Annotated in this window: 225 protein-coding genes, 3 tRNA genes, 1 other RNA gene and 1 pseudogene (1 of these 230 running past the window's edge); 74 read left to right on the top strand and 156 right to left on the bottom strand. The window is 69.6% G+C overall.

What is annotated here, in order from left to right; all coding sequences use genetic code 11:
• The 8 genes from FSY98_RS03795 to ffs form a co-directional block, all read right to left on the bottom strand.
• Window positions 1–1257: DNA polymerase III subunit gamma and tau (locus tag FSY98_RS03795; RefSeq protein WP_186307533.1), on the bottom strand; the 1257-nt coding region annotated here is incomplete at its 3' end.
• Between the two features lie 181 nt (window positions 1258–1438).
• Window positions 1439–3943: a glycoside hydrolase family 65 protein gene (locus FSY98_RS03800; protein WP_144874116.1), complete on the bottom strand. Its 2505-nt coding sequence runs from the start codon at window positions 3941–3943 to the stop codon at window positions 1439–1441.
• Window positions 3940–4770 (bottom strand): HAD family hydrolase, encoded by an 831-nt coding sequence (locus FSY98_RS03805; protein ID WP_396652319.1) that lies wholly within the window; start codon window positions 4768–4770, stop codon window positions 3940–3942. Before FSY98_RS03805 ends, FSY98_RS03800 begins: the two co-directional genes overlap by 4 nt.
• 55 nt (window positions 4771–4825) lie before the next feature.
• Window positions 4826–6046 (bottom strand): acetate/propionate family kinase, encoded by a 1221-nt coding sequence (locus tag FSY98_RS03810; protein WP_144874118.1) that lies wholly within the window; start codon window positions 6044–6046, stop codon window positions 4826–4828.
• Window positions 6043–8160 (bottom strand): phosphate acetyltransferase, encoded by a 2118-nt coding sequence (gene pta / locus FSY98_RS03815; protein WP_144874120.1) that lies wholly within the window; start codon window positions 8158–8160, stop codon window positions 6043–6045. The genes FSY98_RS03810 and pta overlap by 4 nt, the downstream gene beginning before the upstream one ends.
• Before the next feature lie 49 nt (window positions 8161–8209).
• Window positions 8210–8785 carry a hypothetical protein gene (locus tag FSY98_RS03820; RefSeq protein ID WP_144874121.1) on the bottom strand — a complete coding sequence of 192 codons (576 nt, stop codon included), beginning with the start codon at window positions 8783–8785 and terminating at the stop codon, window positions 8210–8212.
• 104 nt (window positions 8786–8889) lie between these two features.
• Complete coding sequence (locus tag FSY98_RS03825; protein ID WP_260857256.1) at window positions 8890–9531, bottom strand: rhomboid family intramembrane serine protease; 642 nt, start codon at window positions 9529–9531, stop codon at window positions 8890–8892.
• A gap of 43 nt (window positions 9532–9574) precedes the next feature.
• Window positions 9575–9671, bottom strand: an RNA gene (gene ffs, locus FSY98_RS03830) — signal recognition particle sRNA small type.
• A 94-nt stretch (window positions 9672–9765) separates the two neighbouring features.
• Between ffs and FSY98_RS03835 the strand changes: the two genes are divergently transcribed.
• From FSY98_RS03835 to FSY98_RS03845, 3 genes are read left to right on the top strand one after another with little or no spacing between them, the layout of a single operon-like run.
• Window positions 9766–10755 (top strand): MoxR family ATPase, encoded by a 990-nt coding sequence (locus FSY98_RS03835; protein ID WP_144874123.1) that lies wholly within the window; start codon window positions 9766–9768, stop codon window positions 10753–10755.
• Window positions 10756–10767: 12 nt separating this feature from the next.
• A complete protein-coding gene (locus FSY98_RS03840) occupies window positions 10768–11979 on the top strand; it encodes a DUF58 domain-containing protein (protein ID WP_144874125.1) in 1212 nt (403 codons plus the stop codon).
• A complete protein-coding gene (locus FSY98_RS03845; RefSeq protein WP_144874127.1) occupies window positions 11966–14209 on the top strand; it encodes a DUF3488 and transglutaminase-like domain-containing protein in 2244 nt (747 codons plus the stop codon). The genes FSY98_RS03840 and FSY98_RS03845 overlap by 14 nt, the downstream gene beginning before the upstream one ends.
• Before the next feature lie 79 nt (window positions 14210–14288).
• Here the strand turns inward: FSY98_RS03845 and FSY98_RS03850 are convergent, their stop codons facing one another.
• The 12 genes from FSY98_RS03850 to mpaB form a co-directional block, all read right to left on the bottom strand.
• Window positions 14289–15176 carry a rhodanese-related sulfurtransferase gene (locus FSY98_RS03850; protein ID WP_144874129.1) on the bottom strand — a complete coding sequence of 296 codons (888 nt, stop codon included), beginning with the start codon at window positions 15174–15176 and terminating at the stop codon, window positions 14289–14291.
• Window positions 15177–15254: 78 nt separating this feature from the next.
• Complete coding sequence (locus tag FSY98_RS03855) at window positions 15255–15989, bottom strand: hypothetical protein (protein ID WP_144874131.1); 735 nt, start codon at window positions 15987–15989, stop codon at window positions 15255–15257.
• Window positions 15986–16714, bottom strand: coding sequence for an ABC transporter permease (locus FSY98_RS03860; RefSeq protein WP_144874133.1), 729 nt, complete (start codon window positions 16712–16714; stop codon window positions 15986–15988). The genes FSY98_RS03855 and FSY98_RS03860 overlap by 4 nt, the downstream gene beginning before the upstream one ends.
• Window positions 16711–17427 (bottom strand): ATP-binding cassette domain-containing protein, encoded by a 717-nt coding sequence (locus FSY98_RS03865; protein ID WP_144874135.1) that lies wholly within the window; start codon window positions 17425–17427, stop codon window positions 16711–16713. Before FSY98_RS03865 ends, FSY98_RS03860 begins: the two co-directional genes overlap by 4 nt.
• A 12-nt stretch (window positions 17428–17439) precedes the next feature.
• The gene (gene mpaP, locus FSY98_RS03870) at window positions 17440–19119 is read right to left on the bottom strand and encodes a daptide biosynthesis intramembrane metalloprotease (RefSeq protein ID WP_313955849.1); all 1680 of its coding nucleotides are present in this window, start codon (window positions 19117–19119) and stop codon (window positions 17440–17442) included.
• Window positions 19106–19933 carry a daptide-type RiPP biosynthesis methyltransferase gene (gene mpaM / locus FSY98_RS03875; protein ID WP_144874139.1) on the bottom strand — a complete coding sequence of 276 codons (828 nt, stop codon included), beginning with the start codon at window positions 19931–19933 and terminating at the stop codon, window positions 19106–19108. The genes mpaP and mpaM overlap by 14 nt, the downstream gene beginning before the upstream one ends.
• A gap of 136 nt (window positions 19934–20069) precedes the next feature.
• Entirely contained in the window at window positions 20070–20189 is a 120-nt protein-coding gene (mpaA3, locus tag FSY98_RS16990; protein ID WP_313955850.1) for an MpaA3 family daptide-type RiPP, read from the bottom strand.
• Between the two features lie 36 nt (window positions 20190–20225).
• The gene (gene mpaA2 / locus FSY98_RS16895) at window positions 20226–20351 is read right to left on the bottom strand and encodes an MpaA2 family daptide-type RiPP (RefSeq protein ID WP_260857258.1); all 126 of its coding nucleotides are present in this window, start codon (window positions 20349–20351) and stop codon (window positions 20226–20228) included.
• A gap of 39 nt (window positions 20352–20390) precedes the next feature.
• Window positions 20391–20525: an MpaA1 family daptide-type RiPP gene (gene mpaA1, locus FSY98_RS16900; RefSeq protein WP_260857259.1), complete on the bottom strand. Its 135-nt coding sequence runs from the start codon at window positions 20523–20525 to the stop codon at window positions 20391–20393.
• A complete protein-coding gene (gene mpaC, locus FSY98_RS03880; RefSeq protein ID WP_144874141.1) occupies window positions 20509–21711 on the bottom strand; it encodes a daptide-type RiPP biosynthesis dehydogenase in 1203 nt (400 codons plus the stop codon). The genes mpaA1 and mpaC overlap by 17 nt, the downstream gene beginning before the upstream one ends.
• Window positions 21708–22967, bottom strand: coding sequence for a daptide-type RiPP biosynthesis aminotransferase (gene mpaD, locus FSY98_RS03885; protein ID WP_144874143.1), 1260 nt, complete (start codon window positions 22965–22967; stop codon window positions 21708–21710). The genes mpaC and mpaD overlap by 4 nt, the downstream gene beginning before the upstream one ends.
• Window positions 22964–23992 (bottom strand): daptide biosynthesis RiPP recognition protein, encoded by a 1029-nt coding sequence (gene mpaB / locus FSY98_RS03890; RefSeq protein WP_144874145.1) that lies wholly within the window; start codon window positions 23990–23992, stop codon window positions 22964–22966. Before mpaB ends, mpaD begins: the two co-directional genes overlap by 4 nt.
• A gap of 183 nt (window positions 23993–24175) precedes the next feature.
• Between mpaB and FSY98_RS03895 the strand changes: the two genes are divergently transcribed.
• Window positions 24176–24263: transfer RNA gene (locus FSY98_RS03895), tRNA-Ser, on the top strand.
• Window positions 24264–24360: 97 nt separating this feature from the next.
• Here the strand turns inward: FSY98_RS03895 and FSY98_RS03900 are convergent.
• From FSY98_RS03900 to FSY98_RS03935, 8 genes are all read right to left on the bottom strand, one after another.
• Entirely contained in the window at window positions 24361–24963 is a 603-nt protein-coding gene (locus tag FSY98_RS03900; protein WP_144874147.1) for a GNAT family N-acetyltransferase, read from the bottom strand.
• Window positions 24964–24999: 36 nt separating this feature from the next.
• Entirely contained in the window at window positions 25000–25626 is a 627-nt protein-coding gene (locus FSY98_RS03905; RefSeq protein WP_260857260.1) for a phosphatase PAP2 family protein, read from the bottom strand.
• A 31-nt stretch (window positions 25627–25657) separates the two neighbouring features.
• On the bottom strand, window positions 25658–27022 hold the full coding sequence (locus FSY98_RS03910) for a multidrug effflux MFS transporter (protein WP_144874149.1): 1365 nt from the start codon (window positions 27020–27022) through the stop codon (window positions 25658–25660).
• 78 nt (window positions 27023–27100) lie between these two features.
• Window positions 27101–28255, bottom strand: coding sequence for a cystathionine gamma-synthase (locus FSY98_RS03915; RefSeq protein WP_144874151.1), 1155 nt, complete (start codon window positions 28253–28255; stop codon window positions 27101–27103).
• A 53-nt stretch (window positions 28256–28308) separates the two neighbouring features.
• A complete protein-coding gene (locus FSY98_RS03920; RefSeq protein WP_144874153.1) occupies window positions 28309–29685 on the bottom strand; it encodes a cystathionine beta-synthase in 1377 nt (458 codons plus the stop codon).
• 88 nt (window positions 29686–29773) lie between these two features.
• On the bottom strand, window positions 29774–30745 hold the full coding sequence (locus FSY98_RS03925; protein WP_144874155.1) for a carbohydrate ABC transporter permease: 972 nt from the start codon (window positions 30743–30745) through the stop codon (window positions 29774–29776).
• Window positions 30745–32085 carry a carbohydrate ABC transporter permease gene (locus FSY98_RS03930; protein ID WP_144874157.1) on the bottom strand — a complete coding sequence of 447 codons (1341 nt, stop codon included), beginning with the start codon at window positions 32083–32085 and terminating at the stop codon, window positions 30745–30747. The genes FSY98_RS03925 and FSY98_RS03930 overlap by 1 nt, the downstream gene beginning before the upstream one ends.
• A 108-nt stretch (window positions 32086–32193) precedes the next feature.
• Window positions 32194–33522: an ABC transporter substrate-binding protein gene (locus tag FSY98_RS03935; protein WP_144874159.1), complete on the bottom strand. Its 1329-nt coding sequence runs from the start codon at window positions 33520–33522 to the stop codon at window positions 32194–32196.
• 300 nt (window positions 33523–33822) lie between these two features.
• On the opposite strand from FSY98_RS03935, the gene FSY98_RS03940 reads away from it, so the two are divergent.
• Window positions 33823–34827, top strand: a complete 1005-nt coding sequence (locus tag FSY98_RS03940; protein ID WP_144874161.1) for a LacI family DNA-binding transcriptional regulator — start codon at window positions 33823–33825, stop codon at window positions 34825–34827.
• 89 nt (window positions 34828–34916) lie between these two features.
• Here FSY98_RS03940 and rplL read toward each other — a convergent pair whose 3' ends face one another.
• The 3 genes from rplL to FSY98_RS03955 form a co-directional block, all read right to left on the bottom strand.
• Window positions 34917–35297 carry a 50S ribosomal protein L7/L12 gene (gene rplL, locus FSY98_RS03945; RefSeq protein ID WP_144874163.1) on the bottom strand — a complete coding sequence of 127 codons (381 nt, stop codon included), beginning with the start codon at window positions 35295–35297 and terminating at the stop codon, window positions 34917–34919.
• A 48-nt stretch (window positions 35298–35345) separates the two neighbouring features.
• Complete coding sequence (rplJ, locus tag FSY98_RS03950) at window positions 35346–35834, bottom strand: 50S ribosomal protein L10 (protein WP_144874164.1); 489 nt, start codon at window positions 35832–35834, stop codon at window positions 35346–35348.
• 331 nt (window positions 35835–36165) lie between these two features.
• Entirely contained in the window at window positions 36166–37149 is a 984-nt protein-coding gene (locus FSY98_RS03955) for a type IV toxin-antitoxin system AbiEi family antitoxin domain-containing protein (protein WP_144874165.1), read from the bottom strand.
• A 316-nt stretch (window positions 37150–37465) separates the two neighbouring features.
• On the opposite strand from FSY98_RS03955, the gene FSY98_RS03960 reads away from it, so the two are divergent.
• Window positions 37466–38146 (top strand): YqaJ viral recombinase family protein, encoded by a 681-nt coding sequence (locus FSY98_RS03960; protein ID WP_144874166.1) that lies wholly within the window; start codon window positions 37466–37468, stop codon window positions 38144–38146.
• A gap of 20 nt (window positions 38147–38166) precedes the next feature.
• Here the strand turns inward: FSY98_RS03960 and FSY98_RS03965 are convergent, their stop codons facing one another.
• The 6 genes from FSY98_RS03965 to FSY98_RS03990 all read right to left on the bottom strand — a co-directional run bounded on the left by FSY98_RS03965 (window position 38167) and on the right by FSY98_RS03990 (window position 42427).
• The gene (locus tag FSY98_RS03965) at window positions 38167–38685 is read right to left on the bottom strand and encodes a hypothetical protein (protein ID WP_144874167.1); all 519 of its coding nucleotides are present in this window, start codon (window positions 38683–38685) and stop codon (window positions 38167–38169) included.
• Window positions 38682–39353, bottom strand: coding sequence for a hypothetical protein (locus tag FSY98_RS03970; protein WP_144874169.1), 672 nt, complete (start codon window positions 39351–39353; stop codon window positions 38682–38684). The genes FSY98_RS03965 and FSY98_RS03970 overlap by 4 nt, the downstream gene beginning before the upstream one ends.
• Window positions 39350–39934 carry a signal peptidase I gene (locus tag FSY98_RS03975; RefSeq protein ID WP_144874171.1) on the bottom strand — a complete coding sequence of 195 codons (585 nt, stop codon included), beginning with the start codon at window positions 39932–39934 and terminating at the stop codon, window positions 39350–39352. The genes FSY98_RS03970 and FSY98_RS03975 overlap by 4 nt, the downstream gene beginning before the upstream one ends.
• Window positions 39935–40015: 81 nt before the next feature.
• A complete protein-coding gene (locus tag FSY98_RS03980) occupies window positions 40016–40573 on the bottom strand; it encodes a SipW-dependent-type signal peptide-containing protein (RefSeq protein WP_396652320.1) in 558 nt (185 codons plus the stop codon).
• A gap of 104 nt (window positions 40574–40677) precedes the next feature.
• Entirely contained in the window at window positions 40678–41301 is a 624-nt protein-coding gene (locus FSY98_RS03985; protein ID WP_144874175.1) for a SipW-dependent-type signal peptide-containing protein, read from the bottom strand.
• Window positions 41302–41554: 253 nt separating this feature from the next.
• Window positions 41555–42427, bottom strand: a complete 873-nt coding sequence (locus tag FSY98_RS03990) for a LysR family transcriptional regulator ArgP (protein ID WP_144874177.1) — start codon at window positions 42425–42427, stop codon at window positions 41555–41557.
• Window positions 42428–42497: 70 nt separating this feature from the next.
• On the opposite strand from FSY98_RS03990, the gene FSY98_RS03995 reads away from it, so the two are divergent.
• A complete protein-coding gene (locus tag FSY98_RS03995; protein ID WP_144874179.1) occupies window positions 42498–43148 on the top strand; it encodes a LysE/ArgO family amino acid transporter in 651 nt (216 codons plus the stop codon).
• Between the two features lie 10 nt (window positions 43149–43158).
• On the opposite strand, the gene FSY98_RS04000 is transcribed toward FSY98_RS03995, so the two are convergent.
• The 6 genes from FSY98_RS04000 to FSY98_RS04025 all read right to left on the bottom strand — a co-directional run bounded on the left by FSY98_RS04000 (window position 43159) and on the right by FSY98_RS04025 (window position 47977).
• Window positions 43159–43962: an amino acid ABC transporter ATP-binding protein gene (locus FSY98_RS04000; RefSeq protein ID WP_144874181.1), complete on the bottom strand. Its 804-nt coding sequence runs from the start codon at window positions 43960–43962 to the stop codon at window positions 43159–43161.
• Window positions 43949–44614 carry an amino acid ABC transporter permease gene (locus tag FSY98_RS04005; protein WP_144874183.1) on the bottom strand — a complete coding sequence of 222 codons (666 nt, stop codon included), beginning with the start codon at window positions 44612–44614 and terminating at the stop codon, window positions 43949–43951. The genes FSY98_RS04000 and FSY98_RS04005 overlap by 14 nt, the downstream gene beginning before the upstream one ends.
• Window positions 44615–44617: 3 nt before the next feature.
• Complete coding sequence (locus FSY98_RS04010) at window positions 44618–45436, bottom strand: transporter substrate-binding domain-containing protein (RefSeq protein WP_144874185.1); 819 nt, start codon at window positions 45434–45436, stop codon at window positions 44618–44620.
• 171 nt (window positions 45437–45607) lie between these two features.
• Window positions 45608–46297: a 50S ribosomal protein L1 gene (rplA, locus tag FSY98_RS04015; protein WP_144874187.1), complete on the bottom strand. Its 690-nt coding sequence runs from the start codon at window positions 46295–46297 to the stop codon at window positions 45608–45610.
• An 11-nt stretch (window positions 46298–46308) separates the two neighbouring features.
• Window positions 46309–46740 carry a 50S ribosomal protein L11 gene (gene rplK / locus FSY98_RS04020; RefSeq protein WP_025102337.1) on the bottom strand — a complete coding sequence of 144 codons (432 nt, stop codon included), beginning with the start codon at window positions 46738–46740 and terminating at the stop codon, window positions 46309–46311.
• 232 nt (window positions 46741–46972) lie between these two features.
• Window positions 46973–47977, bottom strand: a complete 1005-nt coding sequence (locus tag FSY98_RS04025; protein ID WP_144874189.1) for a YafY family protein — start codon at window positions 47975–47977, stop codon at window positions 46973–46975.
• 83 nt (window positions 47978–48060) lie between these two features.
• Here FSY98_RS04025 and FSY98_RS04030 point away from each other — a divergent pair, with 83 nt between their 5' ends.
• Complete coding sequence (locus FSY98_RS04030; protein ID WP_144874191.1) at window positions 48061–48459, top strand: VOC family protein; 399 nt, start codon at window positions 48061–48063, stop codon at window positions 48457–48459.
• An 84-nt stretch (window positions 48460–48543) separates the two neighbouring features.
• Here FSY98_RS04030 and nusG read toward each other — a convergent pair whose 3' ends face one another.
• The 4 genes from nusG to poxB all read right to left on the bottom strand — a co-directional run bounded on the left by nusG (window position 48544) and on the right by poxB (window position 51946).
• Window positions 48544–49629 (bottom strand): transcription termination/antitermination protein NusG, encoded by a 1086-nt coding sequence (gene nusG / locus FSY98_RS04035; RefSeq protein WP_144874193.1) that lies wholly within the window; start codon window positions 49627–49629, stop codon window positions 48544–48546.
• 40 nt (window positions 49630–49669) lie between these two features.
• Window positions 49670–49945, bottom strand: a complete 276-nt coding sequence (gene secE, locus FSY98_RS04040; protein WP_144874195.1) for a preprotein translocase subunit SecE — start codon at window positions 49943–49945, stop codon at window positions 49670–49672.
• A gap of 40 nt (window positions 49946–49985) precedes the next feature.
• Window positions 49986–50058 (bottom strand) — tRNA-Trp (locus FSY98_RS04045).
• A 163-nt stretch (window positions 50059–50221) separates the two neighbouring features.
• Complete coding sequence (poxB, locus tag FSY98_RS04050; RefSeq protein ID WP_144874197.1) at window positions 50222–51946, bottom strand: ubiquinone-dependent pyruvate dehydrogenase; 1725 nt, start codon at window positions 51944–51946, stop codon at window positions 50222–50224.
• 94 nt (window positions 51947–52040) lie between these two features.
• Between poxB and FSY98_RS04055 the strand changes: the two genes are divergently transcribed.
• The 3 genes from FSY98_RS04055 to FSY98_RS04065 all read left to right on the top strand — a co-directional run bounded on the left by FSY98_RS04055 (window position 52041) and on the right by FSY98_RS04065 (window position 54520).
• Complete coding sequence (locus FSY98_RS04055) at window positions 52041–52697, top strand: DedA family protein (RefSeq protein WP_144874199.1); 657 nt, start codon at window positions 52041–52043, stop codon at window positions 52695–52697.
• A 69-nt stretch (window positions 52698–52766) separates the two neighbouring features.
• Complete coding sequence (locus FSY98_RS04060) at window positions 52767–53876, top strand: sensor histidine kinase (RefSeq protein WP_144874201.1); 1110 nt, start codon at window positions 52767–52769, stop codon at window positions 53874–53876.
• Window positions 53867–54520 (top strand): response regulator transcription factor, encoded by a 654-nt coding sequence (locus tag FSY98_RS04065; protein ID WP_144874203.1) that lies wholly within the window; start codon window positions 53867–53869, stop codon window positions 54518–54520. Before FSY98_RS04060 ends, FSY98_RS04065 begins: the two co-directional genes overlap by 10 nt.
• Before the next feature lie 289 nt (window positions 54521–54809).
• Here FSY98_RS04065 and FSY98_RS04070 read toward each other — a convergent pair whose 3' ends face one another.
• The 6 genes from FSY98_RS04070 to gabT all read right to left on the bottom strand — a co-directional run bounded on the left by FSY98_RS04070 (window position 54810) and on the right by gabT (window position 63082).
• Window positions 54810–56174, bottom strand: coding sequence for an NAD-dependent succinate-semialdehyde dehydrogenase (locus tag FSY98_RS04070; RefSeq protein WP_144874205.1), 1365 nt, complete (start codon window positions 56172–56174; stop codon window positions 54810–54812).
• Window positions 56175–56286: 112 nt separating this feature from the next.
• Window positions 56287–57753: an NAD-dependent succinate-semialdehyde dehydrogenase gene (locus tag FSY98_RS04075; RefSeq protein WP_144874207.1), complete on the bottom strand. Its 1467-nt coding sequence runs from the start codon at window positions 57751–57753 to the stop codon at window positions 56287–56289.
• 57 nt (window positions 57754–57810) lie between these two features.
• On the bottom strand, window positions 57811–59355 hold the full coding sequence (locus tag FSY98_RS04080; protein WP_144874209.1) for an APC family permease: 1545 nt from the start codon (window positions 59353–59355) through the stop codon (window positions 57811–57813).
• Window positions 59355–60239: a universal stress protein gene (locus FSY98_RS04085; RefSeq protein WP_144874211.1), complete on the bottom strand. Its 885-nt coding sequence runs from the start codon at window positions 60237–60239 to the stop codon at window positions 59355–59357. Before FSY98_RS04085 ends, FSY98_RS04080 begins: the two co-directional genes overlap by 1 nt.
• Window positions 60239–61621, bottom strand: a complete 1383-nt coding sequence (locus FSY98_RS04090) for an NAD(P)/FAD-dependent oxidoreductase (protein ID WP_144874213.1) — start codon at window positions 61619–61621, stop codon at window positions 60239–60241. The genes FSY98_RS04085 and FSY98_RS04090 overlap by 1 nt, the downstream gene beginning before the upstream one ends.
• Window positions 61622–61720: 99 nt before the next feature.
• Entirely contained in the window at window positions 61721–63082 is a 1362-nt protein-coding gene (gene gabT, locus FSY98_RS04095) for a 4-aminobutyrate--2-oxoglutarate transaminase (RefSeq protein WP_186307535.1), read from the bottom strand.
• Between the two features lie 107 nt (window positions 63083–63189).
• Between gabT and FSY98_RS04100 the strand changes: the two genes are divergently transcribed.
• Window positions 63190–64698 carry a PucR family transcriptional regulator gene (locus FSY98_RS04100; RefSeq protein WP_144874217.1) on the top strand — a complete coding sequence of 503 codons (1509 nt, stop codon included), beginning with the start codon at window positions 63190–63192 and terminating at the stop codon, window positions 64696–64698.
• Between the two features lie 212 nt (window positions 64699–64910).
• Here the strand turns inward: FSY98_RS04100 and FSY98_RS04105 are convergent, their stop codons facing one another.
• The 3 genes from FSY98_RS04105 to FSY98_RS04120 form a co-directional block, all read right to left on the bottom strand.
• The gene (locus FSY98_RS04105) at window positions 64911–65537 is read right to left on the bottom strand and encodes a TetR/AcrR family transcriptional regulator (protein ID WP_144874219.1); all 627 of its coding nucleotides are present in this window, start codon (window positions 65535–65537) and stop codon (window positions 64911–64913) included.
• Window positions 65538–65567: 30 nt separating this feature from the next.
• Window positions 65568–67253, bottom strand: a complete 1686-nt coding sequence (locus FSY98_RS04110; RefSeq protein ID WP_396652321.1) for a glucoamylase family protein — start codon at window positions 67251–67253, stop codon at window positions 65568–65570.
• Between the two features lie 273 nt (window positions 67254–67526).
• On the bottom strand, window positions 67527–68978 hold the full coding sequence (locus FSY98_RS04120) for a helix-turn-helix domain-containing protein (protein ID WP_144874221.1): 1452 nt from the start codon (window positions 68976–68978) through the stop codon (window positions 67527–67529).
• Between the two features lie 135 nt (window positions 68979–69113).
• On the opposite strand from FSY98_RS04120, the gene aceA reads away from it, so the two are divergent.
• The 3 genes from aceA (at window position 69114) to FSY98_RS04135 (ending at window position 72742) form a co-directional block, all read left to right on the top strand.
• Complete coding sequence (aceA, locus tag FSY98_RS04125) at window positions 69114–70439, top strand: isocitrate lyase (RefSeq protein WP_144874223.1); 1326 nt, start codon at window positions 69114–69116, stop codon at window positions 70437–70439.
• A gap of 126 nt (window positions 70440–70565) precedes the next feature.
• Window positions 70566–72218 (top strand): malate synthase A, encoded by a 1653-nt coding sequence (gene aceB, locus FSY98_RS04130; protein ID WP_144874225.1) that lies wholly within the window; start codon window positions 70566–70568, stop codon window positions 72216–72218.
• A gap of 89 nt (window positions 72219–72307) precedes the next feature.
• A complete protein-coding gene (locus FSY98_RS04135) occupies window positions 72308–72742 on the top strand; it encodes a hypothetical protein (protein WP_144874227.1) in 435 nt (144 codons plus the stop codon).
• Window positions 72743–72773: 31 nt separating this feature from the next.
• Here the strand turns inward: FSY98_RS04135 and FSY98_RS04140 are convergent, their stop codons facing one another.
• A complete protein-coding gene (locus FSY98_RS04140; protein WP_144874229.1) occupies window positions 72774–73283 on the bottom strand; it encodes an Lrp/AsnC family transcriptional regulator in 510 nt (169 codons plus the stop codon).
• Between the two features lie 108 nt (window positions 73284–73391).
• On the opposite strand from FSY98_RS04140, the gene ald reads away from it, so the two are divergent.
• Together ald and FSY98_RS04150 are read left to right on the top strand one after the other, a co-directional pair.
• Entirely contained in the window at window positions 73392–74486 is a 1095-nt protein-coding gene (gene ald, locus FSY98_RS04145) for an alanine dehydrogenase (protein WP_144874231.1), read from the top strand.
• Window positions 74487–74567: 81 nt separating this feature from the next.
• Complete coding sequence (locus FSY98_RS04150; RefSeq protein ID WP_144874233.1) at window positions 74568–75770, top strand: pyridoxal phosphate-dependent aminotransferase; 1203 nt, start codon at window positions 74568–74570, stop codon at window positions 75768–75770.
• A gap of 135 nt (window positions 75771–75905) precedes the next feature.
• Here the strand turns inward: FSY98_RS04150 and FSY98_RS04155 are convergent, their stop codons facing one another.
• The 5 genes from FSY98_RS04155 to FSY98_RS04175 all read right to left on the bottom strand — a co-directional run bounded on the left by FSY98_RS04155 (window position 75906) and on the right by FSY98_RS04175 (window position 79197).
• Window positions 75906–76304, bottom strand: a complete 399-nt coding sequence (locus tag FSY98_RS04155; protein ID WP_144874235.1) for a VOC family protein — start codon at window positions 76302–76304, stop codon at window positions 75906–75908.
• Window positions 76305–76336: 32 nt separating this feature from the next.
• Window positions 76337–77482, bottom strand: a complete 1146-nt coding sequence (locus tag FSY98_RS04160) for a UDP-N-acetylmuramate dehydrogenase (RefSeq protein ID WP_396652322.1) — start codon at window positions 77480–77482, stop codon at window positions 76337–76339.
• A complete protein-coding gene (locus tag FSY98_RS04165) occupies window positions 77482–77880 on the bottom strand; it encodes a MaoC/PaaZ C-terminal domain-containing protein (protein WP_144874237.1) in 399 nt (132 codons plus the stop codon). The genes FSY98_RS04160 and FSY98_RS04165 overlap by 1 nt, the downstream gene beginning before the upstream one ends.
• Window positions 77880–78335, bottom strand: a complete 456-nt coding sequence (locus tag FSY98_RS04170) for a MaoC family dehydratase N-terminal domain-containing protein (protein WP_144874239.1) — start codon at window positions 78333–78335, stop codon at window positions 77880–77882. Before FSY98_RS04170 ends, FSY98_RS04165 begins: the two co-directional genes overlap by 1 nt.
• Before the next feature lie 61 nt (window positions 78336–78396).
• Entirely contained in the window at window positions 78397–79197 is an 801-nt protein-coding gene (locus FSY98_RS04175) for a sulfite exporter TauE/SafE family protein (protein ID WP_144874241.1), read from the bottom strand.
• A gap of 115 nt (window positions 79198–79312) precedes the next feature.
• On the opposite strand from FSY98_RS04175, the gene FSY98_RS04180 reads away from it, so the two are divergent.
• Entirely contained in the window at window positions 79313–80884 is a 1572-nt protein-coding gene (locus FSY98_RS04180; protein WP_144874243.1) for an AMP-binding protein, read from the top strand.
• Window positions 80885–81043: 159 nt separating this feature from the next.
• Here the strand turns inward: FSY98_RS04180 and rplQ are convergent, their stop codons facing one another.
• The 36 genes from rplQ to FSY98_RS04360 all read right to left on the bottom strand — a co-directional run bounded on the left by rplQ (window position 81044) and on the right by FSY98_RS04360 (window position 105849).
• Window positions 81044–81607 (bottom strand): 50S ribosomal protein L17, encoded by a 564-nt coding sequence (gene rplQ / locus FSY98_RS04185; RefSeq protein ID WP_144874245.1) that lies wholly within the window; start codon window positions 81605–81607, stop codon window positions 81044–81046.
• 34 nt (window positions 81608–81641) lie between these two features.
• Window positions 81642–82631 (bottom strand): DNA-directed RNA polymerase subunit alpha, encoded by a 990-nt coding sequence (locus tag FSY98_RS04190; protein ID WP_144874247.1) that lies wholly within the window; start codon window positions 82629–82631, stop codon window positions 81642–81644.
• Between the two features lie 130 nt (window positions 82632–82761).
• Window positions 82762–83160, bottom strand: coding sequence for a 30S ribosomal protein S11 (gene rpsK, locus FSY98_RS04195; protein ID WP_050722515.1), 399 nt, complete (start codon window positions 83158–83160; stop codon window positions 82762–82764).
• Between the two features lie 31 nt (window positions 83161–83191).
• Window positions 83192–83566, bottom strand: a complete 375-nt coding sequence (gene rpsM, locus FSY98_RS04200) for a 30S ribosomal protein S13 (protein ID WP_017829190.1) — start codon at window positions 83564–83566, stop codon at window positions 83192–83194.
• 179 nt (window positions 83567–83745) lie between these two features.
• A complete protein-coding gene (rpmJ, locus tag FSY98_RS04205; protein WP_005050492.1) occupies window positions 83746–83862 on the bottom strand; it encodes a 50S ribosomal protein L36 in 117 nt (38 codons plus the stop codon).
• Window positions 83863–83926: 64 nt separating this feature from the next.
• Window positions 83927–84148 (bottom strand): translation initiation factor IF-1, encoded by a 222-nt coding sequence (gene infA, locus FSY98_RS04210; RefSeq protein ID WP_017201569.1) that lies wholly within the window; start codon window positions 84146–84148, stop codon window positions 83927–83929.
• A gap of 178 nt (window positions 84149–84326) precedes the next feature.
• Entirely contained in the window at window positions 84327–84998 is a 672-nt protein-coding gene (locus FSY98_RS04215; RefSeq protein WP_144874249.1) for a thioredoxin domain-containing protein, read from the bottom strand.
• Between the two features lie 136 nt (window positions 84999–85134).
• Window positions 85135–85983 (bottom strand): type I methionyl aminopeptidase, encoded by an 849-nt coding sequence (gene map, locus FSY98_RS04220; protein ID WP_144874251.1) that lies wholly within the window; start codon window positions 85981–85983, stop codon window positions 85135–85137.
• A gap of 10 nt (window positions 85984–85993) precedes the next feature.
• Complete coding sequence (locus FSY98_RS04225) at window positions 85994–86590, bottom strand: adenylate kinase (protein WP_144874253.1); 597 nt, start codon at window positions 86588–86590, stop codon at window positions 85994–85996.
• A complete protein-coding gene (gene secY, locus FSY98_RS04230) occupies window positions 86587–87909 on the bottom strand; it encodes a preprotein translocase subunit SecY (protein WP_096715102.1) in 1323 nt (440 codons plus the stop codon). The genes FSY98_RS04225 and secY overlap by 4 nt, the downstream gene beginning before the upstream one ends.
• A 104-nt stretch (window positions 87910–88013) precedes the next feature.
• Window positions 88014–88643: a 50S ribosomal protein L15 gene (gene rplO, locus FSY98_RS04235; protein WP_144874255.1), complete on the bottom strand. Its 630-nt coding sequence runs from the start codon at window positions 88641–88643 to the stop codon at window positions 88014–88016.
• A complete protein-coding gene (rpmD, locus tag FSY98_RS04240; protein ID WP_067121122.1) occupies window positions 88643–88828 on the bottom strand; it encodes a 50S ribosomal protein L30 in 186 nt (61 codons plus the stop codon). The genes rplO and rpmD overlap by 1 nt, the downstream gene beginning before the upstream one ends.
• Window positions 88828–89529 (bottom strand): 30S ribosomal protein S5, encoded by a 702-nt coding sequence (gene rpsE / locus FSY98_RS04245; RefSeq protein WP_096715100.1) that lies wholly within the window; start codon window positions 89527–89529, stop codon window positions 88828–88830. The genes rpmD and rpsE overlap by 1 nt, the downstream gene beginning before the upstream one ends.
• Window positions 89526–89885 (bottom strand): 50S ribosomal protein L18, encoded by a 360-nt coding sequence (gene rplR / locus FSY98_RS04250; RefSeq protein WP_096715099.1) that lies wholly within the window; start codon window positions 89883–89885, stop codon window positions 89526–89528. Before rplR ends, rpsE begins: the two co-directional genes overlap by 4 nt.
• 2 nt (window positions 89886–89887) lie before the next feature.
• Window positions 89888–90424 carry a 50S ribosomal protein L6 gene (gene rplF / locus FSY98_RS04255; protein WP_144874257.1) on the bottom strand — a complete coding sequence of 179 codons (537 nt, stop codon included), beginning with the start codon at window positions 90422–90424 and terminating at the stop codon, window positions 89888–89890.
• 6 nt (window positions 90425–90430) lie between these two features.
• Window positions 90431–90829 (bottom strand): 30S ribosomal protein S8, encoded by a 399-nt coding sequence (gene rpsH / locus FSY98_RS04260; protein ID WP_144874259.1) that lies wholly within the window; start codon window positions 90827–90829, stop codon window positions 90431–90433.
• A gap of 133 nt (window positions 90830–90962) precedes the next feature.
• Window positions 90963–91553 (bottom strand): 50S ribosomal protein L5, encoded by a 591-nt coding sequence (gene rplE, locus FSY98_RS04265; RefSeq protein ID WP_144874261.1) that lies wholly within the window; start codon window positions 91551–91553, stop codon window positions 90963–90965.
• The gene (rplX, locus tag FSY98_RS04270) at window positions 91553–91912 is read right to left on the bottom strand and encodes a 50S ribosomal protein L24 (protein WP_144874263.1); all 360 of its coding nucleotides are present in this window, start codon (window positions 91910–91912) and stop codon (window positions 91553–91555) included. The genes rplE and rplX overlap by 1 nt, the downstream gene beginning before the upstream one ends.
• A 3-nt stretch (window positions 91913–91915) precedes the next feature.
• Complete coding sequence (gene rplN / locus FSY98_RS04275; protein ID WP_053097479.1) at window positions 91916–92284, bottom strand: 50S ribosomal protein L14; 369 nt, start codon at window positions 92282–92284, stop codon at window positions 91916–91918.
• Window positions 92281–92598: a 30S ribosomal protein S17 gene (rpsQ, locus tag FSY98_RS04280; protein WP_144874265.1), complete on the bottom strand. Its 318-nt coding sequence runs from the start codon at window positions 92596–92598 to the stop codon at window positions 92281–92283. Before rpsQ ends, rplN begins: the two co-directional genes overlap by 4 nt.
• Window positions 92598–92915 carry a 50S ribosomal protein L29 gene (gene rpmC, locus FSY98_RS04285; protein WP_050722500.1) on the bottom strand — a complete coding sequence of 106 codons (318 nt, stop codon included), beginning with the start codon at window positions 92913–92915 and terminating at the stop codon, window positions 92598–92600. The genes rpsQ and rpmC overlap by 1 nt, the downstream gene beginning before the upstream one ends.
• Window positions 92915–93334, bottom strand: coding sequence for a 50S ribosomal protein L16 (rplP, locus tag FSY98_RS04290; protein WP_144874267.1), 420 nt, complete (start codon window positions 93332–93334; stop codon window positions 92915–92917). Before rplP ends, rpmC begins: the two co-directional genes overlap by 1 nt.
• A complete protein-coding gene (gene rpsC, locus FSY98_RS04295) occupies window positions 93334–94089 on the bottom strand; it encodes a 30S ribosomal protein S3 (RefSeq protein ID WP_144874269.1) in 756 nt (251 codons plus the stop codon). Before rpsC ends, rplP begins: the two co-directional genes overlap by 1 nt.
• Complete coding sequence (rplV, locus tag FSY98_RS04300) at window positions 94089–94487, bottom strand: 50S ribosomal protein L22 (protein WP_144874271.1); 399 nt, start codon at window positions 94485–94487, stop codon at window positions 94089–94091. Before rplV ends, rpsC begins: the two co-directional genes overlap by 1 nt.
• Complete coding sequence (rpsS, locus tag FSY98_RS04305) at window positions 94487–94768, bottom strand: 30S ribosomal protein S19 (protein ID WP_045278750.1); 282 nt, start codon at window positions 94766–94768, stop codon at window positions 94487–94489. Before rpsS ends, rplV begins: the two co-directional genes overlap by 1 nt.
• 12 nt (window positions 94769–94780) lie before the next feature.
• Window positions 94781–95620: a 50S ribosomal protein L2 gene (gene rplB / locus FSY98_RS04310; protein WP_144874273.1), complete on the bottom strand. Its 840-nt coding sequence runs from the start codon at window positions 95618–95620 to the stop codon at window positions 94781–94783.
• A 21-nt stretch (window positions 95621–95641) separates the two neighbouring features.
• Window positions 95642–95965: a 50S ribosomal protein L23 gene (gene rplW / locus FSY98_RS04315; protein ID WP_017829206.1), complete on the bottom strand. Its 324-nt coding sequence runs from the start codon at window positions 95963–95965 to the stop codon at window positions 95642–95644.
• A complete protein-coding gene (rplD, locus tag FSY98_RS04320; RefSeq protein WP_144874275.1) occupies window positions 95962–96624 on the bottom strand; it encodes a 50S ribosomal protein L4 in 663 nt (220 codons plus the stop codon). The genes rplW and rplD overlap by 4 nt, the downstream gene beginning before the upstream one ends.
• A gap of 2 nt (window positions 96625–96626) precedes the next feature.
• On the bottom strand, window positions 96627–97286 hold the full coding sequence (gene rplC / locus FSY98_RS04325) for a 50S ribosomal protein L3 (protein ID WP_144874277.1): 660 nt from the start codon (window positions 97284–97286) through the stop codon (window positions 96627–96629).
• Window positions 97287–97294: 8 nt separating this feature from the next.
• Complete coding sequence (gene rpsJ, locus FSY98_RS04330; protein ID WP_017201594.1) at window positions 97295–97603, bottom strand: 30S ribosomal protein S10; 309 nt, start codon at window positions 97601–97603, stop codon at window positions 97295–97297.
• Window positions 97604–98455: 852 nt separating this feature from the next.
• Complete coding sequence (locus tag FSY98_RS04335) at window positions 98456–98668, bottom strand: hypothetical protein (RefSeq protein ID WP_144874279.1); 213 nt, start codon at window positions 98666–98668, stop codon at window positions 98456–98458.
• Between the two features lie 101 nt (window positions 98669–98769).
• Window positions 98770–99789 (bottom strand): M23 family metallopeptidase, encoded by a 1020-nt coding sequence (locus FSY98_RS04340; protein WP_186307536.1) that lies wholly within the window; start codon window positions 99787–99789, stop codon window positions 98770–98772.
• Window positions 99789–100289, bottom strand: coding sequence for a hypothetical protein (locus tag FSY98_RS16610; protein ID WP_186307537.1), 501 nt, complete (start codon window positions 100287–100289; stop codon window positions 99789–99791). The genes FSY98_RS04340 and FSY98_RS16610 overlap by 1 nt, the downstream gene beginning before the upstream one ends.
• Before the next feature lie 77 nt (window positions 100290–100366).
• Window positions 100367–101878 (bottom strand): sugar transferase, encoded by a 1512-nt coding sequence (locus tag FSY98_RS04350; protein ID WP_260857272.1) that lies wholly within the window; start codon window positions 101876–101878, stop codon window positions 100367–100369.
• A gap of 92 nt (window positions 101879–101970) precedes the next feature.
• On the bottom strand, window positions 101971–103707 hold the full coding sequence (locus tag FSY98_RS04355; RefSeq protein ID WP_144874285.1) for a DUF4012 domain-containing protein: 1737 nt from the start codon (window positions 103705–103707) through the stop codon (window positions 101971–101973).
• Window positions 103708–103779: 72 nt separating this feature from the next.
• Window positions 103780–105849, bottom strand: coding sequence for a hypothetical protein (locus FSY98_RS04360; RefSeq protein WP_144874287.1), 2070 nt, complete (start codon window positions 105847–105849; stop codon window positions 103780–103782).
• Between the two features lie 164 nt (window positions 105850–106013).
• Here FSY98_RS04360 and FSY98_RS04365 point away from each other — a divergent pair, with 164 nt between their 5' ends.
• Together FSY98_RS04365 and FSY98_RS04370 are read left to right on the top strand one after the other, a co-directional pair.
• Complete coding sequence (locus FSY98_RS04365) at window positions 106014–107141, top strand: glycosyltransferase (protein ID WP_144874289.1); 1128 nt, start codon at window positions 106014–106016, stop codon at window positions 107139–107141.
• Complete coding sequence (locus FSY98_RS04370) at window positions 107138–108097, top strand: glycosyltransferase family 1 protein (RefSeq protein WP_144874291.1); 960 nt, start codon at window positions 107138–107140, stop codon at window positions 108095–108097. The genes FSY98_RS04365 and FSY98_RS04370 overlap by 4 nt, the downstream gene beginning before the upstream one ends.
• Here the strand turns inward: FSY98_RS04370 and FSY98_RS04375 are convergent, their stop codons facing one another.
• From FSY98_RS04375 to FSY98_RS04395, 5 genes are all read right to left on the bottom strand, one after another.
• Window positions 108098–109204, bottom strand: coding sequence for a glycosyltransferase (locus tag FSY98_RS04375; RefSeq protein WP_144874293.1), 1107 nt, complete (start codon window positions 109202–109204; stop codon window positions 108098–108100).
• Complete coding sequence (locus FSY98_RS04380; protein ID WP_144874295.1) at window positions 109201–110301, bottom strand: polysaccharide pyruvyl transferase family protein; 1101 nt, start codon at window positions 110299–110301, stop codon at window positions 109201–109203. Before FSY98_RS04380 ends, FSY98_RS04375 begins: the two co-directional genes overlap by 4 nt.
• Before the next feature lie 67 nt (window positions 110302–110368).
• Window positions 110369–112084: an ABC transporter ATP-binding protein gene (locus tag FSY98_RS16825; protein ID WP_260857273.1), complete on the bottom strand. Its 1716-nt coding sequence runs from the start codon at window positions 112082–112084 to the stop codon at window positions 110369–110371.
• Window positions 112077–112928: an ABC transporter permease gene (locus FSY98_RS04390; protein ID WP_144874297.1), complete on the bottom strand. Its 852-nt coding sequence runs from the start codon at window positions 112926–112928 to the stop codon at window positions 112077–112079. Before FSY98_RS04390 ends, FSY98_RS16825 begins: the two co-directional genes overlap by 8 nt.
• A gap of 104 nt (window positions 112929–113032) precedes the next feature.
• A complete protein-coding gene (locus FSY98_RS04395; RefSeq protein WP_144874299.1) occupies window positions 113033–114199 on the bottom strand; it encodes a nucleotide sugar dehydrogenase in 1167 nt (388 codons plus the stop codon).
• Window positions 114200–114239: 40 nt separating this feature from the next.
• On the opposite strand from FSY98_RS04395, the gene FSY98_RS04400 reads away from it, so the two are divergent.
• Window positions 114240–116573 (top strand): glycosyltransferase, encoded by a 2334-nt coding sequence (locus FSY98_RS04400; RefSeq protein ID WP_186307538.1) that lies wholly within the window; start codon window positions 114240–114242, stop codon window positions 116571–116573.
• 22 nt (window positions 116574–116595) lie between these two features.
• On the opposite strand, the gene FSY98_RS04405 is transcribed toward FSY98_RS04400, so the two are convergent.
• Window positions 116596–117645, bottom strand: coding sequence for a polysaccharide pyruvyl transferase family protein (locus FSY98_RS04405; protein ID WP_144874303.1), 1050 nt, complete (start codon window positions 117643–117645; stop codon window positions 116596–116598).
• Window positions 117646–117669: 24 nt separating this feature from the next.
• On the opposite strand from FSY98_RS04405, the gene FSY98_RS04410 reads away from it, so the two are divergent.
• The 3 genes from FSY98_RS04410 to FSY98_RS04420 are packed head-to-tail and all read left to right on the top strand — an operon-like array spanning window position 117670 to window position 123474.
• Window positions 117670–118716 carry a hypothetical protein gene (locus FSY98_RS04410; protein ID WP_144874305.1) on the top strand — a complete coding sequence of 349 codons (1047 nt, stop codon included), beginning with the start codon at window positions 117670–117672 and terminating at the stop codon, window positions 118714–118716.
• A 15-nt stretch (window positions 118717–118731) separates the two neighbouring features.
• Complete coding sequence (locus FSY98_RS04415) at window positions 118732–121074, top strand: glycosyltransferase (RefSeq protein WP_144874307.1); 2343 nt, start codon at window positions 118732–118734, stop codon at window positions 121072–121074.
• A gap of 12 nt (window positions 121075–121086) precedes the next feature.
• Complete coding sequence (locus FSY98_RS04420; RefSeq protein WP_222119109.1) at window positions 121087–123474, top strand: glycosyltransferase; 2388 nt, start codon at window positions 121087–121089, stop codon at window positions 123472–123474.
• Between the two features lie 2 nt (window positions 123475–123476).
• Here the strand turns inward: FSY98_RS04420 and FSY98_RS04425 are convergent, their stop codons facing one another.
• From FSY98_RS04425 to FSY98_RS16620, 12 genes are all read right to left on the bottom strand, one after another.
• Entirely contained in the window at window positions 123477–124655 is a 1179-nt protein-coding gene (locus tag FSY98_RS04425; RefSeq protein WP_186307540.1) for a class I SAM-dependent methyltransferase, read from the bottom strand.
• Between the two features lie 41 nt (window positions 124656–124696).
• Window positions 124697–125728, bottom strand: a complete 1032-nt coding sequence (galE, locus tag FSY98_RS04430; RefSeq protein ID WP_144874313.1) for a UDP-glucose 4-epimerase GalE — start codon at window positions 125726–125728, stop codon at window positions 124697–124699.
• 1 nt (window position 125729) lies between these two features.
• Window positions 125730–127805: a glycosyltransferase gene (locus FSY98_RS04435; RefSeq protein ID WP_313955851.1), complete on the bottom strand. Its 2076-nt coding sequence runs from the start codon at window positions 127803–127805 to the stop codon at window positions 125730–125732.
• A 166-nt stretch (window positions 127806–127971) separates the two neighbouring features.
• Entirely contained in the window at window positions 127972–129132 is a 1161-nt protein-coding gene (locus FSY98_RS04440; RefSeq protein WP_144874317.1) for a polysaccharide pyruvyl transferase family protein, read from the bottom strand.
• Between the two features lie 183 nt (window positions 129133–129315).
• On the bottom strand, window positions 129316–130506 hold the full coding sequence (gene tuf / locus FSY98_RS04445) for an elongation factor Tu (protein WP_053097508.1): 1191 nt from the start codon (window positions 130504–130506) through the stop codon (window positions 129316–129318).
• A 147-nt stretch (window positions 130507–130653) separates the two neighbouring features.
• Window positions 130654–132768, bottom strand: a complete 2115-nt coding sequence (gene fusA, locus FSY98_RS04450; protein ID WP_144874319.1) for an elongation factor G — start codon at window positions 132766–132768, stop codon at window positions 130654–130656.
• Window positions 132769–132852: 84 nt separating this feature from the next.
• A complete protein-coding gene (gene rpsG / locus FSY98_RS04455; protein ID WP_050722490.1) occupies window positions 132853–133323 on the bottom strand; it encodes a 30S ribosomal protein S7 in 471 nt (156 codons plus the stop codon).
• 5 nt (window positions 133324–133328) lie between these two features.
• Window positions 133329–133697 (bottom strand): 30S ribosomal protein S12, encoded by a 369-nt coding sequence (rpsL, locus tag FSY98_RS04460; protein ID WP_013584051.1) that lies wholly within the window; start codon window positions 133695–133697, stop codon window positions 133329–133331.
• A gap of 210 nt (window positions 133698–133907) precedes the next feature.
• A complete protein-coding gene (locus tag FSY98_RS04465) occupies window positions 133908–134555 on the bottom strand; it encodes a spermidine/putrescine ABC transporter substrate-binding protein (protein WP_186307541.1) in 648 nt (215 codons plus the stop codon).
• A gap of 61 nt (window positions 134556–134616) precedes the next feature.
• Entirely contained in the window at window positions 134617–135045 is a 429-nt protein-coding gene (locus tag FSY98_RS04470) for a hypothetical protein (protein ID WP_144874321.1), read from the bottom strand.
• Between the two features lie 71 nt (window positions 135046–135116).
• Window positions 135117–136205: an ABC transporter gene (locus tag FSY98_RS04475; protein ID WP_144874323.1), complete on the bottom strand. Its 1089-nt coding sequence runs from the start codon at window positions 136203–136205 to the stop codon at window positions 135117–135119.
• 119 nt (window positions 136206–136324) lie between these two features.
• A complete protein-coding gene (locus tag FSY98_RS16620; protein ID WP_186307542.1) occupies window positions 136325–136477 on the bottom strand; it encodes a hypothetical protein in 153 nt (50 codons plus the stop codon).
• Between the two features lie 84 nt (window positions 136478–136561).
• Between FSY98_RS16620 and FSY98_RS04480 the strand changes: the two genes are divergently transcribed.
• Window positions 136562–137050, top strand: coding sequence for a YajQ family cyclic di-GMP-binding protein (locus tag FSY98_RS04480; protein ID WP_144874325.1), 489 nt, complete (start codon window positions 136562–136564; stop codon window positions 137048–137050).
• Window positions 137051–137545: 495 nt separating this feature from the next.
• A complete protein-coding gene (locus FSY98_RS04485) occupies window positions 137546–138184 on the top strand; it encodes a GntR family transcriptional regulator (protein ID WP_260857275.1) in 639 nt (212 codons plus the stop codon).
• 21 nt (window positions 138185–138205) lie between these two features.
• On the opposite strand, the gene FSY98_RS04490 is transcribed toward FSY98_RS04485, so the two are convergent.
• From FSY98_RS04490 to FSY98_RS04515, 6 genes are all read right to left on the bottom strand, one after another.
• Window positions 138206–139213 (bottom strand): alpha/beta hydrolase, encoded by a 1008-nt coding sequence (locus FSY98_RS04490; RefSeq protein WP_144874326.1) that lies wholly within the window; start codon window positions 139211–139213, stop codon window positions 138206–138208.
• A 28-nt stretch (window positions 139214–139241) separates the two neighbouring features.
• On the bottom strand, window positions 139242–140285 hold the full coding sequence (locus FSY98_RS04495; protein WP_144874328.1) for a hypothetical protein: 1044 nt from the start codon (window positions 140283–140285) through the stop codon (window positions 139242–139244).
• Window positions 140286–140347: 62 nt separating this feature from the next.
• Window positions 140348–141721: an FAD-dependent oxidoreductase gene (locus FSY98_RS04500; protein WP_144874331.1), complete on the bottom strand. Its 1374-nt coding sequence runs from the start codon at window positions 141719–141721 to the stop codon at window positions 140348–140350.
• Between the two features lie 57 nt (window positions 141722–141778).
• The gene (locus tag FSY98_RS04505) at window positions 141779–142840 is read right to left on the bottom strand and encodes a polyprenyl synthetase family protein (RefSeq protein WP_144874333.1); all 1062 of its coding nucleotides are present in this window, start codon (window positions 142838–142840) and stop codon (window positions 141779–141781) included.
• A gap of 45 nt (window positions 142841–142885) precedes the next feature.
• Window positions 142886–143620: a class I SAM-dependent methyltransferase gene (locus tag FSY98_RS04510; protein WP_144874335.1), complete on the bottom strand. Its 735-nt coding sequence runs from the start codon at window positions 143618–143620 to the stop codon at window positions 142886–142888.
• 9 nt (window positions 143621–143629) lie between these two features.
• Complete coding sequence (locus tag FSY98_RS04515) at window positions 143630–144193, bottom strand: hypothetical protein (protein WP_144874337.1); 564 nt, start codon at window positions 144191–144193, stop codon at window positions 143630–143632.
• 109 nt (window positions 144194–144302) lie between these two features.
• On the opposite strand from FSY98_RS04515, the gene FSY98_RS04520 reads away from it, so the two are divergent.
• On the top strand, window positions 144303–145565 hold the full coding sequence (locus FSY98_RS04520; RefSeq protein ID WP_144874339.1) for an isochorismate synthase MenF: 1263 nt from the start codon (window positions 144303–144305) through the stop codon (window positions 145563–145565).
• 62 nt (window positions 145566–145627) lie between these two features.
• On the opposite strand, the gene FSY98_RS04525 is transcribed toward FSY98_RS04520, so the two are convergent.
• The 5 genes from FSY98_RS04525 to FSY98_RS04545 form a co-directional block, all read right to left on the bottom strand.
• Window positions 145628–146470, bottom strand: a complete 843-nt coding sequence (locus FSY98_RS04525; RefSeq protein ID WP_144874341.1) for a polyphosphate kinase 2 family protein — start codon at window positions 146468–146470, stop codon at window positions 145628–145630.
• 45 nt (window positions 146471–146515) lie between these two features.
• Window positions 146516–148180: a 2-succinyl-5-enolpyruvyl-6-hydroxy-3-cyclohexene-1-carboxylic-acid synthase gene (gene menD, locus FSY98_RS04530; protein ID WP_144874343.1), complete on the bottom strand. Its 1665-nt coding sequence runs from the start codon at window positions 148178–148180 to the stop codon at window positions 146516–146518.
• Window positions 148177–148527, bottom strand: a complete 351-nt coding sequence (locus FSY98_RS04535) for a PLD nuclease N-terminal domain-containing protein (protein WP_144874345.1) — start codon at window positions 148525–148527, stop codon at window positions 148177–148179. Before FSY98_RS04535 ends, menD begins: the two co-directional genes overlap by 4 nt.
• 92 nt (window positions 148528–148619) lie before the next feature.
• A complete protein-coding gene (locus tag FSY98_RS04540; protein ID WP_144874347.1) occupies window positions 148620–149786 on the bottom strand; it encodes a MalY/PatB family protein in 1167 nt (388 codons plus the stop codon).
• 95 nt (window positions 149787–149881) lie between these two features.
• Window positions 149882–150937, bottom strand: a complete 1056-nt coding sequence (locus FSY98_RS04545; protein WP_144874349.1) for a sorbosone dehydrogenase family protein — start codon at window positions 150935–150937, stop codon at window positions 149882–149884.
• A gap of 102 nt (window positions 150938–151039) precedes the next feature.
• Here FSY98_RS04545 and FSY98_RS04550 point away from each other — a divergent pair, with 102 nt between their 5' ends.
• Window positions 151040–153118 carry a bifunctional lysylphosphatidylglycerol flippase/synthetase MprF gene (locus tag FSY98_RS04550; protein ID WP_144874351.1) on the top strand — a complete coding sequence of 693 codons (2079 nt, stop codon included), beginning with the start codon at window positions 151040–151042 and terminating at the stop codon, window positions 153116–153118.
• 90 nt (window positions 153119–153208) lie between these two features.
• On the opposite strand, the gene arfB is transcribed toward FSY98_RS04550, so the two are convergent.
• Window positions 153209–153649, bottom strand: coding sequence for an alternative ribosome rescue aminoacyl-tRNA hydrolase ArfB (gene arfB / locus FSY98_RS04555; RefSeq protein WP_144874353.1), 441 nt, complete (start codon window positions 153647–153649; stop codon window positions 153209–153211).
• A 120-nt stretch (window positions 153650–153769) separates the two neighbouring features.
• On the opposite strand from arfB, the gene FSY98_RS04560 reads away from it, so the two are divergent.
• The gene (locus FSY98_RS04560) at window positions 153770–154579 is read left to right on the top strand and encodes an SDR family oxidoreductase (RefSeq protein WP_144874355.1); all 810 of its coding nucleotides are present in this window, start codon (window positions 153770–153772) and stop codon (window positions 154577–154579) included.
• Window positions 154580–154600: 21 nt separating this feature from the next.
• On the opposite strand, the gene FSY98_RS04565 is transcribed toward FSY98_RS04560, so the two are convergent.
• Entirely contained in the window at window positions 154601–155902 is a 1302-nt protein-coding gene (locus FSY98_RS04565; RefSeq protein WP_260857276.1) for an MFS transporter, read from the bottom strand.
• Window positions 155903–155972: 70 nt separating this feature from the next.
• On the opposite strand from FSY98_RS04565, the gene FSY98_RS04570 reads away from it, so the two are divergent.
• Window positions 155973–156581, top strand: a complete 609-nt coding sequence (locus FSY98_RS04570; protein WP_144874357.1) for a TetR/AcrR family transcriptional regulator — start codon at window positions 155973–155975, stop codon at window positions 156579–156581.
• A 112-nt stretch (window positions 156582–156693) separates the two neighbouring features.
• Here FSY98_RS04570 and FSY98_RS04575 read toward each other — a convergent pair whose 3' ends face one another.
• Together FSY98_RS04575 and FSY98_RS16625 are read right to left on the bottom strand one after the other, a co-directional pair.
• The gene (locus FSY98_RS04575; RefSeq protein ID WP_222119110.1) at window positions 156694–157044 is read right to left on the bottom strand and encodes a DUF3800 domain-containing protein; all 351 of its coding nucleotides are present in this window, start codon (window positions 157042–157044) and stop codon (window positions 156694–156696) included.
• A gap of 190 nt (window positions 157045–157234) precedes the next feature.
• Window positions 157235–157310 (bottom strand) — tRNA-Met (locus FSY98_RS16625).
• Between the two features lie 146 nt (window positions 157311–157456).
• Between FSY98_RS16625 and FSY98_RS04580 the strand changes: the two genes are divergently transcribed.
• The 3 genes from FSY98_RS04580 (at window position 157457) to FSY98_RS04590 (ending at window position 159688) form a co-directional block, all read left to right on the top strand.
• Window positions 157457–158383, top strand: a complete 927-nt coding sequence (locus FSY98_RS04580) for a hypothetical protein (protein WP_144874359.1) — start codon at window positions 157457–157459, stop codon at window positions 158381–158383.
• A 70-nt stretch (window positions 158384–158453) separates the two neighbouring features.
• Window positions 158454–159341 (top strand): hypothetical protein, encoded by an 888-nt coding sequence (locus FSY98_RS04585; protein WP_144874361.1) that lies wholly within the window; start codon window positions 158454–158456, stop codon window positions 159339–159341.
• 50 nt (window positions 159342–159391) lie between these two features.
• Window positions 159392–159688, top strand: coding sequence for a DUF4229 domain-containing protein (locus FSY98_RS04590; RefSeq protein ID WP_144874363.1), 297 nt, complete (start codon window positions 159392–159394; stop codon window positions 159686–159688).
• Between the two features lie 91 nt (window positions 159689–159779).
• Here the strand turns inward: FSY98_RS04590 and FSY98_RS04595 are convergent, their stop codons facing one another.
• The 3 genes from FSY98_RS04595 to FSY98_RS04605 all read right to left on the bottom strand — a co-directional run bounded on the left by FSY98_RS04595 (window position 159780) and on the right by FSY98_RS04605 (window position 161648).
• Window positions 159780–160754 carry a 1,4-dihydroxy-2-naphthoate polyprenyltransferase gene (locus FSY98_RS04595; RefSeq protein WP_144874365.1) on the bottom strand — a complete coding sequence of 325 codons (975 nt, stop codon included), beginning with the start codon at window positions 160752–160754 and terminating at the stop codon, window positions 159780–159782.
• Between the two features lie 93 nt (window positions 160755–160847).
• Window positions 160848–161138, bottom strand: a complete 291-nt coding sequence (locus FSY98_RS04600; protein WP_144874367.1) for a DUF4287 domain-containing protein — start codon at window positions 161136–161138, stop codon at window positions 160848–160850.
• A 54-nt stretch (window positions 161139–161192) separates the two neighbouring features.
• Window positions 161193–161648, bottom strand: coding sequence for an Lrp/AsnC family transcriptional regulator (locus tag FSY98_RS04605; protein WP_144874369.1), 456 nt, complete (start codon window positions 161646–161648; stop codon window positions 161193–161195).
• Between the two features lie 71 nt (window positions 161649–161719).
• Here FSY98_RS04605 and FSY98_RS04610 point away from each other — a divergent pair, with 71 nt between their 5' ends.
• The gene (locus FSY98_RS04610) at window positions 161720–163150 is read left to right on the top strand and encodes a DUF6421 family protein (protein ID WP_144874371.1); all 1431 of its coding nucleotides are present in this window, start codon (window positions 161720–161722) and stop codon (window positions 163148–163150) included.
• A gap of 127 nt (window positions 163151–163277) precedes the next feature.
• A complete protein-coding gene (locus FSY98_RS04615) occupies window positions 163278–163916 on the top strand; it encodes an SDR family NAD(P)-dependent oxidoreductase (RefSeq protein ID WP_144874372.1) in 639 nt (212 codons plus the stop codon).
• A gap of 29 nt (window positions 163917–163945) precedes the next feature.
• Here the strand turns inward: FSY98_RS04615 and FSY98_RS04620 are convergent, their stop codons facing one another.
• Together FSY98_RS04620 and FSY98_RS04625 are read right to left on the bottom strand one after the other, a co-directional pair.
• Complete coding sequence (locus FSY98_RS04620) at window positions 163946–164578, bottom strand: GNAT family N-acetyltransferase (protein WP_260857277.1); 633 nt, start codon at window positions 164576–164578, stop codon at window positions 163946–163948.
• A complete protein-coding gene (locus tag FSY98_RS04625) occupies window positions 164565–166133 on the bottom strand; it encodes an MFS transporter (RefSeq protein WP_260857278.1) in 1569 nt (522 codons plus the stop codon). The genes FSY98_RS04620 and FSY98_RS04625 overlap by 14 nt, the downstream gene beginning before the upstream one ends.
• Window positions 166134–166201: 68 nt before the next feature.
• Here FSY98_RS04625 and FSY98_RS04630 point away from each other — a divergent pair, with 68 nt between their 5' ends.
• Entirely contained in the window at window positions 166202–167269 is a 1068-nt protein-coding gene (locus FSY98_RS04630) for a low specificity L-threonine aldolase (protein WP_144874376.1), read from the top strand.
• A 115-nt stretch (window positions 167270–167384) separates the two neighbouring features.
• Here FSY98_RS04630 and FSY98_RS04635 read toward each other — a convergent pair whose 3' ends face one another.
• Window positions 167385–167987, bottom strand: a complete 603-nt coding sequence (locus FSY98_RS04635; RefSeq protein ID WP_144874378.1) for a DUF4916 domain-containing protein — start codon at window positions 167985–167987, stop codon at window positions 167385–167387.
• Between the two features lie 92 nt (window positions 167988–168079).
• Between FSY98_RS04635 and FSY98_RS04640 the strand changes: the two genes are divergently transcribed.
• Complete coding sequence (locus FSY98_RS04640; protein ID WP_144874380.1) at window positions 168080–168742, top strand: alpha/beta hydrolase; 663 nt, start codon at window positions 168080–168082, stop codon at window positions 168740–168742.
• Here the strand turns inward: FSY98_RS04640 and FSY98_RS04645 are convergent.
• Window positions 168739–169035 carry a hypothetical protein gene (locus tag FSY98_RS04645; RefSeq protein WP_144874382.1) on the bottom strand — a complete coding sequence of 99 codons (297 nt, stop codon included), beginning with the start codon at window positions 169033–169035 and terminating at the stop codon, window positions 168739–168741. The genes FSY98_RS04640 and FSY98_RS04645 overlap by 4 nt on opposite strands.
• 328 nt (window positions 169036–169363) lie before the next feature.
• Here FSY98_RS04645 and FSY98_RS04650 point away from each other — a divergent pair, with 328 nt between their 5' ends.
• Window positions 169364–170962, top strand: coding sequence for an ABC-F family ATP-binding cassette domain-containing protein (locus FSY98_RS04650; RefSeq protein WP_144874385.1), 1599 nt, complete (start codon window positions 169364–169366; stop codon window positions 170960–170962).
• 96 nt (window positions 170963–171058) lie between these two features.
• Here FSY98_RS04650 and FSY98_RS04655 read toward each other — a convergent pair whose 3' ends face one another.
• Window positions 171059–171469, bottom strand: coding sequence for a DUF6157 family protein (locus FSY98_RS04655; protein ID WP_144874387.1), 411 nt, complete (start codon window positions 171467–171469; stop codon window positions 171059–171061).
• 69 nt (window positions 171470–171538) lie between these two features.
• Between FSY98_RS04655 and FSY98_RS04660 the strand changes: the two genes are divergently transcribed.
• The 6 genes from FSY98_RS04660 (at window position 171539) to FSY98_RS04685 (ending at window position 180139) form a co-directional block, all read left to right on the top strand.
• On the top strand, window positions 171539–176335 hold the full coding sequence (locus tag FSY98_RS04660; RefSeq protein WP_144874389.1) for a DEAD/DEAH box helicase: 4797 nt from the start codon (window positions 171539–171541) through the stop codon (window positions 176333–176335).
• Window positions 176336–176504: 169 nt separating this feature from the next.
• On the top strand, window positions 176505–177320 hold the full coding sequence (locus FSY98_RS04665; RefSeq protein ID WP_144874391.1) for an EI24 domain-containing protein: 816 nt from the start codon (window positions 176505–176507) through the stop codon (window positions 177318–177320).
• On the top strand, window positions 177320–178093 hold the full coding sequence (locus FSY98_RS04670; RefSeq protein ID WP_144874393.1) for a DNA-formamidopyrimidine glycosylase family protein: 774 nt from the start codon (window positions 177320–177322) through the stop codon (window positions 178091–178093). Before FSY98_RS04665 ends, FSY98_RS04670 begins: the two co-directional genes overlap by 1 nt.
• Window positions 178094–178181: 88 nt before the next feature.
• Entirely contained in the window at window positions 178182–178589 is a 408-nt protein-coding gene (locus FSY98_RS04675; protein WP_144874395.1) for a DapH/DapD/GlmU-related protein, read from the top strand.
• Window positions 178590–178635: 46 nt separating this feature from the next.
• Complete coding sequence (locus FSY98_RS04680) at window positions 178636–179376, top strand: LysR substrate-binding domain-containing protein (RefSeq protein ID WP_144874397.1); 741 nt, start codon at window positions 178636–178638, stop codon at window positions 179374–179376.
• A gap of 43 nt (window positions 179377–179419) precedes the next feature.
• Window positions 179420–180139 (top strand): glutamine amidotransferase-related protein, encoded by a 720-nt coding sequence (locus tag FSY98_RS04685; RefSeq protein ID WP_144874399.1) that lies wholly within the window; start codon window positions 179420–179422, stop codon window positions 180137–180139.
• A 91-nt stretch (window positions 180140–180230) separates the two neighbouring features.
• Here the strand turns inward: FSY98_RS04685 and FSY98_RS04690 are convergent, their stop codons facing one another.
• Window positions 180231–180707 (bottom strand): glutaminase, encoded by a 477-nt coding sequence (locus FSY98_RS04690; RefSeq protein WP_144874401.1) that lies wholly within the window; start codon window positions 180705–180707, stop codon window positions 180231–180233.
• Between the two features lie 76 nt (window positions 180708–180783).
• Between FSY98_RS04690 and purU the strand changes: the two genes are divergently transcribed.
• Window positions 180784–181635, top strand: coding sequence for a formyltetrahydrofolate deformylase (purU, locus tag FSY98_RS04695; protein WP_144874403.1), 852 nt, complete (start codon window positions 180784–180786; stop codon window positions 181633–181635).
• 20 nt (window positions 181636–181655) lie between these two features.
• On the opposite strand, the gene FSY98_RS04700 is transcribed toward purU, so the two are convergent.
• Window positions 181656–182699, bottom strand: coding sequence for a nitronate monooxygenase family protein (locus FSY98_RS04700; RefSeq protein WP_144874405.1), 1044 nt, complete (start codon window positions 182697–182699; stop codon window positions 181656–181658).
• 89 nt (window positions 182700–182788) lie between these two features.
• On the opposite strand from FSY98_RS04700, the gene FSY98_RS04705 reads away from it, so the two are divergent.
• Together FSY98_RS04705 and FSY98_RS04710 are read left to right on the top strand one after the other, a co-directional pair.
• Window positions 182789–183061: a DUF6412 domain-containing protein gene (locus tag FSY98_RS04705; protein WP_144874407.1), complete on the top strand. Its 273-nt coding sequence runs from the start codon at window positions 182789–182791 to the stop codon at window positions 183059–183061.
• 63 nt (window positions 183062–183124) lie between these two features.
• Window positions 183125–183940: a membrane protein insertase YidC gene (locus FSY98_RS04710; RefSeq protein ID WP_144874409.1), complete on the top strand. Its 816-nt coding sequence runs from the start codon at window positions 183125–183127 to the stop codon at window positions 183938–183940.
• Here FSY98_RS04710 and FSY98_RS04715 read toward each other — a convergent pair.
• The 3 genes from FSY98_RS04715 to FSY98_RS04725 form a co-directional block, all read right to left on the bottom strand.
• Window positions 183883–184797 carry a DMT family transporter gene (locus FSY98_RS04715; protein WP_144874411.1) on the bottom strand — a complete coding sequence of 305 codons (915 nt, stop codon included), beginning with the start codon at window positions 184795–184797 and terminating at the stop codon, window positions 183883–183885. The genes FSY98_RS04710 and FSY98_RS04715 overlap by 58 nt on opposite strands.
• 150 nt (window positions 184798–184947) lie before the next feature.
• Window positions 184948–185832: an SDR family oxidoreductase gene (locus FSY98_RS04720; RefSeq protein ID WP_144874413.1), complete on the bottom strand. Its 885-nt coding sequence runs from the start codon at window positions 185830–185832 to the stop codon at window positions 184948–184950.
• A gap of 93 nt (window positions 185833–185925) precedes the next feature.
• Complete coding sequence (locus FSY98_RS04725; RefSeq protein WP_144874415.1) at window positions 185926–186276, bottom strand: ATP-dependent DNA ligase; 351 nt, start codon at window positions 186274–186276, stop codon at window positions 185926–185928.
• Between the two features lie 82 nt (window positions 186277–186358).
• On the opposite strand from FSY98_RS04725, the pseudogene FSY98_RS04730 reads away from it, so the two are divergent.
• From FSY98_RS04730 to FSY98_RS04740, 3 genes and pseudogenes are all read left to right on the top strand, one after another.
• Window positions 186359–186664, top strand: a pseudogene (locus FSY98_RS04730) (hypothetical protein); the annotation flags it as partial.
• A gap of 154 nt (window positions 186665–186818) precedes the next feature.
• Window positions 186819–187340, top strand: coding sequence for an FHA domain-containing protein (locus FSY98_RS04735; RefSeq protein WP_144874416.1), 522 nt, complete (start codon window positions 186819–186821; stop codon window positions 187338–187340).
• A gap of 208 nt (window positions 187341–187548) precedes the next feature.
• The gene (locus FSY98_RS04740; protein WP_144874417.1) at window positions 187549–188055 is read left to right on the top strand and encodes a CinA family protein; all 507 of its coding nucleotides are present in this window, start codon (window positions 187549–187551) and stop codon (window positions 188053–188055) included.
• Window positions 188056–188633: 578 nt separating this feature from the next.
• On the opposite strand, the gene FSY98_RS04745 is transcribed toward FSY98_RS04740, so the two are convergent.
• Window positions 188634–189914 carry a sensor histidine kinase gene (locus FSY98_RS04745; protein WP_144874418.1) on the bottom strand — a complete coding sequence of 427 codons (1281 nt, stop codon included), beginning with the start codon at window positions 189912–189914 and terminating at the stop codon, window positions 188634–188636.
• A gap of 225 nt (window positions 189915–190139) precedes the next feature.
• On the opposite strand from FSY98_RS04745, the gene FSY98_RS04750 reads away from it, so the two are divergent.
• Both FSY98_RS04750 and FSY98_RS04755 read left to right on the top strand, forming a co-directional pair.
• Window positions 190140–190793 carry a response regulator transcription factor gene (locus tag FSY98_RS04750; protein WP_260857279.1) on the top strand — a complete coding sequence of 218 codons (654 nt, stop codon included), beginning with the start codon at window positions 190140–190142 and terminating at the stop codon, window positions 190791–190793.
• A gap of 11 nt (window positions 190794–190804) precedes the next feature.
• Complete coding sequence (locus FSY98_RS04755) at window positions 190805–191197, top strand: VOC family protein (RefSeq protein ID WP_144874419.1); 393 nt, start codon at window positions 190805–190807, stop codon at window positions 191195–191197.
• 26 nt (window positions 191198–191223) lie between these two features.
• Here the strand turns inward: FSY98_RS04755 and FSY98_RS04760 are convergent, their stop codons facing one another.
• The 3 genes from FSY98_RS04760 to FSY98_RS04770 all read right to left on the bottom strand — a co-directional run bounded on the left by FSY98_RS04760 (window position 191224) and on the right by FSY98_RS04770 (window position 194770).
• Window positions 191224–192960, bottom strand: a complete 1737-nt coding sequence (locus FSY98_RS04760; protein ID WP_144874421.1) for an HNH endonuclease signature motif containing protein — start codon at window positions 192958–192960, stop codon at window positions 191224–191226.
• A 432-nt stretch (window positions 192961–193392) separates the two neighbouring features.
• Window positions 193393–193806 carry a GNAT family N-acetyltransferase gene (locus tag FSY98_RS04765; protein WP_144876605.1) on the bottom strand — a complete coding sequence of 138 codons (414 nt, stop codon included), beginning with the start codon at window positions 193804–193806 and terminating at the stop codon, window positions 193393–193395.
• Window positions 193807–193903: 97 nt separating this feature from the next.
• A complete protein-coding gene (locus tag FSY98_RS04770; protein ID WP_144874423.1) occupies window positions 193904–194770 on the bottom strand; it encodes a hypothetical protein in 867 nt (288 codons plus the stop codon).
• Between the two features lie 174 nt (window positions 194771–194944).
• Here FSY98_RS04770 and FSY98_RS04775 point away from each other — a divergent pair, with 174 nt between their 5' ends.
• The 3 genes from FSY98_RS04775 to FSY98_RS04785 are packed head-to-tail and all read left to right on the top strand — an operon-like array spanning window position 194945 to window position 198326.
• A complete protein-coding gene (locus tag FSY98_RS04775) occupies window positions 194945–196237 on the top strand; it encodes a M18 family aminopeptidase (RefSeq protein WP_144874425.1) in 1293 nt (430 codons plus the stop codon).
• Between the two features lie 47 nt (window positions 196238–196284).
• The gene (locus FSY98_RS04780; protein WP_144874427.1) at window positions 196285–197745 is read left to right on the top strand and encodes a cytosine permease; all 1461 of its coding nucleotides are present in this window, start codon (window positions 196285–196287) and stop codon (window positions 197743–197745) included.
• Window positions 197742–198326 (top strand): cysteine hydrolase family protein, encoded by a 585-nt coding sequence (locus tag FSY98_RS04785; RefSeq protein ID WP_260857280.1) that lies wholly within the window; start codon window positions 197742–197744, stop codon window positions 198324–198326. The genes FSY98_RS04780 and FSY98_RS04785 overlap by 4 nt, the downstream gene beginning before the upstream one ends.
• 121 nt (window positions 198327–198447) lie before the next feature.
• Here FSY98_RS04785 and FSY98_RS04790 read toward each other — a convergent pair whose 3' ends face one another.
• Complete coding sequence (locus FSY98_RS04790; RefSeq protein WP_144874429.1) at window positions 198448–199158, bottom strand: MBL fold metallo-hydrolase; 711 nt, start codon at window positions 199156–199158, stop codon at window positions 198448–198450.
• A 106-nt stretch (window positions 199159–199264) separates the two neighbouring features.
• Here FSY98_RS04790 and FSY98_RS04795 point away from each other — a divergent pair, with 106 nt between their 5' ends.
• Both FSY98_RS04795 and FSY98_RS04800 read left to right on the top strand, forming a co-directional pair.
• Complete coding sequence (locus FSY98_RS04795; RefSeq protein WP_144874431.1) at window positions 199265–199798, top strand: TetR/AcrR family transcriptional regulator; 534 nt, start codon at window positions 199265–199267, stop codon at window positions 199796–199798.
• A gap of 64 nt (window positions 199799–199862) precedes the next feature.
• The gene (locus FSY98_RS04800; RefSeq protein WP_144874433.1) at window positions 199863–200930 is read left to right on the top strand and encodes an alpha/beta hydrolase; all 1068 of its coding nucleotides are present in this window, start codon (window positions 199863–199865) and stop codon (window positions 200928–200930) included.
• A gap of 55 nt (window positions 200931–200985) precedes the next feature.
• Here the strand turns inward: FSY98_RS04800 and FSY98_RS04805 are convergent, their stop codons facing one another.
• From FSY98_RS04805 to FSY98_RS04815, 3 genes are all read right to left on the bottom strand, one after another.
• A complete protein-coding gene (locus tag FSY98_RS04805) occupies window positions 200986–201666 on the bottom strand; it encodes an SGNH/GDSL hydrolase family protein (RefSeq protein ID WP_144874435.1) in 681 nt (226 codons plus the stop codon).
• Window positions 201667–201774: 108 nt separating this feature from the next.
• Window positions 201775–203148, bottom strand: a complete 1374-nt coding sequence (locus tag FSY98_RS04810; protein WP_144874437.1) for a pyridoxal-dependent decarboxylase — start codon at window positions 203146–203148, stop codon at window positions 201775–201777.
• 10 nt (window positions 203149–203158) lie between these two features.
• Window positions 203159–203806, bottom strand: coding sequence for a TetR/AcrR family transcriptional regulator (locus FSY98_RS04815; protein WP_144874439.1), 648 nt, complete (start codon window positions 203804–203806; stop codon window positions 203159–203161).
• Between the two features lie 78 nt (window positions 203807–203884).
• Between FSY98_RS04815 and FSY98_RS04820 the strand changes: the two genes are divergently transcribed.
• Window positions 203885–204925, top strand: a complete 1041-nt coding sequence (locus FSY98_RS04820) for an agmatine/peptidylarginine deiminase (protein WP_144874442.1) — start codon at window positions 203885–203887, stop codon at window positions 204923–204925.
• Window positions 204922–206628, top strand: a complete 1707-nt coding sequence (locus FSY98_RS04825) for an amidase (RefSeq protein ID WP_186307543.1) — start codon at window positions 204922–204924, stop codon at window positions 206626–206628. The genes FSY98_RS04820 and FSY98_RS04825 overlap by 4 nt, the downstream gene beginning before the upstream one ends.
• A gap of 16 nt (window positions 206629–206644) precedes the next feature.
• Here the strand turns inward: FSY98_RS04825 and FSY98_RS04830 are convergent, their stop codons facing one another.
• Window positions 206645–208150 carry a glutamate-cysteine ligase family protein gene (locus tag FSY98_RS04830; RefSeq protein ID WP_144874444.1) on the bottom strand — a complete coding sequence of 502 codons (1506 nt, stop codon included), beginning with the start codon at window positions 208148–208150 and terminating at the stop codon, window positions 206645–206647.
• A gap of 96 nt (window positions 208151–208246) precedes the next feature.
• On the opposite strand from FSY98_RS04830, the gene FSY98_RS04835 reads away from it, so the two are divergent.
• Genes FSY98_RS04835 through FSY98_RS04850 form a run of 4 tightly spaced genes read left to right on the top strand, consistent with a single transcriptional unit; the run spans window position 208247 to window position 212198 of the window.
• Window positions 208247–209098 carry a tryptophan 2,3-dioxygenase gene (locus tag FSY98_RS04835; protein WP_144874446.1) on the top strand — a complete coding sequence of 284 codons (852 nt, stop codon included), beginning with the start codon at window positions 208247–208249 and terminating at the stop codon, window positions 209096–209098.
• Entirely contained in the window at window positions 209098–210069 is a 972-nt protein-coding gene (locus tag FSY98_RS04840) for a hydrolase (protein WP_144874448.1), read from the top strand. The genes FSY98_RS04835 and FSY98_RS04840 overlap by 1 nt, the downstream gene beginning before the upstream one ends.
• A 1-nt stretch (window position 210070) precedes the next feature.
• A complete protein-coding gene (locus tag FSY98_RS04845; protein ID WP_144874450.1) occupies window positions 210071–211327 on the top strand; it encodes a kynureninase in 1257 nt (418 codons plus the stop codon).
• Window positions 211320–212198 carry a PaaX family transcriptional regulator C-terminal domain-containing protein gene (locus tag FSY98_RS04850; RefSeq protein WP_313955853.1) on the top strand — a complete coding sequence of 293 codons (879 nt, stop codon included), beginning with the start codon at window positions 211320–211322 and terminating at the stop codon, window positions 212196–212198. The genes FSY98_RS04845 and FSY98_RS04850 overlap by 8 nt, the downstream gene beginning before the upstream one ends.
• A 36-nt stretch (window positions 212199–212234) precedes the next feature.
• On the opposite strand, the gene FSY98_RS04855 is transcribed toward FSY98_RS04850, so the two are convergent.
• A complete protein-coding gene (locus FSY98_RS04855; RefSeq protein ID WP_144874454.1) occupies window positions 212235–212720 on the bottom strand; it encodes an FBP domain-containing protein in 486 nt (161 codons plus the stop codon).
• A 317-nt stretch (window positions 212721–213037) separates the two neighbouring features.
• Here FSY98_RS04855 and FSY98_RS04860 point away from each other — a divergent pair, with 317 nt between their 5' ends.
• A complete protein-coding gene (locus tag FSY98_RS04860) occupies window positions 213038–213385 on the top strand; it encodes a hypothetical protein (protein WP_144874456.1) in 348 nt (115 codons plus the stop codon).
• 136 nt (window positions 213386–213521) lie between these two features.
• Entirely contained in the window at window positions 213522–214217 is a 696-nt protein-coding gene (locus FSY98_RS16905; protein ID WP_260857281.1) for a CsbD family protein, read from the top strand.
• A 51-nt stretch (window positions 214218–214268) separates the two neighbouring features.
• On the opposite strand, the gene FSY98_RS16630 is transcribed toward FSY98_RS16905, so the two are convergent.
• On the bottom strand, window positions 214269–214433 hold the full coding sequence (locus FSY98_RS16630) for a hypothetical protein (RefSeq protein ID WP_186307544.1): 165 nt from the start codon (window positions 214431–214433) through the stop codon (window positions 214269–214271).
• 121 nt (window positions 214434–214554) lie between these two features.
• On the opposite strand from FSY98_RS16630, the gene FSY98_RS04875 reads away from it, so the two are divergent.
• Genes FSY98_RS04875 through FSY98_RS04910 form a run of 8 tightly spaced genes read left to right on the top strand, consistent with a single transcriptional unit; the run spans window position 214555 to window position 221152 of the window.
• Window positions 214555–214821, top strand: a complete 267-nt coding sequence (locus FSY98_RS04875; RefSeq protein ID WP_144874460.1) for a Rho termination factor N-terminal domain-containing protein — start codon at window positions 214555–214557, stop codon at window positions 214819–214821.
• Window positions 214822–214830: 9 nt separating this feature from the next.
• Window positions 214831–215919 carry a YbdK family carboxylate-amine ligase gene (locus tag FSY98_RS04880; protein WP_144874462.1) on the top strand — a complete coding sequence of 363 codons (1089 nt, stop codon included), beginning with the start codon at window positions 214831–214833 and terminating at the stop codon, window positions 215917–215919.
• Window positions 215920–215928: 9 nt separating this feature from the next.
• Window positions 215929–217326: an MFS transporter gene (locus FSY98_RS04885; RefSeq protein ID WP_144874464.1), complete on the top strand. Its 1398-nt coding sequence runs from the start codon at window positions 215929–215931 to the stop codon at window positions 217324–217326.
• 60 nt (window positions 217327–217386) lie between these two features.
• A complete protein-coding gene (locus FSY98_RS04890) occupies window positions 217387–218085 on the top strand; it encodes a DUF899 family protein (protein ID WP_144874466.1) in 699 nt (232 codons plus the stop codon).
• The gene (locus FSY98_RS04895; protein ID WP_144874468.1) at window positions 218078–218956 is read left to right on the top strand and encodes a CPBP family intramembrane glutamic endopeptidase; all 879 of its coding nucleotides are present in this window, start codon (window positions 218078–218080) and stop codon (window positions 218954–218956) included. Before FSY98_RS04890 ends, FSY98_RS04895 begins: the two co-directional genes overlap by 8 nt.
• 26 nt (window positions 218957–218982) lie before the next feature.
• On the top strand, window positions 218983–219900 hold the full coding sequence (locus FSY98_RS04900) for an endo alpha-1,4 polygalactosaminidase (protein WP_260857282.1): 918 nt from the start codon (window positions 218983–218985) through the stop codon (window positions 219898–219900).
• A 35-nt stretch (window positions 219901–219935) separates the two neighbouring features.
• Window positions 219936–220598, top strand: coding sequence for a hypothetical protein (locus FSY98_RS04905; protein WP_144874470.1), 663 nt, complete (start codon window positions 219936–219938; stop codon window positions 220596–220598).
• Complete coding sequence (locus FSY98_RS04910; protein ID WP_144874472.1) at window positions 220595–221152, top strand: hypothetical protein; 558 nt, start codon at window positions 220595–220597, stop codon at window positions 221150–221152. The genes FSY98_RS04905 and FSY98_RS04910 overlap by 4 nt, the downstream gene beginning before the upstream one ends.
• 347 nt (window positions 221153–221499) lie before the next feature.
• Here the strand turns inward: FSY98_RS04910 and FSY98_RS04915 are convergent, their stop codons facing one another.
• Window positions 221500–222783 (bottom strand): hypothetical protein, encoded by a 1284-nt coding sequence (locus tag FSY98_RS04915; protein WP_144874474.1) that lies wholly within the window; start codon window positions 222781–222783, stop codon window positions 221500–221502.
• A gap of 93 nt (window positions 222784–222876) precedes the next feature.
• Here FSY98_RS04915 and FSY98_RS04920 point away from each other — a divergent pair, with 93 nt between their 5' ends.
• Window positions 222877–222987, top strand: partial view of a hypothetical protein gene (locus FSY98_RS04920; protein ID WP_186307545.1) — the start only. 366 nt of this gene lie beyond the right edge of the window; the window shows 111 of its 477 coding nt (coding positions 1–111); its start codon is at window positions 222877–222879; the stop codon falls past the right edge of the window.

The raw sequence follows: 222987 nt of genomic DNA on the forward strand, positions 1-222987 counted from the left end.
GGGCGCGGCAGCGCCTCGCTCGGCGGGAGCGGCAGCTGCCGGCGGAGCAGCTGTCGAAGGAGCAGCCGCACTCGCGCGCGGTGCGGGCGCGGATGCCGTCGCTCGGGGTTGTGCGGACGGCGCGGCGGCTCCGGCATCCGAGGCACCCGCCAGGACCCTGGCGACCATCAGTTCGAGGTGGAGGCGCGGCGATGTCGCGCCCGACATGTCGTCGAGGGCGGCGCTGACGACGTCGGCCGTGCGCGAGAGGCGAGACGACCCGAAGGCCTCGGCCTGCGAGCGCATGCGGGCGAGTTCGTCCTCGGCGATCCCGCGGAGCACCGCGGAGGCACCCGCGCCCACCGCGGCGATCACGATGAGGTCGCGCAGGCGTTCGAGCAGGTCGTCGACGAAGCGCCGTGGGTCCTGCCCCGTCTGCACGACACGATCGATCGCGGGGAACGCGGCTGCGGCGTCGCCCGCGGCGAGGGCGTCGACGATCTCGTCGAGCAGGGTCGCGTGGGTGTAGCCGAGCAGAGCGACAGCGCGTTCGTAGGCGACGGTCACGGTCTCGGATCCCGCCGGCGAGTCAGAGCCGGCGATGAGCTGGTCGAGCAGTGACAGCGTGTCACGCGGCGACCCGCCACCCGCGCGGACGACGAGCGGAAGCACGCCCTTCTCGACGACGACGCCTTCTTCGCCGCACAGTTTCTCGACGTACTCGAGCATCGCCGCGGGCGGCACAAGTCGGAACGGGTAGTGATGCGTGCGGGAGCGGATCGTACCGAGCACCTTCTCGGGCTCGGTCGTCGCGAAGATGAACTTCACATGCTCGGGGGGCTCTTCGACGAGCTTGAGCAGCGCATTGAATCCCTGCGGCGTGACCATGTGGGCCTCGTCGAGGATGAAGATCTTGTAGCGGTCGCGGCTCGGGGCGAACGTCGCGCGCTCGCGCAGGTCGCGGGCGTCGTCGACGCCGTTGTGGCTCGCTGCGTCGATCTCGACCACGTCGAGCGACCCGCCTCCGGCGCGTGAGAGTTCGACGCAGCTCGGGCAGGTGCCGCACGGCACGTCGGTCGGCCCCTCGGCGCAGTTCAGGCACCGGGCGAGGATGCGGGCGGATGTGGTCTTGCCGCAGCCGCGCGGGCCCGAGAACAGGTAGGCGTGGCCGACGCGGTCACCGCGCAGAGCGGTCATCAGCGGCTCGGTGACCTGAGACTGCCCGATCATCTCGCCGAACGACTCGGGGCGGTAGCGGCGGTAGAGGGCTGTGGTCACCAGAACAGCCTACGGCGTGCCGCCGACATCGAGGCAGCCCTCGCCGTCGGCATCCGCGCGTCCCGCCCGCCGTCGCCGAGCCACCCCTCCTCGCGCGAGCCACCCCGTTGCGCACCGTACGCAGCGGGTGGCTCGACACGAGAGGGTGGCTCGAGACGGGAGGGGCGGCAGCGCCGGCGGGTCAGTCCGGGGAGTCGATCACCGGGATGGCCGTCGTGATGACCGGCACCGACGCCGACAGCAGGGTGCCGTCCTCCCGCACCGCATTGGCGAACTGACGCAGCGTCGGCCGCCCGGGGAGCAGCGGACCCTGGTCGGTGAGCGGCACGATGGCATCGTCGCCGACCGTCGCGACATAAGCGACGTCGCGCACCGAGAACGGCACCGGGTCACCCGAGCGCACGTGCACCCGCAGCTCGTCTGCGGTGAGCGTGACCTGCAGCGCGGATCCCTGCCACTGCAGCGGGAACGACAGCGACGGCCAGTCGGCCGGCAGCCGCGGGTCGAAGCTGAGCTCGCCCGCCCAATCGCGCATGCCGCCGAAGCCGCACACGAGCGCCGTCCACACACCGCCCGCCGAGGCCACGTGCACGCCGTCCGACGCGTTGTGGTGCAGATCGTGCAGGTCGACGAACAGCGACTGCTCGAAGTACTGCAGCGCGAGGTCCTGGTAGCCGACCTCCGCCGCGAGGATCGACTGCACCACGGCCGACAGCGTCGAGTCGCCCGTCGTCAGCGGATCGTAGTAGTCGAAGTCGGCCTTCTTCTCCTCCGGCGTGAAGTGGTTGCCCTGCAGGAACAGCGCGAGCACCACGTCGGCCTGCTTGAGCACCTGGAACCGGTAGATCACCAGGGGGTGGAAGTGCAGCAGCAGCGGACGCTGGTCCGACGGCGTGTGCGCGAGGTCCCAGACCTCCCGCTCGAGGAAGAGGGAGTCCTGCGGATGGATGCCGAGGGCCTCGCTGTACGGGATGAACATGGCGTCGGCCGCGCGCTCCCAGCCGTCGGCCTCGCCCTCGCCGAGTCCCGTCCGCTCGACGACCCTGGCGAACTCCTCGCCGTCGGCCTCCTGCGCCTCGCGGACGACCCGCGCCGCGTAGCGCAGGTTGTAGCGGGCCATGACGTTCGTGTAGAGGTTGTCGTTCACGACCGTGGTGTACTCGTCCGGGCCGGTGACGCCGTGGATGTGGAAGGTGTCCACGCCGTCCTCCCCCGAGGTGCCCGGCACCGCCTGCGAGGTGCGCCAGAAGCCGAGCGTCGCCCACAGCCGCGCGGTCTCGATCGCGACGTCGATGCCCTCACGGCGCAGGAAGTCCTCGTCGCCCGTCGCGCGGACGTACTTGCCGAGGGCGAAGCTGACGTCGGCGTTGATGTGGTACTGCGCGGTGCCGGCGGCGTAATACGCCGACGCCTCTTCGCCGTTGATCGTGCGCCAGGGGAACAGCGCGCCTGCCTCGTTCAGCTGGGCGGCGCGCTTCCGTGCGGCGGGGAGCATGTGCACCCGCGCTCGCAGCGCGTTGCGCGCCCACTGCGGCGACGTGTAGGTGAGGAACGGCAGCACGTAGATCTCGGTGTCCCAGAAGTAGTGACCGCTGTAGCCCGATCCGGTGAGACCCTTCGCCGGGACGCCGTTGCCGTCAGCGCGGGCGGAGGCCTGCGCGAGCTGGAACAGGCACCAGCGCGTCGCCTGCTGGATGTCGTCGCGTCCGCCGATCTGCACGTCGCTGCGATCCCAGAACGCCGCGAGCCATTCGGCCTGGCGGACGAACCGCGACTCGACGCCCTCGGCCATCGCCCGGTCCAGCGACCGACGGCAGCGGTCGACGAGCTCGCGAGCGGGCACGCCGCGCGACGTGTGGTAGCTCACGAGCTTGGTGATCGTGATCGGCACCCCGGCCTTCGCCTGCACGCGGAAGACGTTCTTCGAGATGTCCGGGTCGATGAGCGTGCGCGACGTGTACTCGTTGTCGGTCTCGACGATGTGGTCGGCGACGACCGCGACGGTCATGCCGGATGCGGCGACCGAGTACGACAGCGCGGAGCGGAGTCCGTCCTGCCAGTGCTCGGCGGGCTCGAGCACGCGCTCGGCGATCTTCTCCGCCTTGCGCGGGTCGAAACCGCCCTTCGCCTCCGCCGGCGTCCCGGCATAGACGCCGGCGCCGTCCTGACGGTTCAGCAGCTGGCAGCTGATCGTGACCGGGGCGTCGGAGTTCTCGACGACGACCTCGAGGCGGAGGATCGCGAGGTGGCGCTCCTCGAAGCTGACGATGCGCTCGTCGCGCATGCGCACGCGCTTGCCGGACGGCGTCTCCCAGACGACGACGCGCTCGAGCACGCCCGTGCGCATGTCGAGGGTGCGGCGGTAGTCGCGCACGTCGGCCACGTCGAACGAGATCGGCTCATCGTCGACGTAGACGCGCATGACCTTCGCGTCCGGCGCGTTGACGATGGTCTGCCCCACCTCGGCGAACCCGTACGCCTGCTCGGCGTGCCGGATCGGCCAGGTCTCGTGCAGGCCGTTCACGAACGTGCCGTGCTCGTGCGCGCCGCGGCCCTCGATGTGGTTGCCGCGCAGGCCGAGATATCCGTTGCCGACACTGAACAGCGTCTCACCGACACCGCTCTCGGAATAGCGGGTCTCGACGAGCCGCCAGGGGTCGACGGGGAAGCGGTCGCGGTCGATCATGCGGTCTCCTCGGAGTCGGAGTCGTTCGGGTTCTCGGCGGAAGAGTCGGAGGGACTCAGGAAGGCGTCGAGGTCGGTGACGACGACGGTCGCACCGGCGGCGCGCAGCGCGTCGGCGCCGGTGCCGCGGTCGACCCCGACGACGGTCGCGAAACCGGCGGCGGCGGCGGATGCGGCGCCGGAGGTCGCATCCTCCACGGCGACACTCGTCGCCGGGTCGACGCCCAGCGCATCGGCGCCAGCGCGGAACATGTCGGCAGCGGGCTTCGAGGCGAGACCCTCGCGCTCGGCGACGACACCGTCGACGACGACGGGGAAGAACGAGCGGATGCCGGCCGCGGCGAGCACCTCTTCGGCGTTCTTGGAACTGGAGACGACGCCGATCGGGACGCCCGCGGCCGCGAGCTTCTCGACGAGGGCCAGCGACCCGGGGAACGGCGCGATGCCCTCGGCGCGCAGCGATGCGGCGAAGGCGGCGTTCTTGCGATTGCCGATGCCGCAGATCGTCTCGGCCTCGGGCGGGTCGTCGACCTCGCCCCACGGCACCTCGACGTTGCGGCTGTGCAGCAGGCTCGCGACGCCGTCGTAGCGCTTCTTGCCGTCGACGTAGTCGAAGTAGTCGGCGTCGGTGTACGAGGGGGTCAGCCCCCAGCGCTCGAACACCTCGTCGAAGACGACCTTCCAGGCGCGCATGTGCACCTCGGCGGTCGGAGTGAGTACGCCGTCGAGGTCGAACAGCACGCCGTCGGCGCGGAGCAGGTCGGGCAGTGCGTCGGGCACAGGGGCCTCCAGGAGAAGGACGAGGGTTCCGGCACCTCTCCGTGCCACTGTGCAAGCGTAGTGCCGCACGGGGCCGCCGGTCACCCCTCGAGCGGGTGTCGTGTCACAGCATCCGTGAGGTCTGTCTGGCGATCTCGAGCTCCTCGTCGGTCGGGACGACGAGGACGGTCACCGACGAGGCATCGGTCGAGATGCGCCTGATGCCCGCGCGTCGCTCGACGTTGCGCCCGTGATCGATCTCCACGCCCGCGAATCCGAGCGTCGCCATGGCCTCCTCACGCACGGCGGCGGCGTTCTCGCCCACCCCCGCGGTGAACGAGATCACGTCGACCCCGCCGAGCTGGGCGATGTAGGCGCCGGCGTACCCGCGCAGGCGGTGGATGTACACGTCGAAGGCCAGGGTGGCCGCGGCATCCCCCTCGTCGCGTCCGGCGAGGATGTCGCGCATGTCGCTGCGTCCGGCGAGGCCCTTGAGACCGCTGCGGGTGTTCAGCAGCGCGTCGAGGTCGTCGATCGAATAGCCGGCCCGGCGCGAGAGGTGCACGAGCGCGGCGGGGTCGAGGTCACCCGAGCGGGTGCCCATGACGAGGCCCTCCAGCGGGGTGAGGCCCATCGACGTCTCGACCGAGCGACCTCCGTCGATCGCCGTGACCGACGCCCCGTTGCCGAGGTGGAACACCAGCTGCCGCAGCGAGCCGAGGTCGCGCTCGAGATAGGCGGCCGCCGCCTCGCTGACGTACTGGTGGCTCGTCCCATGGAACCCGTAGCGACGCACCCGGTGCTGAGCGGCGAGCTCGGCATCGATCGCGTAGGTGTACGCGGCTGGGGGCAGGGTCTGGTGGAAGGCGGTGTCGAACACCGCGACGTGCGGAACGTCCGCGAAGACGGCCTTCGCCGCCCGGATGCCGGCGAGATTGGCCGGGTTGTGCAACGGCGCGAGCACCGCCAGCTCCTCGATCTGGTCCTCCACGTTCGGGGTGACGAGGGTCGGCGCGTAGAACCGGGCTCCCCCGTGCACGACGCGATGGCCGACAGCCGCGGGCGGATGCTCGTCGAGCGAGGGTCCGTGCTCGGCGAACTGCTCGAGCATCACCCGGAACGCCTCGTCGTGGTCGGCGACGGCACGCTCGCTCTCGTACGTCGCGTCGAGCATCGTCACGGCAGCGTCGCCCCCGGCATCCGGGCGCACGGTGTGCGCGATGGCGCTGACGTCCTGCCCGATCCGCTCGATGAGGCCGGTTGCGAGCTCTGTCTCATCCTCGATGTCGATGAGGCTGTACTTCAGCGACGACGAGCCGCTGTTGATGACGAGGATGGTGGTCACGCGTCCGCCCCCTGCGCCTGGATCGCGGTGATCGCGACGGTGTTCACGATGTCGTCGACGAGAGCGCCCCGCGACAGATCGTTGATCGGCTTGTTGAGCCCCTGCAGCACGGGTCCGATCGCCACTGCGCCGGCGGAGCGCTGCACGGCCTTGTAGGTGTTGTTGCCCGTGTTGAGGTCGGGGAACACGAACACCGTCGCGCGTCCGGCCACGGCCGAATCGGGGAGTTTGGCCTTCGCGACCGCCGCGTCGGCCGCCGCGTCGTACTGGATCGGCCCTTCGACGAGCAGCTCCGGCGCCCGCTCGTGCACGAGCGCCGTGGCCTGGCGCACCTTGTCGACGTCGGCACCTGACCCGGACTCCCCCGTGGAGTAGGAGAGCATCGCGATGCGCGGGTCGATGCCGAACTGACGAGCCGTGGCGGCCGAAGAGATCGCGATGTCGGCGAGCTGCTCGCTGGTCGGGTCGGGGATGACGGCGCAGTCGCCGTAGACGAGGACGCGGTCGGCGAGGGCCATCAGGAAGACGCTGGAGACGACCTGCACGCCCGGCTTGGTCTTGATGATCTCGAAGGAGGGGCGGATGGTGTGCGCCGTCGTGTGCGCCGCCCCCGAGACCATGCCGTCGGCGAGGCCGAGGTGCACCATCATCGTGCCGAAATACGACACGTCCGTCACGGTGTCGGCGGCCTGCGCGAGCGTGATGCCCTTGTGCGCGCGCAGCCTCGCGTACTCCTCCGCGAAGCGCTCGACGTGCTCAGGGTCGGTGGGGCTGAGCACCTGCGCCGCGTCGATGTCGACGCCGAGCTCGATCGCCCGCGCCCGCACCGCCCCCTCGTCGCCGAGGATCGTGAGGTCGGCCACTTCGCGCGCCAGCAGCGTCGCGGCCGCGCGCAGGATGCGGTCGTCGTCGCCCTCCGGGAGCACGATGCGTCGGCGGTCGGCCCTCGCCCGCTCGATCAGCCCGTACTCGAACATGAGCGGCGTGACGACCTTCGACTCGGCGAGGCCGAGCTGCGTGGTGAGCTCGGCGATGTCGACGTGGGTCTGGAACAGGCCGAGCGCCCGGTCGTAGCGGCCGCGGGACTCGGGCGAGATGCGTCCGCGCGCGCCCATCACCCGTACAGCGGTGTCGTACGTGCCGAGGTCGGTGGCGATGATCGGCACGGTGGAGGTGAAGCCGTCGAGCAGCTGCACGATCGGGTCGGGCAGCGGGAACGGGCCGTTGAGGATGATGCCCGCGACGCGCGGGAACGTGCCGGAAGCGTCGGCGAGCAGCGTCGCGAGCAGCACCTCGGTGCGGTCGGCGGGGATGACGACGACGGCCTCCTCGGTCAGCCGCGGCAGCACGTTCACCATCGACATGCCGGCGACCACGATGGTCAGGGCCTCGCGACCGAGACGGTCGGGGTCGCCCTTGATGAGGCGACCGTCGACGGCGGAGAGGATGCCGCGGATCGAGGGCGCGACGAGAGTGCGGTCCTCGGGGATCGCCCAGACCGGCGTGGTCCGCGCAGGGCGCAGCGCGGCGACCGCCTGCTCGATGTCGCCGAGGTGGTCGGGGTCGGCGCGGTTGACGGCGATCGCGAACAGCTCGGCCCGCTCCGCCTCGAGTTCCGACAGGGCGAGCGCGCCGATCTGGCCGACCGCGGCCGGGGTGCGAGCGGTGGTCGTGCCCAGCTGCTCGGCCTGACGCTGCTGATCGCGCCCGCTGAGCACGAGCAGCACGGGGGCCGCCAGGTTCGCGGCGATCCTCGCGTTGTAGCCGAGCTCGGCGGGGCTCGCGACATCGGTGTAATCGCTGCCGATGATGACGACCGCGTCGCACTGCGCCTCGACGGCCTTGAAGCGGGCGACGATGGTCGAGAGCGCCCGATCGGGATCGTCGCGGACATCGTCGTAGGTCACGCCGATGCAGTCGTCGTAGTCGAGCTGCACGCCGTCGTGGGCGAGCAGCAGCTCGAGCACGTCGTCGCGTTCGGTGACCGACCGCGCGATCGGCCGGAAGACGCCGACGCGCGGTGTGACGCGCATGAGCGCATCGAGCACGCCGAGGGCGATCGTGGACTTCCCGGTATGGCCTTCGGCCGAAGTGATGTAGATGCTCTGCGCCACGGCTCCAGCCTAGGCGCACCTCCCTCTTCGCAGCCTGGGTGCGGGCGGATCAGCAGGGCCGCGACATCGCGTCGACGACCGCCGCGGCATCCTCGGTGTAGCGCGTGTAATACGTCGGGTCGAGATTGATCTGCACCCGATGGATCGCGAGCGAGGGGTCCATCGTCTGCCAGTCGGGCACGCGGGAGAGGCGCTGGTAGAAGAGCGTCGCCGCCGTGGCCGGGTCCATGCGCTGTTCGGCAGTCCCCCACCACTCCTGCTGCTGGAACAGGCCGATGCTCGTGGTCCTGCTGCCGTCGGGGTTCGTGAACCCGCTCGTCTCCCAGTCGCCGTAGTCGATGTTGCGCAGGCTGCTCTCACCCATCGCCGTCATCACGCCCAGCACCTGACCGTCGCGGCCGAAGCCCAGCGCGGTCGCCGTCTGCATGATGACGGCGGCGTTCTCGAGCTGCTCGCCCTGCCAGCCCGCGATGCCCGCCTGCGGATACGTCGTCGGATCGCCGAGGCAGATCGCGACCGGCTTCTCGTGCGCGAGGCCGAGCGGGATGAGCACGGCGGCGAGCACGACCGCGATGACCCCGGCGACGGAGAGGCCGATCCGTCGCACGAGGCGCCGGCGCCGCATCCTGCGCTCTGCCCGGCGTCGTGGGCTCAGCCGACGCCGGCCACCGGGGCGACGCCGTCGGGATGCCGGCCGACGCGTCGGTGGGCGACGACGTGCGGTGGGGGTCATGGGCGCCCGCGCCCGCTGCGGGGACCGGTGCCGGAGCGGCTCGCCCCGCGTCCGACGAACGCGGCGAGACCTCCACCGATCGCGCCGAACAGGTGAGCCTGCCAGGAGATGCCCTCGCGCACTTCGACGACACCCGCGAGCATGGAGCCCCCGTAGAGCCCGATCACGACGACGGCGATGACGGCGTAGAGGATGCGGTGCGACACGCGCCCCGGCGCGAACACGCGCAGGACGGTGTACCCGAAGTACCCGAACACGAGACCGGAAGCGCCGACCGTCAGCGTGCCCGGGGTGTTCAGCAGCCAGGTGCCCGCTCCCCCGATGATCGCGGCGAAGGCCGTCACGGCCCAGAACCGCCGGGCGCCCTCGACCGCGACGAGGCAGCCGAGCACGAGGAACGGCACCGAGTTGGCGGTGAGATGCTGCCAGTTCGCGTGCAGCAGCGGGCCGAGGAAGACTCCGACCAGGCCCTCCGGGTCCCACGAGCGCAGGCCGAGACCTGTGAACGATCCAGGCAGCACGGCGTCTGCGAACTGCACGACCCACATCGCGGCGAGGAGGAGGATCGGCGATGCGAAGCGTCCGAGCGCATGGCGTCGAGGGGATTCGGCGGTGCTGGTCACGTCTGGCCTCGTCACGTCTCGATCCTGACAGGACCGCCCAGGAGGACGCTGACAAAAAGAAAGTGACCCTCCGCGCACCCAGCAGAGCCCGGTTACCCTTGCTGCGTTTCCGCCCTGGGGGAATTGGCCTGGATGCCGCCACGCGGAGAGCCGTTGATCAGTCTAACCGATGCGGAGCCGGTCCCCAGCCGCGCGGGTTACGATCGGTTCACGCGCACCGCACCGCAGCGCCGACGCGAGAGGGAACGCATGCCAGACAACCCGCCCCCGAGCCCGACGGTCATCGACGCCCCGGCATTCGCCGCGCAGACCTCGGCCATCGTCGGCTCGATCGGTCGGGTCATCGACGGCAAACCCGACGCGGTCCGCAGCGCTCTGGTCTGCCTGCTCGCCGAAGGGCACCTGCTGATCGAAGACGTGCCGGGGGTCGGCAAGACCGTGCTCGCCAAGGCGCTGGCCGCGAGCGTCGACGCGACCGTGCGGCGCATCCAGTTCACTCCCGACCTCCTCCCCGGCGACGTCACCGGTGTCAGCGTGTACAACCCGGTCGACCGCGAGTTCGAGTTCAAGCGCGGCGCGGTGTTCGCCAACATCGTGATCGCCGACGAGATCAACCGCTCCTCCCCGAAGACGCAGTCCGCGCTCCTCGAGGCGATGGAGGAGGGCCAGGTCACGGTCGACGGCTCGACCCATCCGCTGCCCGATCCGTTCCTCGTCGTCGCGACGCAGAACCCGCTCGAGATGGAGGGCACGTACGCGCTCCCCGAGGCGCAGCGGGACCGCTTCATGATGCGCATCTCGATGGGGTACCCGGACGCCGCCGCCGAGGCCGAGATGCTGCGGCAGCGCGACATCGTCAATCCGCTCGCCTCGGTGACCGCCGTCGCCGACACCCGCTCGATCGCCGCGCTCATCGCGTGGGCTCGATCGGTGCACGTCGCCCCGGCCATCGAGGAGTACACCGTCGCCCTCGCGCAGGCCACCCGCGTCGACCCCAGCCTGCACCTGGGTGCCAGCCCGCGTGCGACGCTGCAGCTCATCAGGGCGGCGAAGGTGTGGGCGGCTCTCGACGGCCGCGACTTCGTGATCCCCGACGACGTGACCGCGCTGCTGATACCGGTGCTGGCCCACAGGCTCCTCCCCGCGCGCGGCGCGCACCGCGCCGGCGCGCAACCGGTGGAAGCGGCACTGCGGCAGATCGTCGACCGCGTCCGCGTTCCCGTGGCCACCCGCGCCTGACCCGGATCCCCCATGCCTCGCCGCCGGATGCTCACGCTTCGTGGCATCGGTGCGCTCCTCACCGGTCTCGGCTGCGTGGTCGCCGCGAACATGCTGGGTGCGCCCATCCTGCTGTACATCGGCCTCCTGCTGATCGTGCTGACCGTGTGCGCAGTGCTCGCCGTGCGGGTTCCCCGCCGGTCGGGTTCGGTCACCAGACAGGTGTCGACCGACCTCATCACCGTGTCGGAGACCTCGCGCGTGACCCTGCGCTTCGCCCTCCGCGCGCTGCGCGCGCCCCGCGGGCTCTGGCGCGACGTGGTCCCTGACGCGGTGTCGGGCGACGCAGCGGGTGAGTATCCGCCCGAGTCCGGTCAGCTGACCTACCTCCTCACCGGGGTGCGACGAGGAGTGTGGCCGATCGGCCCGCTCGTGCTCCGCACGGTCGACCCCTTCGGACTCGCGCAGCGCGAGCAGGCTTTCGGCGAGGCGCGCACGGTCACCGTGGTGCCCGAGGTGTTCACGCTCGCTCCGCTCGCGGTGAAGGTCGGCGCGGCCGGCGGCACCGCGCAGACCTCGTCGAGCCGGCTCGGCCAGGGCAGCGACAACCTCTCGCCCCGCCGCTACATCCCCGGCGACTCCATGCGCCGGATCCATTGGCGTGCGACCGCGCATCGCGGCCAGCTCATGGTGCGGCAGGAGGAGGAGGAATCGAGCCCCGATGCGCTCGTCGTGCTCGACCGGAGCGCCGCGCGCTGGAAGAGGGGCGACGACTCCGACCCGTCGTTCGAGGCCGCGGTCTCGCTCTGCGCATCCGCCGCCGTGCACCTCATGCACGAGGGATACGGGGTCGACGTGATCGACAGCGCCGGAGTCCTGCTCGGCACCCTGCGCGGCCACGAGGACGACCGTGACGGACTGCTGGTCGCACTGGCGCTCGTCACGCCCCGCGGCGACTCTCGCGACATCGCGGCACTCGTCGGCGGCACTCCGCCGGGGCCCCTCGTGTACATCACCGGAGAGATCGACGAAGAGGATGCCGCGCTGCTGCGGCCGGCCGGAGCCGCCGCGCCGATGCTCTTCGCCACCGCGCCGCACAGCGGAGTGGCCGAGGCGGCCGCTCCGCACGGATGGCGTGTGGCAACGCTCGGCGACGACATCGCCGAGGCCTGGGAGGACGCGTTGCCCGATCGGCTCGGCTCGGCTCCCGTCGAACAGGAAGGGTCACGCGATGGCACGGGCTGAGCTCGGATCGACGCCCGCCTGGCACCGCGACCGGGAGGCCCCTGCCGGCACAGTGGCGCCGTCGGTGCTCGCCGCGGCGGCCGGCCTCGTCGCGATGTGGCCGTTCACGTCGGTGATCCAGCCGGGCGCCTGGTCGGCGACGGTGCTGGTGCTCATCGCACTGACCGCCCTCACCGGGGTCGTCGTCCGCACGCTCCTCAGGTACCGCGCGGCGTGGGTGCGCGATCTCGTCACCCTGTCCGCTCAGCTCGGCGTGGCTGTCGGTGCGCTCACGCAGCTCGTCGCGGGCGACACCGCCGCGTTCGGACTCATCCCCACCGACGCGACGATCCTCACCTTCCGGACCCTGGCGGGTGCGGCCGGCGAGGAGATCGTCTTCGGCTCCGCGCCGCTCGCGGCCTCACCCGGCCTGCAGTCCGTGATGGGCCTCGGATTCGCCGTCGTCGCGATCCTCCTCGACCAGCTGGTCACGCAGCGCGGAGCGGTGATGGCGTTCCTCCTCACCGCGGTCATCGGCGCCATGCCGATGATCGTCACGGTGAGCGGCGCCAACGTGGTCTGGTTCGTGATGCTCGGCATCCTGCTGCTCGTGCTGCTGCGCTACACCGCCGCGCAGCATCCCGAATCACCCCGTCGCACCTCGACCGCCGTCGCGGCGGGCGTGGGCGCGGTCGCGCTCGCCACCACCGTCGTCGTCGCACCGGTGCTCCCGGTGTCCACGGCGCTGGCGGGAACGGGCACGGGCGTCTCGGTCGACGCGTCGCTGCGTCTCGGCGACGACCTGCGCCAGCCGAACCCCGTCGAGGTGCTCACGCTGGCGACGACCGCCGATACCGCGCCGTACCTGCGTCTGACGACGCTGTCGCATTTCGACGGCCGGGTGTGGGAGCCCGACCGCGGCGGCTTCGCAGCGCAGGACGAGGGCTTCGGACCCGACGAGTGGGGCCCCGAGGTCGCGGTCGAGGAGCAGAGCACGTCGATCCGGGTCCTGCGGGTGTCGAGTTCATGGCTGCCGGTGCCGTACCCGGCCACCGAACTGCAGGGTGTGCCCTCGTCCTGGCGGGTGAGCCAGGAGAACCGCACGGTCGCGTCGCGCAGCGCCGACGCCGTCGGCAACGACTACACCGTCCGCTCTCTCGAGGTCGATCCGACGCTGGAGCAGATCAGGGCGACGCCGGCGGCAGAGCTCGTCGTCGACCCCGACGAGGATGCCGTCGACCTGCCGTCCGTCATCTCCGACACGGCGACCGAGGTCACCGCCGACGCGACGAACGACTACGACCGCCTCATCGCACTGCAGTCATGGTTCCGCAGTCAGTTCTCGTATTCGCTGGAGACGCCGGTCGAGGAGGGCTTCGACGGCACCGGAGCCGACGCCGTCGCCCAATTCCTCGATGTGAAGTCGGGCTACTGCATCCACTTCGCCGGGGCGTTCGCCCTCATGACCGAGAGCCTCGGCATGGAGGTCCGCATCGTCGTCGGGTACCTGCCCGGCTCGCTGACCACGACGCAGCGCGGCGAAGAGGACGTGTACTCCGTCTCGAGCGACCAGCTGCACTCGTGGCCCGAGGTGCTGTTCCCCGGCATCGGCTGGGTGCCGTTCGAGCCGACGGCATCCCTCGGCATCCCCACGGCCTTCGCTGCCGGCTCCACGTCGGGCGGCGGCAGCACCGGAGCGACGCCGGTCGCGCCGTCCGCCGCACCCGAAGTCGAGCAGACCACCGGTCCCGAGCTCGAGCGACCCGACGCCGGCGACAACGCCGGAGCCACCGGTCAACTCGAGCGTCTCGACCCGACCCCCGTGCTGCTCGGCACGCTGGGCGCGATCGTGGTGCTGCTGCTTCCCGCCCTCGTCCGCTTGTTCGTGCGGAGCTCACGGCGCGCCAGGGCACGGCGCGGCGATGCCGGCGCGGCCTGGGGCGAGCTGCGGGCGACCATGCTCGACCTCGGCATCGCCGTGTCGGACGCCGAGACGCCGCGCATGCGCGCCGCCGACCTCGTCCGGGAGAAGAGGGCTGACGACGCCGGGCTGCGGGTGCTGACGGATGCCGTGGAGCGCGCGAGTTACGCGCGCTCGTCCGCCGAGCGGACGGATGTTGTCGACGACGCGCTCGCCCTGGTGCTCGCCGATCTGCGCCGCAGCGCGTCAGGTCCGGCACGGGTGCGGGCGTTCCTCCTCCCTCGCTCGCTCTTCGCGACGCGAGGGTCGGACGCGCCCCTTCTCGCCTGACGCCCCTCCCCCGTCAGATCGACCGGCGTCGGTCAGGCGTGCGGACCGGCGTCGGTCCGGCAGATCGGACCGGCGTCGGTCAGGCGTGTGCGACGCAGCGGACCGTGTCGCACGCCTCGCACACGACGGACTGCGTCCGACACGAGAGGTCGGGGCAGTTGGCGGTGCGCTTGGTCGCGGCGCCGCACCCTTCGCAGACGCCGATGACTGCCGCATGGTCGGAGAAGTCGACCGATCCGCGCTTGTCGAACACGTAGAGGGACCCGTCCCAGAGACCGTCGTCACCGTACTTCTCGCCGTAGCGGACGATGCCGCCCTCGAGCTGGTACACCTCGCCGAATCCGCGGGATGCCATGAGGCCGGAAAGGACCTCGCAGCGGATGCCGCCCGTGCAGTACGTGACGACCGGCTTGCCCTTGAGCTCGTCGTAGACACCGGAGTCCAGCAGCTGCACGAAGTCGCGGGTCGTATCGGTGTCGGGGACGACCGCGCCGCGGAATCGGCCGATCTGGGCCTCGAGCGCGTTGCGGCCGTCGAAGAAGACGACCTCGTCACCGCGCTCCGCCACCAGGTCGTGCAGGCCCTCGGGGCTGAGCCGCGTGCCCCCGCCGACCACCCCGTTCTCGTCGACCCGGAGTTCTCCGGGAGCGCCGAACGAGACGATCTCGTCACGCACTCTCACGCTGAGCTTCGGAAAATCGATGCTGCGGCCGCCGGCGTCGACGCCGGTGCCCTCGCTCCACTTGAGATCGACGTCGCGGAACGGCGCATAGGAGCGGAACGACCGTGCCCACCGCTTCAGCACCGGCAGATCACCGCCGAGGGTGCCGTTGATGCCGTCCTTCGAGATGATCAGCCGCCCGCGCAGGCCGAGCGCCTCGCCGAGATCGCGCTGCCACGCCCTGACCGCCTCGGGGTCGGCGAGCGGGGTGAAGACGTAGAAGAGCACGATCTTGGGGGTTGCCACCCAGCGATCTTACGTCGGGGTTCGGACCCCGGACGGACTCTGCCCGGTGTCCGGGCGGGCCTCCCCCCGGCGACCGACTCATCGCACGTCGCGCACCAGGAAGAGGATGCCGCCGCCGAGGATGCCGATGACGACCCAGGCCCCGGCGAGCAGCGCCGCGACCGGTGCCGCCAGCCGGTCGGACGGCGCGAGGCCCACCGCGCGGAGGTCGAAGCCGAGCGCCTCGAGCATCGCGAAGAGCGGGAGGTGCGCCGCTCCCTCGGGCCAGACGGTGGCGACGAGCAGCGCGACGCCGAGCGACATCGGTGCGATGAAGAGAGCCAGGAGGTGGGACTGGACGACGAGCCCCACACCGAGTCCGTACACCCCGGCGACGGCCCCGAGCGCGAGCGTCCGGCACAGGGTCGACCACTCGACGGGGATCCCGCCCATTGCGGCGAGGAGCGCCGCGTGGCCCCCGACGACGCTCGCCGCCGACACCGCCATGCCGCCGATCGCCGCCGAGGGGATCCTGCCGATCAGCACGGCGCGCCGCGGCTGCAGCATCAGGCGCTGCGCGACCACGCCGTCACGACGATCGACCGTGTAGCGGAACGCCCCGTAGACGGAGGCGAGCACCGCCCCGTACACCGCCAGGATGGTGCCGAGCGGCGCGGCGAGCGCCGCTCTCTCACTCGCCGGAGCGGCGATCAGCTCCGGCGGCACACCCGTCGCGATCAGCAGCGACATCCCGAACGCCGCACCCAGCATCCAGAGCAGCACGATGTCTCCCGAGAGACTGTTCGCCTGCATCCGAAGCGCCCGTCCGATCATCGGCGCCCCTTGACCGCCGCGAACCACGCCCCAGCCGTGAGTGCGACCGCCCATGCGACGCCGACGCCCAACGCGGGAGCGAACTCGAGCATCCGGCCCTCACCGCCGGGCAGACCCAGCGCCGCCAGCGCGAGACCGGGCGAGAACCTAGCCACCTCCGGCGCGGCGCGCAGCAGCGCGGATTCCAGGGCGAGGGGGACGACGATGATGAGCGCCGCTGCCGCGTAGTAGTTCCGGAAGATCCACCCGATCGCCCCGCCGATCGACGCCCCCAGCACCGCACCCAGCAGCGCCCCGGCGTAGATGCGCCACGCCGCGGCATCCGGAGCGAGAGCGAGTCCGCTCTGCCCGAGAACGACGGCGACCGTCGCCGTCCACACCGCGACGAGGCCCAGCACCATGACGACCCCGACGACGACCCCTCCGATGATCTTGCCCCAGAACACCCGTGCGAACGCCACGCTGGTGAGCGTGCGCCCCAGTGATGCGTAGTAGCACTCCCGGGTGACTCCGTACGCCCCGACGAAGGCGGCGGAGACCGCACACCACGCGAGGGGCTCGAGGAGTCTCGCCGTCGCCGTGCTCGCATCGAGGCCGTCGAGATCGAACCGCGTTCCGTCGGAGACGAGAACGAAGATCGGCATGAGCACCGCCACGAGGTATACCGCCAGCACGGACGATCCGCTCACCGACCTCAGCACCTCGCTCCGCGCGACGTTCCTCATGCGGACGCCCCTTCGACGAGATCGAAGTAGCGGTTCTCCAGCGAGTCGTGGTCGCCGACGACGAGGTCGTGCAGAGGACCGGTGAAGAGCACGCGACGCTTGATGACGACGACCTGGTCGACGACCTGCTCCAACTCCGCGAGTTGGTGGCTCGCGACGAGCACGCTTCCTCCGCGGGCGGCGTAGCGGCGCAGGAATCCGCGCAGCCAGCGGATGCCGTCGGGGTCGAGGCCGTTCGCCGGCTCATCGAGGATGAGGGTACGAGGCGCGCCGATGAGCGCGGCGGCGAGGCCGAGGCGCTGCGCCATCCCGGTCGAAAAGGTCTTCACGCGTCGATCCGCGTCCGCGGCCAGCCCCACCTCCTCCAGCACCTGGTCGACCCGTCGGCGCCCCGCGCCGGTCGCGATCCGGCAGATCTCCAGGTGTCGCCTCGCCGTGATACCGCCCTCGAAGCCGAAGCCGTCCATGTGCACGCCGACCCGCGTCGCCGGGTCGCTGAGCTCGACGAAGGGCACACCGTCGATGAGGCAGTCGCCGCTCGTCGGGGCGAGCAGCCCGACGATCGTCCGCAGCGTGGTGGACTTGCCCGCACCGTTGGGGCCGAGCAGCCCGACGACCGTTCCGTGCGGGACGACGAACGACACCCCGTCCACGGCTGTCCGGCGGCCGAAGGACTTCGTGAGTCCCCTGACCTCGATCGCATGAGTGTTCATCTCGTTCCTTTCCTACTTCTCGCTGAGGAGGGTCGACAGCGGTGCCTCCACGCCGGCCGCCCAGAGCGCCTGCCACAGGGTCTGCGTCCCGAGATCGACGACCGCGCGACCGATATCGACGTCGCCGCTCGCGTCCGTGACGACGACCTCGGCCACGATCACGGCCGGGATGGACGCCCCGGACGCCGTCACCGGCACGAACGACTCGAGCGGCGCCGTCACCGGGCGCAGCGGGCGCGGCGACGCCGTACCGCTCCCGAGGTACTCGTTCCCGAGGATGCCGTTGCTGGTCAGGACGACGGGCACCTCCCGGGGGATGGTCGGCCTCATTCCCGCGGTCGAACCCGCGGTCGCCTGCGCCAGCATCACCCGACCGTTCTCCGGGAAGAACCCGAAGGCGGCCGACACCGGCACGGTCACCAGGGACCCGGCGCCCGCGACGCTCACTACGAGGGCGGCGAGCACTCCCCAGAACCGCACGCGGGAGACGCCCGCCCGCAGGATGCGACGGAGGCCGCGCACGAGGAGCACCGCTCCGACGCAGACCACCGCGGCCTCCACGGCCATCACGACCACCCCGCCCGCCGGGCCGCCCGCGGCGAGCGCGTCGCCGATACGGGTGACGGCGAGCAGCACCAGCACGATCGGCGTGACCACGCTCGCGAGGCCGAAGGGAACGCTCCACCGGCGATCCAGGCTCCTGCCGTCGCGCGGTGCCCCGAACAGCATCCATGCCATCGCGTGGTTGGCGTCGCGGATGGACCGGTCACGGAGATTCGGCTCGTCGAGGGCGCTCATGAGCGCCAGGTAGCCATCGAAACGTACGAACGGGATCAGGTTCACCGCGACGATCGCAGTGCAGGAGATCGCGAGCAGCAGGAGCACCCGGTCGACCTCCGGAACCGCGACCGCGAGTGCCGTGACGACCGCTGTGGCGCCGACGCCGGCGTGCACGGCCGGTCCTGCCAGCGCGACCGCGACACGCTGGCGCCTGTCGCGCAGGCGCCAGCCGTCCGTCACATCCACGAAGAACGCCGGCGCGAGGTAGAAGAGCATGAATCCGGCTCGCCGCGGTCGGCCGCCGAAGTACGCCAGGGTCATCCCATGAGCGCCTTCGTGGAGCAGAGTCAGCGACGCGAGGCCGACGACGACGACCACCAGAGCCCCGAGCGGCACGGGCGAGACGATGACGTGCCAGAGCTCTTCGGCCTGCAGGGCCGCGGCGAGGACGCCGACCCCGAGCAGGACGGCGAGCGGCAGGACGACGTCTCGCGACGAGGTCGGAGCGGCGAAGCGGGTGAGTCGATCGAAGATCACCGGCGCGTGCATGGTCGCGAGCTGGACGGTGAACGGCGGCCGGAAGGATACGCGCCCCGGCGGCGTCCTGGGCGCGTCGTCGAGCAGACCGCTCGCTCGGAAGCGCTCGACCAGGCGGAGGAACGTCTCGAGACCCTCGGACGCGGCGAAGCGTCGACGCAGGTCGTCGAGCATCGTCTCGCCGTCCATGGCGGCGAGCAGAGCGACGACGTCTCCGGAGACGCGCGACGCCGGCACTCCGTGGAGCAGGGTGATCCACCGCCCGTCCTCCGCCCGCTCGAAGGTCACGTCGTGGGCCAGGCGAGGGCGCGCATCACCCCGGAGAGGTGTGTCCGCGCGCCGGGCGGAGCGGAGCGGGAACCTAGGCGACGGCATCGTCGTCGGAACCTTGCCGGAACCCTGCGGCTGTCGTCACGAGGAGGTCGATGTCTTGTCCCCCGAGCGTGCGGACGCGCGAGACGTCCGGTGGCGCGAACCCGGCCGAGATCAACTCTCGCGCGAGCGTGTCGCGGTCGAGCACGCGGAGCCGACTCGTGAGGACCGTGGCGACGCCCCCGGCGACCAGGTCTGCGGTCCGCACCCAGTTGACCACGCGCGTGGCGCCGTCGTCGTCGATGCGCTGAGCGAACAGGTAGGTCTCGGGAGCACCGGACCCCGGCACGACGATCTCCTCCTCCCGCGGCACGCCCAGTGCCGCCGCGGACGCCCCGGAGGCGACGGTGAGAGCGAAGACCCCGTCGTCCGCGAGGTGGCGCTGCACGCTCCGGTACAGGCGCGACCTCCCCTTGCGGTCGAGAAGCGTGATGGATGTCGCCCCCAGCACGGCGAGCGCGTACCGCCGCGCGAGACGCAGGTCTCTCATATCGGCGACCACGCATTCGAGCGAGGGCTGATCGCGCACCGCGTGGCGCAGATGGGCGAGCATGTCGTCGGAGAGGTCGACGGCCGTCACCCGGTGCCCGGCACGCACCAGCGGGATCGTCAGTCTGCCCGCGCCGGCGGCGATGTCGAGGATGGGACCCTCCGCGCGACGGGCGAGAGCCATCACCTCTCGGATCTCCGCACGATCTGCCCCAACGAGTCGCTGATAGAAGTCGGTGCCTGCGCCCTCGTAGAGATCGAGCTCGGCGGCGACCGCCCCTGCGGCGGTCACCCGCGCGCGGATGACGTCGGTGATGAGGGTCGTCATCAGTGGTCTCCATTCGTGTCGTTCTGGAGCGTTCGTGTCGTTCTGGAGCGTTCGTGTGGTTCTGGAGCGTTCGTGTGGTTCTGGAGGGTGCGGGCGCATCATGGCGCCCGCACCCCCTGTGTCGGATCACGGTCGGTCAGGTCGCGATCGCTGCCGCACCGCCGACGATGGCGATGATGTAACTCGCGTGCTGCCACCACTCCAGCGGCGCATCGATCTGTTCGAGTTCGAGGAACTCGAGTGTTTCCGTCTGCACGTATCACCTCCTTCACGGGTGACGAGGGTCGGTCTCCTACGTCAGTGCGAGGATCCCGATGATCACTCCTACGGCGAAGCCTCGAGTCCAGTCGAGAGCGTCGTCGGGAGCATCCATCGCTTCGAGTTCCGTGAACTCGAGCTTGGGCGTCGCAGTGTTCATCTGCGTCCTTTCGTGGAAGGGATCAGGGCTCTGATCCGGTCATGTCGCTGCAGCGGCGCCGATGCCGATGAGCACCAGCGCACTGATCGCGCCCTGGTAGAAGCTCTCCCAGCTGGGGGCCTCCATCTCGTCGAGTTCCTCGAACCGGAGGCGGGAGTCACTGTCGTGGTCCATGTCGTTCACCTCCTCCCCTCGTCGGGGGGCCGTCGTGCGCGACGCCCCTCCGGTCGCTCCAGGCGGACGCGAGGAGCACATCTCGGAAGTCGCGGTGGATCAGGCCGGCGAGCATCGGTCGCCGGGCACCCCAGGCGTTCTCGGTCGCGGCGGCGATGCGGTCGACGTCACGATCGTCGGGCGTCGGAGGCCGCGCGATCGCCCACCGTTCGATGAGTTCGGCGATCCCGCGGACCGGGTGCGGTGGCAACGACAGCACGGTCGCGGCCCGGCCCCAGAAGTGCTCCAGACTCGCGCGATCACCCCACCGGGAGTCTTCCCCGCAGATCCGCTGCCAGACGGCGGCGATGATCGCCGCCGTGGCCGCCATCTTCCGTTCACCGAGCGCGAAGGCCACCTCGTTCGCGAGGTACCAGTGACGCGGAGCGTATCTGTCGGCCCCCTGCAGGGCGGCGGTGCGCTGGGTTGCGGCGCTCAGGCGTGCGAGACGGAGCAGGTCGTCGAGGGAGTCCGCCCGCGCGTCGGCTGTCGCGAGGATGGCCCGTCCGAGCGCCACGGCATCCCTCCGGGCGCGAGAGCTTCGGTGTGCGCTCGTCGACGCACCCGCCAGACGCAGGAAGGCCTCGAGCGCTCCCTCCCTGACGGCTGCCGCCGAGAGGGTCATGAGGTTCTCCGGGTCCAGGAGGGCGTGGCGAGGCCTCAGCGCGCGTCCGATCATGAGTCGGTGACCGCGGGCGTTCGTGAGGATACCGACGCTGTTCGTCTCGGAGGAGGTGCCGAGAGTGGTCGGCACCGCGACGATGTCGACGGGCGGACGGACGTCGGGCAGGAAGACCAGCGCCTCACCGGCAGCCCGTTCCATCACGAAGTCCAGCGTTCGCGTCGGCGACAGCGCCAGGGCGGCGATCTTGGCCGCGTCGAGCACCGTGCCCCCGCCGACGGCGAGGATGACGTCGGGGCGCCGTCGAGCGATCCGAGCGGCGATGTCTGCGACCGTCCGCGCGTCCGCCGACGACGGATCCATCTCGATGATCCCGGTCGGGCGAGCGGCGAGGCGAGGGATCCGCACCTCGCTGTCGGCGATCACCAGGGTCTTGCGGCCCGAGGTCAGTCGGCTCGTCATCCGCTGAGCGATGCCTTTCCCCTGCCACAGCGTGGGAACGCGCCCGCGGAACTCGCTCGTCATGCCGCCGCCGTCCGGGCCTGAGCCAGACCCGCGCGCACGCCGGCCTCCATCTCCGCGAGGTCGTCAGTGGTGAATCCGTACGCGGGGATCAGGGCGATGCCACTCGGACCGGGTTGAACGCGCACACCGTTGTCAGCGATCGCCGACACGACGTCGAGCACTTCCGCTCCCGTCAGTGCCTCGCCGTCCGATGCCCGGAGGTCGAGGCCGAGGAAGCAGCCCCGACCACTGACTCCGGCGACCAGCCCGTCTGCCTGCAGCGAGTCGGCGCGGGCCCGGAGCTCGACGGCGAGCGCGTTCACGGTCGAGAGCACGTCGATGCGTTCGAGCTCGTCGAGCACGGCGACGATCGCGGCGGCGCACACCGGCGTCCCCGCCTGCGTCTCGCCGTGCACGAACGTCCACCCGCCCCGTGCGAACTGCGTGGCGACACGGTGTCCGACGAGGAGAGCGGACGCACCTGCCGCTCCGTTCGTCAGCGCCTTCGAGAGAACGAGCAGATCCGGTGCCGCCGCCCACCCGTCGCTGGCGAACATGCGTCCGGTCCGGCCGAATCCCGTCGCCACCTCGTCCGCGACGACGAGGAACCCGAACTCCTCGCGCAGGGCGAGCAGACGCGACACGAAGGCCTCCGTCAGCGGCCGCGCTCCGCTGCCCAGCACCGGTTCGACGACGACCGCGGCGATGCGGGACCCCTCGCGACGGAGCAGCGTCTCGAGCTCCTCGCCCTCGTCGGTGTGGGCCACATGCCGCACGGCCCGTCGATCGACCGCGTACGCCGCCTGGGCGAGATCGTCGCCGCTGAGAGCGTGGCTGCCGTACATCGTGCCGTGGTAGCTGCCCTTCAGGCCGACGATGACGTTCCGCGAGGCTGCGCCGCTCTGCGACCAGTACTGTCGTGCGAGTTTCATCGCGGCATCGTTGGCGGCACCGCCCGAGGTCGAGAAGATCACGCGGCTGTAACCGGCCGGATCGACGACCTCGAGGAGCCTCTCCGCCGCGACCTCGGCGTACCGATGCGGCGTGCGGAAGAGCGTCAGGTAGGAGGCGTCACGTGATGCCCTGCTCACTGCGTCTGCCACCGCCGGATTGCCGTAGCCCAGAGGCACGTTCCAGAGTCCGCTGGTCGCGCACAGTCGCGTCGACCCGTCGGCGTACTCGATGCGGTGCCCTGTGGCGGCCACGGCGGTCTGGTCGGGCGAGAAGACGGTGTCGGCGGGAAGCATCGACACCCAGAGGGCGGGCGGTCGCGTCATGGATGCACCGTCATCTCTGCCGGCGTCTCGTCGCACGCTCCGTCGGAATGGATGCGGAACGCCGCCATTGCCTCGCTGCGCAATCGGCGGGCGTCGGACGCGGTGACCGCGAGTCGCCGGACGAGTCGCTCGACGGCGAGCTCTTCGGAGCTCGATGTCTGCGATACCTCGACGACGGCGGCCGTGAGCGGCGACAGCGACACGCGACGCCGTGTCGCGACATCGGCGAGCAGGAAACCCTGCGGAGTCCGGACGAGGAAGGGATGGAAGGGCGACGGCTCGGCATCCGCTCTGTCGTCGTCGACCAACGCCCACCCGAAGCCGGAGATGCTGACGGTCCCCGACTCCCCGCGCAGCATCTTGAGCAGATCGGTCGCCCGCAGGCATCGTGTCAGCCACCCGCGCTCCGGGTGCTCGGCACGCCACTCGTCGGCCGAGGGTGAACTCCTGAGCGCCGCCAGGCGTGGTGCGGCAGCCGCGAGGTCGGTCGTCGTCGAGAGGTGACCGCAGACCTCGCCGCGCATGCCCACCCTGAGTGCGCCGTCGGTCCGCACCCGGATCGCGTTCGGCACCTGCATCTCGTCCGGCCTCTCGATCGCCGCGCGATTCGCGAGGATCACCCGCGGATCGAGGAGCGCCGACGGGAACACGCCGGTGCGTCGCGCGATGCCCACGTCGTCGAGGAGCGCGAGCCAGCCCTGGTCGTCGACGATCGCGACGACGCTGGGCCCCACGAGCTGGACGAAGGCGGCGGCGATGTAGTCGTGGAGTTCGACGGTGCATCCGCCGAGGAACATCTCGTCGCCGGGCTCCTCCAGCTGCCCGTCGTAGCGGAAGATCGCGGCCGCGCTGTTCGACGCCGGGGCGGCGACGGGAAGGAGAACGGCATCCTTCGGGCCTGCCGCGTCGAGGACGGCGCCACCGGGACCGTCGGCGTCGACCAGGTACACCCTGGAGTAGTGCTCGGGCTCCCCGACGACGAATTCACGGAGCGCGCGCGCCCCATCGATCTCCGGTCCGTCCACCCCAGGCCCCCGATGCTCCGCGACGCCGATGCGTCTTCATATGAAGCTATACAGACCTTGTTCGTGTATCAATATTTTCCATTCGTCGCACGGCACCGCGCTCACCACGCCAGCCACCGCATGCCGGAACACCCTGGTCGTGGGCCCGTCACCGGATCGGATAGACTGTTCAGGTTGTTCCCTGGTGACGTGTCCGAGCGGCCGAAGGAGCACGCTTGGAAAGCGTGTGTTGTGCAAGCAACCGCGGGTTCGAATCCCGCCGTCACCGCCAAACGTCAAACGGCCCTCGCGAAGCGGGGGCCGTTCGACGTTTATCGGGCACCGTGGGATTCGGGGAGCCCTGGGCGCAGCGAAGAGCGGGGCGCCGCCTACCGCGGGAACGTCACGCCGTAGCTCTGCCCACCGGGTGCGGACGGCAGCGGGGTCATGCCGAGGCGCTCGTAGAACGCGGCTGCCCCGGTGTTCTTCGGGTCCATGCCGAGGTGCAGCGCCGACACTCCGCGGCGGGTGAGTTCGGCGAACAGCGTCTCGATGAGTCGGCGTCCGAGACCCTGCCCCTGCGTCTCGGGCAGCAGATCGATGTGCAGATGTGCGGGGTGGTCGGCGGCGAGCGCGTCGGTCCCCGGGGCCTGCCGGTAGCCGTACTCGACCATCTTCTCCTCTCGGCTCGACGGATCGGCCGCGCGCGGGTACTTGGCGGCCAGCGCCGGCCACCACTCGTCACGGAACCACGCCTGGAAGGCATCGGTGTCATCGGTCGCGACGATGTACCCGATCACCCTCTCGTCGTCGGATTCGACGACCCAGGCGAGGTCGGGGTGCCGCTCGACGTACGGCACGGCGAAGAGGTCGCCCCACAGCTCGTCGTCGGAGAAGATGCCGGTCGCATCCTTCCCGGCATCCGCGGTCTTCACGCAGACCTCATATAGCGCTGCGCGGTCGGACGGACGGTACGGACGGATGCGGGACACGACGACTCCTCGGTGAGTGCGGGGGACGTCGTCAGCCTATCCGGCGCGCGGCAGGCGCTTCGACGCCGTCCGCGCCCAGGGGAGCATGAGGGCCGCGACGAGCAGCACCGCGCTCGCCCCGACGAGTGCCCCGCCGACGGTGTCGGTGGCCCAGTGCACGGAGAGCAGCGTGCGCGACACCGCCATCACGACGATCCAGGTGGCGCCCACGATGGCCACCCACAGGCGCGGGAACAGCAGGTAGAGCACGATGGCGATGGTGGCGGCGTTGGCGGTGTGGCCTGATGGGAAGGATCCGAAGTCGCTCGTCACGATCATGTCCTCCGGTCGGGCGCGCCCGAAGAGGTTCTTGATCAGCTGCACGAGCGCAGCGCTCGCGAGGAAGGCGACGGCTGCGAACACCGCCCCGCGCCAGCGCCTGGCCAGCAGCAGCGCGACGATGATCAGCAGCGGCACCGCGAGGATGGCCACCCACCCCCCGCCGATGTGGTCGAGCACGAGGGCGCCCGTCAGCATCCAGTCGGCCCGGTTCTCGACGATCTCGCTGTTCCACCAGCTGTCGAATCCCGGGGGCTCGGTGTAGCCGAACACGATCACCGCTCCGAGGGCCGCCGCTGCCGCCAGCATCCCGATTCCCCACCACAGCAGCGTTCGCGATCTCATCGCACCATTCTGCCGTGTCGAAGCTGAAGGATCAGGGAGCGAGCATCCCGACGCTCCGGGGCCGCACCACGAACCAGAGGGAGAGCACGGCGATGACGGCGCATCCGACCATGACCGCGGCCATCGTCGTCGCGGTGATCCCCGCACCCTTCGAGATCCATCCGACGACCGGCGAGATGAGTCCGGCGACGCCGAAGTTCGTCGCGCCGATGACGGATGCCGCGGTGCCGGCGGCCTTCCCGTGCCGGTCGAGGGCGAGCACCTGCACGTTGGGCAGGGTGAACCCGCATGCCGTCATGAAGAAGAAGAGCGGCACGACGGTTCCCCAGAGTCCCAGGCCGAGCTGATCGGTCACGATGATGGCGGCGCCGGCGAGCAGCAGCACGGCGGTCGAGTACGCCATCACCCACTGCGGCCCGAAACGCGCGGCGAGACGGGATGCCGCCTGCACGCCGATGACGACACCGAGCGAGTTCACCGCGAAGAGCAGGCCGTACTGCTGCGCATCGAGGCCATGCGTCTGCTGGAACAGGAACGGCGAGGCGGACAGGTACGAGAACAGGCCGGAGAACGTCATGCCGCCGATGATCAGCACCCCGATGAACACACGGTCGGAGAAGACGGAGCGGTAGCGCTGCAGCACCGTCGCCCCGCCCTTCTCCTGGCGGCGGGCGACGGGCAGCGTCTCCGGCACGAAGATGAGCGCCGAGACGAGCATGACGACGCCGTAGAGGGCGAGCACGATGAAGATGCCCTGCCAGGGCATGAGCGTGAGCAGCCACGAGCCGATGAGCGGGGCCACGACGGGCGCGACACCCGAGACGAGCGCCAGACGGGAGAGCATCACGACCAGGCGGCGTCCTCCGAACAGGTCGCGCACGATCGCCATGGCGACCACACCGCCCGCGGCGGCGCCGACGCCCATCAGCACGCGCGCACCGCCCAGCAGCGGCAGGGTCGGAGCGAACGCGGCGGCGACGCTCGCCAGCACGTGCAGGGCGGTCACGGCGATGAGCGGGATGCGGCGACCGACCTTGTCGCTGAGCGGTCCGACGACGAGCTGTCCGAGCGCGAAGCCGATCATGGTTCCGGTCAGGGTGAGCTGCACCGCCGCTGCGGTCGTCTGGAAGTCCTCCTCCAGCACCGGGAACGCCGGCAGATAGAGGTCGATCGTGAACGGGCCGAGGGCGGTCAGCGCCCCCAGCAGGACGATGTACAGGGCCCGACGTCCATTCGAGATCGAATCACCGGGGTGCAACATGATCGGCGCGGTGACCGGGTTCGCGCCGAGCGTGCGGATCGCCCCTGTCGCGGAGGGCACGCGGATGCTCCCGGTCGCGGTGCGCTCGGGGGCAGGGGTCGTGGGGACGGAATCGGTGCGGGGCGCGTCAGACACAGGGGCTTTCCGGGGAGGGGGATGATTCTCGAATCGATTCGAGCGAAGTACCCATGGTACTCCCCGCTCCCGGCGGCCTCAGCGCGAGATACGAGTGAGCCCCTGCTCGAGGTCGGCGAGGAGGTCGGAGACGTCCTCGATGCCGACCGAGAGCCGCACGACGTTCTCGGGCACGGCCAGCTCGGTGCCGCGCACGGACGCGTGCGTCATGTCCGGCGGATACCCGATCAGCGACTCGACCCCACCCAGGGACTCCGCGAGCTGGAAGAGCTCCGTCGACTCCGCGAAGGCCTTCGCGGCATCGGGCCCCGCGGCGAGACCCAGCGACAGCATCCCGCCGAATCCGCTCATCTGGCGGGCGGCGATGTCGTGGCCGGGGTGGTCGGCGAGACCGGGGTAGTACACCTCCGAGAACTCTGCGCGACCGGCAGCCCATTCGGCCACGGCCTGCGCGTTCTCGGAGTGCTGCCGCACCCGCACCGCCAGCGTCTTGATGCCGCGGGTGGTGAGCCATGCGTCGAACGGCGCCGACACGGCGCCGACCGCGAACTGCTGGAACTTCACGTCCTCCACGAAGCGGTCGTCTCCGAAGACCACTGCACCGCCGAGGACGTCGGAGTGCCCGCCCAGGTACTTGGTGGTCGAGTGGACGACGACGTCGGCTCCGAGCGACAGCGGCTGCTGCAGAGCCGGCGAGGCGAACGTGTTGTCGACGACGGCGATCGCGCCCGATGCGTGCGCGATCTCGGCGATCAGCGCGATGTCGACGATCTTCAGCAGCGGGTTGCTCGGTGTCTCGATCCAGATGATCTTCGTCTCGGGGCGCACGGCGGCGCGCACGGCATCCGTGTCGGAGAGCTCCACCACCGTCGCGACGACGCCCCACTTCGCGAGCACCCTGGCGAAGAGGCGGTAGGTGCCTCCGTAGACGTCGTTGCCGAGGATCACGTGGTCGCCGGGCGAGAGGATGCCGCGCAGCAGCGCGTCCTCGGCGGCGAGGCCCGACGCGAACGAGAGGGCGTGCGCGCCGCCCTCGAGCGCCGCGAGCTGGGTCTCGAGCGAGGAGCGCGTGGGGTTGCCTGCGCGGTTGTACTCGTATCCCTCGCGGAAGCCGCCGATGCCGTCCTGCACATGCGTGGAGGCCTGGTAGATCGGCGGGATGATCGATCCGGTGGTCGGATCGGGCTCCTGGCCCGCGTGGATGGCTCGGGTGGCGAAGGAGTGCTCGGACATGCCCTCAGCCTACGTTGACGGCCGAGCCGACAGCCGTCCCGTTACGCCCGGCGTCAGCGCGACAGGTATGAGAGCAGATCCTGCCGTGTCAGCACGGTGTGCGGGCGTCCGCCCTCCGTCACGAGCAGCGCGTCGGCGTCGGCGAGTGCGGCGCGGGCCTGCGCGATCGGGGCATGGATGCCGATGAGCGGCAGCCGCTCCCCGACGTGCGCGCCCACGGCATCCGTCGGCTTGGCATCGCCGCGGAAGAGCAGGTCGAGCAGGCCCTTCTCGTCGACCGTGCCGACCACTTCGCCCATCATGACCGGCGGCTCGGCGCTGAGCACGACGAGCTGCGACACCTCGTACTCGGTGAGCAGCCCGATGGCCTCGAGCACGGTGTCGGTGGGGTGCGCGTGCACGAGATCGGGGATGCTCTCCCCCTGTCGCGTGGCCCGGGTCGCCAGCACATCGGCGACCGTCTCCCCCTCTTCGACGTCGCTGAAGCCGTACGACCGCATCCAGCCGTCGTTGAAGATCTTGCTGAGGTAGCCGCGTCCGCCGTCGGGCAGCAGCACGACCATGACCGCCTCGGCCGGCAGCTCGCGCGCGATGCGCAGCGCACCGACGACCGCCATGCCGCTGGACCCGCCGACGAGGATGCCCTCTTCGCGGGCGAGGCGTCGGGTCATCGCGAAGGCCTCCGCGTCGTCGACCGCGACGATCTCGTGCGGCACGCTCGGGTCGTAGGCACCCGGCCAGATGTCCTCCCCCACGCCCTCGACGAGATACGGGCGACCGGTGCCGCCGCTGTAGACGCTGCCCTCGGGGTCGACGCCCACGATGCGCACCCGCCCGTCCGAGACCTCGCGCAGGTACCGGCCGGTGCCCGTGATGGTGCCGCCCGTGCCCACCCCGGCGACGAAGTGCGTGACCTCGCCGTCGGTGTCGCGCCAGATCTCTGGCCCCGTCGTCTCGTAGTGACTACGAGGCCCGTTCGGGTTCTCGTACTGGTTGGGCTTGAACGCGCCGGGGATCTCCCGCGCCAGCCGGTCGCTCACGCTGTAGTACGACTCCGGGCTGTCGGCCGCGACCGACGTCGGCGTCACGACCACCTCCGCGCCGTACGCCCGCAGTACGTCGTTCTTGTCCTCGCCCACCTTGTCCGGCACGACGAAGACGCACGAGTACCCGCGCTGCTGGGCCACGAGAGCGAGGCCGACACCGGTGTTGCCGCTCGTGGGTTCGACGATCGTGCCACCGGGCCGGAGTTCGCCGGAGGCCTCGGCCGCGTCGATGATCCGAGAGGCGATGCGGTCTTTCGCCGACCCGCCGGGGTTCAGGTATTCGAGCTTGACGAGCACGGTGCACTCGATGCCCTCCGTGACGCGCTGGAGCTTCACGAGGGGCGTGTCGCCGATGAGGTCGACGATCGAGTCTGCGTACTTCATGTCTTCAGGGTAGACGCGCGGATGCCGCGACCGGGGTTGTGTTGCACCCTGACCGCGGCATCCTGTCGTCGATCCTCCCGCTCGCGGCTCAGCCCTTGGTCGCTCCGGCGAGCAGGCCGCGCACGAAGAACCTCTGCAGCGCGAAGAACACGATGAGCGGAACGATGATCGAGATGAAGGTACCCGCGGACTGCAGGAACCATTTGCTGCCCCACGTGCCCGACAGCGAGTTCAGCGCCTGGGTGATCGGCAGCGCTCCCGGCGAGGCGAAGATGGTCGCCACGAGCAGATCGTTCCAGACCCAGAGGAACTGGAAGATTCCGAACGAGGCGATGGCGGGCGCCGCGAGCGGCAGGATGATCCGGAAGAACACCTGTCCGTGACCTGCGCCGTCGACGCGGGCGGCTTCGATGACCTCGCCGGGGATCTCCGAGATGAAGTTGTGCAGCATGAACGTCGCGAGGGGCAGGGCGAAGATCGCGTGCGCGATCCACACTCGGGCGAAGCTGTAGCTGACGTCGTTCAGCCCGAAACCGGGGAAGATCGGAACGTCGTTGATCGTCAGGCCCTCGGAGAAGAGGCTGAGCAGCGGCACGAGGGCCATCTGCAGCGGGACGATCTGCAGCGCGAAGACGAAGACGAAGAGCGCGCTGCGACCCTTGAAGTCGATCCACGCGAAGGCGTAGGCGGCGAGCGCGGCCATCACGATCGGGAACACCGTGGCTGGGATCGTGATCGCCAGCGAGTTGACGAACGCCGAGGCGAGAGTGGTCGACGTGCCGCCTGAGTTCAGCGCCTGCACGTAGTTGTCGAGCGTGAACTCCGGGTCGGTGAACACCGTCCACCAGCCGCTGTTCTGCGTCGCCGCGCCAGGGCGGAACGACGTGACGAAGAGCCCGAACGTCGGGATCGTCCAGAAGATCGCGATGATCGCCGCGGCGATCGTCGCGCCCTTCGACGTGAGCTTCTTGTGCGCGATCGCCTCGTGCTTGCGGGTGTCCCGCGCCACCTGGCGCTTGGAGCGGTTGTCGGTCGTGACGACGGCCTGTGTGGCGCTCATCAGCGGATCTCCCTCTGCTTGGCCATCGAGCGGGCGTTATAGATGATGAGCGGCAGCACGAAGAGGAACAGCACCACGGCGAGCGCCGACGAGTGACCGTAGCTCTGGAATCGCTGTTGCTGGTTGACCATCTCGAAGCCGAGCACGCTCGTCTCGTCGCGCCCGCCGGTCATGACGGCGACGATGTCGTACACCTTCAGCGAGGCGATCGTGATCGTGGTGAGCACCACGATCAGCGAAGAGCGGATGCCGGGGATCGTGACGTTGCGGAACCGCTGCCAGGCGTTGGTGCCGTCGAGCTCGGCGGCCTCCATCTGCTCCACCGGCACGGCCTTGATCGCCGCCGAGAGGATGACCATCGCGAAGCCGGTCTGGGTCCAGATGAACACGATCAGCAGCATCAGGGTGTTGAGGATCGGCTTGATCGCCAGCCACTGCACCGGCTCGCCGCCGAATGCCGTGACGATCGCGTTGAGCAGACCGATCTGATCGCCCTGACGGGCGTCGTACATGAACTTCCAGATGATGCCGGCGCCGACGAACGAGATCGCGACCGGCATGAACACCAGCACCTTGAGGAATTTCTCGCCGCGCGCCCGGTCGATGAAGACCGCGTAGGCGAGTCCGATCACGACGGAGATGGTCGGGGCGAGGAGCGCCCACAGGACGGTGTTGATGACGGATGACGTTCCGACGGGGTTGGTGAACACCCAGAAGTAGTTCTCGAGCCCGACGAAGTTCGCCCCGGTCTTGTCGAAGAACGATTTGAAGATCGTCGAGATCGCCGGGTAGATGAGGCCGAGGATCAGCATCACGGCGGCCGGAGCCATGAAGAGGATCAGCTGGAAGAGGTACCCGGCACCCTGCCGGGCGCGGAAGTCGGCGAAGAACAGCAGACCGCCCACCAGCAGCGCGATCGCGACGACGTACAGCACCGCGTTGGCGTACGGGCGCAGCAGCAGGAAGGCGAGCACCGGGATGAGGAGGCATGCGACGAGGCGCATGACGAAGTAGCCGCGCCCCGCGCGCGGGGCGTACTCGATCAGGACCAGGACGATCCCGACGACCGCGCCGAAGACGAGGAGGATCACGGGGATCTGCACCAGCGGGTGCATCCCGCCGAGCCAGACGAAGAAGCTGTTGAGCGAGAACCCGATGGTCACACGGGCGGACTCTTCGGTGGAGGTGGTGAAGATGAGCAGGAGTGCGAGTGCGACGAGGACGACGAAGCCGATCACGACGACGGTGCGCGTGATCGCGCGCCCCTTCGGATCCGCACCGTGCGTCGTCACAGGAGGAGCGTCGGCCTCGACGGGCGTCTCGACGGTCGCTTGCGACATGGGGTCCCCTTCTGAGTACGTCGGCGTACTCGGGCGAATGGATGGAAGGAGCGGGGTCGGGCTCAGGAGCCCGACCCCGCTCGGCTCACGCTGATCTCAGCGAGTCGATCAGTTCTCGTAACCGGCCTGGATGTCGGAGAGCACCGTGTCGGTGTCCTTGCCGTCGATCCAGTCGACCATTCCCTTCCAGAACGAGCCGGAGCCGACCGTCGACGGCATCAGGTCGGACGCATCGAAGCGGAAGACCGTCGAGTCGTCCTGCATGATCTGCATCGCCTCCTGGAGGAACTCGCTGGACGCGAGGCTCGGGTCGGCCTTCTTGTTCGCGGAGATCACGCCGCCGAGCTCGACTCGGGCGTCGGCGAATTCGGGCGATGCCATGAACTCGAGCACCTTCTGGGTGGACTCGTCGTCGGAGAATGCGGTGACGAACTCGCCGCCGCCCTCGACCTGGAGTTCGCCCTCGGTCTCGCCCGGCATGATGAAGGCGTAGACGTCGCCGTCGGGGGCGACGGTCGGGGTCTCGCCCGCTGCCGTCTGCGTGTCGAGGAAGTTCGCCGACAGGAACGACGCCTGGTGCGTCAGCGCGCAGTCGCCGGTGGCCACGGCCGAGGCGACGTCGCCGAAAGCGGTCGAGTTGATGCTCTTGACGTCACCGTAACCGGCGTTGACGTAGTCCGGGTTCAGCAGGATGGTGCCGACGGCGTCGAAGGCGTCCTTGATCTCGGGGTCGGTGAACTTGACGTCGCCCGCAACCCACTGGTCGTAGACGTCGGGGCCGGACTGGCGCAGGACGAGGTCCTCGACCCAGTCGGTGCCCGGCCACCCGGAGGCCGCCTCCGAGGAGAATCCGGCGCACCAGGCGGGTCCGCCGGTCTTCTCGACGATCGTGTCGGTCAGGGCGATCATCTCGTCCCAGGTCTTCGGGACCTCGACGCCCCATTCGGCGAAGCTCTTGGGCGAGTACCAGACGTAGCCCTTGAGATTCGCCAGCATCGGCGCCGCGTAGAAGGTGTCGTCGAACGTCCCGTACTTCTTCCAGTCCGCGGACCAGTTCTCGTCGACGGCCTTCTCGACGGCCTCCGGCGCGGCCTGCACCTTGCCGGTGTCGACCAGGGTCTTCAGCAGACCCGGCTGAGGCACGATCGCGATGTCGGGGGCGTCGCCACCGGTGACCTTGGTGACGATGTTGCCCTCGAAGCCCTTGTCGCCGGTGTACTCGACCTTGATGCCGGTGTCCTCGGTGAACTGCTCGAACGAGGCGTTCAGGTCGTCGGCCTCGACGCCCGTGATGCCTCCGGAGATGCGAACCGTTCCTTTCGCCTCTCCTCCCCCGCCGTCGCCGCTACCGCCTTCGGTGCAGCCGGCGAGAACCAGGGTCGCCGCTCCGATGAGCGCGAGTGGTGCAAGAAGGCGGTATCGCTGTGACAAAGCCATGAACTTCTCCTCTTCAGGTGGATCATCGTCCGCCCCAAAGGGAGCAATCGCCGCAGCCATTGGGGAACCGATTCCAGGCAAACCTATTAGTCGGCGGTGTGTGGACACAAGCCGGGAACATCACAAGATCGCATCCATTCGACGACCGGGAGACGGGATTGTGGGAGCGCTCTCAAAATGGGCTGTGTGGAACCGGTTCCCTTCTCACCTCGGAGCACGTATGCTGACCCCGGCGTCCGCCCGGTCCGATCGTTCTCTCGCGCTCGTGGCTGTCGACGTCCTGTAGGTCAAGGAGGACCGATGAGCACGATCGCGGACGTCGCGGCGAGGGCAGGCGTGTCCAAAGCGACCGCGAGCCGCGCCCTCAGCGGACGCGGCTATGTCTCCGAGCACACGCGGCGCCGGGTCTCCGATGCCGCCGAGGAGCTCTCCTATGTGGCTCACTCCTCCGCCACGAGCCTCGCCACCGGACGCACCGGCATCGTCGGCGTGGTCATGCCGCCCGTCGATCGCTGGTTCTTCTCCGAGCTGCTCGCCGGCATCCAGGAATCATTGTTCGCCGCCGACTACGAACTCGCCCTGTACGGGCTCCGCGACGCGGCGGAATCCCGCGAGCGCCTGTTCGACACCGTCCTTCCCGGACGTCGATTCGACGGCATCATCGCCGTGGGCATCCAACCCAGCGCGCACGAGCTCGAACGGCTCCGCCGCTCCGAGCGCCCTCTCGTGAGCGTCGGCCCGCAGAGCACCGATGCGATGGCCGTGACGATCGACGACGTGGAAGCGGCGCGGATCGTGACCGAGCACCTGATCGACCTGGGGCATCGCGATATCGCCTTCATCGGCGGATCCGGGCAGTCGACGACGATGAGCTTCGGCGACCTGAGGCGGATCGAAGGGTATCGGGAAGCGCTGCGCGTCGCGGGGTTGGCCGAACGTGCGCACATCGCGGAGGCGCCCTCGACCATGCCGGGAGGATACGAGGCTGCGGTCGAGATGCTCGGCGACCGGCGCAGGCGCCCGAGCGCCATCGTCGGCGTCTGCGACGAGACCGCCATCGGCGCGATCATCGCGGCGCGACGCCTCGGGATCGCCGTCCCCACGGATCTCAGCGTCGTGGGAATCGACGACCACCAGCACGCCGAGATGTTCGCGCTCACGACCATTAGGCAGGCCCCGCGATCGCAGGGCCACGAAGCGGTGCGCCTGCTCCGGCTGGCGATGGAGTCCCCTGACGCGGCGGCGAGGACGACGGTGTCCGGCTCGTCGCTCGTCGTGCGGGGGTCGACCGCTGCGCCTCGATGACGCGACCGCGTGAGACGCAGAAGGCCCCGGGGTGACCCGGGGCCTTCGCAGACGTTCAGGACGCGGTGCGAACCGCGCCCCGGACGGGATTACTTGAGGGTGACCGTCGCGCCGGCCTCTTCGAGAGTGGCCTTCGCCTTCTCGGCGGCCTCCTTGTTCGCGCCCTCGAGGACGGCCTTGGGAGCGCCGTCGACGACAGCCTTGGCCTCGCCGAGGCCGAGCGAGGTGAGCTCGCGGACGGCCTTGATGACCTGGATCTTCTTGTCGCCGGCAGCCTCGAGGATGACGTCGAAGGAGTCCTTCTCCTCGACCTCTTCCGCAGCACCAGCGCCACCGGCGCCGGCAACGGCGACGGGTGCAGCAGCGGTGACCTCGAACTTCTCCTCGAACGCCTTCACGAAGTCGTTGAGCTCGACGAGGGTCAGGCCAGCGAACTGCTCGAGCAGCTCCTCGGTGGAAAGCTTCGCCATGATGTATCTCCTAGATAGATGGGGTTGTTGTACGAGAACGACGGACGCTTACGCGGCGTCGGCGGTCTCGAGCTTTTCGCGAAGCGCGTCGATGGTGGCGGCAGCCTTGCCCATCGTCGCCTTCATCATGCCCGCAGCCTTCGCCAGCAGAACCTCACGGCTCTCGAGCGCGGCGTACTTGTTGACCTCGTCGGCGGTGAGGGCGTTGCCCTCGAAGATGCCGGCCTTGATCACGAGAAGCGGGTTGGCCTTGGCGAAGTCACGAAGAGCCTTGGCAGTGGCGACGAAGTCACCGTGCACGAACGCGACGGCCGACGGACCCTTGAGGTCGTCGTCCAGAGCGGTGATGCCGGCCTTGTTGGCGGCGATCTTGGTCAGCGTGTTCTTCACCACGGCGTACTCGGCGTCCTGACGGATGCTGTTGCGCAGCTGCTTGAGCTGGGCAACCGTCAGACCGCGGTACTCGGTCAGCAGAACGGCAGTCGAGTCCTCGAATGACTTCGTGAGCTCGGCGACCGATGCATCCTTCTGCGCCATGGTCACTCCTTGATGTGTACGAGGCGCCTCACGGCGGTGAGGCGCCGACCTCGACCGCATGCAACAGAAAAGCTCCGGCGCAAGCGCACGGAGCTTCGAGAAGTTCGTGTCCTGCGCGGGCCCCTGCTGAGCAGAGCTTCGATCGTCCGTGTTCGCACACGTTCGATGACCAGCGGTCTTCGGTTGCCCCCACTCTACCCCACGGGCGCCCCCGCCCCAAATCCCGCCCCTCTCCTCGCCTGCCGAAGCCCCCGCTGAGCGCCGACGCCCCCACTGGTTCACGTGGATGAGCAGGGGCGCCGTAGCTGGCCAGAGGCGTCGAGCGGAGCGCTCACCCGGGGGGACGGATGCCGTAGGCGGCGAGGGTCCTTGCGAAGCCGTCCGTCGACAGGATGTGCGACGAACCCCAGCGTGCAATTCTCCATCCGGTGACACCGCGCACGGCATCCTCGCGCCTCTTCTCCGCCATGACGACTTCCTCCGCGGTACGCCCGCCGCGGAGGAACTCGTCGAAGTACTTTCCCGTGCCGTCGAACTCGCCGAAGCACTGCGCCCGCCGGAATCCGAAATCGAGCCAATAGTCCTCGCCCGAAGGGCCCACGACGCGGACCTGGAGTTGCGGTCTCGCGAATCCGAGCCGGGCGAGCTGAAGCCGGCTCACACTCTCGCCGGGGAGTTGCGCACGCCCGTCGGCGAAATCGATGATCCAGCGAGCCCGCCGGATGCCTCGACCGCGCGAGCGCTCGGCTCTGTTCGACATCCGGCCGGACCATGCCGCCGCCGCGTCGGTGTCCAGCATGTGACCCGCCACCGCCGCGCTCCGCAGGGCCGCGTCAGCAGCAGACAGAGCGACCTCCGCCGATGTCGAACGAGCGAGGTCGAGGACCGTGCGGTCCAGAGAGGTGCACCGGATGCCCTCGATCTCCACGATGTCCGATGGCTCGATCCCGACGTTGTGCCACACCACCCCCGCGCATGTACGGCCGTGGCGCGCACCGATGATCGCCGTGTGGACGTGCTCGGGCGCGAGCCGGTACAGCGGCAGCCCGTGGATGACTGCCGCCGACGGTCCCCAGAACACCGGGCCGGGGGCGTGCGAGTTGAGGTGGGTCGCGACCACGTCGACGAGGTGGCGGCCCTCGTTCCACAGCCCTCCCCGGTCGTCGGCCGAAATGTAGCGACCGTTGCGCACGCGGTGGATCACGCCTTCGCGCACCAGCCGCTCGATGTCACGCTCGGTGCAGCCGCGGTGACGGAGGTCGTCCCGGGTCAGCAGCAGTGCGTGCGCGGTGGCGACGTCGATCTTCCTCGGCATCAGCCGATCGTCGCGCGAGATACGACTGCGGATGGCGTCACTCACACCCGTCCGGCCCGGATTCCCTCATCCGAGCGATCGTGCAGGAGAAGTCAGAAGCGCCCTCGCCCCTGCTGGTTAACGAAGCCCCGGGTCATTTGCGTCAATGAGCAGGGGCGTCGTAGCTGAGCAGGGGCGTCGGGAAGTACGGGCTGGGCGGGGAGCAGAAGCGGGGCGGGGAGCAGAAGCGGGAGCGGACGAACGGGAGGGGCGGTACGGATGCCGCGGAGCGGCGTGTACAGCGGCAGCGGTCGGTGGCCGGGGTTAGGCTCGTGAGGTGACCCCGGAACTCCAAGCGCGCATCGTTGCGGACTCCCGCGACCGCGTCGCCTGGATGCGGGCGAGGTCCCGCGGGATCACCGCCACTGACGTCGCCGGGCTCACCAGCGACAGGTCGATCGCTCGCGCCGCCGACTCCAAGCTCGGGGGCGGTCCGCGCTTCGGCGGCAACGCCTACACCGACCACGGCCGCCGCCGGGAACCCGAGATCGCCGCCTGGGTCGCGGCCACGCACGGCATCTTCCCGTCGTCGGCGCTGTTCCGCGCCGAGGTCGAGCACCGCCACCTCGCCACGCCCGACGGCATCGCGGTCGACACCGGCGGACGCATCGAGCTCGCCGAGATCAAGACGACGAACAAGGCGTTCCGCGGCATCCCCCGCACCTACCTGCGTCAGGTGTGGTGGCAGCAGCACGTGCTCGGCGCCGAACGCACGCTCTTCGTGTGGGAGGAGCACATCGACTTCGCCCCCGTGCACGACGAGCCGCGCTGCGTCTGGATCGACCGCGACGACCGCGAGATCGCCAAGCTCGTCGGCCTCGCGACAGAGCTCATCGACGAGCTGTACCGCCGCACGACGGGCCAGCAGGTCCCCAGCAGGATGCCGGTCGCGACGAACAGTCGCCGCGAACACCTGCGCGAACGGGACGCCTTCCGGGCGCTCGCCCTGGCCGACTGACGCCTTCGTACTGCGTCGTCTCAGACACAGGTCGCGCCGAGCCCCGCGAGGGTCATCGAGAGCTGCCGCGAGACGCCGACCGAGGTCCATGCGGTGCCGACCAGCAGGTTGTTGACCGTGAGCGTGGTCGTGCTCCCGAGCAGATTGGTGATCAGTCCGCTGAGCAGCGTCTGCGACAGCACGGCGGTGTGCGTGTAGAGCCCACCGGACGGCCCGGTGGTGCTGATGTTGGACGCGGGCACCACCGCCGTCGTGGCCCCCTGCGTGAGCGTCAAGCGGACGCCGCTCGCCGGGTAGACCGACGTCCACACGAGCGTCACGCTCTGGAACAACCCGAGCCCGTTGTTGGTGACCGTGCACGCGGTGATCGTCGCGGGCGGCACCGTGAACGACGTGAAGGTGCCGGATGCCGCGTGCTCGGTGTCGGTGAAGCGGGCGTCGACCGGCTGCACCGTCGCGACCGACCCTGCGCCCGCGAGGAGGCTCAGACCGAGGATGCCGGCGAGAAGCCGCCGCCGAGAGCCGGTCGGCGCGGTCATGACGGGCCCTCCTGACCGTGGCGTCGTCTCCCGCCCACCCGTATCCCCCTGGCCAGCAGCGACGCGCCCAGTGCGAGCAGCGCTGCCGATCCGACGAGCGTTGCGGTCGGCGGTGCGCCCCCGGTCGCCGGCAGCGCTCCGCCTGTCCCTGCGACGACGGCGTCGCCGACACCGCGGGCCGTCACCCGCACGTCGGTGAGCCCCGGGCCGTCGTGGTCCTCGGGGAGCGCCATGTGCAACCGCAGGTGCGCCGCCCGTGTCGACGAGAAGTCCGTGAGCACGACCTCGCCGCCGTCGCGGGGGATGCTCCAGGAGGTCGCGAGCACCGTCGCGCCGCCGGGGCACTCGTCGTCGGCCCAGGCCTGCATGCAGAGCGCCGCGTCGACGATGAGGGGCGCCGCACCTCTCGCGCTCACGGCGAGGGTGACGGTTCCCGGTTCGGAGGCAGGATCCGCGCTGACGGCGACGTCCCACTGCACCGACTCCCCCGGGAGCAGACTCGACGCCTCCGTCCAGTCGGCGACCGAGACGATGCGCAGCACCGTGCTCTGGACGACCTCGGTGCTCGGAGCAGCCCAGGCGGGTGTCGCCGCGACCCCGGCGACCCCTATCGCGACCGCCCCGCAGACTGCAGCCGCTCCGCTGATCCTCGCCCTGCCCACGTTCATCCGCCTCCCGCCCCTCGGCGGCGCGTCCGCGGCCAGAACGCCCAGACGACGAGCACGGTGGCCGCGACCGTGAGCGCACCGAGCGCGACGGGGTCGCCGAGGGCCACGACGACGGATGCCGCGCCAGGCACCGAGAACAGCACGCGCCGCACCGACGTCACGGCATAGGGGAACGGATCGTCGGAGGCGTTCGCATCGCCTCGCAGAGTGAGGACCCGTTCCGCCGGCGTAGACCCGTCGGCGACCGAGGTGATCCGGTGCGTGATGGGCAGATCCGCGGGGCGATCGACGGTGACGATGTCGCCGATGCCGACATCGGCCGCCGGGACGCGCTGCACGACGGCGACGGATCCGGCGGGGATCGTCGGCGACATCGACCCGGTGCGGAACATGATGAGGGTGACCTGCGCCGCGAGTGCGAGCACGACGAGTGCGATGCACATCGCCCCCGCGACCGCCGCGATCCAGAGCGCGGAGTCGGCGAGCAGACGCCCCAGCCCCCTGCGTTCAGGCTCGGGCGGCGCGGCACCCGTCGCACCCGCACGCGCACGGAGCTCGCGTCGTGTCGTCGGTGCGCTCATCTCACTCCTCCTCTCCATGCGATCACGGCATCGGAATCCCGAGCGATCACGGCATCCGCTTCCGTGCGATCGCGGCATCCGCTACGACGAGGTCCCCTGGACCTGCCACGTCTGCGTCATCGTGAGGCCCTGCGCGGCATTGACCGCGGTCGCCGGCAGAGTCACGGCGACGCAGTAGTTCAGCTGGGTGGTGCCGTTCGCGGTGACGACCTGCGGCACGGACGTCGTGGCCGCTCCCCCGACCGTGAGCGCGGACCCGTCCGCCACGATCACGCTCGAGGCACCTGATGCCGCCGCGTAGGTGGCCGCGGTGCACGACTGGCTCGGGGTTGCGGCGGTCGGCACGAGGCGCACCCCGTACGTGAGGTAGGTCGCGAGACCGGTCCCGCCCGGCGTGCCGGCGGTGAGCTGCAGCGTCCCCGCTGCGGACGGGTTGGCGGTCTTGACGCTGAAGAGCGCATAGGTGGTGGTGCCGGGGACCATGGCGGTCGGAGCGACGACGAAGTTCAGGGCCGCAGCCGCACCGGCGGTGGCGTGGCTCGAGAACGTGGCGCCATCGGTGGCACCCACGATGTCGAACCGCCCCGCGGTGAACGTCGATGACGCGTACTCGGAGTCGTTCCATGCGGCGAGGGTCATCGTCGCGCCGACCCCGAAGACGAGACCGCCCGCGAGGAGGGCTCGTATGCGACGGGAGCGCAGACGCTTTCTCTCCCGCATCCGTCTGCGGGTGTCGGCCATGATCAGTCGGCGACGGAGGTGGCGGTGAACTCCCAGGTCGCCGTCGCGGTCGCCCCTTGGGTGAGGCCGGCACCTGCCGTGACGGCGAAGCACAGTTGCACGGGCGCGCCTGCCGTTCCGGGCGCCGTGCCCTCGGCCAGCGGCACCGACGTCGCCCCGGTCTGGGCGCTCAACGTCGCACCGGACGCGACGACGGTTCCGGTCGCTCCCGCGCCGCACGTCGCCGCCGCCCCGATGGCGGTCACGGTGTACGACAGGTTCGCCTCGTTGCCGCCCGCCCCGGCGGCGATCCCGGCCGGCACGAGAGTCGCGGCGTTCGTGGTGATGCTGTCCAGCCGCACCCAGAAGGGCGCGTAGACGACGTCGCCCGGCGCCATCGATGCGGCGACGGCCGGCAGCTGGAACACGAGGGATGCCGCGGCATCCCCGTTGTCGATGTTGTGATCGTCGTATCCGGTGGTGGCGCTCGTCGTCGAGCCCTCCAGGTTGAACGATCCGGCGCCGAACGTGCCCGTGGCGAACTCGGAGTCGTTCCAGGCGGCGAGGGTCACCCCGACGCCCACCCCCAGCACGACGCCTCCGGCGAGGACTGCGAGCACCTTCCTCCTGGTGTCCGTGGTGACCATGTCTCTTCCCCCTCAGGAATCGAGAACGCAGGACTGCGGTGGACGGATCAGATCCGAAGACCCACTGCCGAGCGTCCTTCTGTCTTGCACACGCCCCGACCGAATCGCTCCCACGAGACGACGTGCTCATCCTTAAGATTGAATACCTATTCAGTTAATGTTGCAACCTCTCCCCTTCGGGTCGATCGAGCCGCCACCGATCGACCCGTCACCGATCGAGACGCCACCGATCGACCCGTCGCCGATCGGCGCGTCAGCGCGCGAGCACACGGCGTGCCTCCGCCGCCACCTCCGCAGCGATCGCGTCGAGCAGCGCCGATCGCAGATTCCACTGCTGCCAGTACAGCGCGACGCGCAGCGGCGGACCGCCGAGATCGACCAGCCCGCCGTCGTCCTGGAGCCGCGGCACCATCCCCCAGCCCAGCCCGAGGCGGACGGCGAGCGCGTAGTCGTGGGATGCCGGGACGTAGTGCCTCGGCACGCCCTGCGCCGCCACGCCCGATGCCGCCAGCCACTCGTGCTGGAGGGTGTCGCGACGGTCGAAGTCGACGAGCGGGGCCGCCGCGAGCGCGTCGGCGCTCACCCCGTCGGGGAACCACCGCTCAAGGTACGCGGGCTCGGCCATCGCCCGGTACTCGAGCACCCCCAGCGGCGACACCGAGCACCCCGCGACCGGCGTCGCCTCGCTGGTCACCGCCGCCATCACGGTGCCCGACTCCAGGAGACGAGCCGTGAAGTTCTGATCGTCGCGATGCAGGTCGACGTCGATGTCGTGCGTCCGCGACAGCCTCGCCATCGGGGCGAGGAACCATGTCGCCATCGAGTCGGCGTTCACCGCGAGTGGGATGCGCGGACGCGCGGTCTCGCCGTCGAGACCCAACCCGCCGAGCGCATCGTGTTCGAGCAGTGCCGTCTGCCGGGCGAGCCGCACCACGGCCTCCCCTGCCTCCGTGAGCCGAGCGGGCTTCGCACGGACGACGAGCACCCGGCCCAGCTGCTGCTCCAGGGTCTTGAGCCGCTGACTCACCGCCGAGGGCGTGATGCGCAGGACCCGGGATGCGGCGTCGAGGGTGCCTTCGTCGGCGACGGCCGCGACCGTGGCCGCCAGGTCGGGATCGATTCTCACGTAAGCGATGCTAATGGTTCACAACGAATCCTCGCTGGTGCTGATGATCGGCTGTTCCTAGCCTGAGGACATGCTCTCGGTCCTCTCGGGTCTCGGACTCGGCCTCTCGCTCATCGTCGCCATCGGCGCACAGAACGTGTTCGTGCTGCGGCAGGGGATCCGCCGCGAGCATGTGCTGCCCGTCGTCGTCGTCTGCGCGGTGTCCGACGCGCTCCTCATCGTCGCCGGCGTGGCCGGTCTGGGTCTCGTGATCTCGGCCGCGCCGTGGCTCGTCGTCGTCGCCCGGTGGGCCGGCGCCCTGTTCCTGCTCGGCTACGGCATCCTCGCCGCCCGGCGGGCCTGGCGCGGGGGCGAGCAGCTGCGGATCGACGACGCGCCGGCGATGAGCGCACCGACCGCCCGCGGAACGACCACGGCCGCGCGCACGGCGCTCGCTCCCGTGCTCCTCACCGTGCTCGCCCTCACCTGGCTCAACCCGCACGTCTACCTCGACACGGTGCTCATGCTCGGCTCGATCGCGGCCACCCATGGCGAGGATCGTTGGCTGTTCGCCGTCGGAGCGATCGCCGCCAGCATCCTCTGGTTCACCGCGTTGGGCTTCGGTGCGCGCTACCTCGGACGCTGGCTGCGCACCGAGCGCTCCTGGCGCATCCTCGACGGGATCATCGCGGTCGTCATGATCGCGCTCTCCGTCAGTCTCGTCGCACCCGTCTTGGCCTGAACCTCGGGAGTCAGTCCCCGTCGAGCGGACGCAGGATGCGGGTGAGGAACCGCTGCGTGCGCTCATGCCGCGGTGCGGCGAAGATCTCCTGCGGAGCGCCCTCCTCGAGCACCACGCCGCCGTCCATGAACAGCACGCGGTCGGCGGCCTCGCGCGCGAAGCTCAGCTCGTGGGTGACGACGACCATGCTCCACCCCTCGTCGGCGAGCTCCTTGATCACCAGCAGCACCTCCCCGACGAGCTCGGGGTCGAGTGCGCTGGTCGGCTCGTCGAAGAGCAGCAGGTCCGGCCGCAGGGCGAGGGCCCGCACGATGCCGACGCGCTGCTGCTGCCCACCCGAGAGCTCGTGCGGGCGCGCGTTCTCCTTGTCGGCGAGCCCGACCCGTGCGAGCAGGGTGCGTGCTTCGGCGATCACCTCGGCCTTCGGCCTCCCCTGCACCCGCCAGGGCCCCTCGATCACGTTCTCGAGCACGGTGAAGTGCGGGAACAGATTGTGGTGCTGGAAGACCATGGCCGAACGGTCGCGCAAGGCGAGGCGCTGCTGCGCCCGGCGACGCGCGCTCAGGCCGCCCGCCCCCGAGAAGTCGATCTCGGGGCCCCCAGCGACGTCGATCGTCCCGGCATCCGGCGTCTCGAGACCGTTGAGAGCGCGGAGCACCGTCGTCTTGCCCGAACCGCTCGGTCCGATCAGCACGACGACCTCTCCGCGCTGCAGGGTCAGATCGATCCCGCTCAGCACCTCGTTGTCACCGAAGCTCTTGCGCAGCCCCCGGGCCGCCAGCAGCACCTCGCCCGTTCCGTCAGCGCGCGACATGGCGATCGAGTCTCCTCTCCAGGGCGCTCTGCCCGAACGACAGCACGAGACAGAACACCCAGTACACGAGTGCCGCCGCGAGGTAGAGCACCATGAACTGATACGTCGTCGACGCGATCTGCTGCGCCACCTTGAACAGCTCGGTCACCAGGATCAGCGAGGCGAGAGACGTGTCCTTCACGAGCGAGATGAACGTGTTCGACAGCGGCGGCACCGACACCCGCGCAGCCTGCGGCAGGATGATGCGCGTCAGCGTACGTGTGCGGTTCATGCCGACCGTGTACGCCGCCTCCCACTGCCCCTTCGGCACCGACAGGATCGCCGCCCGCACCACCTCGGCGCCGTACCCGCCGACGTTCAGCGACAACGCGATGATCGCACTCGGCCACGGGTCGATCGTGACGCCGATCGACGGCATCCCGTAGAAGATCACGAAGAGCTGCACGAGCATCGGGGTACCGCGGATGACCGAGATGTAGAACCGGGCGATGCCCGAGACCACGGGGTTGACCGAGATCCGCATCAGCGCGACGCCGATCGCGATGACCAGCCCGAACGCGAACGAGACGAGCGCGAGCGGCACCGTGACCCTCACTCCGGCCAGGGCTATCGGCCCGAGCGAGTCGAGGAACAGCTGCCAGGGGCTCTCCACGCGTTACTCGGTGACGTCCGCGCCGAAGTACTTGTCGCTGATCTCGGCGAGCGTGCCGTCGGCTCGGAGCTCCTCGAGCGCTGCGTCCACGGCGTCGACGAGCGACTGCTTGTCCTTCGTGAACACGAACGCCTGCTCACCGGCATCCTCGGTCTCCGCCGCGATCTTGAGACCGGTCGGGCTGTTGGTCTTCTCGTAGTCGAGGAATGTGAGCTTGTCGTTGATGGTCGCGTCGACGCGACCCTGACGCAGCAGCTCGACGGCCTGCGCCCAGCCTTCGACGCCCTCGACGTTCGCGCCGGACTCGGTCGCGAGGTCGTTCCAGTTGCTCGTGAGCGACTGCGCGGTGGTCTTGCCCTTCAGGTCGTCGAACGACGAGATCGAGTCGTCGTCGTCCGCCACGACGATCACGCCGGGAGACACAGTGTACGGGGAGCTGAAGAGGTAGGCCGCCTCGCGCTCGTCGTTGATGGTGACCTGGTTCGCGATGACGTCGAAGCGTCCGGCGTCGAGGCCGGCGAAGATCGCATCCCACTGCGTCTCCTTGAAGTCGACCTCGAGGTCGAGCTTGTCGGCGACCGCCTGGATGATCTCGACGTCGTAGCCGGTGAGGTCGCCCGTCCCTCCGTCACCGTGGAAGCTGAACGGCCGGTAGGTGCCCTCGGTCGCGACCGTCAGGGTGCCGCCCTTCACGAGGCCGAAGTCGTCGGAGCCGCCCTCTGACGACGAGCTGCTCTCCGCGGGCGCGGTACTGCCGCTGCACGCCGTGAGCGCGGCGGCGCCGAGGACGAGTGCGGTGACGGCGATGAGGCGACGGGACATGGGTGAACCCTCCTGGGGTGATGCGATGCGCGGGTGCTGTGGTGCGCGGAACTCACCCACAGTACGCGGGATCGCTCCGGCATCCCAGTCGGATGACGTCCGATGTCGCCATGGTGTATGCACGAAGAAGGCCCCCGCCGGAGCGGGGGCCTTCCTGTGAGCGCGTGAGCGTCAGATCGCGTTGACGTCCAGCGGGATGCCGGGGCCGAACGTGGTCGACACGGCGCCCTTCTGGATGTAACGGCCCTTCGAGCTCGACGGCTTGAGGCGGACGATCTCCTCGAGCGCTGCGTCGATGTTCTCGTTCAGCTGCTCGGTGGAGAAGGAGGCCTTGCCGACGACGAAGTGCACGTTGGCGTGCTTGTCGACGCGGAACTCGATCTTTCCGCCCTTGATGTCCTCGACGGCCTTGGCCGTGTTCGGGGTCACCGTGCCGGTCTTCGGGTTCGGCATGAGTCCACGCGGACCCAGGACCTTTCCGAGACGACCGACCTGGCCCATGAGCTCCGGGGTGGCGACGGCCGCGTCGAACGCGGTCCATCCGCCGGCGACCTTCTCGATGAGCTCGGCGCCGCCGACCTCATCGGCGCCTGCGGCGATCGCAGCCTCGGCCGCGGGGCCGGTGGCGAACACGATGACGCGGGCGGTCTTACCGGTGCCGTGGGGCAGGATGACGGTGCCGCGCACCATCTGGTCCGCCTTGCGGGGGTCGACCGAGAGCTTCAGCGCGACCTCGACGGTGGCGTCGAACTTCGACGAGCCGGTCTCCTTCGCCAGGGCGACAGCCTCGGCGGGAGAGTAGAAACGGTCTGCCTCGATCTTCTCGGCGGCAGCGCGGTATGCCTTGGACTTCGTAGCCATGATTATCTCCCTCAGCCCTCGACCGTGATGCCCATGGAACGGGCGGTGCCGGCGATGATCTTCGAGGCGGCCTCGATGTCGTTCGCGTTCAGGTCGGCCTGCTTCTGCTCGGCGATCTGACGGACCTGGTCCTTGGTGATCTTGCCGACCTTGACGGTGTGCGGGGTGGCCGAGGCCTTCTGCACGCCGGCGGCCTTCTTGATGAGCTCCGCCGCGGGCGGGGTCTTCAGGACGAAGGTGAAGCTGCGGTCCTCGTAGACGGTGATCTCGACGGGGATGACGTTGCCGCGCTGCGACTCGGTCGCGGCGTTGTACGCCTTGCAGAACTCCATGATGTTGACGCCATGCTGACCGAGCGCGGGGCCGATCGGCGGCGCCGGGTTGGCTGCACCGGCGTTGATCTGAAGCTTGATCAGGCCGGTCACCTTCTTCTTCGGTGCCATTCTCTTTCCTTTCATCGAATCGGATGCGAGCCGCATCCGCTTCTCCCACAGAGCCGGCATCTCCGGATCGTGGTCGTCTGCACGCGCGCGAAAGCGGCGCACAAACCACCACAGTGTACCGGACGCGAGGAGAGAAGGAAAACGCTCGGGAACAGGTGCTCCCCGCGTCACTTTCGATCTATTCAGCGGCCGGCGACGAGGACGGATGCCGTGGCTCGGCCGGCTCGTCCGGCTAGGCGTGCTCGGCGTCGCGGTACACCGTGATGATCCGTTCGCCGAGCTCGCGGAGAGCGACGCGCACCGCGGCCGGCTCGACGACCTCGGCGACTCCGGCCCACCCAGCCAACTGCTCAGCCAGGGCGTCGATGCGGTGTGCGCCGACCTCGATCCGCACCCGCCCCGCCGTGTCCGGCGGACGGTCCACCATGCGGGCCTGCGCCCCGAACCGGGCGGTGAGGGCACGGACCGCCCAGGGCTCCACCCGCACGATCGCGCGCGCCGCGCCCCGCATGTCCTCCACGCGCTCGACCATCTCCGCCCAGGCCCGCGAGCGGTCGAAACCGGCGGGCTCGGCGCCCGGAGCCGTGAGCACTCGCAGCTCGGCGATCCGCTCGACGCGATACGTCCGCAGTCGCTCCGCGTAGGCGGCATCCGTCGCCTCCCCCGCGGGGGCTGCGTCTGCCACCGGCGCCGCGATGAGATACCACCTCGCACCCCTGCTCCCGACGATCAGCGGCACGACCTCGATCGGCGTGGCGCGCGTCGCGCCCTCGTAGCGCATCCGTACCCGGACCCGGCGGGCGATCGCCTCCTGCAGCTCGGCGACCGGCGCAGGGGGCTCGTCCGCATCGCTCTCTCCCCAGGGCGCGCTGCGCACGGTCGACGCGGCCACGCGCTGAGCGCCCTCCCGGAAGGGCTCGGGCATCGCGCGCACGAGCTTGCGCATCGCCGCGACGCGCTCCGGCGTGGCCGCGGCGCTCTGCGTGAGCGCGACGACGAGCGAGCTCGCCTCGCCCTGCGTCAGCCCGGTGAGGTCGGTGCGCGCACCACCGATCAGGCGCCACCCTCCCCCTCTTCCCCGGGTCGGATAGATCGGCACTCCCGCCATCGCGAGGGCCTCCAGGTCGCGGCGAGCGGTCGGCACGGACACCTCGAGCTCTGTCGCGAGTTCGGCTGCGGTGATGTGGGCCCGCCCCTGCAGGAGGAGGAGAGCCTGGATGAGGCGATCGGCGCGCATTCCGAGATCCGAATCTGAAGTGATCAGAGGGTGATCACTTCACGCGCGAGCCTAGAACACACAGCCCATCTGAAGGAGGAATCATGTTCCGTGGTCTCGCCAATCTCAACCTCGTCGCCGACGACATGCCCGCAGCGGTCGCCTGGTACGCCGAGGTCTTCGGCGCTCCCCCGTACTTCGTCCGCCCCGAGCAGGGCCCCGTGCAGTACGCCGAGTGGCGCTTCGGCGACGACGAGGACGAGTTCGCCCTCATGGACGCCCGCTTCCGTCCGGCACTCGCCCAGCCGGGCGGCGCTCTGGTGAGCATGCACGTCGACGACATCCACGCGGAGATGGACACGCTCCTCGCGCATGGTGCCACCGTCTTCGACCCCGTGACCCCGCGCGGGGACGGCTGGTGGTCGGCGTCGGTCAGCGATCCGTTCGGCAATCTGCTCGGCCTGATCCAGAGCCCGCACTGGGCCGCACGCCACGACGCATGACGTCACGGCCGGCCCGTCGTCGCCGCCGCCGCAGACGCGAGAACGGCCGCCCCGAAGCGGGACGGCCGTTCTCAAGAGGTGATGTCAGATCATCTTGGTGACCTGGTCGAACGACAGCTCGACCGGCGTCTCGCGCTCGAAGAGCGACACGAGCACCGTGAGCTTGCCGCTCTCGGGCTTGATCTCGCTGATCGAACCGGGAAGACCCGCGAACGAGCCCTCCTTGATGGTAATCGTCTCGCCGACCTCGAAGTCGACCTCTGCGGGCAGCGGACGAGCGACGGCGACGCCGCCCTTGGCCGCGATGTTCTTGGCGGTCGGGACGTCCTTGACCTCGACGAGCGACTTCAGCATGTTGAAGGCCTCTTCGAAGCGCAGCGGCGTCGGGTTGTGGGCGTTGCCCACGAAGCCGGTGACACCGGGCGTGTGGCGGACGACCGACCAGGTGTCCTCGGTGAGCTCCATGCGCACGAGCACGTACCCGGGGATGCGCACGCGGGTGACCATCTTGCGCTGGCCGTTCTTGATCTCGACGACGTCCTCCATCGGGACCTCGATCTGGTAGATCTCGTCCTCGACCTCGAGCGTCGACTTGCGCTGCTCGATGTTCGCCTTCACCTTGCGCTCGAAGCCAGCGTACGAGTGGATGACGTACCACTTGCCGGGGAGCATGCGCAGATCCATGCGGAAGGACTCGTAGGGGTCCTCGTCGACGTCGGACGCCTCGGCGTCCTCCTCGGCCTCCACCGCGGCGGCCACCGGGTCGTCGGCGTCGTCGATGACGGCCGGACGGTCGTCCTCGCCGTTCACGTCGGGGCCGTTGTAGGGGGTGACCTCGTCGGCCGCCTCCGCTTCCTGCTCTGCGGTCTCTTCGGCCGCAGCGTCGTTGAGGACCTCAGCGGCAGCTTCGGACTCAGCCGCTTCGTCCAGGTTGAGAGCGTCGTTCACGATCGCGTCCGCCTCCGGGTCGTCGATGTCGATGTCGGTGTCTTCTGCCGTGTCGGTCTCGTCGTCGCCGTCCACGTCCTCGACGTGGATCGCCACATGCTCGGCCGACGTCACGGCGCGTTCCTCCGCGGCGAGGACGTTGCCCTCCTGGGCTTCGTCCTCCTCGCTGGACTGCTCGGCAGCGGTCGCCCAGTCGGCGTCGTCGGAATATCGTTCAGACACGGTGTTTCTTTCCAATCACTGCGGCCGTGGCCGCAGGGCGTCAAGCGTCCGGAACCCCGAACACGATGTGCGTCAGCCACGCGAACAAGGTGTCCAGTCCGTAGACGATGCCCATGACGATCAGAACGAAGACGAGCACCACCGCGGTGAACTTGAACAGCTCCTTGCGGGTCGGAGTGACGACCTTGCGCAGCTCTGCGATGACCTGACGGAAGAACAGGGCGATGCTCCCGAAGAACCGGGAGATGGGGTTGCCCGTCTTCTCTCGGGTGGCGCCGGCCGCGATGACCTCGCCGCGCGGTTCGTCCTGATCCATCCTGAATGTACCTTTCGTGTGTCAGCTGTGCGCTGACGCGCAGGGCGGACAGGAATCGAACCTGCAACCTGCGGTTTTGGAGACCGCTGCTCTGCCAATTGAGCTACCGCCCTAGAGACCCGGAGGTCTCGGGGTGAAGTCTCCATCCTGCCATCCCGCCCGGTCGTGTGGGCCGGGGCACGGCGGAAGAATGCAGACAACAACTGCTCGACAAGCATACGGCATCCATCGACGGGTGCCGAACCGGCGGAGGCTCGACTCCCGTCGTCGGGCGCGTCAGAGGAACTGGCGCCAGTTCGCCCTCGCGAGGTCGAGCAGCTCGTCGCCACGGCCCGACATCACGGTGCGGATCGCGTAGAGGGCGAAGCCCTTGACCTGGGCGGCCTCGATCGCGGGCGGCATCGACAGCTCCTGGCGCTCGGTCACGACGTCGAGCACCGCGGGGCCGTCGTGCGCGAGCACCTCGCGCACGGCATCCGGCAGATCCTCGCTGTTCTCGACGCGGCGTGCGAAGATGCCCATGGCCTCGGCGATCGCGGCGAAGCTGGGGTTGTCGAGACCGGTGCCGTAGTTCACGAACCCGGCGGCCTTCATCTCGAGCTCGACGAAGTTCAGCGAGGAGTTGTTCACCACCACGGTCTTCACCGGAAGGCCGTTCTGGGTGACGGTGAGCAGCTCGCCGAGCATCATCGCGAGCCCGCCGTCTCCGGCGAGCGCGACGACCTGGCGGTCGGGGTGCGACACCTGCGCGCCGATGCCGTGCAGCAGGGCGTTGGCCATCGATCCGTGCGTGAACGATCCGATCAGACGGCGCCCCTCGGTCATCGACAGGTAGCGTGCGGCCCACACGGTGGGCGAGCCGACGTCGGCGGTGAAGATCGCGTCATCAGCGGCCTGCTCGTCGAGCACGCGAGCGAGATACTGCGGGTGGATCGGGCGCCCCTTCTTCGTCGGCGTCGCCAGGTCGTCGAGCTTGGTCCGCGTCTTGCGGTAGTGCGCGACCGCGTCGTCGAGATGGCGTCGATCGGTCTTCGCAGCGAGTCGCGGCAGCAGTGCGTCGACGGTCGCGCGCACGTCGCCGACGAGCCCCAGGTCGAGCGGATGCCGCTTGCCGAGCTGCGATCCGCGGATGTCGACCTGGATGGTGGTCGCATGCTCCGGATAGAACTGCTCGTAGGGGAAGTCGCTGCCGAGCACGAGCAGCGTGTCGGCCGCCTCCATCGCCCGGTATCCCGAGGCGAAGCCCAGCAGCCCCGTCATGCCGACGTCGAACGGGTTGTCGTACTCGATGAACTCCTTGCCGCGCAGAGCGTGCACGATGGGAGCGCCGAGCCGGTCGGCGAGCGCGATGACCTCGTCGTGCGCGCCCTCGACGCCGGCCCCCGCGAGGATCGTCGTCTTCGACGAGGCGTTCAGGAGCGTGGCAGCCCGCTCGAGCTCGTCGGGACTCGGCGTGACGACGGGTCGCGTGCGCTCGATCACGACGGCGCGGTCGTCGGCGATCTCGGCGAGCGCGACGTCGCCGGGGATCACGAGCACGGCGACCCCGCGCTGCTCGACGGCCGCACGCATCGCGATCTCGAGCAGACGAGGCATCTGGCGGGGGTCGGCGACGTACTCGACGTAGACGCTGCACTCGCGGAACAGCTCCTGCGGGTGCGTCTCCTGGAAGTAGCCGGTGCCGATCTCGGTGGTCGGGATGTGCGCGGCGATCGCGAGCACCGGCACGCGGGAGCGGTTGGCGTCGTAGAGGCCGTTGATGAGGTGCAGGTTGCCCGGCCCGCAGGATCCGGCGACCACCGCGAGGTCTCCCGTGAGCGCGGCATCCGCCGCAGCGGCGAAGGCGGCCGATTCCTCGTGGCGCACGTGCACCCAGCGGATGCTGCCGTCCTTGCGCAGCGCGTCGGTGAACCCGTTCAGCGAATCGCCCGGCAGTCCGTAGACGCGCTCGATCCCGTTGGCTCCCAGTGTCTTGACGATGTTCTCTGCAACCGTGGCCATGATTCGACCCTACGCCCGGTATTCCGGTTTTCCGCACCTCGGCGGAGGGGCAGCCGCAGTGACGGCATCCGCCCTGCTCCGTACCGTCGAGAGCATGGACACTTCTGTGGGTCTCGGACTCTTCGCCGACTGGGCGATCGCCCTCATGGAGACGCTCGGCAGCGTCGGTGCGGGCGTCGCCGTGGCGATCGAGAACCTGTTCCCGCCGATCCCCAGCGAGGTCATCCTGCCCCTCGCTGGCTTCACCGCTAGTCAGGGCTCGATCGTGCTGTGGGAGGTGCTGGTCTGGACGACGGTGGGCTCCGTCGTCGGCGCCCTCGCCCTGTACGGCATCGGCGCCTGGCTGGGCCCTGCGCGGCTGCGCCGGGTCGTCGACCGGATGCCGCTGATGAAGGTGAGCGACGTCGACCGCGCCGAGACGTGGTTCGCGAAGCACGGCTCGAAAGCGGTGTTCTTCGGCCGGATGATCCCGATCTTCCGCAGTCTCATCTCGATCCCCGCCGGAATCCAGCGGATGCCGCTGCTGCGCTTCACGCTGCTGACCGCCGCCGGGAGCGCGATCTGGAACACCGTGTTCGTGATGGCCGGATTCCTCCTCGGTGAGCAGTGGCACCGCATCGAGCAGTACACCGACGGCCTGCAGCTCGTCGTGGTCGCCGCGGTGATCGCCGCCGTCTCGGTGTTCGTCGTCGTGCGCGTCCGTCAGCGGGTGCAGGGCACTCCCACCGCCACCGTCGAATCGCGCGAATGACGGTCTTCGACCCCCGACGATTGCCAGTCGCGCGATTCGAAAGCGCCGCTTGACCGACACAATGGACTCATGACGTCCCGGCCGATCGTGCGCGATGTGCTGCGGATGCTGGGCGGCACCGCCGCGGGGATCGCGATGCTGCCGGCGACGCTCGTCGCCGTCGCGACCTCTCCGCGCCCTCCGGCGTCGACGGTGCTCCGGCGTCTCGCCGCCCGCCTGGCCTGGGTCGACGGCACCCCTCGGCGCGTCCCGCCGTCGGCTCGGCGCACGCGCGGACTGCTCGCCCTGTCGGCGCTGCTGCAGCTCGTCGTGCTGTGCATCCTCGTGCTGATGGTCGCGGGTGTCGTCGTCGGCATCCAGATGCTCGTCGCTGCGGCGACCGGCGGTCCGGTGGCGCTGTTCAGCGCCCGTCCCGGCCGGGTGACCTGGGCGACGGTCGGCCTCTTCGTCGTGCCGGGGCTCGTGCTGCTGTTCCTCGCCCTGTCGGGGATCGGCGGCATCGCGTGGCTCGAGCGCCGGGTGTGGGACGCATTCCAGCGTCCTGGGGCCGGCGAGCTGTCGCAGGAGGTCGTTCGGCTGCACGCGACCCTCGACGAGGTGGTCGACGCGGTCGACGCGGAGCGGCGTCGCATCGAACGCGACATCCACGACGGCGTGCAGCAGCGCGTGGTGGCGCTGTCGATCCTGCTCGCGCGGGTCGAGCGCTCGGGGGCCGACGACGGCGCCGCCCTGCTGCGCACCGCCCGCGACGAGACCCAGCACATCCTCGACGACCTGCGCGACGTCGCGTGGCGCACGTATCCCGAGATGCTGCAGCGCGACGGACTCGCGGTGGCGCTCCGTGCCCTGCGCGACCGCGTGGCCATGCCCGTGCACCTCGACGTCGATCAGGCGCCGATCGCCGACCGCGCGGCCGAGACCGCGGCCTACTTCGTCGCGAGCGAGGCGGTGACCAACGCGATCAAGCACGCGGAGGCCGCATCGATCACGATCCGCGTGCGCACCGGCGAGGGGCTGCTCTCGGTCAGCGTCGAGGACGACGGCGTCGGCGGGGCGGATGCCGCGGGCACCGGCCTGTCGGGGATCGCCTCGCGGGTGGCGGCGCGCGACGGGGAACTGCGGGTGCACAGCCCGCTCGGCGGGCCGACCGTGGTCGAGGCGGTGATCCCGTGCGGATAGCCATCGCCGAGGACTCGACGCTGCTCCGCGAGGGCATCGCCCAGCTGCTCGTCGCCGAGGGTCACGTCGTGACGGCATCCGTCGGGGACGCCGACGCCCTCCTCGCCGCGATCGCCGCCGACGAACCTGATGTCGTGATCGTCGACGTGCGCATGCCGCCCGACTTCGTCGACGAGGGGATCCGCGCAGCTCTCCGCGTCCGCCGCGACCACCCCGGAGTCGCGGTGCTCGTGCTCTCGCAGCACGTCGAGCGCCGCTACGCGAGCGAGCTGCTGCTCGACGGCCGCGGCGGCGTCGGCTATCTGCTCAAGGACCGTGTCTCCGACATCGCCGGCTTCCTCGATGCGATCGTGCGCATCGCCGACGGCGGGGTCGCGTTCGACCCCGAGGTGATCAGTCGCCTCATCGCCGACCGTTCGGTGCCCGGCCAGCGGATGGGCGAACTCAGCGAGCGCGAGACCGCTGTGCTCGAACTCATCGCCGAGGGGCACAGCAACGCCGGCATCGCCGAGCGCCTGTTCATGAGCCAGAGCGGCGTCGAGAAGCACATCAACACGATCTTCACGAAGCTCGGGGTCGCCTCGGGGTCCGCCGTCAACCGTCGCGTCCTCGCGGTGCTCGCGTACCTCGATCTCGCGGACTGACCGCACGCACGCTCTGCCGGGCCCGTCCGAAGCCTGTGCGCCCGCGAAGGACTTGTGCGCTACGGAAGGACCCGATCCCGGCATCCGCCATGCGCACGCGCACATCTCCTGCCCGCACGCACGCCGTGCCGGGCCCGCCCGAACGCCGTACGCCTGCGAAGGACTGTTGCGCCACGGAAGGACCCGATCCCGGCATCCGTCCTGGGCACGCGCACATCTCCTGCCCGCACGCACGCCGCAGACACGAGAGAGGGGCGGATGCCGCGGCATCCGCCCCTCCCCGTCCGCGTCAGCCGATGCGGATCAGCTTCTTGTTGACGAACTCGTCGGCCGCGAGGTGACCGAGCTCGCGGGCCGTGCCGCTGCGCTTGATGCCGCCGAACGGCAGCTCGGGGCTGTCGGCCAGCACGAGGTTCACGTAGACCATGCCGGCCTCGATCCGGTCGGCCACGCGCTCGGCCTGCTCGGCGTCGGTCGTGAAGACGTACGAGCCGAGGCCGAACGTGGTGTCGTTGGCGAGCGCGACCGCCGCGTCCTCGTCGGCGACGCGGTAGACGACCGCCGCCGGGCCGAAGAGCTCCTCGCGGTACACGTCCATCTCGGGCGTGACGTCGGCGAGCACCGTCGGCGCGAAGAACGCCCCGTCGCGGGTGCCGCCTATGAGCAGCGTCGCCCCCTGCTCGACTGCCGTGTCGATCTGCTTCTGCAGGTTCTCGGCGGCGGTCTCCGACGAGACGGGCCCGAGCACGGTGTCGTCGAGCATGGGGTCGGTCGCCTCGACCGCCGCCATCGCCGCCGTGAACTTCTCGACGAACGCGTCGTACAGGCCGTCGACGATGATGAAGCGCTTGGCGCCGTTGCACGCCTGGCCGTTGTTGTCGAGGCGGGCGTCGACCCCGGCCTGCACCGTCGCGTCGAGATCGTCCGTCGACAGGACGATGAACGGGTCGGATCCCCCGAGCTCCAGCGCGACCTTCTTGAGGTTCCGTCCGGCGATCTCGGCGACGGCCGCGCCGGCGCGCTCCGAGCCGGTGAGCGACACGCCCTGCACGCGCGGGTCGGCGATCATCGCGGCGATCTGGTCGTTCGTCGCGAGCACGTTCTGATACGCGCCCTCCGGGAAGCCCGCGTCGCGGTAGATCTCGGCGATCGCGTTCGACGACTCGGGGCACTGCGGTGCGGGCTTCAGCAGGATCGTGTTGCCGACGATGAGGTTCGGTGCCGCGAAGCGCACGATCTGGTAGGCGGGGAAGTTCCACGGCATGATGCCGACGAGCGGTCCGAGCGACGAGCGGCGGATGACCGCCGACCCGTCGCCGAGGATGTCGATCGGCTGGTCGGCCATGATCGCCTCTGCCTGATCCGCGTAGTACTCGGCGATGTCGGCGGCGAAGTCGACCTCTCCGAGCGCGGCCTCGCGGGGCTTGCCCATCTCGCGCACGAACACGTCGGCGAGCTCCTCCCGGCGCTCGCGGTGCAGCTCGGCCATGCGACGGATGAGCGCCGCGCGCTCGGCCACGGTCGACGAGCGCGACCATTCGCGATGCGCGGTGTCGGCGGCCGCGACAGCCGCGTCGATCTGCGCATCCGTGAACGTGTCGAAGGACTTCAGCGTCTCTCCGGTGGCGGGGTTGATGACGGCGTAGTCGGTCATGTTCTGCGTCCTTTCGATGTACTCGGTCGTTGAGCGAGGAGCGAAGCCGCGAGACGAAACGTGGTGACCGCGTTTCGTCTCGCTTCGTCCGCTCAACGACCGATGGGGTGAGTCAGGAGACCGGGATCAGGGTGTACTTGGTGGACAGGTACTCGTGGATGCCCTCGAACCCGCCCTCGCGGCCGACGCCCGACTGCTTGACGCCGCCGAAGGGTGCAGCCGCGTTCGACACGACGCCCACGTTGAGCCCCATCATGCCGGTCTCCAGTCCGTCGATCATCCGCTGACCGCGCTGCAGGTTCTCGGTGAAGACGTACGACACGAGCCCGTACTCGGTGTCGTTGGCGAGCCGAACGGCCTCCTCCTCGGTGGTGAAGGTCGAGATCGCGAGCACCGGGCCGAAGATCTCCTCGCGGAGGATCGCCGATCCGGGCACGACGTCGGTGAGCACGGTGGGCTCGTAGTAGGTGCCGGTCCCCTCCAGCGCCTTGCCGCCCGCGAGCAGCGTCGCGCCGCGCCCGACGGCGTCGTCGACGAGTTCGCCGGCCTTCGCCACGGCATCCTCGTCGATGAGCGGTCCGATCGCGACGCCCTCTTCGGTGCCGCGGCCGATCTTCATGGCGTTGACGCGGTCGGTGACGCGCTTCGCGAACTCGTCAGCCACGTCCTGGTGCACGATGAACCGGTTGGCCGCGGTGCACGCCTGGCCGATGTTGCGGAACTTCGCAGCGAGGGCGCCGTCGACCGCCTTGTCGAGGTCGGCGTCGTCGAACACGACGAACGGCGCGTTGCCGCCGAGTTCCATCGAGACGCGCAGCACGCCCTCGGCAGCCTGGGCGATGAGCTTGCGGCCCACCTCGGTCGAGCCGGTGAACGACAGCTTGCGCAGTCGCGGGTCGGCGATGATCGGGGCGGACAGCGCCGACGACTTCGACGTCTGCACGACGTTGACGACGCCCGCAGGCAGTCCTGCCTTCTCGAGCAGCGAGGTGAAGAAGATGGTCGTGAGCGGCGTGAGCGCCGGGGGCTTGATGACGACCGTGCAGCCGGCGGCGAGCGCGGGGGCGATCTTGCGGGTCGCCATCGCGAACGGGAAGTTCCACGGCGTCACGAAGAACGACGGGCCGACGGGGCGCTGAGAGACGACCATGTGGCCGGTGCCCTCGGGGTTGATACCGTAGCGGCCGCTGATGCGCACGGCCTCCTCGCTGAACCAGCGCAGGAACTCGCCGCCGTAGACGACCTCGCCGCGGGCCTCGGCGAGCGGCTTGCCCATCTCGAGAGTCATGAGCAATGCGAGGTCCTCCTTGTGCTCCTGCACGAGGTCGAACGCGCGGCGCAGGATCTCGCTGCGCGTGCGCGGCGCGGTGGCGGCCCACGCGTCCTGCGCTGCGACGGCGGCGTCGAGGGCGCGGATGCCGTCGGCCGGCGTCGCGTCGGCGATCGTGCGGATCACGTCGCCCGTCGAGGGGTCCTTGACGTCGAGGGTCGCGCCGGTCTCTCCGTCGATCCACTCGCCGCCGATGAAGAGGCCGGTGGGGATGCTGTCGAGCAGCGCCTGCTCTGTCTGAGTGCTCATGGGTTCTCTCTCTGTGGGACGGATGCGGGGTGTCTGGGGTCAGCGGCGGCTGCGGGTTCAGCGGCGGCGGAGGCTCGGCGGGGCGTCGGCGGTGAGCGTCTCGCCGCGGAAGAACGCGGGGCGTGCGATCGCCTGCCAGATCATCACGGCGATGCCGACGACGATGATGCCGACGCCGAGCACGAACACGAGCCCGACGCCGCCGATGCTCGATCCGCTGCCGTAGGCGGGATCCATGGAGTCGATGAGCGTCGTGACGAACAGCACGGCGAGGATCGCGCCGCCGACCAGCGGGAACAGGAACGTGAAGAAGAAGCTCCGCGCGGAGTCGAACCACTGCCGGCGGAAGTACCACACGCACGCGAAAGCGGTGAGGCCGTAGTAGAAGCAGATCATCATGCCGAGCGACAGGATCGTGTCTGTGAGGACGTTCTCGCTGACGAGCCGCATCACGGCGTAGAACACCGAGGCGACGACGGCCGAGACGATCGTGGAGTACCCGGGCGTGAAGAATCGGGGGCTGACCTTCGCGAACTTCTTCGGCAGGGCGCCGTAGTGACCCATCGCGAGCAGGGTGCGGGCGGGGCCCACCGCGGTGGACTGCAGCGACGCGGCCGAGCTCGACAGCACGGCGAGCGACACGAGGAACGCGAGCGGTCCGAGGATCGGGTCGGACAGCGCGAAGAACACGTTCGCGGAGATGCCCTCGTTGGCGAGGCCCAGTTCGCCCTCGCCGACACCGGCGAACATGATGAGGCCGATCGCGAGCAGCAGGTACAGGCTGACGACTACGAACACGGTGACCATGGCGGCCCGCCCCGGGGTCTTCGCCGGGTCCTTGGTCTCCTCGTTCATGGTGAGCACGACGTCCCACCCCCAGAAGATGAAGATGGAGAGCGAGAGTCCGGCGGCGAAGGCGCTGAAGGTGGGCACCTCGAACGGGTTGAACCACGACCACGAGAACGCGGTGGGGTCAGGGGCGTCACCCGACACGGCCTTCACGATCGCGACGACCGCGAACACGACGAGGACGAGCACCTGGAAGCCGACGAGGATGTACTGGAACTTCTGGGTGGTCTGCATGTCGCGGTACGACACCAGCGTCGCGCCGAGCATGAAGAGCAGACAGACGACGACGTTGATGAACGGGTTGAACGCCAGGTCGGCGATGTCGGGATTGCCCGAGATCTGCGAGATCAGCAGGAACAGGAACTCGACCGCGATGCCCGCGAGGTTCGACAGCACGATCACGGTGGCAGCGATGAGGCCCCATCCCGTCATCCATCCGATCCACGGGCCGAAGGCGCGGACGCCCCACGTGAACGAGGTGCCCGAGTCGGGCATCTCGCGGTTGAGCTCGCGGTAGCCGAACGCCGTCAGGAGCATCGGGATGAAGCCGACGAGGATGATCGCGGGCACCTGCGTGCCGACGACCGCGACGGTCGGCCCCAGCGAGGCGGTGAGCGTGTAGGCCGGGGCGATCGTGGAGACGCCGATGACGACGGCGCCGATCACGCCGACCGTGCCGACGCTGAGGCCCTTCTGCGAGATGCCGGTCGTCACACCGGATGCGGGCTCCGTCGCCCGGTTCGAGCTGCTCATCAGCGGACTCCTGCTTCGGTGCGCGTACGCGGGACGACGATCATGGGGACGGGAAGCTCGTGCAGCATCTTCGCCGCGGTCGAGCCGAGGAAGAGTCGGCGGGGCTGCGCGAGGCGGCTCGATCCGACGAGGATCACCTCGCCGGGGAGCCACGACAGGTGGGCCACAGCGTCTTCGACGGTGTCGCCGGGGGCCTCTTCGACCGTGGCGTCGAGGGCGTCGGGCAGCAGCGTCGACGCGACCGCGAGCACCTCGCGGGAGTGCTCGTCGCCGACGATGCGGATCGACCCGGTGTCGAGACCGGGGGGCACGTCGAAGGGCACGAGGGAGACGAGGCGCAGACCGACGTGCGCGTCGGTCGCGACGGTCGCGGCCTCGTCGAGCAGGTTCTCCGCGCCGGGGCGTGTGCCGACGGCGACCGTCACCCGAGGCAGGACGTGGTCGTCCTCGGTCGAGGTGCCGGCTGGAGCCAACGCGACGGGGATGGTCGAGGAATGCAGCAGCTCCGAGGCGACGCTGCCGAGGCGGTGACGCCCGAACAGGCTGCCGTTCGCGGCGCCGACCACGATGAGCCGGGCGCCGAACTCCTCGCCGGCGGCGATCAGCCCCTCGGCGAACGATTCGCCGAATCGCACATGCCCCGTGCGGACGAGCTCCTGCGGCAGACCGGTGACGGCCTCCTCGAGCCACTGCGTCGCCTGACGACGGAGGTGATCCTCGTACGCCCGCTCGGGGGCGACGGCGGCGTTGCGCGTCCCCTCCGACGGCAGCACGATGACGAGGCGCAGCACCGCGCCGAGGCTCCGCGCGAGCCGAGCGCCCAGCGCGGCGGCGTCCGCCCCGGCATCCGTCGCCGTGTAGCCGACGACGATCGAGCCGCTCATCAGCCGACCTCGGCCGTCTCGCCCGCATCCCTCGTCGACTCGACGATGTTCGAGGCCACGAGGTGACCCATGCGGATCGCCCCGTCGACGTGCTGGAAGCCCGCGCCGGCGAGATCGCTGCAGGCGAAGTGGATCGGGCCGACCGGGGTGCGCAGGTCGGCGCCGTACCGGTGCAGACCGCCCATGTCGAAGCTCGCCGCGTACGCGCCGCGGGTCCACTCCTCCGTGCCCCAGTCGCTCTCGTAGTAGACGACCGGGTTCTTCGCCTCGGACCCGTAGTAGTGCGAGAGGGAGTCGAGGATGCGCTCCCTGCGCTCTTCGTCGGTGAGGGCGAACAGATCGTCGGCGTTCTGATCGCTGACGAAGCCGACGAGGGTTCCCCGGTCGTCGCCGTGGTTGGTGTTGTCGTAAGCCTCGTGCGCGAGCTCGTAGGGGCTGAAGGCGGTGCCGCTGAGACCCTGCTCGCGCCAGAACGGGGTCTCGTAGACCGCGTGCACCTTGATGACGAAGCCCATCGACAGGTGCTGGTGCATCTGGTGCTGGCGACGGGGCAGCGGCGGAACGAACGAGATCCGGTCGTACAGCACGGGTGCGTGCGCGAGGATCGCGTACCGGGCCCGCACGGTGAGCTCGTCGGTGGTGGCGGTGACGCCGTCGGCGCCCCACTCGAGCGTGCGGACCGGCTGGTTCAGCAGCACATCGTCGCCGAGCCGTTCGGCGAGCAGGATCGGCACCTGCTGCAGGCCGCCGGCGACGCGCTTGTCGAGGATGAAGTCGGCGTCGACGAGGTTCGAGTACGACCCCGCGGATGCCGCCATGAGCAGCGACTGCAACAGCGAGAACGTGTGCGTCGGCTTGGTGAGCATCGCAGACCCCGTGGCGAACGCCAGGTTGCGCACGGCCTCGTCGTCGTCGGTCTGCTGACGCAGCCAGGCGTCCCAGGTGACGCTGTCCCATTCCTTCGCCTGCGGGTGCTCCCACGGGCGGTCGGGGTCGATCTGCGCGACCATCGCGTCGAGGCGCTCGGTGATCTCGGCGATGACCCGCTCGGTCTCGGGCGAGACGGGGAACATCTCCCCCGTGAACCGATGCACCTGACCGTCGGGGCCGACGTACACGCTGTCGCCCTCGCGGTAGCGGCTGTACGTCTCGAGGCCGAGTTCGTCGATCGTGTCCTTCAGCGCATCCTGGTCGGGCGAGACCCATTGGCCGCCGAGCTCGAGCATGGCGCCGTCGATCACGTCGGTCCACAGGCGGCCGCCGACGCGGTCGCGGGCCTCCAGCACGGCGACCGACAGGCCGGCCTTGCGCAGGTCGTTCGCCGCGGTGAGCCCTGCGGCTCCGGCTCCGACGATCAGCACGTCACGGGTGATCTCAGCCATCTGCTTCTCCTTCGTGGGAAAGGTTGCCGGCCGCGACTCGAAATCCCCCGATACGAGTCGCGGCCGGACGTGTGTTCCAGCCGCCTCGGCGGCCGTGGTTCAGGCCGACGCGAGCACCTCGGCGATGACGTCGAGGCCCTCGTTCAGCAGGTCGTCGCCGATCGACAGCGGCGGCAGGAAGCGGATGACGTTGCCGTACGTCCCGCAGGTGAGCACGATCACACCCTTCGCGATCGCGGCCTTGGCGACGGCCGCCGTGAGCGCGGCGTCCGGAGCCTGGGTGTCGGGGTCGACGAACTCGGCGGCGATCATCGCGCCGTGTCCGCGGATGTCGCCGATGCGGGCGTCGCCCTGCTGCAGCGTCGCGAGGCGCCGGGTGAGGATCTCGCCGATCTCCTGGGCGCGCTCGATCACGCCGTCGTTCTCGAACACGTCGATCGCGGCGAGCGCCGCGGCGCAGGCGATCGGGTTGCCGCCGTAGGTGCCGCCGAGGCCGCCCGCGTGCGAGGCGTCCATGATCTCGGCGCGGCCGGTGACCGCGGCCAGGGGCAGGCCGCCGGCGATGCCCTTGGCGGTGGTGATGAGGTCGGGCTCGATGCCGAAGATCTCGCTCGCGAACATGTGGCCGGTGCGGGCGAAGCCCGTCTGCACCTCGTCGGCGATGAAGACCACGCCGTTCGCGCGGCACCAGTCGAGGATCGCGGGGAGGAAGCCCTCGGCGGGCACGATGAAGCCGCCCTCGCCCTGGATGGGCTCGATGATGACGGCGGCGAGGTTGTCGGCGCCGACCTGCTTCTCGAGCTGCAGGATGACGCGGGCTGCCGCCTCGGGGCCGCTCAGTCCGTCGCGGTACGGGTACGACATCGGCGCGCGGTAGACCTCGGGCGCGAACGGGCCGAACCCGCTCTTGTACGGCATCGACTTGGCGGTGAGCGCCATGGTGAGGTTGGTGCGGCCGTGGTAGCCGTGGTCGAACGCGACGACGGCCTGGCGACCGGTGTGCTTGCGAGCGATCTTGATTGCGTTCTCGACGGCCTCCGCCCCGGAGTTGAACAGGGCGCTCTTCTTGGCGAAGTCGCCGGGCGTGAGGCGGTTGAGCGCCTCGGCGACCTCGATGTACGACTCGTACGGCGAGATCATGAAGCAGGTGTGCGTGAACTGCGCTGCTTGAGCTGCGACGGCCGCGGCGATCTTCGGGTGCGCGTTGCCGACGGTGGTCACGGCGATGCCGGATCCGAGGTCGATGAGCGAGTTGCCGTCGGCGTCGACGACGACGCCTCCGCCTGCGGCGACCGCCGCGACGGGCACGGTGTGGCCGACGCCGGCCGGTACGGCCTCGGCCTTGCGGGCGAGGATCTCGGCCGAGCGGGGCCCGGGGAGCTCGGTGACCAGGCGACGCTCCTGGGGGAGGTCGGGTCCGCCGAGGGGAACGGTCGCGGTGTCGGTGTCGAGGAGAGCCATGTCGCGAGCGTACGACCGCGATCGACACCCCTGCATTCGCCGGGCTGTACAATCTGACCGAGGGATTCGCCGCATCGTACATCCCTGTGACGCGAGAGGAGGAGCGGATGGAGATCGCCGACGAGCCGACGCTGCAGGCGCTGCTGCGTCGCCGCGATCTCGGCCTGCGACTCGTCTCCGATCGAGAGGACCTGCCTGGCGACGCCCTGGGGCACGCCCTTCGCTGGGTGCACAGCTCCGACCTCGCCGACCCGACCCCGTTCCTCGCCGAGGACCTCGCCCTGCTGACGACGGGCGTCCAGTTCGACGCCGACACGTCGATCGACGTCTATGTCGATCGACTCGCCGACCGCGGCGTCCGCGGTCTCGGCTTCGGCACCGAGGTGCATCGAGCCGGCATCCCCGACGAACTTGTCGCCGCGTGCGCCCGGAGGGGGATGCCGCTCTTCGAGGTCCCCTACCGCACGCCGTTCATCGCCGTGGCGCGTGCGCACTCCGAGGCGATCGCCGCTCAGGCGTACGCGCGGCGCTCGTGGGCGCTGGACACGCAGCGCGCACTCGCCCTCGCCGCCCTCCGACCCCGCGGGCTCGACGCCACCCTCGCCGAGCTCGGGCGCCGCCTGGGCGTCTGGGTCGGGATGTACGACGCGTCGGGAGCACTGCAGTCCTCGCAGCCGCGCGACGAACTCGCGGACTCGGCGCAGGCGGTGCTCGGGCAGCACGTCGCCGAGGTGCTGACGCGCGGACTCGAGGCCGGGCAGTCGCTCACGGCCGGCGAGCGCTCCTTCATGCTGTTCACGATCGGACGAGGCGGCCGTCTGCGCGGGGTCATCGCGCTCGGCATCGACGGGCTCGACCCCGAGGCGCGCACCGTCGTGACCTCGGTCATCGCGATGGCCGGCCTCGCCCTCGAGCAGAGCGATCAGCTCGCCCGCAGTCGGCGGCGCCTGCACTCGCAGCTGCTCTCGTCACTGCAGGGCGACGACCCCGCGCTCGCCCGGCGGGTGCTCGGCTCGCTGCCTCCTGCTCCGATCGTGGTTGCCGTCGCGGCCGACGCTCCCGCCGGCCCGCTGACCGACTGGTGGGATCGACGCCGCACGGACGAGGGCACGGCGTCCTTCGTCGCCGAGTCCGACGACGGTGTCACGCTGTGCGTGTCGGCCGTCGACGAAGCGCTGCTCGACGAGGCGGCCGAGCGCTTCGGCATCCGCATCGGCGCATCGGGATCGGAGTCGTACGACTCCTTCTCGCGCGCGCACGCCCAGGCCGTCGCGGCCCTGCACCGGCAGACGGATGCCGGAGTGCACCGCTATGCCGACACGGCGAGCGCCAGCATCCTCGGCGCGCTCGCGACCGACGAGGCCCGCCTGCTCGCGGAGTCCCGCCTCGCACCGCTGCGCGAGAACGATGCCCGTTCGGGGGGCGAGCTGGAGCGGACGCTGCGGGTCTGGCTCGAGCACGACGCGAAGGCGGAGCCGTCTGCGACAGCACTCGGCGTGCACCGGCATACCCTGCGGTCGCGCATCGCGCAGGCGGGGACGCTGCTCAGCGCCGACCTCTCATCGTTCCCCGCGCGCGCCGAGCTGTGGGCGCTGCTGCAGACGGCGCGGGACTGACGCCGGCATCCCTCGCCGCCGGATGGGGCCGGATGGCTGGCGATTCCGGACGGATGGGGCCGGATGGCTGGCGATCCCGGACGGATGGGGCCGGATGGCTGGCGATCCTGGACGGATGGGGTCGGATGGCTGGCGATCCCCCGCCCGGCTGACGCACGGATGCCGTTCCGCCAGCCGCGCGGGCAATCGTCAGCCGTCCGTGCCGCGAGCCGTCAGCCGTCCGTGCCGCGAGCCGAGTTGAGATACCGCCCCACGAACTCCTCGAAGAGGGTCACCATGTCGACGGAGTCGTCGAGCAGCCATTGCAGTTGGATGCCGTCCATCACCGCGCTGATCAACCGCGCCGCCCGGGCGGGGTCGATGTCGGCCCGCACCTCGCCGTCCTCCTGTCCGCGGCGCAGGATCTCCTCCGCCTCGGCCGCCCGGTCGCGATAGCGCGCGGCGAACTCGGCGTGCGACGGATGGTCGGGGTCCGTCGCCTCGGCCGACACGATCGCGTACAGCGAGGTGAGCCCGCGGGAGGTCTGGTTGTAGGCGACGACGCGGGTCGCCTGTTCGAGCAGCGTGTGCTCAGCGGGGTCTCCCGCCGCCGCGCGCACCTTCGCGTCGCGCTGGTGCAGCACCTCGGCGAAGAGCTCCTCCTTGTCGGCGAAGTGGTGCAGCAGGCCGGCGGGCGTCACGCCGACGCGCTTCGCGATCTCCCGCAGAGACCCGCCATGGAACCCCGTGCGGGAGAACACCGCGAGCGCTTCGTCGACGATCGCCTGCCGCCGGGCCTGGCCCGCCGCGTAGGGCCCGCGGCGTCCACGCCCGGCGACCGGCTGCTGATCCGTGCTCACTGCCCGCTCCCGTCCCCCGACGCGGGGGGCTCAGCCGCCGTGGCCGTGCCCCGCTCCCCACGACGAGCCGAATACCTGCTGCGTCATCGCGGGCCGCAGACGCTGCTCCATCTCACGGTCCACGAAGTAGTCCTTGAGTGTATCTTTCGTCAGCTCGTTGCCGATCGCGGCCATGATCATCGATTGGTCGAGCGACAGATAGCGCTCGGCGATGGTGCCGCTGTGCACGGCGACCGCGTCGTAGAAGCCGCCCGAACCGTAGGCTCCGAGATCCTGCTCGATGCCCTCGAGGTTCTGCAGCGCACCCGCGCGGTCGTAGGGCAGCGCGAGGAACGCGGCGTGCGGGGTCACGACGCCGTCGCCGAACTCGGGGTCGGGGTTCGTGCCGGTCGAGCATCCGGGGCGATCGATGTCGACGTCGGTCTTCTCGGCATCCGAGGTGTACCCATCCGACCGCATGCCTGCGATGTCGACGCCGTACTCGGCGTATCCGCCGAAGGGATCGCTCGCCGGGGAGAAGCCCCAGTACCCGTAGCCCGCCTCGTCGAGACCGTGCTGCTTCTGCACGGCGACCGTGATCGGGTGGTTGAGCTTCCACGAGGTCGGGCCCCACTTCGTCTCGGGCACGAGCAGGTCGGGCATCAACGACTCGAACATGCTGCCGCCCCAGCTCGGGACGAACGACATGCCGCCGTACTGGTAGGCGCCCTCCCAGACCTCGATGCCGTCGTACGTGCGGTACTCGCCCTGCGGGAGCTGCTCCTGCCAGGCCCAATCGCAGCCGGGAGGCATGGTACGGTGCGTGCCGGACAGCGCTGTGGCGGGGATCTGCCCGTTGGCGATGCCGAGGTAGGTCGCGATACGGCTCTCGCTCACGGTCGTGTCGTAGTGATGGCATGTGTAGTACGCCGTCTCGCCCGAGCCGTTGTACATCGGTGCCTCGACGCTGCAGTCCGGCGGAGCCGCATCCCAGAAGCCGCCGCGGTTCGTGCCGGCGGGGAGGCCGGCGGCACCGGCCGGGTCGAAGAACGACGCGAAGTCCATGGAGTCGTACAGCGCGTCGGCCTGCTCCGCGAGGTCGGGCTCGGCCTCGCGGACGATGCGCAGGGATGCGGCGAGCCACCCGTTGTCGACCGTGCTGAGGAAGGGGTGCACGGGGTCGCCCGAGTCGGGCCAGGTCGTGAGCTTCTCCCCCGTGGTCGGCGAATACCAGTTGTAGAACATCCCGCTGGCGTCGTTCCGCTCCAGTCCGGCGAGGGTGTCGAGGGTCGTGGACAGACGCTCGTGCGCCTCGCCATCGTCGATGATGCCGAGGTCTCGCGCCGTGACCGTCGACCACAGGTATCCGCCGATGTTCGTCGGCGAGGTGTAGGCGCCCGGCGTCTGCAGATCGCCGGCGACGTTGTCGGACGGCAGGCCCGTCGCCTCGTCGGTCATCGCGTCCAGCGATCGCCAAGTGTCGACAGCCCAGCGGTTCAGCTCCTCGGTACCGGGCTTGCCGCCACCGTGACCGCCGCCGCCGTGACCGCCGCCTCCGCCGTGTCCTCCGTGTCCGCCGCCTCCGTGACCGCCGCCTCCGCCGTGGGCGTTGCTGTTACCTTCGCCACGGCCACCGCCGAGTCCGTCGCCGTCGCCGCCCGCGATCGCGGGGCCGGCGACCGCGAGTCCCGCGACGACCAGTCCGGCCGCCGCCGCTGCGCTCATCCACCGTTTCATCGTGTCTCCTCGTCGAGAACGGCGCCGCAGATCGCAGCGCTCCGATTCGCGAAAACCTAACACGTGTTCAGTGTTCGCTCAACCCCCTGCGCGCCGTCCCGTACCCTCCCGTACCGGATCTCCCGCCCGCCGACGCCCCTCTTCCCTCCCGCGACGAAACCCACCGGGCGACACACGACCCTCGCCCCGCGCCGCGCGCGACCCTCGCCCCGCGCCCCGCGCCCCGCGCCCCGCGCCCCGCGCCCCGCGAGAGCGAACACCGCGGCGAAGCACTCAGCGCGGCGCGTGCGCCTCGAGGAACTCGTACACGTCGGTCGTGTCCACCCCGGGGAACGACCCGGTCGGCAGCGTCGCGAGCAGGGTGCGCGGCGTCTTCACGTTCGGCCAGGAGTGCTCGCGCCACCGCTCCTCCAGCTCGGCAGGCGCGCGGCGGCAGCACACCTCGATCGAGTGCTTCGAGACGCCACGGTGCGGGGTGTCTCTACCCACGAACCACTTCGTGTCGTCGAAACGCACCCCCACGCTCACCGAATGCAGCCCCTCGCTCGACGCCTCGACGCGGGCGGTGCACCAGTACGTCCCGTTTCCCGTGTCGGTGTACTGGTAGTACGGGTTGAACCGGTCGTCCTCCTCGAACACCACGCGGCTCGTCCAGCGCCGGCAGCACATCTGCCCCTCGATCGCTCCGAGGCGGTCGGTCGGGAAGTTCACGTCGTCGTTCTCATACGCCTTCGTGATGGTGCCCGATTCGTGCACCTTGAGGAAGTGCACCGGGATGCCGAGGTGGCGCGTCGCGAGATTGGTGAAGCGGTGCGCCGCGGTCTCGTACGAGACGGAGTACGCGTCGCGCAGGTCTTCGATCGAGATCGATCGCCGAGCCTTGGCCTCCTGCAGCGCGGGCACGACGTGGGCCTCGGGGATGAGGAGGGCCCCGGTGAGGTAGTTGGTCTCGACCCGCTGGCGGAGGAACTCGGCGTAGCTGCGCGGCTCGGCATGCCCGAGGATCCTGCTCGACAGCGCCTGCAGCACCGCGGTGCGGGCATCACCCTTCGCCGGCACCGCACTCGACAGGTAGAGCCGGCCGTTCGCGAGGTCGGCGACGCTGCGCGTGGTCTGCGGCAGGTCCGGCGCGTAGTGCAGTGTGAAGCCGAGGTAGGCGGCGATCTCGGATGCCGTCCGCTGCGTGAGCGGGCCGCCGGGATGCCGCACGGCGGCGAGGATCTCGGACGCCTTGGCCTCCAGGTCGGCGAAGTGGTTGTCCTGGCGTCGCATGAGGTGCCGCAGATCGACGTTCGCGCGCCGGGCCTCCTCGGGGGTGGCAGCACGCTCGTCGCGGAGCCTGTCGATCTCGCCGTGCAGTGCGAGCAGTGCGCGAAGCGCCTCCGTCGGCACGCTCTTCGCGATGCGGAACGGCTCGATGCCGAGCGCCTGGAACGTCTGCCCCTTCATGGCCCGCTCGAGCGCGATCTCTGCGGCGCTGCGCTCGTCGAGCGGCTCCCCCTCGAGCAGCGCGTCGATCGTGACGCCCAGCGCGCGGGCGATCGTCTGCAGCAGCGTGAGTTTGGGCTCGCGCTTGCCCGTCTCGATCATCGACAGCTGACTCGGTGCCCGGTCCACGGTCGAAGCGAGGTCGTCGAGCGTCATCCCGCGTGCCGTGCGCAGCTGCCTGATGCGCCGTCCGATCGTGAGGGCGTCGGTGTCGTTCTCGTCGCTGAGGGCGTCCATGGCGGCGATTCTGTCACAGAAACAGAATTTCGGGCGATCTTCACATGGAAAACGTCGGGTATCCCGGCCACTCTTCACGGATGGTTGATCACAAACCACCCGGCACCGCCGCCGGGATCCGATGAAGGAGACACCATGTCGAACACCGCTGAGAACCGCACCCCTCGCCCCGCCGGTCTGCGGGCGGGCGACCAGGTCCAGACGGCCGCTGAGCTGCAGGAGATCTGGGACACCGACCCGCGCTGGGACGGCGTCGCGCGCACCTACACGGCAGACGACGTCATCCGCATCCGTGGCTCTGTCCGTGAGGACTCCACCCTCGCCCACCGCGGTGCCGAGAACCTCTGGAACCTGCTGCACACCGAGGAGTACGTGCGGGCGCTCGGCGCATACACCGGTGGGCAGGCCGTGCAGCAGGTGCGCGCCGGGCTCAAGGCCATCTACCTCTCGGGGTGGCAGGTCGCCGCCGACGGCAACCTCGCGGGGCAGACCTATCCCGACCAGTCGCTGTACCCCGCGAACTCGGTGCCGGCGGTCGTTCGGCGCATCAACAACGCGCTGCTGCGCCAGGACCAGCTCGAGCACGCCGAGGGGAACGTCACCCAGGACTGGCTCGCGCCGATCGTGGCGGATGCCGAGGCCGGCTTCGGCGGCCCGCTCAACGCCTACGAGCTCGCGCAGTCGCTGATCCAGTCCGGCGCCGCGGCGATCCACTGGGAGGATCAACTCGCCAGTGAGAAGAAGTGCGGCCACCTCGGCGGCAAGGTGCTCGTGCCGACGCAGCAGCACATCCGCACCCTGAACGCGGCGCGTCTCGCCGCCGACGTCGCCGGCGTGCCGACCGTCATCATCGCCCGGACGGATGCTCTCGCGGCCGACCTGCTGACCAGCGACGTCGACGAGCGCGACCAGCGGTTCACCACCGGCGAGCGCACGCCCGAGGGCTTCTACCGCGTCCGCGCCGGCATCGAGTCGGTCATCAGCCGCGGTCTCGCCTTCGCTCCGTACGCCGACCTGCTCTGGGTCGAGACGGGCGAGCCCGACATCGCGCTCGCCCGCGAGTTCGCCGCGGCGGTCCACGCGGAGTTCCCCGGCAAGCTGCTCGCGTACAACTGCTCGCCGAGCTTCAACTGGAAGCGACACCTCTCGGATGCCGAGATCGCGACGTTCCAGCGCGAGCTCGCCGATCTGGGCTACAAGTTCCAGTTCATCACCCTGGCCGGCTTCCACGCCCTGAACCACTCCATGTTCGACCTCGCCCGCGGCTACGCCGAGCGCGCCATGAGCGCGTACGTCGAGTTGCAGGAGGCCGAGTTCGCCGCCGAAGCCGACGGCTACACCGCCACCAAGCACCAGCGCGAGGCGGGCACCGGCTACTTCGACGTCATCTCGACCGCGCTCAACCCCGACAGCGCGACGCTCGCCCTCGCCGGCTCCACCGAGACCGCGCAGTTCCACTGACCCCCTCCCCCCCTCCCCCCCTCTCCGCCGAGACCCCCGGTTGTCGCCGAGACCCCGCCCTGCTGACGTCACCAGCACGGGGTCTCGGCGGGAATCCGGGGTCTCAGCATCAGCAAAGGACGCATCATGACCACTCCCACCGCTCCCCCGACCACCGCGCCCATCCAGACCACTCAGCAGGGTCCGGCGATCACGATCACCGGACCGCTGCGCGAGCGGTACGCCGAGATCCTCACACCAGAGGCGATCGCGTTCCTCACCGAGCTGCACCATCGCTTCGCCTCACGTCGGCATGACCGCCTCGCCGATCGGATGCGGCGGCGCTTCGAGATCGGCAACGGCCACGACCCGCGCTTCCGCGACGACACCCGGCACATCCGCGAAGACGCCTCCTGGCGAGTCGCCGGCGCCGGACCCGGCCTCGAAGACCGTCGCGTCGAGATCACCGGCCCCACCGACCCGAAGATGACGATCAACGCGCTGAACTCCGGGGCGCGGGTCTGGCTCGCCGACCAGGAGGATGCCACGAGCCCCACCTGGAAGAACGTGATCGAGGGGCAGCTGTCGCTCCGCGACGCGATCCGCGAAGAGCTCTCGTTCACGTCCCCCGAGGGCAAGGAGTACCGCGTCACGGCGGAGCGCACCCCGACGATCGTGATGCGCCCACGTGGCTGGCACCTGCCCGAGAAGCACGCCGCGTTCATCGACCGCGCGGGGCGCCGCACCGCGGCATCCGGTTCCCTTGTCGATTTCGGGCTGTACTTCCTGCACAACGCGCAGCAGCTCATCGCAAACGGCCGTGGGCCGTACTTCTACCTCGCGAAGATCGAGTCGAGCGAGGAGGCGAAGCTCTGGGACGACGTCTTCTCGTTCAGCGAGGAGTACATCGGCATCCCCCATGGCACGATCCGCGCGACCGTGCTGATCGAGACGCTGCCTGCCGCGTTCGAGATGGACGAGATCCTGTACGAGCTGCGCGAGCACTGCGCCGGGCTCAATGCCGGACGCTGGGACTACATCTTCTCGATCATCAAGAACTACCGCGGCCGCGGCGCCCGCTTCGTGCTCCCGGACCGCAGCGAGGTGACGATGACCGTGCCGTTCATGCGGGCCTACACCGAGCTGCTCGTGCAGACCTGCCACAAGCGCGGGGCGTATGCCATCGGCGGCATGAGCGCGTTCATCCCCAACCGGCGCGACCCCGAGGTCACCGCTCGGGCGATCGAGAAGGTGTCGGCCGACAAGAAGCGCGAGGCGGGCGACGGCTTCGACGGCACGTGGGTCGCCCATCCCGACCTCATCCCCACCGCCCAGGCCGAGTTCGACGCCGTGCTCGGCGACCGCCCAAACCAGGTCGACCGCCGGCGCGAAGAGGTGCACGTCCGCGCATCCGACCTGCTGGACCTGCACATCGGCCGCCCGATCACCGCGCAGGGCGTGCGCGACAACGTCTCGGTGGCGATCCGCTACCTCGAGGCCTGGCTGCGCGGACTCGGCGCCGTGGCGATCGACAACCTCATGGAGGATGCGGCGACGGCCGAGATCAGCCGCTCGCAGGTGTGGCAGTGGATCCATCAGGACCGCACCACCGACGACGGCACACCGATCACGGCGGACTACGTCGAAGAACTCATCACCGACGTCCTGGCGCGAGCCACCCGATCGGCCGGCGACCGCTTCGACGACGCCGCCGACGTGTTCCGCGAGGTCGCGCTGCAGCCGGAGTTCCCCGCGTTCCTCACCGTCGGCGCCTACTCGCGCTTCCTCGTCGAGGACTGATCGGGCAGCAGAGGGCCCGGATGCCGCGCGGCATCCGTGCCCTCCTGCGTTCCGACCCCCGCCCCTCCGTGCGGGCGTAGCCTGAATTCATGACCGACGTCTGGAACGGGATCGCCTCGGAATTCCTGCACCTCTACCCGCGCGGGAAGCGCCTTCTTGCCGTGGCGGGAGCGGATGCCGAGCGCTCGCGCCTCGCGGCCGATGACCTCGCCGCCGCCCTGACCCAAGCGGGTCAGACGGTCGAGCGGGCGCACACCGCCGAGGACGCCGACGAGGCGCTGCGCGCCGACGTGATCGCACCGTTCCGTGCGGCGGCCGCCCCGGGCACGGCGTTGATCGTCTCGGGTCCGGCGTCGCTGCTGAGCGAGAAGTCCCGCGGGCTCTGGAACTTCACGCTCTGGCAGCTCGCGGGCGATGAGCCGCCGCACTCGATCGCCTCGGCCCTCGTCGACGTGACCGACCCGGCGAATCCCTCCCGGCGCTTCGCGGACTACTGCGCGCTCCCGGCATCCTTCGGCGCCTGACCGGGGGCCGGGCCCGCTCTGATCCCACGGATCAGCGGAACGACGCGGCGACCGAGTTGCGGTGGTAGTCGAACACGATGCTCGTGCGCGTCGAGGCGACGCTCGCCTGCGCCGACAGGTGCTCGAGCACGAACTCGCGCATCTCGGACGAGTCGGCCACGGCGATGTGCAGCAGGAAGTCGTCGTCGCCGCCGAGGAAGAACACCTGGATGACCTGGGGCAGCACCCGCACCCGGTCGGCGAACTCGACGATGCTCTCGCGCCGGCCGCTGGGGCGCAGCGTCACGCCGATCACCGCCTGCAGGCCGGAGCCCAGCATCCGCTCGTCGACGCTCGCGTGGAAGCCGGAGATCACGCCACGCTCGACGAGTGCGCGAAGTCGGGCGTGCGCGGTCGAGGGGGCGACGCCGAGGTGATTCGCGAGCTCGGCATTGGTCATGCGTCCGTCCGCGCTCAGCAACTGGACGATGCGGCGGTCGACGGCATCGAGCGCCGGCGCCCGAAGGGTGTTCGGCCCGGCCGGGTCGGGGGTCGTAGTCATGCGAACGATTATGCAGGATATGCTGCGATTCCGAAGGTTCTTCAGTGATTCTGTCGCTGTGACGATGTTTCTGCGATCCTGATCTCACGCACCGACACAGGAGGATCGATGAGGATCGGCGTACCCACCGAGGTCAAAAACAACGAGAACCGCACCGCCCTCACCCCTGCGGGCGCCGATCGGCTCGTCCACGAGGGCCATCGCGTGCTGGTCCAGTCCGGAGCAGGCATCGGATCGGGCATCTCCGACGACGCCTATCGCGCCGCGGGAGCCGAGATCGTCGACACCGCCGAGGAGACCTGGGGTGAGGCCGAGCTGCTCATCAAGGTCAAGGAACCGATCGCCCAGGAGTACGGCTTCCTGCGCGACGACCTCACGCTCTTCACCTACCTCCACCTCGCAGCCGACCGGGCGCTGACCTCGGCGCTCGTCGACGCCGGCACGACGGCCGTCGCGTACGAGACCGTGCAGCTGCCCGACCGCAGCCTCCCCCTCCTCATCCCGATGAGCGAGATCGCCGGTCGCCTCTCGGTCACGATGGGCTCGTACTCGCTCATGCGGTCGGCTGGCGGACGCGGCGTGCTGATGGGCGGCATCGCGGGAGCACCCCGGGCGAAGACCGTCGTGATCGGCGGCGGCGTCGCCGGCGAGCACGCGGCGGCGAACGCGCTGGGCCTGGGATCCCAGGTCACCGTGATCGACATCTCGCTGCCGAGACTGCGTGAGCTCGAGCACCGCTACGGCGGCGCCCTCGAGACCCGGGCGTCCAGTCGATACGACATCGCCGAGGCGCTGAGCACGGCCGACCTCGTGATCGGGTCCGTGCTGATCCCGGGTGCGGCTGCGCCCAAGCTCGTCACCGACGAGATGGTCGCCGGCATGAAGGCGGGCTCGGTGCTCGTCGACATCGCGATCGACCAGGGCGGATGCTTCGAGGGATCGCGTCCGACCACGCACGACGACCCGACCTTCCCCGTGCACGAGTCGATCTACTACTGCGTCGCGAACATGCCGGGCGCCGTCCCCGAGACCGCGACGCGGTCGCTCACGAACGCCACACTCCCCTATGTCTCGGCGATCGCCGGCAAGGGATGGGCACGGGCTGCCGCCGACGACCCGGCGCTCGCGAAGGGGCTGAACGTGCAGGGCGGACGCATCACGCTGGATGCCGTCGCCCAGGCCCACGGCTTCACCTCAGCCTGAGCCGGACGACGCGAAAGAACCCGCAATCTTGTCGCCGTCCGCCCCTCCGCCCAGCCGGTCAGCCCGGGTACGCTCGATACCGTGACCGAACGCGCACCCCTCTCCCGCAAGCTGTCCGCCATCGCAGAATCGGCGACCCTCAAGGTCGACGCCAAGGCCAAGGCCCTCAAGGCCGAGGGCAAGGATGTCATCTCGTACGCCGCCGGTGAGCCCGACTTCGCCACGCCGCAGTTCATCGTGGATGCTGCGGCCGAGGCGCTGGCCGACCCGGCCAGCTACCGGTACACGCCGGCCCCCGGCCTGCCCGCCCTGCGGGAGGCGATCGCGGCGAAGACGCTGCGCGACTCGGGCCTGGAGGTCTCGCCCGGCCAGGTCATCGTGACCAACGGCGGCAAGCAGTCGGTGTATCAGGCCTTCCAGGCCGTGGTGAACCCTGGCGACGAGGTGCTGCTGCCGGCGCCGTACTGGACGACCTACCCCGAGGCGATCCGCCTCGCCGACGGCATCCCCGTCGAGGTCTTCGCGGGCGCCGACCAGGATTACAAGGTGACCGTCGAGCAGCTCGAAGCCGCCCGCACCGAGCGCACCACCGTGCTCGTGTTCGTGTCGCCGTCGAACCCCACCGGTTCGGTGTACACGGCCGACGAGACGAAGGCCATCGGCGAGTGGGCGCTCGAGCACGGCATATGGGTGGTCTCGGACGAGATCTACCAGAACCTCACGTACGAGGGCACCGCGGCGACCTCGATCGTCGCGGCCGTCCCCGAGGTGGCCGGCCAGACCATCCTCGTCAACGGCGTCGCCAAGACCTACGCCATGACCGGTTGGCGCGTCGGCTGGATGGTCGGCCCGACCGACGCGATCAAGATCGCCGGCAACCTGCAGTCGCACCTGTCGAGCAACGTGAACAACGTCGCCCAGAAGGCGGCGATCGCGGCGCTCAACGGCCCGCAGACCGAGGCGGAGCAGATGCGCGAGGCGTTCGACCGTCGCCGCCGTCTCATCGTCTCGGAGCTGTCGAAGATCGACGGCCTCGTCGTGCCGAACCCGCTCGGCGCGTTCTACGTGTACCCCGACGTGCAGGGCCTGCTCGGTCGCAGCTGGGGCGGCGTGACGCCCACGACATCGCTCGAGCTCGCCGATCTCATCCTCGAGCAGGCCGAGGTCGCCGTCGTTCCCGGAGAGGCCTTCGGCCCGTCGGGCTACATCCGCATGTCGTACGCGCTGGGCGACGACCAGCTGCTCGCCGGCGTCCAGCGCCTGCAGCGGCTCTTCGCGTCCTGACCCGTTTCGTCTCGCTGCGCTCGCTCAACGACCGTAGAACCGTGGGTCGTTGAGCGAGGAGCGCAGCGACGAGACGAAACGCGCCGCACCTCCCGCAGCGCCGGCCGCCGATCCGCACACCTCGCCGCGGCGCGCTCAGTCCCCCTGGAAACCGATCAGCCAGCGGATGCCGTAGCGGTCGACGAGCGTGCCGTCGTAGTCGCCCCACGGCCGCTTCTGCAGGGCGTCGATCACGCGCCCTCCCGCTGACAGCCGGTCGAACCAGCTCGTGAGCGTCGAGGCGTCGGAGGTGCCGAGCAGCGACAGGAACATGCCGCTCATCTGCACGGCGTCGTCGTCGGCTCCGGCATCCGCCCCCGCGAGCGCGACCGGCCCCGTCAGCTGCCCGTGCGCGATCGCGTCACCGGGTCCGTCGTGCCGACCGGCATCCGCATAGCTCATCGTCTGCAGCTCACCGCCGAAGACGGATCGATACAGTTCGAGCGCCTCCGCGGCGTTTCCGGGGAACAGCAGGTACGGGATCAGTCCGCTCATGCCGCGAGTGTACGACGATCCGAGGACGTCGCCTACAGCTCGACGCCGAGCAGCACCGGCTCGGGCTGCAGCACGAGTCCGAACTCGGAGTGCACGCGGCTCTGGATGAAGCGCGCGAGTTCCGAGACCTCGGCGGCCGTCGCCCCACCGCGGTTCGTGAGCGCGAGCGCGTGCTTCGTCGAGACGGAGGCTCGGGACCGAGGGAGCTTGAACCCCTTGCGGATGCCGGCCTGCTCGATCAGCCACGCGGCGCTGACCTTGACGTCGGGCGCCTCGGTCTTCGCCGCGGGCACGAGGCCCTCATACGCGTGCAGCGGGATCACCGTCACCGCGTCGAGATCGGGAGACACGGGCCACCGCGGGCACTCCGGCGGGAGCGCCCTGGCCACGGCCTCGGGGACGATCGCGTTCTGGAAGAACGAGCCGACGCCGTGGGTGTCGAGGTCGTCGGCATCCCACAGCATGCCCTTCGAGGCCCGAGTGGCGAGGATGCGGTCGCGCACCCATGCCAGCGGCACGGGGTCGTCGGAGGTCAGCCCGAGCGCACGCCGCAGCTGTTCGCCGCGCACGATCCGCTCCCGCGCCACGAGCAGGTCGACGGTCACCGACAGGATCACTGCGCGACGCTGCGGCTCGCTGCCGTAGTGGTGCTTGAAGACCGAGGTGCGGAAGCCGAGCCCGAGCTCTGCGGCCGGCACGGTCGACACGACGCCGGTCGACTGGTCGATCAGCTCGACGTCGACCAATGTCTCCTGGATCTCCTGTCCATAGGCGCCGATGTTCTGCACGGGGGCGGCGCCGACGGTGCCCGGGATGCCGCTCATCGCCTCGAGTCCGGCGTACCCGCGATCCACGGCGTAGGCCACGAGGTCGTCCCACCCGTGGCCCGCCTCGACCCGCAGGCGGATCCGGCCGGGGTGCGGCGACGGCAGCTCCTCGATGCCGCGGGTCAGGATGCGGATCACGGTCCCCTCGAAAGGGTCGTCGCCGACGAAGAGGTTCGACCCTCCGCCGAGAACGAGCAGCTCCTCGCCGCGCGACCATACGTCGGTGAGCGCACCGATCAGCTCGGCGCGCGTGGAGGCCTCCAGCATCCGCTCCGGTGCACCGCCGGTGCGCAGGGTCGTCAGCGTCGAGAGTCGTAGGGGCTCCACCTCGTGCACAGCGGTCTCCCCCATCACGCGGCGATGCGGAGCTGCGCCTTGACGAGCACGGTCGTCTCGGCGAACGTCACCTTGAGGTCGACCCGGACCGCGTTCTCGTCGACGGCGCCGACGGTCGCGAGCACGTGCAGGTCGGCTCCGGACTCGGGGTCGACGACGACCGGTTTCGTGAAGCGCACTCCGTAGTCGAGCACGCGGGCTGTCGGCTCGAGCGCCGCGACGACGACCGACGAGGCGATTCCCATCGTCAGCATCCCGTGCGCGAGCACGCCGGGAAGCCCGACGGCCGCGGCGACGTCGTCGCGGTAGTGGATCGGGTTGAAGTCGCCGGACGCTCCGGCGTAGCGCACGAGCAACTCGCGCGTGAGGTGGACGGTGCGCTCCGCGATGACGTCTCCGATGGCGTACGACATCACTGCGCTCCCTCTTCCGCGCCGACGAGCAGGACGCTCGTCGCGGTCACGACGTGCGCGCCCTCGGCATCCGCGATCGCCGCCTCGCTCGTGATCATGGCGTTGCCGCCCATCATGCGGATGCCGGTGACGCGCAGCTGCGCCGTGAGCTCATCACCCGCGACGATCGGCCGCGTGTACGCGAAGCGCTGCTCGGCGTGGATCGTCCGGGCGAGCACGATACCGGAGTCCTCCTCGCTCAGCAGCTGCTGCAGCGTGAGGTCCTGGATCACCATCGCGAACGTCGGCGGTGCGACCACGTCGTCGAAGCCGGCGGCGCGCGCGGCGTCGACGTCGGTGTGCTGCGCGGCGTCGGCGAAGACCGCACGCGCGAACTCGCGCACCTTCTCACGGCCGACGAGGTACGGGGCGGTCGGCGGGAACTCCCGACTGATCAGTTCTTGGTTCACTGCCACCCCTCGATCCTACGTTCTCACCATCGGGACGACGACCAGGAGGACCGGAGGAAAGCGGGGCTCAGTCCTTCTTGCGGCGGCCCTTGATCGCCTTCATCGCCATCTGCACGGCGATCACCACGAGGTATGCCGCGAACAGCATGTTCGCGACACCGGGATCGATGATCGTCGCCAGCCAGGCGCCGAGCGCGGTGGTGGCGCACGCCGAGACGCCGACGACGGCTGCCGCGACGATGTCGACGTTGTGGTTCCGAAGGTTTCCGATCGTGCCGGAGATCGCGGTCGGGATCATCATGAGCATCGAAGTGCCCTTGGCCACGAGGTCGCTCGTGCCGAACGCGAGCATGAGGACGGGGACGACGACGATCCCGCCGCCGACGCCGATGAGCCCCGAGAGGATGCCGGTCGCGACGCCCACCACGACGAGCGCCATCCCGCTGAGGACCGACAGCTCGAAGACGGCGTCGCGCGAGGGGATCACGAGGAACAGGCTCACGATCACGACGACCAGGAAGCCGACGAAGAACCAGCGCAGCGTGGTCTGCGAGATGCGGGGCAGCAACCGGGTGCCGATCTGCGCGCCGACGACCGACCCCGCGGCGAGGATCAGGGCCGGGATCCACGCGACAGAGCCGTGCACCGCGTACGAGATGACGCCGACCGTGGCCGTGGGCACGATGGCCGCGAGCGAGGTGCCGGCGCCGAGCCGCTGGTTGAAGTGCAGCAGCAGCACGAGCAGCGGGACGATGACCGTGCCGCCGCCCACCCCGAAGAGCCCGGAGAGGAGGCCGGCGGTGAGGCCGATGCCGATGAAGGAGACGACGGCGCGAGGCCCACGGTTCAGGGTCGGCGCATCAGTCACCGCACCAGCCTACTCTCGAGATCCGCACCAGGATCTCCCTGGGACTGAGTGCCCTTTCGTGCGACACTGGAGCGCACCGGACGACGCCGTCCCGACCCGGATCGAAGGAGATCTCATGGTGCGCAGTTCCTTTCCCGATGTCGAGATCCCCGAGACCTCCATCCACGACTTCCTGTTCGGCGATCTCGACGAGGAGCGGCTCGACGCCGTGGCCCTCATCGACGGCCTGAGCGGGGCGACGACCACCTACCGACAGCTCGTCGGACAGATCGATCTCTTCGCGGGTGCGCTCGCCCACCGCGGTGTCGAGGTCGGAACCGTCGTCGGGGTTCTGTGTCCGAACGTGCCGGCGTTCGCGACGGTGTTCCACGGCATCCTGCGTGCGGGGGCGACCGCGACGACGATCAACTCGCTCTACACGGCCGATGAGATCGCCAACCAGTTGACGGATGCCGGAGCCACCTGGCTCGTCACCGTCTCCCCTCTGCTGCCTGGCGCCCGCGCCGCGGCCGACCGCGTCGGCATCGACGCAGACCACGTCATCGTGCTCGACGGCGCGGACGGCCACCCGTCGCTGCCCTCGCTCCTCGGCGAAGGGCGTCGCGCACCCGAGGTCTCGTTCGACCCCGCCACGCATCTCGCCGTGCTGCCCTACTCCTCGGGAACGACCGGGCGCCCCAAGGGCGTCATGCTCACACACCGCAACCTCGTCGCCAACGTGAGCCAGTGTCGCTCGACGATCTCGCTGGCCGACGACGACCGCGTTCTCGCGGTGCTCCCGTTCTTCCACATCTACGGGATGACCGTGCTCCTGAACTTCGCTCTTCGTCAGCGTGCCGCGCTGGTGACGATGCCGAAGTTCGATCTCACAGAGTTCCTCCGGGTCGTGCAGGAGCACCGCACGAGCTGGGTGTTCATCGCCCCGCCGATCGCGGTCGCCCTCGCGAAGCATCCGCTCGTCGACGACTACGACCTGTCGTCGGTGAAGGTCATCTTCTCGGGTGCGGCGCCGCTCGACGGCGCACTCGCCACAGCCGTGGCCACCCGCCTCGACTGCGTGGTGTGCCAGGGATACGGCATGACAGAGACCAGCCCGGTCACCCACGCCATCCCCTACGACCGCCCCGAGATCGACCGATCCACCGTCGGGGTGCTGCTCGCGAACACCGAGGCACGGCTGCTCGACGAGGACGGCAGCGATGTGGCCGTGCCCGACACCGGCGCGAGCGAACCGGGAGAGATCGTCATCCGCGGGCCGCAGGTGATGGCCGGATATCTGAACCGCCCCGATGCCACGGCCGAGATGCTGGATGGCGACGGGTGGCTGCGCACCGGCGACGTCGCCACGGTCACGGCCGACGGAGTCTTCCGCATCGTCGATCGGCTCAAGGAGCTCATCAAGTACAAGGGCTACCAGGTCGCCCCGGCCGTGCTCGAGGCTGTGCTGCTCGAGCATCCGTCTATCGCCGATGCGGCCGTGATCGGTGCTCCGGATGACGAGGGCCAGGAGGTGCCGAAGGCGTTCGTGGTCCTGCAGCAGGGCGCGGTGCTCGATGCGGATGCCGTCATCGCGCACGTCGCAGCCCTCGTGGCGCCGCACGAGAAGGTGCGTCAGGTCGAGTTCATCGACGCGATCCCGAAGTCGACCTCCGGCAAGATCCTCCGCAAGGATCTGCGCGTCCGCTGAGCGGGGCCCCCACCTGTTCCCGTCGCGATTCGTGCCGCCGAACTCGCTCTCGCGCGGCACGAACTGCGACCGGAGGTATCTCCGACACGCTGCGCGCCTCCCCACGCACGACGAAGCCCGCCACCCCGTGAGGGATGGCGGGCTTCGAGCGTTGCGAGATTACTTGTTCTCGACAGCGTCCTCGGCGGAGGCCTCAGCGGCCTCGCCTTCGGCCTGCGACTCGGCGCCGGCGTCAGCAGCGGCCTCGTCGGCGGGAGCGTCCTCGGTGGTCTCCTCGGCGGGAGCCTCCTCGGCCGGCTTCTCCTCAGCGGCGGGCGCAGCGGCAGCCGGAGCAGCCTTCTTGGTCGACTTCGCCTTCGGCGTGACGGGCTCGAGGACGAGCTCGATCACGGCCATGGGAGCGTTGTCACCCTTGCGGTTGCCGACCTTTGTGATGCGCGTGTAGCCACCCTCGCGGTCCGCGACGAGCGGAGCGATCTCGGCGAACAGCGTGTGCACGACGTCCTTGTCACCGATGACCGAGAGGACGCGACGACGGGCGTGCAGGTCTCCGCGCTTGGCGAAGGTGATCAGACGCTCGGCGAGCGGACGCAGGCGCTTGGCCTTCGTCTCGGTCGTCTTGATGGACTTGTGGGTGTAGAGAGCCGCCGCGAGGTTGGCAAGCAGCAGGCGCTCGTGGGCGGGGCCGCCTCCGAGGCGGGGACCCTTGGTGGGCTTGGGCATAATCGTCTAACTCCTGGTCAGGAAGGGTCGGGTATCAGAAGGACTCGTCTTCGCTGCCGCCGTAGAAGTGGGCGCCGTCGAAACCGGGCACCGAATCCTTGAGCGACAGACCGAGCGAGATGAGCTTGTCGCGCACCTCGTCGACCGACTTCTGGCCGAAATTGCGGATGTTCATGAGCTGCGTCTCCGAGAGGGCGACGAGCTCCGACACGGTGTTGATGCCTTCGCGCTTCAGGCAGTTGTACGAGCGCACGGAGAGATCGAGGTCCTCGATCGGCATCGACAGCTCGCTGGAGTTCACAGCCTCCACCGGCGCCGGGCCGATCTCGATGCCCTCGGCCTCGACGTTCAGCTCGCGGGCGAGGCCGAACAGCTCGGTGAGCGTCTTGGCAGCCGACGCGACGGCGTCGCGGGGGCTGATCGAGTTCTTCGTCTCGACGTCCAGCACGAGCTTGTCGAAGTCGGTGCGCTCCCCGGCACGGGTCGCGTCGACGCGGTAGCTGACCTTCAGCACGGGCGAGTAGATCGAGTCGATCGGAATCTGACCGGCCTCGGCGTACTCGTTGCGGTTCTGCGTCGCGGAGACGTAGCCGCGGCCGCGCTCGATGGTGAGCTCCAGCTCGAACTTCGCGGTGTCGTTCAGCGTCGCGATGACGAGCTCGGGGTTGTGCACCTCGACACCGGCCGGAGCCGAGATGTCGGCGGCGGTCACTTCACCGGCACCGGTCTTGCGCAGGTACGCCGTGATGGGCTCGTCGCGCTCGCTCGAGACGACGAGCTGCTTGATGTTGAGGATGATCTCGGTGACATCCTCCTTCACGCCGGGGATGGTGCTGAACTCGTGCAGCACGCCGTCGATGCGAACGCTCGTGACGGCGGCACCGGGGATCGACGACAGCAGGCTGCGACGGAGCGCGTTGCCGATCGTGTATCCGAAGCCGGGCTCCAGAGGCTCGATGATGAACCGGCTCCGGTTCTCGACGATCTTTTCCTCGGTGAGTGTGGGACGCTGTGCAATGAGCACTCTGTGTTCCTTTCGATCACATGACCGCTATATGACATGTGGTGGGTGAGGTCTTGAGTTGTGGAAGTCGATGCCCGCTGACGGGCGTCGAGCCGCTCACCCGTGAGGGCGAGCGGCTCAACGAGCCGGGTCAGACGCGGCGACGCTTCGGCGGGCGGCAGCCGTTGTGCGCCTGCGGGGTGACGTCCGAGATCGAGCCGACCTCGAGGCCGGCGGCCTGGAGCGAGCGGATCGCGGTCTCGCGGCCGGAGCCCGGACCCTTCACGAGGACGTCGACCTTCTTGACGCCGTGCTCCGCAGCCTGGCGGGCGGCGGACTCGGCAGCCATACCGGCGGCGTACGGGGTCGACTTGCGCGAGCCCTTGAAGCCCACGCCACCCGACGATGCCCAGGCGATGACGGCGCCGGACGGGTCGGTGATCGAAACGATGGTGTTGTTGAACGTCGACTTGATGTGGGCCTGGCCCAGCGCGATGTTCTTCTTCTCCTTGCGGCGCGGCTTGCGCGCGGCGGCCTTGGGTGCAGCCATGAAAGTGTTCTCCTAGTCCCTGGGGCCGCGCTTAGCGGGCCTTCTTCTTGCCTGCGACGGTGCGCTTCGGGCCCTTGCGGGTACGGGCGTTGGTCTTGGTGCGCTGACCACGGACCGGGAGGCCACGACGGTGGCGGATGCCCTCGTAGGAGCCGATCTCGACCTTGCGGCGGATGTCTGCGGCGACCTCGCGGCGCAGGTCACCCTCCACCTTGTAGTTGCCTTCGATGTGGTCGCGGAGGGCGATCAGCTGGTCGTCGCTGAGGTCCTTCACGCGGATGCTCTCGTCGATCTCGGTCGCCTTGAGGATCTCGACCGAGCGGGTACGGCCGACGCCGTAGATGTAGGTAAGGGCGATCACCACGCGCTTGTCGCGCGGGATGTCAACGCCGGCAAGACGTGCCATGCGGTTCTCCTGAGTGTGATGGAGGTGTGGAGCAGGATCGGTGCTCGGGCCTCCGCCCCGAGGTGTCCCCCACCGGAGTGGGATCTGATCCTGCCAGTTCTTTCGGCCCGTGAGAGAGCGGAGCAAGACGCCCCCACGCTCACGCGACCTGTATTGAGTTGTGAGTCAGATCTGGGAGATCAGCCCTGGCGCTGCTTGTGGCGCGGGTTGCTCTTGCAGATCACCATGACGCGGCCGTGACGGCGGATCACCTTGCAGTGATCGCAGATGGGCTTGACGCTGGGGTTGACCTTCATGATGATTCCTGTTCGCTGTCTTCACCGGGCAGGCGTGATGCCTGGGGTGTTACTTCTCGACCGATCAGCGGTAGCGGTAGACGATGCGGCCGCGGGTCAAGTCGTAGGGGCTGAGCTCCACGACCACGCGGTCCTCGGGGATGATGCGGATGTAGTTCTGCCGCATCTTTCCGGAGATCGTTGCCAGGACCTTGTGTCCGTTGGAGAGCTCAACGCGGAACATCGCGTTGGGCAGAGCCTCGGAGATCACGCCCTCGATCTCGATGACACCGTCTTTCTTAGCCATAGCCTCGCTTGCGCTTCTGCAGACCGGTCGATCTGCGTTGTGAGTGGGATTGCGGTGTCTCACCGACTCGGACACGCCGAATCAAGGCACAAGGCACCAAAGATCTATGTTAGACGACGACGGGAGTTCCGGCAACCTGAGCAGGATGCCGGAACTCCCGTTTCGTGCGCGGAGCCGATCAGCCGAGCAGATCGGTGAACTGCTTGAAGTCCGCCTGGTCCTGGAGGTTGAGGCGCGTGCCGTTGATCTCGACCGTCGGGGTGCCGCCGATCTCGTTCTTCTTTGCCTGCGCCGCGCCGAACTTGCGGTAGGTCTCGTCGGTGATGCAGGACACCGCATCATCAGCACCTACCTGCGTCGCGTAGTCCGCCAGCTGATCGTTGGTCAGACCGGACGAGTTCTCGGCGGGCTGGTTGTCGAACAGCGTCTTCGCGTAGTCGAGGTAGAGGTCGGGGTTGGACTCGGCGACGCAGACCGCAGCACCCGCCGAGCGGGACGAGTAGTCCGTGCCCTGCGAGTAGCGGTCGAGGATGGCGATCGGGTGGTACTCGAGCGTGATGCGGCCGTCCGCGGCGGCGGCCTCCAGCTCGGCACCGTACTGCTCCTCGAAGCTCTTGCAGACGGGGCACTGGAAATCGACGAAGACCGACACGGTATCCTCCCCGTCGCCGAAGCCGATCGACCCGGTGTCGGAGTTGAAGGTGTCATTGCTCGCGGGCGCCGCCCCAGGGTCGGTCGCCTGGTTGTTGAGGAGGACGACGACGAAGGCGAGGACGGCCAGCACGACCACCACGGCCGCCGAGACGCCGATCACGAACCAGTTGGTGTTGCTGCTCTTCGCGGCTGCCATGGGGTTCCGTTTCTGTCGAGGCCCGCTCAGAACGGACCCGGCTTGAAGTCTGCGGGTGCATGCGCACCCATACACATCCATTGTGCCCGCAGAAACCTATGCGCCGGTTGTGACGGCCGGGGCCGATACGACCTCGTTACGCGATCGGTGCGGGGGTCACGCCGAACGGCGCGAGGCCCGCCGCTCCCCCGTCGGGCGCGGTGAGCACCCAGATGCCCTGCGCGTGCACCGCGACGCTGTGCTCCCAGTGCGAGCCGTCGGAGCCGTCGGTGGTCGAGACGGTCCAGTCGTCCTCCTCGACGAAGGTCTCCTCGCCGCCGGCGGTCACCATGGGTTCGATCGCGAGCACGAGCCCGGGCTTGACCTCTGCCCCGGGGTCGGGAGTGCGGTAGTTGAACACGCTCGGCGCCTCGTGCATCTTGCGGCCGATGCCGTGGCCCACGTACTCGCGCAGGATGCCGTACGTGCGGCCGGACACCTCAGAGACGCCCTGCGCCTCGATGTATCCCTGGATCGCCGCACCGAGGTCGCCCAGGTGCGATGCCGAGGCCATGGCCGCGATGCCCGCCCACATCGACCCCTCGGTGACACGGGAGAGCTCCTCGCGGCGAGCGACGAGCTCGGGGCGGGTGTCGTCGCGGACGACGACCGTGATCGCGCTGTCGCCGTTCCAGCCCTGGTACTGAGCTCCGCAGTCGATTGAGACGATGTCGCCCGCTTCGAGAACCCGCTCACCCGGGATGCCGTGCACGACCTCCTCGTTGACCGAGATGCAGGTTGTGTGGCGGTAACCGCGCACGAGCTGGAAGTTCGACTCGGCCCCGCGCTCGAGGATGACGCGATTCGCCTCGGCATCGAGCTCGAGCGTCGTCACCCCCGGGCGGATCAGCGGACGAACGGCATCCAGCGCCGCGGCCGTGATGAGACCCGGCTCCACCATCGAGCGGAGCTGAGCGGGGGTCTTGTAGATCGACCGGCGGAACATCGTGAGGCGATCAGGCGGCGAGACGCAGGCCGCGGGCGGCCAGCGCCGCGAACACGCGATCGGTGATCTCGTCGAGCGAACCGACGCCGTCGATGCGGTCGACGATGCCCCGCTCGCCGTACACCTCGAGGATCGGGGCCGTCTCGTGCTCGTAGATGTCGAGGCGGTGGGCGATCGCAGCTTCCGTGTCGTCGGAGCGTCCCTGCTCCGCTGCGCGGAGCTTCAGACGCGCCATGCTCTCGTCGCGGGGCACGTCGAGCAGGATGACCGCGTCGAGGGACTCGCCCCGTGCGCCGAGGAACTCCTCGAGGTGCGCCACCTGCGCTGTGTTGCGCGGGTATCCGTCGAGCAGGAATCCGTTCGCCGCGTCATCTTGCGACAGGCGGTCTCGCACGATCTCGCTGGTCAGCTCGTCGGGGACGAGATCGCCCCTGTCGAGGATCTCGGTGACCTGCTGCCCGAGTGGCGTGCCCTCTTTGATGTTCGCGCGGAACATGTCGCCGGTCGAGACGACGGGGATGCCGTAGGACTCGGCGATGCGGACACCCTGCGTGCCCTTGCCGGATCCCTGGGGACCGACGATGAGGAGACGAGCGGATGCTGTCATCGGAGGAGCCCTTCGTAGTGACGCTGCTGGAGCTGCGCATCGATCTGCTTGACCGTCTCGAGACCCACACCGACGATGATGAGGATCGAGGCGCCGCCGAACGGGAAGTTCTGGTTGGCGCCGACGGTGGCGAGGGCGATGAGCGGGATGAGCGCGATCAGACCGAGGTAGATCGAGCCGGGCAGCGTGATGCGCGTGAGCACGTAGTCGAGGTACTCGGCGGTCGGACGACCGGCACGGATGCCGGGGATGAAGCCGCCGTACTTCTTCATGTTGTCGGCGACCTCAACCGGGTTGAACGTGATCGCGACGTAGAAGTAGGTGAAGCCGATGATCAGCAGGAAGTACGCCGCCATGTAGATCGGGTGGTTGCCCGTGGTGAAGTACGTGCTGATCCAGGTGACCCACGCGGCGGGCTCAGAGCCGTCCTGCGGGGTGTTGAACTGGGCGATCAGGGCAGGGATGTAGAGCAGCGACGATGCGAAGATCACGGGGATCACACCCGCCATGTTCACCTTGATCGGGATGTAGGTGTTGGTGCCGCCGAACGTGCGACGACCGACCATGCGCTTCGCGTACTGCACCGGGATGCGGCGCTGCGACTGCTCGACGAATACGACGAGCCCCATCACGATGATGCCGACGAGGAGCACGAGCAGGAAGACCTCGAAACCGCGGCTCTCCCAGATCAGCCACATGGCGCCGGGGAAGGTCGCGGCGATGGAGGTGAAGATGAGCAGCGACATGCCGTTGCCGATGCCGCGCTCGGTGACGAGCTCGGCGAACCACATGATGAGGCCCGTACCGGCGGTCATCGCCATGATGATGAGCAGCTGCGCCCACCACACGTCGTTCGTGAGCAGGTTCTGGCAGGCGGCGACGTCGGTGGTGCCGAACAGCTGACCGCTGCGGGCGACGGTCACGAGCGTGGTCGACTGCAGAAGCGCCAGCGCGATCGTGAGGTAGCGCGTGTACTGCGTCAGCTTGGACTGGCCGGCCTGACCCTCTTTGTGCAGGGCCTCGAAGTGCGGGATGACCACGCGGAGCAGCTGGGTGATGATCGTCGCCGTGATGTACGGCATCACACCCAGCGCGAAGATGGAGAGCTGGAGGAGCGCCCCGCCGGAGAAGAGGTTGACCAGACCGAGCAGTCCCTCAGTGCCCGAGTTGAGTGCGAGGCACTCCTCGACGTTCGGGAAGTTCACGAACGGAGCGGGGACGTTGGAGCCCAGTCGGTAGATCGCGACGATGGCGAGAGTGAAACCGATCTTCCGACGCAGGTCGGGCGTGCGGAAGATCCGCGCGATGGCGCTAAACAAGGGACGTTCCTCCTGAAAAGGTTGCCGGTCCCTGAAGGACGGCTGAAAGAACAGGCTAACCCATAAGAGGGGCCGGAGAATCTCCGACCCCTCTCACGAAGTGGTTACTTGACGGATCCGCCCGCTGCCACGATCTTCTGCTCGGCAGAACCCGAGACCTTGTCGACCGCGACGGTGAGCTTCACGGCGATGTCGCCGTTGCCGAGAACCTTGACCTTCTCGTTCTTGCGAACCGCACCCTTGGCGACCAGGTCGCTCACGGTGACGTCGCCACCCTGGGGGTAGAGCTCCGCGAGCTTCTCCAGGTTCACGACCTGGTACTCGACGCGGAACGGGTTCTTGAACCCGCGCAGCTTCGGGGTTCGCATGTGCAGAGGCATCTGCCCACCCTCGAAGCCGACGCGAACGGTGTTGCGCGCCTTCGTACCCTTGGTGCCGCGACCCGCGGTCTTACCCTTGGAACCCTCACCGCGACCGACACGGGTCTTCGCGGTGTTGGATCCGGGGACCGGACGCAGGTGGTGCACCTTGAGGACGCCGGGACGCGATGCCGGAGCATCGGTCTTCGGCGCAGCCTTCTTGGCGGCGGGCTTCTTGGCGGCAGCCTCGGCCTTGGAGTCGGCCGCAGCGGCGGACGACTTCTTGGCGGCGGGCTTCTTCTCTGCGGCAGCCTTGGGAGCGGCAGCCTTCTTCGGGGCCTTCTCGGCCTCGACGGCTTCGTTCTTCTCAGCCATTAGTCGATCTCCTCAACCTTCACGAGGTGCGCGACGGTCTTGACGTAGCCGCGCGTCTGCGCGTCGTCGGGGCGGACGGTGCTGTCACCGATCCGCTTGAGACCGAGCGAACGCAGCGTGTCGCGCTGGTTCTGCTTCTCACTCACCTTGGACTTGATCTGCGTGACCTTGAGCCGGGCGGCCATCAGGCACCTACCTTCTGTGCGGCGATGGCGTCAGCCTCGGCGCGGACAAGACGCGCGGGGGCGACCTGGTCGAACTCGAGGCCACGACGAGCGGCGACCGCACGGGGCTCCTCGAGCTGCTTCAGCGCCTCCACCGTCGCGTGCACGATGTTGATCGTGTTCGACGAGCCGAGCGACTTCGACAGCACGTCGTGGATTCCGGCGCACTCGAGCACGGCGCGCACAGGACCACCCGCGATGACACCGGTACCGGCAGCGGCCGGACGCAGCAGCACGACGCCGGCAGCGGCCTCGCCCTGCACGGGGTGCGGGATGGTGCTCGCGACGCGCGGCACGCGGAAGAAGTTGCGCTTGGCCTCTTCGACACCCTTCGAGATCGCCAGGGGGACCTCGCGGGCCTTGCCGTAGCCGACGCCCACCAGACCGTTGCCGTCGCCGACGACCACGAGAGCGGTGAAGCTGAAGCGACGACCACCCTTCACGACCTTCGAGACGCGGTTGATGGTGACGACGCGCTCCAGGAACTGGTTGTCGCCACGGTCGCGGGAGTTGCGGTCGCGACCACCCTGGTTGCGGTCACCACGGCCGCCACGGCGGCCGTCGCGCTGGTCGCGAGACGGCTCGGACTGCGTGGTGCCTGCAGCGGTCTCGGAAGTGGCAGCAGCCGCTTCGGTCACTTCGTTCTCCTTGTTGTCACTCACAGTGCCAGGCCTCCTTCACGAGCGCCCTCGGCGATGGCGGCGACACGACCCGCGTAGCGGTTACCGCCACGGTCGAACACTGCCTCGGAAACGCCGGCGGCCTTCGCACGCTCGGCGACGAGCTCGCCGACCTTGCGAGCCTTGGCGGTCTTGTCACCCTCGAACCCGCGCAGGTCGGTCTCGAGCGTCGAAGCCGACGCCACGGTGTGACCCTTGCTGTCGTCGACGAGCTGCACGAAGACGTGGCGAGCCGAACGGTTGACGACGAGGCGCGGACGCACCTCGGTGCCCACGACCTTCTTGCGAAGGCGGGCGTGACGACGCGCGCGGGCGTCAGACTTTGACTTGAGAGCCATGGTTACTTACCACTCTTTCCGGCCTTGCGACGCACGTTCTCGCCGGCGTAGCGCACGCCCTTGCCCTTGTACGGCTCGGGCTTGCGGATCTTGCGGATGTTGGCAGCTGCCTCGCCGACAGCCTGCTTGTCGATCCCGCTGACGGTGAGCTTGTTCGTGCCCTCGACCGTGAGCGTGATGCCGGCGGGCGGGTCGATGAGGACCGGGTGCGAGAAGCCGAGAGCGAACTCGACCGAGCTGCCCTTCTGCGCCACGCGGTAACCGGTGCCGACGACCTCGAGGCCCTTGGAGTAGCCCTGGGTCACGCCGATGATGTTGTTGTTGATGAGAGTGCGGGTCAGGCCGTGGAGCGACCGCGACTCGCGCTCGTCGTCGGGGCGGGTGACGAGAACCTGGTTCTCCTCGACCGCGACCTCGATGGGGGTGGCCACCGTGAGGGTCAGTTCACCCTTGGGGCCCTTCACCGCGACCTCACGGCCGGCGACCGAAACGGTCACGCCCGAGGGAACGTCGATGGGAAGTCGTCCGATACGCGACATCTGGGATCACCACACGTAGGCGAGAACTTCTCCGCCCACGCCCTTCTGCTCAGCCTGACGGTCGGTGAGAAGACCGGAGGAGGTGGACAGGATGGCCACGCCGAGGCCGCCGAGGACCTTGGGGAGCTCGGTCGACTTCGCGTACACGCGGAGACCGGGCTTCGACACGCGCTTGATGCCCGCGATCGAACGCTCACGGTTGGGACCGTACTTGAGCTGCAGCGTGAGGTTGGTGCCGACGCGGGCGGGAGCGGTGTCCCAACCGGCGATGTAACCCTCCTGCTGGAGGATCTCGGCGATGTGCGTCTTGAGCTTGCTCGACGGCAGGGTCACGGAGTCGTGGTGCGCCGAGTTCGCGTTGCGCAGACGGGTCAGCATGTCTGCGACCGGGTCTGTCATTGTCATGGGTGTTTTCCTTCGTTCATGAGGTTCCGGCTGCCGTTACACGACAGACGGCCTGCGATGAGCACGCAATCTTCAATTGTACGTGCACTTCGACGGGCTCAGTGACCATCGGCCGCTGAGCCCGTCAAAGGTGTTACGCCTGGGCGTCGTCCGTCCGGAACGGGAAGCCGAGGTGACGCAGCAAAGCGCGACCCTCGTCGTCCGTCTTCGCGGTGGTGACGACGGTGATGTCGAAACCGCGGACCCGGTCGATCCTGTCCTGGTCGATCTCGTGGAACACGCTCTGCTCCTGGAGACCGAAGGTGTAGTTGCCGTTGCCGTCGAACTGCTTGGCCGACAGTCCGCGGAAGTCGCGGATGCGGGGCAGTGCGAGCGAGACGAGGCGGTCGACGAACTCCCACGCACGGTCACCGCGGAGGGTGACGTGCGCGCCGATGGCCTGACCCTCACGCAGCTTGAACTGCGCGATGGACTTACGGGCCTTCGTGACGATCGGCTTCTGGCCGGTGATCTTGGTGAGGTCGTCGACCGCACCATCGATCACCTTGCTGTCGCGAGCTGCCTCGCCGACACCGGTGTTCACGACGACCTTGACCAGACCGGGGATCTGCATGACGTTCGAGTAACCGAACTCGTCCTGCATCGCCTTCTTGATCTCGGCGTTGTACTTCGCCTTCAGGCGGGGCTGGATCTTGCCAGCCACCGCGGCGTCGGTCGTTGCCATCAGAGGTCCTTACCGCTCTTCTTCGCGAAGCGCACGCGGACGGTGCGCTTGACGCCGTCCTTGGTCTGCTCCTCGACACGGTGACCGACCTTGGTCGGCTTCTTGGTCGAGGGGTCGACGAGTGCGACGTTCGAGATGTGGATGGAGGCCTCGACAGTCTCGAGGCCGCCCGTCTTGGTGCCACGCTGCGTCTGTCCGACACGCGTGTGCTTGGTGACGTAGTTCACGCCTTCGACGATCACGCGGTTCTTCTCGGCGAGGACCTCGAGGACCTTGCCCTGCTTGCCGCGGTCGCCGCCACGCTCCTGCGTCGCTCCGGTGATGACCTGAACCAGGTCACCCTTCTTGATCTTCGCCATGACTTAGATAACCTCCGGCGCCAGCGAGACGATCTTCATGAACTTCTTGTCACGAAGCTCGCGGCCGACCGGCCCGAAGATACGGGTGCCGCGGGGCTCCCCGTCGTTCTTCAGGATCACGGCGGCGTTCTCGTCGAACTTGATGTACGAGCCGTCGGGACGGCGCGTGGACTTGACCGTGCGAACGATGACGGCCTTGACCACATCGCCCTTCTTGACGTTGCCGCCGGGGATCGCGTCCTTGACCGTCGCGACGATGGTGTCGCCCAGACCCGCGTAGCGGCGGCGCGAGCCACCGAGGACGCGGATCGTGAGCAGTTCCTTCGCGCCGGTGTTGTCGGCGACCTTGAGGCGGGATTCCTGCTGAATCACTTGGCCTTCTCCAGAATCTCCACCAGACGCCAGCGCTTGGTCGCGCTCAGCGGGCGGGTCTCGTTGATCAGGACGAGGTCGCCGATGCCGGCGGAGTTCGCCTCATCGTGAGCCTTGACCTTCGAGGTGCGGCGGATGACCTTGCCGTAAAGCGGGTGCTTCACGCGGTCCTCGACCTCGACCACGATGGTCTTGTCCATCTTGTCGCTGACGACGTAGCCACGGCGGGCCTTGCGGTAACCGCGGGCGTCGACGTCGCGGACGTCGTGCGCGCCGTGCTCGACCTCAGCGGCTGCAGCCTTCTTCTCAGCCATCACTCGGCCTCTTCCTTCACGGCGTCGTCAGCGGCATCCGCCTTCTTCGCCTTCGACTTGGACGCCTTCTTCGCCGGAGCCTCGACGGGAGCGGGCGTCGCACGGATGCCCAACTCGCGCTCGCGGATCACGGTGTAGAGGCGCGCGATGTCGCGCTTGACGGCGCGGATGCGGCCGTGGCTCTCCAGCTGACCGGTGGCCGACTGGAAACGGAGGTTGAACAGCTCCTCCTTGGCCTTGCGCAGCTCCTCGACGAGGCGCTGGTCTTCGAACGTGTCGAGCTCTGCCGGAGCGAGCTCCTTGGTGCCGATCGCCATTACGCGTCGCCCTCCTCGCGCTTGATGATGCGTGCCTTGAGCGGCAGCTTGTGGATTGCTCGGGTCAGTGCTTCACGAGCGAGTTCCTCGTTGACACCGGCGACCTCGAAGAGGACGCGACCCGGCTTGACATTGGCGACCCACCACTCGGGCGAGCCCTTACCGGAACCCATGCGGGTCTCAGCCGGCTTCTTGGTGAGCGGGCGGTCGGGGTAGATGTTGATCCACACCTTTCCACCACGCTTGATGTGACGGGTCATCGCGATACGAGCGGACTCGATCTGACGGTTCGTCACGTACGCCGGCGTGAGCGCCTGGATGCCGTACTCGCCGAAGGAGACCTTCGTGCCACCGGTAGCCTGGCCATCACGCTTCGGGTGATGCTGCTTGCGGTACTTGACCTTGCGGGGAATAAGCATCAGGCAGACGCTCCTTCTGCGACGGGGGCCTCGTTGCGCGGCGCGCGGCGGCGGTCGCCACCACGGTCGTCACGACGGGACTTCGGTGCGTTGGCCTGCTCGCGAGCAAGCTCCTTGGCGGTGAGGTCGCCCTTGTAGATCCAGACCTTCACGCCGATGCGGCCGAAGGTGGTCTTCGCCTCGTAGAAGCCGTAGTCGATGTTCGCGCGCAGCGTGTGCAGCGGCACACGACCCTCGCGGTAGAACTCCGAGCGGCTCATCTCGGCGCCGCCGAGGCGGCCGGAGACCTGGATGCGGATGCCCTTGGCACCAGCGCGCTGCGCGCCCTGGAGACCCTTGCGCATCGCACGACGGAACGCCACGCGAGCAGAGAGCTGCTCGGCGATGCCCTGGGCGACGAGCTGAGCGTCGGCCTCGGGGTTCTTGACCTCGAGGATGTTCAGCTGGATCTGCTTGCCCGTGAGCTTCTCGAGGTCGCCGCGGATGCGCTCGGCCTCTGCACCACGACGACCGATCACGATGCCCGGACGGGCGGTGTGGATGTCGACGCGGACGCGGTCACGGGTGCGCTCGATCTCGATGTTCGAGACACCGGCGCGGTCGAGCTGCGTCTGCAGCAGACGACGGATCTTGATGTCCTCGGCGACGTAGTCGGCGTAGCGCTGACCGGCCTTCGTGGAATCAGAGAACCACCGCGACACGTGGTCAGTGGTGATGCCGAGACGGAAGCCGTACGGGTTTACCTTCTGTCCCATTACTTGCTCGCCTTCTTGTTGCTGTCGCCCGCAGCGGCCGGAGCCGCCTCAGGCGTCGAGAGCACGACCGTGATGTGGCTCGTGCGCTTCTTGATCTGGAAAGCGCGACCCTGTGCACGGGGCTGGAAACGCTTGAGCGTCGTGCCCTCGTCGACGTAGGCGTTAGCCACGTACAGGTCCTGCTCGTCGAGGAACTCGCCGTCACGATCCGCCTTGACCTGCGCGTTGGCCATGGCCGACGCGACAAGCTTGTAGATCGGCTCACTGGCGGACTGCTGTGCGAACTTCAGGATCGCCAGCGCCTCCTGGGCCTGCTTGCCCTTGATGAGCGCGACGACACGACGAGCCTTCTGAGGGGTCACGCGAATGTGCTTCACGCGTGCGATGGATTCGACCATTAGCGGCGCCGCCCCTTCTTGTCGTCCTTCTCGTGGCCGCGGAAGGTGCGGGTGGGCGCGAACTCGCCCAGCTTGTGACCGACCATGGTCTCCGACACAAACACGGGGATGTGCTTGCGACCGTCGTGGACCGCGATCGTGTGACCCAGCATGGCCGGGATGATCATGGACCGACGCGACCAGGTCTTGATGACGTTCTTCGTGCCCTTTTCGTTCTGACCGATCACCTTGCGAAGCAGGTGCTCGTCGACGAAGGGGCCCTTCTTGAGACTGCGAGGCATCTTCTCTTACTCCTACTTGCGCTTCTTGCCGGCGTTACGGCGACGCACGATGTACTTGTCGCTTTCTTTGTTGGCGTGACGGGTACGACCCTCAGCCTGGCCCCAGGGGGTGACGGGGTGACGACCACCGGACGTCTTGCCCTCACCACCACCGTGCGGGTGGTCGACCGGGTTCATCGCGACACCACGGACGGTGGGACGGACGCCGAGCCAGCGCTTGCGGCCGGCCTTGCCCCAGTTGATGTTCGACTGCTCGGCGTTGCCGACCTCGCCGATGGTCGCGCGGCAGCGCGCATCGACGTTGCGGATCTCGCCCGAGGGGAGACGCAGCTGAGCGTAGGGGCCGTCCTTCGCGACGAGACGGACGGATGCACCGGCCGAACGCGCGAGCTTGGCACCGCCGCCGGGACGGAGCTCGATCGCGTGGATCACCGTACCGGTCGGGATGTTCTTCAGCGGGAGGTTGTTGCCCGGCTTGATGTCGGCGCCTGCACCCGACTCGATGATGTCGCCCTGCTTCAGCTTGTTCGGCGCGATGATGTAGCGCTTCTCGCCGTCCAGGTAGTGCAGCAGCGCGATGCGAGCCGTGCGGTTGGGGTCGTACTCGATGTGAGCGACCTTGGCGTTGATGCCGTCCTTGTCGTTACGACGGAAGTCGATGACACGGTACTGGCGCTTGTGGCCACCACCGATGTGACGGGTCGTGATGCGGCCCTGGTTGTTGCGACCACCGGTCTTGGCGAGCGGGCGCAGCAGCGACTTCTCCGGCGTCGATCGGGTGATCTCGGCGAAGTCAGCCACCGACGAGCCGCGGCGGCCCGGGGTCGTGGGCTTGTACTTGCGAATAGCCATGATTGTCCTTTATCCCCCGGATCAGCCGATTGCCGTGAAGATGTCGATGGTGCCCGACTTCAGGGTCACGATGGCGCGCTTGGTGTCCTTGCGCTTGCCGGTGCCGAAGCGGGTGCGACGAGCCTTGCCGACGCGGTTGAGGGTGTTGACCCCTGCGACCTTGACGCCGAAGATCTTCTCGATGGCGAGCTTGATCTCGGTCTTCGAAGCGCGCGGGTCCACGAGGAACGTGTACTTGCCCTCGTCGATCAGACCGTAGCTCTTCTCGGACACGACCGGCTTCAGGATGATGTCGCGCGGGTCCTTGTTCAGGGCCGTCTGGAGAACAGATGCCTGCTCGCTCATGCGGAGACCTCCTGGTTGGCGCCGGACTTCGAGGAGATGAACGCCTCGAGAGCGGCCTGGGTGAAGACGATGTCGTCGGAGACGAGCACGTCGTAGGCGTTGAGCTGGTCGAACGACAGCACGTGGAGGTTCGACAGGTTGCGGATGCTCTTCAGCGTCACGTCGTCGTTGCGCTCGATCACGACGAGAACGTTCTTCGACGACACGACGTTGGTGAGGAAGTTCACCGCGGTCTTGGTCGAGGGCGTTCCGTCGATCCCGAAGGACTCGATGGCGTGGATGCGGTCGCCGCGGAAGCGGTCGCTGAGCGCGCCCAGCAGGGCGGCGGCGATCATCTTCTTGGGGGTGCGCTGCGAGTAGTCGCGCGGCTTCGGTCCGTGGACGATGCCACCACCGGTCATGTGCGGCGCGCGGATGGAGCCCTGACGGGCATTACCCGTGCCCTTCTGCTTGAAGGGCTTGCGGCCGGCACCCGAGACCTCGCCACGACGCTTGGTCGAGTGCGTGCCCTGGCGAGCCGCCGCGAGCTGCGCGACGACGACCTGGTGGATGAGCGGGATGTTCGTCTTGGCGTCGAACAGGGCGGCGGGAAGCTCGATCGAGCCAGCCTTCTTGCCGTCTGCCTTGAGGACGTCAAGCGCGAGAGTGGAGTCAGCCATGATCAGGCACCCTTCACTGCGTTGCGGACGTAGACGATGCGGCCACGAGCACCGGGGACGGCGCCCTTGACGAGCAGCAGACCCTTCTCGATGTCGACGGCGTGCACCGTGAGGTTCAGGACGGTCACGCGCTCGCCACCCATACGGCCGGCCATGCGCATGCCCTTGAAGACGCGGCTCGGGGTCGACGATGCGCCGATGGAGCCGGGCTTGCGGTGGTTGCGGTGCGAACCGTGCGATGCCGAGACGCCCTTGAAGTTGTGACGCTTCATGACACCGGCGAAGCCCTTGCCCTTGCTCGTGCCGACGACGTCGACGAGCTGGCCGGCCTCGAAGGTGCCGTCGACCGTGAGCTCCTGGCCCAGGGTGTAGTCGCCGGCGTCCGCGGTGCGGATCTCGGTGACGTGACGACGCGGCGTGACGCCGGCTGCCTCGAAGTGAGCCGTGAGGGGCTTGTTCACCTTGCGGGGGTCGATCTGCCCGTACGCGATCTGCACGGCGTTGTAGCCGTCGACCTCGGGGGTGCGGATCTGCGTGACCACGTTCGAGGCGAGCTCGATGACGGTGACGGGAACGAGCTTGCCGTTCTCGTTCCAGACCTGGGTCATGCCGAGCTTCGTGCCGAGCATGCCCTTGGAAATCTTTGCGTTGATGTCAGCCATGTCGAACCTCAGAGCTTGATCTCGATGTTGACGTCGGCCGGCAGGTCGAGGCGCATCAGCGAGTCGACGGCCTTGGGCGTCGGGTCGACGATGTCGATCAGACGCTTGTGGGTGCGCATCTCGAAGTGCTCGCGGCTGTCCTTGTACTTGTGGGGCGACCGGATGACGCACACGACGTTCTTCTCGGTCGGAAGGGGCACGGGACCGACGACGGTCGCGCCCGCGCGGGTCACGGTGTCCACGATCTTGCGTGCGGACGTGTCGATGACCTCGTGGTCGTACGACTTCAGGCGAATGCGGATCTTCTGTCCCGCCATTGTCTGCTCTCTCTCTTTAAGCGTCTTACCGTCCTGGGCCGGGTGACCCAGGGGCATTGGACGCACGTCGGCGCTGTTCGCGCCTCGGCACTCGATCGGTTCTGCGAACCGGTCTGCGCACCACTGTTCTTCTGTCAGCCCGCGCACCTTTCGGCGAGCGGATTGCCGACCTCCGCCGCGCACGGCGAAGCCCTTGTGATGAAGGTGTCGGGAGCGTCCTGCCACCCGCGGCCTAGGTCCCTGCGCTGTCGCGCCGCCTATGCACTGCCCTGGTGGTGATCCGACGCACGCTGCGCACGCCGGAATGTCGAACCTGACTATTCTGCCACGGCGGTTTTCCGTTGTGCAAACCCGGGCGTGTCGCGCTTGCTGAGCATCTCCTGAGACACCCCGAGGCAGGGCGGGACGATCCCGTCGGCGGGGGCGCGGAGCCGGGCGTCAGGGGGAGAGCGGGGCGAGGCATCCCCATGCCTCGCCCCGCTTGGGGAGGGCGTTCAGTGCGAGGGGGCACACCGAACGCGAGGACCCCGACGTGAAGGGACGCCGGAATCCTCGACCGAGGGCACGGCGGAGCGTCCGCCGTGCAGGCGGGAAGACGCCAGAGCGCACAGAGTGCGCGCGTCGCACGATGATCCCCAAAATCGTTTCCCCAGTTTGACGCGGCGAACCGCGTGAATACAGGAAGTCGAACCCCTTCGACGTCCCTCGACCGCAAGATCCCCAGGCGGTCGATCTCATTCTAAAGGCATCGGGTACCGAAACGCGATACCGCCCTGCCGAATACCCGGAGCCGGACGCAGAGGGCGGTGGCCCTCCCCTGGAGAGCCACCGCCCTGAGTGTATGCGAGCCTGTTACTCGTTCCCGATGGCCTTATCAGCGCTGTCGCGGATCTCGTCGATCTTGTCGGCGGCGCCCGGTGCGATCTTCTTCGCGAAGTCGGCCACTCCGTCGAGGACCTTGTCGCTGATGTCCTCGGCCTGCTCGCTCTTCACGGCCTCGGCGATCTTGTCCTTGTTCTGCTCGTACAGATCCTTGCCCTTGTTGACGGCGTCATCGATGCCCATGCGGGACCCCCTTGGTCGCGTTCGAGTGCGCCGGATGCCCGACGCACGTTCATTCTGCATGGAACGGGATCCGCAGGGAAGACGTGCGACGGGGCGCGAGCTCAGGACTGCCAGTAGTTCTTCTTCACGACCACCTGCTGGATGCGGATGCCTTGATTGAGAGCCCGGACCTGCGCGTACAGGCGGAGCGGACCGGACAGGAAGTAAGGCAACGAGTACTCACCGTAGGTCAGCGAACTCGCTGCGGTCTGCGCGGTCGGCTTGACCTCGACGACGGGCTGCGGAGAAGTGCTGATGACGTTTCCGCTCGAGTCGAGCCCCTGGGCCAGGACCCTGATCTGGAATCCGGACGTCACCCCCGTCGCTGTGAGGTAGATCGTGAGGTCGCCCGTCTCCTTGATCGCCGCACTGCTCTCGGCCAACCAGCTGGAATCGGCGGCAACAGGCATCTTCGCCCAGACTCCGTTCGGGAGGGCGGCGTTCCATGTGTACTTCGTCGACTTGTGCAGGGGCACGGGATCCTCCGGTGGCGGTGGGTAGGGACTGGGGTCGACGTAGTTCTCGAAGTCGACCGAGTTGGCGAAGCCCAGTTGGAGCGGCGTTCCACCGATCCAGAGGGAGACGTGCACATGGGGGCCGTACCCGGTGTCGGTGCCGAACCCGGAAGCGCCCGAATACGCGATCACCTGTCCGCGGCTCACCCGCGCGCCGAGCGGCACGGTGCTCGACTGCAGGTGCAGGTAGCGGATGTAGTTGCCGTCGTCCGCGCGCAGCGCCAGGTAACGCCCGGTGGCGGTGGTCGTGGAGTCCTTGCGGTCGACGATCACTCCGTTGGTCGCCGCCCTGACCTGAGAGCCGGTGACCACGGCGTAGTCGGTCCCCGGCTCCGCCGACGGCGGGTTCCGGTTCCGGTGCCCCTGCCAGGAACTCGAGATCGGAACGTTCCCGCACGGACGCAGGTACGTGCCGGCCGCCAGCGCACTGGTACTCGGAGCGACCAGTTCGCGCCCGATGGCGGACGCCCCGATCGCGGCACCCGCAGCGAGGAGGACGACACGACGGGAGAAGACGGGCCTCAGCGGCTCTGCGTCGGGGAGCTCAGCGTCTCCCGCGTCGCACACTAGCGATCGCCGCCTTCGTTCTCGCCGCGGATGAGGTTCTGGATCTGCTCTTCGGGAAGCGGCTCGAGCGAGGCCGACGACATGCCGAGCTCCGGCGCGGAGGGCGAGCCGCCGATCGTGCACTGGGCCTGCGCCTCGAGACCCGCCGCCTGCGCGGGGACGAGGACGAGCCATTCGGGCGTGACCTCGCGGCGCTCGATGCGGGTGCTTTCCGGAGCGAAGGACACCTCGGCGGGGAACGCAGAGAGCGTCGCGTCGATGCAGATCTGTGCCAGCTCCGCGCCGGCGAACTCGCCGAACTCGGCGGACGACGTCTCCGAGGGCTCCGGACTGGACGAGGGCGCAGGCTCCGTGGCCGACGGCGACGGAGCGGGACTCGTGGCGGTCGAGGTCGGCACCGGAGTCGACGCGTCGGGCGTGGCTGCGCAGCCTGCGGCGCCGCCGAAGAGGATCAGAGCAAGAGCACTCGCGGCCGTGAGCTTCGCAAGGGGGGATCTCATGTTCCTGAATGTACCGATCGCCGGGCGACCTCCGTGCATGGCGCTCGGACAGTCGCCGTAATGACCGGCTCGTCCGGTCAGTGGGCGCCCGCTCCAGGGGCGACGACCGCGCGAACGGTGCGGAACAGGATGATGAGGTCCTGCATGAGCGACCAGTTCTCGACGTAGTAGAGGTCGAGGCGGATGGTCTCCTCCCACGACAGCGACGAGCGTCCGCTCACCTGCCACAGCCCGCTCATACCTGGCTTCACCAGCAGTCGGCGGTGCGCGAAGTCGTCGTAGAGCGCGACCTCGGAGGCACGCTGCGGGCGAGGGCCGACGAGGCTCATGTCGCCGAGGAAGACGTTGATCAGCTGTGGGAGCTCGTCGATGGAGTGCTTGCGGAAGAATCGGCCGACTCGCGTGATCCGCGGGTCGTCGTTGATCTTGAACAGCGGCGTCCCGCCGTCGCCCTGCAGGTCGAGCAGCGTCGCGAGCTGGTCGTCGGCGTCGGCGACCATCGACCGGAACTTGAGCATGCCGAAAGTCCGCCCGCCACGCCCTATCCGGTCCTGTCGGAAGAGAACGCCTCCCGGGGCGTCCACTCTGACCGCGATGGCGGCGATGAGCAGCACCGGTGAGAGCAGGACCAGCAGCAACGACGAGCCGACGATGTCGAAGGCCCGCTTGAGGAACCGCTTGGCCCCTTCCATCCGCGGGAAGTCGACGTGCACGAGCGGCAGTCCGGCCACGGGCGTCGCATGCATGCGGGGGCCCGCGATGTCGGTCAGAACGGGTGCCATGATGAGCTGGATGTCACGGTCTGACACCGAGTACCCGAGACGCCGCATGGTGAGTGGATCAAGGTCGTCCGAACCGACGATGATCAGGGCGTCGAATCGTACCTCGTCGAGCACCGTCTCGACGTCGGCGACGTCTCCGAGCACCTCGAATCCGGCGACGACCTCCTCGGCCGCGTTCTCCGTGATCACCCCGACGATCTCGTAGCCGCTGCTCTTCGCCCGCCTGATCTCGCGACCCACGAGCGCAACCTTCGACGGCTCGCCGATCACCACGGCTCGATGCAGGTACTCCCCGGTCTTCTGGCGACCACGCAACCACTGGCGGCACATCCACCGCGACAGCAGGAGCAGCACCAGTCCCAGTGTGAAGACGAGCGCCACGAGCGCCCGAGAGATCTCCATCCCGAGGAAGAAGGCGATGGCGACCGTGACTGCGAAGACGCCGATGGTCGCGTTGACGATGCGGCGGTATTCGTCGGCTCCGTGCCCGACCGTGTGCCGATCACGGGAGTCCGCCACGTCGAGAGCGATCAGCCAGAGGAAGCCGATCGCGAAGAGCACCGGGAGGTAGGAGATCCGGGGGCCACCCGGCCAGGACACCCCAGTGAGCAGCCCCGGAAGCACCGCAAGCGCGGAGACGATCAGCGTGACGACCACCACGATGAGGTCGTTGTAGAAGAGGCGGCTCGCGTAGAGGCGGGTCCAAGCTGCGCGCCGCGCATTCCTCGCGCGCACCGGCCGCGAAGAGGAGGGTTCGCGCGACGCGCCGGAGTCACCGTGCTCGAGCTGAACGACGACGACTCTCACCCCCTTCGGCTGCGCTGACGCCAGAACGGGAGCAAGTATAACGGTCCCCGACCGCAGGCCCGGTGGCCTCGCGTCTGTCGAGCACCCTCAGATCAGTTGGTGCAGCCGTCCGAGATGGTGGGCTTCGCGCCGTTCACCATCGGGTTCGTGCGCACCGTCAGCGGACCGTAGTCGCCGTTCGGGCCCACGAAGGTCGCCGTCACGTCGACGGAGTCACCCGGGTCGAACCACGCCTCGAATGCGACGACCGGCCGGCCGAGATCGTCGATGTCGCGGTGTGTGACCGAGACCTCATCGCCGTTGAACGTCGCGTCGCTGAGCGTCGTCCCCGGAGGGCCGTAGACGTAGATGGTGTCGCGGAAGCGCGCGCCGAACGTCATGCTCTGCACGTAGCGTGGCAGCGCCTCTGCCTGCCGCTGCGTGAGCGGAAGCGTAAGGGATGCCGTGGCGGTGAACGTCGCGGCATCCGCTTCGCAGGTGGCGGTCGCGCCCGTCGCCGTCTCGGTGAAGTAGTCGATCTTCGAGCCGTTGGTGTTGTTGAAGTAGATGCCGACCGTCGTCGTGTCGGAGTTCGTGGTGGGAAGCACGCCGGCCATCCTGGTGCCCTCGATCGCGTCGGCGATCTGCGCGTCGTCGCTCCAGACCAGAACGCTGCCCTGCTTGGCACTCTCGGTGACCGCCCAGAGCATGTCCTTGAGGTTGAAGTCACCGCTGGCGATCTTGTCGAACACAGCGGCGGCGGTGTCGGCGAAGAAGCCGTCGACGAGCTCCGGTTCCTTATACGAGTCCCAGCGCCCGTAGACCTCGCTGAGCAGCAGGGAGACGGCGTTGTCCTCGGAGAGGACCTCTCCCGAGGCGAGATCGATCGGTCCGGTCGCCTTCAGGATGCGTGAGAGGGCGAGGGGGTCGATGGAAATCACACCGGAGATCTCGTCGTCGGCGATGTCGCGCTGCCACCACGCCCGCATGATCTTGGCCGCGGTGGGGAAATCAGGACGGCTCATGCTCGTGTTGATGTGATCGACGAGGTAGCTCGTGTACAGATCGGTCGCACTCGTCGGCACGTCCACGTCGACGGCGACGCCGTTCTGGTAGTTGCCGCTGTCGCCCTGCCCGCCTATCTCTATCGACCCGCCGTCGACCCGGACCAGGGTCTGTGCGGCAGCGCTGCCGCCGAGAGCGAGGGTCTCGGCGTTGTTCTGGAAGACCAGCAGATAGTTGCGTTCGCCATCCCCTCCCAGAAGACTCGGCAGCGCCCCGATCGCCGGCGCGGCGGCGGACATGACCTCGTCGACATCGGCGACGCCTTCGCGGACGACGGAGACCAGGAAGGGGGACTCCGAAACGGAGGCCAGCCCATCAGCGAGATCCGTGATGCGGTCGGCCTGTTCCTCCGTGGCGGCGAGCAGCCGCTGGGTGATGGATCCGCTCGAGTCCTCGTCGCCCATCACGGGCACGGCGATCCCGTTGACGAGCGCGTCCAGAGACTGCGCGGCGAGACGGACGCCCCGGAGGTTATCTCCGACGACAGGGACCCACTCCATGACCCACCACACCGGGTCGGATGCCGCGGCTCCCGCGCTGGCTGCGCTCTCGGACAGCGCCGGGAGGGCGGCATCCATGTCGCCGCCGTTCTGGATCTCGCTGACAAGCTGCTGGCTCTCCACCAGCCCGTCCTTCACCGTGATAGCGCGAAGTCCGACCCAGCAGACGGCGATGAGGAACGCGATGACGACGATGATGACGACCGTCCAGATCCGCCTCCGCCGTCGCTGGCGGACCGAGATCCGGTCGTCGGTACCGGTGGCACCCTCGCGCGCTGCGCTCATGGAGGAGTTACCTTTCGTGCGGAGACAATCTGGGGAATACTACCGGCGACACCTGGGGCGGACCTGCGCGCCTCACTCGGTCTCGGCGGCGATGAAAACCGGAGAGGCGCCGAGAGTCAGCGTGACCTCACCGTCCTCCGGCTCGAACGACTGCGTCAGACCCGACATGTCCGTCACCAGGAGGGGGACCTCGCTGTCGAAGGTTCGCGACACCTCACCCTGCTTCGCCCAGGCGATGCGCGTCTCCTGATCGCCTTCGCCGAACACCTCGACCGAGGTCGCGTCATCCGACTCGGTCGATGCGAAGGCTTTGTCGCGCAGCTGCGTGATCATGAGGGCCTGGGCGAACGCGCCGGGTTTCGGCGCTAGAGCCACCACGTTCTCCCGCGGAGCGTTCTCGTAGAGTCCGAAGTTCGACTCGCCCGCGGCGAGGTCGGGGGTGTCGTTCACCAGGTCGTACCAGAAGTACTTCTCGACCCCGTTGGCGAACGCCAGCGCCTGATTGCGCACCATCATCTGCCCCTGCTCGAGGGCGCCGACGCCGTCGTAGTGTGTGGGGAAACCCATCTCGGTCACCCAGACGGGCCGTGTCTCGCCCGCCGCCTCCTTCATGTCGGCGTAGGACTGCAGCACCGTGCCGGCGATGAGGTCGGCGTCGCGGTTGATCCACGACTCGTACGGGTGGTAGCTCGCGGCGTCGGTGACAGCCATCCCGCCTGCCTGCCAGAATCCGACGAACCAGTCGCGGTCGTAGAGCGCCGTCGATCCGGTGACGATGGGGAGATCAGGATATGCCGGGCTGACGTGATCCCGCACGGACTGCGCGATCGGCACGTAGCACGCGGGGGCCTGGCCGCACGCGGTGTCGTTCTCCCGATGGTTGAACTCGTTGAGCACCTCGAGGCCGACGAGGTCGAACCTGTCGGCGACGGCCTTGGCATAGGCGCCGTACGCCTGGATCGCTGCGTCGTTCCCCGGCGCCTTGCGTGCTCCATAGAGCCTGTTCCCGTAGACGACGAGGCCCAGCAGCTTCACGTCGTTCGCGTGCATGCGCGTGAACTCCCGCACGTAGTTCTCGTCCCACGCGTATTGACCGGCGGTCTTCTCGTTCCGCTCCCAGGAGATGTCGTTGCGCACCTCGGCGAAGCCGAGCGCCGCCGCCAGCGATCCGGTGCCGACGAAAGCCTCTTTCTCGACGTGCGCCCCCACCCCGAAACGGCCGTCCTGAGCGACGGAGAACCCGTCGGCGTCGATCACCGCGATGTCGGTCTGGATCTGGCGTCCGGAGGCATCGGCCACGGACACCGAGTAGTGCCCCTGCGAGACGCCGGTGAGAGGCATGGCGGACAGCGGCCCCGCAGCGGTGAACTCCCCGGTCACGGGATCGCCTCCGGATGATGAGGTCGCGCTCCACTGCGTGGGGCCCTCGGGGAGCGAGACGGCGAGCAGGGCCGACTCGTCGGTCATCACCAGAGAGTCGTTGACGATGCCGCCGGGCGTCTGCACGGCCTCGAAGGAGCCGTTCGTGACGAGGTTTTCTCCGCCATCCGCGGTGATCGACACGTCATCGATCCCGAATCCGCGCACGGCGCCGGAGAGCACGACGTCGAAGGTCGAAGCGGGGGCCTGATCGGCTGCCGAGGTGAACGGGAACTCGATCGTCTCCCATTCGGCATCGAGCTCGGGGAGGGTGAAGGTCTGACCGGCCGCGGTCAGACGCACTCCCGTCTCGGCCTTCTCATCCGTGAGCGCCCGCACCGAGACGCGGAGCGTGTAGTCGACGCTCGGGGCCAGCGCGACGGGGGCGGATGCCGCGACGATGTCGGCGTCGTCGGCCGGGGCGTCCACGCGCAGGGAGACGACGCCCTCCGAGGCATCGCCGACCTCGGGGAGGACGGTCCCGACGACACCGCGGTCGGCGAGGGCCCAGCCGTCGACCGACGCCCGCGCGACATTCGTGACGGGGACGAGGACGGGCGGTTCGGTCGCAACCGGCACAGGAGTCGGCTCCGAGGTCGGTTCAGCGACCGGGGCGGTCTGCTGATTCGCGATCACCATCGCGGTTGCGGCGCCGCCGCCGACGAGGAGCACGGCGACCGCACTCGCGATGATGATCGTCTTCTTCGTCGCGCGCAGAGCCATCGTGACCTTCCCCCGGGTGTGTGACTTCCAAGATAACCGGTCGGACCGGGCGCACCCGACGCAGCGCGAGGCGCGGGCTCCGATCTTCCCTAGACTCGACGCATGCGTGCAGAGGCTCAGCCGATCCGGCGCGTCGGCGCGCGAACGGGAGCGAGGTCGGTGCGGTGAGCGGTGTGCTCGTGCATGAATGGCTCGCTCCCCGCGGCGGTTCCGAGAACGTCTTCGAAGCGCTCACCGGGGTGTTCCCCGACGCAGCTCGCTACTGCCTCTGGAACGAGAGCGACGGCCGCTTCGAGGTCGACGGCGAGACGTGGCTGGCACGCACGCCGTTGCGCGGCCGCAAGGCGGCATCCGTGCCGTTCATGCCCGTCGCCTGGCGGACGCTGCCGTCGGTCGACGCCGACTGGGTCCTCGCGAGCTCGCACCTGTTCGCTCACCACGCCCGCTTCTCCGGCGCCGCGCACGGCGCGCCGAAGCTCGTCTACGCGCACACCCCCGCACGGTACATCTGGAACCCCGAGCTCGATGTCCGCGGCAGCTCGCTCCCCGCGAGAGCAGTCGCGGGGGCACTGAAGGGACTCGATCGCCGACGTGCGCAGGAGCCCGTGGCGATCGCCGCGAACAGCGCGTTCGTGCAGCAGCGCATCGAGGCGGCCTGGCATCGCGAGAGCGCCGTGATCCACCCTCCCGTCGATGTCACCGGGTTCCTGCGCGCGCCCGAACCCACCGCCCGCGACGAGGCGCTGCTCGCCGGGCTGCCCGAGACGTTCCTCCTCGGCTTCTCGCGCTTCATCCCCTACAAGCGACTGGACCTCGTGATCGAGGCCGGCATCGCCGCCGACGTACCAGTGGTGCTCGCCGGCGCGGGGAGCGATGAAGCCCGGCTCCGCTCGCTCGCAGACGACCGGGCACCCGGTCGGGTCTTCTTCGTGGATTCTCCCGGCCCCGAGCTGTACCGCGCGCTGCTACGACGCTGCATCGCGCTCGTCTTCCCCGCGGTCGAGGACTTCGGCATCGTCCCGGTGGAGGCCATGGCCGCCGGACGCCCCGTGATCGCGCCGGCGCTGGGCGGCACGGCCGAGACCGTCGTGGACGGCCGCACCGGCGCGCTCCTCGAGCATTGGTCGCGCGACGCGATGCGGCGCGCGGTCGAGGTGGTCACCGGACTCTCCGCGGACGCATGCCGCGCGCAGGCCGCGAGGTTCTCCGGCGAGGTCTTCGCCGACCGCATCAGGGCGTGGGTCTCGGACTCCCTCGGTGAGCAGCAGGGGTCCGGGAGGGAGCGCGCATGACTGTCTTCGTCGACGACCGCTACCGCGGCAGTCATGGCATCGGTCGCTACGCCGCCGAGGTGCTCCCCCGGCTCACCGTACCGTGGCAGTCCCTGGGGCTGAGCGGCAGCCCGTTCTCCCCTGTCGACGCGTTCCGCCCCACGGCCGCGCGCGACGGCGCGCTCGTGTACTCCCCCGGCTACGGCGCGCTCGTCCGCGCGCCGCGACAGCTGCTCACCCTGCACGACCTGATCCAGCTGAGCACCCCCGGGATCGGCCGGTGGAAGTTCGCCGCGTACTACGCCGGCCCGGTCAGGAACGTCGTGCGCAGAGCCGGTGTCGTGCTGACGGTCTCGGAGACCTCGGCATCGGCCCTCCGCTCGTGGGTCGACGACGACGATGTCGAGATCGTCAACGCCGGCAACGGGTGTTCGGCCGCTTTCCACCCGGGGGCAGGGGCGGGGCCGCAGGCCGATCCGTACCTCCTGTTCGTCGGCAACGGCAGGGCGCACAAGAACTTCGACGTCGTCCTCGATGCCCTGGCTCTCGCCCGGGACGCACGACTGGTGGCCGTCGTCCCCCACCGCGGGATCGGCGATCTCCGAGCACGAGCGACGCACCGCGGCGTCGATGCGCGGGTCCGCTGGGTGAGCGGCGTGGACGATGAGGGCCTCGCCGACCTCTACCGGGGCGCTGCCGCGACGGTGATGCCGTCGACGCTCGAGGGTTTCGGGCTCCCCGCGCTGGAGTCCGTCCGCTGCGGCACCCCCGTCATCCACTGGGTCGGATGCGAGTCGGTCGCGGAGATCGTCGCCGACCGCGGCGCGGCGGTGTCGTCGTCCGCTGACGCAGGGGAATGGGCCGAGGCGCTGCGCGACGCGCTCGCCACGGCCCGGCGTGTGGAGGCGCCGGACGGATACGACTGGGACCGCACCGCCGGCATCGTCTCCGAGACCATCGCCCGCTTCGGCGACTGATCAGGCGTTCCGGCGCGGCACCGCGCGGATGAACCCCTCCAGCGCATCGGTCTTGCGCTCCCACGATGCCTCGGATGCCGCGCGCTCCCCTGCCGTGTTGGGTGACGGATGCTGCAGCGCACGGCCGAGCGCGGCATCCGCATCGCCCCGGTCGGTGTAGACCTCCACACCGTTCTCCGACGCTCCGGTGATCCCGGGCGTCTGGCGCGCGATGACGGCGAGCCCGGCCGCGAGGTACTCGTACAGCTTCATCGGGCTGCGACCGGCGTTGAGCGGGTGGTCGGAGAGCGGCAGCAGGCCGACGCGCGCGGTGTGCAGCAGTGCGGGCACGTCGGCGTAGGCGATCGCGCCGATGAGCTCGACATTCGACGGCACGCCGCCCGGCGGCCCGGCACCCGGGCCCGCGATGACGAATTCGACGTCCGGTCGGGATCGGGCCCAGGCGTCGACCTGCTCCCAGTCGAAACGGTCGTCGAGGGCACCGACGTAGACGCAGCGTGCTGCCCGAGGCCGTCCCTGCGCCTCGGGCGCGGCGAAGCGCGCGGCATCCGCTCCGTTCTCGAGGACGAGCGACGGCATCCGGATGTCTCCGAGCCCCCGGAGCACCTCGCCGGAGGTCGCGACCACGCCGTCGACCGCGCCGAGGATGCGCCGCTGCAGCGCGTTCTTCAGCCCGTCGGGGTACAGGTCGGTCGGTCGGTAGATCACGCGGTCGGAGAGCGACCGCACGGACGGGTCCCACAGCAGCGGCTGGTCGATGAGCACCGCGTCGAACTCTCCGGCGACACCCTCGCGGGCGAGCAGACCGGCTACGCGCGACGTGCTCATCGGGGCGGGCAGGATCGTACGCGGCACGATCTGCAGCACCCCGTCGTCGTCGCGCTGCGGATGCGAGGGCACCAGGGCGTGCCCTTGCCGGTCCACGCGGCCCGTCAGCCGATGGACGAGCGAGATCGGAGTGCTCAGGTGCGTCACATCCCAGCCGCGCTGCGCGAGCACGCGGGCGTAGTGGTGACTGCCTACCCGGAACGCTCCGAACGGATGGCTGTGCGAGAGGAAGAGGACGCGGCCGGTCGGCGCCTCGGATCGCTCCGGCCCCCGCGTCACGAGCGCACCCTGCGCACGGCTCGCCGGATCCGGTCCTGGACGTCTGCGAGCGTCGCCTCCGCGACGCGCACCCGTTCGGAGATCTCCTCCGCCCTCTCGGACGTCGGGGCGAGCGCGGCGCGCATCCGATCGGGATCGCCCACCGAGTCGACGGATACGTCGTGCACCCCGATCGCCGCGAACGCCTTCGCGATCTTCGCGGTGGGGGCGGGCACCAGCTCGACGGGGATCGCACCGCTCAGCGACGCGAGCACCAGCACGTGCATGCGATCGCTGATCACCAGCTGCGCCCCGTCGTACCGCTGCCGCAGGCGCTCCTCGTGGATGACCGGATCCGTCTCTCCCCAGGCCTCGAACTCCCCGCCCAGGAGCCGTGCCAGCTCGCGTGACCGGTCCTCGTCCTCGCGGACCTGGACCACGGTGCGGATCGTGAGCCCGGCCTCCCGCGCGGCGGCACGCACCGCCGCCACCCACTCCGTGTCGGGCAGCGGACGCGCTCCGCGCAGACTCACCAGCAGTTCGGAGCGCTCACTCCACGACGAGCCGGCCCGCCTCCCTGCGGAGAATCCGATGTCGGGCGCCAGCCGCCCGCAGCGCGCCGTCGCCAGCGTCGCGTCGTCGCGCCACAGCGTCACCTGCGACAGGCGGGCGGCGAGGCGATGGATGCCGAGCGCGGGCCATGAGGGAGCCCGGATGCCGCGCGGCGGCCGCACGACGACCCCGCCCTTGAGGCGGACGATGAGCGTTTCGGCGAGGAACACGAGTTCCCTGAGCTCATTGCCGCGGTCGAGCGGGATCTCGCCCGCCTCGAACACCAGCACCGGATGCCGTGGCGCAGCGACGAGCAGTCGCAGCCAGCGCGGCACCGACGTCTTGCCGCGCAGCACGATCGCGTCGGACGGCAGGCCCAGCTGCGTCAGCCATGAGTCCGGACCCTCGCCCGTGTAGGCCACGAGGTCGTCGCTCGTCCCCCGCGCCCATTCCAGGGTCTCGCGGCGGATCAGTGCGTCGCCGATGTTGCCCGCAGGCCCGGTGAGCGAGACGAATGTCCGTGTTGCGCGGGGCGCTCTCGACGATCGTGGATCCCGGCGGCGCATGAGCCAAATCTAGTCGGTTCCCCCGAGCGACCCGCTCACGCCGTGTCCCGACGTCCGGATCCGTCGATCAGGGGACGGTCGTGCCCGTCCCCGGGTCGGTGCCGGTTCCCGGGTCAGTCCCCGTCCCCGGATCGGTTCCTGTCCCCGGATCCGTGCCGGTCCCCGGGTCAGTGCCGGTCCCCGGGTCGGTCCCCGTCCCCGGATCCGTGCCCGTTCCCGGGTCGACGGGGGTCTCACTCTGCACGGGAGGCGCGGGCTCCGGCTCAGGAGCAGGGGTCTGGGAGGGGCGCCGCACCGGCGTCCTGTCCGGCTCCTCGGTCTCGACCGGGAGCACGCGCGCCACGGAGACGGCGGCGCTGACGCGCACGCCCTCCTCGTTCTGCGCGGTGACCGTGTAGACCACTGCCTCGGCGGCGCAGGAGAACGGGACAGCGCGGTCGGAGAGATCGGCCGGCAGCGCGGCCGCGATCGGGAGCTCCAGGGCGTCCACCTGCGCGTCGCCCGCTCCGATCGCGACGCTGTCGGCGTCGTCGATCTGCCAGCTCAGCAGCACCTGCCCGTCCTCGGCATCCTCGGAGGCGCACTCGACCGTGGCCGTGTTGGCCGTGAAGCTGTTGATCACCGGATCGGCCACCGCAGCGGGCGGCGCAGCGGTCGGTCGCGTGGACGGCTCCGGGTCGGCCGGCGCTGCCGCGGTGCTGAGGGTCCCGATGATCGCACCGGCGGCCACCGCGAGCAGCACGGCGACTCCCGTGAGCACCATGAGGAGAACGCTGCGCGTGCGCGTGCGCTGCTCGAGACGCCGATGACGCTCTCGCCGAGCCCGTGCACGCGGCTCGTCGGCGGTCGAGGTCGCCAGCGGCACGGCTCCCCCGGCAGACGGGCGCGGCCCATCGTCTGCCGCCGAGCCCGCCTCGAACCCGACGGCGACCGGCGCGTTCTTCGTCTGCGGCTTGGGGGCGGACGCTGCGCCGACGGCATTGGCGCCGGGATTCTTGGTCCACGCCACGTACTCGGCGATGACGTCGTCGGTGGGGCCGTCGGCGATGAGTTCGCCCTTGTGCACCCACAGCACCCGCTCGCACGTCTGCTTCAGCGACCCGACGGAGTGGCTGACGATCATCACGAGACCCGCACTGTCACGCAGTTCGTTGATGCGCTTCTCGCTCTTGGTGCGGAACCGCCGATCGCCCACCGCGAGGGCTTCATCGACGAGCAGGATCGAGTGCGCCTTCGCCGACGCGATCGCGAATTTCAGTCGCGCACCCATGCCGGACGAGTAGGTCCGCATGGGGTGGTAGATGAAGTCGTTGAGCTCAGCGAAGTCCGCGATCTCGTCGACGCGCGCTGCCGCTTCCTCGGGGCTGAACCCCATTGCGAGGAGTCCGAGCCTGATGTTGTTCTCGCCGGAGAGCTCGGGCACGAGCGCGGCGTTGACCCCGAGGAGCACGGGGCGCTCGCGCGCGAAGATCGCACCATCGGAGGGCGGGATCAGCCCCGTCATGGCGCGGAAGAGAGTGGATTTGCCCGAGCCGTTGTGGCCGATGACGCCGATCGACTCGCCCTCGTTGGCGGTGAAGCTCACGCCGCGCAGCGCCGGAACGGTCTGCAGATCACGACCGCCCCGGAACGAGCGAAGGCTCATCAGCGACTCGCGCGTGGTCATCCGCTTGCCGGAGGCGTAGACGCGATAGTTCACGTGCACGTTGTCGGCGACGATCATCGGGCGCGGCGCGTTCTCGGGCGCCTCGGCCCGGGTCCCCGGAAGCAGCAGATCAGTCACCGAGACCGTACCTCGGTTCGCCCTGCCAGAAGAAGATCGTTCCGCCGATGACCGTCACGAGCGCCCAGATGGGCGCGGCGATCCACGCGAGCAGGGGGGCGGCGTAGCTGTCGAGCATCACGTCGCGGGCGAGGGAGATGAATTCGTAGGTCGGCAGGAGGTGCGCGATCGTGAGCAGCGTCGGGAACCCGGCGAGCGCCCCGTCGATGTTGAAGAAGATGCCACTGCCGTAGAACAGCACACGGTTGATGATCGGCACGAGCTGCTGGATGTCGCGGGTGCGCACTGAGATCCGCGCGACGATGAGGGCGACACCGAGATTGAACACGCCCATCACCGCGAGGATGGGGAAGATGAGCAGCCAGGACCAGCTGATCGGCTCGCCCAGAATGAGCAGGAGGATGCCGAGCAGGACCATCACCGGGACGATCCGCATCGCCTGCTCGACGATCACCGAGATGGGGAGCAGGACGCGAGGGAAGCCGAAGCTCTGCACGAGCTTGGCATTGCTCGTGATCGACTTCGACCCGCTGCCGAAGCACCCCGTGAAGAACTCGAAGACGAAGACGCCGACGAGCAGGTAGGGCACGAAGTTCGCCGGACGGGCAGCACCGGCGAGGATGAAGTTGAAGATCGTGCCGTAGACGATCGCGAGCGCGAGGGGCTTGAGCACGATCCAGAGCACGCCGAGGCGGTTCGGCAGCAGCCCGCCGATGAGCCGGCTGCCCGCAAGGCGCAGCGCGAACATGCGGAGCTGCCAGGTGTCGGCGAGATAGTCACCGAATCGAGGACGCTTGCCCACCTGGCTGAGCCCGGCGGTCACGGGCGCAGCAATCGCTCCCATTCCGATCCTCTACCTCTCTCCAGCCTGGTACGAGATGCCCGTCGACCAGCGCGGCATATCGGAACATGCTACCCCACAGCTCGCGACTCCCAGGCCGACGACGATCAGTCGCGGCCGTAGATGTCGCGCGTGTAGACCTTATGGGCGACGTCATCGAGAGCGTCGGTCGAGCGGTTCGCGATGATGACGTCGGCGCGCGTCTTGAACTCCTCGAGATCGCGCACCACCTCCGAGTGGAAGAACTCCTCGTCGTCCAGCGACGGCTCGTACACCACCACCTCGACACCCTTGGCCTTGATGCGCTTCATGATGCCCTGGATCGACGAGGCACGGAAGTTGTCCGATCCGGACTTCATCACGAGGCGGTAGACGCCGACCGTACGCGGCCCGCGAGCGAGGATGTCGGAGGCGACGAAGTCCTTCCGCGTGCTGTTGGCGTCGACGATCGCCGCGATGAGGTTCTGCGGCACCTCGGAGTAATTGGCCAGCAGCTGCTTGGTGTCCTTCGGCAGGCAGTAGCCGCCGTACCCGAAAGAGGGATTGTTGTAGTGCGAGCCGATCCGCGGGTCGAGTCCCACACCCTCGATGATCTGCTTGGAGTCGAGCCCGTGCACGGCGGCGTACGTGTCGAGCTCGTTGAAGTAGGCCACGCGCAGCGCGAGGTAGGTATTGGCAAACAGCTTGATCGCCTCCGCCTCCGTCGAGTCGGTGAGGAGCACCGGCACGCCGGTCGCGATGGCTCCCTCGACGAGCAGATCGGCGAAGCGCTGACCGACCGGCCCTCGGTCACCCACGACGATCCGCGACGGGTACAGGTTGTCGTGCAGGGCGCGCCCCTCGCGCAGGAATTCCGGCGAGAACACGATCGCCGCATCGGGGTGCGCCGCCGCCATCCGCGCGGTGAACCCGACCGGCACGGTCGACTTGATCACGATGGCGGCCTCGGGGTTGACCTCCAGCACGGTGTCGATGACCGACTCGACCGAGGAGGTGTCGAAGTAGTTCGTCACCTCGTCGTAATTCGTCGGCGTCGCCACGACCACGAAATCCGCGTCGCGGTAGGCCTCGGTCGCATCCGTCGTGGGTGTGAGATCGAGCTCGCGGGTGGCGAGGTAGTCCTCGAGCTCGACGTCGGCGATCGGCGAGACCCGACGGCGAAGCAGCTCGACCTTCGCCGGATCGATGTCGACCGCGAAGACCGCGTTGTGCTGGGCGAGGATGACGGCGTTGGACAGGCCGACGTATCCGGTCCCGGCGATGGCGATCTTCATGCCCTCAGGCTATCCCGACGCATGGATAGACTCGTGCGCGATGACATCGCGCCCCCTCCTCACGATCGTGATGCCCGTCTCGGATGACGACGAGACCGTTGCGACGGCGATCGAGAGCGCACTCGCGCAGACCGTCGCCGACATCGAGATCGTGTGCGTCGACGATGCGTCGACCGACGGCACCGCGGCACTGCTGGAGGGATTCCGTCGTCGGGACGAGCGGGTGCGCGTCGTGCGTCACGACCGCAATCTCTCGGCCTTCCAGGCCCGCCGAACGGGCGTCCTCGCCGCGCGCGCCGACCGGGTGATGTTCCTCGACGGCGACGACGAGTTGACGCCGGATGCCGCGGCGGTGGCTCTCGCGCGGGCGGGCGAGACGGATGCCGACATCATCGGTGTCGGCGTCACGGTCGTTGAACGGGACGGCCGCACCGGCAGCCCCTACGAGGTGCGGTTGCAGCCTCCCGCAGACACGTTCTCGGGGAACGACGTGCTGCGCGCACTCTTCCCTATCGGCAGACCGGCGCAGGGTCAGCTCTGGCGCTTCGTGTTCCGGGCCCGGCTGTTGAGGGAGGCGTACTCCCTCGTACCGGACGACCTGGTGCTGCCCCGCGTCAACGACCTCCCGCTGCTGTTCCTCGCCGCCGCGCTCGCCACGAGCTACGCCGCCGTGCCGAACAAGGTCTACCGCTACCACTTCGGTCGCGGCGGCAGCGGGCACCGCGTCGACACCGCCGAGAGGGCGCGGTTCTACACCGGGGCGATCGATTCCGTCGACGCCATCGCCACGGCCGTCGACGGACTCGCAGCCACCCATGCGGACCCGGACTTCGTCGCGGAGACATTCGCCTCCGTGCGCCTGTCGATCATCGGCTACGTGATCTACCAGCTCGTCGATCACAGCGACGAAGGAGTGCTCGACGATGCGCTCGCACATCTGCACTCGGTCGCGAGCCCCCATGACGTCGTGCGGGCGGCCGCGCGCTTCTACCCGGCGACGCTCCGGGCGCTGAAGTTCCACGCGACCTGGCAGGGTATGCCGGAGCGGGCGGTGCGCAACGTCCTGCTGGTCACATCGACCCTGCGCACCGGCGGCGTCTCCGCCGTGCTCGCCGCGCAGGCGAGGTATCTGCAGGAGTCCGGCCTGCGCGTGATCGTGGTGGCGCGCAACGGCGGCAGCGACACGAGCGCGCTGCCGGCCGGCATCCAGTTCCGGGAACTGTCCGAGGGCCGGCTGCCCGCCCAGCTGGCGGAGTGGGCCGAGATCTGCCGCGAGCACGAGATCGACGTGGTGATCGACCACCAGGTGCTCTACATGGACACGTGGCCGGAGTTCGCGCTCGTCGCACGCGCTGAGGGCGCCGCGACCATCGGGTGGTTGCACAACTTCGTCGCTCGTCCCGTGTATGACGGCAACGGCCGGCTGTCGCTCATCGAACGATCCAGCGCGACGCTCGCCCAGCTCATCACGCTGTCACCGCTCGACGTCGCGTACTTCCGGTTGCGCGGCATCCATCACGTCGCCCACCTGCCCAACCCTCCCTCGCCGATGATGCTCGAACCCCGGGGGCACCTCGACCCGAAGCGGCCGCCGGCGGGGCGGCTCGACCTCGTGTGGTGGGGGCGCCTCGAGCAGCGCACCAAGCAGGTCCGCGAGCTCGTACGGGTCGGCGTGCAACTGCGCACGCTGGGTGTGCCGTTCACTCTGCGGATCATCGGCCCCGACTGGGACGACGTCACCGCGCGGAAGCTCAATGCCCTGGCGCGTCGGCGCGGCGTCGGCGACGCCGTCGTAGCCGTGGGCCCCTTGCGCGGGGCGGCATTGGTCAGCGCGATCGACCAGGCGGACGCGTTCGTCTCGACGAGCATCATCGAGGGGTATCAGCTCACGATCGCCGAGGCGCAGGCCCGCGGGCTGCCGGTGTTCATGTACGCCCTGCCCTGGCTCACCCTCGTGCGGGAGAACGACGGTGTGGTCTCGGTGCCCCAGGGCGACGCGCGTGGGCTCGCCCTGCGGCTGGCGGAGATGCTCGAGGATCCCGAGCTCTACGCGCGGCTGTCACGCGCGTCGCAGCAGGCCGCGACCCGGGCGCGCGAGCACGACTTCGCATCGCTGTACCGGGATGTGGTCGCAGGAGAGCTCGCAGCGGAGTTCTCGCCCTCGCCGACTCTCGATGACGCCCACGACCTGCTCGGCCTGCTGGTGTTCTTCGCGGAGCGGGCCGACGGCCGTGCCGTCGCTCCCGCGGACTCCGGGTCGCGGGGACAGCGGGTCTGGCGATCCGCGGCGCCGATCGGTCGGGCGGCCCTGCGGCGCCTACCGTGGCTGAAGCCGCTCGCTCACCGAGCAAAAGGGTGGCTCGGCGCGCGCTGAACGCCCACGCCCCTGACTCCCGTCAGGCGACGGCGTCCATCGCTGCGCGGATCCGCGTCGTCAATGCGGCGATCTCGGCTCGGGCGGAGCTGATCGCCGGTGCGAGCGTCGGAAGGTGGGTCTCGACACTCTGCGCGAAGCCGTCGAACTGCTCGTATCCGCCGACGAGGTCGCCCAGGCCGACCGCCGCGAGCAGCCGGGAGATCTTGTGCGGGTCGCTGCCGGAGCCGAGCGGGAATGCCCCCTCGGTCGCACCGATGATGAGGCCGTGGGCCCGGTCGCTGATGACGGCGAGCGACCGGCGGTAGACGTCGCGCACGTACACGTCGAGCACGTCGTGCCGCATGCTCGGGGGCATCAGGTACTCGCCGCCGAGCGCCTGCGCGAGGCGCACCGCGCGCGGCGCGTCCCGCGCCACCTGAGCGACGGTGACGATGCGGGTGCCGGTCGCCGCTGCGAAGGCCTGCACCGCGGCGAGCCAGTCTTCGCCCGGCCACGCCCGATCAAAACGCATGGTCACGGCGATGAGGGGGCGTTCGGTCGCGGCCGCCCAGTCATCCACAGGCGTGCCCTCGGAGTACGCCCAGTCCGGGGCGACGTCGCCGAACCCGGCGCCGTCGCGCGACCCCCGGTCCCGCCAGGACATCACCGATGCTTCCCGCATGACCGGGTCGAAGGCGACGCCCTGAACCCTGTCGACGTTCTTGATGCCGATGCCGGCGAAGATCACTGCCCCTCCGGCATCCAGCACACGCGCGCACTCCGCAGCCCGACGGGCGACGGGGAAGTGTCCAGCGCGGGGATTGATCTCGCCGGCGTTGAACGCGTGCACGGGACGCGCGGTCGCCGCCTCTGCCTCGACCCACGTCCCCCTGCTGCGGTGAACAGTGAGATCGGATGCCGGCGCGAAGCCCGCAGCGAAGTCGCTCGTCGCCTCTCCGAGGTAGACGTGTACGTGCCGCCCGGTTCCGCGCAGCGCGTGCAGGTATGCGAGCCGCAGTGCGGAGTCGCCGAGGTTGTCGTCCTGCCCGCTGAGCTGGGCGAACACATGCTGAGTCGGTTTCGCAATCACTGCACCCCACTATATGGTGGCTCTGTGTTCTCCCTGCCCCTCCTCAGGACCGGGGCAGCGACTGAGCAGCACGCGGCTGGGCCTGCCGCTCCGACGGTGCTCGTCGCCTCCCGCCCGCCGCGGTTTCGGGTCGATTTCGTCGACCAGCTGGTGGGCGACGACTCTGAGGGCCGAGCTCCGAAGGACGTCGTGCTCGAGTTCCGCACCGATCCGTTCCGCTCGGACGGCGTGGACGTGATCCACGTGTCCGACGTCACCGCCGTCCTCGGATCCGACGGCGCCCCGGAGCGTCGGCAGGTCCGTCGTGCAAAGCGCTTCGTCAAGATGCTGCGCCGGAGGCGTCTGGCCCTCGTTCTCACCGTCGGCGCGGCGGGCGGAACGGGCATCTCGACTCAGGCCGAGGATCTCATCCGCGCCGCCGCGACGACCATCACCTCTCCGACGCCGCCGCTCCCGGCCGGCCGGGAGCGCGTGCTCACCATCGGACACAGCCACCTGCGGGATCGGTTCCTCGGCTTCCCTCGTGGGGATCAGGTCGCGGGCCGACTGCTGGTCACCGCGCTCGCGTCACTGCACCCGTCCGCGCGGACCGTGCTCAACGTGTTCGGCATCGCCGAACTCCCGGAATGGACTCTGCGCCTCTCCGGCGGCGTGCCGGTGGAGGAGACGGATGCCTATGCGCACGCCCTCGCAGATCATGCGGGCGCTGTCTCGCTGCGTGACGAGATGCTCTCCGATGCGGAGACCATCCTCGAAGTGAGCCGCGCCGAGGTGGTGATCGTGCCGGCTGCGACGACTCTGGAAGCGCAGACGATCATCATGCTGGCGCTGTCGCAGGAACGGCCGGTTCTCATCGAGGATTCCGACTACGCGGAGGCGCTGGCGAATGAGGTCGGCTCCGCGTGGGTGCGACGCCACACCGGTCCCCTGACGGCGGCCGCACTCGAGGCTGCGCTGGCCGCATTCCGCGCCGATCCCCCCGAGGGTCGGCCGGATCTCGACGCGCGCGCACCCAATGCCGTCAGCGCTCGCTACCACGCCGTGTACCACGACGCCGCGGCCGCGCGCTGACCCGAAGCGGACCTCATGACGACGCCCCAGACTCTCCTCATCTCCTTCATCGTCGACGCCGACGCCGACGGCGAGGCGGTGGAGCGCAGCATCCGCTCCTGCCTGGCGCAGTCGCTCGCATACATCGAGGTGGTGAGCATCCGTATCGACGGCGCGGACGCCCGCGCGCATCGCACGCCCGCGGACTCCCGCATCACCACGGTCAGCCAAGACCCGGGAACGCCGCGCGCGCGGCGGCTGCAAGCTGGCGTCGATGCCGCGCGCGGAGCGTACGTCCTGGTGCTCGACCCTGGAGACACGCTGTCCACGAACGCCGCGACCCGGCTCCACCGCGCGTCCGAGGAGTCGTCGGCGGATCTGATCGGCTTCGGTGTGCAGCCCGCTGAGGGGCGGCGCCGCTCCACGATCACCCCCGTGAACGGTCCCCTCCTCGGCGCTGACGTCGTGCGCGCGCTTGTTCCCCGCGATTCTCGTGCCGCGCTGCACCTCTCCGGACAGCTGTTCCGCACCGATCTGCTGCGGCGGGCGTACGCGGCATGCGACCAGCGTCCCGACCAGGTCGTCGACGAGGGCGCGGTCGTGCTCCTCGCATATGCCGCCGCCGCCTCCTACGCCTCCGTCAGCTCGGTCGAGTACCGCCAAGCACCGCTTCGACGCGAGGGCGCCGTCGACCCGCGCTCTCTCGAGAAAACCCTGCAGCGGATCTCCGCCTTCCGCTCGGTGCAGCCGACGATGCGCGAGTGGGCACGCCACAGCGCCGATCCGGAGCCGCTGATCGACGCCCAGCGCACGAGCTACCTGACCGTCGTCGCTGACGCCCTCGCTGCCTTCGACGCCCTGCCGCCGGAGGCGCAGGCACAGGGATACGAGGATCTCCGCGCCGTCGTCGACGACCTCGACCTCGTGACAGCAGCGGTGACCTTCGCCCCGGAGACTGTCGCCTCCCTCGTGGCCCACGGCGAGCGACTCGATCTCGGTCGTACGCCTGCACGCAGCGTTCTGCTGACGACGAACGTGCTCACCACCGGCGGCGTCTCCGGCGTCCTCCTCACCCAGGCCCGTCTTCTGGTCGCCTCCGGTCACCGCGTGACGATCGTGACGCATCGTCCGGGGAGTGCAGAGGCGCTGGTTCCCGACGGGGCGACCCTCCTGCAGCTCACCGGGACGAGCCGAGGTCAGCGCGTGCGCCAGTGGGCGCAGCTCTGCCGGGGTTTCGACGTGGACGTCGTCATCGACCACCGCATCCTCTACTCGCGCGACTGGCCGTCGTTCGCGCTCGCCGCTCGCAGCGCCGGGGCGGCGACCGTCGGGTGGATCCACAACTTCGCCGGTCGCCCCACGTACAACGGCAATGACCTGCAGACCCTGCTGCACTCCCATCTGCGGGCTCTGGCGCACCTCGTCGTCCTCTCCCCCCTCGATGTCGCGTTCTGGAAGCTGCGCGGCATCGACCACGTCAGCTACCTGCCCAACCCGCCGTCGCCCTTCCTGCTCGCCTCGGGAGACGCCCCCGGCGCGAAGGACGCTCCGCGCCGCCGGCGCCTCGAGCTCATCTGGTGGGGCCGCCTCGAGGAGCACACGAAGAAGGTCACGCAGCTCGTGGAGATGGCGGCGGCGCTGCAGCGGCTCGGCGTCGACTTCCGTCTGCGCATCGTCGGCCCGGACTGGGCGGACATGACGGCGGAGCGACTGCGCGCTCTCGCCGCGACCCGCGGGGTCGCCGAGCGCGTCGAGTTGACGGGTCCGCGACACGGACCCGATCTGCTCGAGCTGATCGACTCGTCGGATGTCTTCGTCAGCACCAGCATCATCGAGGGATATCCGCTCACGCTGCCGGAAGCGCAGTCACGCGGACTCCCGATCGTCATGTACGACCTGCCGTGGCTCTCCCTCATCGATGACAACGGCGGGGTCGTCACCATCGCTCAGCAGGACCCGCAGGCCCTCGCCGACGCGATCGCCGAGCTGGCCGCGGATCCGTCGCGATACGAGTCGATGTCGCGGTCCTCGATCGCCGCGGCGGCCCTGGCCACCTCGCACGACTTCGCCGCGCTCTACGAGGGGCTGCTCCGCGGGGACCTCCCCCCGGAGCACTCCCCGGAGCCCACGCTGGAGGACGGACGTGAGGTGCTCGACCTCCTCGTCTTCTTCGCGGAGCGCAGCACGCCGCCACCGCGGCAGACGCCCGCCGGACCATCGTCGGCCGGCGGCACGCCCCCGGGTCAGCGCGCCCAGGCTCGCACGGCGGGCGAGCGCCTCGAACGCACGCTGACCCCGATCGGGCGTCGCGTGATCGACGCGGTTCCCTGGCTGCGACCGACCGCGAACCGGATCAAACGCGCACTGCTGCGTCGATAGCGAGAGATGCCCATGCCTGCGACTCCCCTCGTGTCCATCGTCATCCCCGTCTACAACGACGCCGACGTGATCGCCTCTGCACTCGACAGCTGCCTCCGTCAGACGCTCGACGCGATCGAGGTCATCGTCGTCGACGACGCTTCGACCGACGACACCGCCGCCGTCGTACGGCGCTACAGCGCCGCCGACCCCCGCGTCCGGCTCATCTCGCAGGGGCAGAACGCGTCCGCGTTCCAGGCGCGCCGCGCTGGCATCCTCACCGCGACAGCCGAACACCTGCTGTTCCTCGACGGCGACGACGAACTCGCCGAGATGGCCGCCGAGACGGCACTCGCGAGAGCGACGGCGACCGGGGCGGATCTGGTGCAGTTCGGCGTCGACGTCGTCCAGCTCGACGGTCGCACCGGAGGGCGCTTCGAAGCACGCCTGCAGCCGATGCATCCGGACCTGAGCGGGCCGGAGGTGCTCTCCGCGCTTTTCCCCCGGGACCGCCCCGCGCAAGGCCAACTGTGGCGCTACCTGTTCCGTACGCGACTCCTCGTCGACGCCTACACGCTCATGCCCGCTGACCTCGTCCTGCCGAGGGTCAACGATCTGCCGATCTCGTTCCTCGCGGCGGCGCTCGCCACGCGGTTCGCGTCGGTCCCCGACCGCCTGTACCGCTACCACTTCGGTCGGGGAGGCAGCGGCCAGAAGGTACGTGATCTGCCCACCGCCTCTTTCTATGCGGGCGCCATCCAGTCCATCGACTCGATCGAGCCGGCCGTGCGGGCGATCGCAGACGGGCACGTCGACCGCGACCGTCTCCTGTCGACGTACGCATCCGTCCGCCGCGCGATCATCGGCTACACCACCCATTACCTGGCGCAGCACACGCGCTCCGACCTGCGGGGTGCCGTGTTCGCCGATCTGTACACCCGCGCCACGGCAAGCGACATCGTGCAGTCCACCGCTCGGCACTTCCCCGCATCGATCGACACCCTCGCCGCATACGGCGACGCGATCGAGCTCACGCCCAGACCGGCACGCAGCATCGCACTGGTGACCAACCATGTGCGCACCGGGGGGATCTCCGGCGTCGTGATCTCGCAGGCGCACCTGCTGCGGGAAGCCGGGTTCCGGGTGACGGTCGTCGCGCGGGAGGAGGGCAGCGACCTCTCCGGACTGCCCGCCGGCGTCGAGTTCGCCGAAGTGGCGGCCGACACCCTCGGCGATTCGCTCGACCAGTGGGGCCGCGTCTGCGCTGAGCACGAGCTGGACCTGGCCATCGATCACCAGTGGCAGTACTCCCCCACCTGGCAGGCGTATGCCCTCGCCGCGCGAGCCGAAGGCGTCGCCACCGTGGGGTGGTCGCACAACTTCGCCGGCCGGTCCCTGCTCTTCGGCCTCGACCGTCTCGAGTCCGCCCCGCGCTACTTCCCGCTGCTCGCGCACCTCGTCGTGCTGTCTCCGCTCGACGTCGCGTTCTGGAAGCTCCGCGGCATGCCGCGGGTGTCCTACCTCCCGAACCCGCCGTCGACGCAACTGCTCGCCGCCGGCATCCTCGCGTCTCCCCGCCCCGCCCCGCGGGGACGCCCGATCGAGCTCATCTGGTGGGGCCGTCTGCAGGAGCGCACGAAGCGCGTCAGCGCCCTGATCGACGTCGCCGAACACCTCGACCGCAGGGGCGTCGACTTCCGACTGCGCATCGTCGGCCCCGACTGGCGCGACACGACGGCCGCACGACTGAACAGGATGGCCTCCGAGCGCGGCCTCGGTGACCGTGTGCGGGCGATCGGTGCGCTCCGTGGCGATGCGCTCACCGCTGCCATCGACGCGTCCGACATCTTCGTGAACACGAGCATCATCGAGGGCTACCCGCTCACCATCCCGGAGGCACAGGCACGCGGTCTCCCGGTCGCGATGTACGATCTGCCCTGGTTGGCCGTGGTGCAGGACAACGCCGGTGTGGTCTCGGCACCTCAGGGAGACGCACAGGGGCTCGCCCGCGCCATCGCCCAAGCCTCCCGCGCCGATCGGTACCCCGAGCTCTCCGCGGCCTCCCTGGCCGCCGCCGAGCGGGAACGAGGACGCGACTTCGGCACCTGGTATCGCGAGCTAGCGGCCGATGCGCTGCCGTCCGAGCTGTCTCCCGAGCCGAGCGTCGACGACGTCCGTCGACTGATGGATCTGATGATCGCGTTCGCCGAGCAGCAGGCCGCGGATCGCGCGCCCGCACGGGGGCGGAGCGCGCACCGCGGCACGACCCCGAATCCGTCGACCGGCTCACCCATCGGCTCACCCATCAGCTTCGCGATGCGGAAGGCACTCCCGGCGGCCAAGGCGGTACTCCAGGTCGCGCCGTGGCTGCGACCCGCGGCCGAGCGCGCACGGCACGCCGTGATGAAGAGGATCGGCTGAGGTCAGCGTGCGGCGTGGGCCTCGAAGACCCGGATGCCGCGATGCGGCGACGTGAGGCTCGTCCCGACGAGGCCCTCGTCCGCCCAGAAACCGATCACGTCGCGCTCATCCGGCCGATCGGCGTCGTCGAGCATCACGAGCGCATCGGTCGCAAGTCGCGAGCGGAGAAGAGGCACCGCGGGATAGCGGGCGTGAGGTCCGCTGGTTCCCGGGGGGCCGTCGACGAGCAACACGTCCACGACCTCCGGGAGGTCCGCGTGCGCGAGGTCGTACCAGAGGAGATCACCCCGCGGAGTCGACTGCGTGGTGAGCGGACAGACCGACACCTGCGCCCACTCGCCCAGTCCATGAGCCTCGAGCATCGCGCGCGTCTCGGCTGCATACTCCTCGCTGCTGTCGAGGGCATAGACCTTGCCCGACCCCTTCGACTTCATCGCGAGGGCCATCCAGAGGGTCGATGTGCCGCTCCCGCATTCGACGACCGAGGCCGCATCGCGCTGCTCGATCGCGTCGAGCAGATACACCAGCCCGACGGGACTCAGAGCCCACCCCGACAGGATGGGCAGGGGCGTGCGGGGAGTGTATCGGGCGAGGAGCTGGAGGAGCGCCTGCTCCTCGCTCACGCTCTCGACCTCGATGCGGCGGACTCGGCGGTCGATGCGCGTGATCTTGCTCGAGATGTCTTCCAGGGCCTGCGCGGAGGTGACGACCCCGTCTTTGGTGGAGATGATCGTCTGCGAGAGCAGCTGATGCGCCACCCGCATCCCCCTGATCTCGGCCCTCAGGGCCGACATGTCCTGCGCCAGCTGTTCGATGAGGACCTGCGACTGCCCGTCGCCACGGAGCCCCAGAGGCTGACGGGGCGCGTACGCGCTCGCGGCGGTCATCGCGCGCACGGTGGTCGTCGATCCCCGCTGCACATCATCGCGAGTGGCCTTCACCAGGCGCAGGATCCCCTCGGACAGACGGCGCGACTGCCGCACGTCCCTCATCTGCGCGCGCACGTCGCCTCGCCGCGCGGCGAACTCGACCCTGGAGATCAGTCCCAGCAGGGCCACGAGAGCGGCGATCAGGACGAGCGCCCACTCCAGATACCCCAGCAGAGCGAGGCAGGCCGCCGCCACAGCGAAGCCGACGAGTACGGCGATGGTCGCGAGATCCCTCGCAGAGAGCCTTGGCATCTGGTTCCTCCTGTTGCGACCCGCCAGGGCCGACCACATTTCTAGCTGTCGAGTCGCGAAGACATGCCCGATGGATTCGCGCTCTGCCACCGCCAGGTGTCGGCGCACATCTCCTCGAGCGAGCGAGCAGCCATCCATCCGAGCTCGGTGCGAGCGCGGGAGGGATCGGCGTACGCGACCGCGAGATCCCCCTCGCGCCGCGGACCGACGACGTAGGGCACCGTCCGGCCGCTCGCGCGTTCGAACGCCCGCAGCAGTTGCAGGACAGAGGTGGACGCACCCGTTCCGAGGTTGAAGGCACGCACGTCTGCGGTCATCGAATCCAGGTGATCGAGGGCGGCGACGTGCCCGGCGGCGAGATCGACGACGTGGATGTAGTCGCGCTCGCCCGTCCCATCCACGGTGTCGTAATCGTCGCCGTGCACGGTGAGACGATCGCGTCTGCCGACCGCGACCTGTGCCACGAAGGGCATGAGGTTGTTGGGGACTCCACGGGGGTCCTCGCCGATCAGACCGGAAGCGTGCGCGCCGACCGGATTGAAGTAGCGCAGCAGGGCGACCTTCCACCCCGGGTTGGCCGCGGCGATGTCGCTCAGCATCCGCTCGATGATGACCTTCGTCTGCCCATACGGGTTCGATGACTCCAGCGGCCAGCTGTCTTCCCCGAGCGGAGACGAATGAGCGGCACCGTAGACGGTCGCCGACGAGGAGAAGACGAGGCGACGGACACCGTTCTTCTCCATCGCGTCCGCGACCGTCAGGGTGCTGACGAGGTTGTTCCGGTAGTACTCCCGCGGCGCGGAGACCGACTCCCCGACCGCTTTGAGCCCGGCGCAGTGGATGACGGCGTCGATCGGCTCGGCATGGAACAGGCGCTCCGTCGCCTCCGCGTCGGTGAGCTCGACCTCATGGCACTCCACGGACACGCCGCTGATGCGTTCGAGACGGTCGAGGACGGCCGGGCTGGAGTTGGAGAAGTTGTCGGCGATGACAGCGGTATGACCGGCTTCCGCAAGGGCGACGACGGTGTGAGAGCCGACATACCCGGCCCCTCCCGTGACGAGGACGCGCACGTCAGGCGGCCTTCGTCAGCCGCTGGATCTTCAGCGTCTGATTCCGTTCGTGTCGCATCATCATGTAGATGCTGTACGCCTCCGGGGTCGGATCGACCTCTTGGATGCGTGCTCCGACGTCCTCCGGGAGCTCGAGGAAGAGGCGGCGGGTCGCCGCGAACATGCGGTGGATCACGTCGCCGATCTGCGGTGCCAGCTCCGGACCGACCGGGTGGTGCACAAGCCGACGCTTCATATCGAGGTACGCGGCGAAGTACCCGCGCATGGAACGCTCGGCGGCCCCACCCGTCATGATCGATCCCGGGCGCATCCGACGCGCATAGATCGGCAGATCGACGTGCGCCGCGCGCGCCGCGTTGAGGAAGAGGGCGAAGGTGAAGGGATTGTCCTCGTGCATGATGCCCGGAATGAACGTCAGCTCCGCGTCACGGAGAAGCGCGGTGCGCACGAGATACAGGCATGCGCTGGGGCGGTACTCGCGCGCGTCGTTCAGTTCCGCCATCAGCTCCGGCCCCGTCACGACCGTCGAGTAGGCGCGCGTACGGGTGTAGTAGGTCGCGTACGCGGTGTGCGTGGCTTCCGACACGCCCGGTTCGAAGAATGCCTCCGCATCGAAGAGCAGTAGGTCGAGCGCGTCCCGGTCGGCGATCTCCACGAGGTTCGACAGATCGTCGGTCCGCCAATAGTCATCGCTGTCCAGCATGCAGACATAGCGACCACTGGCGACCTCGAGGCCCGAGTTCCGGGCGGCGGACAGACCGCCGTTGGGACGGTCGACGACGACGATGCGGGGGTCGCTCGACGCGTACTCCTGGAGGATGCTCGCGGACTCGTCCGTGGAGCCGTCGTTCACGCAGATGACCTCGACGGAGACGCCGGTCTGCCCGAGGACCGAGAGCAGACACTCGTGAAGCCAGGCCGCCGCGTTGTAGACGGGGACGATGACGGAGACGTCGGGGACGGCAGGGTCGGCTGCTGGACGCCGATCCTCGGCATCCGGTTCGCCACCGGCGTCGACGACGACCTCGTGCGATACCGTCGGCTCCGGCAGCGGGGGTCCCCCTGGCATGCCTGCACGATCGAAGAGGAATGCGGAGACGGGCTTGGCGATGATCTCCGCCACCCGCTGCCGAAGATGCGACGAGAGGAATACACGGCTCGGGGCGTCGGTGAGTCCGTTGCGAGGGAACACGTCGTGGCGCAGAGCCTCATACGTGGTCGCGAACGCTTCGGCCGTCTTCGCCCGCGACAGGGCACCGACTGACATCGAGGCGACGAGGTTCATGAACGCGCGTTCGTGGCGCCCGTAGATTCCGGCCTCCACGAGCGACTCGTAGATACCCGAGATCGCCTCGACGAACTCGAGAGGCGTCTCGTGCACGGAGCCCTGAAGGCTCGTCGTATTGCTCACACGGTACTCGACGAGTTCCTCGGCGACATACGTGAGCCGCTGAGCCCGTGCGAGGGACAGGTACGTGAAGTACGCGTCGTTCGCCCGCCGGAGCGGCTGGAACGCGATTCCGGCCTCTTCGACGAAGGCCCTGCGGAAGAGCTTGTTCCAGTTGGCGGGATTCGTGAAGTAGAAGAGATGGTCGGCGACGTCCTCCGGCGAGAACGGCGTCTCCGCGGGCATGATGTCGACGCGCAGCGCCCACGGCTGAGACCTCCGGATCCCCGTGACATCGTCGAGGGTGCTGAAACCCGAGAGCACGACGTCGGCGCGGTCCGCCTTGGCCTTCGAATAAAGCTTTTCGAGCATGCTGGGCGCGTACAGGTCATCAGCATCGAGGAACCCGAGATACTCGCCTCGCGCGACTCCTAGTCCCACGTTGCGGGCAGCTCCTGCGCTGCCGATAGCAGGGCCCTCGATGCGGCGGAATCGGCGGTCGGAGGCCACGAACGCGTCGACGATGGATGCCGAACGATCGGTCGATCCGTCGTCCACCACGATGACCTCGAAGTCCATCAAGGACTGGGAAGCGAGGCTCTGCAGGGTGTCTTGAATGTGTCTCTCGGCGTTATGCATCGGTATCACGACCGACACTGCCGGTGTGACCGACTTCACAAGCTTGACCACTCGTCCCCCGCTCCGTTCGTCGACCCAGAGTATCGGAATTCACGACTCCACTCGGACACCGCACGCGCTGCGCCGCCTAAAGATGCCGGCTCATCGCGCGCGCGGACACCACTCGACACCGCTTCTGCAGGGAGGGGAGGGCCGACCCCTCTCCCGCAGGGCGGTATCAAGCGACGGAGGGCGAGGGAATCTCGGCGGCGTAGGGGTTGTCGATCGAGGGCGCGTCGACCGTGGCGAGCCCGTGGATCTTCAGATACGTGTTGAACTGATCGAACAGTTCAGGCAGCGCCTCGAACATCGGCTGATAGTCCATGAGCGCATGGATCTCCTCCGAGCTCATGTCTACGACCAGCTCCTTCGGCAGAGCGGGGAGGCGAAGAACGTTCGTCAATTCCTCCGTGCGGCTGTCATGCGTTATCCATACGGCGGGTACACCGCTGAGCAGAGACGCCATGTTCACGTGGAAGCGTGTGCCGTACGAGAAGCCGACGCTCTCGGAGTTGAACGCGTACCACGAGTCCGGGTCGCGGAAGAGATTGAACCGACTGGTGTAGTAGCGCTCGAGCTGCGGGACGGACAGCGCCCCTTCCTTCACCGGGCGCTTGAGGAACCACGGAAGCGGGAGATCCTTCGTGCCGCGCTGCAGCTCGTAGGCATACGTGGCGGCGAACTTGTTCACCGGTTCGATCAGGTGGCTGTCCTCCTGGATCGCGCGCACCAGCATGCGGTTCTCGAGCGGCTCGTGGTAGGTCGTGCCGTTGTAGGCCGTCCGACCCTCTCGGCCGTCACGGATGGCGTCTGCGAGCAGCGAGAAGGCCTGGGGGCGCGAGAAGAACGAGGGGCAGCCTGTGACGAAGGTGTTGGAGACACCGGCGAACTCCTCGAACATCGCGGCCGTGAACCCGCCGCGGACCCCGACGGCCTCAGATCGGTCTCCGAGGAACTTCATCAGCTCGATCGCCTCGGGGGGCATGGTCCCGTCGAGCTCCTGCGTGGGGGCCTGGGCGCCCAGCCCGAAGATCACGATGGGCACCGTGAAGTTCGACAGGTAGTCCTGGAAGCGCTTGTACCGCGCTCCGTCCTCGTCGTTCAGCTTGAGGAAGTTCGCCACCGTGACCACGAGATGGCTGCACTCGTTGTTGACGTACTCGACGAAGTTGCGTCGGCGGGGTCCGAAGCGGCGATCCTTGTAGAAGACGGCCTCGGGGAACAGCTCGAACGGAGCGTTGCCGTGAATCATGTTGCCCGCGTTCTCGGGCATCTGGATCGGGAACTCGGCGGGGAGTCTCGTGTAGCACCCCATCACTCCGATCGGTTGCTGGCTCATCCCCGTCGTCCTCCACTCGATTCGTGCGACAGCCACGGCGTTCGTGCGTGGTGATCGAAGCAAGCGTAGTACACCTCGGACGGCCGCACGCACCCGCGCGACCCTCGTTCCACCCGTCGCCTCTGGGGCATGACGAAAGGGGCCGGACCCGAAGGTCCGACCCCTTGCGCAGGAAGCAGATGCTTACTTGATGATCTTCGTGACCGTACCGGCGCCGACGGTGCGTCCACCCTCACGGATGGCGAAGCCGAGGCCCTCCTCCATGGCGATCGGCTGGATCAGCTCGACCGTCACGTCGGTGGTGTCGCCGGGCATGACCATCTCGGTGCCCTCGGGCAGCGTGATGACGCCGGTGACGTCGGTGGTGCGGAAGTAGAACTGCGGGCGGTAGTTCGTGTAGAAGGGGTTGTGACGCCCACCCTCGTCCTTCGACAGGATGTACGCGGTGCCCGCGAAGTCGGTGTGCGGCGTGACCGAACCCGGCTTGACGATGACCTGGCCGCGCTCGACGTCCTCACGCTTCGTACCACGGAGCAGAAGACCGCAGTTCTCGCCGGCCCATGCCTCGTCGAGCTGCTTGTGGAACATCTCGATACCCGTGACCGTGGTCTTGACGGTCGGACGCAGTCCGACGATCTCGACCTCGGAGTTGATGGCCAGCGTGCCACGCTCGGCGCGGCCGGTGACGACGGTTCCACGACCGGTGATCGTGAAGACGTCCTCGACGGGCATCAGGAACGGCTTGTCCTTATCGCGCACGGGGTCGGGCACGTTGTTGTCGACGGCCTCCATGAGGTCGAGGATGGACTGGGTCCACTTCTCGTCACCCTCGAGGGCCTTCAGAGCGGAGACGCGGACGACAGGAGCGTCCTCGGCGAAGCCCTGCGAGGCGAGCAGCTCGGAGACCTCGAGCTCGACGAGCTCCAGGATCTCCTCGTCGTCGACCATGTCGGCCTTGTTCAGCGCGACGAGCAGGTACGGCACGCCGACCTGCTTGGCGAGCAGCACGTGCTCACGCGTCTGAGCCATCGGGCCGTCGGTGGCGGCGACCACGAGGATCGCGCCGTCCATCTGCGCAGCACCGGTGATCATGTTCTTGACGTAGTCGGCGTGGCCGGGGGCGTCGACGTGCGCGTAGTGGCGCTTCGGGGTCTCGTACTCGATGTGCGAGATGTTGATGGTGATTCCACGCTGGCGCTCTTCCGGCGCCGAGTCGATGGAAGCGAAGTCGCGCTGCACGTTGGTGTCGGAGGGGTACTTGTCAGCAAGCACCTTCGAGATCGCTGCGGAGAGCGTGGTCTTGCCGTGGTCGACGTGACCGATCGTTCCGATGTTGACGTGCGGCTTGGTCCGCTCGAACTTGGCCTTAGCCACTGGGTCCTCCTCAGGACGTCGTTGTAGAGGTGCCGGGCACTGGATTGCGACCGGTTCTCTACGGGTTTGATTCTCAGTTTAGTAGAGAGGGAATGTGAAGTTGTAGGTGACCTGGGAGCCGGGCCGGAACCCGGCTCCCAGAAAGGGTTACTCGCCCTTGGCCTTCTGGACGATCTCGTCGGCCACGGCGCGGGGCACCTCAGCGTAGCTGTGGAACTCCATCGAGTAGACCGCGCGGCCCGAGGTCTTCGAGCGCAGGTCGCCGATGTAGCCGAACATCTCGGACAGCGGCACCTGGGCACGGACGACCTTGACGCCTGCGGCGTCCTCCATCGACTGGATCTGGCCACGACGCGAGTTCAGGTCGCCGATGACGTCGCCCATGTACTCCTCAGGAGTACGGACCTCGACGGCCATCAGCGGCTCGAGCAGCACGGGGTTGGCGCGACGAGCGGCCTCCTTGAAGCCCATGGAGCCGGCGATCTTGAACGCCATCTCCGAGGAGTCGACGTCGTGCGCCGCACCATCGACGATGATCGCCTTGACGCCCACCATCGGGTAGCCGGCGAGCACGCCGACGTTCATGGCGTCCTGGAAACCGGCGTCGATCGAGCCGATGTACTCGCGCGGGATGCGACCACCGGTGACCGAGTTCACGAACTCGTAGGTCTTGTCGCCATCGAGCTCGAGGGGCTCGATGGTGAACTGGATCTTGGCGAACTGGCCCGATCCACCGGTCTGCTTCTTGTGCGTGTAGTCGTGCTTCTCGACGGCCTTCTTGATCGTCTCGCGGTACGCCACCTGCGGCTTGCCGACGTTCGCCTCGACGCGGAACTCGCGCTTCATGCGGTCGACGAGGATGTCGAGGTGCAGCTCGCCCATGCCCTTGATGGTCGTCTGACCGGTCTCGGGGTTGAGCTCCGTGCGGAACGTCGGGTCCTCTTCGGCGAGCTTCTGGATCGCGGTGCCCAGCTTCTCCTGGTCAGCCTTGGTCTTCGGCTCGATGGCGACCTCGATGACGGGCTCGGGGAAGGTCATCGACTCGAGGACGACGGGCGCGTCGATCGCGGCGAGGGTGTCACCGGTGGTGGTGTCCTTCAGGCCGATCACGGCGTAGATGTTGCCCGCGGTGAGCGAGTCGACCGGGTTCTCCTTGTTGGCGTGCATCTGGAAGATCTTCCCGATGCGCTCCTTCTTGCCCTTGGTCGAGTTGATGACGGCCGAACCGGAGTCGAGGTGACCCGAGTAGACGCGGACGTACGTCAGACGACCGAAGAACGGGTGCACGGCGACCTTGAAGGCCAGGGCTGCGAACGGGTCCTTGGCGTCGGGGTGACGCTCGATGACCTTCTCCTCGTCCTTCGGGTCGTGCGCCTCGATGGCGCCGACGTCGAGGGGGTTCGGGAGGTAGTCGACGACCGCGTCGAGCATCGGCTGCACGCCGCGGTTCTTGAACGCCGAGCCGCAGAGCACGGGGTAGATCTCCGAGGCGACGACCATCTTGCGGATGGCGCCCTTGATCTCGGCGATCGTGAGCTCCTCGCCGCCGAAGAACTTCTCGAGCAGCGCGTCGTCGGTCTCGGCGACGGTCTCGAGGAGCTGCTGACGGTACTCGTCCGCCTTCTCCTTGAGGTCGGCCGGGATCTCCTGGATCTCGTACGACGCACCCATGGTCACGTCACCCTTGGCGTCACCCGGCCACACCAGCGCGCGCATCTCGATGAGGTCGACGACTCCGACGAAGTCGTTCTCGGCGCCGATCGGGAGCTGCAGCACCAGCGGCTTGGCGCCGAGGCGGTTGACGATGGTGTCGACGGTGAAGTAGAAGTCCGCGCCGAGCTTGTCCATCTTGTTGACGAAGCAGATGCGGGGGACGTTGTACTTGTCGGCCTGACGCCACACGGTCTCGGACTGGGGCTCGACGCCCTCCTTGCCGTCGAACACGGCGACCGCGCCGTCGAGGACGCGGAGCGAACGCTCCACCTCGACCGTGAAGTCCACGTGACCGGGGGTGTCGATGATGTTGATCTGGTTGTTGTTCCAGAAGCAGGTCACGGCGGCAGACGTGATCGTGATGCCGCGCTCCTTCTCCTGCTCCATCCAGTCGGTGGTCGAGGCGCCGTCATGCGTCTCGCCGAGCTTGTGGTTGACGCCCGTGTAGAACAGGATGCGCTCGGTCGTCGTGGTCTTGCCGGCATCGATGTGCGCCATGATGCCGATGTTGCGAACCTTGCTCAGGTCCGTGAGCACGTCTTGTGCCACAGGAGTGTCCTTATCTTTTCTGGCAGTCGTACTGCGAAGAGGGGGTGCCCGCCCCCGGCGGGTGGCCGGGGGCGGGCGAAGCTGTTACCAGCGGTAGTGAGCGAACGCGCGGTTCGACTCGGCCATCTTGTGCGTGTCCTCGCGGCGCTTGACCGCGGCGCCGAGGCCGTTCGACGCGTCGAGGATCTCGTTCTGCAGGCGCTCGGTCATCGTCTTCTCACGACGACCCTTGGCGTAGCTCACGAGCCAGCGCAGCGCGAGGGTGTTCGCGCGGTGCGGCTTGACCTCGACCGGCACCTGGTAGGTCGAACCGCCGACGCGGCGGCTCTTGACCTCGAGGGTGGGGCGGACGTTGTCGAGCGCCTTCTTCAGCGTGGCGACGGCATCCTGACCGTTCTTCGCCTCGACGCCGCGGAGGGCGTTGTAGACGATCGACTCGGCGAGCGACTTCTTGCCGTCGACCAGGATCTTGTTGACCAGCTGGCTGACGATCGGAGCGCCGTATACCGGGTCGTTGACGACGGGACGCTTGGGGGCGGGACCCTTACGAGGCATTGGACTCAGCCCTTCTTCGCGCCGTAGCGGCTGCGAGCCTGCTTACGGTTCTTGACGGCCTGGGTGTCCAGGGCGCCACGGACGATCTTGTAGCGGACACCGGGGAGGTCCTTGACACGACCACCACGCACGAGCACCAGCGAGTGCTCCTGCAGGTTGTGGCCCTCACCGGGGATGTACGCGGTGACCTCGGTGCCGTTGCGGAGCTTCACACGAGCGACCTTGCGCATCGCCGAGTTCGGCTTCTTCGGGGTGGTGGTGTAGACGCGGGTGCAGACCCCGGCCTGCTGCGGGTTCGACTTGAGCGCCGGTGCCTTGGTCTTCGAGACCTTGGGCGAGCGACCCTTGCGAACCAACTGCTGAATGGTTGGCACGTTCTCTCCTCATAGTGCTGCACGGTGACAGCGTGATGGGTTTCACATCATGACCCACCGGCACGCCGGAACCGGCGGACTTTTGTGGTGGTGGGTATGCCGTGGGGGCGGACCGGCTAGGTGCCGGCGCCCAGCGCGCACGTCGAGACGTGCACACACCTGATCAAGTGTAATGCCGCGTAACCTGACCGGTCAAATGGCGGTCGGGGACTACGGCGCCTCGGGATCGAACGGCGAATCGAGCGACTGCGTCAGCTCGGCGAGGAGCGCCTCGATCTGCGGTTCCACGTGCTGCGAGATCGCGGCCTGGATCCGGATGCGATGGCGGAGCAGGATGCCGCAGATCTCGCGCCCGACCATGTTGGCGTACTCGTCTGCCAGCGAGACCTCCTGCCGCAGCGCGGCCTTCGCCTCGTCGGTCAACGGCGGCAGCGGCGGGAGAGCGGCGGACTCGTCATCGGCCAGACCCGCGATCGTGAAGAGGAACGGCGCCCCTGGCACGGGTTCCGGGTCGAGGGGCAGCCCGTCGAACTCGGGGTCCAGGTCGTCGGCGGGGCGGTAGCTCCGTGCGCGGTTGCGCGCCGCCTGCTGATCCAGCTCGCGCTGCAGCATCGGCAGATTGCGTGCCGTGTATTCGGCGACCGCGTGGTCGACGATCGTCTTCATCCGGGTCGACAGTCCGTGCTGCACGCCGTGGGGGGCGTTCGCCGCGATGCCGGCCGCAGACAGGATGGGCGACCCGAGGCAGCGACGGCAGGGCGCCACACGACCGCGATGGGTGGCCGGCTCCCACCGCGGCACCCAGCGCAGCCACGCCTCCACGGCCTGGTCGACCTGCGTCTCCAACGAGCGCTCCACAACTAGAGCGTACGGTGCGAGCCCCTCCCCCGCGGCTATTTCACGCAGGGCGACGGGGGTGTCACTCTTCGTCGTCGCCCTCCCAGGGCCACTTCGGCCGCCCGGACCGCGTACGACGGAGGGCGACTCCCACCCATGCCGCGACTGCGGCCGCGACGAGCAGGACCGCGCTCGCGCCCCCACGCACGAGATCCCCGGCGACCACCGTCGCGACGACGAAATCGCCCCGCGCCACCATGACGGCCGCCCATACGACGAGCAGATGAGCCAGCGCGGCGGCGAGGGCCGTCCCCGGCACGGAGAGGAAGGACGGATGCTCGCGTCGCAACGACGACGACAGCATGAGCGCGAACGCGAGCAGGGCCGCGAGCATCCCGACCACTCCCGGCAGCTGACCGAGCCCGCGCACCGCGATGATGTCGGTGTCGGTGGCGACGCTCAGAGCGCCGAGTCCGAACACCGCCAGTGCGAAGAACCCGACGGTCGCCAATGTGAGTGCCAGGACGCGCGAAACCCCCGCGGACTGCGGTCCGCGGGGGTTCGGCGACGTGGTGTCCGTGATTACCTCGACAGAGTGGGGCCCGCTTCGAGGGTGCGCTCGTACTCGCGCTGCGCCTCGGCGTTGAGCTCGGTCTTGCGGGCGCCGCTGCGCGCCACCCAGGCCCCGAACCAGATGGTCAGCTCGCGACCGAACACGAACGCGGCGATCGCGAGCGGTGCGAACAGCTGTTCTCCGATCAGTGCGCTGCCCTCGCTGGCGGTCAGCAACCAGAAGCGCTCCTCGAACAGCTGGCCCAGCAGGTGCCCGCCGTAGGCGAAGAGTCCGACGATGATGCCGAACACCACCCACAGGCCCCAGCGACCGCGGTTGATGAACGCACCGAGCAGCCAGAATCCGAGGAAGAACACGACGACCGGAACCCAGAAGCCCCAGGTGGTGAGCGGAGCCAGAGCGGATTCGGCGATGTTCTCGGCGGTGACGTCGCCTGCCCAGGCGCCGAGCCCGAGCGTGGTGCCGAGGTACAGGATCGCGAACGCGAGCGTCGCGAGGAGGCCGATCGCTCCGGCGGTGCCGCGGTTGCCGCGCTCGCGCGGAGCCTCGGGCGCCTGGACGAAGATGGGCTGCTGGGTGAAGGTCGGCTGCCCGGCAGGCTCCGCCGCCGTGGTCTCACGGACGACCGGCTCGGACGGGACGACCCGCGTCTCGGTGTCGTCCGGTGCCGAGTATGCGGCGGACGCCATGGTCGAGTCCTCGCGGGCGACCGGTGTGGTGTGGACGGCCGTCGCGTCGGCATCCCGAGCGGCGTACGAGGGGTCGCCGTCGGAGCGAGCGGAGTCGCGCTCGGAGTACGAGGAGTCGCCGTCGGAGCGAGCGGAGTCGCGCTCCTCGGAGCGCGCGAGGTCGTTCAGCTCCGGAGTCGCGAACGTGCCGGGGTGGTCGCGCTCGGCCGCCTCGAAGGCGGCGAGATCAGGGTCGACGGCAGGATCCGTGCGGGGGGCGGGCACGTCGTCTGCCGCGGCATCCGTCGTCGAACGTCCTGGGACGTCCGCGCGTGCGGCCTCGGCGGCGTCGAGACCAGCGTTCGCGCTGTCGACGACGTCATCGACGTCCTTCCGCCGCTCGGGCTGGGGAACCTCGGGGTCACTCATGGGTGCGCCTCTCATCGGAAGTGTGCTCTGCGAGGCTACCGCCGCGCAGAGGCACCCTCTCGGAGGCGTGCCGACGTGTCGCCCGACCCGAGCAGCGCGTCGATCGCGCGTCGCTGCGCTCAGGGCATCAGCGAGCGCAGCGTGTCGCCGGCGAAGGACGCGAGCGCGGGCACGATGGGGATGGCGAACCACACGAGACCGAGGACCACGCCCGTGCACAGCAGCCCCGCGATCCAACTCATCGCGAGGTTGCGACCCCCTACCCGTGCCATGACTCCACGGTACGACCGGCGGGGTCGCGCGCACGGGAGCAACACCGCTGAACTTTGTGCGAGCGTGGTCGATACACTCTCTCTATGGCTGACAGTTCCTTTGACATCGTCTCGAAAGTGGATCACCAGGAGGCCGAGAACGCCCTGAACCAGGCGCGCAAGGAGATCGAGCAGCGCTACGACTTCAAGGGCACGGGCGCATCGATCGCCTGGAGCGGCGAGCAGGTGCTGATCACCGCGAACACCGAGGAGCGCGCGAACGCCGTCCTCGACGTCTTCCAGTCGAAGCTCATCAAGCGCGGGATCTCGCTCAAGAGCCTCGAGTCCGGCGACCCGTTCGCGAGCGGCAAGGAGTTCCGGATCGTCTCGACGCTGAAGGATGGCATCTCCTCGGAGAACGCGAAGAAGATCGGCAAGATCATCCGCGACGAGGGCCCGAAGGGCGTCAAGAGTCAGATCCAGGGAGACGAGCTGCGGGTGCAGTCGAAGAGCCGCGACGACCTGCAGGCGGTGATCGCCCTGCTCAAGGGTTCCGATCTCGACATCGACCTGCAGTTCATCAACTACCGCTGACCGAGCCCTCGCCCCTCTGACCTCCCCCTACCGTGCGCGAGGGGCCCGCGGCGGCGACGGGTCGGCCGACGCTCCACCGGCCGGCGGCGATCTGGATTTTCCCTGCCCTCCGGTAGCACCATTGTCCACAGCCCCCGATCGCATACCGATATACGGGTTCAGGTGCCGGAAACTTGATCCGTCGCATACCGATGCGGCCGACGAAGAGTCGAAGTGCGACGCGCCGTGAACCGGTTCCGCGGTTCCGAGCTCCTCCGTCACCCCCTGAGGGGAGGAGGAGCAGGGCAGCGTCATCCACGTCTGACGAGCGACAACACGCGCGCCAGGGCGGGCTCGTCGTCGATTCCGTTCCACGGGGGTGCGCCCTCTGCCGGGCGCTGGTGCGCGCAGCAGAGATGCGCCTGTGGATTACTGGCACGCCGATCGACTCCGTGATGTAGTGGCCCTCCGGGCGCTTCGCGGGGCTCGGATCCGGGAACCAACTGGGGGAAATCCATGAAAAGCAGGACCGACTCGATGACGACGATGCGGGAGGGAAAGCAGCTTCTCGCCGAGGAGGTCTTCCAGCACATCGGAGCGCAGATCGTCGACGGCGATCTGCCCCCGGGGCACCGCATCCGAGATGTCGACGTGGCCGAAGAGCTGCACGTGTCCCGCACGCCGGTGCGTGAGGCCCTGCAGCGGCTCGAGCGTCTCGGGCTGGTCATCATGTACCCGAGTCGTTACACCGAGGTGACCGCGGTGACCCCCGAAGTGGTCGAGCAGACGCTCGAGTTCGCGGGCTACCAGGCCGGGATGGCCGCGCGGATGGGCGTCTCCCGGATGTCGCGGGAGGATCGGGATCGCCTGGCCGCATTGATCTCCGAGATGTCGAACGGCGTCTCCGCACACGACCACGTCTTCGAGAGCCGGTGGGCCGTGTTCGCCTTCCTCAGCGGACGCAGCCGCAACGCCCAGCATCAGTTCCTGCTCAACGACGCCAGCATGGCTCTTGCCCGGAACCTCCGCGCGTGGCGGGTACCGGTCGCCGATCACGAACGGATGCTGGGCATCTACCGCGATTTCCGCGAAGCGGTGCTGACCGCCGACGCCGACGCCGCAGAGCGCCTGGCGCGCGAGATGCACTACCTCTGACCCGCCCCGCGCGACCCGTCGTCACCCCTGAGCGGCCCACCCTGTCACCCACCGTGCGAGGCGGGAATATGCGTCCTCCCGCGCGTCATGCCGCGAGAGGAACACGTCGTGCAGCGCGCCGTCGATCCGCTCGACCGTCACCGATGAGCCGACCTTGAGGGCGGCACGCGCGATGTCGTCGACGACGAGAACGGAATCGACACGGGTGAGATCCTCCGACCACCGGGTCGGCGGCGCCGATCGCGCAGAGAGCAGCACGCAGACGGGAGCGTCGATCGAGAGGCCGGCCGCCACCGCGCCATGGCCGACGAGGATCGCGTGGAACCACCCGGCGTGCACCGCCATCGTCTGCGCCGGCCGCCACACCGGGTTCACATCCATCGGATCGGCCTCGTCGGCCACCGCCTGCTGCGCACGCGTGTAGAAGCCGAGGTCGACCTGCGGCGCGACCTCGCGCGGCGCCCAGCGCGCCTGCAGCTCCGCGACCGGCGCGATGAGCGGCCGGGCCGAGGCGACCTGGAACTCCAACCACGGACTGTTGAGGATCACCGCATCGGCCACGCCGGGGTGCCGCGACGCCCACAGGCTCAGCGTCAGACCGCCCGTCGAGTGCCCGAGCAGCACGAGTCGGCGGCCGGACGCCGCTCCCCCCTCCCCACGACCCATCGCGGCGAAGGCGGCGGCGATGTCCTCGTCGTACGTCGACAGGTCGGTGATGAACCCAGGAGTCTGCCCGTCGCGCAGGCTCCGGCCGTACTTGCGGAGGTCCAGCGCGAAGAAGCGCGCACCGCGCGTGGTCCAGAACCGTGCCAGCCGCTTCTGGAAGAAGTAGTCCGACCATCCGTGCACGTAGAGCACATCAACGTCGTGGAGCTGCCGTGTGCGGCCGAGGGCACGATCCCACCACGACGGGTCGGGCGGGAGCGCGCGCACCAGGGTGGCGACGACCGGCCCCTCGTCGTCGTCGGCGAGGTCGAGCGTCAGCTGCTCGAACTCGTCGCCGAGAACGTCCGGGACCCAGTCAGCCATGCCGCCAGGCTAGCCGACGCCCTCTCGCTCACTGCGGCGCGGTGATACCGACCGTGAGATTCCGCACGACCTTCTCTGCCACCGGGCGCGGATCCGAGGACCCTGATCCGTTGTCGTACGTCCTGAGACGGATCCAGTCGCGCCCGACCCGGAGGTCGAGGATGTTTTCGCCGTGCATCCCTGTGCTCGTCTTCGCCGCGTCTGCGCCCGCGATCTCCACCGGCGTGCCATCCTGGCTCTCAAATGCCCATGCTCCTGCGGGCAAGGTCGTGATTCCGAGGTAGCTGCGGAGCGAACCCATGTCTCCCTCGGCCGACGTGTAATAGCAGATACGCGATCCGTTCACGACCTGATAGACCTCGGAGGGGATGCTCCACCCGCCGAAATCGGTGAACAGGGCCACGTCCTCACCGACCGTCGCCGCGACGTCCTGCGGTGTGATGAACCGCTCGCACGGCATGCCCACCAGGTCGCTCTCGACGTATTCGACGACGTGGATGCTCGCGGCTGCTCTGGACGCGAGCGCCGCCCGTGCCTGCCCGACTCGGTCGACATCCTGTCCGCCAAGCGTCGGGTCGGTGATCGACGCGGAGAGCAGCACATCCCCGTCGCGGAACTCGAAACCGCATCTGCCGCCCTCGCACGCGCGCTGCTCGCCGTAGTACCCGCCGCGCTCCGTCGCGCCGGCGATCACGGTCGCCGCATCCGGCACGATCGTGACCTCCCAGTACTGCGGATCGTCTCCGGCTGAGCAGGCGATGCCTCCTGCTCGTTGGAACGCATATTGCATGGGTCCCGGCATCCAGTTCGAGGTCGAGACCACCGACAGCGCCGCCTCTACCGGCGTGGACGGTTCCCCGACAAGCCCGGCCATCTCCGCGGCCACGTCGTCGCACGTCACGTCGAACGCCGCCGCCGGCGGCACGACCGCATCCGCCGTCGGCGACGCTGACGGTGACGGCGCAGGAGTGGCGGAGGACGAAGGCGTCGGGCTCGGCGCGGGCTCCGGGGCGCATGCCGTCAGCAGAAGGAGGGCGGCCGTGCCGAGCACGACCAGAGGACGCAGTCGCATGCGGCCAGCCTATCGACGCGCTTCTTTCGACACGCGTTCGGCGGACGACGATCCGGCGAGGGTCACTCGCCGCGGGAGACGCGCACCATCTCGTCGCGGGGAACGACCTTCACCCTGGCACGCTCGTGCGGCGCGCCGAGGCCGATCTCGTGCTCGTCGAGGCGGTGCCAGCCGTCGAGGTCGGTCCACTTCACGCCACGCTCTTGCAGCAGTGCGACGACCGCATCCTCAGACGGGTCCTCCGGGTGCCACCACGAGCCCTGGTCGTTGATGATGTGGCGGACGGTCTCCATGGCATCCGACTTCGTGTGGCCGATGAGGCCGACCGGGCCGCGCTTGATCCAGCCGGTCGCGTACACGCCGGGCAGCTGCTGATTCGAGTCCTTCGCCAGCACCTGGCCCTCGCGGTTCGGGATCACGCCGTGTTTCTTGTCGAAGGGCACGCCGGGCAGCGGCGAACCGAAGTAGCCGATCGCGCGGTAGAGCGCCTGCAGCGGCACCTCGCGCATCTCCCCCGTGCCCACGGCACCACCCTGGCCGTCCGGCTTCGTGCGCTCGTAGACGAGCGCCGCCACACGGCCCGATTCGTCGGTGCGCACCTCGACGGGACGAGCCCAGAAGTGCAGGTGCAGGCGGCGGGATGCCGTGCCGCCGGCGTTGTTCGCGGAGTCGCGCTTGCGCCACGACTGCAGCACACGATCGATGACCATGACCTGCTTGTTGCTGGCGACGGCATCCCTCGACGCCTCGTCGTAGTCGAAGTCCTCGTCGTAGACGACCATGTCGACGTCGCGGAGCTCGCCGAGCTCGCGCAGCTCGAGGGGGGTGAACTTCACCTGGGCCGGCCCGCGGCGTCCGAAGACGTGCACATCGGTGACCTGGCTCGCCTGCAGTCCCTCGTAGACGTTCTCGGGAACCTCGGTGACCAGCAGGTCCTCGGCGTGCTTGGCGAGCATCCGGGCGACGTCGAGCGCGACGTTCCCGTTGCCGAGCACGCCGACGGATGCCGCATCCAGCGGCCACTCGCGGGGCACGTCCGGGTGGCCGTCGAACCAGCTCACGTAGTCGGCCGCGCCGTACGAGGCGACCGCGTCGATGCCCGGGATGTCGAGCGTGGTGTCGCGGATGGCGCCTGTGGCGAAGATCACCGCGTTGTAGTGCTTCTTGAGGTCGTCGAACGTGATGTCCTCGCCGAAGCGGACGTTGCCGAACAGCCGGATGTCACCGCGGTCGAGCACGTCGCGCAGCGCCGTGATGATGCCCTTGATACGCGGGTGGTCGGGGGCCACGCCGTAGCGGACCAGGCCGTACGGGGCCGGCAGCTGCTCGAACAGGTCGATGGAGACGTCGAACTTGCGCTCGGCCTTCAGCAGGATGTCGGCCGCATAGATCCCGGCGGGGCCCGCCCCGACGATGGCCAGTCTGAGCTTGGTCATGGTGATCCTTTCGTATGCCGTCACGTCCGGCGCGGGCGGCCTCGTGGCCGCGCATCGTCAGCTGGAGCGTTCGACGAGGGTCTCGGCGAAGCGGGTCAGCGCCTCGCGCACGGTTCCGCGGGGAAGCGCCGTGAGCGCGGCGATCGCGTCGCGGGTCCAGGAATGCGCGAGCGCCAGAGTCTTCTCGGTGCCTGCGTGATCGCGGAGCTCGGCGAGCGCGTCGTCGAGGATCGACGGGTCCTCACCGGCCGCGATGCGCGCCACTCCGTCGTCGATCCGCTCAGCGAGGTCGATCGACGCCGCGTCGGTCTCGGCCTTCAGCAGCAGGTACGGCATGGTCGGCACGCCGGCACGCAGGTCGGTGCCCGGCACCTTGCCCGTGTCCTCGGGCTTCGCCGAGAGGTCGATGACGTCGTCGAGCAGCTGGAATGCCACGCCGATCTTCTCGCCGTAGACGCGCAGCGGCTCCTCGTACTCCGCCGGCGCATTGGAGAAGATGACGCCGCCCTGCGTGGCCGCGGAGATGAGCGAGCCGGTCTTGTCGGCGAGAACCTGGAGATAGAAGTCGATCGGATCGTCGTCGGGCTGCGCACCGATCGTCTCGTGCATCTGACCGAGCACGAGGCGCTCGAACGTGTCGGCCTGCAGCCGGATCGCCCGCTCGCCGAGGCGCGACATGAGCTGGCTCGCGCGGGAGAAGAGGATGTCGCCGGTGAGGATGGCGATGTTGTTGCCCCACACGGTCTGCGCTGCAGGGACACCGCGGCGACGGTCGGCTCCGTCCATGACGTCGTCGTGGTACAGCGAGCCCAGGTGTGTGATCTCGAGCGCCTTCGCGACGTCGATCACCTGCGCGGTGTTGCCGTCGCCCAGCTGCGCGGCGAGCAGGGTGAGCACGGGGCGGATGCGCTTGCCGCCGGCCTCGTACAGGTACCGGCTCGCGGCGTCGGCCAGCGGGTCGGCGACGCGCACATCTTCGGCGAGGCCGGTCTCGACGAGCTCCAGCCCGTCTTCGATGGCCTGGGCGACGCGGCGGCCGGCGGTGCCGATGAAGACACGGTCACTGAAACCGAGACGGCTCGCCAGTCGCGAACCCGGGGCAACGCGGCTCGAAGTCACGAGTTCAGCCTACCGTCGTCAGCCGTGCCGGTTCGCGCGTCGCGGTCACGCGGAGGCGCCGGACTCGGGCTTGCGCGCGCGGTGCAGGGCGACGATGCCGAAGGAGAGGTTGCGGTAGGCGACGTCCGCCCACCCGGCATCCCGGATCCAGGCCGCGAGAGTCTTCTGATCGGGCCATTCCCTGATCGACTCGTTGAGGTAGTCGTAGGCGGCGCCGTTGGTGCCGGCGACGCGGGCCACTCGAGGGAGTACTCGCGCGTTGTAGAAGCGGTACGCGGAGCGGAAGAGCGGACGCGGGGGCGTCGAGAACTCGTTGACCACGAGACGACCGCCGGGCTTCGTGACGCGGAACAGCTCGCGCAGCGCCTTCTTCGGGTCGTTCACGTTGCGGAGCGCGTACGACATCGTCACGGCGTCGAACTCGTCGTCGGCGAACGGGAGATCGGTCGCATCGGCCTGGACGAACGAGAGATTGCGCATCCGCCCGTGGCGGCGCTGCCCCTCGGCCAGCATGCCCGGCGAGAAGTCGGCGGCCACCACCTCGGCGCCGCTGCGAGCGAGGGATGCCGAGGACGACGCCGTACCCGCGCCGAGGTCGAGGATCTTCTCGCCCGGCTTCGGGGCGACGGCCCGCGTCGTGGCGGCGCGCCACAGCGCGTCGTTGCCGACGGTCATCGCGGTGTTCGTGCGGTCGTAGCCTGCGGCGACCTGGTCGAACATGCCGCTCACGCGGGAGGGGTCCTTGCCGAGGTCGGCGCGGTTGTCATCGTTCGGGGTCACGCGTCCAGTCTAGGCGCGGGGCCTGGGCGCCAGCCCCAGAGCCTCCAGCCGATCCAGCCAGGCGTCGGCCGTCGCGTCGTCGAAGGGAGCGACCTGCGTCCGCACCCCCTGCTCGAGGTCGAGGGCGAGTGCTTCGAGCTGCTCCCGCACCGGCGCGGGATAGCCGAACCGCACGCTGTGCTCGGCCCACTCGTCGCGGTCGTCGACCCACGTGCCCCGGTCGCCGACCACCCGCACGACGTCGAGATCCATGTCGATGCCGGTCGCGAGGAGGGGATCGTCCGTCCACCGCACGTCCCAGCCGAGGTCGATGTACACGCGCATCCCCCGCGGGTGATCGCGATTCACCGTGAGCGCGTAGTCCGTTCGTCGAGGTATCAGCGTCACGTTCGGGGTCTCGGCGATGAACGACGCACCCGGCCGCGCGCTCGGCCAGCCGATGGGTTGACCGAGCCAATCGCCCCACTCGTCGGCGCCGAGGTAGACGCACTCGTGGCGCCAGTGCGGCGAGCCGTCCCACTTGCGCCACTGGAAGATCATCTCGGCGCCAAGCGCGGGGCGGGCATCGCTCATGCCTTCAGCGTAGGCCGAGAACGTGAGCGCGTTCCGTCTCGCTGCGCTCGCTCGACGACCGGGGGGGGCGGCGCGGCCCCGACCTCCGGCGTCGAACTAGGCTGAGAGGGTGAGCAGCAGGCTGGTCGTGCGGACCCGAGAGATCGACCCGATCGAAGACCCCCTGGCCTACGCCGACCCCGCCCGTCCGCTCGCCTGGCTGCGACGTGGCGACGGGATCGTCGCCGTCGGTCACGAGGCCGTGCACACCATCACGGTTCCCGCGGGCACCGGTCGCCCTCGCTCCGCCGTGATCGCCGACGCGTGGCGCGAGCTCAGCGCCGCCGCCGACATCGACGACCCCCTCACCCTGCCCGGCACCGGCCTCGTGGCCTTCGGCGCGCTCGCCTTCGACGAGGACTCGGCCGCCGACAGCGTGCTCGTGGTCCCCGCGCTCGTGATCGGCCGCCACCGCGGCCGCACCTGGCTCACCAGCATCCGCTCCGACGATGACTCCGGCGACGACCGTCCCGCCGCCGAGGCCGCGACCCGCCCCTACGGACCGCACTGGGCGGGGACGGTCGGACCGGGGGCGCAGAGTCCGCAGGGATACCAGGATTCGGTCCGTCGTGCGCTCACGCGCATCGCCGACGGCGAGGTGAGCAAGGTGGTGCTCGCCCGCGACCTCACCGGCAGCATCCCGGCCGGTTCAGACCTGCGGCGCCTCGTCCGCGCTCTGTCCACCGGCTACCCCGACACCTGGGCGTTCGCGGTCGACGGACTCATCGGCGCGAGCCCCGAGACGCTCGTCACCGTGCAGCAGCGCACCGTCACCGCGCGGGTGCTGGCCGGCACGATCGGACGGGGAGCGGATGCCGACGCCGACACCGCGGCATCCGCTCATCTGGCGTCCAGCACGAAGGACCTCGACGAGCACCAGTACGCCGTGCAGAGCGTGCTCGCGTCGCTGCGGCCGCACACCAGGGCGCTCGCGGCCAGCGAGCAGCCGTTCCTGCTGAAGCTGCCGAACCTCTTCCACCTGGCGACCGACGTCGAGGGCGAGCTCGCCGACGGCGGGTCGTCGCTCGACCTGGTCGGTGCGCTGCATCCGACAGCCGCGGTCGCCGGGACGCCGACCCCGGCCGCGATCGCGACGATCCGCGAGCTGGAGCCCTTCGACCGAGGCCGCTACGCGGGCCCCGTCGGCTGGGTCGACGCGCACGGGAACGGCGAGTGGGCGATCGCGCTGCGCTGCGCGCAGTTCACGACCGACGACGACGACATCGCCGTCACGGCGTATGCCGGCGCCGGGATCGTCGCCGGCTCCGATCCGGAATCGGAGCTGCTGGAGACACGGGTGAAGTTCCGACCCCTGGTCGACGCGCTGGCCTGAGCGGCGCGATCCGCCTCGTCGCTGCGCTCCACGCTCGACCCGGGAGGGGACACCGCGCGCGGTCAGCTCGCTGCGAGGCGCTTCTTCTCGGCCTCGACGTCGTAGTCGGCGGCCGGCCACTGCGGATCGATCCGCTGCATCGCGTCGAGCAGCAGCTCCTGCACGGCGAGCCGCGCGTACCACTTGTGATCCGCGGGGACCACGTGCCAGGGAGCGGCCTCGGTGGAGGTGCGGTCGAAGACGGCCTGGTATGCCTCCATGTACTGCAGCCACAGCATCCGTTCGTCGACGTCGCCGGGGTTGTACTTCCAGTGCTTGTCCGGACGCTCGAGGCGCTCCATGAGGCGCGACTTCTGCTCGTCGCGCGAGATGTGGAGCATGACCTTGACGATGCGGGTTCCGGATGCCGCGACGCGCTGCTCGAACTCGTTGATCGCGCCGTAGCGTCGCTCGATCTCGTCCGCTGCCGCGAGCTGCCGCACCCGGCCGATCAGCACGTCTTCGTAATGCGAGCGGTCGAACACCCCGATGAACCCGGGCTCGGGCAGCCCCCGCTCGACCCGCCACAGGAAGTCGTGCGAGAGCTCCTCGGGCGTCGGAGCCTTGAATGCGGTGAGCGCGACGCCCTGCGGGTCGACGCCGCCGACGACGTGCCGCACGATGCCGCCCTTGCCCGCGGAGTCCATCGCCTGGAGGATCAGCAGCACCGAATCGGTCGCGACCCCCACCCGACTCTCGGCGAACAGGCGTTCCTGCAGACCGTTCAGTTCGTCGAGTCCCGTCGCGAGATCACGCCGTCCGTCGGACTTGCGGCCGTGATACCCCGGCGTGCTCGACGGGTCGACGTCGGCGAGGCGGAAGCCGTCGCCCACCTGCAGGGTGCGGGACCAGGAGTGCGCGTTCATGCGCCCATCCTGCCACCGCCCGGCGACAGGGGGTGGGTGACCGGATCACCGAGCCAGTGGGACCTCGATCAGCTGACGGCCGCCGGCGGGCGTCGTGAGCGCCTGATCGAGCGCCGCACGCGTGGTGATCCGCTGGTACTCCCAGCCGTACGCGCGAGCGAGATGCTCGAGACGCACGGTGTGGGGCGTGTAGAAGGCCCGGTCGAGTGCGGCACGGCCCGCGGTGCCTGCGACCTCGAGACCGTCGAAGATCGTGCCGCCCCCGTCGTTTCCGACGACGACCTGGAGTCGAGGTTCCGACTCGTCGGGCGGAAGCAGCAGCGCACCCACGTCATGGAGGAAGGCGAGGTCGCCCAGCAGCACCCGAGTCACTCCGGGCGCCCCGCCCGCCTGACTCGCGAGGGCGACACCCGTGGCCGTGGCGATCGTGCCGTCGATGCCGGCGAGTCCGCGGTTCGCGTGCACGGGCACCTTCTTACCCCCGAGCACCGCGTCGGCGACGCGCACGAGGCGCGACGAGCCGAAGACGAGCCGGTCGTGCGGCCACGTCGCGCGCCACACCGCATCGACGAGCAGCTCGCGGTCGAGCGGCCGTCGGACCGCCGCGAGCTCCGCCTGCACCGCTTCGCGTCGTGCAGCCGGATCCGCCGAGGAGAGGCCGCCCTGATCCGGCGCGCCCTCGCTGAGGTCGATCACCTGCGCGGCGGACGCCGTGAGCCACGCACCGAGCCACGCCCGGTCGGCGTCTCCCGCCGCGACCGACACCGCCGCGGCAGAGGTGGTGCGCCCGTTGAGGTCGAGCTCTTCACCGCCGTGCCGAACGGCGATGACCTCGACGTCGGCGCGCGACAGCAGACGGGCCACCTCGCGGCTGAGCGTCGGGTGACCGAGGACGATCGCTCGTTCGATCCGGCCGCCGAGCTCGGGCTCACCGAGCAGGGCACGGTACCCGTGCACGAGGTGACGGCCGAAGCGCGCACCGCTGACGATCTCGGCGATGAGTGGCCAGGACCCCGCATGTGCGATCTCCTCGGCATCCGGTCCGGCATCCGCGCCGGCGATGACGACCGTGCGCAGGCCTCGGTCGACGACGAGCGGCTCCCCCGACGCGCGGCGCGGCGCATCGCCCTGCACGAGCGGCAGCTCGGGCCGCTCACCCGACAGCGGCTCGCGGGACGGCAGGTTGAGGTGCACGGGTCCGGCCACTCCGGGGAGGCCGTGCGCGGCATCCGCCCCCATGGCCACGGCGACCGCGTGAGCGCCGAGACCCGTCCAGTCGCCGTCGCCCGGCACGGGCGCATCGATCTCGTCGCGCACCCACGGGGAGAACATCCCGGGCTGGATCGTCGCCTGGTTCGCGCCGACTCCGCGCAGCTCGGGCGGGCGGTCGGCGGTCAGCAGCAGCAGGGGGATGCCGGAGTGGAACGCCTCGAGAGCCGCGGGGAGCAGGTTCGCGACCGCGGTGCCCGAGGTGCAGATCACCGCAGCGGGGACGCCGCTCTCCCTCGCGAGTCCCAGCGCGGTGAAGCCGGCGACGCGCTCGTCGATCCGCACGTGCACGCGCAGCGCGCCGTCGTCGGCCGCGCGCACCGCCGCGAGCGCGAGCGCCTGAGAGCGGGACCCCGGCGAGAGGACGATGTCGCGGAGACCGTGACCGACGAGCTCCGCGATGAGGGATGCCGCGGCATCCGTCGCCGGCGACGAGGTCACGGACGCGGGTCCGGCGCGGCGCCGTCGTCGGTCTCGTCGTCGAGGCGGGCGAGTTCCTCCTCGAGGCGGCGGATGCGCGCATCCTGCTCGCTCTTGCTGATGCTGCGGAGGAACTGGGGGTCGTCGTCCGGCGCGACCGTGCGGATGGCGCCCTTGTCGTTCGCGCGGCGACGGCCGATCGTGAACCACAGGATGCCGCCGATGACCGGGATCAGCACGACGATCGCGATCCAGGCGGCCTTCGGCACACCCCGGTGTCGCGTCGACGGCTGCACGGCGCAGTCGACGATGCTGTACACCCAGAACACAGCGGCCAGGAAGCCGCCCACGATCAACAGTCTCGCCACGTCTCCAGTCTAGATGCGCGGACGGACGGCGGCTCGGGGACGGGCGTCCGCCGGCCCACCGAGGCCGGATCGTTAGACGGTCCGAGACCCTCTCAGCGTGCCTTCAGCGCCTCGGCCATGCGATCGACCGCCTGCTCGATGATCGGACGGGGTGTCGCGAACACGAACCGCATGAAGCCGACCCCGGCGACCCCGGTGGCCGATCCGTCGGTCAGGACGACGCCCGCACGCTCGCGGAAGAACTCGGCCGGCGCCTGGCCGAGGTCGAGCGCCCTCGCGTCGAGCCACCCGATGTACGTGCCCTCCGGAGCGCGGTACGCGATCTCGGGGATGCGCGCGGCGAGCGCCTCGCCGAGGAAGCGACGGTTGCCGTCGAGGTACTGCACGACCTCGGCGAGCCAGGCGCGATCGTCGCGGTACGCGGCGGTGTTCGCGATCACCCCGAGGTTGCTCGCGCCGTGCGACGCCATCATGCCGATCGGTTCCCAGACGGCGCGGTCCGCTTCGTTGGTGAGGATGAGCTGCGCGGTCTTCAGGCCGGGCAGATTCCACGCCTTCGAGGCGGAGGTCGCGGTGATGGTGTGCGACGCCGCGGCATCCGAGACCGACGCGTACGGCACGTGCGCGCCGGGGGCGTAGACGAGCGGGGCATGGATCTCGTCCGAGAACACGCGCCCGCCGTGACGCGCGACGACCTCGCTCACCGCGAGCAGTTCGTCGCGCTCGAAGACGCGCCCCACCGGGTTGTACGGGTTGCAGAGGATGAGCAGACCGGCGCCGGCGCGGAACGCGGCGTCGATGCCGTCGAGATCGAGCGCGTAGCGTCCGTCGACGACGGTCATCGGCACCTGGATCACCTCGCGCCCCGCAGCCTCGGGAACCGTCAGGAACGGCATGTACGCGGGCGTCGGCACGATGACCGGCGACCCAGGGCGCGAGAAGTGCTGCATCGCGAGCTCGAGCCCCTGGATGACGTCGGCGATCGGGTGGACGTCGGATGCCGGGACGGCCCATCCGTAGACGTCGCGCATCCACTCGGCGGCCGCCTGCGACATCTCGTCCGACACCGCGGACGGCAGGTATCCGAACAGCCCCTGGTCGACGGCGGAGTGCACGGCGCGCGAGATGCCCGGCGCGACGCCGAAGTCCATCTCCGCGACGAACGCCCCCACCGCATCGGGGAACATCGACCACTTGAGTCCGCCGATCCGGCGGAGGTGGTCGACGTCGACGGCGTCGAAGGATGCGGCGAGACTCATGCGGGCTCCTTGGCGGGGAAGTGGGTCGCTCCCATCCTTCCGTGTCTCGAGGGCATCGGGTGCATCGGGTGCATCGGCCTGGCGAAGCAGGACCCTCAGTCGATCTCGATCCGTACGATCCGGTCGTCGCCGTCCTGCGGACTCCCCCGCCCGTCGGTGTTGTTCGTGACGACCCAGACGACGCCGTCGGGTGCTGCGACGACGTCGCGCAGCCTGCCCAGCTCTCCCCTCACCAGCTCGGTGCTCGACGAGAGGCCGTCGAGTGGGACGATGCGGAGCCGCTCGCCGCGCAGGTTGGCGATCAGGAGGTCCGCCCCGACGACCGCGATGCCGCTCGGACTCGCGGCATTCGGCTCCCACTGCTGCACCGGGTCGATGAAGTCGTCGTCCTCGGCGATGCCCTCGACCTCGGGCCACCCGTAGTTGCCGCCCGGTTCGATGACGTTCAATTCGTCCCAGGTGTCCTGCCCGAATTCGCTGGCGTACATCGTGCCGTCGGCATCCCACGCGATGCCCTGCGGATTCCGGTGCCCGAGGCTCCACACCGGGGAATCGTCGAACGGGTTGTCGTCCGGCACCGCCCCGTCGGGAGCGAGTCGCAGGATCTTCCCGGACAGGGCGTCCGGATCCTGCGCACTGTCTCGGTCGCCGGCGTCGCCGGCGGTGACGTACAGCATCCCGTCCGGCCCGAACGCGATGCGACCGCCGTTGTGGGTGCGCGCCGACGGGATGCCGTCGATCACCGTCACGGCGGGTCCGAGCTCGAGGGCACCGGCGTCGCCGCTGATCTCGCGCCGTTCGACGCGGTTCTCGCCCTCCGCGGTGAAGTAGGTGAACAGCTCGCCCTCGTGCACGGCGATGCCGAGCAGCCCGCCCTCTCCGCCGTGGGCGACGCCCTCGATCGTGCCGACCTCGCGCTGGTCGTCGTCTCCGAGTTCGAGGATGCGGGCGCTGTCCCGCTCGCTCACGAGTGCGACGCCCTCGTGGAACGCGACCGACCAGGGGGCCTCGAGGCGATCGGCGACGGTGTCGGACAGGGCGGTCGATGCCGGGCGGGGCTCGGCGGCGCACGCTGCGAGAAGGAGGACGGATGCCGTGGCGGCGGCGGCGAGCGCGCGACGCGCGAGGGGCGGATCATGATCGGAGGGCATGCCCCCATCCAACGCGGCGCCCGTCGTCGCGACAAGGGGCCGGCGCCGACCGGCATCCACAGTCACCTCCCGCCACCGCACCCCCGTCGCTACGCTGAGCGCATGACCGAGGCGCGCCGCACTCCGCATCCCGTCCTGTCCGTCGTCCGGCGCATCCCCGCGACGCTGACGATGGTGTTGCTGATCCTCCTGGCGGGGGTGGTCTGGCAGGGCCTCTGGCGCCCGTTCGAGGACTCCTCTCTCTTCGGCTCGGTCGCCTACGGCCTGCCCAACCTCGCCGACGGGAAGTGGTGGACGCCGCTCACCGGCACCTTCTTCGTGAACCAGCCGTGGGTGTACGTGTTCACCATCGCGGGGTTCTGGGGCATGGCGTACCTCGAGTACACACGCGGGAGCCGCGTCGCCCTGGCCTACTACTGGACGGGTCAGCTGTTCGCGATCCTCGCCACCGCTCTGCTGCTGTTCGCACTCGCGCAGTTCCCGTGGGCGTGGGCGAGCGCGCAGGCCCAGGCGCTCGATGTCGGTGCATCAGGCGGCGCGATGGCATGCATCGCTGCCGCCGTCGGACGGTTCCGCCCGCCGTGGCGCGTGCGAGGATGGCTGATCCTGCTCGGCTTCGTCTTCATCGCGATGCTCTTCTGGGGCAAGGTCGCTGACCTCGAGCACCTGCTCGCCGTGCTGCTGATCCTCGTGGTGGACCGCTCGCTGCGCGTCGCGCGCACGACCGTGCGCGAGCAGCGCCTGGTCGCCGTGGTGGCGATCCTCGTGCTCGGTGCGGTCGAGATCATCACGACGCTCATCGCGACCGACGGCCCGTTCGGCCTCACCGAGCCGGCCTCCGGTGGCTTCGTCGATCTCGCGATCGACGTCGTGGTGATCCTCGTGCTCGTGAACGGCCTGCGCCGCGGGCGCCGTTTCGCCTGGGTGCTCGCCATCCTGCTCGGCGTTTTCAACGTGCTGACCGCCGCACTCGTGCTCACGCTCATCACGGTGTTCAGCCAGGCGCAGGTCGACTTCCGGTGGGACGGCGAGACGGAGCTCACGCTCGCCAACGGCTTCCTGTGGATCATCATGCTCGCCTACCTCATCGGCGTGCGGCGGGCGTTCCGCGCGAAGCGACGCTCGCTTCTCGGCATCCAACCGGCACCAACGGTCGACGACGTCAAGACCGCGCTGCGCGCGCACGGCGGCGGAACGCTCTCGTGGATGACGACATGGGAGGGCAACAGCTACGCCCGGCTCGCCGGCGGCGGCATCGTCGCCTATCAGCGACGGGCAGGGGTGGCGCTCGCGCTCGCCGACCCGATCGGACCGGCCGCAGGGCGGAGCGAGGCGGTCACGGACTTCGTCCGCACGGCGGAGCAGGCCGGACTCGTGCCGTGCTTCTTCAGCGCCGACGACGCCACCCGCGACGCGGTGCCTGACGGGTGGCGCTCGCTCGTGGTCGCCGACGACACGATCGTCGACCTGCCGGGGCTCGAGTTCACCGGCAAGCGCTGGAACTCGGTGCGCAGCTCGCTGAACCGGGCAGGACGCGAGGAGATGACCTTCCGGATGACCACGCTCAAGGCCGAGTCCTGGGGCGTGCAGCAGCAGCTGCGAGCGATCTCCGAGGCCTGGGTGGGCGACAAGGATCTGCCGGAGATGCGCTTCACCCTCGGCACCCTGGAGGAGGCGGAGGACCCCGAGGTGCGCCTCGCCCTCGCGCTCGCGCCGAACGGCGACGTCGACGGGTTCCTGTCATGGCTGCCGGTGTACGGCGAAGGCGGCGTGGTGCGCGGGTGGACGCTCGACCTCATGCGCCGACGAGACGGCGGCTTCGGACCCGTGATGGAGTACCTCATCGGGTCGTCGGCCAGACAGTTCTCGGATGAGGGGGCGCAGATCATGTCGCTCTCCGGCGCCCCGCTCGCGCACGACTATCCGCCGGATGCCGGGATGATCGCGGCGCTCAGTGACCGCCTCGCCGAGGCGCTCGAACCGGTGTACGGGTTCGGTTCGCTGCATCGCTTCAAGCAGAAGTTCCACCCGCGCTACGAGACCATGTACCTGCTGTTCCGCGACGAGAGCGACCTCGCCGCCATCGGCCCTGCCCTGACCCGCGCGTTCCTGCCCGACGCCACGCTGCGGCAGTTCGCCGGCGCGGGGCTCGAGCTCGTCCGGGGCGGCGGGAAGGACTGACGGCGGGCGTACGCTCGCGTCGCAGATGTGCGACCGCGTCGCAGGTTCTCGGCGGGGTCCTGCGACGCGGGTGCATAACTGCGACGCGCGTCAGACGTCGCGCGGCCGGCGCCGCATCTGCTTCACATCGGTGCGCCGGTGCTTCGCCGTCAGCCGTCGCTCCTTCGACCCACGGCTCGGCTTCGTGGGGCGTCGCGGCGGAGCCGGCGGCTGAAGAGCGGAGGCGACCAGAGCGGCGAGGCGCTGGCGCGCGGCATCCCGGTTGCGGAGCTGGGCGCGGTGCTCGGATGCCGCGATCGTGACGACACCGCCGACGAGCCGCGCGGCGAGCCTGTCGCGCAGACGGTCCCGCTGGACAGGGGTGAGGACGGGGCTCGCACCGACGTCCCAGCTGAGCTCGACCCGCGAGTCGGCAGTGTTCACGCCCTGGCCTCCTGGACCGGATGACCGCGAGAACCGCCACGACAGCTCGGTCTCGGGGATGGTGAGCCCCGGCGAGACGCGGAGGCCGGGGCGGAGCGGTGCGGCCATGGCATCCATCATCCCGCTCGTCGCCCGCTAGCGCCGCATCCGTGCCACGTCAACCCGCTCGGCCGCACGACCGCGGGCTCCTACGGTCGACGACAACGACGACGAGTGAGGAGCAGGATGATGAGCACGGGCATCGAGGCAGAGGCGCGACGCGCGATCGTGACGGCGGCGGACTCGGGGATCGGACGCGCGACGGCCGTCGCCCTCGCTGCCGCCGGCATCGACGTCGGCATCACCTGGCACTCCGATCAGGCAGGGGCCGAGGAGACGGCGGCCGAGGTGCGGGCCCACGGCTCACGGGCGGTGGTGACGCAGCTCGACGTCTCCGACATCCCCGCGTGCGGCGACGTGATCGACGGCCTGATCGCCGAGCTCGGCGGCGTCGACGTGTTCGTGAACAACGCCGGCACCGGCGCGAGCACCGGGTTCCTCGACCTGTCTCTCGACGACTGGAATCGCGTCGTCGACACCGATCTGACCGGCGCCTTCGTCTGCCTGCAGCGCGCAGCCAGGGCCATGGTCTCCGCGGGACACGGCGGACGCCTGATAGCGGTGACCAGCGTGCACGAGCATCAGCCCATGGTCGGCGCGAGCGCCTATGACGCCGCCAAGCACGGGCTGGGCGGCCTGATGAAGAACCTCGCCCTCGAGCTGGGCGCCCACGGCATCAGCGCGGTCAGCGTCGCGCCGGGTGAGATCGCGACGCCGATGACGGGGAACGACGACGTCGATCCGCACACGGTCGACCGACCGGGCATCCCGCTCGGGCGACCCGGCGACGCGCGCGAGGTCGCAGCACTGATCGCCTTCCTCGCCTCGCCGGAGGCGGCCTACATCTCGGGAGCGTCGATCGCCATCGACGGCGGGATGCTGCAGATGGGCCCGCAGGCGGGGGCGGCGATCACGGACCACAGCTGGCGGACCGTCTGACCGCGCCCCCGACACCGGCGTTCAGCGCGCGATCGGCACTGGGGGCTCGGCCGGCGCGTCGGCCGTCGTCGCGCCCGTGTCGGCGGGAGCCGAGCCGCCCTTGGCGGTGTTCGCGATGTGGGCGCGCCACACGACGACCGCCGCGACGAGCATGATCGCGACACCCAGCCAGTAGGGCGCGGCGTGGCTGACCGTCGTGTAGAGCGCGGCGGCGATGAGCGGGGCCACGGTGCTCATCGCGGCGTTGAGCGACTGAGTCGCACCGCCGAGCCAGCCCTGCTCGTCGTCGCCGACCGCGTTCGACATGGCGCCGTCCATCGCGGCCTGCGAGGCGCCCTGACCGGCTGCGAGCAGCAGCGCGCCGACGATGAACACCCAGGGCTGGGCGAGTATCGAGGCGACGATCGCGAGGCCGGCGAGGCCGATCATCTGCGCGACGATCCCGCTCACGATCACTCCTCGTTCGCCGATGCGCGGGAGCAGGATGCCGAGCAGCACGCCCTGGATGAGGATGTCGATGATGCCGACGGCGGCCGTGAGGAGCCCGATCTGCGTCGGACCCCACTGGATCGAGTCGAGCGCGAGCACGCTGAAGTTGTTGACGAAGAAGCCGAACGGCAGAGCCAGCAGGCCGAAGCCGATCATGAGAGCGCGGAGCTCCGTGCGCCCGAAGGCCTCCTTGAACACCGCGAAGGGCTGCACGTCGCGCGCGCGGATGACGGCGATGCGGTTCTCGGGCTTCAGGCTTTCAGGCAGCAGGAAGAGGCTGAGGACCGCAATGACGAGTGAGACGGCGGCCGTGAGGAACACGGGCAGCTGCAGGCTCACCGCCGCGAGGAGACCGCCGATGGCCGGGCCCAGCATCATGCCGATGCCGGAGAGCGCTCCGAGGAGGCCGAACCGCTGCGCGCGCTTCTCGGGCGGGGTGATGTCGGCGAGGTAGGCGAACAGGGCGGGCATGTCGCCGGCCGTGAGGCCCTGGATGACACGGGCGAGCACCAGCACCCAGATCGCGCCGCCGATGCCGAACAGCGCCATCGAGAAAGCGGCGCCGAATGCCGCGGCGATGATGATCGGTCGGCGGCCGAATCGATCGGAGAGGCGGCCGAGGAAGGGGGCGACGAGGAACGCGCAGAGGCCGTTGATCGCCTCGAGCACGCCGACCCAGAGGGCGAGGTCGTGCTCGTGGTCGACGTACTGGAGCACCACGAAGGGCAGTACGGGGAGGACGACGGTCATGCCGATCACGGTGAGCAGCGTCAGCGTGACGAGCATGACCCAGGCGCGCGTTCCGCCGCGCGCAGACGTGTTGAGTGAAGTCACTCCGTAACTGTATCAATACCAGGTTTGGTGTCAAGCCAGTTTCGCACCGAGTTCGCGATAGACTGCCGGCATGACGACCGCCGAGCCGATGGGCCGCCGCGAACGCAAGAAGGCCGCCACGCGCAAGAACATCTCCGACGTGGCGACCATGATGTTCTTGGAGCGCGGCTTCGACAACGTCAGCATCCGAGAGGTGGCCGACGCCGCCGACGTCTCCCCCACGACCGTCTTCGCGCACTTCCCGCAGAAGGAGGCCCTCGTCTTCGACGAGGACGACGAGCAGCGCGACCGTCTCGTGGCCGCCGTACGCGATCGCGCAGACGGGGTGTCGATCAGCCGATCCATCCACGATTTCTACCGTGGCGAGATCGGCGTCAACCTCGACGAGCACGGCGAGGACGTCGCCCGCACATTCATGCGCTTCCTCAACGAGACACCGGCCCTGCGCGAGTACGCGGCGAAGATGTGGCTGCGACATGAGGATGCTCTCGCCGAGGCGATCGCCGACGAGCTCGGCCTCGATGCACCCACTCCCGAGCTGCGCGTCTTCGCCCGCTTCGTGCTGCAGATGCAGTTGCTCGTCACCGACAGCGATGATCAGCTCGCCACGCTCGATGCCGGCTTCGCCGTGCTCGAGGGCGGCTGGGAGCAGGTCGAGAAGCGCCTCGAGGGACGCTGAGGACCGACGAGCACATCACCGACGCATTGTCGGACGGTTCTGGTACGCTGGCCCCGCCGGCGAGAAGAGGTCCAGGGGATCTCTTCCCTGAGGGGATAGCCGGCACACTTCTTCAGCCGGTTCCCCAGGGCGTGAACGTCGTAGCCAAAGATGGCTTCACGGATTCCCGAAACCACGCACCACCCTTGCCGACAAGGTGACGGTGCACTCCCCACAGCGCATAGTCTGCGACCTGCAGCCCCCAGGATGTCGAAGCGTCCCAGATGCAGAGCGTGATCCGGCGATCGATCTGATCGCACACGTCTTGGATCGCCTCACGCGCCTGCGACGCTCTCGTCTTGGTGCCGAAGCTGCCCGCGATGATCACCACGCGGTCAGCTGACGACGACACCCTGAGAACCACTTCCTTGATATGCAGATACCAGGCGAGCTTGTAAAGATAGATCTGCCCTCTCGCGCGCACGTAGTCGTAGCGTTGGCGGTGCCGAACCCGAAATAACCTGACTCGGTGGGCGACGCGACCGCTCCGTAGTCGAGGTTTCCTGTCTCATCGGCGTAAAGGTAGATGTCGGCCACCGTCGGATCCTAAGAGCGCCGTGGATCCGAGCCCATATGCGACCCGAGATATCAGATCGCGCAGGCGCCCTGAGAAGTGGACGCGACGGCGGGAGTCGAACCCGCAACGCCGTCAGTTATGAGCTGAGGCCCGGGACCACCCGGATCGCCGCGATGGGGTCGACGTTACCCGGGCGCCACCCCGGGCACCATGATCGTTCCGCCGATTTACCGCCCGTGTCGGCGTGTGACGATCGTCGACGTTCTGCGACGCCGCACGAGTCCGGCGACGTCGGCGGGTTCGGTGTACCGTCACGACCATGGCCGCTTCCCCCGTCTCCGTCACGACCGGCCAGAAGACCCACCGGTGTCTGCGACTGTCGCTCGTGCTCGTCGTCTTCGCCCTGCTGGCCGCCGTCACGCTGCAGAGCGTCGTGGTGACCTGGCAGCCGCTGCAGTTCGGCTGGCATCCGCTCGCGTCGATCAGTCACGCGTTCTACACCCCGGTGCGCGATGTCTTCGTCGGGTCTCTGATCGCGGCCTCCGTGGCGCTGCTCGCACTGTCCGGTCGCACGCGCGCGGCGACCCTGCTCGACGTATGCGCGGTGTTCGCACCGCTCATCGCGATCGTGCCGACGGGCATCGCCGATTCCCGGGCCGAGGGCCATCTCCCGTGCCCCGCCGCCATGGACTGCATCCCGGGCGGAGCGATCGAGTCGGCGAAGGCGGGAGTGGCCGTGTACGCGATCGCCGTGGCCGCGACGGTCGTCGTGACGGCCGTGATCCGGGCGCGCACGCGCACTCCGAACCGCGCAGCCGTGCTCGTCTCGGTCATCGCCGTCGTGACGGCATCCGTCGTCTCGGCGCTTGCGTTCGTCCCGTCGCTGAACGACCGTTTCCCCTTCAACTTCTGGCCCGTGCACAGCATCCACTTCGTGGTCACGCTCGCCTTCTTCGGCGTCTTCGCCGCGGTGCCGCTCCTCTACGCGGGTGGGCCGCTCGAACCCGGCGAGACCCCGCCCACGCCGCGTCAGCGCGCGACCTACCGGTGGATCGCCGGGCTGCTGATCGCCGACCTGGTGTTCCTCGTGACGGCGGTGCTGTTCCGTCAGGTGTTCGGCGAGACCCCGGCCCTGCTGATCGGCGAGGCCGCGGCGCTGCTGCTCTTCGCCTGGTTCTGGCTCCTGCAGACCTTCCAGCGATGGAACGACGAGAACCCGCCGTCGATCCTCGCCCCGCGATCCTGACGGCCATGAGGGATTCCGGACACGCCCCGTGGCACTCGCGCGCGGCGGGCCGATCGGCGACGATGGGGGAATGCTCTGGCCGTTCGGAACCCTCTGGCGCCCCGTGCGGCAGAAGCGTCGCGACACGGTCGACCTGCGCTGGCTGACCGCGCGCTCGTGGACCAGACGCTGGTACCCGCAGGGCGTCGACCTCGGCGAGTGGCATGGCCGGCGCACCCTCGCGGTGAGCTGGTTCCGGCAGCGGCTCGACGGCCACCACCTCGCCTCGCGCGTCGCTCTCGTCGACCTCGACCGCTCCCGACACCTCGACGTGCTGCTCGCCGTCGAGGAGGAGGGCGAGCTGCGGCCGGCCCCGGTCCACGCCGGGGGTCTCGCCTGGTTCGATGACCGGCTGTTCGTCGCCGCCACGAACGAGGGCATCTGGGAGTTCGACCTGTCACGAATCCGGCGCGTGCGCGGGGCCCTCGCGCGACGCCTCGCCGGATCGACGAGACGCGGTGCCGGCGTCACGGCGCTCGTCGCAGTGCGCACCCGTGTCCACCCGGTCGCGCTGCGCTGCTCGTACATCGGCCGGGTGTTCGACGCCGACGGGTCGCCTCTGCCGCGCGTGCTGATCGGCGAGTACCGGAAGGACGACGGCGGTCGGATCGCCGAGTTCAGGATTCCCGAGGGCGACGAGGGCCGGTTCACCGAGGTCGAGCGCACAGCCCCCGGGATCCCGCGCATGCAGGGGGCAGTGCGCTGGGGCGAGCGCCATTTCGTTTCCCAGTCCGACCTGCTCCGCCCCGGCAGCCTCTGGACGGGCTCGCGCGATCGGCTGGAGCGCAGCCCCGTTCCGTTGCCGGTGGGGTGCGAGGACCTCGCCCTCGACCTCGACGCCGGCTACCTGTGGACACTCGGCGAGCACCCGTGGCGGCGCGTCGTGCGCGGCATCCCGCTCGCCTCGCTCACGTCATGAGCCTGCCGGCTCTCAGCCGGCTGATCGGCGCGCGAACGTAGACTGTCCTGGTGAAGAAGCCTGCACCTCTCCTCGTCTACACCGTGCTGCGGCTGCTGGCGTTCCTCGTTCCGCTCGCACTGATGTGGTTCTTCTTCCCGATCTTCCGCGAGTTCTGGTGGCTCGCTGCGATCTTCGCCGCCCTCATCGGGGCCAGCATCTCGCTGATCTTCCTGCGCGCACCGCTGTCGAACGCCTCGACTCGCATCCACGAGCGCCGCGCGGGACGACCCGTCGCCGGTCAGGCCGACGCGGACATCGAGGATGCTGCGATCGACGGGCGCACGGACGACACCGACCGAGCCTGAGTCGGCCCCGGCCCGACCCGACCCGATCCGGCCCGACCGGACCGCGCTCGTCGCGAGTGCCGACCAGCCGGCGGGAGCCGGCGGATCGGCATCAGCCGGCGAAGGCCCAGAACAGGGCGCCCGCATACAGGAGCGCGGTCAACGACGTGAGCGCGAGGGCGATGACGAGCTCCTTCGGCTGACGGTACGTCCAGACGATGAGGATCGCCGGCAGCCCCGAGAGCAACGCGAGCAGTCCGATCCAGGCGATCGGGTAGAGCAGCGCGAGGAAGATCAGGATGCCGAAGGGCGCCAGCACGAAAAGAGTGAACAGCACCTGGGTGGGGCGGCGACCGATGAGTACGGTGAGCGTGCGCTTGCCGACCACGCGGTCCTGATCGATGTCACGCAGGTTGTTGGCGAGCAGCACCGCGCAGGCGAACAGACCGGCGGCGATGGCGCCGAGCCAGGCCTGCTGCGGAAGCTCGAACACCTGCACCCAGGTCGTGCCGAGGGTGGCGACGAGCCCGAAGAACACGAAGACGAAGACCTCGCCGAGGCCGAAATAGCCGTACGGGCGCTTGCCCCCGGTGTAGAACCAGGCGGCGACGATGCATGCGACGCCGACCGCCAGCATCCACCACTGCTCCGTGCGGATGACGATCGCGACGCCGACGGCCGCTGCGAGGGCGAAGAACACGAGGCCGATGATCAGCACGGTGCGCGGCTTCACGCGGCCGGAGGCCGTGAGGCGGGCGGGCCCGACGCGCACAGCGTCCGTGCCGCGGATGCCGTCGCTGTAGTCGTTCGTGAAGTTCACGCCGATCTGCAGCAGCACCGCCACCGCGAGGCAGGCGAGCGCGATGACCCAATGGAACTCGGGGCCCGTGCTGCGGGCGGCGCCCGTGCCGATGACCACCGGGGCGATCGCCAGCGGAAGGGTGCGCAGTCGGGCGGCGCCGATCCAATCCCGCGCCGTGATGGGGCCGGCTTCGACGATCGGCTTCTTCGCGGGGTTGCCGCTCGTGCGCGCGGGAGTCCTCGAGGACGTCGTGCTCTTCTTCTTGCGCTGGGAGGATGCTGCCACGGAGGGAATCCTACTGGCCACGGCTTTCCCGGCTCGTCAGGAGGAGCGCACGCTCGGTCGTTGACCGCGCGCGGGGAGACCGCGCCCTGGGCGTCAGGGGTTCGGGTTCGAGTCCTTGCCGTCGAGCCAGAGCGTGTCGCTCCTGTCGCCGTGCGCTCCGCCCTTGCCGACGTGCTTGTCGCTGATCTTCGGCCCCTTGAGGATGACGTGCACCATCGCCTGGGCGTGTCCGTGCCCCAGGGAGTACTCCTCCTTGAGCCAGTTCAGCACGACGGTGGACTTCGTCGTCTCGTCGAACCCCTTCTCCTTCGCGAGTTCGATGAACTGACGAGGGGTGAGGCCGGTCTGGGTCTCGACCTTGTCGAGGTAGGCCTGGAATGACATGAGTGCTCCTGAGCGTCGGTTGCGGTCACAGTATCGCGGCGCCACCGCAGCGCACTATCCCTCGGTGACGGTGACGATCGGCCGGTGCTCGTAGTACGTCTGCAGCACGACCGTCGTGCGGGTGTTGACGTTCGCGGCGAGGCGGATATCGCGGACGAGCTCCTCCAAATGGCGGGGCGTGGCGACGCGGACGAAGAGCATGTAGCTGGCGTCTCCGGCGATGGAATGGCAGGCCTCGATCGCCGTGAGGTGCTCGAGCAGCTCCGGAGCATCGTCGGGCTGCGCCGGGTCGAGCGGCGTGATCTCGATGAACGCCGAGAGCGGGGCCCCGACCTGCTCCGGGTCGAGTACGGCGCGGTACCCGGTGATGACGCCGCGGCCCTCGAGCCGGCGGAGACGCGATTGGACGGCGGACACCGACAATCCCACCGTCTCGGACAGCTGTGCGAGCGTTGCGCGCCCGTCACGGGAGATCTCGGCCAGGATCGCGCGATCGACAGAATCATCCATGGATGTAAGATTATCGTCGGGATTCCGATTCAACCGGAATTTTTCCGCCATTTGCCCCGATCGGAGGTTCCATGTCCACTCCCACCCTGAATTCTCAGGCCATCGTCGGCGAACCCGAGGTCGTGGAGGACGCGTCGATCGCCGAGCAGTCCGCCGCATGGGCGCAGCTCAAGGACGCGGCCGTCGCCATCCGCGAGATGCAGGTGAAGGACGGTTCGATCCCCGATGCCGCACATCACGCGGCCGCGCGCGACCTCGTCTCCGCCGTCGTTGCCGCGATCCGCGCCCTGGCGCCCGCCTTCCCGCACGACGCCGAGTACCTCGCCGCATCCGCCGTCGACTTCGAACGCTGGGCGGCCGAGGACTTCGGCACTCCCGACTTCCTCGACTCGCTCCAGGCCTTCCAGCCGCAGCAGCACCGCGTCGACGGCATCCGTCATCTCGTGATCTTCCCGATGTACACGCAGAACGGGTCGAGTGATCGTCTCGTCGAGGCGCTCATCGTCGAGACGATCTGGCCGGAGTTCATCGCCGCCCTCGAAGCAGGCGACTACGGCAACAAGCTGTTCGTCTCGCTGCGCCTCGTCGACTTCACGCCCGGGTACGACACCAACTCCGCCGTGCTGTTCCCCGAGACCGTCGCGATGCGCGAGATCCCGTCGTTCACCTGGGGCGCGATCTTCCAGGACCGCGAGGCCGCCCGGTACCGCCGCGTCACCCGCGCCGCCGCCGAGATCACGAAACTCGACCTGCCCGAGCGCGCCGCCGCGATGCTCGACGACCAGGCGCTCACCGAGCGCGCGTTCGTGATGTGGGACATCATCCACGACCGCACGCACATGCGCGGCGACCTGCCGTTCGATCCGTTCATGATCAAGCAGCGGATGCCGTTCTTCCTCTACTCGCTCGAGGAGCTGCGCTGCGACCTGACCGCGTTCCGCGAGTCGGTGAAGATTCAGCGCGGCCTGTCGGCCCGCGTCGAGACCGGAGAAGACGTCACCGCCGCCGAGCACGAGATGCTCCAGCACGCCGACCTCGTGCAGTACGCGGTGATCTTCGATCGGATCTTCCGGTTCGCGATCACCGGATCGCGGGTGCGGAACTACGACGGGCTCGGCGGCCAGCTGCTGTTCGCGTGGCTGCACCAGCGCGGAGTGCTGCACTGGACCGACACGGCCCTCGCTTTCGACTGGGATGCCGTTCCTGACGCGGTCGTCGCCCTGGGTGACGCGATCGACGAACTGTACTGGCGCTCGATCGATCGTCCGAAGACGGCGCACTGGCTCGCGGCGTACGACCTCGTGCGCTCGGTGCTCACCCCGCACCCGGCATCGCAGTGGGCACGCGGGCTGTCGGACGAGATCCTCGCCGGCGCCCCCAAGGGCTACACCGACGCCGTGCTCGACGACGAGTTCCCCCTGTCCATGTTCTTCGAGGCCCTCGACAAGAAGATGAAACCTGTCATCGAGTCGACGGTCGGCATCCGCGGCACCGACGTCTGAGTCGGAGCGCGCTTTCTGGGGTTCGGTCCGCGCTCTGCGGCCGAACGGAGGTTCTGCGGCCATCCCGTCCGGGGATGGCCGCAGGATCGACTATCGGACCAGACCGACATCCGCGAAAGGTGAGCACATGAGCGTCGATGGTCGTACCGTCGTCGTGGCCGGAGCCACGAGTGCGGCCGGTCACGCCGTGACGACCGCGCTCGTCGCGGCAGGTGCGCGAGTGATCGCGACCGGCCGGTCGGAGGATCGGCTCGACGTACTCCGTGAGCGCGGCGCCGAGACGATGGTCGCGGACGCCACCTCGCTGACGGAGATGGGAGAGCTCGCGGCAGGTCTGGGGGCTGTCGACGGCGTCATCCCCCTGGTGGGCGGCTGGCGTGGCGGTGGCGGCCTCGTCGGACAGTCGGATGAGGATCTGCACGCCCTCCTTCCGGCCTTCGAGGCCGTGCGAGCCACGAGTCGGGCGTTCGAGGCGCTTCTGCGGGAATCGGACGCAGGGCGCTTCGCCCTCGTGTCGTCGACCGCGGTGGCCCGGCCGCTCGCCGGAGGAGCGAACTACGTCGCGGTCAAGGCCGCGAGCGAAGCCTGGGGACGCGCGGTCGCGCAGGGGTTCGCGAAGGCGGCGCGCGATGCCGGGGGGCCTCTGCGCGCCGCCTCCGTGATCTTTCGGGCGAAGGCGCTCGACGCCGACACGCTGGCCCCGGCCGTGGCGGCTCTGTGGGATGCCGATGCAGACGCGCTGAACGATCGCGTCATCGACCTCTGATCCGCAGCCCGGGCGGGACGCCTGCGCCGTCAGAGTTCGCGGCGCATGACGAGCCGTCGGGTGGTGGGGTGGCTCACTTCGACGAAGCCGGCGGCGGCGAACGCCCCGACCGATCCGACGTTCATCTCGCCCCATGACACGGTCGATCCGCCCGTGAGCATCGGGTACCCCTCGATCGCCGACGCTCCGCGTCCGCGGGCATGCTCGACGGCGGCCGCGACAAGAGGGTGGGTGAGGCCGCGACCGCGGAATCCGGCGCGCACGATCAGGCACACCACCGCCCAGACCCGGTCGTCGTCCGGGTCTTCGTCCCGCCCCTTCCAGGGCACCGAGGACCCGCGGAGCCGCCCGTAGACGCGGCGTCGGTCGACCGCGCACCAGGCGACGGGGTCATCGCCGAGGTAGGCGACGAGGCCGACCGTCTCCGCCGAGCGCGGGTCGTCGCAGTGCACCTCGCTCCGCAGCAGGTCTCGGCGCTCGTCGACGGGCATGTGCCACCAGTCGCCGTCGCCGAGACGCTGGCGCTCGCACTGGCAGCGACCGGCCGTACCAGTGAGGATCGTCTGCAGGTCATCCCAGCGCGCCTCGTTCGCCGGGACGATGCGGAGGGCGGGGAAGGCCGCCACCTGGCCGCTCTGCGCGTCGCGGTCAGTCCCGGACACGGTCGCCATCCGGCGGTGCCGAGTCGTCCGCGGATGCGCGGCCTCCCCGCGCCGACACCGGGTCGACGAACGCTCCGGACGACGCGGTGCCCCGGGCATCCGTCGCCTCTCCGGGGAGAGCTGCATTCACGGGGACAGCCGCAGTTGCGACGTCCGCCCTCTCTCCGACCTCGGCCTGTTCTCCCGCGTCGGCCTGGTCCCCCGCGTCGGCCTGTTCTCCCGCGTCGGCCTGCGGATTCTGCGCGGGAGCGTCGGCGTACAGGTCGGTGAGCCTGCGGTAGGACTTCGTGAGGAAGGCGAGTCCTCCTACGACGACCATGATGAGCCCGGCGAACAGGCAGATCAGTGCGATGCCACGGGCGTCGCCTTCGCCGAGCAGCCAGCCCCACTGCCGCTGACCGGCCGACGAGTCCATGTACGGGATGACGAGGAACTCCGCGATCGGCGCGATGAGGAACGCCGTGATCGGCGCTGCCGCTGCCTCCATGGCAGCCGCGACCCCGAACACGCGCCCCTGCCGGTCGAAACGGACCACTTTCTGGATGATGGTCTGCTCGGCCGCTTCCGCAGGCGGGACGAGGGCCATGTAGACCCACATGCCCAGCACGTACAGCGGCCACCACTCCCGCAGCATGAACAGGGAGCCGAGCAGCCCCATCACGATGACCACGAGGAGCAGCGTTCGCATGGGTTTCGCGCCGAGACCGAACTTCGCCACCAACGCCCCGCCGATGATGAAGCCCGTCGACGAGAACGCGAGGGCGAAGCCCCACATCTGCGCATCGAACAATGTGAGCCCATACGGATCCATGAGCGCCATGTAGACGCCGCCGATGAGGTTGTTGAACGTGGAGAAGACGATGAGCGCGAAGAGTCCGGGGGCGAGCTTGATCGCCGCGACGCTGCCGCGGAAGTCGAGCGCGCTCGGCGCATCGGGATCGGGCGTCGGGGCGCCCTCGGGGATGCGGATGAAGAGCAGATGCACGAGAGTCAGCACCATGGCCGCGATGGCGATGCCGAGCGTCCACCCCATGCCGAGGAAGCCGATCGACAGACCGGAGAACACGCTCGTGACGAGGAACGCCAGCCCCTGCACCGTGCCGACGAGCCCGTTGGCGTTGGCCCGCCGCTCCTCCGGCACGAGCAGCGTGACCGTGGTGGAGAGCGCGATGTTGCGCAGCTGCTCGATCACGCCGCCGAAGAGGATGACGATCGAGAAGATCCAGAACCACGGCCCGCCGAGGTCGAGCAGCGCGGACTCGGGCTGCCAGACGTACAGGACGCCCGCGACGAGGAAGGCCGCGGCCGAGACCACGCTCGACATCAGCATGACCGCGTGTTTGCGGTGCCGGTCGACGATCGTGCCGAAGATCATCGCGAAGAATGCGATGAACAGCATGTACGCACCGCCGATGATGCCCGTGGCGAGCACCGACCGGGTCTCGATGTAGACCCAGAACGTGAGCGCGAACCACAGGAAGCTCGTCGTCACGTTGGCGATGAGCGTGTTGACGAGAACGTTCGCGAAGGCCCTCTGCGCAGCGGTGCGTTCCATGGCTCCGAGGGTAGGACTCCCCTCGGACATTGGGTAGGGGCATCTGCGGCGACGATTAGGCTTGACCGGTGAGCATTCAGCATGATCCCGCGATCCGCGGCTTCGCCAGCGACAACTACTCCGGTATCCACCCCGAGGTCCTCGCGGCCATCGCGGAGGCGAACGGCGGGCACCAGGTCGCCTACGGCGAGGACGCCTACACCGAGCGTCTGCAGGAGGTCTTCCGCTCACACTTCGGCGAGGGCGTCGAGGCTTACCCGGTGTTCAACGGCACCGGTGCCAACGTCACCGCCCTGCAGTCGATGCTGCCGCGCTGGGGCGCCGTGATCGCGGCTTCCTCCGCCCACATCAACGTCGACGAGGGTGGGGCGCCCGAGCGCATCGGCGGGTTCAAGATCCTCGCCGTGCCCACCGACGACGGCAAGCTCACCCCCGAGCTCGTCGACCGCGAGGCATGGGGATGGGGCGACGAGCACCGCGCGCAGCCCCTCGTCGTGTCGATCACCCAGTCGACCGAGCTCGGCACGGTGTACAGCGTCGACGAGATCCGCGCCCTGGCCGATCATGCGCACGAGCGCGGGATGACGGTGCACCTCGACGGCGCCCGCATCTCGAACGCCGCCGCCGCGCTCGACCTGCCGCTGCGCGCCTTCACCCGTGACGCGGGCGTCGACGTGCTGAGCTTCGGTGGAACGAAGAATGGCGCGATGCTGGGCGAGGCCATCGTCGTGCTCGACCCCGAGGCGTCGACCGGTCTCACCTATTCGCGCAAGTTCAACATGCAGCTGTCGTCGAAGATGCGCTTCGTCTCGGCGCAGCTCATCGCGCTGCTCGACGGCGACCTGTGGCTGCGCAACGCCCGGCACGCGAACGCGATGGCGCAGCGGCTGCGCGGGTCGATCGAAGCGGGCATCTCGGACGGATCGATCGCAGGCGTGACCTTCACCCAGCCGACTCAGGCGAACGGCGTCTTCGCCGCACTCCCCGACGGCATCGCCGACAGCCTGCGCGAGAGCTTCCGCTTCTACGACTGGGATGCCGCGCGCAACGAGGTCCGCTGGATGTGCGGATTCGACACCGACGAGTCGGACGTCGACGCGTTCGTCGCCGAGCTCGGGCGTCTCACCACGAGCTGAACGAGGCCCCTCGGCTGCATCGCCGACGCCCCTGTTCGGTGCCGAGGCCCCTGCCTGCTGATGTCAGCGGGCAGGGGCCTCGGCGTTCAGCAGGGGCGTCGGCGTGCAGCGCGCGTCAGCGCAACAGGCCGAGGTACGCGAGCGCCTGGCGGATGAGCGTGCCGCGGCCGCCCTCCATCTCGGCGGCGACCGCATCGGAGGCCGCGGCCTCCGGCGAGAACCAGGTGACTTCGAGGGCATCCTGTCGCGGCTCGCACGTACCGGTCACCGGGATCACGAAAGCAAGCGACACCGCGTGCTGACGGTCGTCGTGATACGCGCTCACACCGGGGATCGGGAAGTACTCCGCGACGGTGAACGGCAACGGCTGCGGAGGCAGCAGCGGGAAGGCCATCGGCCCCAGATCGTTCTCGACGTGGCGGAACAGCGCATCGCGGATGGTCTCGCCGAAGCGCACTCGACCGGACACGATGGTGCGCGTCATCTCGCCCATCGGAGTGGAGCGGAGCAGGATGCCGATCTCGGTGACCTGCCCCGAGCCGTCGGTGCGCACCGGAATCGCCTCGACGTAGAGCATGGGAAGGCGACGACGGGCCTCCTCGAGCTCGAATTCGCTCAGCCAGCCGGGGTTGGCATCGGGCGTCGGCGGCTTCGCGTCGCCGAACCCGCCGATGCCGTCGTCGGGTTCTGGGTCGGGATCAGGTGTGCGGACGGCCATGTGTCCTTTCTACCAGCCGCCCTCGCGAGCGGACAGCGACGGCCGATCCGACGGCCCGTGCCGACGTCGGACGCCGCTGGCAGGATGGAGAGGTGAGCGAGGAACTGAGACTCGACGGCGCCCTCACGCGCTGGTCGACGGGCGAGAGAACGGATGCGCCGCTGCTCGTGCTGCTCCACGGCTACGGGGCCGACGAGCACGACCTCTTCGGCCTGGTGCCGTACCTGCCCGAGGGCATCGCGGTGGCGTCCGTCGCCGCACCCCTCGCACCGCCGTGGCCGATGCCCGGCCGGTCGTGGTACCCGATCGAGGGCCTGGACGGGCGCAGCTCGGCTGCGGTGACGACGGCCGCCCGAGCCCTCCTGCACTGGCTCGAGTCCGCGCGGGAGGATGCTGCGTCCGTCGCCCTCCTGGGCTTCTCGCAGGGCGCCGCCGTCGCTCTGCAGGGTCTCCGTCTCGCGCCCGAGACCGTCGACGCCGTGGTGGCGCTGAGCGGCTACGCCGCGCCGGGCGAGCTCTCTCGCGACCCTGAGCTCGCCGAACTCCGGCCGCACGTGTTCTGGGGGCGCGGCACGAACGACGACGTCATCCCGCCGGCCCTCGTGGCGCACACGGCGGAGTGGCTGCCGGCGCATTCCGAGCTCTCCGGGCGCGTGTACACCGGTCTCACCCACAGCATCTCCGAGGAGGAGCTCGGCGACGTCCGCGCCTTCCTCGACAAGTGGCTGGAGCGCGTGCGCGCGCCGAAGGGCTAGCGCGGGGCGGGTCCGCTCGGGTCCGTCCGATCGTCGGTCGCCTCGTCCGGATCGGCGATGCCGTCGGAGTCCGCTCCACCCGCATCCTCCGTCGGCGCATCGCGGCGCCGCCACGAGCCCCGACCTATCGCTGCCGACAGCGAGAGGCCGATGATGACGCCGATGCTGATCCCGAGGATCCAGTTGTCGAACGAGACGGCGAGAGCGACGCCGACGCCCATCCCGATCGCGAGGCCGGCACCGAGGCCGAGCCGGGTGCGCATCTCCTGGGGGCTGGGTTCGCGATCTGCCATGACTCCACGGTACGGACGTCGCCGGCATCCGGCATCCCCCGATCGTCGGATCCGGACCGGCCGGCGCGGGACGCGAGGTCTTGCGCAGCCACGACACGCCCGGGTATCGTCGGTGAGTCCTGTCCGCCGTGTCTGGAAGTCCTTTGATCTGAATCGTCGCCTCCGCGCTCTCTCATCCGCGCGCTGACCCGACGATCGCCGACTCCACGGCCGACCATCGCCCTCCGTCGTTCTGACGGACTCCGCCCCTCGCGGTCTCCCCCGGGGGATCCCGTTTCGGGAGCAGGGCGACCGGTGTCAGTGCACCCCGCACTCGACAGGAGACCCCATGACCACCCCCACCCTTCATGCATCCGTCACGCTCGACCGCGTGACCTTCGCCTGGCCCGACGGATCGACGGCGCTCGACTCCGTGTCCGGCTCGTTCGGATCGGGCCGCACCGGCCTCGTGGGCCGCAACGGAGCAGGCAAGTCCACGCTGTTGCGGCTCATCGCCGGCGAGCTCGCTCCCACCTCAGGAACCGTGACGACGACGGGCGAGGTCGCGTACCTCCCGCAGCAGCTGACCCTCGACGTGGACCGCCGCGTGGCCGACCTGCTGGGCGTCGCGACAGCGCTCGACGCTGTGCGCGCGATCGGCGTAGGCGACGTCGACCCTGCTCACTTCGACGCGGTCGGCGACGAGTGGGACATCGAGGCGCGAGCCGAAGTGGCCCTCGCCGACGCCGGACTCGCTCCGGAGTTCCTCGATCGACGCGTCGGAGAGCTCTCGGGCGGCGAAGCCGTGCTCGTCGCGATCGCCGGCATCCGCCTTCGTCGAGCGCCCATCACGCTTCTCGACGAGCCGACCAACAACCTCGACCGCGAGGCGAGGTCCACGCTCGCCTCGCTGGTGCGCGCCTGGAAGGGCACGTTGATCGTCGTGAGCCACGACCTGTCGCTGCTGGAGCTCGTGGACGACACCGCCGAGCTCTACGCGCAGACGCTCAGCGTGTTCGGCGGTCCGTACTCGCAGTGGCGCGCCTGGCTGGATGCGGAGCAGGACGCCGCACGGCAGGCCGAGGCGACCGCGAAGCAGGAGTTCCGCAAGGAGAGACGCCAGCGCATCGAGGCGGAGGTCAAGCTCGCGCACCGTGCTCGCACCGCGAAGAAGGCCGAGATCGAGAAGCGCGTGCCGAAGATCATCGCGCACGGGCGGCGCGGGGCGGCCGAGGTGTCTGCAGGCCGGCTGCGCACCGAGGTCGGCGCGAAGGAGGATGCCGCCCGGGCATCGCTCGACGAGGCGGGGCGGCGCATCCGCTCGGATGCCTCGATGAAGATCGAGTTGCCGGATCCGCAGGTGTCACCCTCCCGCCGGCTCGCCGAGATCGGCGACGGCGAGCGCTCATGGGTCGTGCAGGGCCCGGAGCGGGTCGCGCTGATCGGACGCAACGGCGCAGGCAAGACCACCCTGCTCGAAGATCTCGTGCACCACCGGGTGCGGGGTCCGCTGAGGGCGCTCCCGTTCACGGAGCGCGTCGGGTACCTGCCGCAGCGGGTCGACGGACTCGACGAGACGCGCTCGGTGTTCGAGAACATCGCCGATGCCGCACCACAGGTTCCGGAGAAGGAGCTGCGCAACCGACTGGCGCGTTTCCTGATCCGCGGGGCTACCGCCGATCGTCCGGTCGCCGCGCTGTCGGGCGGGGAGAGATTCCGCGTCGCGCTCGCCACGCTGCTGCTGTCGGACCCCGCACCGCATCTCGTGCTGCTCGACGAGCCGACGAACAATCTCGACATCGACACCGTCGACCAACTCGTCGACGCCCTGAAGGCGTATCAGGGCGGTGTGCTCGTCGTGAGCCACGACGACGCGTTCCTCGGGCGGCTGGACCTCGACCTGACTCTCGAGCTCGACGGCGAGGGGAGGCTGCAGCAGGTCGACTGAGGCACGCCGCCCCGGCAGCGCCGGTCCGGCTGCGCCTCACGCCCGGCGGCTCCACCTCATGCCCGCCGGGTACACCTCACGCCCGCCGGCTCCGCCTCACACCCGCCGGCTCCGCATCGCCTTCGTGTGCGCGATCGCGGGGTCGGCGGCCCGCAGCGCATACTCGTCGGACTCTCGCGGTACGAGCGCCACCCGACCATCGGCGTCGTGGTCGATGCCCCAGCCATAGCGCTTCCCGAGCGGGGAGGAACGCAGGCACGGCTGCCCCTTCGAGAAGAACGCCTCCCGCGCCGCCGCATCGCCGGGGTCGATACCCTGACGCAGCGCATGGGTCTCGAAGATCACGTCGTCCGACGTTCGTCCGTACGGCCTCTCGGTGATCAGCCGGTAGTGCAGAGCCGCGATCGTCGGTTGCTCGCCCGTCGGCGGCTCCTGCGCGTGGTCGGTCGGACAGTCGTCTGCGACCTCGATGAACGTGGTGCGGTAGTCGGTGGTGTGCGTCGCCATGCCTACAGCATGCTCCGGGGGTCGGACAATCCGGAGCCCGATGTCGGTGGCCGGGGTCATGATGGAGGGATGAGCGACGTGCTCGACCGTTTCACCCCCGCCACCCACGACTGGTTCCGCGGGGCCTTCACCGCGCCCACCCCCGCTCAGGCGGGTGCCTGGGAGGCCATCTCGGCCGGCAAGCACGCTCTCGTGGTCGCGCCGACCGGTTCGGGCAAGACGCTGTCGGCCTTCCTCTGGGCGATCGACAGCGTCTTCCGCGAGCGCATCGCGGCGGGCGCGGTGGCGGAGCCCGTCGCCGAGGCGGCGCAGGCGCCCGGCACGACGCGCACGCCGGGCAGGAAGACGCAGAACGAGAAGACGCAGAGCAAGAAGACGCAGAAAGATGCCGATGCGTCGCGTACCCGCATCCTCTACATCTCCCCGCTGAAGGCTCTCGGCGTCGACGTCGAGCGCAACCTGCGGTCACCGCTGATCGGCATCGGTCAGTCGGCCCGCCGGTTGAACATGCCTGCCCCGGCGGTGACGGTCGGCGTCCGGTCCGGCGACACGACCTCGAGCGATCGGCGCAAACTCGTCGCCGATCCGCCCGACATCCTCATCACCACACCGGAGTCGCTGTACCTCATGCTCACGAGCCGTGCGGGCGAGACGCTGCGCGACGTGCATACGGTCATCATCGACGAGGTGCACGCGGTCGCGGCCACGAAGCGCGGCGCCCACCTCGCGGTGAGCCTCGAGCGACTCGACGCGCTCCGTCAGACCCACGGCCACGACGAACCGGCGCAGCGCATCGGCCTGTCGGCGACCGTACGACCGATCGACGAGGTCGCCCGCTTCCTCGGTGGAGCGGCACCGGTCGAGATCGTCGCTCCCCCGGCGTCCAAGACGTTCGAGCTCGGGGTCGTCGTGCCCATGGAGGACATGACGAACCCGCCTCCGCCGCCGGGTGCCGCCGCTGTGTCCGCCGACGACGGATCCGCCGAGTACACCGAGGTCACGGGGTCGATCTGGCCGCACGTCGAAGAGGCGATCGTCGACCGCATCCTGCAGAACAGCTCGACGATCGTGTTCGCCAACTCGCGGCGTCTCGCCGAGCGCCTGACGGGCCGGCTGAACGAGATCTACTCCGAGCGCATCGGTGTCCCGCTCCCCGAGGCGACCGTGCCGGCGGGCACGATGGCGCAGGCCGGAGCCACCGCCGGCGCCGATCCCGTGCTCGCCAAGGCGCACCACGGCTCCGTCTCGAAGGAGCAGCGCGCGCAGGTCGAAGAGGAGCTGAAGTCCGGCGTCCTCCGCTGCGTCGTCGCGACGAGCAGCCTCGAGCTCGGCATCGACATGGGCGCCGTCGACCTCGTGATCCAGGTCGAGGCCCCGCCCTCCGCGGCCTCCGGCCTGCAACGCGTCGGTCGGGCGGGCCACCAGGTCGGCGAGATCAGCCGCGCGGCGCTCTTCCCCAAGCACCGCGGCGACGTGCTGCATACCGCGATCGTCACCGAGCGGATGCTGGCGGGCAAGATCGAGGCGATCAACGTGCCACGCAACCCGCTCGACATCCTCGCGCAGCAGACCGTCGCGGCGAGCGCACTCGGTGCGATCAGCGTCGAGGAGTGGTACGAGACCGTGCGGCGCTCCGCTCCGTTCCAGTCGCTGCCCCGCTCGGCCTACGAGGCGACCCTCGACCTGCTCGCCGGCCGCTTCCCCTCCGACGAGTTCGCCGAGCTGCGGCCGCGACTCGTGTGGGACCGCGACGCCGGCATCCTCACCGGCCGGCCGGGCGCTCAGCGCATCGCCGTCACGAGCGGCGGCACGATCCCCGACCGGGGACTCTTCGGCGTCTTCGTCGCCGGGGAGAGCACCGGCGCACGCGTCGGCGAGCTCGACGAGGAGATGGTGTACGAGTCCCGCGTGGGCGACGTGTTCACCCTCGGCACCACCAGCTGGCGGATCGCCGAGATCACGCATGACCGCGTCAACGTGATCCCCGCCTACGGACAGCCGGGCAAGGTGCCGTTCTGGCACGGCGACGGCATCGGTCGCCCGTTCGAGCTCGGCGAGGCGCTCGGCAGGTTCTCGCGCGAGGTGTCGTCGGCCAGCCCTGAGAAGGCCACCCAGCGACTCATCGACGCCGGACTCGACGAGCAGGCCCGCGCCAATCTCATGGCCCACATCACCGAGCAGCGCGAGGCGACCGGAACGCTGCCCACCGACCGCACCCTCACGGTCGAACGCGGACACGACGAGGTCGGCGACTGGCGCGTCATCCTGCATTCTCCCTACGGCATGAAGGTGCACGCCCCGTGGGCTCTCGCCATCAACGCCCGCGTCCGCGAGCGACTCGGGGTCGAGGGGTCGGCGGTCGCGAGCGACGACGGCATCATCGTGCGTCTTCCCGACGCCGAGACCGATCCCCCGGGCGCTGAGCTGTTCGTCTTCGACCCCGATGAACTCGAGCAGCTGGTCACCCAGGAGGTCGGCGGGTCGGCCCTGTTCGCCTCCCGGTTCCGCGAGTGCGCTGCGCGCGCGCTGCTCATGCCCCGCACGAACCCCAACCGCCGCACGCCGCTCTGGCAGCAGCGGCAGAGGTCGGCCCAACTGCTCGAGGTCGCACGCCGGCATCCGACCTTCCCAGTGATCCTCGAGACGCTGCGCGAGGTGCTGCAGGACGTCTACGACCTGCCGTCGTTGCGGCGGCTCGCCACCTCCATCGCCGACCGCAGCATCCGCCTCGTCGAGACCCAGCCCGGCCAGCCGTCGCCCTACGCCCGCGACCTGCTGTTCGGCTACGTCGGCGCCTTCATGTACGAGGGCGACTCCCCGCTCGCCGAGCGCCGTGCCGCCGCGCTCTCTGTCGACCCGGCGCTGCTCGGCGAACTGCTCGGCACGGTCGAACTCCGCGAGCTCCTCGACCCCGCCGTCATCGCGCAGTTCGAGCGGGAAGCGCAGCGCCTCGACCCCGAACGCCGCGTGCGCGGGCTCGAAGGTGTCGCCGACCTGCTCAGGATGCTCGGGCCGATGGATGCCGATGAGGTGGCGCTCCGGCTCGAACCAGCGCCCCAGGGCGTGACGCACCCACCCCGCGCGCAGGGCGCGACGGCCTCACCTCGCGCGCAGGGCGGGGCAGCTGACACCGCCACCGAGCCCGCCGAGCCCACCGCCGCCTCCGTCCACGCGACGAGGGAGGAGGCCGCCGCCCACCTGGACGCCCTCGTCGCCGCTCGCCGGGCGATCCCCGTGACCATCGCCGGCACGACCCGCGTCGCCGGCATCGAAGACGCCGGCCGACTGCGCGATGCCCTCGGCGCCGCGCTGCCGACCGGCATCCCCGTCGCCTTCCTCGAGCCCCTCGCCGACCCGCTCGGCGACCTCGTCACCCGATACGCCCGCACCCACGGCCCCTTCACGACAGAGGCTCTCGCCACCCGCCTGGGCATCGGCGCCGCCGTCGCCAGGCACACCCTGCAGCGGCTCGAACACGCCGGGCGCCTGACGAGCGGCTACTTCCTGCCCGAGGCATCCGGGAGCGGCTCCGACATCGAGTGGTGCGACACCGAGGTGCTGCGGCGACTGCGCATGCGCTCGCTCGCGGCGATCCGCGGCAGCGTCGAGCCGGTCTCGCCGGAGGCGTACGCGCGGTTCCTCCCGGACTGGCAGCATCTGACCCGCCCGCTGGAGGGCCTCGACGGTGTGCTCACGGTGATCGAGCAGTTCGCGGGAGTGCCGGTGCCGGCGAGCGCCTGGGAGTCGCTCGTGCTGCCCTCCCGAGTGCGCGACTACTCCCCCGCGCTGCTCGACGAGCTCACGGCGGCGGGCGAAGTCATCTGGTCGGGTCACGGCACGCTGCCTGGTCGCGACGGGTGGGTGTCGCTGCACCCGGCCGATCTCGCACCGTTCACGCTGCCCGAGCCCGACGACGAGATCGCCTCCGACTCGCTCGAGGCGCGCGTGCTCGAGGCCCTGCAGGCCGGTGGCGCATACTTCGCCTCGCAGCTCAGAGACATGGCGGGCGCCGAGAACGAGCAGTCCGTGCTCGAGGCCCTGTGGTCGCTGACGTGGTCGGGGCGCGTGACCAACGACACCTTCGCCCCGATCCGCTCGCTCCTCGCGGGCGGGTCCCAGGCCCACCGCGTGACCCGCCGCGCACCGCGCACCCGCGCATACCGGGGCATGTCGCTCGCCCGATCGACCCCGCGCCCCACGTCGGTCGGCGGGCGCTGGTCGCTTCTCCCCACGATCGACACGGATGCCGCGCGCCGCGCGACCGTCACCGCAGGGCTCCTGCTTGACCGATACGGCGTCGTGACGAGGGGCGCGGTGCAGAGCGAGGGCGTGCCAGGCGGTTTCGCCCAGACCTACCGCGTGCTCGCCGGGTTCGAGGAAGCGGGCCACTGCCGCCGCGGCTACGTGATCGAGAAGCTCGGCGCCGCCCAGTTCGCGGCGTCCGCCACGGTCGACCGCCTGCGCACGTTCGCAGGCCTCGCCGACCCGCCGCCGCTCGCCGCGACGACCCTCGCAGCGACAGACCCCGCGAACCCGTACGGCGCCGCGCTCGGCTGGCCGAAGCGAGACGGCGTATCGCATCGCCCAGGCCGCAAGGCCGGCGGACTCGTCGTGCTCGTCGACGGGTCGCTCGTGCTGTACCTCGAACGCGGCGGCAAGACCGTGCTGTCGTTCACCGACGATCCAGACATCCTGCGCGCGGCCACCGCCGACCTGGCCGCGACGTCGCGCGCGCGGCGCCTCGACACGCTCACGGTCGAGAAGGTCGACGGTGACGGCGTCTACGGCACGGCGCTCGCCACCGCGCTGCAGGAGGCGGGCTTCGTCGCCACCCCGCGCGGCTACTCGCTGCGCAAGGCGATCTGAACGCGCCCGCGGCCGTGTGCCCCCGCTCGTCGTCGGAGCTCGCGACCGCACCCCTTTCAAGAGGCGCGCACCCCTCCCGAGAGGCGTGCACCGCGCGGCATCCCTCACTGACGTCGACCTCTCGATCGCGAGCGAGATCGTCGGGGTGCCCGTCTCCTAGGCTGGACGCATGATCCGCGAGTTCGGCGAAGGCGTCCGCATGCTGTTCCGCGGTTTCGGCACATGGCGGCGACGCCCCGGGCTCATGGCACTCGGCCTCGTACCGGCGGTCGTCGCCGGTGTCCTCCTGCTGGCTGCCCTGATCCCGCTGGCACTCTCCCTCTGGTCGATCGCCGACTGGATCACGCCCTTCGCCGACGGGTGGGCCGAACCGTGGCGGGATCTGTTCCGGGGTGCGGTCGGCATCGTGCTTTTCGCGGCTGCCCTCGCTCTCGCCGGTGCCGTGTTCAGTGCGCTCGCTCTCGCGATCGGCGACCCGTTCTATCAGCGCATCTGGCGGGCGGTCGAGGCCGATCTCGGCGACCCGCCCGCGTCCGACGGCGGCGGCTTCTGGTCGGCGCTGGGCGAAGGCATCCGCTTGGTCCTCCTGGGCGTGCTCGTGGCGGTCGTGGTGCTGCTGCTCGGAGTCATCCCCCTCGTGGGCGGCATCCTCGGACCGATCGTCGGCGTGCTGCTCTCGGGTCGGGTGCTCGCTCGCGAACTCACCGGGCGCGCGTTCGATGCCCGCGACCTGACGCCGGCCGACCGCGCAGCGCTGTTCCAGGGCAGCCGCGCACGGGTCCTCGGGTTCGGCGCGGCGACGCAGCTGTGCTTCCTCGTCCCCGGGGGAGCCGTCGCCGTCATGCCGGCGGCCGTGGCCGGAGCGACCGTGCTCGCCCGGAGCATGCTCGACCGCACGCCGATCGCGCCTCCGCCTCCCTCGCCCGGGGCAGGGGCCGCTCCCCTGTCTCCGCCGCCCGCCCGTCCTGCCACGGAAGGCGTCTGATGCCCGAGGGCGATACCGTCTTCCGCACCGCGCGCCGCCTCGACGAGGCCATCGTGGGCGCCGAGGTGACCCGCTTCGACCTGCGCGTGCCGCGCTTCGCCACGGTGGACCTGACCGGGCAGCCCGTGGTCGCGTCGGTCGCGCGAGGCAAGCACCTTCTGCTGCGCATCGGCGACACCACCCTGCATTCGCATCTGCGCATGGACGGCGCCTGGCTGGTCTACCGGCACGGCGAGAGGTGGCGGCATCCGGCGTTCAAGGTGCGCGCGATCGTCGGCACCGCCGAACGCGATGCGGTCGGCATCGACCTCGCCGAGATCGAAGTCGTCCCCACGCGCGACGAAGAGGAACTCGTCGGCTACCTCGGGCCCGACCCGCTCGGCCCGGACTGGGATGCCGTCGAGGCCGCGCGCCGCGTGAGCGCCGACGACCGCAGCATCCATGTCGCACTCCTCGACCAGCGCAACGTGGCGGGCTTCGGCAACGAATACGCCGCAGAACTGCTGTTCCTGCGCGGGGTCCTGCCGACGACGCCGGCGCCCGAGGTCGACGTGCCCGCGCTGCTCGACCTGGGCGTGCGCACGATCCGGGCGAACCGCGACCGACGCCACCGCACGTTCACGGGCGTCGACCGGCCGGGTCAGGGCACCTGGGTGTACGGACGCGCGGGGCGGCCGTGCCGCCGATGCGGCACCCTCATCAGGAAGGGCGAGCTCGGCGCCGATCCCACCCGCGAGCGCATCACCTTCTGGTGCCCCATCTGTCAGAGCTGATGTCAAGCCCCCATCCATTCCGGGGAATGAATCCGAACATCCTGTGGTTGTTGATATATCCGGAAGTCTCCGGAACACGGGAGGAACAGTGGGCAAGAACTACGTCGACATCGAGAACGACCGCGGAGCGACGCTGCGGTATCGCAAGCACGCGAACGGTCGGGGTCTCGTCGCGCACGGCGCGAAGGTCCATCCGAAGGCGCACATCGAAGCGGGCGCCTACATCGAACCCGGTGCCCGAGTGGGTGCGGGGGCGACCGTCGCCCGCGGCGCATGGATCGAACCGGATGCCGTGATCGGCGAGGGTGCGCACATCGAGGCGCACGCGCACATCGGTGAGGGAGCGGCCGTGGGCGACAACGCCTACATCGGCGTCCGCACCGAGATCGGAGCCGGAGCGCGCATCGTCCGCGGCGCGCGCATCGGCGACGACGAGACGGTGGCCGCAGGTCTGACCATCGCCACCAACCCGAAGGGGCTCTGGCTCGCCGCCTGAGTCCGTCAGACTCGGCGGGCCACCCCCGCCGAGTACCCTGGACCCCATGGCCACCCAGGGACGACGACCGCAGCGCGGCTCCGGCAAGGGTTCTCCGGCGCGCCGGAACAAGGCCGCCCCCGCACAGCGGTTCCCACCGCCGAAGCCGCCCCGCAAGACCGCCAAAGTGGTCTTCGACGCCGCCCCTCCCGAGAGCGAGGAGCCACGGACGTTCCGCCTCGGAGCGATTCCGGGCGCCACCCCCGGTAAGTGGATCGACGCCTGGAAGCAGCGGATGCCGCACGTGCCTCTCGAGCTTGTTCCCGTCGAGGTCGCCGATCAGCGCGCCGCCCTCGAGACGCTGGACGCCGTGATCGTGCGCCTGCCCCTGGCTGACGACCGCCTGCACATCATCCCCCTCTACGAAGAGACCCCGGTCGTCGTCGCCGCGATCGAGTCGCACCTGCAAGCCGCCGACGAGGTGACGGCCTCCGACCTCGCCGGCGAGGTGATCATCCCGCTCTCCGACGACGTGCTCGGTCGGATCGACGTGCCAGGCACCGTCGCACCGCGCTTCGCCGCTCTGACCACCGTCGACGCGGTCGCGACAGCCGCTGCGGGCACCGGCATCGTGATCGTGCCGATGTCGCTCGCGCGACTCCACCGGCGCAAGGACGTCGACCACCGCCCTCTCGTCGACGGACCGACCTCGACAGTGGCGCTGGCGTGGTCGCGTGACCGCACGACCGACGACGTCGACACCTTCGTGGGCATCGTGCGGGGTCGCACGACCAACTCCTCCCGGTGACGGGGGGTCCGGAGGCACCCCCACCGCTCGTTAGACTCTCGTGGTGGTCTCGCTTCTCTACGTCTGCGTGCGTCCCGAACTCGGGGCGGCGGATGCCGAGCACGCCTCGTTCCGACGTGCGCTGGGCGTCGACGCGGTCGACCGTCTCGATCTCCTCACGAAGCGCCTCGACACCGTCGACCTGAGCCGTTACCGCGGCGTCGTGGTCGGCGGATCGCCGTTCAACGTGACCGACGACGGCAAGACGCCCGAGCAGTTGCGGGTCGAGGCCGACCTCGAGAGCCTCGCCCGGCGCGCGATCGACGGCGACATCGCCGGCTTCTTCACCTGCTTCAGCATCGGCGTGGTGACGCGCATGCTCGGCGGCACGGTGACCACCGCCACGCCCGAGGCCGCGAGTGCGACGGTCATCCGCACCACCGTCGCGGGCGGCTCCGACCCGGTGTTCGGTCCGAGCGCCCCCGCCCTCACGGTGTTCACTGCGCACAAGGAGAGCGCGGTCGCGGTACCGCAGGGCGCCGAGCTTCTGGCGACGAACGAGATCTGCCCGGTGCAGGCCTACCGCGTGGGTACCCACCTCTACGCGGCGCAGTTCCACCCCGAGCCCACGCCGCGCGACTTCGCGGACCGCATGACGTTCTACCGCACGACCGGGTACTTCGATCCCGAGGAGTTCGATCTCGTCCAGGGACAGGTGCTCGCGGCATCGGTCACCGAGGGCGCGGCGCTGCTGCGGCGCTTCGCGGAGACGTTCGCGGGCTGACTCGGCGCACCCCTGGTCGTTGAGCGCAGCGAGGCGACACGCGGTGACCCCCGCAGCGCAACGCGTCTCATCCCGTCGCAGCGCTCCTCGCTCAACGACCGGGGCTCAGGAGCTCCACGCGTTCGCGGAGATATGCCTCCAGCGGCATCCATCCGCCGGCGGTGCTCCAGTGCACCGAGACCACCCCGTCGACGACGGCGAGCGGCCCGGATGCCCCTCCGGCGTCGACGGCCTCCACGTCGATCGCCGACCAGCCGACGTGCGCGACCTCGCCCTCGGCGAATCCGCCGCGCAGCGCCTCACCTCGGCGTTCGGCCCGCGCTCGCGCGGATTCCGCCGTGTAACCGCGGCGACCGGGGTCGGCAGCACGCACGACCTCGGCCGTGGCGAGCGTGTGCGCGTCTGTCAGCAGCAGCACGCCGAGGTGCCAGGCTTCGCCCACCCGCACGATGCGCCGACCGCGCCAGCGCGAGACCTTCTCCTCGCCCAGCCCCTCCCGCGGGGCGCCGACGAGAGCCCTCCGCGCGTCGGCGAGCAGCAGGGATGCGCGCGGCGCGACCTCGTCCATCCCTCCAGGGTAGGGCCGCGATTCGCCCGAGGGACCGCAGGCACGGCAGAATCGATGCACACCCCGAGGAGTCTCCATGCCCCAGCCCGACACCGCCCGCCTGCTCATCGCCTGCGACGACCAGCCCGGCATCGTCGCCGCCGTCGCCGGTGTGCTCTCACGGCACGGCGCGAACATCATCTCGCTCGACCAGCACTCCACCGACTCCGAGGGCGGACGCTTCTTCCAGCGCACCGTGATCCACCTCCCCGGCCTTGCGGCCGCGCGCACGGCGCTCGAGGCCGACCTCGCGCAGGTCGCCGAGCGCTTCGGCATGGAGTGGTCGCTGCACGACACGGCCCGCCGCAAGCGCGTGGCGATCTTCGTCTCGAAGTACGACCACTGCCTCATGGAGCTGCTGTGGCGCACGCAGCGCGGCCAGCTCGACATCGACGTCACGATGGTCGTCTCGAACCACCCCGACCTCGCAGAGGCCGTGCGCTCGTTCGGTGTGCCGTTCGTGCACATCCCCTCCGGCGACAAGGAGTCGATGGAGCAGCGTCAGCTGGAGCTGCTCCGCGGCAACGTCGACCTCGTGGTGCTCGCCCGGTACATGCAGATCCTCACCGACGACTTCATCCGCGAGCTCGATGCACCGGTCATCAACATCCACCACTCGTTCCTGCCCGCCTTCATCGGCGCGAACCCCTACGCACGCGCCAAGGAGCGCGGCGTGAAGCTCATCGGGGCGACCGCGCACTACGCCACGGCCGACCTCGACGAGGGCCCGATCATCGAGCAGGACGTCACGCGCGTGACGCACTCCGAATCGGCGGCGGAGCTGCAGCGCCGAGGCGCCGACGTCGAGCGCCTCGTGCTCGCCCGCGCCGTCCAATGGCATGCCGAGGACCGCGTGATCGTGCACGGACGCTCCACCGTCATCCTGTAGCGATCCGGCGGCCCTCGGAGTCAGGGGTGCGGCACCCCGGCGAGCAGCTCCGCGAAGGCCTCGGATGCCGTGCGCGAACGTGAGAGCGACGCCGCCTGGCCCATCCACAGCGACTGCAGCTCTCCGAGGCCCTGCTCGTTCGCGATCGCGCGGAACCTTCCCGTCAGCCAGTTCTGCATCGGGAACGGCGCGATCGTGCCGCTGGCCTCGATCGCCCGCACGGCCCGGTTGCGTGCACCGCGGGCGAGGCGGCCGCTCATCGCCCTGGTGAGCACCGTGCCCTCGGCGACGGAGCCCCGGATGGCCTCACGGTGCGGCTCGGTCGTGGCCGACTCGGCGGTCGCGAGGAACGCCGTGCCGACCTGCACGCCCGCCGCACCGAGGGCGAAGGCAGCGGCGACTCCTCGTCGATCGGCGATGCCGCCGGCCGCGATGACCGGTAGGTCGACCGCGTCGACCACCTGCGGCACCAGCGCGAAGCTGCCGACCAGCGACTCCTCGGCGGGCTTCAGGAACGACACGCGGTGGCCTCCGGCCTCGAGACCGGTGGCGACGACGGCATCCACCCCCGCGTCAGCGAGCGCGACCGCCTCCGCGACCGTCGTCGCGGTGCCGATCACGCGGATGCCGCGGCGCCGCGCCCCGTCTATCAGCTCCCCCGACGGCACGCCGAACACGACGCTGAGCACGGGCGGGGTCGCGTCCCAGATCGCGTCGAGCTGCTCGTCGAGCGGCGGCAGGTAGCGGTCGGGTCGGGCGGGCACGTCGAGTCCGACGGCCTCGTAGAACGGCTGCAGCGCCTGCGCGAAGACCGTGTGCTGCGGGTTCGGCATGACCTCGTCGCCGGTGGGCAGCCAGATGTTCACCGCGAACGGGCGCGCGGTCGCCTCGCGCAGCTGCGCCACGGTCGTGCGGATGCGGTCGCCGTCGAAGCCGTAGAGTCCGAATTCGCCGAGGCCGCCCGCCTCGCTGACGGCGGCGGTCAGTCCGACCGACGAGAGCCCGCCGAACGGGCCGAGGACGATCGGATGCTCGATGCCGAACAGCGCGCGCAGATCACTCATACTCCGAGGCTACGCCCGGAGCGGACGCGGGCGCCCCGCCCGGCATCCGCCCGATCGCCGATGCTACCCTCGCCATGAGGGAGGCGCGCATGAGTGAGTGGTTCAGCCAGATGCTGTCGTTCGTCGCGTCCGCGCTCGGACTCATCGCTGTGCCGGATGCCGCGACCCTCGGGCTCGCGATCGCCGTGATCGCGCTGACCACCCTCACGATCGTCGTCGCGCTGTCCGTCGCTCCGCCGCCGGCCCGCACCGCCCCGCATCCCCTGCGGGCCATCGATGCATCGACCCTGCTCGGGCAGAGCGATCCGGATGCCGCGGGGCATCCCCGTCCGCGTGCGCCGGGAGTCGTCGCCGCCGCGTAGTCCGTCTCTCGTACGGGACCGCGCGGCCTTCGCCGACCCCTCCCGACACACGAACGGACTCCCATGGACATCTTCGCCTTCCCGCCCCTCGCCGCCCTGCTCGACGCCGCCTACGGCGCTCTCGCCGGCCTCGCCACCCTCGTCGAACCATTCGCCGGAGCATCCGCCGCCGCACTCGCGGTCGTGCTCGTCACCCTGCTCGTCCGGGCCCTGCTCATCCCCGTCGGGGTGTCGCAGGCGAAGGCCGAGCAGATCCGGGCCCGACTCGCCCCTCGCCTGCGGGCCCTCCAGAAGCGTCATAAGAAGAACCCCGAGCGGCTGCAGAAGGAGATGATGGAGCTCTACCGTTCCGAGAACACCTCCCCGTTCGCAGGCATGCTGCCGGTGCTCGCGCAGGCGCCCGTCGTCGGGCTCATCTATACGCTGTTCCTGCGCCCGGAGATCGCCGGTCATCCGAACGACCTGCTCACGCACGACCTCTTCGGTGCGCCGTTGGGGACGAGTCTCATCTCGGCGATCTTCGGAGGAACCGCGACCCCCGCGACGTTCCTCGTGTTCGGCGCGCTGCTCGCGCACATCGTGGCCGTGGCCGAGGTCTCGCGCCGGGTCTTCCGGCCGGTGCCGGTCGAGGGTGCGGAGGAGTCGCCGCTGAACTCCCCCGCGATGATGCGCGTGGCGGGGGCGCTGCACTATCTCACCGCGGTGTTCGCCGCGTTCGTGCCCCTGGCCGCCGCGCTCTACCTCACGGTCACGGTGGCATGGACGCTCGTGCAGCGGATGCTGCTGCGTCGCCGTTATCCGCTGCCTGCACCGAACGGGGATCAGTCGGGCAGCGGGATCGGTGCGGTGAACGGGCCCTCCTCGTCGCGCCGACGCTGACGACGCACGCCCAGGGTGGTGCCCAAGCTAGCGAGCACCACCAGGGCGACCGCCAGCATCCGCAGCGGTGTCGCCGACTGCCCGAGCACGAGCCACCCGGCGAGCGTCGCGAACGCGGGCTCCAGGCTCAGCAGCACGCCGAACACGCGCTGCGGCAGTCGGCGCAGCGCCGCCAGCTCGAAGCTGTACGGGATGACCGACGACAGGACGGCGGTGAGCGCGGCGAGCAGCAGGAGGTTCAGGTCGCCGGCCACGGTGATCGCAGCAGGCACGCCGACGGGCAGGAGCAGGACCGCCGCGACGACGAGTCCCATCGCGAGACCGCCGCTGCCGGGTATCACGGCACCCACTCGCGCGCTCATCCGGATGTACATGATCCAGAACCCGGCCGCGACGAGCACGAACAGCACGCCCAGAGGATCGAGCGGCTCGGAGCCGATCAGACCGTCGACCGCGAGGAGCGCCACGCCGATCACCGCCACCGCGACCCAGGCGGCGTCGGCGAGGCGTCTCGTGAGGATCGCGGCCAGCACGAGCGGCCCGAGGAACTCGATGGCCACCGCGGGACCGAGCGGGATCCGGTCGATCGCCGCGTAGAACGAGGCGTTCATCGCGGCGAGCGACAGTCCGAAGAGCGCGGCTGCGGTCCACTGGCTTCGCGTCCATCGACGCGGTCGGGGGCGCACGATGACGACGAGCAGCAGTGCGGCGATCGCCACGCGCATCGACGTGACTCCCCACGGACCGAGCACGGGGAAGAGCTGAGCGGCGATCGCGGCGCCGAACGGCAGCGACAGGCATGACCCGATGACGAGTGCGACGCCGATCAGGGGCCGGGACGACGCTGACTGCTGCACCACACAAGCCTAGGGCGCGGACGCCCCGGACGCCCCGGACGCCCCGCACCGGACGACGCCCGCACGTACCCGCCCGGAGACCGCGCGGGGACGAGCCGGGGCCACGGTGCCGTCCACCGTGGCCCTGGGGTCTGGCTTCTGGGGTCCGGGTCAGAGGTGCTTGCCGCCGGTGACGGCGAGCACGGCTCCCGAGGTGTACGACGCGTCGCCGGAGGCGAGATAGACGTAGGCGCCCGCGAGCTCGGCCGGCTGTCCCGCGCGGCCGAGCGGCGTGTCGTCTCCGAAGGTGTTGAGGCGCTCCTCATCCCATCCGGTGGCCGGGATGAGCGGCGTCCAGATCGGGCCGGGCGCGACGGCGTTGACGCGGATGCCCCGTTCGCCCGCCTCCTCGGCGAGCGCCTTCACGAACGCCACCTGAGCGGCCTTCGTCATGGCGTAGTCGATGAGACCGGGAGACGGCTCGTAGGCCTGCACGGATGCCGTGACGATGATGCTCGCACCGGGCTCGAGGTCGGGGTACGCGGCGCGCGCGGTGAACAGCATCCCCACCAGGTTCGTGTCGAAGACCCGCCGCAGGCGCTCGGTGCTGAGCGTGTCGAAGCTCTCGATGTCGTGCTGGTACGCCGCGTTGAGCACCAGGATGTCGAGGCCGCCCAACGCGCTCCGCGTGCGGTCGACGATCTCGGTCGCGAACGCCTCGTCGCGCACGTCGCCGGCGAGGCTCAGCGCCTGACGACCTTCCGCTCGGACGAGTTCGAGGGTGCTGTCGGCATCTTCCTGCTCCTCCGGCATGTGCACGATCGCGACGTCGGCACCTTCGCGGGCGTAAGCGATCGCAACGGCCCGGCCGATACCCGAGTCGCCGCCGGTGATGAGGGCTCGACGCCCGGCGAGGCGACCGTGGCCGACGTAGGTGTCTTCACCGTGGTCGGGATCGGGGCGGGTGTGTGCGGTCAACCCCGGCTGGTCCTGCTCCTGCCCGGGGAATCCTTCTTCGCGATGCTCGCTGCGGGGGTCGGTGGTGTTCTCGGCCATGGCGCTCTCGCTCCTCTCGATGGGTGTCCGTCGAGACTCGCTGGCGTCGCCCAGCGGTGGCAGGGGGTTGACATCACGCCCTGCCGCTGGGGGTCACGCGGGGGGCGCGGTGCCGACCTCTCCGGACCCGTTGGGTGGCGCGGCGCCCTCGAGCGGCTCCGGCACGAGATAGAGCCCGCCCGGCGAGTTCGCCGTGAACGCGAGGGCCTCGATCCAGGCGCGGTTGATCGAGGGCTGACGGCTGCCGAAGTACTTGAACACGAGAGAGCTGCCAGGCTGCATCCAGACGGTGGTGCGGCCACCGCCGACGCTCGTGTCCTCTCGCCAGCTGAACGGGAAGGGTTCGGCGCGGCGCAGCTTCGCCGTGATCACGAGCTGCAGGTGCGTGAGCGCCCTGTCCTCGATCTCACTCTTGACGCTGCCCTCGTAGATGAACTTGCCCATCCCGCCCTCTCCTGCCCGCACTGCACGGTCCCTTCCAGAGTACGCCTGTCGCCGTGGCGCCCACCCGCGTACCGTGAACGGCATGGGTCTGATCTACTACGACGGCGCGGACAATCCGATCCACATCGAGGACCGCGCACTCGCTCACCTCAAGGTCGTCGTCTCCACGAAGCTCCGTCGCAACGAGAGCTTCACCCTCAGCTGGGCGCATCCCGCGGGTGGCGCTCCCGGACGCACCACGATCTGGCTCCATCCGTCCATCCCGCTGCGGTTCGTCTTCGATCACCCCGAATCGATCGAATTGCGCGCCGAGTGGATCGCGGCGATGGCGAACTCGGCGAACAGCAGCGGAGGCATCACACTGCTGACGGAGGACCTGGTGCCCCCGGCCGAGCTGACGGCCGGGTCGGCCACGCGCAGCCGACCTGAGGGGGACTCGGCAGAGGGAGACCGGGCGGTGGACGGGGCCGACGGAAGTCAACCCCCTGACAGCGTCGATCGCACCGCGTAGGGTCGAATTCTCGACCCGAGGAGGCCAGACCATGAACGCACGGCACATCGACGACCGCTCAGACGAGGGCTACGCGCCCACCACCACGCATGCCGAGTTCGGCGCAGGGAACCCCCGTCTGCGCGTCACGCGTGACGACGAGCGCTCCGAGTTCGCGCTCGAGTCCGATGTCGTCCGCATCGGCTCCGCGGCCGATGCCGACCTCCGCCTCGCCGACTCCGATCCCGTACACGCGACGATCACGCACGACGACCGCGACGAGTATGTGCTCGAGCTGCATGGCGAGGGCGAGATGAACTCGAACCCGGATGCCGACGCGACGCACCCCGGCGACCGCAGCCAGACGCTGCGGACCGGTGCCCGTTTCACCGTCGGCCCGTGGACTCTCGTTTACGCGCGCGACGAATTCGCCGACCATGGGCGTCCCTACGGCGGACGCCTCGGCGGCGAGTACTCCGACCAGCCTCTGCAGCCGCCGCGCCCCGACTACTCCGACGAGGCCACCATCGAGTCCGAGGCCCAGACCCACGAGGAATCCGCCGACCAGGTCTGACCTCTCAGCGGCGGCGTTGTCAATCCCCATTCGCCCGCCGGGACGGCGCCTCTAACGTCGGGATCACGCCTCGAGCACACGACAGCTCGGGGCGTGATCTATCGAGGAGGAACCGCATCATGACCGCCGTGCAGGACACCAAGACGACAGAAGCCCGCCACGCCGAGGCCCGCCACGCCGAGGCCCGCCACGCCGAGGACTTCGCTCGGTGAGCGCGGTCGACGAGGCGCTGCAGCGACTGGGCGAGCTCGCCGCCGAACGAGGACTCCGCGTCGCGGTGGTCGAATCCCTCACCTCCGGGCGCCTGGCCAGCACGGTCGGCGCCGCAGAGGGAGCGGGCGACTGGTTCGCCGGCGGTGTCGTCGCGTACCTCACCGACGTCAAGGAGCGCGTGCTGGGCCTGACCCCGGGCACCGATCCCGTCTCGGCGACCTGCGCAGAGCAGCTCGCCGACGGCGCGAGGCAGCTGTTCGACGCCGATCTCAGCATCTCGACGACAGGAGTAGGCGGTCCCGGTCCAGACGGCGGGCACCCGGCAGGCACCGTCTACCTCGGATGGGCGACCCCCGAAGGCATCGGACATCGGATGCTGGCGCTCACCGGCGAGCCGGATGAGATCCTCGACGAGACGGTCGAGACCGCAGTGCGGCTGCTCGCCTTCCACGCCGAGGGCCTCCGTGCGGCGGGGCCCCGGCGCGGCGTCGCCGCGGAGTGATCGACGCCGCGCTGCGGATCACCCGAGGGCGGCGCGGTCGTCGCTGACGCATGGAGGCGCCTGGTGGATGGACGTCCGACCAAACCGGAGCGACGCTTCTCTACGGAGGTCCGCTGACGGCGGCTCTTCGGCCTAGACCCGACGACGTCTCGGTCGCGGGGCGTCTGGCGTCGATCGGGCATCCCATCGTCGGCCGGGATCACCAGATCGGCGGGGTGACGGCGGATCACCAGGATGCCGCGCGGATGCACATGCGGCGGGGAGCGCCCCTCCTCCGGCTCAGCGGGATCTCGCGCGGTGGACGAGCGGATCCAGGCGTCGACATCACGCGGCTGCGGAGGACAGGTAGGTCAGCGAGGGGGTGCGGGTTTCGGTCTCCGCCTCGGGCGTATCGACGCACGACGACCACGTGCGAGGCCGGAGCATGAGCTTCTTCGTTAAGAAGCCGATCGCGAGCGCGATGGGGATCAGATTCCAAGAATCGCGCTCGCGATCACAGCGCTGGGGATGCGCTATTTCTGGGGTAGTCCCAAGGTAAGCGGCCGGGTGCACCATGGAACACCGTCGAACGTCGAGACCTACTTGGACTTTCGTCTAGTTCTCAGACGGACCGGTTCCGCGGTGAGTGTTGCCGTCTGCGACTCTACCTCGCCCGAGGCCGATGCGCTGGACCCCGATGGCGGGTCGTCGGCCGCGGCACGGACCGCCTGACGCGCGATGGGCAGTCGTGCGGCGACGACCCAGCGGCCGTCGACCTCACCGGCATCGAATTCGCCGCTGGCGCCGAGCACTCGTTCGGCCATCCGTCCGATGCCGGTGCGGCTCGACGAGAGCTCCCGGCGCGGGGTGGCGGACAGCGGGCTGCTCACCGTGAGTGCAGCCGACTCGTCGGTGACGTCGAGGAGGATCTCGATCTCACCCTGTCCGGCGTACTTCAGAGCGTTGGTGGCGGATTCCCGCATGATGCGCGCGAAGATGATCTCCGCTGCGCGCGGGATCCGCTCGTCTGAGGGGTCGCCGGCGACGCGCACGGAGTGGCCGGCGGATTCCAGTTCGTCCTTCGCCTCGGCGATCGAGGCTGCAAGGTCGCCGGCGGGCATGCCCGTCGAGCGGGGTCCATCGTCGGCGAGGTCGATCACGAAGCGAAGATCGGTCATGGCCTTGCGCGCGGCGATGCGGATCGCCTCCTGCGACGATTCGCTGGCTCTGTCATCGTCGAGCATCTGCACGTGCAGGGACACCACCGTGAGGTGGTGCGCGATGCTGTCGTGGAGCTCGCCGGCGATCCAACGCCGCTCGGCGAGTACTGCTTGACGTTCTTGCTCGGCCTTCTCGGCCAGTTCGATCTCGAGCTTCCGCCCTCGGGCGAAAGCGAGGCGCAGTGCGTATCCGACTGCGCCGGACACCGCTGCGCCGATGAGGAAGATCCCGACACTGATGTTGACGGGGCCGTCCGTCTCCACGGACGCGACGATCGCGGTCGCGACGAGGAAGAGGGCGGCATAGGAAAGGATCAGGGCGTTCCACCCCAGGCGCATGATCAGCCCCACCGCGAATGCGGCGGCGATCAGTACCTGGGACTCACTGCCCGTCAGGAACGACAGCGCGAACACCAGAGCGAGCGCGCATGACGCATAGAGAGGCGACCAGAGATACAGGCCCAGTGACAGCGTCGTGGCGACTCCGACCGCGGCGACGAACGGGTCGACCCCCGGAGGGACGAAGTACCCGATGACATCGACGGTCAGGATCGTCAGCAGGATCGCGAGAACGAAGAACCGTTCTATCGGGATCAGCCGCTCACCGCGTCCGAACCGGATCGCGCTGGTGTCGCGATCTTCTTTCGGACGATAAGCCATGCTTCAGTATCTCCTATTCGCCAGGTAGATTAGCGAGTAAAGCCAAAGAACTTACCAACACCCTGCCAGAAAGTCATAGTTGTTCACCTCCGAAGTTGGTCTTTTGTGAAGTCGTGTACTCATCTTCTCGGTGTTCAAAACGGTGCACATCTGTCTTTCGGCTAGAGCTCACTAGCCAAAGGTCTAGTCCTTCGCTCTTCGGCTCGCCGCAGGTAGGCTTCCTCCATGCCGGAAATCCGTGTTGTGATCGTCGACGACGACCCCCTGGTGCGCTCTGCGCTCTCCCATTTCGTGTCGCGCGACCCCGAGATCACTGTGATCGCCGAGGCCGAGACAGGACTCGAGGGGATCTCGACAGTGGAGCGAGAGAAACCGGACGTCGTGATGATGGACGTGCAGATGCCCGAGATGGATGGCATCGAAGCGACCTCCGTCATCGCGGAGCGGTGGCCCGAGGTGCGGGTGCTCGCCGTCACGACGCTCGACGGCAGCGACACCGTGCTGCCCATGCTGAGCGCGGGCGCGTCGGGCTACATGCTGAAGGATTCGAGTGCGGCGAGCATCGTGGCGGCCGTGCGGGAGGTCTACAGCGGCGCGAGTTCTCTGTCGCCGAGGATCGCTTCGCTGCTGATCAAGCATGTTCGCGATACCGAGCCTGCGCGTGGCGACGGCACTCTCGAGGAGCTGACCGAGCGTGAGCGCGAGGTGCTGGAGCGGCTCGCTCAGGGCATGTCGAATGCGGAGATCGCTCGCTCGCTGATCGTGTCGGAGGGCACCGTCAAGGCGCATCTCGGCCGCATCATGTCGAAGTGGCACGTGCGTGATCGTGTGCAGATCCTCGTCACCGCCGCGCAGGCGGGTCTCGTCGAGTTCCGCTGAGGCTCTTCGCCGTGGCTGGGTTTCATCATGTCGAGGTGTGGGTCGCGGATCTGACGCAGGCGTGTGCCGAGTGGGGCTGGTTGCTGGATCGTCTGGGATTCGAGCGCGAGAGCTCCTGGCCCGAGGGTGAGTCCTGGGCAGCGGGCGGCGCGTACCTCACTCTCACGACCTCGCCGAATCTCTCGGGCGCGGTACATGATCGCAGGGCTCCTGGCGTGAACCACCTCGCGTTCTCGGTTGAGGGCGCCGCCGAGGTGGACGAGATCATCGCTGATGCGCCTGCGCATGGCTGGCGTCGGCTGTATCAGGATCGCTATCCCCACGCGGGGGGCAGCGATCACTACGCCGGATGGCTCGAGAACAGCGCCGGGTTCAAGGCGGAGGTCGTTGCAGCTCGGATGTAGGCATGCTTGCCGGGGCGGCGCGCCCTTCAACCGGTGCGCGTCAGCACGTCGTCGACGGCTGGTCGGCTGTGGCCGCTCCTGACTGAGAGCATTCGCAGCGTGTCCGCATCCGCGTCCGCGGCGACGCGGGCTCCGTCGATCGACGATCGGTGGAGTGGTCTCGTGCTGTGTGTGGGGGTGCGCCATCGTCGGGTGGGGTCCCACCATCCGGGACCCCGCACCTGGGGGATGCCGTCGTTCATGCGGATCTCCCACCCCGACGAGCCAAGGGAGCGGTGATGCCACCAACACAACGGGACCCCGTTATCCGTCGACGTCGGCCCACCCCGGGCATGCTCGGTCACGTGATGGATCTCGCACCACGACGCGGGAACATGACACCCCGGGATGAGGCACTCGGTATCGCGGGCGATGATCGCCCGCCGCTGATGCACCGTGAACACCCGATCCGTGACCGAGATCCCCACGATCCGCCCCGCATCGACCACGACACGCTGGATCACCCCCGCACACGCCGCATGCACGGCCGCGGACGTCGGGATCGTCGCCTCCGACCCCGGCAACCGCGCCCTGCCCGTGTTCGCGGCGAGGTCTTTCTCGTCGACCATGACGACAAGGGTCGGTGCCGCACCGCCCGATGAGGGCATCTCCGTATGCCGGGCCGCGATCCCGAGAGCGGCCGCCAACGCATCATGACGCTTCTGTGTGTGCGTGCGCGAGTCGATCACCGCCCGCGGATCCTCGTTCCACGGATCCGATCTGACACCATCACTGCCACCATCACCATCGCCGGCATCATCACCATTGCCGGCACCGTCGCCGTTGCCCGCACCGTCGCCGTTGCCCGCACCATCGCCGGCGCCGCCACCGCCACCCGCACCACCACCGGCGCTGTCGCTGTCGCCGCCACCACCACCGTTCGAGGTGCCAGCAGCCTCACCCGGCGAGGGTGCGAATCGCACCCCGGTCGGGCGGGGCGGGCCATCGACCTTCGGGTTGAGCATCGCGTCCACGATCAGCTGCAACTGCGCCGCCGCGTCAGGGAGCAGGTGCCCACTGATGCGGTGCACCCCCAGGTGCAGCCGCCCGATCGTCAACCCACGCCGCTGCAGGGCCCGCTGATCATCAGGCTCGGGACCATCCGGATCCAACACCAAGGCGATCTGCTGCGCCAGGCGCCCCAGGTCCTCCGGCAGCATCCCTGGACCGTCGGCACCTTCCCGAGACGTGTCGCCCTCGCCAGCCTTCTCCTCCGTGGTGATGTCCGCGTCGTCGTCCGACCCACGGGCGGCGTCGGCGAGGAAGGCATCCGCCTGCCACCTCTCCTCGGCGCCGATCCGATCTCGGATCAGCTCCACCGGCCCCGTCGCCGACAACACCCCCGCCACCCCGACCACTCCGTCCAGAAGCGCCTCACGCACCGCCGGCCACCGGGCCGGCAACCACTCCCCCGACACCAGACTCGCCTCCCGGCTCACCACTGCGGACGCCTTCACCACCCGCCCCGCTGCCGGACCGTCGACGAGAAGCGTGCGCTGGAGGAGTTCCCGCGGCGTGCGGCACCCCGCACCATGCGCGAGGCCCGTGGCATCGGTCGACGCCAACGTCTCGACGATCACCGCCTCCACCCGCCGCAACACCGCCCCCGCGGCCTGCAACACGCCGACACGGTCGGCATCGGCCACCGTGGCGAGAGTGCTGCCGGACAGCATCGCATCCAGGTCGGACGCGACCTGGGCGAGAGCACTGGTGGGGTGGGTCATGGGTCGATTCAATCGGGGGGCACCGACATTCGGACGCGCGAAGCGAGCAGAAACAGGCCAGTTCAGGGGGTTATTCCAGAACACCGGAACACGACGAGGGCGCGCGGGTCTCGGCGAGCTCTCGGAGGACGCTCACCGCGTTTCGACTCGCTCCGCTCGCTCAACGACCCGAGGGAGGGCGCTCGATGGAAGACCCGAGGGGGAGCCGCTCGCTGGAAGACCAGGGGAAGCGATTCCATGAGGACGCTCACTGCGTTTCGACTCGCCCCGCTCGCTCAACAACCCGAGGGAGAGAACGCGCACTGCGTTTCGACTCGCCCCGCTCGCTCAACGAGCCAAGAGAGAGAACGCGCACTGCGTTTCGACTTGCTCCGCTCGCTCAACGAGCCGAGGGAGAGAACGCGCACTGCGTATTGACCCTCAGAGATCCGCTCACTCGACGACCCGCGTGGACCGATCGCCGCGGGGCAGCGTCATGAAGACGTCGACCTCGTCTGCGGCATCCGCCACGAACCCGTGCCGCTCGTACAGCCTCCGTGCGGGACTCCCCTGCAGGACGTTCAGACGGAATGGGCCGCTGGCTGCACCCTCCGCGAGCAGTGCGGACAGCACAGCACCGCCGACCCCCTGCCCCTGCAGCGACGGATCCAGGTAGAAGTGCTCGATCCAGGTGTGGCTTCGTTCGGGTCTGACGGCGACGAGTCCGGCATCCGCCCCGTCCACGACGATGACGCGAGTGAGCTCGGGCACGTAGGCGTCGAGAAAGCGGGTCCGCACCCGCACGGGATCGAAGCGGCCGAGTCGCTCGAGGTCGGGGCGCATCACGACCGAGCGCAGCTCGGCCATCCACTCGGCATCCGATTGACGCGCCGCCCGGAATTCCCACACCACCACACCCCCATACAACCAGCGAAAGGCATACAACCAGCGAAAGGGGCCTTATCTACAGCGCGAGCATCACGATCCCTGTGGCGACGACGACGGACGCGGCGATGCGCCATCCCGGCCTGCTCTCTTTCAGCACGAACACCCCGAAGAGGCTCACGAGCACCACGCTCACCTCGCGCAGCGGCGCGACGAGCGCGACCGGGGCGATCCGGACGGCCGTGAGCACGAGGATGTACGACAGTGGGGAGAGGATGCTGAAGGCCACGATCCTGCGCCACTGGGTGCGCCACAGCATCCGCACCGCCCCCCAGCGCCGTCGCACGCCGACCGAGTAGAACGGGATCTGCAGCAGCGTCGTCCCCACCATGAACGCGACGGGCGACAGGTTCCAGCTGCGGACGGCGTTCGCGTCCCAGATCGTGTACGCGGTGATGGCGACGCCGGTGAGGAGCCCGAACACGAGGCCGAGGTCGAGGCCGCGGCGGCGCGTTCCGGCTCCCCGGCGGTCGACCAGGCCGATCGTCACGACGCCGACGATGATCGCGGTGACGCCGATCAGCGCCACAGCCGACGGCCGCTCGCCGAGCAGCAGCACTGCGACGATCACCGAGAGGAAAGGTCCGGTGCCGCGGGCCGTGGCGTACACCGTCGAGAGGTTGCCCTCGCGGTATCCGCGCTGCAGCACCGCCATGTAGACGACGTGCAGCACCCCGGACACCGCGACGCCGAGCGCGAAGGCGAGCAGGTCGTCGGTGCCGAGGCCTCCGGTGAACGGGATCGCGCCGGCCCAGACGAGAGTGCTGCCGACCGCACCCCACCACAGGAACGGCGTCCCGGCCCTGCTGACGCCGTGGGCGATCACGTTCCACGCAGCGTGCGAGATCGCCGCGGCGATGACGAGGACGAAGGCGAGTGCGGACACGGGCGACCCTTCCGCCCGTCGCGGGCGCGTCGCGCCCCGGAACCCTGGGCGCCATCGAGATCACGGTACCCCGCGAACGTGTCCGACGGGCGAACAGGATGCCGAGGCGGCGGCGGGACCGCGATGTCGGACCCCTCCGATTACGATCGAAGGACGCCATCAGGAAGGTCGACCATGCCCGTCACCCCCGACGCCCTCTCCCACGCCGACGACCTCGCCGACTTCGTCGCCGCGTCTCCGTCGAGCTACCACGCCGCCGCCGAGACCGCCGGTCGCCTCGAGGAGGCCGGGTTCGAGCGGCTGCACGAGGAGCAGGCGTGGGAGATCCACCCAGGGGGACGGTATGTGGTCGTGCGCGACGGCGCGACGATCGGGTGGACGGTGCCGGAGGGCGCGACGGCGACGACCCCGAGCCACGTGTTCGGCGCCCACACGGACTCCCCCGGCTTCAAGCTCAAGCCGCAGCCGACGACGGGCGGACGCGGCTGGTTGCAGGCCGCCGTCGAGGTGTACGGCGGTCCGCTGCTGAACTCCTGGCTCGACCGCGAGCTCGCCCTCGCCGGACGCCTCGCGCTCGCCGACGGTCGCGTCGTGCTCGCCACCACCGGTGCGCTGCTGCGCCTGCCCCAGTTGGCCGTACACCTCGACCGCGGCGTCAACAACAGCGGCCTGGCTCTCGACAAGCAGGCCGAGACGCAGCCGGTCTGGGGCGTGGGCGACGTCGCCGAGGCCGACATCCTCGCCGAGCTCGCCGGATCGGCCGACGTCTCGGCCTCAGACATCCGCGGCTACGACGTCGTCATCGCCGACTCGGCGCGCGGAGCGGTGTTCGGCAAAGACGACGCGTTCTTCGCCTCGGGGCGCCTCGACGACCTCGCCTCCGTGCACGCGGGCGTCGTAGCACTCGTGCAGGCCGCCGACTCGACGAGCGCCGGGCAGCCGATCGCGATCCTCGCGGCGTTCGACCACGAGGAGCTGGGCTCGAACTCGCGCTCCGGCGCGGCCGGACCGTTCCTCGAAGACGTCCTGGGTCGCGTGTACGACGCCCTCGGCGCCGACGCGTCGCAGCGCCGGCAGGCGTTCGCCTCGTCGTGGTGCCTGTCCAGCGACGTCGGCCACTCGGTGCACCCCAATTACGCGCAGAAGCACGACCCCGTGGTGCAGCCGGTGCTCGGCTCGGGTCCGATCCTGAAGCTCAACGCGAACCAGCGCTACGCGACGGATGCCGTCGGCTCGGCCGCCTGGCGCGGCTGGTGCGACACGGCCGACGTCGTGACCCAGGAGTTCGTGTCGAACAACAACGTGCCCTGCGGGTCGACGATCGGACCGATCACGGCCACGCGCCTCGGCATCCGCACGGTCGACGTCGGCATCCCGATCCTGTCGATGCACTCGGCCCGCGAGCTCGCCGGCGTCTCCGACCTCCATGACCTGACGCGCGTCGCCGGGGCGTTCTTCGCGGGCTGATCGTCACGCTCCACCCCACCGCCCCGCGTCGGTGCCATCATGAGCAGATGACGCAGATCCAGCCGGTGGAGACCCGCGGCGCCCTCATCGAGCGCGCGGGCATCGAGATCATCCCCGAGTCCGAGCGCACCGCCCAGCCGCGCGACCTGTTCTGGCCCTGGTTCGCCGCCAACGTGTCGGTGTTCGGCATGTCGTACGGCTCGTTCGTGCTCGGGTTCGGCATCTCGTTCTGGCAGGCGACCCTCGTGTCCGTCATCGGCATCGTGGTGTCGTTCCTGCTCTGCGGACTCATCGCGATCGCGGGCAAGCGCGGCTCCGCGCCCACCATGGTGCTCTCGCGGGCCGCCTTCGGCGTGCAGGGGCAGAAGATCCCCGGCATCGTGTCGTGGCTGACCTCGATCGGGTGGGAGACGTTCCTCGCGATCATGGCGGTGCTCGCCACGGCCACCGTCATCTCGCAGCTCGGCGGTGACGGCGACAGCGTCGCCCTCAAGATCATCGCGACCGTGGTCGTGGCGGCACTGATCGTCGCGGCATCCGTGCTCGGCTATCACACGATCATGCGACTGCAGTCCGTGCTCACCTGGATCACCGGCGTCGTGACGGTGCTGTACGTGATCCTCGCCGTACCGACCATCGACCTCGCCGCGGTGCTCGCTCTTCCGGACGGCGGCATCGGACAGGTGATCGGCGCCCTCGTGATGGTCATGACCGGGTTCGGCCTCGGCTGGATCAACATCGCCGCCGACTGGTCGCGGTATCAGAAGCGCACGGCGTCCGACGGGGCGATCGTCGCCTGGAACACGATCGGCGGCTCGATCGCCCCCGTGATCCTCGTCGTGTTCGGCCTGCTGCTCGCCGGCTCGAACGACGACCTGTTCGCCGCCGTGCAGAACGACCCGATCGGCGCGCTCGCCACGATCCTCCCCGTCTGGGTGCTCGTGCCGTTCCTGCTGACGGCGGTGCTGGCCCTGGTCTCGGGCGCGGTGCTCGGCATCTACTCATCGGGCCTCACGCTGCTGAGCCTCGGCATCCGCATCCCCCGCCCCTCGGCGGCCGCGATCGACGGCGTGATCCTCACGCTCGGCACGATCTATGTCGTCTTCGTCGCGACCGACTTCCTCGGTCCGTTCCAGAGCTTCCTCATCACGCTCGGAGTGCCGCTCGCATCGTGGGCCGGCATCCTCATCGCCGACATCCTGCGCCGTCGCGCCGACTACGACGAGGCAGCCCTGTTCGACAGCCGCGGACGCTACGGCGCCTGGGACTGGACCTCGATCGGCACCATGGTCGTCGCCAGCGTGATCGGCTGGGGCTTCGTCGTGAACTCGTTCGCGGACGCCGCGCCCTGGAACAACTGGCAGGGCTACCTGCTGCCCCTGATCGGCGGCAAGGAGGGCGAGTGGGCATACGCGAACCTCGGTGTCTTCTTCGCTCTCGTGCTGTCGTTCGTGGTCACCTGGTTCGCGCGGGCCGGAAGGATCCGCCGGCAGGAGCAGGCGGCGTGAGCAGCCCGTCCGCAGAGCCAGGGTCCGCACAGCCGGGGTCGGCCTGGCTCATCGTGATCGATCCTCAGACGATCTTCGCCTCGCCCGACTCGGCATGGGGGTCGCCGTTCTTCGGCGACGCGATGGTGCGCATCCGCGAGCTCGCCGCGTCGTTCGGCGAGAACGTGCTGGTAACGCGATGGATGCCGACCGGCGACCGAGACACGGCCTGGGGCGACTACTTCGCCGAGTGGCCGTTCGCGGATCGGCCTCAGAGCGATCCGCTGTTCGACCTCGTGCCAGAGGCTCGAGACCTGTCGCCGCACCCGACGCTCGATCTGCCGACGTTCGGCAAGTGGGGGGCCGCGATCGAGGCCGTCGTGGGCCGCGGCGCGCACGTCGTACTGACGGGCGTGGCGACGGACTGCTGCGTCATCTCGACGGCCCTCGCCGCAGCTGATGCGGGCGCTCACGTCACGGTCGCCGCCGATGCGTGCGCGGGGTCGACGGCCGAGAACCACGCCGCCGCCCTGCACGTCATGGGGCTGTATCCGCCGCAGCTGACGGTCGGCGATACGGCGTCGGTGCTCGCCGCGCGCTGAACGGCGCCGACACGCTCACTCCACTTCGGGGGCCGACACGCCAGATGTCGGACCGCTCCCCCGCATTCGTCCGACATCTGGCGCGTCGGCCCCCAGAGCGACAGCTGCGCGCCGCCGCGCGTCACTCTGCCGCGCGCACGGCCCTCGCGATGTCGGCGGGCGTGCCTCGCCAGGGTGCGCCGTGACCGGGAAGGACCCAGGATGCCGGGACGTCTGCGAGCCGGTCGAGGGAGGCCGACGCGCGCTCCGGCTCGTCGGTGAACGGGGCCGGCTGCGCTCCCTCACGTCCGGTGAGCACGTGACGCGTCGTCAGCGCGTCACCGACGAAGACGGCGTCGACGACGGGCACGTGGATCGCGATGCTGCCCGGCGAGTGCCCCGGCATCCCGATGATCGCGGGGGCGCCCGGCAGGTCGAGCACATCGCCGTCGGCGACCTCGACGACCTCCGCCACCTGCGGGGTTCGCAACGCCCGCTGGCGGATGCCGTAGGCGAGGAAGCGGAGCATCGGACCCAGGCGCGACGGACCCATGGCGGTCTGGGGCTTCTCCCCCGTGCGAACGCGGTGGGCGTCGGCGGTATGGACGAAGACGGGAACTCCCGCCTCGCGGCGCAGCTTCTCGGCGAAGCCGATGTGATCGCTGTCGCCGTGGGTCAGCACGACGCCGCGGACGTCTGCGAGCGGGCGGCCGATCTCGGCAAGCTCGCGCTGCAGGTCCCGCCAGTGCCCCGGCATCCCGGCGTCGATGAGCGTAATGCCCTCGGGCAGGTCGATCAGGTAGGAGGCGACGATGTCGTTGCCCAAACGGTGCAGATGCGGTGCGAGCTTCATGGCTATCCCTTCGGTTGCGATGGCTACGTTACGTAGCTATCATGGCTACTGTCAATAGCCATACCGCGGAGCGACGGACGCGACGCGCACCGGACAGGAGGACGAGATGCCGACACCGGAGCGCACCACCACCGAGGCGATCGTGCAGGCCGGCTCCGCGCTGCTGGAGGAGAGCGGTCCGGCGGGCGTGACGATGCAGGCCGTCGCCACCCGAGTCGGCGTCCGGGCCCCTTCGCTCTACAAGCGCGTGCGCGATCGCGAGGCGCTGCTGCAGGCGGTCGCCGGCGAGGCGGCCGATGCCCTCGCGTCACGGCTCGCATCGAGCGACGATGACCTCACCGCACTGGCGGCCGTCTATCGCGGCTTCGCCCACGACCGCCCCGAGGCGTTCCGTCTGCTGTTCACGCCCGTCGCTCCGGAAGACGCTCTGCACCGCGCCTCTGCTCCGGTGCTCCGCGCGTGCGCGGCACTGGTCGGCGTCGAGCACGCACTCGATGCCGCTCGTCTGTTCACCGCCTGGGCGACGGGCTTCCTGCAGATGGAGCTCGCCGGGGCCTTCCGCCTCGGAGGCGACGTCGACGACGCTTTCGCTTACGGGCTGCAGGCCATCGTGCGCGGACTCGGCAGCGGCACAGCCTGACGGCCGCGCCAGGTGCGGCAGGGCGCGGAATACTGCCACACTGTTGCGCGGAGAGGGGATTCCCATGACCGCGAGCGCGCCCACCGACGAGAGCGCCCCGACCGAGACGTCCGAACGTCGCGCCCGCCGCCCATGGCGTCGCACGAAGGTCGCGCTGTTGATCCTGATCGCCGTCGTCGTGATCGCCGCGATCGTCGGCGCCCTCACCCCGTGGCCCTCGGCCATGCTGATCCGCGCGGTGTTCGAGAAGGGCGGCGATGAGACGGCCGCCGAGATGGACCGGCACGTGCCGGACACCGAGCTCACCGAGCAGCTCGACGTCTCGTACGGCGACGCGGGCACGGACACCACGATGGACGTCTTCGCCCCGGCATCCGCCACCGGCCCCCTCCCCACGATCGTGTGGATCCACGGCGGCGCCTGGATCTCGGGCGAGAAGGAGAACGTGGCCCCGTACCTGCGCATCCTCGCAGGCGAGGGCTACACGGCGATCGGCGTGAACTACACGATCGGCCCGGAGGGCGTGTACCCGCTCGCGGTGCACCAGTTGAACGAGGCACTCGCGTACATCGACGAGCACGCCGACGAGCTCGGAGTCGACGCCGATCAGATCATCCTCGCGGGCGATTCGGCCGGCGGCCAGCTCGCCAGCCAGATGGCGACCCTCATCACGAGCCCCGACTACGCCGACATCATGGACATCGAGCCGGCTCTCGAGGCGTCGCAGGTCGTGGCGACCATCCTCAACTGCGGCGTGTACGACCTCGCCGCCCTCGCGCAGCTCGACGGCATCCCCGGGTGGGGCTTCAAGTCGGCGATGTGGGCGTACTCGGGCACCAAGACCTGGGCCGAGGACGCAACGGGTGCGACCATGTCGACGATCGATTGGGTGACCGAGGACTTCCCCGCCACCTACATCTCGGGCGGCAACGGCGACGGACTCACCTGGCTGCAGTCGATCCCGATGGCGAAGCGACTCGAGGCCCTCGGCGTCGATGTCACGACGCTGTTCTGGCCCGCGCCGCACGAGCCGGCATTGCCGCACGAGTACCAGTTCCACTTGGACATGCCCGACGCCCGGACCGCCTTGCAGCAGACGCTCGACTTCCTCGCGGCCCACACCGACCGCTGACAGTGAAACCTCGTCCGAGCGGCGCACGCCTCTCGAGCGGCGGGTCCAGCTCCATTTAGAGCGGCGGGTCCAGCTCCGCCAGGGCGGCATCCATCCGCTCCGCCATCTGCAGGTACCCCTCATCGGACGGATGCAGGCCGTCAGCCGCCATCCAGCTGTCCGCCGACCCGGCGTAGTGGCCGTCGAGCCATCGACTCGCTCCCGGGATCCAGTCGGCGCCGATCGTCGACGCGGCGTCCTCGACCCACCCGCTGATGATGTCGACGGAGTCCGGGCGGTCGGCGGTGTACCAGAAAGGCTCGACCACGACGAAGCGCGCGTCGGGGAGTGCGTCGTGCAGCCTGGCGAAGTCGTCGACGATGGTCTCTCGGATGAGGTCGGCCCGAGCGCCGTAGCTGAAGTTGTCGTTGAGTCCCATCGTGATGAAGACGATGTCCGGGTCCTCCGCGATGATCAGCGCGGGCAGGTCGTCGTCGCCGAACGAGGACCGGTGGTTGACGAACCCGAGCCCGTTCACGCTCGGGTTGAACTCGCGCCACCCGCGCTCGGCGCTGATGGCGGTGGACCAGCGGTTCGCTTCGTCGCTCGCCCCGGTGCCGAGGGTGTACGAGTCCCCGTAGAAGGCGACCACCGGCCCGTCGCCCGGTGTGGGCGAGGAGTCGGGTGCAGGCGACCCGCTGCACGCCGTGAGACCCAGGGCGAGAGCGATCACGGAGGCGAGGGAGCGGCGGCGCATGCTGGTCGTTCGGTGCGGAGGCGGGACCGGATGGGCGGGACCGGACGGGCGGGACCGGATGGGCGGGACCTGACGGGCGGCTCGCCGTGCGCCCACCGGGTGCCAGCGCTACTTCATCGTGTCGAGGATGCCGACGAGGTCGTCGAAGGTCGTGAGCGGGTTGAGGATGGCGAACCGGGTGTTGGGCCGGCCCCGGTGCGAGCTCGGCACGACGAAGGCGCGCTGCGAGTCGAGCAGCGCGGCGGACCATCGGTCGTAGTCGGCACGCTCCCACCCCTCGCGCTCGAACACGACGACCGACAGCTGCGGGTCGCGTACGAGCCGCAGCTCGGGTCGGGCGGAGATCTCCTCGGCGATGCGCGCCGTGAGGGCGATCGTGGCGCCGACGGCCTCGCGGTACGCCTCGATCCCGTAGGTCGCGAGCGAGAACCACAGCGGCAGACCGCGAGGGCGTCGGGTGAGCTGGATCGAGTAGTCCGAGGGGCTGTAGTCATCGCCCTCGGTGAGCGTGTCGAGGTACTCGGCGTGCTGCGTGTGCGCGCGGCGCCCCGCCTCGGGGTCGCGGTAGATGAGCGCACAGCAGTCGAACGGTGCGAACAGCCACTTGTGCGGATCGACGATCACCGAGTCGGCGCGCTCCACCCCCGCGAAGATCGGCCGCGCCTCGGGCGCGAGCATGGCGGTGAGTCCGTACGCGCCGTCGATGTGCAGCCAGAAGTCGAAGTCGTCCTTCAGCGCGGCGATACCCGCGATGTCGTCGACGATGCCGAAGTTCGTCGACCCGGCCGTGGCGACCACGGCGCAGATCTCGTCGCCGTGCTCGCGGAGCGCCTCGCGCACGGCATCCGCTCGCAGCACTCCGTCCGGCCCCGCCGGGACGAGCAGCACCTCGGCATCCATGACCTTCGCGGCGGACTTGTTCGAGGAGTGCGCCTCGACGCTGCACACGATCTTCCAGCGTGCCGGCGGCTCGACGCCCCGCTCCGCCAGTCGGGCCCGAGCGGCCTCCCGCGCGGCGACGAGCGCCGACAGATTGCCGATCGTGCCGCCCTGCACGAAGACGCCGCCGGCCGTCGCCGGCAGGCCGAACTCGGCGGCGAGGAACGACAGCACCTCGTTCTCGGCGTGCACCGCGCCCGCACCTTCGAGCCAGCTGCCGCCGTAGAGCCCGGATGCCGAGACCACGAGGTCGAACGCGATCGCCGCCATCGTCGGCGCGGTCGGGATGAACGACAGGTACGACGGGTGGCTCGTGGTGAGGCAGGCGGGCGCGAGGATGTGCTCGAACACGCTCAGCGCCCGCTGGGCGCCGAGGCCGGCGTCGGTGATGGTCGTGCCGACGAGGCGGTTCAGCTCGGCGGGCGTCTGCGGCTTGTCGAGCGGCACGTCGGCGGCGAGCATCCGTCGCCGCGAGTAGTCGAGCACGGCGTCGACGATCGCCGTCGACTCCGCGGATGCCGCGTGCATGCGTTCTGCGCCCATGAGGGTCTTCCTACCTGTCTGTCGAGGGGTGCGCGGCGGGCGACAGGGCGTCCGCCGGGATGTCGAGGACGGCCGCGAGCGTGCGCCGCGCGAGGGCGGCCCGATCTCGCGGAGCCCACTTGACGAGCGAGTGGGCGCTCATGCCGTCGACCATGGCGAGCAGCATCCACGCCGCCGAGCCGGGGTCTGCCGTCGAGTGCGGGTCATCGGCGATCGCGCGGGCGATGAGGTCTTCCAGTGCGCTCTGCCAGAGGTCCATCTCGGCGCGCACCCTGGCGCCGAGCGCCTCGTTGCGGGCGCCCAGCGCCCACGACTGCACCCACACGACGGCGACGTCGTCGCGATGGTCGTCGAGCAGCGTCTCGATGAGCCGCAGGAGGTTCGTGCGCAGGTCGGCGTCGGAGTCGTACGAGGCGATGACCTCGTCGCGCTCGGCCGAGACGATCGCCGTGAAGACCTCGGCCACGAACGACTCCATGACCGGACGGTAGTGCGCCACGAGGGCGGGAGTCACGCCGGCGCGGGCGGCGATCGCGCGGATCGTCAGCGCCTCCAGTCCGCTCTCGCGCGCCAGCGCGACGGCGGCGTCGACGAGGGAGCGCTCGCGCTCCTCCGGGGGCAGCCGCCGGGGGGCGGCGGCTCTTGACGTCGTGTCCATCAGGGGTTACCGTAGCACTCGTTGATCGCATGTTCAATAGCGACGACGCCCGCACCGGCCGACCGCGAGGAGACGACGATGGCCTGGCACATGCCCGCCGAGACCGCACCCCACGAGCGCACCTGGATGGCCTTCCCCGCCGAGGGGCCGACGCTCGGCGACACGACGGTCGAGCGCGAGGAGGGCTACGCCACCTGGACCGCCGTCGCCCACGCGGTCGCAGAGTTCGACACCGTCGCGATGCTCGTCGACCCTGCCGAGATCACGAGGGCTCGGCGCATGCTGAGCCGCGACATCGACATCGTCGAGGCGCCGGTCGACGAGTTCTGGATGCGGGACTCCGGCCCCACGTTCGTCGTGGACGACGAACGACCGGGCGTGCTCGGCGCGGTGGACTGGATCTTCAACGGCTGGGGCGCTCCGGAGTGGGCGCAATGGGGCGAGGCCGCCCAGCACGCCCGCATCATCGCCGGAGCCGTCGGTGCCGAGCTCGTCAGCTCGACGCTCGTGAACGAGGGCGGCGGCATCCACGTCGACGGCGAGGGCACGGTGCTGCTCACCGACACCGTCCAGCTCGACCCTCGGCGCAACCCGTATGCCGACCGGCAGCGGGTCGAGGCCGAGATGACCAGGACGATCGGCGCGACGAAGGCCGTCTGGCTGCCCCGAGGACTCACCCGCGACTACGACGACTTCGGCACCAACGGCCACGTCGACATCGTCGCCACGATCGTCTCCCCCGGTCGCCTGCTGCTGCACGATCAGCGCGACCCCGACCACCCCGACCACGCGGTGAGCCGCGAGCTGCGGTCGCACCTCGCCGAGCAGACGGACGCAGCGGGCCGCCGCTTCGAGATCATCGACCTCCCCGCGCCGTCGAGGCTGCGCGACGACGAGGGTTTCGTGGACTGGAGCTACGTCAACCACCTCGTCACGAACGACGGCGTCGTGGCGTGCGGCTTCGGCGACGAGAAGGCGGATGCCGCGGCGCGCGAGATCCTCGCCGACGCCTACCCCGGCCGCCGCGTCGTCACGGTCGACGCCCGCCCGCTGTTCGACCGCGGCGGCGGCATCCACTGCATCACGCAGCAGCAGCCCCGCGTCCGGGTGCCCGCGTGAACGTCCACGAAGCCACCATCGCCGAGCTCCGCCGCGGGCTCGAGACCGGAGCCGTCACCGCGGTAGAGCTCGTCGACGCCTACCTCGCCCGCATCGACGCGTACGACGGACCGGACTCCCCCACCGCGCTGAACGCCGTGGTCGTCCGCAACCCGGAGGCGCGCGCAGAGGCCGACGCTTCCGACGCCCGACGCGCCCGCGGCCACGTGCTCGGGCCGCTCGACGGCATCCCCTACACCGCGAAGGACAGCTACCTCGTGCGCGGCCTCACCGCGGCATCCGGCAGTCCGGCGTTCGCCGAGCTCGTGGCGCAGCGCGACGCATTCACGATCGAGCGGTTGCGCTCAGGCGGCGCGATCTGCCTCGGTCTGACCAACATGCCGCCGATGGCGAACGGCGGCATGCAGCGCGGCGTCTACGGCCGTGCCGAGAGCCCGTACAACGTCGAGTTCCTCACCGCGCCCTTCGCCTCGGGGTCGTCGAACGGGTCGGGCTCCGCGACCGCCGCCTCGTTCGCGGCCTTCGGTCTCGGCGAGGAGACCTGGTCGAGCGGCCGCGGCCCCGCGACGAACAACGCCCTGTGCGCGTACACACCCTCGCGCGGAGTGATCTCCACCCGCGGCAACTGGCCCCTCGTCCCGACGATGGACGTCGTGGTGCCGCACACCCGCACCATGGCCGACCTGCTCGAGGTCCTCGACGTGATCGTCGCGGACGACTCCGAGACGCGCGGGGACTTCTGGCGCACTCAGCCGTGGGTCGAGTTACCCCCTGCGTCCTCGATACGACCCGCCTCGTATCCGGCGCTCGCGGACGCGGCGTCGCTCGACGGCGCGCGCATCGGCATCCCCCGGATGTACATCGACGCGGACGCGGATGCCGGCACCGCTGCGTCGCCGGGAATCGGCGGCCCGACGGGGCAGCGCATCGAGACGCGCGCGTCGGTGCTCGCCCGGTGGCAGGCCGCGCGGCGCGACCTCGAAGCCGCCGGTGCCACAGTCGTGGAGGTCGACTTCCCGGTCGTGTCGAACTATGAGGGCGACCGGCCCGGTGCGCCGACCATCGCGACCCGGGGGCTCGTGTCGCCGGAGTACCTGCGCCGCGAGATCGTCGACCTGTCGGCGTGGGGATGGGAGGACTTCCTGCAGGCCAACGCCGACCCGCGGCTGTCGACGCTCGCCGACGTCGACGGGGCGACGATCTTCCCGCACCCCGACGGCGCCCTGCCCGACCGGTACACCGGATTCGACGACGACATCGCCGAATACCCGGACTGGGTGCGCGCCAACCCCGGTATCGGGATCGCCGACATGCCCGAGCTGCCCGACGGACTGCGCGGACTCGAGGAGACGCGTCGCGTCGACCTCGAGGAGTGGATGGACGGTCTGCGGCTCGACGCGGTCGTGTTCCCCGCGGTCGCCGACGTCGGCCCCGCCGACATGGACGTGGACGAGGCATCGGCCGACCTCGGCTGGCGCAACGGGACGTGGATCGCGAACGGCAACCTCGCGGTGCGGCATCTCGGCATCCCGACCGTCACCGTGCCGATGGGGCTGATGGCCGACATCGGGATGCCGATCGGCCTGACGTTCGCCGGACGCGCCTACGACGACACGGCGCTGCTGCGACTCGCGGCGGCGTTCGAGGCGACGGGCGCTCCGGGCGAGCGCCGTACTCCGCCGCGGCGGACACCCGCCCTGTGACCGCAGGCAGCGCCGGTCAGTGCGTCCAGGTGTGCACGGGCTCGCCCGCCTGCATCCGCTCGAGGTAGTCCGCGAGCATGCCGTGCAGGGCCTCGCTGCGTGACGCGCCGGCGCGCTCCCGAGCCGCCACGTTCTCGCGCTGCCAGACCGCGCCGTTCCGTCCGGTGACGCACCGCTGCTCGATGATTCCGAGATACCGGTCGCGGACCTCGGGGTCGACCCCGAACGCATCCAGCCCCTCGGCAGCCGCGGGCAGCAGCCGGCGGAGCACCAGCTCGCCCGGGCTGATCCAGCCGGCTTCCGGCCAGTACAGCCGCGAATCGATGCCGTCCCGCGCGGCGGCCTGCAGATTCTCGGCCGCGGCGTCGAAGGTCATCTGCGACCAGATCGGGCGGTCGGCCTCGGCGAGGCTGCGCACGAGACCGTAGTAGAACGCGGCATCCGCCACCACGTCGACGACGCTCGGCCCCGCCGGCAGCACCCGGTTCTCGAGGCGGAGGTGCGCGGTGCCGTCACCGGCATCGTAGATCGGACGATTCCAGCGGTACACCGTGCCGTTGTGCATGCGCAGCTCGGCCAGCTCGGGTGCGCGACCCTCGCGCAGCGCCTCGAACGGGTCCTCGTCCGAGGTCACCGGGAGCAGCGCGGGGAAGTATCGCGAGTTCTCCTCGAAGAGGTCGAAGATCGACGTCACCCAGCGCTCGCCGAACCAGACGCGGGGCCGCACTCCCTGGTTCTTCAGCTCCTGGGGACGGGTGTCGGTGGCCTGTTCGAACATCGGGATCCGCGTCTCGTGCCACAGCGCCCTGCCTGCGAAGAACGGGGAGTTCGCGGCGAGGGCGACCTGCACGCCGGCGATCGCCTGCGCCGCGTTCCAATAGGAGGCGAACGACTCGGGCGCGACCTGCAGATGCAGCTGCACGGAGGTGCACGTGCCCTCGGGGAGGATGGTGTCGCAGACGATGTCGAGTCGGTCGGCAGGCTGATCGTCGCTCAGCGCCACTCCGTCGAGCTGCAGCTCGATGTCCTCGCCTCGCGCGGAGAGGACCTGCTGGCCGAGCAGGCTGTACCGGGGATCCGCCGAGAACCAGCGCTCCGTGAAGTGCGTCTCGTCGATCGTCGGGAGCATCCCGATCATGGCGAGGCTGCTGCCGGTCGACTTCGCCCTCTCGTCCGCGACGTCGAGCGCGCCGCGCAGGACGTCCTCGAGCTCCCGAAGACTGCCGTGTCCGATCGGCCGCGGCGCCACGTTGACCTCGACATTGAAGCGCGCGAGTTCCGTCTGGAACGCCGGGGAGGCGATCGCGGCGAGCGCCGCCTCGTTGCCGCGGGTCGGCGCACCGTGCTCGTCGACGAGGTTGAGCTCGATCTCCATGCCGAGCTGCGAATCCGGAGCGTCGACGGGCGCGAACCGCCCGTCGGCCAGCATCGAGGTGAGGGCATCGAGGCACCGCTCGGTCTTCGCGCGAAACTCGGTACGGTCCTGGCGCGTGAAAGTCCGCGCGTCGATGCTGTCGCCCATACGCCGACGGTATCGACCGCGACTCCCCTCCGTCGAGGAAGGGTTCCCATATTTCATATCTGTGACGCCCGCGATGATCCTGATACATTCAACGTCATGAGCACCGAGAACGAGCGGGCCCTCGAAGAGGGCATCGTCACGGACCTGTCCGGCCGCATGACCTACGGGTCGTATCTCGCCCTCGACCAGCTGCTCACGGCGCAGCGACCGGTCAGCGCTCCCGAGCACCACGACGAGATGCTGTTCATCATCCAGCACCAGACCACCGAGCTGTGGCTCAAGCAGATGCTGCACGAGCTGTCGTCGGCGCGCGAGCTGCTCGCCCGCGACGACCTGCGCGAAGCCCTGAAACGGATCGCCCGCATCAAGCGCATCCAGGACGTCATCACGCAGCAGTGGTCGGTGCTCGCGACGCTAACGCCCACCGAGTACGCGCAGTTCCGCGGAGCGCTCGGCAACTCTTCCGGCTTCCAGTCCGTGCAGTACCGCGCGGTGGAGTTCGCGCTCGGCAACAAGAACGAGAAGATGCTCGGCGTCTTCTCCGACCACCCGGCCAACCGCACCCTGCTCGAAGCCGAGTGGGAGAAGCCGACCCTCTACGACGAGTTCCTGCGCGTCGCCGCCCGCCGCGGCCTGCCGGTACCCGCCGAGATCCTCGACCGCGATGTGCGCCTCCCCTACCGCGAGACGGCCGCGCTCGTACCGGCGATCCGCGCGATCTACCAGGACCCGGCGACGCACTGGGACCTCTACGAGGCATGCGAAGACCTCGTCGATCTGGAGGACAACTTCCAGTTCTGGCGCTTCCGCCACCTCAAGACCGTCGCGCGGACGATCGGCATGAAGGTCGGCACCGGCGGCTCGAGCGGGGTCGGCTTCCTGCAGCGCGCCCTCGACCTCACCTTCTTCCCCGAGCTCTACACCGTGCGCACCGAGATCGGCGCCTGATGAGGGCCGCGACGTTCTTCGACGGTGCGCGGTGGCGCGACGGCGTCGTCGACGTCGACGGAGACGGCCGGATGCTGCTGCGCGGCGAGCCCGCGGCATCCGCTCTTCCCCGGATCGAGGGAGTGATCGTGGGCGGGTTCACCGACCACCACGTGCATCTGCAGCTCGTCGAGCACGAGCGGTTGACCGGATCACGGCTCGGGCGGGTCGTGGATCTCGGGGCGGATCCGGGCGTGGTGGCGTCGTACGGCGGCGCGAGGCGCACCGACGAGACGAGACGCGCCACCCGCATCGAGTACGCCGGTGCGTTCCTCACCGCGCGGGGCGGCTACCCCTCGGATCGCGAGTGGGCGCCCGCGGGCTCCGTCCGCGAGATCGCCGACGCAGGGCAGGCCACGGCGGCCGTCGCCGAGATGGCGGCTGCCGGAGCATCCTGTATCAAGGTCGCGAGCAACAGCGCGGCCGGTCCGGTGTTCTCCGACGAGCTGGTGCGGGTCGTCGTCGACGCGGCGAGCGCACGCGGCCTGCCCGTCGTCGTGCACGCCCAGGGCCGCGGCGAAGCGCAGCGAGTGGTCCGGCTCGGTGCTCGCTCTCTCGCGCACGCGCCCTTCACCGAGCGTCTCTCCGACGACGAGATCGCCGAGCAGGCGGCATCCGTGTCCTGGATCTCGACGCTCTCGATCCACGGCGGCGCCGACCTGCACGTCGCCGTCGACAACGTCCGCCGCTTCCACGCCGCGGGCGGTCGGCTGCGGTACGGCACGGACATGGGCAACGGCCCGACGCCGGTCGACCTCCACGATCTCGAACTCGCGGCGCTGCGGCAGGCCGGAATCGACGGCACAGCGCTCCTGAACTCCCTCGCGCCCGTCGACCCCCTCGACCCGGCGTCGGTGCTGCTCGTCCTGCCCCACCGCGATGCGCACCCGACTCTCGCGCGCCCGCTGACCACCGCCGATCTGGAGGCCTGACATGACCGACCATGAGACCCGCCATGACACGACCGCGGACGCATCCCTCCGCGAGCTCGCCGCGGCCCTCGATGCATCCGACCCGCTCGGGGCGCACCTCGACGCCTTCGCCGACGCTCCGGGTGTGCACGCGTACCTCGACGGCAACTCGCTGGGACGCCCCCTGCGCGATGTGCCGGAGCGCCTCGCCGCCTTCGCCCGCGAGGACTGGGGCACGCGGTTGATCCGCTCCTGGGACGAGCAGTGGATGGCGCTGCCGATGGCGCTCGGCGACCGCATCGGCGCGATCGCCCTCGGCGCAGCGCCCGGTCAGACGGTCGTCGCCGACTCGACCAGCGTGCTCATCTACAAGCTCCTGCGCGCGGCACTCGCGCACGACCCCGCCCGCACGGAGTTCGTCATGGAGACGGGGAACTTCCCCACCGACCGCTTCCTCGCCGAAGGTGTGGCCGCCGAGACGGGGGCGACGATCCGCTGGATCGAGCCCGACCCGGTGCACGGCGTGCAGGTGGCCGATGTCGTCGCCGTGCTCTCCGAGCGCACGGCCGTGGTCTCGCTCAGTCACGTCGACTACCGCTCCGGCGCGCTGGCCGACATGCCGGCGATCACCGCGGCCGCGCACGAGGCCGGTGCGCTGATGATGTGGGACCTCTGCCACTCGGCTGGCGTCGTGCCGATGCAGCTCGACGAGTGGGGCGTCGACCTCGCCGTCGGCTGCACGTACAAGTACCTGAACGGCGGGCCCGGGTCCCCGGCGTTCGCGTACCTCCGCCGTTCGCTGCAGGGCGTGCTGCAGCAGCCCATCCAGGGGTGGTGGAGCGCCGCCGACATCTTCGCGATGGGCCCCGAGTACGTCCCCGCCGCCGACATCCGTCAGCTGCTGAGCGGCACGCCGCCGGTGACGTCGATGCTCGCCATGCAGGGGATGCTCGACCTCATCGAGCAGGCCACGATCGGGGCGGTGCGCGAGAAGTCGCAGGCCCTCACCGACCTCGCGATCCGCGCCTATGACGAGGTGCTCGCCCCGCTCGGCGTGCGGCTGCTCAGCACGCGAGATGCCGCCGCGCGCGGCGGGCACATCACCATCGGCCACCCCGACTTCCGCGCGGTGACGCAGCGGCTCTGGGCCGACGGGATCATTCCCGACTTCCGGTTCCCCGACGGCATCCGCCTCGGGCTGTCGCCGCTCAGCACGTCGTACACCGAGACCGTCGGCGGAGTGCTCGCGGTGCGCGATGCCCTGGCCGCGCGTGGCTGAGGCCGCGCGGGTCACGAGCACCGGCGCGGGCCGGGTCGCCAGCGCGGGTCGAGTCGCGGGCGGCGGCGCGGTGCTCGACGACATCGACGCCCGCCCCGGCAGCACCGCGTCGCTGCTGCGCACACTGATCGGCCTGTACCTGCGCCCACTCGGCGGATGGATCTCGACCTCGCACCTCGTGGCGCTGGCGGTCGATCTCGGCATCCCCGCCGCGCAGGCGCGCACCGGCATCACCCGGGTGAAGCAGAAGGGCCTGCTGCTCGCCGAGCGACGAGACGGGCCCGGCTACCGCCTGAACCAGGACGCGGTCGCGATGCTCGAACGCGGAGATCGGCGCATCTTCGAGATGCGGGAGATGGCGGATGCCGACCCGTGGTGCCTCGTGTCGTTCTCGATCCCCGAGGGCGCCAGAAGCGTGCGGCACCAGTTGCGCCGCCGCCTGCAGTGGATCGGTGCGGGCACGGTGTCGGCCGCTCTGCTGATCTGCCCCGGGCATCTGCAGGAGGAGGCGGAGGAGATCGTCGCCGACGTCGGAGCGCGCGCCTGGGTCACCCTGTTCCGCGGCGCCCACCCCGTCGTCGAGGGAGCGGTCGCCGACGCCGCGGCGCGCTGGTGGGATCTCGACGCGCTGCGCACCGAGCACCTCGCGTTCCAGCGGTCGCTCGAGACGCTGCCGGCTGCGCCGTTCGCCGCGTACGTGCACCTGCTCGACCGGTGGCGGGTACTCCCCTACGTGGATCCCGGCCTTCCGCCGTCGATGCTGCCTGCCGACTGGCCGGGGCGACGCAGCGTCGGCGAGTTCGCGCGGCTCTCCGCCGAACTCGCCGACGCCGCGAGCGCGCACGTGCGCGCCGTCATCGCGGCATCCTGAGTCGGCCGGCGCCGAGCCGGTGCCTAACCAGGCCGGTCAGACCGCGACGGCGCGGACGAACGCCTGCACGTGCTCCTGCAGTTTGAGGATGCGCATCTCGCGCGCGAGCTCGCGGTCGTACCCCTGGTACGCGAGCGGCGGCAGCACGCGCACGTTCTTCGAACAGCCGAACTCGGCGCACGTGAGGTTGCCGATCGTGTCGCCCTTGCGACCGGCGGGGCCGGCCTTGCGGGCGGTGTAGAGCTGCACGTCGTTGCGAAGCGTCACGTCCTCGCACCACGAGCACTGGGCCCGGGCGATGACGCGCTGCTCCGCACGCTGCAGCACGACGCCGGTGGCGACGTCGTCGATCCACACCACGACGTACGAGCGGCGCGGGAGCTTGGGGTCGGTCCAGCCGAGGTAGTCGAGCGTGTCGAAGTCGATCTCGGCGAAACCGGGCGGCAGCGAGATGTCGGAGACCTCTTTGCGGGTGGCGTTGATGAAGGAGGCGCGCAGGACGCGATCGTCGAGGGGACGCATGAATGTGTGCTTTCAGAAGAGGCCGCGGGTGTGCGGCGGAAGTCGGAGGAAGAGGCCGGCGGGATGCCGGGTACGACGCGACGCCGGTGACGGGAAGTTCCGCCTCCGGCCGATCGTCAGCCTCTGCCCGCGGCGCGAGATGCGCCTGCGGCTCCATTCCGCGCCCGCTCCGGGAATCCGGGGGCGCTCATCGACAACAGCACCCGGCGAGTATACGCCCGTTTGTTTCGCCTCGTGTCGATGCGGGTACCCGCCGACGGATGCCGCGCCTACGCTGGCCGGAACACCCGCCCGACCGCAGCCTGAAGGAGCCAGCCGTGTCCACGCCGCAGAACCATCTCTCACCCTCGACGGTGCGTGAGCGTTCGGCGTGCATGTGCGCACGGGGCGACGCCTGCTCGTCGCACGCACCTGGTCACGCGCTGCACCTCATCCAGGCGCGCCTCGCCTCGGCGACGCCGTCGGAGTGGGTGGACGCGATCGTCGAACACGCCGACGCGCGCTCCGGCGACCTCGTCGTGCGCACGCTCGACCGCGTCACCCACGCGCTCTGGAACGCGGCGGGCGCCGCACACGAGGCTCCGGCCGGGACCCCCGTGGCGCTGCACGTGCGCTACGGCGTGCTCGCGGTGGGCCGCACGCGGTTCAACGTCGCGCGCGACTGAGGCGCGTCAGGCGGCGACCATCATGTCGCGGACGGCCATGCACGCATCCATGCACGCCTGGCATGCCTGTGCGCACATGCGGCACACGTCGCTGTGCGCGGCGTGCTCCATGCACTCGTCCATGCAGGTCTGACACATGGCGATGCAGGCGTCGAGCATCGCCATCATCGACGCGGGCGTCATGCCCTGCATCCGCATCATCGCGCGCATCATGGTGTTGCACATGTCGGCGCAGTTCATGCACGCCGGCGCACAGTCCATGAGCTGCGTCGAGCACACCGTGCATGCCTGCTCGCAGGCCGCGCACGCGTCCATGCAGGCCTGGAGCACCGACATGTCCATCGCCGCCGGGTCCATCGTCGTCGCCTCGGGGGCCGAGGTCATGTTCGTCCGCCAGGCGTCCATCATCATCGAGTCCATCGCGCACCGCTTCCGTCGTCGGCCTCAGCCGGGTGAGAGAGCGGGCAGGACCACCCGCCTGCGGCCCACAGTAGCCCGGGATGCCGCCGGCGTCGATGGCCGGATCCTGATGTCACGCGCGCGGGCGGTTGTCAATCCCGTGGTCGGTTGCGGTGCCCCGTGCGAGGGTGGCAGTCCCGTTGATCGGACGATGAAAGGACGCATCATGAGTGCAGACAACGACATCAAGAACAACGCCGAGAAGCTGGGCGGAAAGATCAAGGAAGGCGTCGGCAAGGTCACCGACAACGAGCGCCTCGAGGCCGAGGGTCAGGCCGACCAGACGAAGGCCTCCGCCAAGCAGGCCGGCGAGAATGTGAAGGATGCCGCGCACAAGGCCGGCGAGAGCATCCGCGACGGCTTCAAGGAATAGCCCCGCACACAGCAGTGAGGCCCGCCGAAGCGGGCCTCACTGGGTGACGGGTCAGCGCGCGCGGTTCCCCGAGATGGATCGGATCAACCAGGCGATCACGGCGATGGCCAGCAGTACGAGTCCCACCCACAGCAGGAACTGCAGGGACTGCACAAGCCCGCCGGTGATGGCCAGGATGACGGCGATCACGATGACGATGATCAGAAGGATATTCATCGGTCTTCCCTTCTCTCGGGCGCAGGGCACGCCCGTCGATCCGTTCACGGTATCCCCCCACCCCCTCCCGCATCGAGGGGCTTGACGCAGAGCAGTGCCACGTGAGTGAGGAGACGACGACATGCCAGGACGCAGGAACAACTCCCTGAAGGACCCGGAGCTCTACGAGGAGCTCCGCGACGACGGCGCCTCGAAGGAGAAGGCCGCTCGCATCTCCAACGCGGCGGCGAAGCAGGGCCGCAGCGCGGTCGGGCGCCGCGGCGGTCAGCACGGCGACTACGAGGACTGGACGGTCGCCGAGCTGCGCTCGCGAGCGAAGGAGCTCGGCCTCACCGGGTACAGCGGCAAGCGCAAGGCCGAGCTCATCTCGGCGCTGCGCGACCACTAGGCCACCTCTGTGGCCAGATTCGGCGTCGAGGAGGAGTTCTTCCTCCTCGACGGAAAGACCCTCCTTCCCCTGAGCATGAACGAGGGCACGCGCGACCGGATCGTCGGTCATCGCGCGGGCGGCACGGTGACCCCCGAATTCCTCACCTCGCAGCTCGAGACCGCCTCGGCTCCGCTCGACACCACCGCGGATGCACGCGTTCAGCTGCAGGGCATGCGGGTCGCCATGGCACGCGATGCCGCGGAGGATCATGCGATCGTGGCGGCCACCGGTACGCCGTTCGTGTGGTCGGACGAGGTGGTCGTCTCCTCCTCGCCCCACTACGACAGGGTCGCCGCGCTGCTCGGCGGCCTCACCCGGACGCACGAGGTCAACGGACTGCACGTGCACGTCGAGGTGCACGGCGACGAGGAGCGCGCGGCGGCGCTCAACCGCATCCGCGCCTGGATGCCGGCGCTGCTGGCACTCACCGGCAACTCGCCGTTCGACCGTGGTGTCGCGTCGGGCTTCGCGAGCTGGCGGTCGATCCTCACGCGACGCCTTCCCACCGGGTGGACGCCGCCGCACTCGCGCGACTACGCCCAGTACCGCGCGCACGTCGACGGACTCCTGGCGCTCGGCGGCGTCACCGAAGCCACCTCGATCGGCTGGACGGCCCGCCTCTCCGAGCGCTATCCGACCGTCGAGGTGCGGGTGTGCGACGCCCAGCTCGACGTCGACGACGCGCTGCTGGCCGTCGCCCTGAGCAGGGCGCTCGTCGCGAGCGAGGAGCTCGACGCCTGCCCCGAGGTCGGACTCGACGCGATCGACGCCTCGCTGTGGACCGCCGCCCGCTTCGGTCAGCAGGCGCGCATCGTCGACCCCACCACGGGCGATGCGGCGCCGACCTGGGATGTCGTCGAGCGGATGCTGTCGCGCATCGCCCCGGCCCTCACCGCGCAGGGTGACGACGCATTCGTCGCCGCTCAGCTCGCCCGCATCCGCGAGCAGGGCACCGGTGCCGAGCGTCAGCTTCGCGCCCTCGCGCAGGGCGGACCCGAGGGACTCCGCGATCTGTACCGCGCCACCACCGCCCCGGAGGACGGTTCGCGGCAGTAATGTCGCCCTGTGGCATCCTCGCGCTTCGCTCCCCTGCAGCGGCTCGTGATCTCGGTCGCGGTGCTCGCGTCGTTCGTGACGTTCCTCGACGGCACGGTCGTCACGGTCGCGCTGCCGGCGATCAGCCGTGAGCTCGGCGGCGGCATCACCACGCAGCAGTGGGTGGTCGACGCGTATCTCATCACGCTCAGCGCTCTGATCCTGCTCGCCGGGTCGCTGTCTGACGCCTACGGCCGGGTGCTCGTGATGCGCGTCGGGCTGGTCGCGTTCGGCGTCGCCTCGATCGCCGTCGCCGCGGCACCCGACCCCCTCGTGCTCATCATCGCCCGTGCGGCGCAGGGCGCGGCGGGGGCCCTGCTCGTGCCCAGCTCGCTGGCTCTGATCACCGCGACCATGCGCTCCGACGTGCAGGCACGGGCGATCGGGGTCTGGACGGCGTTCACGACCGGCGCGCAGCTGGTCGGTCCCCTGCTCGGCGGGCTGTTCGTGGACTTCCTCTCCTGGCGCTTCGTGTTCGTCATCAACGTGGTGCCGATCGGGGTCACGCTGCTGCTGCTCGCGCGTCTGAAGCTGAACGAGAAGCCGAGCGGAGTGCGCGTCGACTGGGTCAGCGGCATCCTCTGCGCGGTCGGCCTCGGCGCCGTCGTCTTCGCGCTGATCGAGCAGCCGAACCTCGGCTGGGCCTCTCCGGCGATCTGGCTCCCCGGGGTGGTCGGCGCCGCGCTGTTCGCGCTGTTCCTCGTGCGTCAGCAGCGGTCGGCCGCCCCGCTCATGCCGCTGTCGCTGTTCCGGGTGCGCGACTTCGCGTGGGGCAACCTCGCCACGCTCTTCGTGTACGCCGCCCTGTCGCTCAACGGATTCGTGATCGGCGTCTACCTGCAGCAGGGCGCCGGACTCACCGCGACCGCCGCCGGACTCGCCAGCCTGCCCATGACGATCCTCATGATCCTCGTGAGCTCGCGCGCCGGGTCGTGGGCCGGCCGCTTCGGCCCGCGCATCTTCATGACGGTCGGCCCGCTCGTGATGGCCGCCGGAGCGGTGATGCTGCTGCTCGTCGCCGAGGACTTCGACTACTGGTGGCAGGTGCTCCCCGCCATGATCGTGATGGGTCTCGGCCTGTCGCTGACCGTCGCGCCGCTGACATCTGCCATCCTCGGTGCGATCGACGAGTCGCGCTCCGGCATCGCCTCGGCGGTGAACAACGCCGTCTCGCGGGTCGCCGGCCTGCTGGTCGTGGCCATGCTCACCACGATCATCGGCGGCACCCTCGATCTGGGCGGATTCCACAACGCCGCGTGGGTCACCGCCACCCTGCTCGTGCTGGGCGGCGTGGTGTCGTGGATCGGCATCCGCCGCAACCCCGCCGAGGAGCAGCCGGGCGCGGGCGCGGACACCACCCGGCATTGACGCGGTCGGGGCGTGAGCGCAGACTGGGGCCACATTCCCGCCGATCGTCGGAGGCCCGCCGTGAGCACGACCGAGAACGCCCTCCCGCCCGTGGTCGACGCCGACACCTGGCGCCGCGAACTCGCCGACCTGCGCGTGCGCGAGAAGGCCGCGACGCGCGAACTCGACGCGATCGCGGCGCAGCGCCGCAGACTGCCCATGGTCGAGCTGCCCGAGTACACGCTGGTCGGCGCCGACGGTCCGGTGCGCCTCGCCGACGTCTTCGACGGGCACCCGCAGCTCATCGTCTACAACCACATGTGGTCGGACGGACATGAGTGGCAGTGCCCCGGGTGCACGGGCTTCACCTCGCAGTTCACCCGCCTCGACGTGATCGAGCGCTACTACGACGCCCGGTTCGTGATCGTGACGAACGGTCCGATCGACGAGGCCCTCGCGTATCGCGACCGGGTCGGGAATCGCATGACCTGGTACTCCAGCGCCGACAGCCCGTTCGGAGCCGATGTGGATGCGGGGCCGAACGAGGGCTTCGGGGTGAACGTGTTCCTCCGAGACGGCGACACGGTGTACCGGACGTGGCACACGAGCGGACGAGGCACCGAGCGGTTGAGCTACCTGCAGGGACTCGTCGATCTGCTCCCGTTCGGGCGACAGGAGGAGTGGGAGGATTCGCCGCAGGGGTGGCCGCAGCATCCGACCTACGAGCAGGGGATGGGATCGAAGGAGATCGCCGAGCTGTACGGTATGACACGTGACTGACCCCTCGTCCCCGCCACGCGACTCCCCCTCCTCGCCCTGGCGACGCTTCTGGGAACGCGGCGGGTGGTGGCGGGCACTGCTCGTCGCCGCGGTCTACCTCGCGCTCTACATCGGGGCCTCGCAGCTGATCGGCGTGGTGTTCCGCGGGCAGTACGACCTCACCGACCAGTTCGGTGACCCGGCGACCGTCGCCATCACGCTGCTGCTCCCCGTCGTGATCGGATCCGTGATCCTCGTGGCGTTCGCGGCCTCGGTGAAGTGGCTTCCCGAGCTGTTCGGGCGTCAGCCCGGTCGAGGCCGCGGATGGATGTGGATCGCCCCAGCGGTCGTGATCGCCGCCGCCGTTCTGCGCATCGGCGCGACCGACTGGAGCACCTACGCGGTGGGCGTCGTCGTGCTCACCTTCGTCTCCGGTCTGTTCGTCGGCCTGTCCGAGGAGCTACTCACCCGCGGCCTCGCGGTGAATCTGCTGCGCAAGGGCGGCTACTCCGAGCGGTGGGTCATGGTTCTGTCGTCCCTGCTCTTCGCCCTGCTGCACTCCACCAACCTGCTAGGCGGCCAGCCGATCGCGACGGTGCTGCTCACCATGGCGTTCACCTTCTTCTTCGGCGTCGCGATGTACCTGACGCTCCGCGTGACCGGCAGTCTGGTCTGGCCGATCCTGCTCCACGCGATCACCGACCCCACGACCTTCCTCGCGACGGGAGGCATCGACAGCGGCGCCGGCACAGGCAGCCCGCTGCTGGCGTTCGCGGGTCTGTCGGTGTACGTGTACGTGATCCTGGCGATCGTCGCGCTGTTCCTCGTGAAGGGGCACCTCGACCGCACGACCGCCGACCGCACGACCGCCGACCGCGCCCCGCTGCGGTGAGGCGCCCGACATCGGCCGGGGCCGCCGTGGCGGCCTTCGCGCTCGCGGCGGCGCTCGGCGTCGCTCTCGTCGGTTGTGCGGGTCAGGTCACCGGCGGCGAGACCGGCGGCGGGAGCAGCGGCGGCGGGAGCAGCGGCGGCGGGAGCAGCGGCGGCGGGAGCAGCGGTGGCGGGAGCAGCGACACCGCCCCGGCGACGCCCTCGACCGGCGACTCCGGCGGCATCGCTCCGCTCCCGTCGGGCGCCCAGCCCGACTATCAGCTCGGCGGCGCCTACGATCCGGCCGACGGCGTGGGCATCGTGGGGCGCGACCGGTCGGACGAACCGGCCGACGGCGTGTATTCGATCTGCTACGTGAACGGCTTCCAGACCCAGCCGGGAGAGCTCGACGCGTGGCCGGACGACCTGCTCCTGCAGGATGCCGGCGAGCCCGTCTTCGACCCGGACTGGCCGGACGAGGCCCTGCTCGACACGTCGACGGGCGAGCATCGCGAGCGGATCGCCGAGATCGTCGGCCCCTGGATCGACGGATGTGCGGATGCCGGCTTCGACGCCGTCGAGTTCGACAACCTCGACTCGTACACGCGCTCGGACGACGCCCTCTCCCTCGACGACAACCTCGCCCTCGGCGCCCTGTTCGTCGCGCGGGCGCACTCCTCCGGGCTCGCGGCCGGGCAGAAGAACGCCGCGGAGGATGCGGTCGCATTGCGCGACCGAGCGGGATTCGACTTCGCGGTGGTCGAGGAATGCGCGGCGTACGAGGAGTGCGGCGCCTACACCGCGGTGTACGGCGACCAGGTGATCGACATCGAGTACACCGACGGGCTGCCCCGCCCGTTCGCGGAGATGTGCGCCGACCCCGACTCGCCCGCGTCGATGGTGCTGCGCGATCGCGACCTGCAGCCCGGCGGCGCCGAGGGGCATGTCTTCGAGACCTGTCGCTGACGACGCCGATATTCCGGTCTGACTAGGCTGGCGTCGTGACGATCTCGGGGGAGCAGACCGGCGCCCGCGCCGTGCTCTCGCGGTGGGGTCGGTCGGTGCGCGACGTGCCGCGCGCGATCTGGGCTGCTGCGGCATCCGTGCTCGTCGTCGTCGCGATCGTGGCTGTCACCGGCGGACTCGCGCGGTCGACGACCGAGGCCGCCGAGGTCGGGGCGGGCGACGAGGTGCGCACCTCCACCTATGCGATCACCGTGCTCGACGCCTCCTTCACCGACGGCGTCGAGTCCGAGTACCTCGAGGCGGAGCCCGGCGAGAAGCTGCTCGTCATGACGACGCGGATGGAGAACCTCACCGACGCCCCGATCGGCGTCGGCACCACCGCCGACCTGCTGAAGGCCAACCTCGTGAACACCGCCGACCCGCTGCTCGAGCTGCACGGCACCGAGCCCACCGGCAGCGCGTCGGTCTGGCGGGCCGACGGATCGGCCGGCCAGGTCGTCCTGCAACCAGGGGTGCCCGACGAGGTGACCATCGCGTGGCCGGTGCCCGACGACGCCTTCGCCGACGGCGCCGTCGCGCTCGACGTGCACGACGCCGAGGTCAGCCGCGGCGCGGTGATCCTGTCGTCGCGGGTCGTGACCTGGCGTCCGGACGGTCTCGTCGCGCGCGTGATCACCCCGGCATCGGAGGCGCGATGAGGAATCGCGCACTGCCCTGGATCATCGGCGCCGCCCTCGTCGTGGGCGGCGGAGCGCTCGTCGCCCTCACACCGGACGACGATGCCGTGGTCGCACCGATCGAACGGCACGGCGCGATCGGCGAGACCACGACGTCCAGGGCGCTGATCGCCACGGCCGTCGACACCCGCTTCGCGAAGACGATCGAGACCGACGACGGCTGGAGCGCCGAGGGGCACTGGCTCGTGGTCGCCGTGCACGCCTCCGCGCCCGAGACGGAGGTGGACGCATCGATCCGGCTCGCGACCCTCGCCGTCGGCGACCGTGTCTTCCAGGCGAGCGAGCGCCCGTCCGCCTCGCTCGTCGGCTCACCGCTGCGCGTCGGCATCGACACAGGGGGGATGCTGGCATTCGAGCTCCCCGCCGACGTCGATTCGGGTACTGCGGAGCTGCGCCTGACGCCGGACTACTACACGGCCGAGCTCGACGACCTCGTCGTGATCACCCTCCCCCTCGACGGCATCGCCCGCGAGGACACCGTCGAGATCACGCGCTCCGGGTTGGTGGCACCGTGACCTGGTTCCGTCGGCAGCGCATCGCGCTCCTCGCCCTCGCCGTCGCGATCGTCGCGGTGGTCGGCGCCTACGTCTGGCTCGACGTGCTGCCGAGCATCCGACCCGCAGCGCGAGTCATCGAGGCTGGGTCGAGCGCCGATGTCGCGGGGCAGACCCTGTCGCTGTCCGGCGCAGAATGGGACGAGTTCGAGGCGCCGGAGGGCACCCGGTCGCTGAGCGTCCGCTTCACGTCGAGTGGCGGGCCGGAGGCCGGCTCCTGCACCATGAGCGTCACCGAGACGACGACAGCGCGCACCTGGCTGAGTTCGCGAGACGGAGTCGACGTGCCGTACGACGAGGACGAGCGCTCATGCACCATCGACGGGTCGTCGTACCGCATCCTCGCGGTGTTCCTGCTGCCCGACGACGCCGATGGGCCGTTCCGCCTCGACGTCGAGGGCGGCGATGACGTGACCGCCCGGTTCCTCGTCGAGCCCTGACGGGCGGGTGTCGAGACCGGCCTGCGGGCGGCCGAGCACCGCGTCGTAGGCGGTGGCGACGATCGCGACCCTGAGCGGTTCGGCGAAGGCCGCCACGGCGAGGGTCGCGAGCGGGAAGACACCCGCCCAGAACGACGACTCGTGTCCGCCGATGAGCTGCAGCAGCCCGCGTGTGCCCGACTGCTCGGCCAGCGCCCACAGTGCGTAGGCGAGCACGTACGCGCCGACCAGCAGCGGTCCGCCGCGCCAGATCACCGCGACAGCGGCCCAGAGGCCCTCGAGACGCATGACCAGCGTGCGGGCGAGGCCCATGGCCGTGCCACGGGCCGCACCGGCTCCCCAGCGCGAGAAGCCGGGAGTCGAGTCGAAGGTCGTGCCGAAGACGACACCCGCGACGGTGAGCCAGGCCGCCGGCACGATGACGGCGGCGATCACGATGCCCACGATCCAGGTCGCGGCCTCCCATACGACGGCGACCGGTGCGAGGTTGACGGCGAACCAGTCGCCGAACACCTGCAGGCGGCTCACCACCTCGCGGTCGCCGAACCAGGCGAGGATGCCGCTCCACCACCGGGCGACGAGGGTGAAGAGCATGAAGGTCCACAGCACCTCGGCGTACACCGCGAGGACGACGCTCCCCCGCGGCAGCCGTGCGGCGAACCGCATGTAGACGAGCCGGGCGGCGAGCGCGATCACGAGCACCGTCACCGGCAGGATGCCGACGCCGATGAGACCGCCGCGGTCGCCGATCTGATCGAGTTCGTAGCCCGAGTCGGCGAGGGCGATCGCACTGGCGATGCGGAAGAACTCGATCTGATCCGCGTCGAGCATGCCCCACGCGGTGTAGAACGCGAAGAACGGCAGGATCGCGGCGAGCGTGGCCGAGGCGAACTCGCGGGGGCCGCCGGCATCCTCCCGCCTGCTGTGGGGCAATGAGGGGCGCACCGTCAGGTACATCGCGACGTAGGAGATCAGGCGGGCCGCGACCGCGAGCGGGAGCAGCAGCAGACCGCCGAGAGTGGTGAGTCCGCCGACGACGCCCGCGAGCTCGATGAGCACACGATGCACCGCCTCGCCGCCGAGGTACCAGGCCATGAGCGCGGGCCAGTGCCGGGCGAGGATGCGTCCGAACGTCCGCAGGGCCTGTCGCATGTGCCTACCGTAGCGGGCATCGGGCCGTAGCCTCCCTGACCGCGCTCGTCAACAGCATTGCGATGCCGCGACGGCCGGCGCGAACATGCCGCCATGAGAACGACACGGATCGGCGCGGCCGCAGCGATGCTGCTGCTCGCCGTCGGGCTCGCGGGGTGCGGGCTGACCATCCCCACCGATCCCGACGGCACCCTCGAGAGCGTG

The organism is Microbacterium sp. 1.5R (genome assembly GCF_007667425.1).
GTDB lineage: Bacteria > Actinomycetota > Actinomycetes > Actinomycetales > Microbacteriaceae > Microbacterium.

Excerpts from the sequence above, each read along its gene's own strand:
- rplV (WP_144874271.1), bottom strand. The coding sequence starts at position 94,487 with ATGGTCGAATCCATCGCACGCGTGAAGCACATTCGCGTGACCCCTCAG.
- rpsG (WP_050722490.1), bottom strand. The coding sequence starts at position 133,323 with ATGCCTCGTAAGGGTCCCGCCCCCAAGCGTCCCGTCGTCAACGACCCG.
- rplO (WP_144874255.1), bottom strand. The coding sequence starts at position 88,643 with ATGGCTGAGAAGAACGAAGCCGTCGAGGCCGAGAAGGCCCCGAAGAAG.
- FSY98_RS04490 (WP_144874326.1), bottom strand. The coding sequence starts at position 139,213 with ATGGCTGACTGGGTCCCGGACGTTCTCGGCGACGAGTTCGAGCAGCTG.
- rplP (WP_144874267.1), bottom strand. The coding sequence starts at position 93,334 with ATGCTTATTCCCCGCAAGGTCAAGTACCGCAAGCAGCATCACCCGAAG.
- FSY98_RS04110 (WP_396652321.1), bottom strand. The coding sequence starts at position 67,253 with ATGAAACGGTGGATGAGCGCAGCGGCGGCGGCCGGACTGGTCGTCGCG.
- FSY98_RS04720 (WP_144874413.1), bottom strand. The coding sequence starts at position 185,832 with ATGGCCGAGAACACCACCGACCCCCGCAGCGAGCATCGCGAAGAAGGA.
- FSY98_RS03940 (WP_144874161.1), top strand. The coding sequence starts at position 33,823 with ATGAGCACGATCGCGGACGTCGCGGCGAGGGCAGGCGTGTCCAAAGCG.
- FSY98_RS04355 (WP_144874285.1), bottom strand. The coding sequence starts at position 103,707 with ATGAGCGCAGCGCGCGAGGGTGCCACCGGTACCGACGACCGGATCTCG.
- FSY98_RS04700 (WP_144874405.1), bottom strand. The coding sequence starts at position 182,699 with ATGAGTGATCTGCGCGCGCTGTTCGGCATCGAGCATCCGATCGTCCTC.
- rpsS (WP_045278750.1), bottom strand. The coding sequence starts at position 94,768 with ATGCCTCGCAGTCTCAAGAAGGGCCCCTTCGTCGACGAGCACCTGCTT.
- FSY98_RS03995 (WP_144874179.1), top strand. The coding sequence starts at position 42,498 with ATGCTCTCGGTCCTCTCGGGTCTCGGACTCGGCCTCTCGCTCATCGTC.
- rplB (WP_144874273.1), bottom strand. The coding sequence starts at position 95,620 with ATGGCTATTCGCAAGTACAAGCCCACGACCCCGGGCCGCCGCGGCTCG.
- FSY98_RS04600 (WP_144874367.1), bottom strand. The coding sequence starts at position 161,138 with ATGTCATTCCAGGCCTACCTCGACAAGGTCGAGACCCAGACCGGCCTC.
- FSY98_RS04440 (WP_144874317.1), bottom strand. The coding sequence starts at position 129,132 with ATGAGCCAGCAACCGATCGGAGTGATGGGGTGCTACACGAGACTCCCC.
- FSY98_RS04080 (WP_144874209.1), bottom strand. The coding sequence starts at position 59,355 with ATGAGCAGCTCGAACCGGGCGACGGAGCCCGCATCCGGTGTGACGACC.
- FSY98_RS04560 (WP_144874355.1), top strand. The coding sequence starts at position 153,770 with ATGAGCACGGGCATCGAGGCAGAGGCGCGACGCGCGATCGTGACGGCG.
- FSY98_RS04835 (WP_144874446.1), top strand. The coding sequence starts at position 208,247 with ATGAGCACCGAGAACGAGCGGGCCCTCGAAGAGGGCATCGTCACGGAC.
- FSY98_RS03915 (WP_144874151.1), bottom strand. The coding sequence starts at position 28,255 with ATGTCCGAGCACTCCTTCGCCACCCGAGCCATCCACGCGGGCCAGGAG.
- FSY98_RS04225 (WP_144874253.1), bottom strand. The coding sequence starts at position 86,590 with ATGACAGCATCCGCTCGTCTCCTCATCGTCGGTCCCCAGGGATCCGGC.
- aceA (WP_144874223.1), top strand. The coding sequence starts at position 69,114 with ATGTCGAACACCGCTGAGAACCGCACCCCTCGCCCCGCCGGTCTGCGG.
- FSY98_RS03930 (WP_144874157.1), bottom strand. The coding sequence starts at position 32,085 with ATGTCGCAAGCGACCGTCGAGACGCCCGTCGAGGCCGACGCTCCTCCT.
- FSY98_RS04160 (WP_396652322.1), bottom strand. The coding sequence starts at position 77,482 with ATGGGGGAGACCGCTGTGCACGAGGTGGAGCCCCTACGACTCTCGACG.
- FSY98_RS04030 (WP_144874191.1), top strand. The coding sequence starts at position 48,061 with ATGTTCCGTGGTCTCGCCAATCTCAACCTCGTCGCCGACGACATGCCC.
- FSY98_RS04370 (WP_144874291.1), top strand. The coding sequence starts at position 107,138 with ATGACTGTCTTCGTCGACGACCGCTACCGCGGCAGTCATGGCATCGGT.
- FSY98_RS04635 (WP_144874378.1), bottom strand. The coding sequence starts at position 167,987 with ATGGCCGTCCGCACACCTGATCCCGACCCAGAACCCGACGACGGCATC.
- rplC (WP_144874277.1), bottom strand. The coding sequence starts at position 97,286 with ATGGCTGACATCAACGCAAAGATTTCCAAGGGCATGCTCGGCACGAAG.
- FSY98_RS03935 (WP_144874159.1), bottom strand. The coding sequence starts at position 33,522 with ATGGCTTTGTCACAGCGATACCGCCTTCTTGCACCACTCGCGCTCATC.
- FSY98_RS04845 (WP_144874450.1), top strand. The coding sequence starts at position 210,071 with ATGACCGACCATGAGACCCGCCATGACACGACCGCGGACGCATCCCTC.
- FSY98_RS04580 (WP_144874359.1), top strand. The coding sequence starts at position 157,457 with ATGGCCGCTTCCCCCGTCTCCGTCACGACCGGCCAGAAGACCCACCGG.
- rpmJ (WP_005050492.1), bottom strand. The coding sequence starts at position 83,862 with ATGAAGGTCAACCCCAGCGTCAAGCCCATCTGCGATCACTGCAAGGTG.
- FSY98_RS03835 (WP_144874123.1), top strand. The coding sequence starts at position 9,766 with ATGCCAGACAACCCGCCCCCGAGCCCGACGGTCATCGACGCCCCGGCA.
- FSY98_RS04090 (WP_144874213.1), bottom strand. The coding sequence starts at position 61,621 with ATGGCTGAGATCACCCGTGACGTGCTGATCGTCGGAGCCGGAGCCGCA.
- rplW (WP_017829206.1), bottom strand. The coding sequence starts at position 95,965 with ATGAGCGAGCAGGCATCTGTTCTCCAGACGGCCCTGAACAAGGACCCG.
- rplA (WP_144874187.1), bottom strand. The coding sequence starts at position 46,297 with ATGGCTACGAAGTCCAAGGCATACCGCGCTGCCGCCGAGAAGATCGAG.
- FSY98_RS03845 (WP_144874127.1), top strand. The coding sequence starts at position 11,966 with ATGGCACGGGCTGAGCTCGGATCGACGCCCGCCTGGCACCGCGACCGG.
- rpsC (WP_144874269.1), bottom strand. The coding sequence starts at position 94,089 with ATGGGACAGAAGGTAAACCCGTACGGCTTCCGTCTCGGCATCACCACT.
- FSY98_RS04500 (WP_144874331.1), bottom strand. The coding sequence starts at position 141,721 with ATGACCAAGCTCAGACTGGCCATCGTCGGGGCGGGCCCCGCCGGGATC.
- FSY98_RS04515 (WP_144874337.1), bottom strand. The coding sequence starts at position 144,193 with ATGAGCGATGCCCGCCCCGCGCTTGGCGCCGAGATGATCTTCCAGTGG.
- FSY98_RS16630 (WP_186307544.1), bottom strand. The coding sequence starts at position 214,433 with ATGAATATCCTTCTGATCATCGTCATCGTGATCGCCGTCATCCTGGCC.
- FSY98_RS04655 (WP_144874387.1), bottom strand. The coding sequence starts at position 171,469 with ATGGCGACGCACACCACCGACTACCGCACCACGTTCATCGAGGTCGCA.
- FSY98_RS04800 (WP_144874433.1), top strand. The coding sequence starts at position 199,863 with ATGACCGCGAGCGCGCCCACCGACGAGAGCGCCCCGACCGAGACGTCC.
- FSY98_RS04400 (WP_186307538.1), top strand. The coding sequence starts at position 114,240 with ATGACATCGCGCCCCCTCCTCACGATCGTGATGCCCGTCTCGGATGAC.
- FSY98_RS04335 (WP_144874279.1), bottom strand. The coding sequence starts at position 98,668 with ATGGGCATCGATGACGCCGTCAACAAGGGCAAGGATCTGTACGAGCAG.
- FSY98_RS04085 (WP_144874211.1), bottom strand. The coding sequence starts at position 60,239 with ATGAGCGGCTCGATCGTCGTCGGCTACACGGCGACGGATGCCGGGGCG.
- FSY98_RS04650 (WP_144874385.1), top strand. The coding sequence starts at position 169,364 with ATGACCACCCCCACCCTTCATGCATCCGTCACGCTCGACCGCGTGACC.
- mpaA1 (WP_260857259.1), bottom strand. The coding sequence starts at position 20,525 with ATGGACCACGACAGTGACTCCCGCCTCCGGTTCGAGGAACTCGACGAG.
- rpsM (WP_017829190.1), bottom strand. The coding sequence starts at position 83,566 with ATGGCACGTCTTGCCGGCGTTGACATCCCGCGCGACAAGCGCGTGGTG.
- FSY98_RS04875 (WP_144874460.1), top strand. The coding sequence starts at position 214,555 with ATGCCAGGACGCAGGAACAACTCCCTGAAGGACCCGGAGCTCTACGAG.
- FSY98_RS04395 (WP_144874299.1), bottom strand. The coding sequence starts at position 114,199 with ATGAAGATCGCCATCGCCGGGACCGGATACGTCGGCCTGTCCAACGCC.
- mpaC (WP_144874141.1), bottom strand. The coding sequence starts at position 21,711 with ATGACGAGCGAGTTCCGCGGGCGCGTTCCCACGCTGTGGCAGGGGAAA.
- FSY98_RS03840 (WP_144874125.1), top strand. The coding sequence starts at position 10,768 with ATGCCTCGCCGCCGGATGCTCACGCTTCGTGGCATCGGTGCGCTCCTC.
- FSY98_RS04915 (WP_144874474.1), bottom strand. The coding sequence starts at position 222,783 with ATGCGACAGGCCCTGCGGACGTTCGGACGCATCCTCGCCCGGCACTGG.
- FSY98_RS04670 (WP_144874393.1), top strand. The coding sequence starts at position 177,320 with ATGCCCGAGGGCGATACCGTCTTCCGCACCGCGCGCCGCCTCGACGAG.
- FSY98_RS04775 (WP_144874425.1), top strand. The coding sequence starts at position 194,945 with ATGCCCGTCACCCCCGACGCCCTCTCCCACGCCGACGACCTCGCCGAC.
- FSY98_RS04840 (WP_144874448.1), top strand. The coding sequence starts at position 209,098 with ATGAGGGCCGCGACGTTCTTCGACGGTGCGCGGTGGCGCGACGGCGTC.
- mpaD (WP_144874143.1), bottom strand. The coding sequence starts at position 22,967 with ATGACGCGACCGCCCGCCCTCTGGGTGTCGATGCTTCCCGCCGACACC.
- FSY98_RS04420 (WP_222119109.1), top strand. The coding sequence starts at position 121,087 with ATGCCTGCGACTCCCCTCGTGTCCATCGTCATCCCCGTCTACAACGAC.
- FSY98_RS04750 (WP_260857279.1), top strand. The coding sequence starts at position 190,140 with ATGCCGGAAATCCGTGTTGTGATCGTCGACGACGACCCCCTGGTGCGC.
- map (WP_144874251.1), bottom strand. The coding sequence starts at position 85,983 with ATGTTCCGCCGGTCGATCTACAAGACCCCCGCTCAGCTCCGCTCGATG.
- FSY98_RS04910 (WP_144874472.1), top strand. The coding sequence starts at position 220,595 with ATGAGGAATCGCGCACTGCCCTGGATCATCGGCGCCGCCCTCGTCGTG.
- FSY98_RS04120 (WP_144874221.1), bottom strand. The coding sequence starts at position 68,978 with ATGGACGCCCTCAGCGACGAGAACGACACCGACGCCCTCACGATCGGA.
- poxB (WP_144874197.1), bottom strand. The coding sequence starts at position 51,946 with ATGGCCACGGTTGCAGAGAACATCGTCAAGACACTGGGAGCCAACGGG.
- rpmC (WP_050722500.1), bottom strand. The coding sequence starts at position 92,915 with ATGGCGATCGGCACCAAGGAGCTCGCTCCGGCAGAGCTCGACACGTTC.
- FSY98_RS04525 (WP_144874341.1), bottom strand. The coding sequence starts at position 146,470 with ATGAACGCGCACTCCTGGTCCCGCACCCTGCAGGTGGGCGACGGCTTC.
- rplR (WP_096715099.1), bottom strand. The coding sequence starts at position 89,885 with ATGGCTCTCAAGTCAAAGTCTGACGCCCGCGCGCGTCGTCACGCCCGC.
- mpaP (WP_313955849.1), bottom strand. The coding sequence starts at position 19,119 with ATGCCGTCGCCTAGGTTCCCGCTCCGCTCCGCCCGGCGCGCGGACACA.
- FSY98_RS03980 (WP_396652320.1), bottom strand. The coding sequence starts at position 40,573 with ATGACCCTCGCCGCATGGAACGACTCCGAGTACGCGTCATCGACGTTC.
- FSY98_RS04135 (WP_144874227.1), top strand. The coding sequence starts at position 72,308 with ATGACCGACGTCTGGAACGGGATCGCCTCGGAATTCCTGCACCTCTAC.
- rplJ (WP_144874164.1), bottom strand. The coding sequence starts at position 35,834 with ATGGCGCAGAAGGATGCATCGGTCGCCGAGCTCACGAAGTCATTCGAG.
- rplF (WP_144874257.1), bottom strand. The coding sequence starts at position 90,424 with ATGTCGCGTATCGGACGACTTCCCATCGACGTTCCCTCGGGCGTGACC.
- FSY98_RS04070 (WP_144874205.1), bottom strand. The coding sequence starts at position 56,174 with ATGACCGACTACGCCGTCATCAACCCCGCCACCGGAGAGACGCTGAAG.
- FSY98_RS04585 (WP_144874361.1), top strand. The coding sequence starts at position 158,454 with ATGCTCTGGCCGTTCGGAACCCTCTGGCGCCCCGTGCGGCAGAAGCGT.
- rplK (WP_025102337.1), bottom strand. The coding sequence starts at position 46,740 with ATGGCACCGAAGAAGAAGGTGACCGGCCTGATCAAGCTTCAGATCAAC.
- rpsK (WP_050722515.1), bottom strand. The coding sequence starts at position 83,160 with ATGGCTGCACCCAAGGCCGCCGCGCGCAAGCCGCGCCGCAAGGAGAAG.
- FSY98_RS16620 (WP_186307542.1), bottom strand. The coding sequence starts at position 136,477 with ATGGCACGGGTAGGGGGTCGCAACCTCGCGATGAGTTGGATCGCGGGG.
- FSY98_RS03920 (WP_144874153.1), bottom strand. The coding sequence starts at position 29,685 with ATGAAGTACGCAGACTCGATCGTCGACCTCATCGGCGACACGCCCCTC.
- FSY98_RS03855 (WP_144874131.1), bottom strand. The coding sequence starts at position 15,989 with ATGATCGGACGGGCGCTTCGGATGCAGGCGAACAGTCTCTCGGGAGAC.
- FSY98_RS04495 (WP_144874328.1), bottom strand. The coding sequence starts at position 140,285 with ATGCGACTGCGTCCTCTGGTCGTGCTCGGCACGGCCGCCCTCCTTCTG.
- FSY98_RS04380 (WP_144874295.1), bottom strand. The coding sequence starts at position 110,301 with ATGCGCCGCCGGGATCCACGATCGTCGAGAGCGCCCCGCGCAACACGG.
- FSY98_RS04055 (WP_144874199.1), top strand. The coding sequence starts at position 52,041 with ATGGACACTTCTGTGGGTCTCGGACTCTTCGCCGACTGGGCGATCGCC.
- FSY98_RS04680 (WP_144874397.1), top strand. The coding sequence starts at position 178,636 with ATGGCCACCCAGGGACGACGACCGCAGCGCGGCTCCGGCAAGGGTTCT.
- FSY98_RS04140 (WP_144874229.1), bottom strand. The coding sequence starts at position 73,283 with ATGACTACGACCCCCGACCCGGCCGGGCCGAACACCCTTCGGGCGCCG.
- FSY98_RS03985 (WP_144874175.1), bottom strand. The coding sequence starts at position 41,301 with ATGGTCACCACGGACACCAGGAGGAAGGTGCTCGCAGTCCTCGCCGGA.
- FSY98_RS04780 (WP_144874427.1), top strand. The coding sequence starts at position 196,285 with ATGACGCAGATCCAGCCGGTGGAGACCCGCGGCGCCCTCATCGAGCGC.
- rplD (WP_144874275.1), bottom strand. The coding sequence starts at position 96,624 with ATGGCTGACTCCACTCTCGCGCTTGACGTCCTCAAGGCAGACGGCAAG.
- FSY98_RS04010 (WP_144874185.1), bottom strand. The coding sequence starts at position 45,436 with ATGTCCCGTCGCCTCATCGCCGTCACCGCACTCGTCCTCGGCGCCGCC.
- FSY98_RS03860 (WP_144874133.1), bottom strand. The coding sequence starts at position 16,714 with ATGAGGAACGTCGCGCGGAGCGAGGTGCTGAGGTCGGTGAGCGGATCG.
- FSY98_RS03955 (WP_144874165.1), bottom strand. The coding sequence starts at position 37,149 with ATGCCGAGGAAGATCGACGTCGCCACCGCGCACGCACTGCTGCTGACC.
- FSY98_RS04805 (WP_144874435.1), bottom strand. The coding sequence starts at position 201,666 with ATGCGCCGCCGCTCCCTCGCCTCCGTGATCGCTCTCGCCCTGGGTCTC.
- FSY98_RS04790 (WP_144874429.1), bottom strand. The coding sequence starts at position 199,158 with ATGAAGCTCGCACCGCATCTGCACCGTTTGGGCAACGACATCGTCGCC.
- FSY98_RS04660 (WP_144874389.1), top strand. The coding sequence starts at position 171,539 with ATGAGCGACGTGCTCGACCGTTTCACCCCCGCCACCCACGACTGGTTC.
- FSY98_RS04615 (WP_144874372.1), top strand. The coding sequence starts at position 163,278 with ATGAGCGTCGATGGTCGTACCGTCGTCGTGGCCGGAGCCACGAGTGCG.
- FSY98_RS04705 (WP_144874407.1), top strand. The coding sequence starts at position 182,789 with ATGAGTGAGTGGTTCAGCCAGATGCTGTCGTTCGTCGCGTCCGCGCTC.
- FSY98_RS04215 (WP_144874249.1), bottom strand. The coding sequence starts at position 84,998 with ATGGCAGCCGCGAAGAGCAGCAACACCAACTGGTTCGTGATCGGCGTC.
- FSY98_RS04425 (WP_186307540.1), bottom strand. The coding sequence starts at position 124,655 with ATGCCAAGGCTCTCTGCGAGGGATCTCGCGACCATCGCCGTACTCGTC.
- FSY98_RS04830 (WP_144874444.1), bottom strand. The coding sequence starts at position 208,150 with ATGGGCGACAGCATCGACGCGCGGACTTTCACGCGCCAGGACCGTACC.
- rplQ (WP_144874245.1), bottom strand. The coding sequence starts at position 81,607 with ATGCCCAAGCCCACCAAGGGTCCCCGCCTCGGAGGCGGCCCCGCCCAC.
- FSY98_RS04765 (WP_144876605.1), bottom strand. The coding sequence starts at position 193,806 with ATGGCCGAGCTGCGCTCGGTCGTGATGCGCCCCGACCTCGAGCGACTC.
- arfB (WP_144874353.1), bottom strand. The coding sequence starts at position 153,649 with ATGGCCGCACCGCTCCGCCCCGGCCTCCGCGTCTCGCCGGGGCTCACC.
- FSY98_RS04815 (WP_144874439.1), bottom strand. The coding sequence starts at position 203,806 with ATGGACACGACGTCAAGAGCCGCCGCCCCCCGGCGGCTGCCCCCGGAG.
- purU (WP_144874403.1), top strand. The coding sequence starts at position 180,784 with ATGCCCCAGCCCGACACCGCCCGCCTGCTCATCGCCTGCGACGACCAG.
- mpaM (WP_144874139.1), bottom strand. The coding sequence starts at position 19,933 with ATGACGACCCTCATCACCGACGTCATCCGCGCGCGGGTGACCGCCGCA.
- rplX (WP_144874263.1), bottom strand. The coding sequence starts at position 91,912 with ATGGCGAAGATCAAGAAGGGTGACCTGGTTCAGGTCATCACCGGAGCG.
- FSY98_RS16610 (WP_186307537.1), bottom strand. The coding sequence starts at position 100,289 with ATGAGATCCCCCCTTGCGAAGCTCACGGCCGCGAGTGCTCTTGCTCTG.
- FSY98_RS04360 (WP_144874287.1), bottom strand. The coding sequence starts at position 105,849 with ATGGCTCTGCGCGCGACGAAGAAGACGATCATCATCGCGAGTGCGGTC.
- FSY98_RS04570 (WP_144874357.1), top strand. The coding sequence starts at position 155,973 with ATGACGACCGCCGAGCCGATGGGCCGCCGCGAACGCAAGAAGGCCGCC.
- ald (WP_144874231.1), top strand. The coding sequence starts at position 73,392 with ATGAGGATCGGCGTACCCACCGAGGTCAAAAACAACGAGAACCGCACC.
- FSY98_RS04485 (WP_260857275.1), top strand. The coding sequence starts at position 137,546 with ATGAAAAGCAGGACCGACTCGATGACGACGATGCGGGAGGGAAAGCAG.
- FSY98_RS04760 (WP_144874421.1), bottom strand. The coding sequence starts at position 192,960 with ATGACCCACCCCACCAGTGCTCTCGCCCAGGTCGCGTCCGACCTGGAT.
- FSY98_RS04610 (WP_144874371.1), top strand. The coding sequence starts at position 161,720 with ATGTCCACTCCCACCCTGAATTCTCAGGCCATCGTCGGCGAACCCGAG.
- FSY98_RS04390 (WP_144874297.1), bottom strand. The coding sequence starts at position 112,928 with ATGGGAGCGATTGCTGCGCCCGTGACCGCCGGGCTCAGCCAGGTGGGC.
- FSY98_RS04745 (WP_144874418.1), bottom strand. The coding sequence starts at position 189,914 with ATGGCTTATCGTCCGAAAGAAGATCGCGACACCAGCGCGATCCGGTTC.
- FSY98_RS03800 (WP_144874116.1), bottom strand. The coding sequence starts at position 3,943 with ATGATCGACCGCGACCGCTTCCCCGTCGACCCCTGGCGGCTCGTCGAG.
- FSY98_RS03975 (WP_144874171.1), bottom strand. The coding sequence starts at position 39,934 with ATGAGCGCACCGACGACACGACGCGAGCTCCGTGCGCGTGCGGGTGCG.
- FSY98_RS04645 (WP_144874382.1), bottom strand. The coding sequence starts at position 169,035 with ATGGCAGATCGCGAACCCAGCCCCCAGGAGATGCGCACCCGGCTCGGC.
- FSY98_RS03820 (WP_144874121.1), bottom strand. The coding sequence starts at position 8,785 with ATGCGGCGCCGGCGCCTCGTGCGACGGATCGGCCTCTCCGTCGCCGGG.
- FSY98_RS04480 (WP_144874325.1), top strand. The coding sequence starts at position 136,562 with ATGGCTGACAGTTCCTTTGACATCGTCTCGAAAGTGGATCACCAGGAG.
- FSY98_RS04810 (WP_144874437.1), bottom strand. The coding sequence starts at position 203,148 with ATGGGCGCAGAACGCATGCACGCGGCATCCGCGGAGTCGACGGCGATC.
- rpsQ (WP_144874265.1), bottom strand. The coding sequence starts at position 92,598 with ATGGCTGAGAAGAAGGCTGCAGCCGCTGAGGTCGAGCACGGCGCGCAC.
- FSY98_RS04820 (WP_144874442.1), top strand. The coding sequence starts at position 203,885 with ATGGCCTGGCACATGCCCGCCGAGACCGCACCCCACGAGCGCACCTGG.
- infA (WP_017201569.1), bottom strand. The coding sequence starts at position 84,148 with ATGGCTAAGAAAGACGGTGTCATCGAGATCGAGGGCGTGATCTCCGAG.
- rpsH (WP_144874259.1), bottom strand. The coding sequence starts at position 90,829 with ATGACAATGACAGACCCGGTCGCAGACATGCTGACCCGTCTGCGCAAC.
- FSY98_RS04180 (WP_144874243.1), top strand. The coding sequence starts at position 79,313 with ATGGTGCGCAGTTCCTTTCCCGATGTCGAGATCCCCGAGACCTCCATC.
- FSY98_RS16905 (WP_260857281.1), top strand. The coding sequence starts at position 213,522 with ATGGCGATGCAGGCGTCGAGCATCGCCATCATCGACGCGGGCGTCATG.
- FSY98_RS04075 (WP_144874207.1), bottom strand. The coding sequence starts at position 57,753 with ATGAGCACTCAGACAGAGCAGGCGCTGCTCGACAGCATCCCCACCGGC.
- rpsJ (WP_017201594.1), bottom strand. The coding sequence starts at position 97,603 with ATGGCGGGACAGAAGATCCGCATTCGCCTGAAGTCGTACGACCACGAG.
- rplL (WP_144874163.1), bottom strand. The coding sequence starts at position 35,297 with ATGGCGAAGCTTTCCACCGAGGAGCTGCTCGAGCAGTTCGCTGGCCTG.
- mpaA2 (WP_260857258.1), bottom strand. The coding sequence starts at position 20,351 with ATGAACACTGCGACGCCCAAGCTCGAGTTCACGGAACTCGAAGCGATG.
- aceB (WP_144874225.1), top strand. The coding sequence starts at position 70,566 with ATGACCACTCCCACCGCTCCCCCGACCACCGCGCCCATCCAGACCACT.
- FSY98_RS04155 (WP_144874235.1), bottom strand. The coding sequence starts at position 76,304 with ATGAGCGGACTGATCCCGTACCTGCTGTTCCCCGGAAACGCCGCGGAG.
- FSY98_RS03965 (WP_144874167.1), bottom strand. The coding sequence starts at position 38,685 with ATGACCGCGCCGACCGGCTCTCGGCGGCGGCTTCTCGCCGGCATCCTC.
- FSY98_RS04735 (WP_144874416.1), top strand. The coding sequence starts at position 186,819 with ATGAACGCACGGCACATCGACGACCGCTCAGACGAGGGCTACGCGCCC.
- FSY98_RS04540 (WP_144874347.1), bottom strand. The coding sequence starts at position 149,786 with ATGAGTCTCGCCGCATCCTTCGACGCCGTCGACGTCGACCACCTCCGC.
- FSY98_RS04665 (WP_144874391.1), top strand. The coding sequence starts at position 176,505 with ATGATCCGCGAGTTCGGCGAAGGCGTCCGCATGCTGTTCCGCGGTTTC.
- FSY98_RS03970 (WP_144874169.1), bottom strand. The coding sequence starts at position 39,353 with ATGAACGTGGGCAGGGCGAGGATCAGCGGAGCGGCTGCAGTCTGCGGG.
- FSY98_RS04855 (WP_144874454.1), bottom strand. The coding sequence starts at position 212,720 with ATGCGTCCCCTCGACGATCGCGTCCTGCGCGCCTCCTTCATCAACGCC.
- FSY98_RS04545 (WP_144874349.1), bottom strand. The coding sequence starts at position 150,937 with ATGCCCTCCGATCATGATCCGCCCCTCGCGCGTCGCGCGCTCGCCGCC.
- FSY98_RS03925 (WP_144874155.1), bottom strand. The coding sequence starts at position 30,745 with ATGAGCGCCACACAGGCCGTCGTCACGACCGACAACCGCTCCAAGCGC.
- FSY98_RS04475 (WP_144874323.1), bottom strand. The coding sequence starts at position 136,205 with ATGAGTGACCCCGAGGTTCCCCAGCCCGAGCGGCGGAAGGACGTCGAT.
- FSY98_RS04550 (WP_144874351.1), top strand. The coding sequence starts at position 151,040 with ATGACCGAGGCGCGCCGCACTCCGCATCCCGTCCTGTCCGTCGTCCGG.
- rpmD (WP_067121122.1), bottom strand. The coding sequence starts at position 88,828 with ATGGCCGCCCGGCTCAAGGTCACGCAGATCAAGTCCAAGGTGAGTGAG.
- FSY98_RS04025 (WP_144874189.1), bottom strand. The coding sequence starts at position 47,977 with ATGCGCGCCGATCGCCTCATCCAGGCTCTCCTCCTCCTGCAGGGGCGG.
- FSY98_RS04710 (WP_144874409.1), top strand. The coding sequence starts at position 183,125 with ATGGACATCTTCGCCTTCCCGCCCCTCGCCGCCCTGCTCGACGCCGCC.
- FSY98_RS03905 (WP_260857260.1), bottom strand. The coding sequence starts at position 25,626 with ATGAGATCGCGAACGCTGCTGTGGTGGGGAATCGGGATGCTGGCGGCA.
- FSY98_RS04415 (WP_144874307.1), top strand. The coding sequence starts at position 118,732 with ATGACGACGCCCCAGACTCTCCTCATCTCCTTCATCGTCGACGCCGAC.
- gabT (WP_186307535.1), bottom strand. The coding sequence starts at position 63,082 with ATGGCTCTCCTCGACACCGACACCGCGACCGTTCCCCTCGGCGGACCC.
- FSY98_RS04725 (WP_144874415.1), bottom strand. The coding sequence starts at position 186,276 with ATGGGCAAGTTCATCTACGAGGGCAGCGTCAAGAGTGAGATCGAGGAC.
- FSY98_RS04100 (WP_144874217.1), top strand. The coding sequence starts at position 63,190 with ATGGAGATCGCCGACGAGCCGACGCTGCAGGCGCTGCTGCGTCGCCGC.
- FSY98_RS04690 (WP_144874401.1), bottom strand. The coding sequence starts at position 180,707 with ATGGACGAGGTCGCGCCGCGCGCATCCCTGCTGCTCGCCGACGCGCGG.
- FSY98_RS04000 (WP_144874181.1), bottom strand. The coding sequence starts at position 43,962 with ATGTCGCGCGCTGACGGAACGGGCGAGGTGCTGCTGGCGGCCCGGGGG.
- FSY98_RS04060 (WP_144874201.1), top strand. The coding sequence starts at position 52,767 with ATGACGTCCCGGCCGATCGTGCGCGATGTGCTGCGGATGCTGGGCGGC.
- rplE (WP_144874261.1), bottom strand. The coding sequence starts at position 91,553 with ATGGCAACGACCGACGCCGCGGTGGCTGGCAAGATCCAGCCCCGCCTG.
- FSY98_RS04625 (WP_260857278.1), bottom strand. The coding sequence starts at position 166,133 with ATGGAACGCACCGCTGCGCAGAGGGCCTTCGCGAACGTTCTCGTCAAC.
- FSY98_RS04795 (WP_144874431.1), top strand. The coding sequence starts at position 199,265 with ATGCCGACACCGGAGCGCACCACCACCGAGGCGATCGTGCAGGCCGGC.
- FSY98_RS04165 (WP_144874237.1), bottom strand. The coding sequence starts at position 77,880 with ATGTCGTACGCCATCGGAGACGTCATCGCGGAGCGCACCGTCCACCTC.
- secE (WP_144874195.1), bottom strand. The coding sequence starts at position 49,945 with ATGGATCAGGACGAACCGCGCGGCGAGGTCATCGCGGCCGGCGCCACC.
- FSY98_RS04605 (WP_144874369.1), bottom strand. The coding sequence starts at position 161,648 with ATGGATGATTCTGTCGATCGCGCGATCCTGGCCGAGATCTCCCGTGAC.
- FSY98_RS03865 (WP_144874135.1), bottom strand. The coding sequence starts at position 17,427 with ATGAACACTCATGCGATCGAGGTCAGGGGACTCACGAAGTCCTTCGGC.